Source organism: Clostridium sp. Marseille-Q5894 (assembly GCF_946902305.1).
Lineage (GTDB): Bacteria > Bacillota_I > Bacilli_A > Erysipelotrichales > Coprobacillaceae > Thomasclavelia.
Genome location: NZ_CAMPPT010000002.1, coordinates 403,701 through 634,386, shown reverse-complemented (window position 1 = coordinate 634,386; position 230,686 = coordinate 403,701). Strand labels below are relative to the sequence as shown.

The 230,686-nt window shown below is 30.3% G+C and carries 219 protein-coding genes, 2 tRNA genes, 1 pseudogene, 2 riboswitches and 1 other annotated feature (2 of these 225 only partly in view); of the genes and pseudogenes, 133 read left to right on the top strand and 89 right to left on the bottom strand.

The window, feature by feature from the left end; translation table 11 throughout:
* The 6 genes from OC535_RS05705 to OC535_RS05680 form a co-directional block, all read left to right on the top strand.
* Window positions 1-432, top strand: partial view of an HAD family hydrolase gene (locus OC535_RS05705; RefSeq protein ID WP_498823368.1) — the 3' portion only. The gene continues 402 nt to the left of window position 1, outside the view; only the last 432 of its 834 coding nucleotides appear in the window; its start codon lies off the left edge, out of view; the stop codon is at window positions 430-432.
* A 44-nt stretch (window positions 433-476) separates the two neighbouring features.
* A complete protein-coding gene (locus tag OC535_RS05700) occupies window positions 477-2,039 on the top strand; it encodes a glycosyltransferase-like membrane protein (protein ID WP_227053370.1) in 1,563 nt (520 codons plus the stop codon).
* A 139-nt stretch (window positions 2,040-2,178) separates the two neighbouring features.
* Window positions 2,179-4,068 carry a molecular chaperone HtpG gene (htpG, locus tag OC535_RS05695; RefSeq protein ID WP_024720654.1) on the top strand — a complete coding sequence of 630 codons (1,890 nt, stop codon included), beginning with the start codon at window positions 2,179-2,181 and terminating at the stop codon, window positions 4,066-4,068.
* A gap of 57 nt (window positions 4,069-4,125) precedes the next feature.
* The gene (locus OC535_RS05690) at window positions 4,126-4,662 is read left to right on the top strand and encodes a nitroreductase family protein (RefSeq protein ID WP_498823367.1); all 537 of its coding nucleotides are present in this window, start codon (window positions 4,126-4,128) and stop codon (window positions 4,660-4,662) included.
* 103 nt (window positions 4,663-4,765) lie between these two features.
* Window positions 4,766-7,204 (top strand): heavy metal translocating P-type ATPase, encoded by a 2,439-nt coding sequence (locus OC535_RS05685; RefSeq protein ID WP_498823366.1) that lies wholly within the window; start codon window positions 4,766-4,768, stop codon window positions 7,202-7,204.
* Entirely contained in the window at window positions 7,197-7,448 is a 252-nt protein-coding gene (locus OC535_RS05680; RefSeq protein ID WP_027090540.1) for a metal-sensing transcriptional repressor, read from the top strand. Before OC535_RS05685 ends, OC535_RS05680 begins: the two co-directional genes overlap by 8 nt.
* Before the next feature lie 26 nt (window positions 7,449-7,474).
* On the opposite strand, the gene OC535_RS05675 is transcribed toward OC535_RS05680, so the two are convergent.
* Together OC535_RS05675 and OC535_RS05670 are read right to left on the bottom strand one after the other, a co-directional pair.
* Window positions 7,475-8,527 carry a DUF2812 domain-containing protein gene (locus tag OC535_RS05675; RefSeq protein WP_227053612.1) on the bottom strand — a complete coding sequence of 351 codons (1,053 nt, stop codon included), beginning with the start codon at window positions 8,525-8,527 and terminating at the stop codon, window positions 7,475-7,477.
* Window positions 8,528-8,602: 75 nt separating this feature from the next.
* The gene (locus tag OC535_RS05670) at window positions 8,603-10,273 is read right to left on the bottom strand and encodes a Na/Pi cotransporter family protein (RefSeq protein WP_227053611.1); all 1,671 of its coding nucleotides are present in this window, start codon (window positions 10,271-10,273) and stop codon (window positions 8,603-8,605) included.
* Window positions 10,274-10,424: 151 nt separating this feature from the next.
* Between OC535_RS05670 and OC535_RS05665 the strand changes: the two genes are divergently transcribed.
* From OC535_RS05665 to OC535_RS05610, 12 genes are all read left to right on the top strand, one after another.
* The gene (locus OC535_RS05665) at window positions 10,425-12,161 is read left to right on the top strand and encodes an ABC transporter ATP-binding protein (protein ID WP_498823365.1); all 1,737 of its coding nucleotides are present in this window, start codon (window positions 10,425-10,427) and stop codon (window positions 12,159-12,161) included.
* 286 nt (window positions 12,162-12,447) lie between these two features.
* On the top strand, window positions 12,448-17,592 hold the full coding sequence (locus OC535_RS05660; protein WP_498823364.1) for a TIM-barrel domain-containing protein: 5,145 nt from the start codon (window positions 12,448-12,450) through the stop codon (window positions 17,590-17,592).
* A gap of 370 nt (window positions 17,593-17,962) precedes the next feature.
* Window positions 17,963-19,567: an IS1182 family transposase gene (locus tag OC535_RS05655; RefSeq protein WP_498823154.1), complete on the top strand. Its 1,605-nt coding sequence runs from the start codon at window positions 17,963-17,965 to the stop codon at window positions 19,565-19,567.
* 303 nt (window positions 19,568-19,870) lie between these two features.
* The gene (locus tag OC535_RS05650) at window positions 19,871-19,999 is read left to right on the top strand and encodes a hypothetical protein (protein ID WP_498823363.1); all 129 of its coding nucleotides are present in this window, start codon (window positions 19,871-19,873) and stop codon (window positions 19,997-19,999) included.
* A gap of 55 nt (window positions 20,000-20,054) precedes the next feature.
* The gene (locus OC535_RS05645; RefSeq protein WP_034595228.1) at window positions 20,055-20,312 is read left to right on the top strand and encodes a hypothetical protein; all 258 of its coding nucleotides are present in this window, start codon (window positions 20,055-20,057) and stop codon (window positions 20,310-20,312) included.
* Between the two features lie 11 nt (window positions 20,313-20,323).
* The gene (locus OC535_RS05640) at window positions 20,324-23,191 is read left to right on the top strand and encodes a hypothetical protein (protein ID WP_498823362.1); all 2,868 of its coding nucleotides are present in this window, start codon (window positions 20,324-20,326) and stop codon (window positions 23,189-23,191) included.
* A gap of 109 nt (window positions 23,192-23,300) precedes the next feature.
* On the top strand, window positions 23,301-24,026 hold the full coding sequence (locus OC535_RS05635) for a hypothetical protein (protein ID WP_227052704.1): 726 nt from the start codon (window positions 23,301-23,303) through the stop codon (window positions 24,024-24,026).
* A 41-nt stretch (window positions 24,027-24,067) separates the two neighbouring features.
* Window positions 24,068-24,505: a S24/S26 family peptidase gene (locus OC535_RS05630; RefSeq protein ID WP_498823361.1), complete on the top strand. Its 438-nt coding sequence runs from the start codon at window positions 24,068-24,070 to the stop codon at window positions 24,503-24,505.
* 385 nt (window positions 24,506-24,890) lie between these two features.
* Window positions 24,891-26,087: a nucleotidyltransferase domain-containing protein gene (locus OC535_RS05625; protein ID WP_498823360.1), complete on the top strand. Its 1,197-nt coding sequence runs from the start codon at window positions 24,891-24,893 to the stop codon at window positions 26,085-26,087.
* A 16-nt stretch (window positions 26,088-26,103) separates the two neighbouring features.
* Complete coding sequence (locus tag OC535_RS05620) at window positions 26,104-26,367, top strand: PqqD family protein (RefSeq protein WP_498823359.1); 264 nt, start codon at window positions 26,104-26,106, stop codon at window positions 26,365-26,367.
* A 53-nt stretch (window positions 26,368-26,420) separates the two neighbouring features.
* Window positions 26,421-28,079 carry an ABC transporter ATP-binding protein gene (locus tag OC535_RS05615; RefSeq protein WP_227052701.1) on the top strand — a complete coding sequence of 553 codons (1,659 nt, stop codon included), beginning with the start codon at window positions 26,421-26,423 and terminating at the stop codon, window positions 28,077-28,079.
* A 191-nt stretch (window positions 28,080-28,270) separates the two neighbouring features.
* Window positions 28,271-28,414 (top strand): hypothetical protein, encoded by a 144-nt coding sequence (locus tag OC535_RS05610; RefSeq protein WP_227052700.1) that lies wholly within the window; start codon window positions 28,271-28,273, stop codon window positions 28,412-28,414.
* 74 nt (window positions 28,415-28,488) lie between these two features.
* Here the strand turns inward: OC535_RS05610 and OC535_RS05605 are convergent, their stop codons facing one another.
* Complete coding sequence (locus OC535_RS05605) at window positions 28,489-29,832, bottom strand: O-antigen ligase family protein (protein WP_498823358.1); 1,344 nt, start codon at window positions 29,830-29,832, stop codon at window positions 28,489-28,491.
* A 4-nt stretch (window positions 29,833-29,836) separates the two neighbouring features.
* On the bottom strand, window positions 29,837-30,616 hold the full coding sequence (locus tag OC535_RS05600; protein ID WP_024720638.1) for a LytR/AlgR family response regulator transcription factor: 780 nt from the start codon (window positions 30,614-30,616) through the stop codon (window positions 29,837-29,839).
* Window positions 30,617-30,924: 308 nt separating this feature from the next.
* On the opposite strand from OC535_RS05600, the gene OC535_RS05595 reads away from it, so the two are divergent.
* From OC535_RS05595 to OC535_RS05580, 4 genes are read left to right on the top strand one after another with little or no spacing between them, the layout of a single operon-like run.
* Window positions 30,925-33,420, top strand: coding sequence for a SpaA isopeptide-forming pilin-related protein (locus OC535_RS05595; RefSeq protein ID WP_498823357.1), 2,496 nt, complete (start codon window positions 30,925-30,927; stop codon window positions 33,418-33,420).
* A gap of 22 nt (window positions 33,421-33,442) precedes the next feature.
* On the top strand, window positions 33,443-35,077 hold the full coding sequence (locus tag OC535_RS05590) for a SpaH/EbpB family LPXTG-anchored major pilin (RefSeq protein ID WP_498823356.1): 1,635 nt from the start codon (window positions 33,443-33,445) through the stop codon (window positions 35,075-35,077).
* 51 nt (window positions 35,078-35,128) lie between these two features.
* A complete protein-coding gene (locus tag OC535_RS05585; RefSeq protein ID WP_024720636.1) occupies window positions 35,129-35,986 on the top strand; it encodes a class C sortase in 858 nt (285 codons plus the stop codon).
* Window positions 35,986-36,840 carry a class C sortase gene (locus tag OC535_RS05580; protein WP_227052695.1) on the top strand — a complete coding sequence of 285 codons (855 nt, stop codon included), beginning with the start codon at window positions 35,986-35,988 and terminating at the stop codon, window positions 36,838-36,840. Before OC535_RS05585 ends, OC535_RS05580 begins: the two co-directional genes overlap by 1 nt.
* A gap of 823 nt (window positions 36,841-37,663) precedes the next feature.
* Here the strand turns inward: OC535_RS05580 and OC535_RS05575 are convergent.
* On the bottom strand, window positions 37,664-38,407 hold the full coding sequence (locus tag OC535_RS05575; protein WP_227052694.1) for a LytR/AlgR family response regulator transcription factor: 744 nt from the start codon (window positions 38,405-38,407) through the stop codon (window positions 37,664-37,666).
* Window positions 38,408-38,567: 160 nt separating this feature from the next.
* Window positions 38,568-39,836 carry a phosphopyruvate hydratase gene (gene eno, locus OC535_RS05570; protein ID WP_498823354.1) on the bottom strand — a complete coding sequence of 423 codons (1,269 nt, stop codon included), beginning with the start codon at window positions 39,834-39,836 and terminating at the stop codon, window positions 38,568-38,570.
* Between the two features lie 103 nt (window positions 39,837-39,939).
* Here eno and OC535_RS05565 point away from each other — a divergent pair, with 103 nt between their 5' ends.
* The 9 genes from OC535_RS05565 (at window position 39,940) to OC535_RS05525 (ending at window position 46,663) form a co-directional block, all read left to right on the top strand.
* Window positions 39,940-40,701 (top strand): HAD-IIB family hydrolase, encoded by a 762-nt coding sequence (locus OC535_RS05565; protein WP_034595226.1) that lies wholly within the window; start codon window positions 39,940-39,942, stop codon window positions 40,699-40,701.
* A 31-nt stretch (window positions 40,702-40,732) separates the two neighbouring features.
* Window positions 40,733-40,987, top strand: coding sequence for a hypothetical protein (locus tag OC535_RS05560; protein WP_024720632.1), 255 nt, complete (start codon window positions 40,733-40,735; stop codon window positions 40,985-40,987).
* Window positions 40,988-41,037: 50 nt separating this feature from the next.
* Window positions 41,038-41,245: a binding site (T-box leader), on the top strand.
* Between the two features lie 47 nt (window positions 41,246-41,292).
* Complete coding sequence (locus OC535_RS05555; RefSeq protein WP_024720631.1) at window positions 41,293-42,036, top strand: transporter substrate-binding domain-containing protein; 744 nt, start codon at window positions 41,293-41,295, stop codon at window positions 42,034-42,036.
* A 2-nt stretch (window positions 42,037-42,038) separates the two neighbouring features.
* The gene (locus tag OC535_RS05550; protein ID WP_024720630.1) at window positions 42,039-42,719 is read left to right on the top strand and encodes an ABC transporter permease subunit; all 681 of its coding nucleotides are present in this window, start codon (window positions 42,039-42,041) and stop codon (window positions 42,717-42,719) included.
* Window positions 42,712-43,440 (top strand): amino acid ABC transporter ATP-binding protein, encoded by a 729-nt coding sequence (locus OC535_RS05545; protein ID WP_024720629.1) that lies wholly within the window; start codon window positions 42,712-42,714, stop codon window positions 43,438-43,440. Before OC535_RS05550 ends, OC535_RS05545 begins: the two co-directional genes overlap by 8 nt.
* Window positions 43,440-44,555, top strand: a complete 1,116-nt coding sequence (locus tag OC535_RS05540) for an aminotransferase class I/II-fold pyridoxal phosphate-dependent enzyme (protein ID WP_498823353.1) — start codon at window positions 43,440-43,442, stop codon at window positions 44,553-44,555. Before OC535_RS05545 ends, OC535_RS05540 begins: the two co-directional genes overlap by 1 nt.
* A 140-nt stretch (window positions 44,556-44,695) precedes the next feature.
* On the top strand, window positions 44,696-45,067 hold the full coding sequence (locus OC535_RS05535; protein ID WP_498823352.1) for a GntR family transcriptional regulator: 372 nt from the start codon (window positions 44,696-44,698) through the stop codon (window positions 45,065-45,067).
* A 94-nt stretch (window positions 45,068-45,161) separates the two neighbouring features.
* Complete coding sequence (locus OC535_RS05530; protein WP_498823351.1) at window positions 45,162-46,013, top strand: ABC transporter ATP-binding protein; 852 nt, start codon at window positions 45,162-45,164, stop codon at window positions 46,011-46,013.
* On the top strand, window positions 46,010-46,663 hold the full coding sequence (locus OC535_RS05525; RefSeq protein WP_498823350.1) for an ABC-2 transporter permease: 654 nt from the start codon (window positions 46,010-46,012) through the stop codon (window positions 46,661-46,663). Before OC535_RS05530 ends, OC535_RS05525 begins: the two co-directional genes overlap by 4 nt.
* Window positions 46,664-46,750: 87 nt before the next feature.
* On the opposite strand, the gene OC535_RS05520 is transcribed toward OC535_RS05525, so the two are convergent.
* On the bottom strand, window positions 46,751-47,200 hold the full coding sequence (locus OC535_RS05520; RefSeq protein ID WP_498823349.1) for a GNAT family N-acetyltransferase: 450 nt from the start codon (window positions 47,198-47,200) through the stop codon (window positions 46,751-46,753).
* A 94-nt stretch (window positions 47,201-47,294) separates the two neighbouring features.
* Here OC535_RS05520 and OC535_RS05515 point away from each other — a divergent pair, with 94 nt between their 5' ends.
* The 15 genes from OC535_RS05515 (at window position 47,295) to purB (ending at window position 64,104) form a co-directional block, all read left to right on the top strand.
* Window positions 47,295-48,341, top strand: a complete 1,047-nt coding sequence (locus tag OC535_RS05515; protein ID WP_498823348.1) for a CapA family protein — start codon at window positions 47,295-47,297, stop codon at window positions 48,339-48,341.
* Window positions 48,342-48,610: 269 nt separating this feature from the next.
* Window positions 48,611-48,931: a TfoX/Sxy family protein gene (locus tag OC535_RS05510; RefSeq protein WP_227052684.1), complete on the top strand. Its 321-nt coding sequence runs from the start codon at window positions 48,611-48,613 to the stop codon at window positions 48,929-48,931.
* Between the two features lie 34 nt (window positions 48,932-48,965).
* Complete coding sequence (locus OC535_RS05505) at window positions 48,966-49,643, top strand: CPBP family intramembrane glutamic endopeptidase (protein ID WP_498823347.1); 678 nt, start codon at window positions 48,966-48,968, stop codon at window positions 49,641-49,643.
* 34 nt (window positions 49,644-49,677) lie between these two features.
* On the top strand, window positions 49,678-50,379 hold the full coding sequence (locus tag OC535_RS05500) for a transglutaminase-like domain-containing protein (RefSeq protein WP_420719057.1): 702 nt from the start codon (window positions 49,678-49,680) through the stop codon (window positions 50,377-50,379).
* A 177-nt stretch (window positions 50,380-50,556) separates the two neighbouring features.
* A complete protein-coding gene (locus OC535_RS05495) occupies window positions 50,557-50,913 on the top strand; it encodes a hypothetical protein (protein ID WP_498823346.1) in 357 nt (118 codons plus the stop codon).
* A gap of 25 nt (window positions 50,914-50,938) precedes the next feature.
* Window positions 50,939-51,151: a hypothetical protein gene (locus OC535_RS05490; protein ID WP_024720619.1), complete on the top strand. Its 213-nt coding sequence runs from the start codon at window positions 50,939-50,941 to the stop codon at window positions 51,149-51,151.
* A gap of 192 nt (window positions 51,152-51,343) precedes the next feature.
* A riboswitch (ZMP/ZTP riboswitch) is annotated at window positions 51,344-51,423 on the top strand.
* Between the two features lie 169 nt (window positions 51,424-51,592).
* Window positions 51,593-53,263 carry a formate--tetrahydrofolate ligase gene (locus OC535_RS05485; protein WP_227052679.1) on the top strand — a complete coding sequence of 557 codons (1,671 nt, stop codon included), beginning with the start codon at window positions 51,593-51,595 and terminating at the stop codon, window positions 53,261-53,263.
* A gap of 47 nt (window positions 53,264-53,310) precedes the next feature.
* Complete coding sequence (purE, locus tag OC535_RS05480) at window positions 53,311-53,799, top strand: 5-(carboxyamino)imidazole ribonucleotide mutase (RefSeq protein WP_024720617.1); 489 nt, start codon at window positions 53,311-53,313, stop codon at window positions 53,797-53,799.
* A gap of 23 nt (window positions 53,800-53,822) precedes the next feature.
* Window positions 53,823-54,524, top strand: a complete 702-nt coding sequence (gene purC / locus OC535_RS05475; protein WP_024720616.1) for a phosphoribosylaminoimidazolesuccinocarboxamide synthase — start codon at window positions 53,823-53,825, stop codon at window positions 54,522-54,524.
* 16 nt (window positions 54,525-54,540) lie between these two features.
* Window positions 54,541-55,566, top strand: a complete 1,026-nt coding sequence (gene purM, locus OC535_RS05470) for a phosphoribosylformylglycinamidine cyclo-ligase (protein ID WP_498823345.1) — start codon at window positions 54,541-54,543, stop codon at window positions 55,564-55,566.
* Window positions 55,560-56,153: a phosphoribosylglycinamide formyltransferase gene (gene purN, locus OC535_RS05465; protein ID WP_024720614.1), complete on the top strand. Its 594-nt coding sequence runs from the start codon at window positions 55,560-55,562 to the stop codon at window positions 56,151-56,153. Before purM ends, purN begins: the two co-directional genes overlap by 7 nt.
* Window positions 56,154-57,677 carry a bifunctional phosphoribosylaminoimidazolecarboxamide formyltransferase/IMP cyclohydrolase gene (gene purH, locus OC535_RS05460; protein WP_024720613.1) on the top strand — a complete coding sequence of 508 codons (1,524 nt, stop codon included), beginning with the start codon at window positions 56,154-56,156 and terminating at the stop codon, window positions 57,675-57,677. It begins immediately after the preceding gene.
* Between the two features lie 18 nt (window positions 57,678-57,695).
* Window positions 57,696-58,946, top strand: a complete 1,251-nt coding sequence (gene purD / locus OC535_RS05455) for a phosphoribosylamine--glycine ligase (protein WP_227052675.1) — start codon at window positions 57,696-57,698, stop codon at window positions 58,944-58,946.
* A 9-nt stretch (window positions 58,947-58,955) separates the two neighbouring features.
* Window positions 58,956-62,717, top strand: a complete 3,762-nt coding sequence (locus OC535_RS05450; RefSeq protein WP_498823344.1) for a phosphoribosylformylglycinamidine synthase — start codon at window positions 58,956-58,958, stop codon at window positions 62,715-62,717.
* Window position 62,718: 1 nt separating this feature from the next.
* A complete protein-coding gene (purB, locus tag OC535_RS05445) occupies window positions 62,719-64,104 on the top strand; it encodes an adenylosuccinate lyase (protein WP_498823343.1) in 1,386 nt (461 codons plus the stop codon).
* 171 nt (window positions 64,105-64,275) lie between these two features.
* On the opposite strand, the gene asnA is transcribed toward purB, so the two are convergent.
* Window positions 64,276-65,283 (bottom strand): aspartate--ammonia ligase, encoded by a 1,008-nt coding sequence (gene asnA / locus OC535_RS05440; RefSeq protein ID WP_498823342.1) that lies wholly within the window; start codon window positions 65,281-65,283, stop codon window positions 64,276-64,278.
* A gap of 256 nt (window positions 65,284-65,539) precedes the next feature.
* Here asnA and proB point away from each other — a divergent pair, with 256 nt between their 5' ends.
* The 19 genes and pseudogenes from proB to tsf all read left to right on the top strand — a co-directional run bounded on the left by proB (window position 65,540) and on the right by tsf (window position 87,018).
* Window positions 65,540-66,673, top strand: a complete 1,134-nt coding sequence (gene proB, locus OC535_RS05435; RefSeq protein ID WP_227052671.1) for a glutamate 5-kinase — start codon at window positions 65,540-65,542, stop codon at window positions 66,671-66,673.
* Entirely contained in the window at window positions 66,673-67,899 is a 1,227-nt protein-coding gene (locus tag OC535_RS05430) for a glutamate-5-semialdehyde dehydrogenase (RefSeq protein ID WP_498823341.1), read from the top strand. The genes proB and OC535_RS05430 overlap by 1 nt, the downstream gene beginning before the upstream one ends.
* Before the next feature lie 194 nt (window positions 67,900-68,093).
* Entirely contained in the window at window positions 68,094-68,906 is an 813-nt protein-coding gene (locus OC535_RS05425; RefSeq protein WP_498823340.1) for an endonuclease/exonuclease/phosphatase family protein, read from the top strand.
* A 74-nt stretch (window positions 68,907-68,980) separates the two neighbouring features.
* On the top strand, window positions 68,981-69,400 hold the full coding sequence (locus OC535_RS05420; protein ID WP_027088929.1) for a C-GCAxxG-C-C family protein: 420 nt from the start codon (window positions 68,981-68,983) through the stop codon (window positions 69,398-69,400).
* A gap of 109 nt (window positions 69,401-69,509) precedes the next feature.
* Complete coding sequence (locus OC535_RS05415) at window positions 69,510-69,962, top strand: MarR family winged helix-turn-helix transcriptional regulator (RefSeq protein ID WP_024720604.1); 453 nt, start codon at window positions 69,510-69,512, stop codon at window positions 69,960-69,962.
* The gene (locus tag OC535_RS05410) at window positions 69,962-72,190 is read left to right on the top strand and encodes an ABC transporter ATP-binding protein (RefSeq protein WP_024720603.1); all 2,229 of its coding nucleotides are present in this window, start codon (window positions 69,962-69,964) and stop codon (window positions 72,188-72,190) included. Before OC535_RS05415 ends, OC535_RS05410 begins: the two co-directional genes overlap by 1 nt.
* Complete coding sequence (locus OC535_RS05405; RefSeq protein ID WP_227052669.1) at window positions 72,183-74,033, top strand: ABC transporter ATP-binding protein; 1,851 nt, start codon at window positions 72,183-72,185, stop codon at window positions 74,031-74,033. The genes OC535_RS05410 and OC535_RS05405 overlap by 8 nt, the downstream gene beginning before the upstream one ends.
* Before the next feature lie 80 nt (window positions 74,034-74,113).
* Window positions 74,114-75,433, top strand: a complete 1,320-nt coding sequence (locus tag OC535_RS05400) for a replication-associated recombination protein A (protein ID WP_227052668.1) — start codon at window positions 74,114-74,116, stop codon at window positions 75,431-75,433.
* Window positions 75,434-75,613: 180 nt separating this feature from the next.
* Complete coding sequence (locus tag OC535_RS05395; RefSeq protein ID WP_024720602.1) at window positions 75,614-76,453, top strand: DUF368 domain-containing protein; 840 nt, start codon at window positions 75,614-75,616, stop codon at window positions 76,451-76,453.
* 185 nt (window positions 76,454-76,638) lie between these two features.
* Window positions 76,639-76,887 carry a hypothetical protein gene (locus OC535_RS05390; protein WP_024720601.1) on the top strand — a complete coding sequence of 83 codons (249 nt, stop codon included), beginning with the start codon at window positions 76,639-76,641 and terminating at the stop codon, window positions 76,885-76,887.
* 516 nt (window positions 76,888-77,403) lie between these two features.
* Window positions 77,404-77,949, top strand: coding sequence for a signal peptidase I (gene lepB / locus OC535_RS05385; RefSeq protein WP_498823339.1), 546 nt, complete (start codon window positions 77,404-77,406; stop codon window positions 77,947-77,949).
* Window positions 77,950-77,961: 12 nt separating this feature from the next.
* Entirely contained in the window at window positions 77,962-78,828 is an 867-nt protein-coding gene (ylqF, locus tag OC535_RS05380; protein WP_024720600.1) for a ribosome biogenesis GTPase YlqF, read from the top strand.
* The gene (rnhB, locus tag OC535_RS05375; RefSeq protein ID WP_024720599.1) at window positions 78,815-79,435 is read left to right on the top strand and encodes a ribonuclease HII; all 621 of its coding nucleotides are present in this window, start codon (window positions 78,815-78,817) and stop codon (window positions 79,433-79,435) included. Before ylqF ends, rnhB begins: the two co-directional genes overlap by 14 nt.
* A gap of 68 nt (window positions 79,436-79,503) precedes the next feature.
* Window positions 79,504-80,256: a DNA-processing protein DprA gene (gene dprA / locus OC535_RS05370; protein ID WP_227053060.1), complete on the top strand. Its 753-nt coding sequence runs from the start codon at window positions 79,504-79,506 to the stop codon at window positions 80,254-80,256.
* 74 nt (window positions 80,257-80,330) lie between these two features.
* Window positions 80,331-82,403, top strand: a complete 2,073-nt coding sequence (gene topA, locus OC535_RS05365; protein WP_024720597.1) for a type I DNA topoisomerase — start codon at window positions 80,331-80,333, stop codon at window positions 82,401-82,403.
* A gap of 60 nt (window positions 82,404-82,463) precedes the next feature.
* Entirely contained in the window at window positions 82,464-83,768 is a 1,305-nt protein-coding gene (trmFO, locus tag OC535_RS05360; protein WP_498823338.1) for a methylenetetrahydrofolate--tRNA-(uracil(54)-C(5))-methyltransferase (FADH(2)-oxidizing) TrmFO, read from the top strand.
* Window positions 83,755-84,660, top strand: coding sequence for a tyrosine recombinase XerC (gene xerC, locus OC535_RS05355; protein ID WP_498823337.1), 906 nt, complete (start codon window positions 83,755-83,757; stop codon window positions 84,658-84,660). The genes trmFO and xerC overlap by 14 nt, the downstream gene beginning before the upstream one ends.
* Before the next feature lie 541 nt (window positions 84,661-85,201).
* Window positions 85,202-85,876, top strand: a pseudogene (rpsB, locus tag OC535_RS05350) (30S ribosomal protein S2); the annotation flags it as partial.
* 254 nt (window positions 85,877-86,130) lie between these two features.
* Window positions 86,131-87,018, top strand: coding sequence for a translation elongation factor Ts (gene tsf, locus OC535_RS05345; RefSeq protein WP_498823335.1), 888 nt, complete (start codon window positions 86,131-86,133; stop codon window positions 87,016-87,018).
* A gap of 58 nt (window positions 87,019-87,076) precedes the next feature.
* Here the strand turns inward: tsf and OC535_RS05340 are convergent, their stop codons facing one another.
* Complete coding sequence (locus OC535_RS05340) at window positions 87,077-87,763, bottom strand: MFS transporter (protein WP_227053057.1); 687 nt, start codon at window positions 87,761-87,763, stop codon at window positions 87,077-87,079.
* A 708-nt stretch (window positions 87,764-88,471) separates the two neighbouring features.
* On the opposite strand from OC535_RS05340, the gene pyrH reads away from it, so the two are divergent.
* The 30 genes from pyrH to OC535_RS05190 all read left to right on the top strand — a co-directional run bounded on the left by pyrH (window position 88,472) and on the right by OC535_RS05190 (window position 118,780).
* Complete coding sequence (gene pyrH, locus OC535_RS05335) at window positions 88,472-89,188, top strand: UMP kinase (protein ID WP_024720591.1); 717 nt, start codon at window positions 88,472-88,474, stop codon at window positions 89,186-89,188.
* 2 nt (window positions 89,189-89,190) lie between these two features.
* On the top strand, window positions 89,191-89,736 hold the full coding sequence (gene frr / locus OC535_RS05330; RefSeq protein ID WP_024720590.1) for a ribosome recycling factor: 546 nt from the start codon (window positions 89,191-89,193) through the stop codon (window positions 89,734-89,736).
* Between the two features lie 89 nt (window positions 89,737-89,825).
* The gene (uppS, locus tag OC535_RS05325) at window positions 89,826-90,578 is read left to right on the top strand and encodes an undecaprenyl pyrophosphate synthase (protein ID WP_027088946.1); all 753 of its coding nucleotides are present in this window, start codon (window positions 89,826-89,828) and stop codon (window positions 90,576-90,578) included.
* Window positions 90,578-91,360, top strand: a complete 783-nt coding sequence (locus OC535_RS05320; RefSeq protein ID WP_027088947.1) for a phosphatidate cytidylyltransferase — start codon at window positions 90,578-90,580, stop codon at window positions 91,358-91,360. The genes uppS and OC535_RS05320 overlap by 1 nt, the downstream gene beginning before the upstream one ends.
* A 1-nt stretch (window position 91,361) precedes the next feature.
* Window positions 91,362-92,525: a 1-deoxy-D-xylulose-5-phosphate reductoisomerase gene (locus OC535_RS05315; RefSeq protein WP_498823334.1), complete on the top strand. Its 1,164-nt coding sequence runs from the start codon at window positions 91,362-91,364 to the stop codon at window positions 92,523-92,525.
* Window positions 92,513-93,592, top strand: coding sequence for a M50 family metallopeptidase (locus tag OC535_RS05310; RefSeq protein WP_024720587.1), 1,080 nt, complete (start codon window positions 92,513-92,515; stop codon window positions 93,590-93,592). The genes OC535_RS05315 and OC535_RS05310 overlap by 13 nt, the downstream gene beginning before the upstream one ends.
* A 69-nt stretch (window positions 93,593-93,661) precedes the next feature.
* Window positions 93,662-97,981, top strand: coding sequence for a PolC-type DNA polymerase III (locus tag OC535_RS05305; protein WP_027088950.1), 4,320 nt, complete (start codon window positions 93,662-93,664; stop codon window positions 97,979-97,981).
* Window positions 97,982-98,078: 97 nt separating this feature from the next.
* Window positions 98,079-98,546: a ribosome maturation factor RimP gene (gene rimP, locus OC535_RS05300; protein WP_024720586.1), complete on the top strand. Its 468-nt coding sequence runs from the start codon at window positions 98,079-98,081 to the stop codon at window positions 98,544-98,546.
* A gap of 12 nt (window positions 98,547-98,558) precedes the next feature.
* Window positions 98,559-99,863: a transcription termination factor NusA gene (gene nusA / locus OC535_RS05295; protein ID WP_024720585.1), complete on the top strand. Its 1,305-nt coding sequence runs from the start codon at window positions 98,559-98,561 to the stop codon at window positions 99,861-99,863.
* Between the two features lie 12 nt (window positions 99,864-99,875).
* The gene (gene rnpM / locus OC535_RS05290; RefSeq protein ID WP_024720584.1) at window positions 99,876-100,133 is read left to right on the top strand and encodes an RNase P modulator RnpM; all 258 of its coding nucleotides are present in this window, start codon (window positions 99,876-99,878) and stop codon (window positions 100,131-100,133) included.
* The gene (locus OC535_RS05285; RefSeq protein WP_027088952.1) at window positions 100,126-100,422 is read left to right on the top strand and encodes a L7Ae/L30e/S12e/Gadd45 family ribosomal protein; all 297 of its coding nucleotides are present in this window, start codon (window positions 100,126-100,128) and stop codon (window positions 100,420-100,422) included. Before rnpM ends, OC535_RS05285 begins: the two co-directional genes overlap by 8 nt.
* Before the next feature lie 4 nt (window positions 100,423-100,426).
* Window positions 100,427-102,277: a translation initiation factor IF-2 gene (gene infB, locus OC535_RS05280; protein WP_027088953.1), complete on the top strand. Its 1,851-nt coding sequence runs from the start codon at window positions 100,427-100,429 to the stop codon at window positions 102,275-102,277.
* A gap of 8 nt (window positions 102,278-102,285) precedes the next feature.
* The gene (gene rbfA, locus OC535_RS05275) at window positions 102,286-102,633 is read left to right on the top strand and encodes a 30S ribosome-binding factor RbfA (RefSeq protein ID WP_024720582.1); all 348 of its coding nucleotides are present in this window, start codon (window positions 102,286-102,288) and stop codon (window positions 102,631-102,633) included.
* A 115-nt stretch (window positions 102,634-102,748) separates the two neighbouring features.
* Window positions 102,749-103,693, top strand: coding sequence for a DUF4062 domain-containing protein (locus OC535_RS05270; RefSeq protein ID WP_498823333.1), 945 nt, complete (start codon window positions 102,749-102,751; stop codon window positions 103,691-103,693).
* 41 nt (window positions 103,694-103,734) lie between these two features.
* The gene (locus OC535_RS05265) at window positions 103,735-104,613 is read left to right on the top strand and encodes an aldose 1-epimerase family protein (protein WP_027088954.1); all 879 of its coding nucleotides are present in this window, start codon (window positions 103,735-103,737) and stop codon (window positions 104,611-104,613) included.
* Window positions 104,614-104,651: 38 nt separating this feature from the next.
* Window positions 104,652-104,825, top strand: a complete 174-nt coding sequence (locus OC535_RS05260) for a sporulation protein Cse60 (protein WP_081721093.1) — start codon at window positions 104,652-104,654, stop codon at window positions 104,823-104,825.
* A 63-nt stretch (window positions 104,826-104,888) separates the two neighbouring features.
* Entirely contained in the window at window positions 104,889-105,038 is a 150-nt protein-coding gene (locus OC535_RS05255; protein ID WP_081721092.1) for a DUF1540 domain-containing protein, read from the top strand.
* Between the two features lie 64 nt (window positions 105,039-105,102).
* Window positions 105,103-105,606 carry a hypothetical protein gene (locus OC535_RS05250; protein ID WP_498823332.1) on the top strand — a complete coding sequence of 168 codons (504 nt, stop codon included), beginning with the start codon at window positions 105,103-105,105 and terminating at the stop codon, window positions 105,604-105,606.
* On the top strand, window positions 105,587-106,306 hold the full coding sequence (locus OC535_RS05245; RefSeq protein WP_027088955.1) for a pseudouridine synthase: 720 nt from the start codon (window positions 105,587-105,589) through the stop codon (window positions 106,304-106,306). The genes OC535_RS05250 and OC535_RS05245 overlap by 20 nt, the downstream gene beginning before the upstream one ends.
* A 32-nt stretch (window positions 106,307-106,338) precedes the next feature.
* Window positions 106,339-106,992 carry a tRNA (guanosine(46)-N7)-methyltransferase TrmB gene (gene trmB, locus OC535_RS05240; protein ID WP_024720577.1) on the top strand — a complete coding sequence of 218 codons (654 nt, stop codon included), beginning with the start codon at window positions 106,339-106,341 and terminating at the stop codon, window positions 106,990-106,992.
* Window positions 106,985-107,305: a thioredoxin family protein gene (locus OC535_RS05235; protein ID WP_024720576.1), complete on the top strand. Its 321-nt coding sequence runs from the start codon at window positions 106,985-106,987 to the stop codon at window positions 107,303-107,305. The genes trmB and OC535_RS05235 overlap by 8 nt, the downstream gene beginning before the upstream one ends.
* Before the next feature lie 11 nt (window positions 107,306-107,316).
* Complete coding sequence (gene ytpR, locus OC535_RS05230) at window positions 107,317-107,916, top strand: YtpR family tRNA-binding protein (protein ID WP_027088956.1); 600 nt, start codon at window positions 107,317-107,319, stop codon at window positions 107,914-107,916.
* A 15-nt stretch (window positions 107,917-107,931) separates the two neighbouring features.
* Window positions 107,932-108,612 carry a hypothetical protein gene (locus OC535_RS05225; protein WP_024720574.1) on the top strand — a complete coding sequence of 227 codons (681 nt, stop codon included), beginning with the start codon at window positions 107,932-107,934 and terminating at the stop codon, window positions 108,610-108,612.
* Window positions 108,613-108,614: 2 nt separating this feature from the next.
* Window positions 108,615-108,938: a holo-ACP synthase gene (gene acpS, locus OC535_RS05220; protein WP_024720573.1), complete on the top strand. Its 324-nt coding sequence runs from the start codon at window positions 108,615-108,617 to the stop codon at window positions 108,936-108,938.
* 1,220 nt (window positions 108,939-110,158) lie between these two features.
* Window positions 110,159-113,179 carry a fibronectin type III domain-containing protein gene (locus OC535_RS05215; RefSeq protein WP_498823331.1) on the top strand — a complete coding sequence of 1,007 codons (3,021 nt, stop codon included), beginning with the start codon at window positions 110,159-110,161 and terminating at the stop codon, window positions 113,177-113,179.
* 298 nt (window positions 113,180-113,477) lie between these two features.
* Entirely contained in the window at window positions 113,478-113,813 is a 336-nt protein-coding gene (locus tag OC535_RS05210; protein ID WP_024720571.1) for a single-stranded DNA-binding protein, read from the top strand.
* A gap of 57 nt (window positions 113,814-113,870) precedes the next feature.
* Window positions 113,871-115,682: a translation elongation factor 4 gene (gene lepA / locus OC535_RS05205; protein WP_081721090.1), complete on the top strand. Its 1,812-nt coding sequence runs from the start codon at window positions 113,871-113,873 to the stop codon at window positions 115,680-115,682.
* Window positions 115,683-115,820: 138 nt separating this feature from the next.
* Window positions 115,821-117,914: a peptidoglycan D,D-transpeptidase FtsI family protein gene (locus OC535_RS05200; RefSeq protein WP_498823330.1), complete on the top strand. Its 2,094-nt coding sequence runs from the start codon at window positions 115,821-115,823 to the stop codon at window positions 117,912-117,914.
* Between the two features lie 71 nt (window positions 117,915-117,985).
* Complete coding sequence (gene rpmG / locus OC535_RS05195) at window positions 117,986-118,135, top strand: 50S ribosomal protein L33 (RefSeq protein WP_024720569.1); 150 nt, start codon at window positions 117,986-117,988, stop codon at window positions 118,133-118,135.
* Between the two features lie 21 nt (window positions 118,136-118,156).
* On the top strand, window positions 118,157-118,780 hold the full coding sequence (locus tag OC535_RS05190) for an MBL fold metallo-hydrolase (protein WP_498823384.1): 624 nt from the start codon (window positions 118,157-118,159) through the stop codon (window positions 118,778-118,780).
* A 114-nt stretch (window positions 118,781-118,894) separates the two neighbouring features.
* Here the strand turns inward: OC535_RS05190 and OC535_RS05185 are convergent, their stop codons facing one another.
* The 8 genes from OC535_RS05185 to OC535_RS05150 form a co-directional block, all read right to left on the bottom strand.
* The gene (locus OC535_RS05185; protein ID WP_164468307.1) at window positions 118,895-119,047 is read right to left on the bottom strand and encodes a hypothetical protein; all 153 of its coding nucleotides are present in this window, start codon (window positions 119,045-119,047) and stop codon (window positions 118,895-118,897) included.
* A gap of 600 nt (window positions 119,048-119,647) precedes the next feature.
* Window positions 119,648-120,016 (bottom strand): hypothetical protein, encoded by a 369-nt coding sequence (locus OC535_RS05180; protein WP_498823329.1) that lies wholly within the window; start codon window positions 120,014-120,016, stop codon window positions 119,648-119,650.
* A complete protein-coding gene (locus tag OC535_RS05175; protein WP_498823328.1) occupies window positions 120,000-120,464 on the bottom strand; it encodes a prepilin-type N-terminal cleavage/methylation domain-containing protein in 465 nt (154 codons plus the stop codon). Before OC535_RS05175 ends, OC535_RS05180 begins: the two co-directional genes overlap by 17 nt.
* Window positions 120,416-120,637: a hypothetical protein gene (locus tag OC535_RS05170; RefSeq protein ID WP_498823327.1), complete on the bottom strand. Its 222-nt coding sequence runs from the start codon at window positions 120,635-120,637 to the stop codon at window positions 120,416-120,418. The genes OC535_RS05175 and OC535_RS05170 overlap by 49 nt, the downstream gene beginning before the upstream one ends.
* On the bottom strand, window positions 120,624-121,031 hold the full coding sequence (locus tag OC535_RS05165) for a prepilin-type N-terminal cleavage/methylation domain-containing protein (RefSeq protein WP_498823326.1): 408 nt from the start codon (window positions 121,029-121,031) through the stop codon (window positions 120,624-120,626). The genes OC535_RS05170 and OC535_RS05165 overlap by 14 nt, the downstream gene beginning before the upstream one ends.
* Window positions 121,021-121,323 (bottom strand): competence type IV pilus major pilin ComGC, encoded by a 303-nt coding sequence (gene comGC, locus OC535_RS05160; protein WP_024720563.1) that lies wholly within the window; start codon window positions 121,321-121,323, stop codon window positions 121,021-121,023. Before comGC ends, OC535_RS05165 begins: the two co-directional genes overlap by 11 nt.
* 44 nt (window positions 121,324-121,367) lie before the next feature.
* On the bottom strand, window positions 121,368-122,369 hold the full coding sequence (locus OC535_RS05155) for a type II secretion system F family protein (RefSeq protein ID WP_498823325.1): 1,002 nt from the start codon (window positions 122,367-122,369) through the stop codon (window positions 121,368-121,370).
* A complete protein-coding gene (locus OC535_RS05150; RefSeq protein ID WP_227052381.1) occupies window positions 122,362-123,348 on the bottom strand; it encodes an ATPase, T2SS/T4P/T4SS family in 987 nt (328 codons plus the stop codon). The genes OC535_RS05155 and OC535_RS05150 overlap by 8 nt, the downstream gene beginning before the upstream one ends.
* A 417-nt stretch (window positions 123,349-123,765) precedes the next feature.
* Here OC535_RS05150 and efp point away from each other — a divergent pair, with 417 nt between their 5' ends.
* The 18 genes from efp (at window position 123,766) to OC535_RS05060 (ending at window position 138,990) form a co-directional block, all read left to right on the top strand.
* A complete protein-coding gene (gene efp / locus OC535_RS05145) occupies window positions 123,766-124,323 on the top strand; it encodes an elongation factor P (RefSeq protein WP_227052380.1) in 558 nt (185 codons plus the stop codon).
* 82 nt (window positions 124,324-124,405) lie between these two features.
* Complete coding sequence (locus OC535_RS05140) at window positions 124,406-124,876, top strand: SpoIIIAH-like family protein (RefSeq protein WP_024720561.1); 471 nt, start codon at window positions 124,406-124,408, stop codon at window positions 124,874-124,876.
* 50 nt (window positions 124,877-124,926) lie between these two features.
* Window positions 124,927-125,265, top strand: coding sequence for an Asp23/Gls24 family envelope stress response protein (locus OC535_RS05135; protein WP_024720560.1), 339 nt, complete (start codon window positions 124,927-124,929; stop codon window positions 125,263-125,265).
* An 88-nt stretch (window positions 125,266-125,353) separates the two neighbouring features.
* On the top strand, window positions 125,354-125,758 hold the full coding sequence (nusB, locus tag OC535_RS05130) for a transcription antitermination factor NusB (RefSeq protein ID WP_024720559.1): 405 nt from the start codon (window positions 125,354-125,356) through the stop codon (window positions 125,756-125,758).
* Window positions 125,758-127,074 (top strand): exodeoxyribonuclease VII large subunit, encoded by a 1,317-nt coding sequence (xseA, locus tag OC535_RS05125; protein WP_498823324.1) that lies wholly within the window; start codon window positions 125,758-125,760, stop codon window positions 127,072-127,074. The genes nusB and xseA overlap by 1 nt, the downstream gene beginning before the upstream one ends.
* A 9-nt stretch (window positions 127,075-127,083) precedes the next feature.
* Window positions 127,084-127,299 carry an exodeoxyribonuclease VII small subunit gene (gene xseB / locus OC535_RS05120; protein WP_024720557.1) on the top strand — a complete coding sequence of 72 codons (216 nt, stop codon included), beginning with the start codon at window positions 127,084-127,086 and terminating at the stop codon, window positions 127,297-127,299.
* Window positions 127,300-127,303: 4 nt separating this feature from the next.
* On the top strand, window positions 127,304-128,152 hold the full coding sequence (locus OC535_RS05115) for a polyprenyl synthetase family protein (RefSeq protein WP_498823323.1): 849 nt from the start codon (window positions 127,304-127,306) through the stop codon (window positions 128,150-128,152).
* Window positions 128,152-130,026 carry a 1-deoxy-D-xylulose-5-phosphate synthase gene (dxs, locus tag OC535_RS05110; RefSeq protein WP_227052378.1) on the top strand — a complete coding sequence of 625 codons (1,875 nt, stop codon included), beginning with the start codon at window positions 128,152-128,154 and terminating at the stop codon, window positions 130,024-130,026. Before OC535_RS05115 ends, dxs begins: the two co-directional genes overlap by 1 nt.
* Window positions 130,007-130,807, top strand: coding sequence for a TlyA family RNA methyltransferase (locus OC535_RS05105; protein ID WP_227052377.1), 801 nt, complete (start codon window positions 130,007-130,009; stop codon window positions 130,805-130,807). Before dxs ends, OC535_RS05105 begins: the two co-directional genes overlap by 20 nt.
* 8 nt (window positions 130,808-130,815) lie before the next feature.
* On the top strand, window positions 130,816-132,471 hold the full coding sequence (gene recN, locus OC535_RS05100; protein WP_498823322.1) for a DNA repair protein RecN: 1,656 nt from the start codon (window positions 130,816-130,818) through the stop codon (window positions 132,469-132,471).
* A gap of 53 nt (window positions 132,472-132,524) precedes the next feature.
* Window positions 132,525-133,523 (top strand): SpoIVB peptidase S55 domain-containing protein, encoded by a 999-nt coding sequence (locus OC535_RS05095; protein ID WP_024720553.1) that lies wholly within the window; start codon window positions 132,525-132,527, stop codon window positions 133,521-133,523.
* A gap of 174 nt (window positions 133,524-133,697) precedes the next feature.
* Window positions 133,698-134,375: an AzlC family ABC transporter permease gene (locus tag OC535_RS05090; protein ID WP_024720552.1), complete on the top strand. Its 678-nt coding sequence runs from the start codon at window positions 133,698-133,700 to the stop codon at window positions 134,373-134,375.
* Window positions 134,362-134,691, top strand: coding sequence for a branched-chain amino acid transporter permease (locus tag OC535_RS05085; protein WP_034864028.1), 330 nt, complete (start codon window positions 134,362-134,364; stop codon window positions 134,689-134,691). Before OC535_RS05090 ends, OC535_RS05085 begins: the two co-directional genes overlap by 14 nt.
* A 13-nt stretch (window positions 134,692-134,704) precedes the next feature.
* On the top strand, window positions 134,705-135,904 hold the full coding sequence (locus OC535_RS05080) for a DNA polymerase IV (RefSeq protein WP_024720550.1): 1,200 nt from the start codon (window positions 134,705-134,707) through the stop codon (window positions 135,902-135,904).
* 50 nt (window positions 135,905-135,954) lie between these two features.
* Window positions 135,955-136,518, top strand: coding sequence for a hypothetical protein (locus tag OC535_RS05075; RefSeq protein ID WP_498823321.1), 564 nt, complete (start codon window positions 135,955-135,957; stop codon window positions 136,516-136,518).
* A gap of 67 nt (window positions 136,519-136,585) precedes the next feature.
* Window positions 136,586-137,494: a site-specific tyrosine recombinase XerD gene (gene xerD / locus OC535_RS05070; protein WP_498823320.1), complete on the top strand. Its 909-nt coding sequence runs from the start codon at window positions 136,586-136,588 to the stop codon at window positions 137,492-137,494.
* Window positions 137,495-137,524: 30 nt separating this feature from the next.
* Window positions 137,525-138,706 (top strand): phosphopentomutase, encoded by a 1,182-nt coding sequence (locus OC535_RS05065; protein WP_498823319.1) that lies wholly within the window; start codon window positions 137,525-137,527, stop codon window positions 138,704-138,706.
* Between the two features lie 11 nt (window positions 138,707-138,717).
* Window positions 138,718-138,990 carry a hypothetical protein gene (locus OC535_RS05060; RefSeq protein WP_024720546.1) on the top strand — a complete coding sequence of 91 codons (273 nt, stop codon included), beginning with the start codon at window positions 138,718-138,720 and terminating at the stop codon, window positions 138,988-138,990.
* Between the two features lie 34 nt (window positions 138,991-139,024).
* Here OC535_RS05060 and OC535_RS05055 read toward each other — a convergent pair whose 3' ends face one another.
* From OC535_RS05055 to OC535_RS05015, 9 genes are all read right to left on the bottom strand, one after another.
* Window positions 139,025-139,786, bottom strand: a complete 762-nt coding sequence (locus OC535_RS05055; protein ID WP_024720545.1) for a sporulation initiation factor Spo0A C-terminal domain-containing protein — start codon at window positions 139,784-139,786, stop codon at window positions 139,025-139,027.
* Between the two features lie 406 nt (window positions 139,787-140,192).
* Entirely contained in the window at window positions 140,193-140,705 is a 513-nt protein-coding gene (gene tnpA, locus OC535_RS05050) for an IS200/IS605 family transposase (RefSeq protein WP_024722880.1), read from the bottom strand.
* Window positions 140,706-140,942: 237 nt separating this feature from the next.
* On the bottom strand, window positions 140,943-142,364 hold the full coding sequence (gene purF, locus OC535_RS05045; protein WP_498823318.1) for an amidophosphoribosyltransferase: 1,422 nt from the start codon (window positions 142,362-142,364) through the stop codon (window positions 140,943-140,945).
* A 61-nt stretch (window positions 142,365-142,425) separates the two neighbouring features.
* Window positions 142,426-144,153 (bottom strand): GNAT family N-acetyltransferase, encoded by a 1,728-nt coding sequence (locus tag OC535_RS05040; protein ID WP_498823317.1) that lies wholly within the window; start codon window positions 144,151-144,153, stop codon window positions 142,426-142,428.
* Between the two features lie 8 nt (window positions 144,154-144,161).
* Window positions 144,162-145,394 (bottom strand): ATP-binding protein, encoded by a 1,233-nt coding sequence (locus OC535_RS05035; RefSeq protein WP_024720544.1) that lies wholly within the window; start codon window positions 145,392-145,394, stop codon window positions 144,162-144,164.
* Window positions 145,395-145,441: 47 nt separating this feature from the next.
* Window positions 145,442-146,806 (bottom strand): PFL family protein, encoded by a 1,365-nt coding sequence (locus tag OC535_RS05030; RefSeq protein ID WP_024720543.1) that lies wholly within the window; start codon window positions 146,804-146,806, stop codon window positions 145,442-145,444.
* Window positions 146,807-146,819: 13 nt separating this feature from the next.
* Window positions 146,820-147,092 carry an ACT domain-containing protein gene (locus OC535_RS05025; RefSeq protein WP_024720542.1) on the bottom strand — a complete coding sequence of 91 codons (273 nt, stop codon included), beginning with the start codon at window positions 147,090-147,092 and terminating at the stop codon, window positions 146,820-146,822.
* Window positions 147,093-147,221: 129 nt separating this feature from the next.
* Window positions 147,222-147,539 (bottom strand): PTS sugar transporter subunit IIB, encoded by a 318-nt coding sequence (locus OC535_RS05020; RefSeq protein ID WP_024720541.1) that lies wholly within the window; start codon window positions 147,537-147,539, stop codon window positions 147,222-147,224.
* A gap of 82 nt (window positions 147,540-147,621) precedes the next feature.
* The gene (locus OC535_RS05015; RefSeq protein WP_024720540.1) at window positions 147,622-147,936 is read right to left on the bottom strand and encodes a PTS sugar transporter subunit IIB; all 315 of its coding nucleotides are present in this window, start codon (window positions 147,934-147,936) and stop codon (window positions 147,622-147,624) included.
* Between the two features lie 206 nt (window positions 147,937-148,142).
* Here OC535_RS05015 and OC535_RS05010 point away from each other — a divergent pair, with 206 nt between their 5' ends.
* The gene (locus tag OC535_RS05010; RefSeq protein ID WP_498823316.1) at window positions 148,143-148,688 is read left to right on the top strand and encodes a metallophosphoesterase family protein; all 546 of its coding nucleotides are present in this window, start codon (window positions 148,143-148,145) and stop codon (window positions 148,686-148,688) included.
* A gap of 17 nt (window positions 148,689-148,705) precedes the next feature.
* Here OC535_RS05010 and OC535_RS05005 read toward each other — a convergent pair whose 3' ends face one another.
* From OC535_RS05005 to yqeH, 8 genes are all read right to left on the bottom strand, one after another.
* Window positions 148,706-149,035, bottom strand: a complete 330-nt coding sequence (locus OC535_RS05005; RefSeq protein WP_004609773.1) for a helix-turn-helix domain-containing protein — start codon at window positions 149,033-149,035, stop codon at window positions 148,706-148,708.
* 114 nt (window positions 149,036-149,149) lie between these two features.
* Window positions 149,150-151,486, bottom strand: a complete 2,337-nt coding sequence (locus OC535_RS05000; RefSeq protein WP_498823315.1) for a U32 family peptidase — start codon at window positions 151,484-151,486, stop codon at window positions 149,150-149,152.
* A complete protein-coding gene (locus tag OC535_RS04995; protein ID WP_227052371.1) occupies window positions 151,483-152,178 on the bottom strand; it encodes a 5'-methylthioadenosine/adenosylhomocysteine nucleosidase in 696 nt (231 codons plus the stop codon). The genes OC535_RS05000 and OC535_RS04995 overlap by 4 nt, the downstream gene beginning before the upstream one ends.
* Window positions 152,179-152,901, bottom strand: coding sequence for a class I SAM-dependent methyltransferase (locus OC535_RS04990; RefSeq protein WP_227052370.1), 723 nt, complete (start codon window positions 152,899-152,901; stop codon window positions 152,179-152,181).
* Window positions 152,901-153,245 carry a ribosome silencing factor gene (gene rsfS / locus OC535_RS04985; protein WP_024720535.1) on the bottom strand — a complete coding sequence of 115 codons (345 nt, stop codon included), beginning with the start codon at window positions 153,243-153,245 and terminating at the stop codon, window positions 152,901-152,903. The genes OC535_RS04990 and rsfS overlap by 1 nt, the downstream gene beginning before the upstream one ends.
* Window positions 153,238-154,338: a nicotinate-nucleotide adenylyltransferase gene (locus tag OC535_RS04980; protein ID WP_498823314.1), complete on the bottom strand. Its 1,101-nt coding sequence runs from the start codon at window positions 154,336-154,338 to the stop codon at window positions 153,238-153,240. Before OC535_RS04980 ends, rsfS begins: the two co-directional genes overlap by 8 nt.
* Window positions 154,335-154,622 (bottom strand): ribosome assembly RNA-binding protein YhbY, encoded by a 288-nt coding sequence (gene yhbY, locus OC535_RS04975; protein ID WP_024720533.1) that lies wholly within the window; start codon window positions 154,620-154,622, stop codon window positions 154,335-154,337. Before yhbY ends, OC535_RS04980 begins: the two co-directional genes overlap by 4 nt.
* 15 nt (window positions 154,623-154,637) lie before the next feature.
* Complete coding sequence (gene yqeH / locus OC535_RS04970; protein WP_498823313.1) at window positions 154,638-155,735, bottom strand: ribosome biogenesis GTPase YqeH; 1,098 nt, start codon at window positions 155,733-155,735, stop codon at window positions 154,638-154,640.
* Window positions 155,736-155,869: 134 nt separating this feature from the next.
* Between yqeH and sigK the strand changes: the two genes are divergently transcribed.
* Entirely contained in the window at window positions 155,870-156,556 is a 687-nt protein-coding gene (gene sigK / locus OC535_RS04965; protein ID WP_024720532.1) for an RNA polymerase sporulation sigma factor SigK, read from the top strand.
* 14 nt (window positions 156,557-156,570) lie between these two features.
* On the opposite strand, the gene parC is transcribed toward sigK, so the two are convergent.
* Both parC and parE read right to left on the bottom strand, forming a co-directional pair.
* Window positions 156,571-159,186, bottom strand: coding sequence for a DNA topoisomerase IV subunit A (gene parC, locus OC535_RS04960; protein WP_024720531.1), 2,616 nt, complete (start codon window positions 159,184-159,186; stop codon window positions 156,571-156,573).
* 13 nt (window positions 159,187-159,199) lie between these two features.
* Entirely contained in the window at window positions 159,200-161,128 is a 1,929-nt protein-coding gene (parE, locus tag OC535_RS04955) for a DNA topoisomerase IV subunit B (RefSeq protein ID WP_498823312.1), read from the bottom strand.
* A 197-nt stretch (window positions 161,129-161,325) separates the two neighbouring features.
* Between parE and plsY the strand changes: the two genes are divergently transcribed.
* Window positions 161,326-161,925: a glycerol-3-phosphate 1-O-acyltransferase PlsY gene (gene plsY / locus OC535_RS04950; RefSeq protein ID WP_264467706.1), complete on the top strand. Its 600-nt coding sequence runs from the start codon at window positions 161,326-161,328 to the stop codon at window positions 161,923-161,925.
* Between the two features lie 24 nt (window positions 161,926-161,949).
* Here the strand turns inward: plsY and OC535_RS04945 are convergent, their stop codons facing one another.
* The 5 genes from OC535_RS04945 to OC535_RS04925 all read right to left on the bottom strand — a co-directional run bounded on the left by OC535_RS04945 (window position 161,950) and on the right by OC535_RS04925 (window position 165,494).
* Complete coding sequence (locus OC535_RS04945; protein WP_024720528.1) at window positions 161,950-162,570, bottom strand: histidine phosphatase family protein; 621 nt, start codon at window positions 162,568-162,570, stop codon at window positions 161,950-161,952.
* Window positions 162,571-162,594: 24 nt separating this feature from the next.
* Complete coding sequence (locus tag OC535_RS04940; RefSeq protein WP_187116129.1) at window positions 162,595-162,798, bottom strand: YneF family protein; 204 nt, start codon at window positions 162,796-162,798, stop codon at window positions 162,595-162,597.
* A gap of 2 nt (window positions 162,799-162,800) precedes the next feature.
* The gene (locus tag OC535_RS04935) at window positions 162,801-163,181 is read right to left on the bottom strand and encodes a sporulation inhibitor of replication protein SirA (protein ID WP_027088701.1); all 381 of its coding nucleotides are present in this window, start codon (window positions 163,179-163,181) and stop codon (window positions 162,801-162,803) included.
* A 161-nt stretch (window positions 163,182-163,342) separates the two neighbouring features.
* Window positions 163,343-165,319 carry a transketolase gene (gene tkt, locus OC535_RS04930; RefSeq protein ID WP_024720525.1) on the bottom strand — a complete coding sequence of 659 codons (1,977 nt, stop codon included), beginning with the start codon at window positions 165,317-165,319 and terminating at the stop codon, window positions 163,343-163,345.
* Window positions 165,320-165,407: 88 nt separating this feature from the next.
* Entirely contained in the window at window positions 165,408-165,494 is an 87-nt protein-coding gene (locus OC535_RS04925; RefSeq protein WP_498823383.1) for a DUF896 domain-containing protein, read from the bottom strand.
* Window positions 165,495-165,621: 127 nt separating this feature from the next.
* Between OC535_RS04925 and OC535_RS04920 the strand changes: the two genes are divergently transcribed.
* Window positions 165,622-167,337, top strand: a complete 1,716-nt coding sequence (locus OC535_RS04920; RefSeq protein WP_498823311.1) for an IS1634 family transposase — start codon at window positions 165,622-165,624, stop codon at window positions 167,335-167,337.
* 89 nt (window positions 167,338-167,426) lie between these two features.
* A complete protein-coding gene (locus OC535_RS04915) occupies window positions 167,427-168,668 on the top strand; it encodes an IS256 family transposase (RefSeq protein WP_498822983.1) in 1,242 nt (413 codons plus the stop codon).
* Between the two features lie 198 nt (window positions 168,669-168,866).
* Here the strand turns inward: OC535_RS04915 and OC535_RS04910 are convergent, their stop codons facing one another.
* The 5 genes from OC535_RS04910 to OC535_RS04890 all read right to left on the bottom strand — a co-directional run bounded on the left by OC535_RS04910 (window position 168,867) and on the right by OC535_RS04890 (window position 176,032).
* Complete coding sequence (locus tag OC535_RS04910) at window positions 168,867-169,097, bottom strand: DUF896 domain-containing protein (RefSeq protein WP_264467705.1); 231 nt, start codon at window positions 169,095-169,097, stop codon at window positions 168,867-168,869.
* Between the two features lie 226 nt (window positions 169,098-169,323).
* Window positions 169,324-170,613: an EF-P 5-aminopentanol modification-associated protein YfmH gene (yfmH, locus tag OC535_RS04905; protein ID WP_498823310.1), complete on the bottom strand. Its 1,290-nt coding sequence runs from the start codon at window positions 170,611-170,613 to the stop codon at window positions 169,324-169,326.
* The gene (gene yfmF / locus OC535_RS04900; protein WP_498823309.1) at window positions 170,613-171,875 is read right to left on the bottom strand and encodes an EF-P 5-aminopentanol modification-associated protein YfmF; all 1,263 of its coding nucleotides are present in this window, start codon (window positions 171,873-171,875) and stop codon (window positions 170,613-170,615) included. Before yfmF ends, yfmH begins: the two co-directional genes overlap by 1 nt.
* Before the next feature lie 126 nt (window positions 171,876-172,001).
* The gene (locus tag OC535_RS04895) at window positions 172,002-174,257 is read right to left on the bottom strand and encodes a DNA translocase FtsK (RefSeq protein ID WP_498823308.1); all 2,256 of its coding nucleotides are present in this window, start codon (window positions 174,255-174,257) and stop codon (window positions 172,002-172,004) included.
* Between the two features lie 80 nt (window positions 174,258-174,337).
* Window positions 174,338-176,032 carry a ribonuclease J gene (locus OC535_RS04890; RefSeq protein ID WP_498823307.1) on the bottom strand — a complete coding sequence of 565 codons (1,695 nt, stop codon included), beginning with the start codon at window positions 176,030-176,032 and terminating at the stop codon, window positions 174,338-174,340.
* A 475-nt stretch (window positions 176,033-176,507) separates the two neighbouring features.
* On the opposite strand from OC535_RS04890, the gene OC535_RS04885 reads away from it, so the two are divergent.
* The gene (locus OC535_RS04885; protein ID WP_024720520.1) at window positions 176,508-177,488 is read left to right on the top strand and encodes a DUF4236 domain-containing protein; all 981 of its coding nucleotides are present in this window, start codon (window positions 176,508-176,510) and stop codon (window positions 177,486-177,488) included.
* 210 nt (window positions 177,489-177,698) lie between these two features.
* On the opposite strand, the gene OC535_RS04880 is transcribed toward OC535_RS04885, so the two are convergent.
* The 4 genes from OC535_RS04880 to OC535_RS04865 form a co-directional block, all read right to left on the bottom strand.
* The gene (locus OC535_RS04880) at window positions 177,699-178,760 is read right to left on the bottom strand and encodes an amino acid kinase family protein (protein WP_024720519.1); all 1,062 of its coding nucleotides are present in this window, start codon (window positions 178,758-178,760) and stop codon (window positions 177,699-177,701) included.
* Window positions 178,753-179,343 (bottom strand): dipicolinate synthase subunit B, encoded by a 591-nt coding sequence (locus OC535_RS04875; RefSeq protein ID WP_024720518.1) that lies wholly within the window; start codon window positions 179,341-179,343, stop codon window positions 178,753-178,755. Before OC535_RS04875 ends, OC535_RS04880 begins: the two co-directional genes overlap by 8 nt.
* Window positions 179,330-180,079, bottom strand: coding sequence for an NAD(P)-dependent oxidoreductase (locus OC535_RS04870; RefSeq protein ID WP_227052361.1), 750 nt, complete (start codon window positions 180,077-180,079; stop codon window positions 179,330-179,332). The genes OC535_RS04875 and OC535_RS04870 overlap by 14 nt, the downstream gene beginning before the upstream one ends.
* A 62-nt stretch (window positions 180,080-180,141) precedes the next feature.
* Window positions 180,142-180,459, bottom strand: a complete 318-nt coding sequence (locus tag OC535_RS04865) for a hypothetical protein (RefSeq protein WP_227052360.1) — start codon at window positions 180,457-180,459, stop codon at window positions 180,142-180,144.
* 644 nt (window positions 180,460-181,103) lie between these two features.
* On the opposite strand from OC535_RS04865, the gene OC535_RS04860 reads away from it, so the two are divergent.
* Together OC535_RS04860 and OC535_RS04855 are read left to right on the top strand one after the other, a co-directional pair.
* Window positions 181,104-181,622: a GrpB family protein gene (locus tag OC535_RS04860; protein WP_227052358.1), complete on the top strand. Its 519-nt coding sequence runs from the start codon at window positions 181,104-181,106 to the stop codon at window positions 181,620-181,622.
* A gap of 37 nt (window positions 181,623-181,659) precedes the next feature.
* Window positions 181,660-182,259, top strand: coding sequence for a DUF1349 domain-containing protein (locus OC535_RS04855; protein WP_498823306.1), 600 nt, complete (start codon window positions 181,660-181,662; stop codon window positions 182,257-182,259).
* A gap of 79 nt (window positions 182,260-182,338) precedes the next feature.
* On the opposite strand, the gene OC535_RS04850 is transcribed toward OC535_RS04855, so the two are convergent.
* The 6 genes from OC535_RS04850 to OC535_RS04825 all read right to left on the bottom strand — a co-directional run bounded on the left by OC535_RS04850 (window position 182,339) and on the right by OC535_RS04825 (window position 186,756).
* Window positions 182,339-182,848: a GNAT family N-acetyltransferase gene (locus OC535_RS04850; RefSeq protein WP_227052354.1), complete on the bottom strand. Its 510-nt coding sequence runs from the start codon at window positions 182,846-182,848 to the stop codon at window positions 182,339-182,341.
* Window positions 182,849-183,562 (bottom strand): DUF5714 domain-containing protein, encoded by a 714-nt coding sequence (locus OC535_RS04845; RefSeq protein ID WP_498823305.1) that lies wholly within the window; start codon window positions 183,560-183,562, stop codon window positions 182,849-182,851. It abuts the gene before it with no gap.
* Between the two features lie 116 nt (window positions 183,563-183,678).
* A complete protein-coding gene (locus tag OC535_RS04840) occupies window positions 183,679-184,647 on the bottom strand; it encodes a bile acid:sodium symporter family protein (RefSeq protein WP_227052350.1) in 969 nt (322 codons plus the stop codon).
* Window positions 184,648-184,650: 3 nt separating this feature from the next.
* Window positions 184,651-185,490 (bottom strand): pantoate--beta-alanine ligase, encoded by an 840-nt coding sequence (panC, locus tag OC535_RS04835; protein WP_498823304.1) that lies wholly within the window; start codon window positions 185,488-185,490, stop codon window positions 184,651-184,653.
* 59 nt (window positions 185,491-185,549) lie between these two features.
* Window positions 185,550-185,942, bottom strand: coding sequence for an aspartate 1-decarboxylase (panD, locus tag OC535_RS04830; RefSeq protein ID WP_024720510.1), 393 nt, complete (start codon window positions 185,940-185,942; stop codon window positions 185,550-185,552).
* A 259-nt stretch (window positions 185,943-186,201) separates the two neighbouring features.
* Window positions 186,202-186,756: a DJ-1 family glyoxalase III gene (locus tag OC535_RS04825; RefSeq protein WP_227052346.1), complete on the bottom strand. Its 555-nt coding sequence runs from the start codon at window positions 186,754-186,756 to the stop codon at window positions 186,202-186,204.
* A gap of 200 nt (window positions 186,757-186,956) precedes the next feature.
* Here OC535_RS04825 and OC535_RS04820 point away from each other — a divergent pair, with 200 nt between their 5' ends.
* Genes OC535_RS04820 through OC535_RS04810 form a run of 3 tightly spaced genes read left to right on the top strand, consistent with a single transcriptional unit; the run spans window position 186,957 to window position 189,521 of the window.
* Window positions 186,957-187,565 carry an ECF transporter S component gene (locus tag OC535_RS04820; RefSeq protein WP_227052343.1) on the top strand — a complete coding sequence of 203 codons (609 nt, stop codon included), beginning with the start codon at window positions 186,957-186,959 and terminating at the stop codon, window positions 187,563-187,565.
* 1 nt (window position 187,566) lies between these two features.
* On the top strand, window positions 187,567-188,754 hold the full coding sequence (gene coaBC, locus OC535_RS04815; protein ID WP_498823303.1) for a bifunctional phosphopantothenoylcysteine decarboxylase/phosphopantothenate--cysteine ligase CoaBC: 1,188 nt from the start codon (window positions 187,567-187,569) through the stop codon (window positions 188,752-188,754).
* Window positions 188,748-189,521: a type III pantothenate kinase gene (locus OC535_RS04810; RefSeq protein ID WP_027088721.1), complete on the top strand. Its 774-nt coding sequence runs from the start codon at window positions 188,748-188,750 to the stop codon at window positions 189,519-189,521. The genes coaBC and OC535_RS04810 overlap by 7 nt, the downstream gene beginning before the upstream one ends.
* Window positions 189,522-189,562: 41 nt before the next feature.
* Here OC535_RS04810 and OC535_RS04805 read toward each other — a convergent pair whose 3' ends face one another.
* Genes OC535_RS04805 through OC535_RS04780 form a run of 6 tightly spaced genes read right to left on the bottom strand, consistent with a single transcriptional unit; the run spans window position 189,563 to window position 195,168 of the window.
* The gene (locus OC535_RS04805) at window positions 189,563-190,258 is read right to left on the bottom strand and encodes a DUF421 domain-containing protein (protein ID WP_227052338.1); all 696 of its coding nucleotides are present in this window, start codon (window positions 190,256-190,258) and stop codon (window positions 189,563-189,565) included.
* Between the two features lie 52 nt (window positions 190,259-190,310).
* A complete protein-coding gene (locus OC535_RS04800) occupies window positions 190,311-190,820 on the bottom strand; it encodes a flavin reductase (protein ID WP_227052336.1) in 510 nt (169 codons plus the stop codon).
* Between the two features lies 1 nt (window position 190,821).
* On the bottom strand, window positions 190,822-192,237 hold the full coding sequence (gene malQ, locus OC535_RS04795) for a 4-alpha-glucanotransferase (RefSeq protein WP_227052334.1): 1,416 nt from the start codon (window positions 192,235-192,237) through the stop codon (window positions 190,822-190,824).
* 1 nt (window position 192,238) lies between these two features.
* A complete protein-coding gene (locus tag OC535_RS04790) occupies window positions 192,239-192,880 on the bottom strand; it encodes a lactate utilization protein (protein WP_024720505.1) in 642 nt (213 codons plus the stop codon).
* A 49-nt stretch (window positions 192,881-192,929) separates the two neighbouring features.
* Window positions 192,930-194,942, bottom strand: a complete 2,013-nt coding sequence (gene feoB, locus OC535_RS04785) for a ferrous iron transport protein B (protein ID WP_498823302.1) — start codon at window positions 194,940-194,942, stop codon at window positions 192,930-192,932.
* On the bottom strand, window positions 194,932-195,168 hold the full coding sequence (locus OC535_RS04780) for a FeoA family protein (RefSeq protein WP_024720503.1): 237 nt from the start codon (window positions 195,166-195,168) through the stop codon (window positions 194,932-194,934). Before OC535_RS04780 ends, feoB begins: the two co-directional genes overlap by 11 nt.
* 391 nt (window positions 195,169-195,559) lie before the next feature.
* Between OC535_RS04780 and OC535_RS04775 the strand changes: the two genes are divergently transcribed.
* Window positions 195,560-196,087 carry a cysteine hydrolase family protein gene (locus tag OC535_RS04775; protein ID WP_024720502.1) on the top strand — a complete coding sequence of 176 codons (528 nt, stop codon included), beginning with the start codon at window positions 195,560-195,562 and terminating at the stop codon, window positions 196,085-196,087.
* Window positions 196,088-196,213: 126 nt separating this feature from the next.
* On the opposite strand, the gene OC535_RS04770 is transcribed toward OC535_RS04775, so the two are convergent.
* Together OC535_RS04770 and OC535_RS04765 are read right to left on the bottom strand one after the other, a co-directional pair.
* Window positions 196,214-196,624 carry a GNAT family N-acetyltransferase gene (locus OC535_RS04770; RefSeq protein WP_498823301.1) on the bottom strand — a complete coding sequence of 137 codons (411 nt, stop codon included), beginning with the start codon at window positions 196,622-196,624 and terminating at the stop codon, window positions 196,214-196,216.
* A gap of 10 nt (window positions 196,625-196,634) precedes the next feature.
* On the bottom strand, window positions 196,635-197,141 hold the full coding sequence (locus OC535_RS04765) for a GNAT family N-acetyltransferase (RefSeq protein ID WP_024720500.1): 507 nt from the start codon (window positions 197,139-197,141) through the stop codon (window positions 196,635-196,637).
* 546 nt (window positions 197,142-197,687) lie between these two features.
* On the opposite strand from OC535_RS04765, the gene OC535_RS04760 reads away from it, so the two are divergent.
* A complete protein-coding gene (locus OC535_RS04760) occupies window positions 197,688-198,752 on the top strand; it encodes a branched-chain amino acid aminotransferase (RefSeq protein WP_024720499.1) in 1,065 nt (354 codons plus the stop codon).
* A 330-nt stretch (window positions 198,753-199,082) separates the two neighbouring features.
* On the opposite strand, the gene OC535_RS04755 is transcribed toward OC535_RS04760, so the two are convergent.
* On the bottom strand, window positions 199,083-200,423 hold the full coding sequence (locus OC535_RS04755; RefSeq protein ID WP_024720498.1) for a citrate synthase: 1,341 nt from the start codon (window positions 200,421-200,423) through the stop codon (window positions 199,083-199,085).
* Between the two features lie 176 nt (window positions 200,424-200,599).
* On the opposite strand from OC535_RS04755, the gene OC535_RS04750 reads away from it, so the two are divergent.
* Window positions 200,600-202,957 (top strand): HAD-IC family P-type ATPase, encoded by a 2,358-nt coding sequence (locus OC535_RS04750; RefSeq protein ID WP_498823300.1) that lies wholly within the window; start codon window positions 200,600-200,602, stop codon window positions 202,955-202,957.
* Between the two features lie 54 nt (window positions 202,958-203,011).
* Window positions 203,012-204,337, top strand: a complete 1,326-nt coding sequence (locus OC535_RS04745) for an amidohydrolase (RefSeq protein ID WP_227053561.1) — start codon at window positions 203,012-203,014, stop codon at window positions 204,335-204,337.
* Between the two features lie 20 nt (window positions 204,338-204,357).
* Here the strand turns inward: OC535_RS04745 and OC535_RS04740 are convergent, their stop codons facing one another.
* From OC535_RS04740 to OC535_RS04730, 3 genes are all read right to left on the bottom strand, one after another.
* Window positions 204,358-205,449, bottom strand: coding sequence for an MBL fold metallo-hydrolase (locus OC535_RS04740; RefSeq protein WP_227053562.1), 1,092 nt, complete (start codon window positions 205,447-205,449; stop codon window positions 204,358-204,360).
* Window positions 205,450-205,562: 113 nt separating this feature from the next.
* Window positions 205,563-205,760: a PadR family transcriptional regulator gene (locus OC535_RS04735; RefSeq protein WP_227053570.1), complete on the bottom strand. Its 198-nt coding sequence runs from the start codon at window positions 205,758-205,760 to the stop codon at window positions 205,563-205,565.
* Between the two features lie 187 nt (window positions 205,761-205,947).
* Complete coding sequence (locus tag OC535_RS04730; protein ID WP_024720495.1) at window positions 205,948-206,472, bottom strand: hypothetical protein; 525 nt, start codon at window positions 206,470-206,472, stop codon at window positions 205,948-205,950.
* Window positions 206,473-206,570: 98 nt separating this feature from the next.
* On the opposite strand from OC535_RS04730, the gene OC535_RS04725 reads away from it, so the two are divergent.
* Window positions 206,571-207,023 (top strand): free L-methionine (R)-S-oxide reductase MsrC, encoded by a 453-nt coding sequence (locus tag OC535_RS04725; protein ID WP_227053563.1) that lies wholly within the window; start codon window positions 206,571-206,573, stop codon window positions 207,021-207,023.
* Window positions 207,024-207,096: 73 nt separating this feature from the next.
* Here the strand turns inward: OC535_RS04725 and OC535_RS04720 are convergent, their stop codons facing one another.
* On the bottom strand, window positions 207,097-207,501 hold the full coding sequence (locus tag OC535_RS04720) for a hypothetical protein (protein ID WP_024720493.1): 405 nt from the start codon (window positions 207,499-207,501) through the stop codon (window positions 207,097-207,099).
* 53 nt (window positions 207,502-207,554) lie between these two features.
* Entirely contained in the window at window positions 207,555-208,760 is a 1,206-nt protein-coding gene (locus tag OC535_RS04715; RefSeq protein ID WP_498823299.1) for an Mbeg1-like protein, read from the bottom strand.
* A gap of 211 nt (window positions 208,761-208,971) precedes the next feature.
* Between OC535_RS04715 and OC535_RS04710 the strand changes: the two genes are divergently transcribed.
* A complete protein-coding gene (locus OC535_RS04710; RefSeq protein WP_498823298.1) occupies window positions 208,972-211,299 on the top strand; it encodes an HAD-IC family P-type ATPase in 2,328 nt (775 codons plus the stop codon).
* Window positions 211,300-211,767: 468 nt separating this feature from the next.
* Here the strand turns inward: OC535_RS04710 and OC535_RS04705 are convergent, their stop codons facing one another.
* The 5 genes from OC535_RS04705 to OC535_RS04685 form a co-directional block, all read right to left on the bottom strand.
* On the bottom strand, window positions 211,768-212,010 hold the full coding sequence (locus OC535_RS04705; protein WP_498823297.1) for a hypothetical protein: 243 nt from the start codon (window positions 212,008-212,010) through the stop codon (window positions 211,768-211,770).
* A 103-nt stretch (window positions 212,011-212,113) separates the two neighbouring features.
* Window positions 212,114-212,377 carry a CD3324 family protein gene (locus tag OC535_RS04700; protein WP_024720491.1) on the bottom strand — a complete coding sequence of 88 codons (264 nt, stop codon included), beginning with the start codon at window positions 212,375-212,377 and terminating at the stop codon, window positions 212,114-212,116.
* 240 nt (window positions 212,378-212,617) lie between these two features.
* Window positions 212,618-212,920, bottom strand: coding sequence for a hypothetical protein (locus OC535_RS04695; protein WP_498823296.1), 303 nt, complete (start codon window positions 212,918-212,920; stop codon window positions 212,618-212,620).
* A 31-nt stretch (window positions 212,921-212,951) separates the two neighbouring features.
* On the bottom strand, window positions 212,952-213,332 hold the full coding sequence (gene gloA2 / locus OC535_RS04690) for an SMU1112c/YaeR family gloxylase I-like metalloprotein (RefSeq protein WP_024720489.1): 381 nt from the start codon (window positions 213,330-213,332) through the stop codon (window positions 212,952-212,954).
* A gap of 27 nt (window positions 213,333-213,359) precedes the next feature.
* Entirely contained in the window at window positions 213,360-214,283 is a 924-nt protein-coding gene (locus OC535_RS04685) for an AAA family ATPase (RefSeq protein ID WP_498823295.1), read from the bottom strand.
* A gap of 370 nt (window positions 214,284-214,653) precedes the next feature.
* Here OC535_RS04685 and OC535_RS04680 point away from each other — a divergent pair.
* Window positions 214,654-214,729, top strand: a tRNA-Glu gene (locus OC535_RS04680).
* Between the two features lie 46 nt (window positions 214,730-214,775).
* On the opposite strand, the gene OC535_RS04675 is transcribed toward OC535_RS04680, so the two are convergent.
* Window positions 214,776-214,851 (bottom strand) — tRNA-Gln (locus OC535_RS04675).
* A gap of 57 nt (window positions 214,852-214,908) precedes the next feature.
* On the opposite strand from OC535_RS04675, the gene gltX reads away from it, so the two are divergent.
* Window positions 214,909-216,339, top strand: a complete 1,431-nt coding sequence (gene gltX, locus OC535_RS04670; RefSeq protein ID WP_498823294.1) for a glutamate--tRNA ligase — start codon at window positions 214,909-214,911, stop codon at window positions 216,337-216,339.
* A 35-nt stretch (window positions 216,340-216,374) separates the two neighbouring features.
* On the opposite strand, the gene OC535_RS04665 is transcribed toward gltX, so the two are convergent.
* The 8 genes from OC535_RS04665 to OC535_RS04630 form a co-directional block, all read right to left on the bottom strand.
* A complete protein-coding gene (locus OC535_RS04665; RefSeq protein WP_227051687.1) occupies window positions 216,375-216,746 on the bottom strand; it encodes a hypothetical protein in 372 nt (123 codons plus the stop codon).
* Between the two features lie 7 nt (window positions 216,747-216,753).
* Entirely contained in the window at window positions 216,754-219,315 is a 2,562-nt protein-coding gene (locus OC535_RS04660; RefSeq protein ID WP_227051689.1) for a translation factor GTPase family protein, read from the bottom strand.
* Between the two features lie 77 nt (window positions 219,316-219,392).
* Window positions 219,393-220,724 carry an MATE family efflux transporter gene (locus OC535_RS04655; RefSeq protein WP_227051691.1) on the bottom strand — a complete coding sequence of 444 codons (1,332 nt, stop codon included), beginning with the start codon at window positions 220,722-220,724 and terminating at the stop codon, window positions 219,393-219,395.
* 93 nt (window positions 220,725-220,817) lie between these two features.
* On the bottom strand, window positions 220,818-221,555 hold the full coding sequence (locus OC535_RS04650; RefSeq protein WP_024720696.1) for an amino acid ABC transporter ATP-binding protein: 738 nt from the start codon (window positions 221,553-221,555) through the stop codon (window positions 220,818-220,820).
* Entirely contained in the window at window positions 221,555-223,126 is a 1,572-nt protein-coding gene (locus OC535_RS04645; RefSeq protein WP_498823293.1) for an ABC transporter permease subunit, read from the bottom strand. Before OC535_RS04645 ends, OC535_RS04650 begins: the two co-directional genes overlap by 1 nt.
* 56 nt (window positions 223,127-223,182) lie before the next feature.
* Window positions 223,183-223,349, bottom strand: a riboswitch (Lysine riboswitch).
* Between the two features lie 47 nt (window positions 223,350-223,396).
* The gene (locus tag OC535_RS04640) at window positions 223,397-223,966 is read right to left on the bottom strand and encodes an NUDIX hydrolase (RefSeq protein ID WP_227051692.1); all 570 of its coding nucleotides are present in this window, start codon (window positions 223,964-223,966) and stop codon (window positions 223,397-223,399) included.
* A gap of 119 nt (window positions 223,967-224,085) precedes the next feature.
* Entirely contained in the window at window positions 224,086-224,478 is a 393-nt protein-coding gene (locus OC535_RS04635) for a hypothetical protein (RefSeq protein WP_498823292.1), read from the bottom strand.
* Between the two features lie 11 nt (window positions 224,479-224,489).
* A complete protein-coding gene (locus OC535_RS04630; protein WP_024720700.1) occupies window positions 224,490-225,068 on the bottom strand; it encodes a sugar O-acetyltransferase in 579 nt (192 codons plus the stop codon).
* Between the two features lie 251 nt (window positions 225,069-225,319).
* Here OC535_RS04630 and OC535_RS04625 point away from each other — a divergent pair, with 251 nt between their 5' ends.
* On the top strand, window positions 225,320-225,661 hold the full coding sequence (locus tag OC535_RS04625) for a hypothetical protein (RefSeq protein WP_227051698.1): 342 nt from the start codon (window positions 225,320-225,322) through the stop codon (window positions 225,659-225,661).
* A gap of 84 nt (window positions 225,662-225,745) precedes the next feature.
* On the opposite strand, the gene pckA is transcribed toward OC535_RS04625, so the two are convergent.
* The 5 genes from pckA to OC535_RS04600 form a co-directional block, all read right to left on the bottom strand.
* On the bottom strand, window positions 225,746-227,347 hold the full coding sequence (pckA, locus tag OC535_RS04620; RefSeq protein WP_227051700.1) for a phosphoenolpyruvate carboxykinase (ATP): 1,602 nt from the start codon (window positions 227,345-227,347) through the stop codon (window positions 225,746-225,748).
* Window positions 227,348-227,612: 265 nt separating this feature from the next.
* Window positions 227,613-227,915 (bottom strand): hypothetical protein, encoded by a 303-nt coding sequence (locus OC535_RS04615; protein ID WP_027088757.1) that lies wholly within the window; start codon window positions 227,913-227,915, stop codon window positions 227,613-227,615.
* Window positions 227,916-228,146: 231 nt separating this feature from the next.
* Entirely contained in the window at window positions 228,147-229,097 is a 951-nt protein-coding gene (gene tig, locus OC535_RS04610) for a trigger factor (protein WP_498823291.1), read from the bottom strand.
* A gap of 90 nt (window positions 229,098-229,187) precedes the next feature.
* On the bottom strand, window positions 229,188-229,745 hold the full coding sequence (locus OC535_RS04605; protein ID WP_227051705.1) for a sugar O-acetyltransferase: 558 nt from the start codon (window positions 229,743-229,745) through the stop codon (window positions 229,188-229,190).
* Window positions 229,746-229,768: 23 nt separating this feature from the next.
* Window positions 229,769-230,686 carry the 3' portion of a TIGR02679 domain-containing protein gene (locus OC535_RS04600; RefSeq protein ID WP_227051706.1) on the bottom strand. The gene runs 348 nt beyond the window's last position, so 918 of the gene's 1,266 nt are visible here — the last part of the coding sequence; its start codon lies off the right edge, out of view; its stop codon occupies window positions 229,769-229,771.

The window sequence follows — 230,686 nt, the reverse complement described above, 5'->3', positions numbered from 1 at the left end:
TTAAAAGCTCAACAGCATGATAAGTTTAATATCAAAGATATAAATACTTACACTAATCAAGGAGTTCATAAGATTTGTTTTATTTCATTAAATCAAGAAAAACTTGATAATGCTTTAAAACAATTAAAAGATGATGTTAATATAGTAATTCATGAGATGTTTGATGAAACTACGATCAACGGAGAGTTAATTTCAAAGACAGATAATAAAGCTACAGGAATTCAATATGCAATTGATTATCTAAATATTGATATAAAAGATACTATTGCTTTTGGTGATAGTATGAATGATTATGAAATGATTGATTTTGTTGATCATGGTGTGGTTATGGCAAATGGCAATGCAAAACTTAAAGAAATAGCTTCAAGTATATGTAAGAGTGTTGATGAAGATGGAGTTTATGATGGTTTTGTTAATTTAGGAATAATTTAACAGTTATGGATTTAAAAATAGTAATGTAAAAACAGGTGATCATAATGCGTGATAAAGAAAATATTTCAAGCGTTTTTTATAAAATAATAATTGGATTATTTGGAATTATGATTTTAATGATTTTAGGAATGAATATTATATTTTCTCAAGGTATGGATTATGCATGTAAAAATAATGTAACTATGTCTAATGGGGTATTGTTGATTTTAGGAATAATAGGGGTACTAGTCTTGGGGACGATTTATAATATCTTTTTTAGAAGACGTATTAATAAATTATCTAAAAGAGAATGTAATATCTTACTAATTGTTGCCTGTATTATTTTATTAATTATTCAATTATATATAGCTTATAATATTTATTTTTTATCGGGGTGGGATGTTTCTATTTTAAGAAATACTTCAACTGATTTAGCGAATCAGCAGCTTTTAAATTCGCAGTATGTAAATTATGGTTATTTTACAAGATATCCTAATAATGTCTTTTTAACATTTATCTTTACAATAATTAAAGAAGTCGCGATATTTTTAAAAATAGAAAATCTTGATTTTTCACTAGTTGTAATAAGTGTTTTATTGGTGAATATCTCAGCTTGGTTTATTACTAAAAGTGCTGCAATTATTTTTAAAAATAGATATTATTCAGTTTTAACATTGTTTATTTATAGTATTTATATTGCTTTATCACCATGGATAACAATTCCTTATTCAGATAGTTATTCAATTATTTTTACCACAGCAGTTTTATATTTTTATTTAAATCGAAAGAATATGAATGAATATTTAGCCTGGAGTTTAATTTTTATCTTATCATTGATTGGCTATTTAATTAAACCAACCTGTATCATTATTTTAATTGCAATCATGTTAGTGGAATTTTGGAAATTTGTTTTTTATAGTAATAAGCGAAAATTAAGATGTACTAGATTTTTATTAGTATTACTTTCTTGTATGATAGTTTTTTTAACTATTAAAAATTATTCTAATAATTATATTGGTTATGAAGAAAACGAAGCTGATGCTTTTCCACTTACCCATTTTTTGATGATGGGGATGAATCCAGTTACAAAAGGTGTTTATTATGAAGATGATGTGATGTATACAGCTTCGTTTATTGGAAAAGAAGAAAAAATCAAAGCTAATTTAGAAATGGTAAAAAAAAGATTAGAAGATTATGGCATTTCTGGATATTTTAAATTATTAGGTGAGAAGTTGATGACTAATTATAATGATGGTACTTTTGCTTGGAGTGTTGAAGGCGGTTTTTATCTTACTGTTTTAGAAGCACCTAATAATTCTAGTGCTAAAATATTGCGAGATATTTATTATTATGATGGCTTATACTACAAAAGTTATGCAACCTATCAGCAAAGTATTTGGATAACGATTTTATTTTTTATTCTGCTTGCAGTTAAAAGAATTGTTAATACTGATAAAAGGGATATTTATGTAATTGTTCTGGCAATTATTGGAATCACTTTATTTTTACTATTATTTGAAGCAAGAGCCAGATATTTATTTTTATATTCACCATATTATATTTTGTTAGCAGTTATCGGAATTCAAAGTTTTATTGCGTTTATGCATAAAAAACTGAGTTCAAAATAATAAATGTTTATTAAATATAAAGTTTAGCAAAAAAATTTAAAAAACTAGCACTCGGGGGTTGACAGTGCTAAGGTGTTGTATTAAAATAGCTTTAGCACAAAAGAAAGATGAGTGCTAATATAAGAATGGAGATGTAATTATGGCTGAAAAGAAACAATTCAAAGCGGAATCAAAAAGATTATTAGATTTAATGATTAATTCTATTTATACACATAAAGAAATTTTTTTAAGAGAGTTAATTTCTAATGCAAGTGATGCAAGTGATAAATTATATTATAAAGCACTTACTGAAAATATTTCATCAATTAATCGTGATGATTTGAATATCGAAATTGGTTTAGATAAAGATAAACGTGTTTTAACAATTAAAGATCATGGAATCGGGATGGATAAAGATGAATTAGAAACTCATTTAGGTACGATTGCTAATAGTGGATCTTTTGAGTTCAAGAATGAAAATGATCATGATGATATTGATATTATTGGACAATTTGGGGTTGGTTTCTATGCCGCTTTTATGGTTGCTAAAAAAGTAGAAGTAATTTCTAAAAAATATGGTAGTGATCAGGGACATACTTGGGTATCTGAAGTTAGTGATGGTTATGAAATTTTTGAAACAGATGTTAGTGAACATGGAACAACGATCAAATTATATTTAAAAGATAATACTGAAGATGAAAATTATGATGAATATGTAAACCAATATCATATTCGTGATTTAGTAAAGAAATATTCTGATTATGTTCATTATCCAATTAAAATGGATATGACTGTTTCTAAGAAAAAAGAAGATAGTGATGAATATGAAGATGTAATTGAAAATCAAACATTAAATTCTATGGTTCCTTTATGGAAAAGAAATAAAAAAGATATTACAGATGAAGAATACAATGAGTTCTATAAAGATAAATTTAATGATTTCAATGATCCATTGAAAGTAATTCATACTCGTGTTGAAGGTAATGTGTCATATGATTCAATATTATTTATTCCTTCTAAGCCACCGATGAATTATTATTCAAATGAGTATGAAAAAGGACTACAATTATATTCACGCGGTGTCTTTATTATGGATAAAGCTAGTGAATTAGTACCTGAACATTTTAGATTTGTTAAAGGATTAGTAGATTCTGAAGACCTATCATTAAATATCTCACGAGAAATGTTACAGCATGACCGTCAACTAAAGGTGATTGCTGATAAGATTGAAAAGAAGATCCAAAGTGAATTAGAAACAATGCTTAAAAAAGATCGTGAAAAATATGAAGAATTTTTTGATAGCTTTGGTTTACAGTTGAAATTTGGTATTTATAATAGTTATGGAATGTTAAAAGAAAAACTTCAAGATCTATTATTATATTATTCTAGTAAAGAAGAAAAACTTATTACATTGGCTCAATATGTTGAAAATATGCCTGAAGGACAAAAAGAAATTTATTTTGCAAGTGGTGAAACTAGAGAAAAGATTGCTACTTTACCACAAGTGGAGCTAGTTAAAGATAAAGGTTATGATGTCTTATATTTAACTGACAATGTTGATGAGTTCTGTTTCCAAATGATGCGAGATTATAAAGAAAAACCATTTAAATCTGTAGCTCAAGGTGATTTAGATATTGAAACAGAAGAAGAAAAGAAACAATTAGAAAAGACTAATGAAGAAAATAAAGATTTATTGACAGCAATCAAAGATTCATTAGGTGATAAAGTTGTCGATGTTAAAGTATCTTCACGTTTAAAATCACATCCAGTATGCTTAGTATCAAGCGATGGGGTATCATTTGAAATGGAAAAGGTTTTAAATCAAATGCCTGAAGGTAATAATGTTAAAGCAGGAAGAATTTTAGAAATCAATCCAAATCACGATATTTTCAATGCGATGAAAAAGGTTTATGAAAATAACAAAGATAAAGTTGGAGACTATGCAAGTATTTTATATGATCAAGCATTATTGATTGAAGGATTCTCAATTGATAATCCAGTTGAATTCTCAAATAAAATTTGTGATTTAATGATTGAATTAAATAAATAATAAATAGGCTAATAATTAGCCTATTTATGCTATAATAGTAAAAAAAGGGGAATAAAAATGGAATTAGAAAGTGTTATTGAACAACGTCGTAGTATTAGAAAATATAAAAATGAAACTGTTGATTTAGAAAAAATCAAACAAATCATTCAAGCAGGAATCGAAGCACCATCTTGGAAAAACAGTCAGACAGCGCGATATCATGTAATTAGCTCAAAAGAATTATTAGGAACTTTTAAAAACAAATGCTTACCAGAGTTTAATCAAGAAAACTGTAAAGATGCACCTGTTTTGATCGTTACTACTTTTGTTAAAGATCGTTCTGGTTTTGAACGAGATGGTAGTCCTAGCAATGAGTTGGCTAATGGCTGGGGTTGCTATGATTTAGGACTTCATAATCAAAATATGATTTTAAAAGCAACAGAATTAGGATTGGCAACTTTGATCATGGGAATACGTGATGAGAAAAAAATCAGAGAAATGCTAAATATTCCTACAGAAGAAATAATTGTTGCTGTTATTGCATTAGGCATTGGTGATATTGAACCTGATCGTCCGAAACGTAAATCAGTTGCGGAGGTTGCAACATTTTATTAACTATTACTTTTTGTAATAGTTTTTTTATGCATTTCTTTTGCAATTTCTAAGATTATCATTTATACTATAATCGTACCCCCTAGGGAGGGGTAAGGAGGGAAATATGAAACAGAAATATAGTGTTAAAGGAATGACATGTTCTGCTTGTGAAAACCACGTTTATAATAGTGTTTGTAAATTACCAGGGGTCAATAATGTAGAAGTAAATTTATTGACTAATTCGATGAATGTTGATTATGATGAAGGTAAAGTTAGTGATACCCTGATTATTAAGGCTGTAAATGATGGTGGCTATCAAGCGAGTTTGTTTGATGAGAGTTTAGTAGATAATGATGATTTAAGTGATTTAAAAAAACGTCTTATTTATTGTTTTATTGCTTTAGCTTTATTGATGTACGTTTCGATGTCATCGATGTTTAATTATCCAATACCTGCTTTTATTAGAGAAAATAGTTATATTAATTTTGCTTTACAGACTATTTTTTTAATTCCGATTTTAATTTTGAAGAAAGATTATTTTATTAACGGCTTTAAGAATTTGATTCATTTAGATCCAACGATGGATTCATTGATTGCCTTAGGCTCAGGTGCGGCAATTATATATAGTTTATATTCTTTAGTTTTGAGTCTAACTGGTTCAATGATGGAAATGCATTTGGTTCATAATATATATTTAGAATCAGCAGGAATGATCGTTACTTTAATCAGTTTTGGTAAATATTTAGAAGCAAAATCAAAAAAGAAAACAACAGATGCCATAAGTCGATTATTAGAGTTAGCACCTGATGTAGCGTGTCGAGTAAATGATGGAAATGAGGAAATCGTTAAGATTTCTGAGCTCAAAATCAATGATCACGTTTTAGTCAAAGCTAATGAAACGATTCCCGTTGATGGAAAGATCATTCAAGGATTTAGTTCAGTTGATGAATCAATGATCACGGGAGAAAGTTTACCGGTTGAAAAAGAAGTTGCTAGTTTAGTAATTGGAGGAACAAATAATCTTCAGGGAAGTTTTATATATGAGGTAACTAAAACAGTTGAAGATAGTACTTTAGCTAAAATAATCGAGTTAGTTGAAGAAGCCTCTAGTTCCAAAGCACCAATGACAAGAATGATTGATAGAGTAGTAAAATATTTTGTTCCTACAGTAATCATTATTGCAATCATAACATTTATTTATTGGCTGATTGCGGGAATGGGATTGAATTTTGCAATTACCAATGCTATTGCTGTATTAGTTATTTCTTGTCCATGTGCATTAGGTTTAGCGACTCCAGTAGCAATTATGGTTTCTACCGGAGTTGGGGCTACAAATGGGATCTTGATCAAAAGTGCTAGTGTCTTAGAAAATGAGAATAATATTGATGTTGTTGTTTTTGATAAAACTGGGACTTTGACCCAAGGAAAAGCGCAGGTTAGTGATGTTTATAGCAATAGTTTAGCTAATGAAGAAGTAATTAAGATCATCGCATCTTTGGAAAAAGGTTCTAGTCATATTTTAGCTGATGCTTTTATTCAAAAAGCTGAGGAATTAAATATTGAATTGATTGAAACTGATAAGTTTGAATCATTAAGTGGATTAGGGATCAAGGGAACAGTTTTAAATCAAGATTATTTAGTCGGAAATCTTAGAATGATCAAAGAAAATAAGATTGATTTTAGTGATTATCAAGATAAAATAGATAGTTTTGTAGCTCAAGGTAAAACATTAGTTTTTCTAGCTAGTGAAAATAAATTAATTGGTTTAGTGAGTATTTTTGATGAAATAAAACAAACTAGTAAACAGGCAATTGAGCGTTTAAAAGAGATGAAGATCAAAACAGTAATGCTTACTGGTGATTTAAAAACATCAGCTAATGCTATTAATCAACAATTAGGATTAGATGAAGTTATTGCTGAAGTATTACCACAGGATAAAGAAAATGTAATTAAAAAGTTACAAAGTCAGGGTAATAGTGTTATGATGGTAGGCGATGGAATAAATGATGCTCCAGCGTTGGTTCGCAGTGACGTTGGTGTTGCTATTGGTAAAGGTAATGATATTGCTATTGATGCTGCTGATGTTATTTTAATGAAGGATGATATGCGTGATATTGTTTCTTCAATCGAATTGTCAAAAAAGACAATTTTAAATATCAAAGAGAATCTATTTTGGGCTTTTATATATAATATAATTGGAATTCCTATTGCTGCTGGAGTTTTCTATCATTTATTAGGATTACGTTTAGATGCGATGATTGGTTCATTGTGTATGTCACTTTCATCTGTTTGTGTTGTAAGTAATGCCCTTAGATTAAAACGTTTTAAACCATATTATAAAAAGGAGAATAAAAAGATGAAAAAAGAAATTAAGATTGAAGGTATGATGTGTCAAATGTGTAAAAAACATGTTGAAGAAGCTTTAAATAATTTAGCTGATACAAATGCAGTTGTTGATTTGGAAGCTAATAATGCAATTGTTGAAACAACTTTAGATGATTCTGTTTTAAAAGCAGCGGTGGAGAAAGCCGGATATAAGGTAGTGAAAATCAATAATGTCTAATGAAAAAGTATTGTTGCGTTTAAAAACAGCGCGAGGACAAATTGATGCCGTTATTAAAATGATTGAAGATGATCGATATTGTATTGATATTTCTAATCAGTTACTTGCGATACAGTCATTAATTAAAAATGCTAATAACGAAGTTTTATCAAATCATTTAAATCATTGTGTAAAAAATGCTATTAATGAACATGATGCAGATAAAAAAATTGATGAAGTAATCAAATTATTAACTAAATTATAAAAATAGTCTCGTTTAATCAAACGAGACTAGTAATTAAAATCAAGGATTTTTTGATAAAGATCATTTTCTAATAAATCAAAAGATGTTTGAATAATAATCAACTGTTTATCTTGAACAAAAATAATGTTATTATAAAGAGAATCATTAGAAAGTAAATAGCCATTAGCTATTTGCTTTTTCTTTTCATAATTATAAACATTTAAATAATTATTTAAATATTTATTAGCTTTATCATTAGAAGAAAAACAATAATAATTAATTTTTAAAATTTCATCATCATTACTTTCAAAATAACTAGATGCTTCTTTGATCATTAAACTAGAACTTTTAGTATATGTATCACTAGGTTCACTAGAATAGCCTAAATCATTTAAAGTTAAAATATTATCTGTTATAGGAATGTTTTTTCTTTCGATAACATCTAGTGAAAAACCGCTAATAATCATCAAAATAGAAATAATAAAAAGCCAGTTTGATAAAATAAAACGATACTGCTGTATTTTAGCTGGTTTTAAAGCAATCGATTTAACAAGTTTATTTTTAATTTTTTCCGTTTGAAGATAATTGCTAATGGAGCGGACTATCAATGAAATACATAGCATTAGTGGGGCATAATGGATCAAAATAGCACCATTGGTGATAAATTCATTTGGTTCATTGTTTATAAAAACATTGGGAATCAATAAAAAAGATAAAAATAAGCTAATAAAGACAAATAAAATATTATATAATGTTTTATTCTTTTTAAAATAATTGAGTAATAGTTTTTTATCAGTTTCTTTGACCTTTACATCTTTTTTATTTTTAAAAACATATATTTTATGCGTTTTACCAATAAATTTATAACCATGATCAAGATAATTTAATAGCCACTTATCACGCTGTTCACGGTTTTTTTGATGACTATTTTTATTAGGAATAAAAATATCTGTTTTATAATAAAAACGTTCACCATCATGTTTAAAAACGGTAAAGAAATCAGCATTATCACAATTATAACCTTGTTTAGATAAGTCATTGAGCTTAGTTTCCAATAGTTTATATTCACTTGTATCATAATTTGTTAATTTTATTTTCATAGATAACTCCTTTTCTATAGTATAGAGTATCATTTTTTGGTGAAATAATAAAGTAAAACCATGTTAAACATGGTTTTACTTAGAAAAAGCAGATTCTGGCTCTTCACTTATATAAGCGGCTTCTTCAAGCACATAAGCTTCAGCAATATTTTGACAATGATCACCCATACGCTCTAAATTAGCTAAAATATCAACATAGGTAGAATTAACTAAAGTCGATTTTTCAATTTTATTACTAACACGTTTTATATGCCGTTGTTTAGCCTTTTTATTAAAATAATCAAGATCAGATTCTTTTTCATCTACATATTCAATATCTTCTAATTTATGATTATTAAATGCCACTACAGCTCGATTCAGCATATCAATTACCATATCCATCATCGTTTCAAGATCTTTTCTTGCCTCTGATGAAAAATCTTCCTTTTCATCATAGACAGCTTCATAATATTTGACGATATTAATACATAGATCACCAATTCTTTCAAAATCTTTTATTGCTTTCATATTAGCTAAATAATCATTAGAATCATGATCATTTAATGTTTCATGAGAAATTAAAACTAAATAATCAGTTATTTTAGTATCTAAAGTATTGATGGCATTTTCCATCTCATATACACCATCTTTAGCGGTGCTGTTTTTAGTATCAAAATAAGCACGAATTCCTTCGACGGCTTCAATAGTAATATGTCCCATTTCAACGATTTTATTTTTAGCAATTTCTAGAGCATGACTTGGAAATAGATGGACGACGTTTTGATCAAGCTCGCTTAGATCCATATTAATTTCTTTTTTACTGTTTGGTAAAATTCTTTTGATTAGTTTAACGATTGAAGGAATCAAAGGAAAGAAGAATATTGTTGTTACAATGTTAAAAATACCATGAGCTAGTGATAACTGTAATTCTGGCAAAATATGTAATGAACTTGCTAACCATTGGATCAGCATTGTAAAAGGTGTTAAAATCAACATAAATATAATTGAACCAACAACATTAAATAAGACGTGGAAAAAAGCAGCTCTTTTAGCTGGAATAGTTCCTCCAAATGAAGCTAACACCGCAGTTATGGTAGTACCGATGTTACTACCAAATAGAAATGGTAATGCAATCGATAGCCCGATTGCCCCTGAACCATACATTTGTTGAGCAATTGCAATAACTGCAGCCGATGATTGAACAGCTGTAGTTAAAAGAGTGCCACCTAATAATCCTAACCATGGATTTTGTGACAAATAGTTGGCAACTTGGCTAAATTCAGGTACTTTAGAAATATTAGCTAAATTATCGCCCATTAATTCTAGACCATAAAATAAACAGCCAAAGCCAAATATAACTTGTCCCATATATTTAGTCTTTTTGTTCTTTGAAAACATCAAGAAAAAAGCTCCAATAATTATAAAATAAACAGCATATTGAGATATTTTTAAACCAACAAATACAGAAGTTATAACAGTTCCAATATTGGCCCCCATAATTATTCCAATTGATTGTTCAAGGCTCATTAAGCCTGAACGAATCAAACCGATCGCCAATGCAGTAGTTCCCGAACTTGATTGAATTAAACAAGTTACAAAAGCTCCAATCAAGATTCCTTTAAATGGACTAGAAGTATATTTGTCGATAATATTTTTCAATTTATCACCAGAATAGCCTTTTAATCCATCCCCCATATATTCAATTCCAAATAAAAATAGCCCCAGTCCCGCTAATATCAGCGGCCAGTTTATATCTGCTAAAGTCATAAAATCATCCTCCTAAAGACAATAATAATAAAATGTTAAGATTCTGTAAATTATTTGTAAAATAAATTAACAAAATCTTAACAAAACTATTTTACTTAAAATCTTTGACAAATTATGATATGATAGATAACTATGAAAGGGGATGCATTAGATGGGTAGTAGAGGAAGAAAATTTTTATCATATTATCGCCCGTATCTACGATTGTTTTTAGCGGATTTATTCTGTGCCATGATTGCTGCTGGAATAACTCTTGTTTTTCCGATGATCATCCGTTACCTAACAGGAACAGTTCTAGTTGATCATAATTTTGAAATCAGCGTCATTTATAAATTGGGAATATTTATGATCATATTAGTTATCATAGAATATCTATGTAATTATTTTGTTGCTTATCAGGGTCATGTAATGGGTGTTTATATGGAACGTGATCTTAGAAATGAACTTTTTACGCATTATCAAAAGCTGTCTTTTAGTTTTTATGATGAACAAAAGACTGGGCAGTTAATGTCGCGTTTAACTAATGATTTATTTTCTTTGACAGAATTATATCATCATGGACCTGAAGATATTGTCATTTCTCTTATTAAGTTTTTTGGTGCTTTTATCATTTTAGCGAATATTAATCTTCAATTAACTTTGATCGTTTTTGCTTTTATTCCTGTAATGGGTGGTTTTATTTATTATTATAATCGAAAAATGAAAAAAGCATTTAAAATAAATAAGCAAAGAGTAGGTGACATAAATGCCCGAATTGAGGATAACTTATCAGGAATCAGAGTTGTAAAAAGCTTTGGAAATGAAGACTATGAGATAAATAAATTTCATGATGAAAATAGTAATTATGTAAATAGTAAAAGAAATAGTTATTTTTATATGGGAAAATTTCATTCAGGCTTAGGTGCTTTTACAAGTATGATTACGGTTGCAGCAGCAATCTTTGGTTCGATTTTCATTTCTAAAGATATTATTAATGTAGCGGATCTAGTAGCTTTTTTGTTGTATATCAACAATTTGATTGATCCTGTTAAGAAATTCATTAACTTTACGGAACAGTTTCAAGAAGGGATCACTGGTTTTGAGAGATTTATGGAAGTCTTAGAAATAGAACCAGATATAAAAGATAAAAAGGATGCTAGTAATCTAGAAAATGTAAAAGGATCAATAGAATATTGTAATGTAGCTTTTAGATACAATCAAAAGAGTGATTATGTTTTAAAAAATATAAATTTGAAAATCCATCCAGGGGAATATATTGCCTTAGTTGGATCATCAGGTGCTGGTAAAACTACGATTTGTTCTTTGTTACCAAGATTTTATGAGGTCAGTGAGGGAAAAATATTGATCGATGGTCAAAATATTAAAGATATAAAATTAAATTCATTGCGCCAGAACATCGGAATCGTACAGCAGGATGTATATTTATTTGCCGGAACAATATTAGATAATATTCGTTATGGCTGCTTTGAAGCTAGTGATGAAGAAGTTATCGAGGCTGCTAAAAAGGCTAATGCTCATGATTTTATCATGGAACTTCCTGATGGTTATAATACAGATTGTGGACAGCGTGGCGTTAAGTTATCTGGTGGTCAAAAACAGCGATTAAGTATTGCTCGAGTATTTTTGAAAAATCCACCAATTCTGATTTTTGATGAAGCAACGAGTGCTTTAGATAATGAAAGTGAGCATGTTGTTCAAGAATCTTTAGAAGCCTTGGCAAAGAATCGAACTACTTTAGTAATTGCTCATCGTCTTTCAACGATTAAAAATGCTAAAAGGATCTGTGTTTTATCTCATGAGGGAATCGTAGAAGAAGGAACTCATGATGAATTATTAAAGAAAAAGGGACAGTATGCAAGTTTTTATTATTTAGGAAAAAATATGCGATAACTATAGGAATCAACAGTAAGAAATATACTTACTGTTTTTTTATTGTGATAATAGATTATTCTTAAAATTTATCAAAAGTATAAATTAATATGAAAAAAGGACAAAGAAAAATTGTATTTAAAATGATACAATTTAACAGGTGGGATAATTTAGACCATTTTTTAGCATATTACACTTGTTCTATTGTAGAGGGAGATGAAATAGAATAAGTGTTATGCTGTAAGGAGGAGATATTTTAAGATTATTTGCAAATTGATGAACTATTAAGACAAGGAGGGAAAGGAAAATGTTTTATAGTTTAAAAAACATCAAGAAAATCGGGTTAAGCTTGGTGTTAGCTACTAGTATGGTAGCATCTAATTTAACTGTTTTTCATGCTCAAGAACAAGTTTCAAGAAGTGGGCAGTTAACAAATGCTAGATATGAAAGAACTGATGGAAATGATGTATATCTATCATTTGGTGGTGGTGAACAAGCCAAAATTACATTTTTGAAAGATGAGGTATTCCGTTTTAATATGGAACCGGAAGGTGATTTCAAAGATGCTCCAGAGCCAATGGCTCCTACACATACTACTAAGATCGTTGCTAAAGATGAGCAGGAATATATAGATGAATATCAAGAAATTGAACCGGTTGTAAGTCAAGAAGATGATAAAATCATCATTTCTACAGATAAGATTCAATTATTGATTGATAAAGATCTTGCTAAAATGGAATTGAAAAAAGCTAACGGGGAGACGGTTTGGAAAGAAAAGGAATCGTTAAAATATGACGGCACTAAAACAATTCAGACTTTAGAAACAGAAGAAGACGAATACTTTTTTGGTGGAGGAATGCAAAATGGTTATTTCTCTCATAAAAACAGAAAAATAGAAATCGTTAATAAAAGTACTTGGGTAAGTGGTGGTGTTGCTTCACCAAATCCTTTCTATTTTTCAACTAATGGTTATGGTGTGTTAAGACATACTTTCCAGCCTGGAGAATATGATTTTAGCGCTACAGCTACAATGGAACACGAAGAAGATCGTTTCGATGCTTATTATTTTGTAGAAGATAGTTCAAAGGATATCCTTTCTGATTTTGTAGAATTAACTGGTAATCCAATGTTTATGCCTAAATATGCATTCTATCAGGGAAATGCGGATTGCTATAATTTAAACGGGGAAAGTTTATTAAATGAAGGGATTAATCGTGCTGATAAATACAATGAAATGGACATGCCAGTAGGGTGGTTTTTACCAAATGATGGTTATGGCTGTGGATATGGTGGACTTGATAATTTAGAGTCTTTTGTAGGTGAAGCTGCTAAAAGAGGTTTTAAAACAGGTCTATGGACAGAACAAGATTTAGATAAATTAGATAAAGAAGTACAATCAGGAACTCAAATGATCAAAACCGATGTTGCCTGGGTTGGAGAAGGTTATTCATTTGGTCTAAATGCTGTTCGTCAAGCTTTTGAAGGAATTGAAAATAACTCTGACAATCGTGCTTTTGTTTTTACAGTAGATGGTTGGGCAGGAACTCAACGTTATGCTGGACTTTGGTCAGGAGATCAAACTGGTGGTAACTGGGAATATATTCGTTTCCACATTCCTACTTATATTGGTTCTGGATTGAGTGGTAATCCAAATGTTGGGTCTGATTTAGATGGAATTTATGGATCAAACAATATAATTTCGACTCGTGATTTCCAATGGAAAGCATTTACTCCAATTATGATCAATATGGATGGTTGGACAACTGGTGCTGAAAAGAATCCTTGGTATCATGGTGAACCATATACATCAATCAACCGGATGTATTTGAAAATGAAAACTGGATTGATGCCATATTATTATACATATGCTAAAGAAGCTCATGATGATGGTGTGCCAATGGTTCGAGCAATGATGCTGGAATATCCAGATGATCCATATACATGGACAAATCAAACACAATATCAATATATGTGGGGCGAAAACTTATTAGTAGCTCCAGTATATAAAGAGGCTGATAACTCTGCAGAAGTAAGAAATAATATTTATCTTCCAGGTGGTGAAGATCAAGTATGGATTGATTACTTTACAGGAGAACAATATACTGGTGGTAAAGTAATTAATAATTTCAGTGCACCATTATGGAAATTACCATTATTTGTTAAAAATGGTGCTATTTTACCAAAAACACCAGAAAACAACTCACAATTAGAAGTAACTGGTGATGAAGATCGTATTTTTGAAGTCTATCCATCAGGAAATACTGATTTTACAATGTATGATGATGATGGTGAAACACAAGAATATAAAGAAGGTAAAGGAGCAACTACATTAATTACTTCTAAAGCTCCAAAAACAGGAACTGGAACTGCTACAATTACAGTTAATCCTACTAAAGGTTCATTTACAGGAATGAAAACAGCTCGTGGAACACAATTTATTGTTAATGTTCTTAAAGAGCCAACTTCATTATCAGCAACTATCAATAATCAAGAAGTAACTTTAAGAAAGGTAACTACTCAAGAAGAATTTGATAATGCAACGGATAATGTATATTTCTATAATGAAAGACCTAATTTAAATCATTATGCTACTGAAGGTTCTGATTTTGAATCAGTAGAAATTATTACAAATCCAAAAGTACAAGTAAAAATTGCTAAAGATAATCGCGATATTACTAAAGATACTGTAAAATTAACAGTTGAAGGTTTCAATAATACTCAAGAAGATGTTATTAATGAAGCTGATCCTGATTTATCTAATGCTGAAGTACCTGTATTAACAGCAACAGCAGATGATAATTCTATCACTTTAAATTGGGATAGTATGGAAGGACAACAATTTGACTTAGAAATCGATGGTATCGATGGTCAAGGAATGATTTATCATAATGTTTCAGCACCATTTGTTCATGAGTCATTAAATGCTAATGAAGAACATACTTATCGTTTACGTTTGTATAACAGTAAAGGAGTAAGTGAATGGGGAGAATGGCAACGTTTCTCTACAACTGAAGATCGTTATAAAAATGTAATCAGAGATGTTATCGGTACTGCTAGTTCAGAAATTGGTGGTTACTATGCTAGTCAGGCAGTTGATGGAGATTTATCAACATTGTGGTATACTGACTGGAATGATCCAGTAGCAAACAATGGTGATAAGATTTATACTATTGATTTACAAAAAGCTTACAAATTAGATCAACTTGAATATTATAATGACGGTACAGCCCAAATTAAAAATCATGAAATTCAAGTAAGTCGAGATGGTATTAATTATAAAACAGTTGAAGCAAGCACATGGCCAAGAGATCCAAGTGGTACTTTTGATAAGTTTGTTGATTTAAATGGTGAAATTGCTCGTTATGTACGCATCGTCAGTCATGACTTACGTCATAATAGTGCTAATGAATTTAGAGTTTATAAAGTAGATGGAACAGAAGGATTCTCTGAAGCAGATGTAAGCACAGATGGTGCTTTAGGTCAACCAGATTTAACATTCTTAGAAAACTATATGGGTGTTAAAAAAGATGATGATTTGGCAGTGTTTAATCAGGCAGTTACTGGAGATATCAACTACAACAATGAAATTGATGCTTATGATTTAATGTTTGTAACATCAAAAATTGCTAATTTAGAATCTACTGGTAGAAAAGCTGGTGGTGAAATTACTTTTACAACTGATAAAAAATCAGTTAAAGCTGGTGAAGAAGTAGAAGTATCGATTTATGGTAATAACTTAAAAGATATCAATGCGTTTGGATTACGTTATGAAATCGACCCTGAGTTATATGAATTTAGTGGTACAAATCCAGTTGTCGCAAGTGATGAAACTAAAGATATGCATAACTCTTCAAGAACTTTAAGAAATGATAAGGGAGTATATGTAGCATTTAGTAATATTGGAAAATCTGAATCTTTACAAGGTGATATGTTACTTGCAACATTTAAGATGAAGGCTAAAGTAGATACAGAGGTTTCTTTACAACCTGAAAATGCTATTGTTATTTCATCAGGATTTGATGTACGTAGTGCCTTTGGTTTTGAAAAACAGCCAGCTGATATTGAATTATTAGAAGATGCTGTATTTATCGCTGAAGCTTTAGATAAATCAATTTATAGTTCTGAATCAAAAGCTGCTTTAACAAGTGCAATCACTGAAGCACAAAATATCTTAGACAATATAGAAGCTAGTCAAGAAGACGTTAATAATACTTTAATTAGTATAGTAAATGCATTAGGTGGATTAGAAAGAGTAGTTCAACCTAATAGTGAAGTATTGGAAACATTAATTGAAAAAGTAACAAGTGATGATGTTCAAGCTAATATTGAAACTAGAGAATTAGAAAACTTCTTTATCAACTACGTAGATCCAGCAAGAAGCAGTTTACGACCTGGAGCATCTGCTAATACTATTAGTAGACATATCAATGCTTTAATTACTGAATTTATTCAATTACATGATAAAAATGGTACAACAGATTATGCAAATGAAGTATTTTTACAATTTGCAAATGATTTAGTAACAAGTTTAGAAGGTACATACACATCTGAATCACTTGCAGTTTTAAGTAATGCAATTAGTACTAATGATTCTGATACGATTAAAGAAGCAGTTTTAAATTTGAAGAAAATAGATCTTTTAGATAAAAATATTTTATCTGCTGTTATTGAAATCTCTCAATCAGTTAATGAAGGTAAGTTTGATAGTGAAGCTATTGAACAGCTTAAAGCTTCTTTAACTTCTGCAATCGCGATATTAGAAGATACTGCAGCTAGCCAAGAAGCAACTGATAAAGCAGCAGAACAATTATCAAATAATATTATTGGATTATTTGATGAAGAGGTAATGAATCTTATCAAAATAAAAGCTCAACTTACTAACTTAATTAATGAAATAACTAACCTAGATCTAACAATTTATACAGATGATAGTGTTCAAGCACTAACAGCTGCTTTAGAAGAAGCTAATGCAGTACTAGCAAACAGTGAATCAACATTTGAAGAGCTAGATAGCGCATATCAAACTTTATTAGCAGCTAAAAATGGTTTAGTTAAGATCGTAGTTATTGATAAGACAGCATTAAATGAAGCAATTGAAAAAGCTGATCAAATCGATCTATCTTTCTATACTAAAGAAAGTGCTGATAAATTAGAAACAGCATTAAAAGCTGCTAAAGCAGTTATGCTTGATGAGGGAGCAACTCAAGAAATGGTTGATCAAGCATTAGCTGATTTACAAGATGCAATCGATAGTTTAGTTAAATTATCTAATCCACAACAACCTGGTGATGATAATAAAGATAACGAAAATAATGAACCTAGTGGAAATACTAAACCAAGTGGTGGTGTTAATACAGGTGATAATATCGATTTAGGTGCTTCAGCTCTATTCTTATTATTATGTGGAGCAGCTCTTGTAATGGTTAAAAGAAAAAAAGAACAAAATAATTAATTTGTAAAAGTTTTGTAATAAACTTATTTTAGAAGCAGGATTGTTTCTGATCCTGCTTTTTTGTTGAATAAGAAAAATAATCGTATTAAAACTATTTTAAGTGAGGATAACGATGTTTAAGAAAATCTATATTTAAATATAAGTTAAACAATTGATGTATAAATGTTGTAATTTATATTTAGATTAGATAGAATAATAGAGGTTTTAACCGAATTTGAAGATAAAAATAATAGAAAGGAGTGAAATGAAAAAATATTTTGATTCGCAATAGCTTATAAGCTATTGGGGCTGTAACGAGTAAATAATTATTTTACAGCTTCATAAAACAAAAAAAGCGCTCAAGCGAGCGTTTTTTTGGTATAATATTTTCATGTCAAATATTAATATTAACACTTCAAATTATAACTCATTTCAATCTTATTTGCTACTGGATTTTTCTTTTTCTTTTGAAAAAGATGTTCCCCATGATGATATTTGTAGAACTGTTTTAGAAGTCGCTCGGGAGGTAAATATAAATAAGTATGTCGACTTCTCTCACAGAAATACACATGGTTATGATTCCTTTATGATGTTCGTTTTAGTTCTGCTTGCTAAAGCTGAATACGGCTATGCTTCTACCAGACGCCTTGAACGTCTTTGTAAAACTGATATTAGATATATGTTTATCGCTAAGAATCAGTGTCCCAGCCATATGGCTTTCCAAAGATTCATCAATGATGATTTAAAGATGTCTATCGATGATATTTTTTATGAAATCAACAGGTATATTGTAAAAAAGATGAATATCAATACTGATGTCCTATGTATCGACGGGACTAAATATGAAGCTAATGCTAATAAAAATACTTTTGTTTGGCGTGCTAATACGATCAGAAACAGAACTAAACGCTGGAAAAAGACTAATCAGTGTATTGACAGAATCAATAGATATTTTAAGAAAAATAATATCAATCTAAGATATTCATTACTAAAAGAGCCAAGTATCGATTATTTATTGAATATCAGTGATAGGATAGAAGAATACATGAAAGATGAAGATATTGATTTTGTACATGGCAGGGGCAAAAGAAGAAGTGATATTCAAAAATTATATGATGAATTAAAAGAACACGCGATGAAGATGTTTGAATATACAATTCATATGGACATTCTGGGAGAAAGGAACAGTTTTTCCAAGACAGATCCTGATGCAACCTTTATGCATATGAAATATGATTATTATAATCATACAAATGTATTTAAACCGGGATATAATATCCAAATAGGCGTGAGCGATGGAATAATTAGAAATATTTATATCAGCAGTGACGGTAATGATATAAATACATATATACCATTTATGGAAAAATATTATGAAGCATATGGATGTTATCCTAAGAAAACACCGGCTGATGCAGGATACGGAAGTTATGAAAATTATGCATACTGTAAAGAACATAATATCGAGTTGTATATGAAATATAGTGGATATTACAAAGAGAAAGAAAAAACAAATGATAAAAACAGATTTAAAAAAAACCATATGAAAAGGACAGAAGAAGGAGGATTCATATGTCCGGCAGGACATGAATTTGAATTAGAAAAAGTCACAATTGATGAACGAAGTGATTATGAGAAATTAAATTTTCTGTTTAGAAATAAAAACTGTGAAGGGTGTCCACTAAGAAGCAGATGTACAAAATCAAAATCAGGACGAACAATTAATCATAACTACCAGTTAGAGGAATATCAAAAAGAGGTCAGAGAGAATCTGGAAAGCGAAGAAGGAAAAAAACTAATAAATAAGAGAAGCAGTGAAACAGAAGGAACATTTGGTGATATAAAAACAAATCAGGGATATGGAAGATTACGACGGAGGGGAGAAAATGGTGTAAAAGAAGAGATACTGTTAGTCGGAATAGGACATAATCTGAGGAAATATCACAGATATAAACAAAAAAACAAAGAATACGAAGAAAAAAAATCAATAAGCTAGAAATTTTAAAAAAAAAGAAAGCTAGTTCTTTTTAAGTGCGTCAAAAATACCTGAAAGTATCCAAGTAAATAAATATTTGGATATTTTTTTGTTATGAATGAGGAGAAATTAAAAACGGGACATAAAAAAAGCGAATGAATAGCCAAAAACTATTCATTCGTTACAGCCCCAATAGCTTATAAGCTATTGTAATATTTATTCTAAATATTACAATAGCTTATAAGCTATTGTAATATTTATTCTAAATATTACAACATGTTAGTTATTACCTATTATTAAATATTATAAAGGATGGAGAATATTATGAAAGAAAACTATGCAGTACCAGAAATTGATGTTATTAAATTTAATGCTGAAGATATGATTTTAATGAGTGGAATCGGTGATAATGATGGAGAAATCGGTGGTGATTGGGAAGGAGTACCAGATTAAAAGCTATCCAAATTTAAAGATTGTCTAATTATCTATTGATTAATAAGGTGGTAGAGTGAAAAAAAAGATATTCATGGGCATTATTACTATTTTAATTATTATTGGAATATTTATATTGGGTCAAGTTTGTAATAAAGGAATTCAAAATAAACAGTCTGTAGAAAGAAATCCTGTTCCTCAACAAGATTTTAAAAACACAGATGATAATAATAGTAAAGATAGTGATGAAGATATTGATCAAAACGCTCAAGATAAAAATGTAGATTCTTTTGGTGATAATGAGGCTGAAATACCATGGGATTTAACAGAATAAGGAGAGAGGAAATGAATATAAAAAATAAAAAGTTATGGATAAGCTTAACTCTTATATTTACGATGATTTTTGGAAATTTAGGAGTATTATTTGCTGTAGAACCAGCTAAAGTTGATGAAAATTTAAATATTGATTCAATGGAAATACGTATAGATGATAAATTAGGACTACGAGTTATTTCATCTATTGATCAAGATTATTTAAATGAATTAAAGACAGCTGGAAAAACAGTTGAATATGGGACAATAATATTACCAGGATCGGTTTTAGAAGCCAATAGAGGAGCTGAGTTAACTGCTGATGGTAAATATGTATTAAATGGTACAACTTATACTCCTATGAAAATTGTTGCTGGTCAAAATTTTAAAACAGAAAATAATAAAGTGTATTTTACGGGTGTTTTGACGGGACTTAAAAATTCTAATTTTAATACAAGATATGCAGCTAGAGCATACATTAAAATTGGTGATGATATTGCATATTCTAATCAGACTTTGATGCAGTCTAGTTATACAGTTTCTCAAGAAATGGCTGGTTCTTTACAAAGAAGTAGTGAAGAAAAGGATTGGGTCGTAAAAAATATAATTGATGTTTGCGATGAATACAAAGGGTTTTATCGCGATACTTTGACAATTACACAGTCAGATATTGTTAATGATAATTATGATTTAAATGGAACAAGTAGTATCAGAAATTATAAAAATGTTATCATTGATTCTTCTGTACAATCAGGAAAGATCAATTTTAATAATATTAGAATTAGAAACCTAGAGGTTTCAAGTGAAGCTAACGTTGAGATCAATGCAGAAAAAACTCTTTTCGATAGCATTGATACAGTTATGGAAGCTAGAAGTGTGCGTTCTTCAGGTAAGGTAGTTTTAAATTTAAAAGAAGGAAGTAATCTACCAAATTTAGTGGCTGCTAGTAATATGACTGTTAATGGTGATTTAACTATTGATAATTTATTAGTATCTAATCTTGCAGATTTAAGTATTAATCTTGCAGTTGGGAATATAACAGTAAATGCAAGTGCTAATGGAAGTATTTTAACATTAAATAAAAATGTAGATAATGTAATTCTTAATGGAAGTGCTATTGTATCTGGTGTGGCTCATGTTAATAATATAAATATCAATACCAAAGTCGAAAATACAGTAATCAATAATACAGTAGGTAATGTTAGTATTTCTAATAATGCTAGTGGTTCAAATATTGAATTAAATAATAACGTTGGAAATATTATTGTTAATGGAACAGGTACAAATATTACTGGTAGTGGAAATGTTGATAAAGTTGAAGACAATGGAAACAACAATATTGAATTAGTGATTAATTATAGTATTGAGGCTGTAGAAGTAAAAGGGATGAATCGAATGATCGTTACTTTATCTAACGCTACTAATGAATCGTTGACAAAAGAAGATATGGCAATTTTATGCCATGGTGGAACAATAATGACGATTTTAGATGTAACAACTGCGGATAATAAGACATATGATATTTCAACATCGACTTTTGCTAGAGATGACACATATACATTTTCTATCGAATTAGATGATGGAAGAATTATTCAAAAAGAATTTTCTTATAAAGTAAATTGTCCTACAGTAACCAATGCAACTGTTTTAAGAAGTGAAGAAACTAGAGCAGAATTCGATTTATTTGATGTTGATGAAGGTGGATATGTATATATTTATATTCCTGGACATACGCAAATAATGGAAACTTCAAGATCAAGTGATATTAGTGTTGATTTAGTTAAAAAGGGATATAAACAAGAAATTAAAACAGGTTTTAATAAAGTATTAATTAATGGATTAAATAAGGGTATCAGTTATAAAATGTATTATGTTTTAGAATCATATGATGGTAGAGCATCTGATGTTCATGGACCTTTAGATATTAGTGGTTCGATTCAAGAAGATCCAAATATTTCTAGAGAATATCAAATTGAATTTGTTGAAGAAAAGCCAATGAATACAATTACAATTAAATTGAATAAGGCTCCAGAAGAAGTATTGACATTACAAAACTTCTCATTTATCTGTCCTGCTAATTCAGCAATTACAATTGATAAAGCAACCTTAATAACAAGTCTAGATCGTTTAACTTATACGATCGTTATTCCAGAAAACTATGGTCATCTTGATAATCAATACACAGCTAAAATAACTTTTAGTGATGGTACTGTGGCTAAAAAGAACTTTGTAGTACATTTTAATCCCCCAAGAATAACATCAGAAACAGTAGAACGTACTGCTGAAGACAAAATTAAGTTTAGTTTTAATTCTGATGAAGCGGGAACATTGTATATTGGTACATATTCATGGAACGGTGCTGTTAGTAATGAAAATAATACACCAAAAGCAGCTGACGTTATAAGTGGTGCAGTTGCTTCAACAAGTAAAGTAATGTATGCTGGATATAACGAAATAGAGATTCCATATAATGGAACTGACAAAAATGTATTTATGGTATATGTTGATGCAGCTGGTAACTATCAGGCAGGATATGCTTCGCATACAGTAGCCAAAATTCCTGATTATATTCCACCAGTAGATCCTAATCCTGTATTACCGATAGATATTGAATCTGTTGAAGCCGAAGCTGATTGGGGAACATATGTGGAAGTTGTATTTACAGAAATACCTGATGAAACATATTCATGGAATAGTAGAATCACTTTTGCAGTAGTCTCTGGAGGAAGTTTGCCATCAGGATTATTGATGAGTACAAGTATGGATTGTGATAATCCAAAAAAATTAAATATTGAAATTATGAATGCTGAATTTACAGTTGGTGCTACTTATAAAATCATGATCAGCGTTGATAAAGATGGTGAGACATATAAACTTGAAAAAGAGTTTGTTGTAAAATAATCAATATATATAAGTGTATAAGAGCTAATTCTATTAGCTCTTATTCTGTATATTTTAAGGTGTTTGTTTTCAAAATAGTAAAAAATAATGAAAAGAGGATTTAATAAAGATGGGATTTTATAAAATAGCTGGTTGTATAGTTGAATATGAACCAATTTATTTTTTATTAAAAAAGCAAATGGAAGAATATCGTGTAGATGAACAAAAATCAGATATACAACTTTCGATAAGTGAAGCGTTTTGTCGTGTTAAACAACAAGAAAATCCTCATTTGACGTTAGAGCAATGCGAATATATTTTTGCAGGGTCAGAGTTTTATCGCAAATTAATTAATTTAGGGGGATTCATGCTGCATGCCTCAGCTATAGTGGTTGATAATAAAGCTTATTTATTTTCAGCTCCAAGTGGTACTGGTAAATCAACACATACTAAATTATGGCAGGAATGTTTTGGTGATAAAGCGATTATTATTAATGATGATAAACCGGCAATTAGGATTGAAGAGGGTAAGTGCTTTGCTTATGGGACACCTTTTAGTGGTAAAACTGATGAAAATTTGAATTTAAGAGTGCCTTTACAGGCAATTTGTATGCTTGAAAGAGGAATAGAAAACAGAATTGATTTGATCACGACTAAAAAAGCAATACCACTGATCCTACAACAAACAATTTTGCCAAGAAATCAGATTATGCTCGAAGAATTATTTATAATGTTAGAGGAGGTTTTAAAAAAAGTACCAATTTATCGGATGAAATGTAATATTTCCAAAGAGGCAGCATTAATGGCTTATAATAAGATGAAAGATGATAAGCGCGAAATTAAAACATTTATTTAATATTATTTGCAGTTAGTAAAAATGGAAAAGGGATTATTTGAATGATGAATGAAAAATTAGAAGATATCTTATTAAAAAAAGGATATTTAGTTACAATGCCATCTGGAAGTAGTATGCTGCCATTAATAAGACCTGATCGAGATACTGTAGTTATCAAAAGAAGGATTCCTAAAAAATATGATGTTGTTTTATATAAAAGAGATAATGGAAAGTATATTTTACATCGAGTTTTAAAAATAAAAGATAAAGAATATGTCATGTGTGGTGATAACCAATGGAAAAAAGAGTTTGGAATTACTGAACAGCAAATATTAGGGGTAATGGATGGTTTTTATCGTGATAATAAATATATTGAGATATCATCATATAGATATAAATTATATGTAAGATTTTGGTGCTGTTTTTTATGGCTTAGGAAAATGATGATATATCTGTTTAAAATAGTTAATAAATTAAGACATGATCAGGATATAAGATGATTAAAATCCAGTAATGGTTGAAAAATATAAATAGTATTAATTTTATTGGGTTTTAAATGAAATAATTGATTGATAAATTATTGTAATTTATCATTAGATTAGATAGAATAATAGTGGTTTCTAACTAGAAAATTGATAAGAATTTATGGATAAATTAAATAATTTAAAACGCAACAGCTTATAAGCTGTTGTAATATTTAGAATAAATATTACAACACACTAGTTATTGTCTATTAAATATAAAAATTTATCAGGTATTTTATAATGTTTGTCAGCATAAAAATATCAGTAAATTAAATCTAGTTTACCAATTTAAGATAAAAACAATAAATCTTAAAAGTTAGTCATTTTAATAACTTTTATTTCGTGTAAATTGGAGGTTATAGTGAATAAGACAAGAGAACACAAATATATTTTTAAAATGTTAAAAGCAGTATTAAACGATAATTATTCATTAACAGTAGAAGAAGGATTAGATTGGAATTACATACATAAATTATGTAAGTATCATCGCATTAATAATATTATTGGCTATTTATCAAATGAGCAGACAAATATGCCTAAAGACATCTATCAACAATTTAAACTGGCAATGCAAAAAGGCATAGTTAGAGAAGCTAATCAGCATTTTGAATTGCAGCAGATTCAAAAAAAGTTTGAGGAATGCGGAATTGAAAATGTGCCTTTAAAAGGCAGTATTCTTAAGAACTATTATCCTTCACCAGATATGCGCTTTTTAACAGATTTAGATATTTTATTTAAAGAAGAAAAGACAGAATTAGTAAAACAGGCACTATTGGAAATTGATTATCAAATATATGCCCTTGGAGGTCATCATGATATTTATTTCAAAAGACCTCATCTAACTGTTGAAATGCATCGCAGCTGTTACAGTGATAATGATGTTTTAAATGCATTATTTGATACAGTTTGGCAACGTTGTACTAAAACAGCTAATAGTGAATATGCTTATGAGATGAATATTGATGATTATTATCTTTTTATGGTCGGACATCTAGCAAAACATTTTATACATGGTGGAATTGGAATTAGGATGCTGCTGGATTTTATAATTTTTGAAGATAAATTAGAGGCTCGCTGTAATCGGAATTATATTGAGACAAATTTAGAAAAAGCAGGTTTATTGAAATTTGAAAAAGAAATAAAGATTTTAATAACCAATTGTTTTGATGATGATTATCAATTCGAAAATGATGATTTAATCAATTGTATTATTAATAGTGGTGCTTATGGTACTGTTCAAAATAGTTTGAATAATCAGATGTTGAAAGATGGAAATAAAACAAACAGGATCATAAAAAACAGAGTCAAAATGTTACATGGGCTAGTTTTTCCTAGTTTAAAGAATATGAAGTCTAAATATACATATTTAAATAAGTTTCCGTTTTTACTACCATTTGCCTGGATTCACCGTGGTGTAATTAAGTTTATTTTTGAACATAGTGAATTTGTGAAAATAATCAAAATGCCCTTTAATAAAAAAGGCATGAAAGAAACAGATAAAGTTTTAAAAAAAGTGGGATTTGATAATGATGAGACTTTATCAAATAAAAAGAACTAAGAAAGGTGATGAAATAATGAAGATAAAACCTGGATTTATAATTAGAAAATTAGCAGATAATTATGTAGTCGTTCCGGTCAATAATCAAAATGAGTTTCAAGGGATGATTCAGCTTAATCAAACAGGTGCTTTTATTTGGCAACAATTAGAAGCTGGTAAAAATGAAGATGAGATATTGTCTTTAATGTTGGAAAAATATGAAATAAGCATAGAAAAGGCTAAAGAAGATATTACTTTATTTATTGAAAAATTAAGAAAAGATAATTTGATAGATGAATAATAGTTGACAGAAATCATCTGTCTAGAAGATTAATGAGTTAAAGGACAGAAATGATGAAAAAAAATGGAACAATAAAATGGATATATAAATGTAGTAAAAGATATTTATGGATGGTAGGACTGTTAACAATAATTAGTATGGCAATTTCAGGAAGTTTTATTTTGATTGCCGTAGTATCCAAAAAAATATTAGATATCGCAACCAAAAGTACTACAGGTTCAATTTTAAATACTTGTGTATTTTTGTTTGGAATCATTGCTTTTCAAGCTGTAGCTAATATTATTTCAAATAATTGTCGGGTGCGCTCACAAGCAAAAATTGAAAACAGCATGAAAGAATATCTTTTAACGACACTATTACATAAAGAATATCAGGAAATCATAACTTTGCATTCCGGAGAATTAATGAATCGTTTTACAAGTGACATTGAAATCGTAGCCGGTGGAATTGTTGGTTTTATTCCACAGATGTTTTCTTTGTTTACTAAAATTATTGCAGGAATTTGGGTTTTGTTTACAATAGATGCTAAATTTACGTTAATTATTTTAATAATTGGAATGATTACTGTTATATGCAGCCGTCTTTATAGTAAAAGATTCCGTTTTCTTCATAAAGAGGTACAGAAATCGCAGGGAATAGCGCGTTCATTTATGCAAGAATGTATTGAAAATGTAATCGTAATTAAATCGTTTGTAAATGAAGATTCAATAAAAGAGCAGTTAGAAGAAAAACAAAATTATAATTATCAGCTAAGGGTCAAGCAAAATGCAATAAGCAATCTTGCTAGTACTAGTATTTACGTAATGATGACAACTGGTTATTATGTAGCACTTGGCTGGGGCGCGATTCAAATTTCTCAAGGCCTTTTAACTTTTGGGACGTTGACAGCTTTTTTACAGATCATTGACCAAATCAAAGCACCATTTCGTAATGTTTCAGGATTGATTCCTCGTTACGATAGTATGATTGCTTCAGCTGCGCGTTTAATGGAAATTGAGAATTTGGAAGATGAAAGTAAGGATCATAAAATTGAAAATATAAAAAGTTTTTATGAACAGTTTGAAGGAATTGTTTTAGAAAATGGTAATTTTTCTTATGATGATAAAGAAGTATTAAAGGATGTTTCCATTTTCATTCCAAAAGGAAATGTTATTGCTATTACAGGGGAATCTGGTAATGGAAAAACAACGTTATTTCATCTGCTATTGGGTCTAATTAAATTAAATAGTGGAAAGCTGTTTATTCAAACACATGATGATCAAATTATGATTGATGCTGGAACAAGAAATATGTTTTCTTATGTTCCCCAGGGTAATATGATTTTATCAGGAACGATCAAAGAGAATATTTTATTTGGTAATCAAAATGCTTCTGATAAGCAAATTGAACAGGCTATAGAAATAGCCTGTTTAAAGGAAGTAATCGATGAATTACCAGAAGGAATAAATACGGTATTAAAAGAAAGAGGTATTGGTCTTTCAGAAGGACAAAGACAGCGCATTGCTGTAGCTAGAGCAATTATTAGTGAAGCGCCAGTGTTGTTACTTGATGAATGTACTGCTTCTTTAGATGGTGATACTGAAAAGAAATTATTAGATAATTTAAAGAATTTCCAACAAAAAACGGTATTGTGTATTTCTCATAGGAATGCTGCTATTGCCTGCTGTGACTTAATTATAAAGGTAAAAGATAGTAAAATTTATTATGAGTAAATCAATTAAATCATATTTTAGATACGATATATTTTTATGAATGTTATTTATCTTTGAGAAAATCAGAATATTAAGAAATAATGAAGTTATATAGATATACTTATTTATGTGTATATTATACGTTTCTTTAGTGATAAAATTTTTTATAAAAAAATTTAGAAGATCCATTTGGATAACAGAGAGGAAGAAAGATGAATAGAAGAAAGATCCTTTTATTGATAATATTTCTTATTGCTTTTACAGTAACTGGATGTCAAGCTAATCAGAATGATAATTCTGATAATGATGTTCAGGAAATAGAGGAAACTGAAGTTGAAGATCCTTTCAATGAGTAATAAGTTCATTAATTTAATTAAATATTAATAAAATATTTTAAAATAAAAATAACCAAAGTGCTGATGCATTTTGGTTATTTATTTAGTTGCTCATTTAAGCAGCAATAGCCTAAAAAGTTCCAAGCAATAACAGTAGAAAGAGAATAGACATAAAAGACACCATAATCAAACATCCCACCAATAACTTCGCTAATGATAATTAAACAAAACAATAATAAATTAAAATACTCTTTTTTATCATGATAAGCTTTTAATAAATTACTAAGTTTTTTAAAACAAGAAATAAAGAAAACGACAAACAAAGAAAACCCAATAATACCAGTTGTAACTAAAGATTCAATAAATTCATTATGACTATGAACGACTTGAATTCCTTGAATCGTAGTACCAGCAGTTTCTGCCATTCCCATTTTTCTAAAATTATTAGCACCAATACCTATAATAGGACTAATTTGCCAAACTTCAAATGAAGTATTCAGTAATTCTAATCGGCCGCTACTAACTTGATCAAGTAGTTCAATTGTTTTAGACGTATCACCTTTTAATAGAGAAATCGTAGCCTCATATATTTTTTCTAATTGAAAACGACTTTCTTCTTGTAATTCACTTGAATTATTAAAAATCGTTGAAATTCCTTTATCAATCAATAAACTGCTAAAAACAATTAAAATACAAGTACTGCATAAAACGAAGATTTTTTTGATTTTTCGATAATTTTTCTTTTTAATAAAAAAATAATATATCAACGCAGTTAATATAACTGCTAAAATGATTAAAGCACTACGACATTTAGTAAGAATAATATAGATAAATTGAATGATGATATTAAAATAATAAATTTTTTTATATTTATAATTATTTGTAATTGCATAAATAGCCAATAAAATCGTAATACAAGCTAAAAAAGCAGCAGGATTACAATTAAAATAAACCCCAAATAAACGCTCCCCAGAGACACCGATCATCCAACCGTTTTTAGTATCATAAAAATTAAATAAATACATGATCAAAGAAATTCCACTGGCAATTCCAACTAAGACATTAGTAAAGGGAATAATTGTTTGTATTTCTTCTTTGATAGTAGTTTTAGTCGTATTTTTTTTGTTACTAAAAATTAAAGTAAAAACTATTAATTGCATGATAGCAATTAAGTAAGATTTAAAATCACTGTATTTTTGGTTACGAATAGTTGCTAAAAACAAAATCATGCCATAAGTATAAATAAGTATTTTATTCTTATTTATACTTATTTCATTATGTGTTAAATCATTGATAAAAATTATTAATGCCCAAATAATGATCATTACAGCTAAAATATTATTTTCGATTCCTAAATATCCTAAAGCTAATGTATTAATAAAAACATATAAAATAAATGCTAATTTAAAATATTTTCTAGATAAGATAAATTTTAACATTTATTTAATATGAATGGTCAGTAATTTTTTTGATATTGTTGATAGCATAATTATTTTTTATGTATTTAAGATATTTTGCTTTAATTTGTTTAAAAGATTGATTAGAAATAGGAATAATTTCTTGTCTTTGCATTACAAAGGTATGATCGTTCATGATTTTTTGAACATAATCCATATTAATTAAATATGATTTATGTGGTGAGATAAAGGATTCGTATTTTAATAATGGTTCCATCCATTTTTTAAAAGAAGTCCTAATTGTAGTACTTTTAATGATAGAACCATTTTTGGTATGAATAAATAGATGATGATTTTCATATTCTACAAATGTTATTAGGCGACGGTCAATAGTAACGGTACCTTTTTTGGTTTTAATTTCTAATAAGCTAAGCTCAGCATTTTTTAATAATTTAAAAATAGTTGAAAGTAGCGCAAAAAGCTGTTTTTTTGAAACCGGTTTTGGTAAAATTGCAAATGGTAGTATTTTTAAATAATCATCTTGATATGTATTAATATTAGTAATGTAAATTATAAATGCATACGGATTAAGTTGACGAATTCTTTTACCTATAGATAAACTGTTTTCAATATTTTTATTTGATATATTTAAAAAATAAATATCAGCGATATTTTCTTGTTCATTAAATTCATTCAATTCTAATGATGAATAGAATTTAAGGATTTTAAAATGAGATTCTGATAATCTAGGTAAATATTCTTTAAAAACTTCAACAATAGGTTCAAGTAGATTACGTTCGTCACTGTATAGAACAATTTTATACATGATATAAATCCCCCCTCTATAATTATATGCATAGATAGTTTATCATATCTAATGTAAATTTTCTATAAAATTAATATTAAGAAGATTAGTAGTAATATTTTTACAAAATCCTTTGTTTTAAAGTGTAATTATTATATGTTTGAGAAAAAAAGTTATTTAGTTAGTATAAAATGTTATTATAGATATGATTAATTAATATTGCATTTTATAAATAATATTTTATTATCAAAAATTAAATATTAGTTGATCAAGTTTTTATCAATGCAGTTATTTATTTTAAATAAAATATAAATGAAAGGAGGGAGAGTATGAACAAGGTAAAACGATCGTTAGTCCTTTTATTAGTGGGAGCCTTATTATTTTCTTTTATTACGGTTTTATCATCTGCTGATGTCACTATTCCTCAGGGCCCGATAGATAGTGTGAATAGAGATAATGGGATAAATCAAATCATGGACGCTGGTGTAGAAGATATAAATTTTGCAACTGCTATATATGATGCTTTTGTTGAAAATAATTATTTCGGTGATGAATCTAAAAATGTTAGAGAAATACTTGGTGAGTATACTGGAGATATTGATGCATCTAATCGAGGCGTTGAAAGTATTTATGGAATTGAATGGTTAAGAAATGCTAAAAGTGTAGATTTGAGCAATAGAGAAGATAGTTCTAATCCAGATATAAAAAATAGTATTACAGATTTAACACCAATTACAATAGATTATATTATGAGTATTGCTGATTTGCCTTCCGCATTTAGTGACGAACCAGTTTGGTTTAAAAATAGAAGGAACCTAGAAATAAATTTATCAGGTAATCCTATTCAAAAATATGGAGACTCAGTAGGAAGACTAGGATTAACTTTTACTGCTGAACAGCCTCCAGAAATTTCTACTGATGATATAGTAGCGATTAAAGAAAACAACGAGAATAATTGGTCTGTTACTAAAAATATCACTTTACCAATTTTGGAAGAAAATGGTAAAGAAATTAAATTTTCTGATGGCTTTCGAAGTGATAGTGAAACTATTCACATTACGCGAATTGAGTATAATACAACGAACAGAGAGACTAGTATAAATTATCCTGAACTGGAAAATAGTAATTTACAGATTATAAACATAAAACAAAGCGGAGTCGTTTATGCTGGTTTAGGAATCGATGAGAGCAGTAGAATCTCTTATTATAAAAATACACCAATTGGTGATGTAGCAAATCGACTTGACCCTGATAGTATAACATTTAATTACATGACAAATTTTACTTCACGGATATACATGCCGGTCAAAGCTAAAAAAGAAGTTAAAGTTGATATCAAAGTTACTAAGTCTGCTACTTGTGATTATAGTGGTAAAAAAGTTGTTGGTGCCAAATATTATTTATATGATGCTTTGACGAATGAAAGAGTTTCTGATAAAGAATATATTACTGATGATAATGGTGAATTTTGGATTGATGATACGTTGCCGGTTGGTGAATATTATCTATTAGAATTTGAGGCACCCGAAGGCTATTTAATTAATGAAAGTAAAATTAGCTTTAGTGTTATTGATGATCAGCGAGAAATAAGTGTTTCTGGTGGTGATAAAGATTTAAATATTAATGCTGGAACTATTCAAGAAGATCCAGATACTGTATACATAGATCGATATTCGAATAATGTTGAAGTTAATATATCTGAGGATCCTAATTATGCGTTAGATCATCTTGAGATTACTTATTTTGATCGAGATACACAGGCTTATAAAACAATTACAGGGCCTCAGGATGGAGTAAACTTTACTACTGCTCAAGAAGTTGCTGATTGGATCAATTCTAATAAAGGTAATAATGATGCACCTGGAATTATTGATGGTGAAGTTAATATCAAAGCTTTCTTTGTATATCATAAAGAATTGCTTACATCAGATCCACGACCAGTTACTAATGTTGAGTTTACGAAAAATGGTAGCGGTTTAGATGGTACAGGCGAAGTTGTTCAAACGCCATTAGCTGGAGCAGTATTTAGATTAGAGTGTACACATAAGCATACTGAACATTGTAAAGATGCCAATGGCGGGTATAGTCAATGTACTGATCCCCATACTGATTGTGGTGATTATTTGACAGATGAAGGATGTAGCTGGAGCAAAGAAGTTACTAGTGGTGAAGATGGAAAAGTAGTATTCGAAAATGTTAATACTGGCACTTATAAAATAACTGAAATTGTTGTACCTGATGGTTATTTAGTACCAGAAACGACCTGGACAGTAGTAGTTGATGCTTCTAAAAATACTTTTAAGATCAGTGCTGATAATGATGAAAACGATAATCTGATTAGTGGTGATCAATCAGAAGGTTATACCATAATTAATGAATCTTTTAATGTAAAAGTTAAAAAAATAGATAGTAAAAATGGAGAAGTATTAAAAGGAGCTTCGTTTGAGTTATTTAAGCTTAATGAGCAAGAACAGTGGGATAGTGTTGGTACTGCAACTACTGGTGATGATGGCTTGGCTTATTTTGAAAAACTTAGCGAAGGTCAATACATGATCAGAGAAATTGAAGCTCCCCCTGGATATGAACTCATAACAGAAGTTATTGAGTTTAGTGTACCATTTGAATATGATACTACAGATATTAATGGCATTGAGAGCACTTTTTCTGATGATACAAAAATTATAACATTCACAATTTCTGATAAAGTTGGTGTCAATTTGCCTAATACTGGTGCTACTTTAACTGCAAGAATTGCGTCTTTAGGAATTGCGATTATGGGATTTATGGCCATATTGATAAAAAAATTAAATAATAAAAAAAATTAAATATGAATGAGGAGAGGAAAATATGAAGAAATTATTTAGTACAATTATTGTTTTCCTAATGGCATTTGCTTTAATGATGCCTGCAGGAGCAAGTGAAAAGGTTGATACTAAGAACAACCCAGTAATTGATTCTAGTAAAACTTCAGGATCAATTACGATTTCAAAAAGAGGATCAACATTTAGTATTTATAAAATTTTAGATGCTAATTATAAACAAGGACAAACTAATGTTTATAATTATACTGTAAATAATGCATTTACTGGTTTAATTGGTGAAAATGGAAAATATAGTATTGATGATATTGCTAAAATGCCTAATCAGTTAAATATTAAAATATTTGATAATGATGGTAATTTATCAAGTATTGAAGATCCAATTACTGAAGCAACATCTAATTTTACAACTGATGTACAAGCATTTATTAATACTAATGATATAAATCCAGCTGCAACGATTGCATGTGCAGATGCTGAAGGAGCTTCTGCTACAGCTAGTGGTTTAGAATTAGGATTATATATTATTGTTGAAACTGGAACTACAGCTTCATCTGCTAGTGTAGCTTCAAAATCAATGTTAGTTCCTTTACCATACGTTGATAAAGATGATAGTGGTGATGCTAAATGGAATTTTGATTTAGTAATAGAACCTAAAGATGAACCTGTAACATTAGATAAAAATATTCGTAAACAAAATGGGGAAGAATTCGAATTAGTTAATACAAGTACAAACAATATTGGTGATGTTCTTGAATATCAAGTAGATACAGCAATTCCACATTATGATGCTTCTACACTTTTAAGTTCAATTAAATATACAATTACCGATACATTAAGTGCGGGATTAGATTTTACTCGTCAAGATGAACTTAGTATCGTTGTGGCTGATTTTGCTGGTAATGAAAAAACATTAGTTAAAGATACTGACTATACTGTATCATACAGTGCAGATGGTAAGACGATGACAATAAATTTTGTTTATCCAAATATCATGGCTTATAATACTTTACAATTAAATTATTATGCTGTAATTAATGAAAATGCAGTTATTGGTGGTGGCGAAAACCCTAATGAAGTTACATTAGAATATACTAACAATCCAACTACTGGGCAAACTTCTAAACCTTGGGATGAAACAAAAACTTACACTTATGGTCTTCAGATTTTAAAATATGATGCTGAAAATGAAAATACAAAATTAGCTGGTGCAGCTTTCGAATTACAAGATGAAGCTGGAAATGTAATTGCGGCTTATGAATATGATGAAAATGGAGTTGTTAGTGGTGATGGTTTAGTTGAAACTGATGAAAATGGTCTTGCATATTTCGTTGGATTAGAAGCTGGAACTTATTATCTAGAAGAAACAAAAGCACCTGAAGGATATCAAATTTTAGATGGTAGAGCTAAATTGGAAATCGATGCTGATTTAGAAACAGGTGATGTTGAATATAGATTAAATGGTACTGTAATTGCAGAAACTACTGCTATTGAAAATGGTGGTTCAATTAGTAAAGTTGTCGTAACAAGATTCGCTAATACTAAAGGATTCAATTTACCAAAAACTGGTGGTGCTGGTACTTGGATGTTTACTGTTGGTGGTATTTTGATTATGGCAAGTATGATAACAGTATTTGTTAAGTTAAGAAAAAAAGAAAATTAATTAAATAAAGAACTACTTTGGTAGTTCTTTATTTACATAAAGGATGTTACTGTGAAGAAAAGAGTAGTTAAAATAATATTAATAATTGGATTTATAGCTGGCCTAGCAATTAGTTTATATCCTTTAGTTAGTAATATGTATGCTAAAAGGAGTCAAATGGATGTCATCAATGAATATCAAAAAGAGGTCGCTGATAGCGATGAAGAAAAGATTGCTCAAGAAAAAGAATTAGCCCTTACTTATAATCGTAAACTTAATCAGACAGTGATTTTATCCGATCCGTTTGATCCTAATGCTATTAGTATGGCAGACGAGCAGTATTATGAAATCTTGAACTTTACAAATGATGGAGTTATGGGATATATTAAAATTCCTCGTATTGGCGTTAATTTGCCAATTTATCATGGTACTGATCAAGAACATATGCTTAAAGGGGTAGGACATTTAGTAGGAACTTCTCTACCAATTGGTGGAGTCGACAGTCATGCAGTTTTATCAGCTCATTCTGGCCTTTCTTCAGCTGATTTATTTACTAATTTAGTTGATCTAGAAAAAGGTGATCTATTTTATATTTATGTGTTGGATGAAGTTTTAGCGTATGAAGTCGATAATATTAAAGTAGTAAAACCTACAGAGACTGATGACTTAAGAATTACTAAGGGTGAGGACTATGTTACACTAGTAACATGTACACCATTTGGAATAAATAGTCATCGTTTATTAGTTCGAGGTCATCGAGTCGAATATAATCCTGATGATGAGAAAAAAGAGGCTAATAAAAGTAATGATGATATTTGGTTTAAAGAATATATTAAATCGATTATTAGCGGTGTAGGTGTGATCGTTGTCATTTTGGTTATTGTTTTTGTGGCAAAGAGAATAACTAGAAAGGTAAGGAGGAAACGTTAATGTTAAGGAAATTTCTAATTATACTTACAATTGTTGGCTTTTTTGTAGGATTGGGAATTTTCTTGTATCCACAAATTTCTTCCTGGTTGATAAGTAATGACATCAAGACGACAATTAATGAATTTAAAGCTACTGAAATATCTTCTCAACCTAAAGAATCGGATCCATTATATCAAGAAATGTATCAATATAATCAAAATTTATATTTAACAGGACAATCTGATATAAGTGATGCCTGGACTTTTGAACAAGAAGAGTTTACATTAAATAATTATGATTATAAAAATGATGTAATTGCGACGATTACAATTCCTAAAATGAATCTTGAATTACCGATTTATTTAGGGGCAACTAAGGAAAATATGGCAAAAGGAATTGTTAATTTGGGGAACACTTCTTTACCTATTGGTGGAAAAAATAGTAATTGTGTTTTGGCTGGACATCGTGGTTATCAAGGAGCACCTTTTTTTAGAGATATTGAAGATTTAGAAATAGGTGATAAAATAATTATTCAAAATTTTTGGGAACAATTAGAGTATAATGTTTCCAAAATAAAAGTAATTTATCCTAGTGAAAGTAAACAAATATTAATTCAAGATGATAAAGATATGATTACATTGATTACATGTCATCCTTATCGTCATAATTATCAAAGATATGTGGTTTACTGTGTTCGTAGTGATGAATTTGATGGAAATATTACTGATAATAAAGATACTAAGATTATTTCTTCTAAAAAAGAAATAGCAATTGAACAAAACCTGCCATATATCATGATAGGAATATTAGGAATTATTGTAATTATTACTTTCATTTATTGTAAAAAAAAGACAAATAAAAATATCGCTAGATAGCGATATTTTTATATAAATAAGACTGCATAACTATGAACTACATGAATTTTATCATATAAATTAAAGTTTTTATCATTACAAGCAATATCATTGATTAACAATGTTAAATGGCCCATAATTAACATTAGTTAATATTTAATCACGTGAGTGGAGAAATGTAATAATATTGCTTTTTAATATTTTGATTAATAAAACATCTTGGTATTAAATATGCAGTTTTTAATTAATAGCAAAATATAGTTTTTGCAGCCAACCTATATTTCTCTTTATAAACATTCTCCACTTTTGATAACGTGATTAGTATGTATATTTACATACATTAAGTATTTTATCATATAATAAATTTAGCTTATGTGTCAGTTTTGCTTGATTAGGGGCAATTTTGCACAAAAAAAATCACTGTATTTAGTGAAGGTTTGAGCTTTAAAATTATTATTTGAAAAGATTGTTTTTTTATGTGTTATAAAGAAGATGTCTTGATACTTTAAGTGTTAAGTAATGAATTTTTAATTTTATTTATTTGAAGAGTAAAATGTGTATTCAGCAATTTTTAAGGTTAAAGCAAATAGAGAAGTTATGATTTTTAATTTATAAAATAGATAGTGGATATTATATAACTTAACAAATATAGACAATTTACATTTGTTAAGTTATATCTTTTTTATTATTATAGATGTATAGAAATGGTTTGAAGATCTTTTGTTTTTATGTTAGTTAGTATTTGATAGTCAAATGAAACTAATGTAAAAATTTGTCATTTATATCTTAATATGTTAATGTATTATAAGAAAATAAAATTAAATTTTTGGCTAATATTATTAAATTACACTAAATGACCTTTTTGAGATATAAAATTCAAATAATTTGTTCGAACGGACGAGACATGTTTTCGACTAATGGGAATCTTTTTATCATCATCCATTGTAACAGCATTAGAGTGCAAAGCATTGACATATTTTAAATTTATAAAAAAAGACTTATGTGTTTGAATAAAATATGGTATCTGTAATAGCGGTCCCAGTGCTTGTTCAAAAGAGCCAGTACGCCGAATACTTATGATTTGTTTATTATTATTTAATGTGTAGGTAGTGCTGCGAATTTTATTTTCGATATACATGATATCATCGATTACTACACTAGTAAGTGAATCATTTTCTTTAATTAAAATTGTATTTACGGGTTGATTACAAAATAACATATATGCAAGATCTAATGCTGAATATAATTCATCGGTATTTATTGGTTTAGTAATATATCTAAGAGCGTGGATTTCATAAGCTTCTAATGCAAAATCAGGATATGATGTTATATAAATGATAGGGCTATCATTGTTATTTTTGCGAATTATTCGTCCAAGTTCAATACCATTAATATCGGGTAAGGTGATATCGAGTAAATAAAGATCGAAATATTTCTTTTTATCAATCATCTCGACTAGTTCATCAACTTGTAAAAATGTAGTTATTTTCCAATCAACTTCTTTATGCTGATTAAGCCATAGTTCCACATATTGCGACAGTAGTGACAAATCTAATCTATCACTATTGCAAATTGCAATTGAATACATTTTTTTCCTCCTTTAATAATATCACTACTAAATAGTGATTTAATATATAGAGAAATAAATTGTTTTGTTGGCTGCTTTTATAAGTATGACAAATTTTATAACAAAAATCAAATTGTTTTATTCATTAATATAAAAAACGACTTAATTGCAATAAGTCGTTTTATTTATTATTTATTTTGCCTTGATAATAAGAACTGCCAGCTAAATCATCTTCGATTTTTAAAAGCCGGTTATATTTACAAATACGTTCACTTCTGGACATTGAGCCTGTTTTGATTTGACCAATATTTAAAGCAACTGCTAAATCAGCAATAAAAGTATCCTCACTTTCTCCAGAACGATGAGAGATAATAGGGGCAATATTATTTTTACGAGCTAATTCAATACAGTCTATTGTTTCTGTTAAAGTACCAATTTGATTTAGTTTAATTAAAATACTGTTACTATAGTGTCCATCAATGCCTGCCTGTAATCTTTTGGTATTTGTAACAAATAAGTCATCACCTACTAATTGAATTTTATCACTTAGCCTGTTAGTAAGTTTTTTCCAGCCTTCATAATCCTCTTGATCCAAACCATCTTCGATTGAAATAATAGGATATTTATTTATCAATTGTTCATAATATTTGATTAGTTCTTCACTTGTATAATCATGACCATTAATTGTATAGATACCATCATGATACAGTTCGCTAGAGGCTACATCTAAAGCAATAGCGATATCTTTACCAGGTTCTAAATGACATTCTTTAATTGCTTTAATAATCAAATCTAAAGCATCATCATTGCTTTCTAAATTTGGAGCAAACCCACCTTCATCACCGACTGAAGTCGCTAGATTGCTTTTTTTAAGAATGTTTTTTAAAGTATGGAAAACATTTGTTGCCATTTCCATTGCCTGATAGAAAGAATTAGCACTAATCGGCATGATCATAAATTCTTGAAAGTCTAATGAATTTGTTGCATGGGAACCTCCATTAATAATGTTGATCATTGGCGTTGGTAATATTTTTGCATTACAACCGCCTAAATAACGATATAAGGGGATATCGAGATAATTAGCAGCACAGTTAGCTGCAGCTAAAGATACTGCTAACATGGCATTAGCTCCTAATTTGGATTTGTTTTCAGTATTATCATAGCGAATCATTGCTAAGTCGATTTCGCGTTGATTTAAAACACTTTTTTGTTTTAATAGCCGGTTGATTGTTTCATTTACATTGTTGACAGCTTTAAAGACACTTTTACCTAAATAGCGCATTTCGTCATTGTCACGTAATTCTAATGCTTCATATTTTCCAGTTGATGCACCGCTAGGAACGATAGCACTACCTTGAAAACCGCTTTCTGTTGTTATTTCAACTTGAATAGTAGGAAAACCTCTTGAATCCAATACTTGTCTTGCATATATGTCAGTAATATATGGCATAATTTTATCACTCCTTCTAATTTAGTATGAGCTTTTTTTATTCCTTTAATCAAATATTGTTATTTTGTTTAGATAAGTTATAATGTTAGAAGAGGTGATCTTGATGAAATATTTCTTTTTTGATATCGACGGGACTTTAACTAATCAAAATAGTAATGGAGTCATTTTAGATTCAACATTTAAAACATTAGAAAAATTAAAAGCAAATGGTCATTTTGTTGCGATAGCAACTGGTCGTGCTCATTGGAATGCAAGAAAATTTAGTCGTCTGGTCAAAATCGATAATTTAGTATGTAATGGTGGAAATGGACTTGTTGTAGATGATCGATTATTGGAAAATGAGCCTTTAGATCATACTATGTGTTTGGAAATTATCGATGAGTGTATTAAAAAGAATTTTGCTTTTGGATTGGCACTGAATGATACTTATGAATTATATAGTTGTAACAACTTGATCAATAATTATCAAATGCATAATAAAATTATTGTTGATGAAAATCTTGATTTTCATCAGATTAAAAATATTTATAAAATTTTTATTATGATTTTAAAAGAGGAAGAAAAACAATTATGTTCTCTTAATAAAATAGGTCATGTTCGTTATCAGGACAGCTATTTGATTATTGAACCGATGGATAAATATCGTGGAATCTTAAAAATGATTGATATATTAGGAGGTAATAAAGAAGATATTGTTGTATTTGGTGATGGAATCAATGATCTTTCGATGATAAAACAGGCTCCAATTTCTATTGCAATGGGTAATGCTGTAGATGAGGTGAAAAAAGCAGCCACTTTTATTACCAAATCGAGTCAAGAAGCGGGTATTGAATATGCATGTAAATATTTTGGGTGGATTGAATGAAAAAATGTGGTATACTAAAGTAGGTGATTAGATGGAAATAATAAAATGGTTTTTAATGATCGTAGGAATTTTTGGATTATTGATCATTGGTTGTTTGATGTTACTTCGTAGTGATGAAAGAAAACGTTTAAATACAAAAAAATATCATCAAAATATCGAGATGATCAATCAAACAAATGAGATGCTTGATGAGACTTTAAATGAATTAGAAGGATATAATGAAATATTAGAGAAAACTTGTAAACAAATTGATCACTTTAATCATAAATTTCTTAAGATAAAATAACTAAAACAGTTGACAATAAATTGATTTTTTATATAATACAACTATATATTATAAACTCATTGATAAAGAGAGTAGTTTAATTGCGTTTTTAAGCGAGCTGATGGTGGTGTAAGATCAGTAAACAAGATTAAATGAACCGCACTTTGAAGAGGACTATTTGAATTATTAGTAGGATAGTCAGTAAGTCTACTTTACAGACAAGAGGGGATATAATCTTTATATCAATAAGAGTGGTACCGCGGAAATTTCGTCTCTTAGCTTAGCTAAGAGATTTTTATTTTTGCTGGAGAAAGGAAAGAAGAAAAATGAAAAAATTATTAAAAGTATTGTTAGTTTGTGTAATGGCCGTTTCACTGGCTGCTTGTGGTGGAAATGCTGGTAGTTCGAGTAAGAAAATTTTAATTGGGATATCACCTGATTATCCACCATATGAATCATTAGATGGTGATAAAATGGTAGGGTTTGATATTGATATGACCGAAGAGTTATTTAATATCATGAAAGAAAATGGACATGATTATGAATATGAATTCAAAAAACTTTCATTTGACACTATTTCGACTAGTTTAGTAGCTGATCAAATTGATTTGGGTATTTCTGGTTTTACTTTTCATGAAGAATGGAAAGATGTTATTTGGTCAAACAAATATAATGATTCTAGACAAGTTGCTTTAGTTGCTAATGATAGTCCAATTACTACAGCTAAAGATTTAGAGGGTAAAAATATCGGAGCTCAGTTAGCATCTACTGGTGAAGGGGTTGCTAATGATATTAAAGATGCTAATGTTAAGTCTGTTAAAGATGTTAAAGTTTTGATTGAAACATTAAATTCTGGTGGGATCGATGCAGTTGTTTTGGATGAGGCTGTAGCTAAAAACTATGTTAAAGAAGCTGGTTATAGAATGTTAGATGAAACTTTATTGGAAGAGGAAAATCTAATTATTACTAATAAAAATAATCAAGAATTAATGGATGATATTAATGAAGCTTTAAAGGCTTTTGTTGGATCAGATAAATATCAAGAATTAAAAACTAAGTGGGGAGCATAATCGTGAATGCGTTAATTGAATTTTTTACTGCTGATAATTTGATCTTTTTATTACAAGGAGCTGGTAAGTCGCTTTTACTAGCTGCTTGTGCTTTAGTGTTTGGATTGATTTTGGGCGTTTTGGGAGCTGCAGCAAAAATTTCTAAACATAAGATTTTAAGAATTATTGGAAATATTTATGTTGAATTGATTCGTGGGACACCGATGTTACTACAAATATTATTTTTATATATTGCTTTTCCATTAATGGTAAGAGCAATTACAGGAGAAAGGTTTATACCCGATCCTTATGTTTGTGGTGCTGTAGCTATGAGTATTAATAGTGGAGCTTATTCAACTGAGTTGATTCGTAGTGGAATCATGGGAGTTGATAAAGGTCAGTGGGAAGCATGTGAAGTTTTAGGATTGAATTATAGTCAAACGATGAAGCTGGTTATTTTGCCTCAGGCTTTTAAAAGAATCGTTCCACCAATAGTTAGTGAGTTTATTACATTGATCAAAGATTCATCATTGATTTCGGTTTTAGGAGCTACAGAGTTATTATATTCAGCGCAAATTTTAGGAGCTAACACCTTTAATTTAATTCCACCATTACTAATGTCAGCAGTTTTTTATTTGATTATGACGCTGACTACATCTTATTTTGCAAGAAAGATAGAAAGGAAGTTATCTGAAAGTGATTAAAGTTAAAAATATTGTTAAACAATTTAAAGATTTGAAAGCTGTAAATGATGTTTCCTTAGAAATAAAAAAAGGTGAGATCGTTTGTTTGATTGGTCCAAGTGGAAGTGGAAAAAGTACTGTCTTACGCTGTATAAACGGATTAGAAATTCCAGAATCTGGAGAAATTTATATAAATAATCAATTACTTGATAGTACTGATTCCCAACAATTCAAAGCTTTAAGAGGAAAGATGGGATTTGTTTTTCAGCATTTTAACTTGTTTCCGCATAAAACTGTTTTGGAAAATTTGACACTGGCGCCAATTAAGGTATTACAAGCAGATGAAGAAGCAGCAAAACAAAAAGCTTGTAAGTTATTAGAACGTGTTGGGTTGTTGGATAAAAAAGATGAATATCCTAATAAATTATCAGGGGGTCAAAAACAAAGAGTAGCGATTGCAAGAGCTTTATGTATGGACCCTGAAGTCATGTTATTTGATGAGCCTACTAGTGCCTTGGATCCAGAGATGGTTATTGAAGTTTTGGAAGTAATGCAGGAATTAGCGATTGAGGGAATGACGATGGTCGTAGTTACTCATGAAATGGGATTTGCACGAACAGTTGGTGATAGGGTGATTTTTTTAGAGAATGGAAAAATAATAGAAGATAGTCCTTCAAAAGATTTCTTTACGAATCCTAAATCTGAACGTGCTAAAGATTTTTTAAGCAAGGTGATGCATTAGTGAAAATTGATTTTTTTGATGTTGAAGCCTGGATGACAGAGCATGAAGTCGATTATCGTTATAATTTGGCGGAGACATGTGTTGCCTCAATGAGCATCAATGATTTATTAGAATTTGTAGATGATAAAGACAAGCTGCTCAATGATTTATTAACGACGAAGCTGGATTATGGACCTATTACAGGCAGTGAGCGTTTACGTAGAGGAATCGCAAAATTGTATCAAACTGGTGATTTGAATAATATTGCAATTAGTCATGGTTGTATCAATGCAAATGAATTAGTTTTAATTTCGCTGTTAGAAAAAAATGATCATTTAATAACGATTACACCGACTTATCAACAAATGTATTCTTTTCCAGAATCGTTTGGGGTAGAGACAAGCTTAATTGAATTAAAAGAGGAAAACAACTGGTTACCTAAATTAGAAGATTTTGAAAAAGAAATCAAAGAAAATACGAAGATGATTTGTTTAGTTAATCCTAATAATCCTACAAGTACAAAATTTTCTAAAGAATTTTTATTGAAATTGGTCAAGTTAGCTAAAAAATATAATTTATATATTCTTTGCGATGAAGTTTATCAGGGTTTAGGTAAAGATGAAATAGCTATCAGTGATTTATACGATCGAGGAATTTCAACGAGCAGTTTATCAAAAGTAACTTCTTTTGCGGGGCTTAGATTAGGGTGGATCAAAGCTAATTATGAAATTATTAAAATGATAAATGATCGACGTGATTATCATATTATTTCAACTGGTTATCTAAATGATTATTTAGCTGCTGTAGTAATTGAAAATTATGATAGAATTATTGAAAGAAGTAAGAAAATCATTACTACTAACCGTCAGATTTTAATCGAGTGGTTAAAAAAGGAACCTTTAGTTGATTGTGTTGTTCCTGAAGCGGGAACGATTGCTTTTCTAAAATATAACCTGCCAATCAAATCAAAAGAACTATGTCTCAAATTACAAAAAGATACCGGTGTTTTCTTTGTTCCTGGCGCTTGTTTTAATCAAGAATATCATCTACGCTTTGGTTTTGCTAATAAAAGCGAAGATATCCAGGTAGGTTTAGAGTTGTTTTCAAAATGGTTACATTCTAATGTAAAAAAATAATATCTTAATTATTAAAACAGTTATCTAAATAATGATCAACTGTTTTTTTATTTGTAATATATTTTTGTGACAAACAGTATATAACACTTGACTACAGTTTTGCACTGTTATATACTGTTTTATAAAGGGGGGGAGATAAATTGAAAATAATTATAAATAATGCAATTATGGTTCCTATTTATGAACAAATAGTAGATCAAATCAAACTCTTGATTCGTAATGGAGAACTAAAAGAAAATGATAATCTACCATCTGTGCGCACTTTATCAAAAGAACTTAAAATTAGTGCTTTAACGGTAAAAAAAGCATATGATACTTTAGAAAATGAAGGTTTTACAATAACTGTTCATGGTAAAGGGACATATGTGGCTGCTACTAATACTGAGCTTTTGCTGGAAGAACAAAAAAAAGAGGTTGAAGCCGATTTAGAAAAAGCAATTCAAAAAGGAAGACGATGTGGTATAAGTGATGAAGATATTAAAACTTTATTTGAATTGATTTTGGAAGGATAAACGTGAAAATAAACTTTTTAGATTAATAGTAGATTGAAATTTTAATCACATGTTTGTACCCTATCGATGAAGGCAAACAGAAATGGAGGAAATTATGTTAAAAATTGAACATGTAAAAAAATTTTATAAGAATTTCTCATTAGATTGTTCCTTAAAGGTCATGCCAGGATGTGTAACGGGATTAATTGGACAAAATGGTGCTGGTAAAAGTACGGCATTTAAAGCAATATTGGGATTGATTTCTATTGATGAAGGAAGCATTAGTGTTTTTGGAAAAGATATTCAAAATTTTAATGCTGAAGATAAGCAGAATCTAGGTGTGGTTTTATCTGATTCAGGATTTAGTGGATATTTAACGATTAATGATATTATTCCTGTTTTAGATAATCTTTATAAAAATTTTGATAAATCATTTTTTATTGAACAGTTACAACGATTTCAATTACCTCGTAATAAGAAAATCAAAGAATTTTCAACGGGGATGAAAGCAAAATTAAAAGTTTTAGTTGCAATTTCTCACAATGCTAAATTATTGATTCTTGATGAACCAACAGCTGGATTAGATGTTATTGCAAGAGATGAATTATTGGATATATTAAGAGAATTTATGGAAAAAGATGAGGCTCATTCTATTTTAATTAGTTCGCATATTTCTAGTGATTTAGAAAATTTATGTGATGACCTTTATATGATTGATAATGGAAAAATCATTATGCATGAAGATACTGATATTTTATTGAGTGATTATGCTTTATTGAAAGTTGATTTAAAGCAGTATGCTAGTCTAGATAAACAATATCTTCTTTGTTTGAAGAAAGAAAGCTATGGGTATAGCTGTCTTACAAACCAGAGACAATATTATCTTGATAATTATCCTTCTCTAGCAATCGAAAAAGGGAATATTGATGAAGTAATCACAATGATGATAAGGGGTGATAAACTATGAAAGGTTTATTGATCAAAGATTTTAAACTATTACAAGGACAAAAAAATTTTTTTATTACTATTATCGCAATTGCTGGTATAATGGCTATTTTTATGGAAAATGCACCATTTATCATCGGATATATGACATTTGTTGGCTCTTTATTTACTTTAAGTACTATTAGTTATGATGAATTTGATAATGGTAATGCTTTTTTATTTTCGTTGCCAATTACTAGAAAAGATTATATTTTAGAAAAATATGGATTTGGTTTGATTGTTGGAGGAATCTCATGGTTGTTTGCCATCATTGTTACTGTTGTTGTGGAAATAATAAAAGATACAATTTTAATCGAGGATACAATATTGATTGCCTTAATAATCTTACCAATACTACTGATAATATTGGCAGTTATGCTCCCTTTTCAATTTAAGTTTGGTGGTGAAAAAAGTCGGGTTGCAATTATTGGGGCTATTGGTTTGATATTTATCATTGTTATTGGTGTAATTAAAGCTGCTGAATTATTCAATGTTGATTTAATTACAATGTTTAATAATTTACCAGTAATGAGTATGAAAATGTTGATCATGGCAGGATCAATAATAGCAATGATCATATTTTTGTTATCATTTAAAATTAGCGTAGGTATTATGAATAAAAAAGAATTCTAGTTAATATTTTATCAATGATATTTATCTAAAGTTGAGATATCAATAAAAAGACAGTCAATTTGATCGACTGTTTTTTTACATGTTGTGTTAATTCAAACCCTTTCTGCTTTTTTTAAAATACATTAGATCAGTTGCCTGCATTTCATTTTCGATGATTTCTTTAGGGTAATAGTCTAAAAAGAAATTTTCGATACTATGACTATACACATAACCTAAACGAGTATAAAAAGTTATATTTTCTAAACTTGAGTTTGCAGTACCAATCAAAAATGTATCATAAGCACTGTAGATATCTTCAACATATTTAATTAAAGCTTTAGCATAACCACAACCTCGATATGCAACTAAAGTTAAAATATTTTTAATTTCTACTTCACCATCGAGAATTTCAACAGCAATAAATGATACAGGCTCATCGTTTACAAAATAGCCATATAATTTACCGTTTTCTAAATAATCTCTAACTAGGTTGATATTAGGGTCGCTTTCAGTTAATAATTCATCAAAATCCATTTTATTTTTTATTTCTTTTATCATTTCTTTCACTTCCTGATATGTATTATATCAAAGTTTTATTTAATGTAAAAGGTTTCATTGTATGATATACTTTTAATAAAGAGGTGGAAAGGATATGAAAAAGATTTTACTTTGTTTAATAATGCTATTTTTTATTGTTGGATGCTCTTTTATTACTGAAGAAGAAAGCAATGAGAGTACAGAAAATGATGAAAAAGTACAAACAGAAGAGAAACATGAACCGGTTAAAACAAGTGTGAAACTAAGTTTTGCTGGGGACTGTACACTAGGAAATTATGCGGGACAGATTTACGATGGTTCATTTAATCAAGAATATGCAAAGCAAGGTAGTGATGCGACATATTTTTTAAAAAATGTTAAAAGTGTTTTTGAAAATGATGATTTAACGATCGTTAATCTTGAAGGTCCGTTGACAAGTGCAACATCTCATGTGGAAAAGCAGTTTCCTTTTAGTGGACCAAAAGAATATGCGGATATTTTAACTAGTGGTAGTGTTGAACTTGTTTCACTAGCAAATAATCATTCAGAAGATTATTATACTCAGGGTATGAAAGATACTAAACAAGTATTAGACGAAAAGAAAATTGGTTATTTTGGTTATGAAACAGCGTGGGTTAAAGAGGTTAAGGGAATTAAAATTGGTTTTTTGGGATATCGTTCAATGTCTCTTTCCATGAATAATGAACAAGAACGTGCAACAATAAAAAATGCAATCGATGATTTAAAAAATAATCAGGGGGCTAATGCAATCGTAGTATTTTATCATTGGGGAATAGAACGCGAATATTATGCTAATAGTGATCAACGTGAATTAGCTAAATTTACAATTGATAGTGGCGCTGATTTAGTCATGGGTTCGCATCCTCATGTTGTTCAGGGTGTTGAAGAGTATAATGGTAAACAGATCGTTTATTCTTTAGGAAATTTTTGTTTTGGTGGGAATCGTAATCCTAGCGATACAGATTCGATGATCTATTCTATTACGATGAATTTTACAGATGGTAATTATTCCGGTGATAGTCATGAAATTATTCCATGTTCAATAACTTCAGTTAAGGGCAGAAATAATTATCAGCCAATGATTTTAGATGGTAGTGAAAAACAAAGAGTTTTAGATAAAATTCAAAAATATAGTTATTGACAATATTTTATTTTTAATCTTCAGTAGTAAAAATTTATAAACCAATGATTCTTATTTTTGTTAAGCTGATACAAATCCCTTGTTTTATCTTTGATTTTCTTAAATACATATCAATTCTTTAAAAAACAAGCGTAGCTTAAAAGATATTAAACAGATAAGTAAATGATAGATCATATTAATATAGTAAAAATGAAAGATCAACTATAAAAGTTGTGATTTTGAAATATTAGAATTTTGATACAAAAATAAATTGAATTTGAGGTGAAATTATGGCGTCAAGTAAAGAATATTTACAATTTATTTTGGAACAGTTATCAGAGTTAGAAGAAATTACGTATCGAGCGATGATGGGAGAATTTATTATTTACTATCGTGGTAAAATCGTAGGTGGTATCTATGATGATAGGTTGCTTGTAAAGCCAGTAAAATCAGCGATCAGCTACATGTCAACAGTTTCATATGAATTGCCTTATGAGGGGGCAAAAGAAATGTTGTTTGTAGATGAGGTTGATAATAAGGAATTTTTAACAGGTTTGTTTAATGCTATGTATGAAGAATTACCAATCCCAAAACAAAAAAGGAAGAAATAGATAAATGAAAATTTGTAGGGGGAATAAGAATATTGTGGATAAAAAACTTAATGCAAAAAAAATTATATTAACACTTATCAGTTTTATAGTATTTTGGGCAATGATTACAGATGCTTGGGGATATTCAAACTTTATTTTTAACAATAATATTGGAACATATATTTATGGATATATAAGTAGATTTATATGGATATTTCCTGCAATGTTTTTAATTATTAGATATAACAATCAATTAAAATTTAAGAAAAATGAATTATTTTCTCAACCTATATTTAATAAGTCGTTAGTTTTAACTATAACAATTATATTAGTTTATATATTTGTAATGATGATAGTAAATCATAAAGGATTTTGGATTAATAGTGAAATCATTTTATGGTTAATAGTTATTAAATATATTATTGTTGGAATGGTTGAAGAAATTGTTTTTAGAGGTTGGGGATATAATTCATTGGTTAATATTATGTCGCATAAAAAAGCAACTATAATAACGACATTGTTGTTTATATTATTACACTTTCCATCATATTTTATTAAGTTTTTAAGATTTGGTACTTTTGATTTTGTAGGAATAATTGTTCAAATTATTAGTGCGTTAATTTGGGGTATTGTATTTTGTATATTATTAAAAAAAGGAAAAACTATATGGAACCCAATAATAGTACATACAATATATGATTTAATGTCAGTATTATTTATTGGTGGAGTATAAAAGATAAATGAGAATTTATGAAAGGGTAAATTATATGGAGAGATATTTGAAAGAAACACCGATGTTAAATTTTTCAGATGTCAATATACAACATTTAATAAGTGATAGAGGGTGGAAAGATATTGATATCTACAATCGTATCAAGCAGATATACAATTTTGTTCGTGATGAAATTTTATTTGGATATAATGAGGATGATAGTATTTCGGCAGCGGAAGTTTTGTCTGATGGATATGGACAATGTAATACAAAAGGAACGCTTTTCATGGCATTGCTTCGTGGGGTAAATGTCCCATGTCGGGTACATGGTTTTACGATTGATAAAAAATTACAAAAAGGTGCAATGACGAGTATTGTATACAAAAAAGCACCTAAAAATATTTTTCATAGTTGGGTTGAAGTCTATTTGGACGGAGTATGGTATGAACTTGAGGCATTTATTTTAGATAAAGAATACCTCTCAAGATTACAAAGCATAAACGCTACTTGTATAGGTGTTTTTTGCGGATATGGTGTTGCTGTAAAAGATTTCCACAATCCTGTAATTGATTTTGAGCGTAACAATACTTATATTCAAAGTGAAGGGATCAATCAAGACTTCGGAATATATGATTGTCCAGACGATTTACTTAAAGAACATCACCAAGAAATGTCAGTATTTAAAGCTTTTCTATATAGAAATTTAGGCAGACATTTAATGAATCGCAATATAAGAAAGATAAGAAATGTTGATTGATAAATTTTGATAATAGTTTATGTGATTTTTCAAAAAATATTTTAAAGTATATTATATTTATTGCTTTAGGTTAAATAACGATATTCTTTTTATCGTAAAGCAAATGAGAATATAGTATAATATATAAATCAAAATCGATGACAATATATTATCAGTGAAAGGAGAGGCTGATATTAAATGAAAAATATCATTTTAATTAGTGTTATTAATGTAGTATATTTAGTAACATGGTTTCTAATGAATATAATAAGAAATTCTAAAATAAAAGTTGTTCGAGATTATGATAATGGAAATGAATTTTATAAATCTTTAAATGCTTCAGATAAAGAAACATACTGGAAAGAAGATACTAAAAACCTGAATATATTCTTTATCATTTTCTTAATTTTTTTAGAAGTTACTATGTATTTGCTCTATAAGGATAGTGGGCTATGGATATCGTTCTTGATCATAGGTGTAGTTATATCACCTATAATTGCAATAATTTTAAGTGTTAAATCACAAAGAAAATATAAGAGTCAAATGGTTAAATAAATGAGAATTTGTAAAGGTACTGTAAATGAAGAAAGCGAAATTAAAGAATGTAAAAAATGAAAATGGGCAGAAACAAGAAAATTATATGACTTTGGGAATGTGCTTCGGTGTTATGGCAGGAAGTGCAGGTATGGCTATACTTGCCATGTTTGGACAAATTGCCTGGGGAGGAATGTGCACTGGATTAGGTCTTATTTTAGGAATGTTGATAGGCATGGCGATTCCAAAGAAAAAGTAGATAAATTTTAGTTTTGTAATTTCATATCTATATATAAAGAGGCAGTCTTTATGAATGCTTGTTTGTATCAAAATTTATAGAAAATTGGATAGTATATAAAATTTGAAGAATTATTAATTTTAAGTAATTTTATAAAATTAAATTGTTTTAGTAGTAAATGCTTGAATCTTGAATCAATAAATGATATCATGCAAATAGTTATACGACTGACGGAAGTGGAATTAACCACAGGGAGTATAATCATTGAAGAGCCGACCGTCTGGGCAAGAGTCTGGATAGGTGTAGGCTCTTTTTTAATTCTATGGTCAAAATGCTTGTTTTTAAACTATTGTACTAGTTGAGAAAAAAGTGGAAATATGATATAAATTAGTTGTATTTTTATTTTGATAGAGACTGACCTTAGATTTATATTTTAAAAATTATATGTGAAAGGGTGGCGTTATGTTAACTGATGTTGAAATTGCACAAAGTGCGAAGATGGAACCAATTAGTGAGATTGCTAAAAAAGTTGGTTTAGAAGATGATGATTTAGAATTATATGGGAAATATAAAGCAAAAATTGCTCTTGAAGCAATTAATCGTTTGGAAAATAATCCTGATGGGAAATTAGTTCTTGTTACAGCGATCAATCCCACACCGGCTGGAGAAGGGAAAACAACTACGATGATCGGTCTTTCTCAGGCTTTAAATAAAATGGGAAAAAAATCAGTTGTAGCAATGAGAGAACCATCTTTAGGACCATGTTTTGGAATTAAAGGGGGAGCTGCTGGGGGCGGATATGCTCAGGTAGTTCCAATGGAAGATATCAATTTACATTTTACTGGCGATATTCATGCTATTACTGCTGCTAATAATTTGATCGCAGCGATGCTTGATAATTCGATTCATCAAGGAAATCCGTTAAATATTGATGTTCGTAATATCGTTTGGAAAAGAGTAGTTGACTTAAATGACCGCGCTTTACGTCATACAGTGTGCGGTTTAGGTGGAAAATTAAACGGTGTGCCACGTGAAGATGGTTTTGATATTAGCGTTGCTAGTGAAGTAATGGCGATTTTATGTCTGGCTACTAGTCTTGAAGATTTAAAAGAGCGTGCTGGCAAAATGATCGTTGCTTATAACTATGAAGGAAATCCAGTTACAGTTGACGATATTGAAGCAACTGGTGCGGTTACTTTATTATTAAAAGATGCAATCAAACCAAATTTAGTTCAAACATTGGATCATACGCCCGTTTTTGTTCATGGGGGACCGTTTGCTAATATTGCTCATGGCTGTAATTCAGTTATGGCTACTAAACTTGCAATCAAATTAGGTGATTATGCAATCACTGAAGCAGGGTTTGGAGCTGATCTAGGGGCTGAAAAGTTCTTAGATATCAAATGCCGGCAAGCTGGTCTTGATCCTCAAGCGGTAGTTATCGTAGCGACTGTTAGAGCTTTAAAGATGCATGGTGGCGTTGATAAAAAAGAATTATCAACAGAAAATCTTGAAGCTTTAGCTAAAGGTGTTCAAAACTTAGAAAAACATATTGAAAATATTGCTAAATATAATATTCCTTCTGTAGTTGCTATTAATGCATTTCCGACGGATACAGAAGCTGAATTACAATTATTAAAAGATACATGTAATAAATTAGGGGTTGATGTAGCAATCTCTAAAGTATGGGAAAAAGGTGCTGATGGGGGTATTGAATTAGCTGAAAAATTATTAGAAATTTTAGATACTAAAGAAGCTAATTATCAGCCTTTATATAGTTTAGATATATCAATTAAAGAAAAAATCGAAACCATCGCCAAAGAAATCTATGGTGCTGATGGTGTTGCCTTTGATAAAAAAGTTTTAACAAAGATGAAGAAGTATGAAGCTCAAGGGTTAGGAAAACTGCCAATTTGTGTAGCGAAAACTCAATATTCTTTATCAGACCAGGCGACATTATTAGGACGACCTAGTGGTTTTACGGTTAAGATCAATGATCTTATTCCTTCTGCAGGGGCAGGATTTTTAGTGGCTATCTCAGGAAGTATTATGAGAATGCCGGGACTGCCAAAACGTCCAGCTGCAGTTAATATGGATATTGATAAAGATGGTAAGATTGTCGGTTTATTTTAAAAGTGACGCAGGTCACTTTTAGTGGTTTAAAAAGAAAGGGTGAAATTATGAAAGTAGCAATTATTATGGGTTCTACTAGTGATTTAAACAAGGTTGAACCAGCAATTGGAATTTTGAAAGATTATGGTGTTGAAGTAAATGTTAGATGTCTTTCAGCACATCGCGCACATTTAGGATTAAGCTCATTTATTAAAGAAACAGAAACAGATGGAACAGAAGTAATCATTACTGCTGCCGGAATGGCTGCGGCTTTACCTGGTGTTGTTGCTTCACAAACAGTTTTACCAGTAATTGGGGTGCCAATTAGTGGAGCAACTTTAGATGGAATGGATGCTTTATTATCAATCGTACAAATGCCTTCAGGAATTCCAGTAGCAACTGTAGCAATCAATGGAAGTAAAAATGCGGCTTATTTAGCTTTACAGATCATGGCTATCAAACATGAAAGCATTAAAGAAAAATTAGTTGCTTATCGTAAAGAAATGGAAGTTCAAGCGATGGAAGCAAATGTGGAAGTTATGGCAAAATATAAATAAAGGTAAAAGGAGAAATTAGAAAAATGGCAGAATTATTATATGAAGGAAAAGCAAAACAAGTTTATAAGACTGATAAAGATGATGAATATTTAATTCACTATAAAGATGATGCAACAGCTGGTAATGGTGTTAAACATGATCAGTTTGAAGGTAAGGGTGTTTTAAATAATACAATTTCTTGTATTATCTTTGATATGCTTGAAGAAGCGGGAATCAAAACACATATGATCAAGAAATTAAATGATCGTGATATTTTAGTTAAAAAAGTGGATATTTTCCCATTGGAAGTAATTATTAGAAATATTACAACAGGATCTTTTTGTAAAAGATTAGGAGCTCCAGAAGGAATTGTTTTAGATGAACCGATCTTTGAATTAAGCTATAAAAATGATGATTATGGAGATCCTTTGATCAATGAAGATCATGCAATAGCTTTAAAATTATGTACAAGAGATGAATATAATTTTATTAAACAAGAAACTTTAAAAATCAATGAGTTATTAAAAGAGTTCTTCTTAAGCTTAAATTTAAAATTAGTTGATTTTAAAATTGAATTTGGTAAAACAGCTGATGGTGAAATCTTATTAGCTGATGAAATTTCTCCAGATTCTTGTCGTTTATGGGATGTTGAAACTAATCAAAAATATGATAAAGATGTATTTAGACAAGATATCGGTGATTTGATTGAAACTTATAAAGCAGTTTTAGCAAGAATGCAAAAATAATAAAAGGAGACCAAAGATGGATTATAAAAAGGCCGGAGTAGATATTGAAGCAGGATATAAATCTGTTGAATTAATGAAAAAACACGTTAAAGAAACAATGCGACCAGAAGTTCTTGGTGGGCTTGGCGGATTTGCTGGAGCCTTTGATTTAAGTGCAATCAAAGAGATGGATGAACCTGTTCTTTTGTCAGGAACTGATGGATGTGGGACAAAAGTAAAATTAGCATTTATCATGGATAAACATGATACGATCGGAATCGATGCAGTTGCGATGTGTGTAAATGATATTGCTTGTTCTGGTGGTGAACCGCTATTCTTTTTAGATTACATTGCTTGTGGAAAAAATTATCCTGAAAAAATTGCAACGATCGTAAGTGGTGTAGCTGAAGGTTGTAAACAATCTGGTTGTGCATTAGTTGGTGGTGAAACAGCTGAGCATCCTGGATTAATGCCTGAAGATGATTATGATTTAGCAGGATTTGCAGTTGGGGTCGTTGATAAAAAAGATATTATCAATGGTGAAGATATCAAACCTGGAGATGTTTTAGTAGGGATTGCCTCAAGTGGTGTTCATAGTAATGGTTTTTCTCTAGTACGTCAGGTTTTTGAAATGAGCAAAGAATCATTAGATACATATTATGATGAATTAGGTAAGACACTTGGTGAAGCTTTGATTGAACCAACTAGAATTTATGTCAAGGCACTTAAAAATATTAAAGATGCAGGTATTAAAGTAAAAGGCTGCTCTCATATTACTGGTGGTGGATTCTTTGAAAATGTTCCACGAATGTTACCTGAAGGAGTTAAAGCAATTATTAACAAAGACAGCTATGAAGTTCCAGCAATCTTCGATTTAATTGCTAAAAATGGTGATATTGCTCAAGAGATGATGTATAACACATTCAATATGGGACTTGGGATGGTCATTGCCTTAGATCCAGATGATGTTGAAAAAGCGATGGAAGCAATTGAAGCTGCTGGTGATAAATGTTATGTAGTTGGTAATATCGAAGCTGGTGATAAAGGAGTCAAGTTATGTTAAAGATTGCTGTCTTTATTTCTGGTGGGGGAACAGACTTACAATCAGTTATTGATGCAGTTGAAAATAAAAGTATTAATGGAAAAATCGTTTTGGTTATTTCTAACCGTAAAAATGCTTTTGGTCTAGAACGGGCTAAAAAAGCCGGAATTGAAACAGCAGTCGTTAGAAAAGATGATGAATTGATCGTTAAGATGCTTAAAGAACGTGAGGTCGATTTAGTTGTTTTGGCAGGTTATCTGGCAATTCTTACTGATGTACTGATTGATGCTTATCCAAATAAGATCATCAATATTCATCCATCACTTATTCCTTCTTTTTGTGGGCCAGGATATTATGGTATGCACGTTCATGAAAAAGTATTAGCACGGGGTGTTAAAGTAACAGGGGCAACAGTTCATTTTGTCAATAAAGAAGTTGATGGAGGACCAATCATACTTCAAGAAGCTTGTAATATTGATGATTTAGATGATCCTGAGGATATTCAGGCTAGAGTTTTAGAAATCGAACATCGTATCTTGCCTAAAGCAGTAGCTTTGTATTGTGATGGTAAGATCGTTATCGAAAATGAAAGGGCTAAGGTGAAATAAATGAAAAGAGCATTAGTTAGTGTTACGAATAAAGATGGTATTGTTGATTTTTGTAAAGGGTTAGTTGAGTTAGGATTTGAAATTGTTTCTACAGGGGGAACAATGGCAAAATTACAGGAAGCAAATGTCCCATGTATTGCAATTGATGATGTAACGGGATTTCCAGAAATTTTAGATGGTCGGGTTAAAACATTACATCCTAAAGTTCATGGCGGTTTATTATTCCGTCGTGATCTAGAAGAACATGTAAACACAGTTAAAGAAATGGATATTCAACCAATTGATTTAGTGTGTGTTAATTTATATGAATTTGAAAAAGCTTTAAAAGCAGGTAAACCAATGGCTGAGATGATTGAAAATATTGATATTGGTGGTCCTTCAATGATTCGTTCAGCAGCAAAGAATTTTAAAGATGTTTTAATTGTTACTGATCCTAAAGATTATGATAATGTTTTATCTGCAATTAAAGAAAATAATGACGATTTTGATTTTAGATTAAATCTTGCATATAAAGCATTTTCAACGACAGGGGCCTATGATGCCATGATTTCTCGTTATTTTGCAGGTGTTGTTGGTGATGATTTCCCAGATACATTAAATATTAGTTTAAAGAAAACAGAACATTTACGTTATGGTGAAAATTCACAGCAAAGAGCAAATAGTTATGTTGATCCATTTGTACAGCACAGCTTATTAGATTATGAACAATTACATGGTAAAGAAATTTCATTTAATAACGTTAATGATCTATATGGGGCTGTAGCGGTAGTTCGTGAATTTAAAGATCAAATCGTAACAGCGGCCATTAAACACTCAACTCCTTGCGGTGTAGCAATCGGTAAAGATGGTTATGATTCGTATATGAAAGCTTATGAAGCTGATCCACAAAGTATTTTTGGGGGAATTGTTGCTGTTAACTATAAAATTGATAAAAAGACAGCTGAAGAAATGCACAAGATCTTCTTAGAAATCGTAGCAGCACCAGATTTTGATGATGATGCTTTAGAAGTATTGAAGAAAAAGAAAAATTTACGAATTTTAAAACTTAAAAATATTGATGTAAGAGAAGCTAAATATGATATTAAATATTTAGAAGGTAAGGTATTAGTTCAAGATATTAATACTGAAATGATCAAAGAGATGAATTGTGTAACTGAAGCTAAACCAACGGAAGAACAGCTCAGTGATATGGAATTTGGAATGCGGGTCGTTAAATTTGTTAAATCTAATGCTATCTGTATCGTTAAAAATGGCGTTACACTAGCTGTTGGTGGTGGTCAAACTTCAAGAGTTTGGGCATTAGAAAATGCAATCCATAATAATCCTGATAAAGATTTTAATGGGGCAGTACTTGCTAGTGATGCGTTCTTCCCATTTAGTGATTGTGCCCAGGTTGCTTATAATGCCGGAATTGGGGCAATCGTTCAACCTGGTGGTTCGATTCGTGATCAGGATTCAATTGATTTTTGTAATGAAAAAGGGATCCCAATGGTATTTACAGGATACCGGCATTTTAGACATTAATAGAAAGGTTTAGAACTTATGAAAGTACTTGTAATTGGTAGTGGTGGACGTGAACATGCCATTGCTTATAAATTAAACCAAAGTAATAAAGTTGATCAGATCTATGCAATTCCAGGTAATCCGGGAATTGCTAAGATCGGTGAATGTATTAGTGGTAGTGTTGAAGATAATGAAATGATCGTTAATTTTGTTCGTGAAAACAAAATAGATTTAACTGTCATTGGGCCTGAAGTTCCTTTATGTAACGGCTTGGCTGATGACTTAGAAGCGGCTGGATTTATGGCTTTTGGGCCAACTAAACAGGCAGCAACTTTGGAAGGAAGTAAAGCATTTTCTAAAGATTTTATGGTTAGACATAATATTCCAACTGCTAAATACAAAGAAGTAAATAGTTATGAAGAAGCAGTTGAAGCTATTAAGGAGTTTGATTATCCTTTAGTTATTAAAGCCGATGGACTTGCTGCTGGTAAAGGTGTTGTCATTGTTGATAATCTTGATGATGCTAAAACTACATTAAAAGAAATGATGATCGATGGTAGCTTAGATGGTGCTGGCAGCAAAGTTGTGTTAGAAGAATTTTTAACAGGATTTGAATGTTCATTATTATGCTTTACTGATGGAGAAACGATCGTTCCAATGGTAAGTGCTAAAGATCATAAACAAATTTATGATGGTAATACTGGTCCCAATACTGGTGGTATGGGAACTGTTTCACCAAATCCATTTATGCCTGAAAATATGGATGAAGTATTGAAAAAAGATATTTTAGAGCCCTTTATGGCAGGTTTAAAGGCTGATCAGATGGATTATCGTGGTGTTGTTTTTATTGGCTTGATGATTGAAGATGGTAAAGCAAAAGTCTTAGAATTTAATGTTCGTTTTGGTGATCCCGAAACGCAATCGATCATGTTACGCTTAGATAGCGATCTATATGATATTATGGTTGCCTGTGCGACTAAGACGTTAAAAGATGTTGAAGTTAAATGGAATGATCAACATGTTGCCTGCTTAGTGCTTGCAAGTGGTGGTTATCCAGGAAGTTATCCAAAAGGAATTGAAATTAAAAATATTGATGATTGTGATGATTGTGTAATTTTCCATGCTGGAACAGCTATCAAAGATGGTAAATTAGTGACTAGTGGTGGTCGAGTTTTAAATATTTGTGCAACTGGTTCTTCATTAGAAGATGTTCGAAGTAAAGTTTATGCTGTAGCTAAAAAAATCGATTTTGATGGTAAATATTACCGTAATGACATTGGACTTAGATAGGGGGATATTATGAGTGAGGTAAAACGGATATATGTTGAAAAAAGAGCAGCGTATGCAACTGAAGCAAATGAAATTAAACATAATTTAATTGAACAATTAGGATTAGATATCAAGACATTAAGGATCATTAATCGTTATGATGTTCAAGGTATTAGTGATGATATTTTAGCTCAAGGTATTAATACTATCTTATCAGAACCAATGGTTGATGATGTTTATCAGGAAGATTTCCCTAAAAATGATGATGAAGCTATTTTTGCTATTGAATTTTTACCTGGTCAATATGATCAAAGAGCTGATTCATGTGAACAATGTTTTGCAATTTTAACTGGAAATACAACTGCTAAAGTAAAATGTGCAAGAGTCTTTGCAATTACTTTTACAGGTGATAAGGATACTGTTTTAAAACAGATCCAAAGCTTTTTAATCAATCCGGTCGATCAGCGTTTAGCTAGTTTGGATAAACCAGAAGATCTTAATGATAAAGCACCAGATATTAAACCAGTACCAACGATTACGGGATTTAATGAATTAGATAAAGCTAGTCTTGAGAAGTTTTTAGCTGACAACGGGATGGCGATGAACTATGAAGATTTAAAAGTAACCCAGGATTATTTTAAAAATGAAGAAAAAAGAGATCCAACGGAAACAGAATTAAAAGTATTAGATACATATTGGTCTGATCACTGTCGTCATACAACATTTGCAACAGTTATCACTGATTTAGATATTGAAAATGGTGCATTTAAAGAAATTTTAGAAAAAGATATTGAAGATTATAAAACAAGTCGTCATTTAGTTTATGGAATCGATACAAAACGTCCTTTAACTTTGATGGATCTTGCAACGATCTCAATGAAAGAATTACGTAAAACAGGGTATTTAGATGACTTAGAAGTATCCGAAGAAATCAATGCCTGCTCAGTCGAAATAACTGTACATACAACTGATGGTGATGAACAATGGTTATTGATGTTTAAAAATGAAACTCATAACCATCCAACAGAAATTGAACCTTTTGGAGGAGCAGCAACATGTCTAGGCGGGGCAATTAGAGATCCGCTTTCAGGTCGTGCTTATGTATATCAGTCAATGCGTATTACAGGAGCTGGTGATCCTCGTAAATCATTGGAAGAGACTATGAAAGGGAAATTACCACAACGTAAACTATGTCAAGAATCTGCTCATGGATTCTCTTCATATGGAAATCAAATCGGTTTAACAACAGGTTATGTCCATGAAATCTATGATGAAGGTTATGTCGCTAAAAGAATGGAACTTGGTGCAGTAGTAGCTGCGGCTCCGAAAGAACAAGTTAAACGTTTGGAACCATTAAAAGATCATATTGTTTTATTGATTGGAGGACGTACCGGTCGTGATGGAATTGGTGGTGCAACAGGTTCTTCTAAATCTCATGATATTAAATCGATTGAAACAGCAGGAGCTGAAGTTCAAAAAGGTAATCCAGTTGAAGAAAGAAAGATTCAGCGTTTATTTAGAAATAAAGAAGTAAGTGAAAAAATTGTTCGTTGTAATGATTTTGGTGCTGGTGGAGTCTGTGTTGCAGTAGGTGAATTAGCACCAGGATTAGTTATTGATTTAGATGCTGTATTAAAGAAATATGATGGTTTGACGGGTAGTGAACTTGCTATTTCTGAATCACAAGAGCGAATGGCTATCGTTATTGATGCTAAAGATGCTGATTTTATCAAAGCTGAATGTGCTAAAGAAAACTTAGAAGTTGTCCAGGTAGCTGTAGTAACTGATGAAAATAGATTAGTGATGAAACATATGGGAGCAGATATTGTTAATATTTCACGTGATTTCTTAGATGCAGCTGGAGCTAAACGTTATCAAGATGTAAAAATCACTTTACCGGATTTTGATAACACACCGTTTGATGAAGAAAAACAAACAAATTTTGTTTCAACAGTAAAAGATACATTATCTAAATTAAGTGTGGCTTCACAAAAAGGATTGATTGAAAGATTTGACTCTTCAATTGGTAATGGAACAGTTTTATCACCATTTGGAGGAATTAAGTATCATAGTGAAACTGAAGGGATGGCGGCTTTGATTCCAGTATTAGGAAAAGAAACAACAACAGCTTCAATCATGGCTTATGGTTATAATCCGCTAATTTCAAAATGGTCACCATATCATGGGGCAATGTATGCAATCGTTGAATCTGTCGCTAAAATAGTAGCAATGGGTGGAAACTATCATACAATTAGATTTTCATTCCAGGAATATTTTGAAAAATTATTAGATAATCCAACTAGTTGGGGTAAACCAATGGCAGCATTACTGGGAGCTTATCGAGTTCAAAGTGCTTTAAAATTACCTTCAATTGGTGGTAAAGATAGTATGTCTGGTTCTTTTGAAGAACTCCATGTACCGCCAACACTTGTATCATTTGCAATTACAAGTGGTGAAGTTGATGACATTATGACACCAGAAATTAAAGAAACAGGACATGTTTTGGCTGAAATTATCATTAATAAAGATAAATATAGAGTATTTGATTTTGATCATTTACAAAAGCAGTATGATGCAATCATGGCCTTAATGAAAGAAAAGAAAATTTACAGTGCATATACTGTAAAAGACGGTGGAGTTATTGAAGCTGTAAGTAAAATGGCTTTTGGTAATGGTGTTGGAGTTGCTTTCAATACCGAAAATAGTCTAGAAAGTTATGTTGCTCGTGATTATGGAAATATTATTATTGAAGTTAAATCAGAAAAAGATTTAAGTACATTTGATAATTATCGTATTGTGGCTACAACTAATGAAAGTGATGTTTTATCTTATGGCAGTGATAAGATTTCTTTAGATGAAGCTTATGCAATCAATAAAGCACCATTAGAAAATGTCTATCCAACAAGAGAAAAGGCACCAACTAGTGAAATTAAAGTAGCAGCTTGTCAGACAAGATCAGATTTAAAAGCAAAGGTAGTTGTCGAAACACCTTTAGTAGTGATTCCAGTATTCCCAGGAACAAACTGTGAATATGATTCAAAACGGGCTTTTGAAAAAGCTGGAGCTAAAGTTGAGTTAGTATTAATTAGAAATAAAACAGAACAAATGCTTAAAGATTCGATCGATGAATTAGAAGCAGCGATCAAACAAGCTAATATCGTGATGTTACCAGGTGGATTTAGTGCTGGGGATGAACCAGAAGGTTCTGGTAAATTTATCGCAACAGTATTAAAGAATCCGCGCTTAAAAGCTGCAATTACTGATTTATTAGAAAATCGTGATGGTTTAATGATCGGTATCTGTAACGGTTTCCAGGCTTTAGTTAAATTAGGATTATTACCATATGGTAAGATTCAGGAGATGTCTAAAAATGATCCGACTTTAACTTTCAATACTATTGGACGCCATGTTTCACAAATGGTAGATACACGAATTGGTAGTGTCAAATCACCTTGGTTAAAATATGTAAATGTTGATGATATTCATACAATTCCTGTTAGTCATGGTGAAGGTCGCTTTGTGGCACCAAAAGAAGTTATTGAAGAATTATTTGAAAATGGGCAAGTATTCTCACAATATGTTGATCCAAATCGTAAGGTGACAATGCAGACACCATATAATCCAAATGGATCGATGTATGCAATTGAAGGTATTATTTCACGTGATGGTCGTGTCATCGGTAAGATGGGACATAGTGAACGTCAAGGTGAAAATCGCTTTAAAAATGTTTATGGTGAAATGGACCAAAAATTATTTGAAGCTGGTGTAGATTATTTTAAGGGTGGAAAATAGAATGGAAAAACAAGAATTTGAATGTTTGACACTTTGTCCATTAGATGGACGTTATTCTGGTGTTAAAGATGCATTAGGAGAATATTTTTCGGAATATGCATTAGTTAAATATAGAGTTTTCGTTGAAATTCAATGGTTGAAATTTTTAATTGAAAATGTTGAAAGTGATATTTTAGCTAAATTTGATGTAAAAGATATGGATAAACTTACTGCTATTGCTAGTGAATTTAACTATGATTCTTTTGCGAGAATTAAGGAAATTGAAAATACAACGCGTCATGATGTTAAAGCAGTAGAATATTTCATTGATGAAAGAGTAGATGCTTTAGGATTTGGTTATTTACAAAGTTTTGTTCATATCGGCTGTACTTCAGAAGATATCAATAATACATCTTATGCCTGCATGTTAAAATATGGCTTAAAAGATGTCTGGTTACCAAAAGCTAAAGAATTTGCAGCTATTATTGATAAATGGGCAACTGAGCATAAAGATGATGCGATGTTAGCTCATACTCATGGACAGCCTGCTACGCCAACAACGATTGGTAAAGAGTTTAAAGTTTATGCTTATCGTTTCTTATCAAGTATCGAGAATATTGAAGCGGTTAAAATTAAAGCTAAATTCAATGGGGCTACGGGAAACTATAGTGCTATCTTAACAGCTTTTCCTAATGAAGACTGGCAAAGTCTTGCAAAAAAATTCGTTGAAGAGTATTTGGGCTTAACTTTTAATCCTTTGACAACACAAATCGAAAGTCATGATTATACTTGCCATATTTTAGATGGTATTCGCCATTTTAATAATGTTTTAGTGGATTTTGATGTTGATATGTGGCTATATATTTCAATGGAATACTTTAAACAAATTCCGGTTAAAGGAGAAGTTGGAAGTAGTACGATGCCTCATAAAGTTAATCCAATTCGTTTTGAAAACAGTGAAGCAAACGTTGATATGTCAAATAATATTTGTGTTGCTTTATCAAATAAATTACCTAAATCAAGAATGCAAAGAGATCTATCTGATTCATCAAGCCAAAGAAATTTAGGTTTAGCATTTGGTTATTCATTACAGGCAATCAATGAAACAATGAATGGGTTAGCTAAATGTGTTGTAAACAAAGAAAAACTTGCTAGTGATTTAAATGAAAAATGGGAAGTATTGGCTGAGCCAATTCAAACAATGTTAAGAAAATATGGTGTACCTGATGCTTATGATACTTTAAAAGCATTAACTAGGGGAAAGAGTATTTCTAAAGAAGATATCTTAAAATTTGCAGAAAGTTTAGATATCTTATCTGATCAAGATCGTCAGACTTTAGTTGAAATGACACCAGCATCTTATATTGGTTTAGCTAATGTTTTAGCAGATATTGATTTAAATAAATAATTTTGAAATTAAAAAGTTTATTCTTTAAGATTTTAAATCTTCATTGAATAAACTTTTTATTATAAAAATAAGTAAAATAAAAGGAAGGTTATAGCTATTTGAATTTATTAATAGCGATAACCTTCTTTATTTTTATATATCATTTTATAGTTAATAAATAAGAATTTAGTTTTATAGTAAATGAATGTTATGTTTTTCGCATTCATCGATTACTTCTTGAGGCCAAATACTAGCTTGAACTTCACCGACATGAGCTTTTTTTAGTAATAACATACATAATCGAGATTGTCCGATTCCACCACCAATAGTATATGGCAATTCTTTATTAAGAATCTGTTTATGATAAGGTAATTCTAAACGTTCTAGACAATTTTCAGCTTCTAACTGTTCTACTAAAGCATCTTCATCAACTCTGATTCCCATTGATGAAATTTCTAAGGCACATTTAAGTGGTTCAAACCAAAATAAGATATCACCATTTAAATCCCAATCGTCATAGTCTGGTGCTCGACCATCATGTTTAATACCACTTTTTAATTTCTTTCCAACTCCCATAACGAAGATGCAGCCATATTCCTTACACATTGCTGTTTCACGCTCAGTTGGTGTTAGATCAGGATAACGATCTTCTAATTCTTGTGATGTAAAAAAATAGATTTTATCAGGTAAACGATTAACAGCATGAGGATATTTATACCAAACTTCATGTTCCATGTGTTTGATTACTTTAAAAATCTTTAAAACATGACGTTTAAGCGTTTCTTCGTTTCTTTCAGATTTAGAAATAATTTTTTCCCAATCCCATTGATCAACATAGTATGAGTGAAGATTATCAACAGCTTCATCTTTTCTGATGGCATTCATATTTGTATATAAACCTTCATGCATTTTAAAGCCATATTTTTTAAGGGCCATTCGTTTCCATTTAGCTAAAGAATGAACGACTTCGATTGTTTCATCAGGTATTTCTTTGATTTCAAATGAGACCGGATTTTCTACGCCATTTAAATTATCATTTAAACCACTATTTTTTTCAACAAATAATGGAGCTGATATTCTAGATAGCTGTAAAGCTCTTCCGATTTCTTTTTGGAACGTATCACGAATATATTTGATTGCTTCCTGAGTTTGACGTAAGTCTAAAACAGGATCATAATTTTCAGGTATAATTAATTTCATTGTAGTAATAACTCTCCTTTAATATTTTTTTACATTGTAACATGTATAAATGCTTGGATACAATAAGAAAATAGAGTAATTTTGTAAACATTTATGATATAAACGGAATTTGGGAAATGTTTTTTCAAAACATTCAATTTATATTTATTGAAATTAACATTAATTAAATCCATTATATTATATAGTAAGAAAATATTTGTTGTTAAGTAATGATAAAACTTGTATAATTAAGAAAATAATTGCAGGGGGAATTAGTATGCGAGATTTGAGTAAAATAAAAAATTTGATTATTAAGATCGGCTCTTCGTCGTTATGTGATGATCAGGGAAATATAAATAAAGAAAAAATTTTAAACTTAATCCAACAAATAGCATATATTAAGCGTAAGGAAATCAAAATTACACTAGTTAGTAGTGGGGCAATCAATGCTGGTGTTCATGTAATGAAACTCGATGAGCGGCCTCAGACAATTCCGAAAAAGCAAGCACTGGCAGCTATTGGTCAAGCCTCATTAATGCAAATATATGAAGATCTGTTTAGTTTGTTTAATTTAAAGTGTGCTCAAATATTATTAAATCATGATGATTTTGACGATCGAAAACGGTTGATGAATTTTAATCATGCGATGCAGGCATTAATTGAGTATGATGTCGTGCCAATCATTAATGAAAATGATACTTTGGCAGTCGAAGAGATCAAAGTTGGGGATAATGATACTTTGGCATCATTGATCGTACCAGCTGTAAGTGGTGATATGCTAGTGCTGGTTAGTGATATTGATGGTTTATATGATGATAATCCGCATATCAATAAGAAGGCTAAGTTGATTAGAAATGTAAACGGCATTACTAAAGAAATTGAAAATATGGCTAAAGATGCTTCGAGTAAAGTTGGAACAGGCGGGATGATCACCAAGATCAGAGCTGCTAAAGTATGTAATGAATTTGGCTGTGATATGGCAATTGTTAATGGGGGTCAACCAAATGTTTTAATAGATTTGATTGAAGGCAAAGAAGTAGGGACATATTTTAACAGTGATGCTGGTAGAAGATTAAATTCACGACAGCATTGGATCATGTATCGAAGTATGCCCAAAGGGAGTATTATTGTTGATGATGGGGCTAAAATGGCGTTGATCAATAAGCATACTAGTTTATTACCTAAAGGAATTGTAGATGTGAAAGGGAATTTTTTAATTTCCCAGATCGTCGATATAAGAGATCTTAATGATGATTTATTAGCACGAGGGATGGTTAATTACTCAAGTGATGAAATTAAGTTGATTAAAGGCTTAAATACAAGTGAAATAGAAAAAGTGTTACATTATAAAGACTATGATGAAGTTATTCATGCAAATAATCTAGTCTTGGTAGAAGGGGTGAAGGAATAATGATCGAAGAACAATTAAAAGATGCTAAATTAGCTTGTCGTAAAATGCAAAATATTGATAAATATACTAAAATGGATGCTTTAGATGCCATTAGTAAAGGATTATTAGATAATATCGATTATATTTTAGGTGAAAATGCTAAAGATATTGCAAATGCCAAATATAATGGAATTAGTGAGGCGATGGTCGATCGTTTACTGTTAACAGAAGAAAGAATCAAAGCGATGGCCAAAGATGTTGAAAAAGTTGCTGATTTAAAAGACTGTATTGGTGAAGTAGTACGTGAAATCAAACGTCCGAATGGATTAGTTATTGATCAAGTGCGTATTCCTATCGGGGTAGTAGCAACAATTTATGAATCGCGCCCTAATGTTACTGTTGATATTGCTTCAATCTGTATCAAAACTAATAACGTCTGTGTTTTAAAAGGTGGTAAGGAAGCAATCTATTCAAATATTGCTTTAGTTAATGTTATTAATATGGCAATTAAAGATATTTTACCTGATAATGTTGTAACGTTAATTGAAAATACAGACCGCAGTATCGTTACAGAGATAATTACAGCTAATCAATATGTCGATGTTGTGGTACCTCGCGGTGGAGCAGGGTTGATTCAGCATGTAGTTAATAATGCAACAGTACCCGTAATTGAAACTGGAGCAGGGATTTGTCATTTATATGTCGATAAAGATGCTGATTTGCAAATGGCTGTAAAAATTGCAGTCAATGCTAAAATCTCAAGACCTTCAGTTTGTAATGCGATTGAAACGATTTTAGTTCATCAAGATATTGCTAATGCTTTTTTGACAAGCTTGAAACCAGAGTTTACAAAAATCAAGATTTATGGTGATCCTGAAGCATTAAAGTTTATTGATGGCGAGTTAGCAACATCTAAAAATTATGCTACTGAATACGATGATTATATTTGTAATATCAAAGTGGTCAAAAACGTTGATGAGGCAATTGAACATATTTATAATTATTCGACTAAACATTCTGAAAGTATTATTAGTGAAAATGAAAATACAGCTAAATATTTTATGGAATCTTTAGATTCAGCTTGTGTATATCATAATGCTTCAACGAGATTTACTGATGGTGGTGAATTTGGTTTTGGGGCTGAAGTGGGAATAAGTACTCAAAAATTACATGCTCGAGGACCAATCGGCTTACAGGAAATGACATCAACAAAATATATGATCTATGGTAAAGGGCAGATTCGTTAAATATCTACAAAAATATCCAGATGTAAAAAACATTCTGGATATTTTTTATAAATATAAAAAATTCTTTGTAATTTCATGTGATATCACGGAAAATTTATCGTAAATTAACAAATTATTTCAAAAATATTGACGTAAATTAAGTTTATCATATAGATTTAAGTATAGAAGATAATAGTGTATGGTAGGTGAAAGAAATGAAAAAAATATTGAAGCTAATGATATGTATTGTCGTTTTATTATTTGTTGTTGTAGGACGTTTTTATTATAGTGTTTATGCAAGCGAGTATCAATGTAATTTAGCTAATGATGATAATTTAAATTCGGATGATTTTGATAGTTTAAGAATTGGCAGTTATAATATAAAATCTTTGAATTACGGAAAAGAATCTTTGGAAGATTTTAATAATGATATTGAAGGATTGGATCTCGATATCATTTGTTTACAAGAAGTTGATAAAAATGCATATCGTTCAGGTAATTATGACATGCTGGAAGAAATGGCAAAAGCTAATGGATATTCGTATTATCACTTTTATTCAACGATGTGGATCTTAGATGGCTATTATGGTTTAGGAATCTTGAGTAAATATCCAATCATTGAAGTATCGGCAAAACTTTTACCAAACAGTTTATTGAAAGAACCACGAATATTAACTAAAACTACGATTACCTTTGGTAATAAAGAAATCAATGTTTATAATACCCATTTAACATATGAAAATAATGATTATCGTATTTCACAAATGGATTTTGTTAAAGAAGAAGTTGATTTTGATGATTATGCAGTTTTAGCCGGTGATTTTAATTCTTTTGGTATGAATGGTGATTTTGAACTCGAAGGTATTAAAAGTATTAATAGTGAAAAAGAATATATGACATTTCGTGATTTTACTGCCCCAGATGATATCTTTTATTCTGATAAATTTACAGTAAATGATCAAGGGTTGATTATGTCATCTTTTTCAGATCATAATCTTTTATATGCTGAATTAATACTTGAAAATTAATTATGGGATTCTTGACAACATGTCCAAATATTACTACACTATAGATAGTAATGAGGAAGGTAAGGTTTAAATTTATGAATATTGAAGAAAGAGTAAAAAAGGCTTATGATTTACATCATATGGGTTATAATTGTGCCCAGGCTGTATTAGGAGCGTATGTTGATTTATTAAATATCGATATGGATCAAGCGATGAGCATTGCCTATGGTTTTGGTGGTGGTGTAGGAATGACTAGAGAAATCTGTGGAACTTTGACTGGTGGTGCGATGGCATTAGGTCTAAAATACGGTAAAGGTGAAGCTGATGTAAAGCAAAAGAAATTTGTTAATGAAAAAGTAGCTGCTTTATGTAAAGAATTCGAAGAATCACATGGTTCAGTTATTTGTGGTGAGTTATTAGGAATTAGAAAAACAGATAAAGAAGTTAATCGCGCTACATGTGATGATCTAATTGCTGAGGTTGTTAGATTATTGGAAAAATATTTAATTGATTAGATGTCGTTTTGACATCTTTTATTTTTCTATTGACATTAGTTTGTGTACTAACTATAATACTTAGTATACTAACTATTGGTTAGTATTAACTGATGGAAGGAGGTAGAAAATGGAAGAGATTAATTTTGATGATATAAAAGAATTGTTTGATAATTTTCAAAACTTTCATAAAACTGTAAATTATACAATGATGGAAAAAACTGAACGTTTTAATATTTCGATCAATCAAACGAAATTACTTTTGATGTTACAAAAACATCATAATATTAATCAAAATGCTTTAGCAAAAAAGCTCAATGTCACTAAGGCTACTTTATCAGTTAGGTTGCAGCGTTTGGAAAAGTTGGGTTATCTTACTCGCGTTCAAGATGAACACGATAAGCGTAATTATGTCTTAAATATTACAGATACTGGGGAAGCTTTTATTGAACAAGCGACTAAAATTATGAAAGAAAAAACCATGATTTTGTTTAAAGGAGTTTCAAAAGAACAAATTAATGTGTTAAATGATGTCATAAAAATCATGAAAAAGAATATTGAAGAATGTAAAGGAGAGAAATGATGCTAAAATTAAAATATTATTTTAAAAAATTTTGGGCACCGATTTTGCTTTGTGTAGGCTTATTGTTCTTGCAATCACAATCAGAATTAGCATTACCTGATTATATGTCGGATATAGTATCGGTTGGTATTCAAGCAGGCGGTTTTGATAGTGCTGTTAGTGATGTTTTAAGTGAAGATACGTATAATCATTTACTAGTTTTGATAGATAAAGATGACCAGGATTTTTTCAAACAGTCTTATAAATTAGTAACTAGTAAAGATATTGATAAAGACATTTTAGATAAGTTTCCTGATGCTAAAGGTCAAAATATCTATACTTTAAAAGATCTTAACGATAAAAATATGGATAAATTAGAACAGATTCTTGAAAAACCAATGTTATTAGTAACATCAATAGATACAATGGATCCAGGTTCTAAAGAATATCAAGAAAAATTTGGTAATTTACCTGAAGGAATGAGTCCTTACGATGCTCTGGCAATGATTCCAGATGATCAAAAAGCTGAGATGTTTAGTGAAATTGACAGCCAAATGGAAGCAATGGGAGAATCTACGTTAAAAATTGCTGCTGGTAATGGGGTCAAAGCAGAATATACAAAACTTGGTTGTGATGTTGATCAAGTTCAAAAAGAGTATATTTTAATGTCAGGACTTAAAATGTTAGGCATTGCTTTAGCGGGAACTGTCTGTGCTGTTGCTTGTGGATTTTTAGCTAGTAGAGTTGGTTCTGGGGTGTCTCGATTATTACGTGGCGATGTTTTCAAAAAAGTTGAGAGTTTTTCTAATGAAGAATTCAACAAGTTTTCAACAGCTTCTTTGATTACGCGAACTACCAATGATATTACACAAGTTCAGATGGTTGTAATCATGTTTATTAGAATCGTCTGCTTTGCACCGATGATGGGAATTGGAGCATTGATTAAAGCGTTTCAAAATACGCCATCAATGACATGGATCATTGGATTAGTATTAATTATTATCTTTTTAGTAATTGGGGTTACTTTTGTAATTGTAATGCCAAAATTTAAAATTGTTCAGTCATTGATCGATAGACTTAATTTAACGATGCGTGAAAATCTATCAGGAATGCTGGTTATTAGAGCATTTGGGAATGAGGAACATAGTGAAAAAAGATTTGAAAAAGCAAATTTTGATTTAACAAAAGTTAATTTATTCGTCAATCGGACAATGGCATCGATGATGCCAATTATGATGTTTATATTTAATGTTGTTAGTTTGTTGATTGTTTATTATGGTGCCAAACAAATTGATTTAGGAAATATTGCAATTGGTCAGATGATGGCATTTATGCAATATGCAATGCAGATCATTATGTCATTTTTAATGATTGCCATGATTGCAATCATGCTACCACGTGCAAGTGTTGCTGCTGATCGTGTTTATGAAGTATTATCAATGGAACCAAAGATCGTAGATCCACAAGAACCAAAATCTTTTGATGATAGTAAACGTGGCTTAGTTGAATTTAAAAATGTTACTTTCAAATATCCTGGAGCTCATGAAGCGGTATTAGAAAATATTAGTTTTACAGCTAAACCAGGGCAAACAACAGCTTTTATTGGTTCAACTGGTTCGGGGAAAAGTACATTAATCAATTTGATTCCACGATTCTATGAAGTGAGTGAAGGACAAATTGAAGTTGATGGTGTTGATATTCGTGATGTTAAACAGCATGATTTAAGAGAGAAGATTGGTTTAGTTCCACAAAAAGGATTGTTATTTTCAGGAACGATTAGATCTAATCTGACTTATGGAGCACCAGAGGCAACTGATGAACAGTTAGAAGAAGTTATTAAAGTTGCTCAAGCTAAAGAGTTCATTGATCATAAAGAAGAGCGCCTTGATTCAGAAATTTCTCAAGGTGGTACAAATGTTTCCGGTGGACAAAAACAGCGTCTAGCAATTGCTAGAGCTATTGCTAAAAATCCTGAAATATTTATTTTTGATGATAGTTTTTCAGCTCTTGATTTTAAAACAGATGCTAACTTACGTCGCGAATTAGATAAGATGATCAAGAAAACTAAAAATACTGTTTTAATCGTTGGACAACGTATCGCTTCGATCATGTCAGCTGATCAAATCATAGTTTTAGATGAGGGAAAGATCGTTGGTAAAGGTAAACATAGTGAATTGATGAAAAATTGTAAAGTGTATCAGGAAATAGCTTATTCACAATTATCAAAGGAGGAATTAGGACATGAGTAGTAAAGAAAAAAGAAGTGGTCCTAAATTCGGACCAGGAATGCAGGGAATGCGTGGTGGTGAAAAGGCTAAGGATTTTAAAGGGACACTTAGCAAGTTATTTAAATATTTAAAACCATACTATTTTAAATTGGTAGTAGTAATAATTTTTGCTTCGGCTTCAACAGTATTTTCAATCGTAGGGCCAAAAATCTTAGCTAAAGCAACAGACAAATTAGGTGAAGGGATCATGGCTAAGGTCAATGGTACTGGTGGAATCGATTTTGAATATATCGGCTATATTATCTTGATTTTAGTTGGATTATATTTATTAAGTGCATTATTTAGTTATGTACAAGGTTTTATTACTTCTACGGTATCTCAAAAAGTAGCTTATGACTTAAGAACGTCAATTTCTACTAAGATGGATAAAATGCCATTAAGCTATTTTGATAAACATACAAGTGGTGATATTTTAAGTCGTGTTACTAATGATATTGATACAATTGCCCAGTCATTAAATCAAAGTATGTCACAGGTAATCACTTCTAGTGTTACTGTAGTTGGTATCTTTATTATGATGTTGAGCATTTCACCACAAATGACATTGATTGCGGTTTGTGTTTTGCCTGTTTCAATGATTTTGATTGCTTTGGTAATGAAACGTTCACAAAAATATTTTGCAAGACAGCAGCAGGCTCTAGGTGATGTAAATGGTCATATTGAAGAAATGTATGGTGGTCATAATGTAGTTAAAGCTTTTAATGGTGAAGAGGCTTCAGTTGAACAGTTTAATGCATTTAATGATAGTTTATATGAAAGTGCCTGGAAATCACAGTTTTTCTCAGGATTGATGCAGCCAATTACAAACTTTGTCGGAAATGTTGGTTATGTTGCGGTTTGTTTATTAGGTGGTGTTTTAGCTGGTGGTGGTAATATCACAATCGGTGATATTCAAGCTTTTATTCAGTATGTTCGTCAATTCAATCAGCCAATTAGTCAATTAGCTCAAACGATGAATATGTTACAAAGTACAGCTGCAGCTGCAGAACGTGTTTTTGAATTTTTGAATGAAGAAGAGTTAGAATTAGAAACACCGAAAGTAACAAGTGAAGAAGTAAAGAAAATCAATGGTTCAGTAACTTTTGCCGATGTTAATTTTGGATATGTAAAAGATCAAACGATCATTAATGATTTTAGTTTACATGTTCATTCTGGACAAACGGTAGCGATCGTTGGCCCTACAGGTGCTGGTAAGACAACGATTGTTAAGTTATTGATGAGATTTTATGAGTTGAATGGCGGTTCTATATTTATTGATGGTAAAGATATTCGTGATTTTGCTCGTAAAGATTTAAGATCATTATTTGGAATGGTTTTACAGGATACTTGGTTATTTAATGGAACAATCAAAGAGAACTTAATGTATGGTAAACTTGATGCTAGTGATCAAGAAGTTAAGGAAGCTTGTAAAGTTGCTTATGTTGACCATTTTGTCCAAACTCTTGAAGATGGTTATGATACGATCATTAATGAAGAATCCTCAAATATTTCTCAAGGACAAAAGCAGTTATTGACGATTGCTCGAGCATTTTTGAAAGATCCTAAGATCTTGATTCTTGATGAAGCAACTTCATCAGTTGATACAAGAACTGAAGTCTTGATTCAACGGGGAATGGAAAAATTAATGGAAGGAAGAACAAGTTTTGTCATCGCCCATCGTTTATCTACGATTCGTGATGCTGATACGATCATCGTTATGAAAGATGGCGATATTGTTGAACTTGGTAATCATGATTCTTTAATTGAGAAAAATGGTTTCTATGCTTCTTTATATCAATCTCAATTTGAAGGGATAACTGAGTAATAATTGAAAGAGCAGATGATTTTTATTCATTTTGCTCTTTTTTATATTGTATAATAGTAGATGAATGGAAGTGATAGAAGATGAAACAAAAGATGCCATTTACAAATATTAGTAATGAACCGTTAGCTAATCGTTTAAGACCTAAGACACTAGAGGATTATGTAGGACAGAGTCATTTAGTTGCGCCAGGAAAAATTTTGTATCAGTTGATCAATAGTGATACTTTGCCTTCAATGATTTTTTGGGGTCCTCCTGGTGTTGGTAAAACAACTCTCGCAAGAATCATTGCCAATCAAACAAAAGCAAACTTTATCAATTTCAGTGCTGTTACCAGTGGTATCAAAGATATTCGAAACGTCATGAAAAAGGCCAAGGATATGCAGGAACAAGGTGAAAAAACAATTGTTTTTGTTGATGAAATTCATCGTTTCAATAAAGCTCAGCAAGATGCTTTCTTACCATATGTTGAACAAGGAAGCATTATTTTAATCGGTGCAACAACAGAAAATCCATCATTTGAGATCAATTCAGCTTTATTATCGCGTTGTAAAGTATTTACACTAAAAGCACTAACGATCGATGATATCGTAAATTTATTACATCGGGCTTTAAATGATGTAAACGGTTTTAAAGAAGAAAATATAATCATTGAAGATGATTTATTGTATATGATTGCAAATTTTTCTAATGGTGATGCAAGAGTAGCAATAAACACTTTAGAAATAGTAGTTTTAAATGGAAATATCGATAAAGATAAAATATTTATTACTAATGAGACAGTTGAACAATGTATCAACCAAAAATCATTATTGTATGATAAAAACGGTGAAGAACACTATAATATTATTAGTGCTTTGCATAAATCAATGCGTAATAGCGATGTTGATGCTTCGATCTATTGGCTGGCTAGGATGCTTGAAGCAGGTGAAGATCCTTTATATGTAGCTAGACGTTTGATTCGATTTGCATCAGAAGATATTGGAATGGCTGATAGTCGTGCTTTAGAAATAGCCACGGCTGCATATCAAGCTTGTCATTATATTGGAATGCCTGAATGTAATGTTAATTTAACTCATTGCGTAACTTATCTGGCTTTAGCACCTAAATCGAATGCTTTATATATGGCATATGAAAAAGCAAAAAAAGATGCATTAAATACAGTTGCTGACCCTGTACCGTTACATCTTTGTAATGCACCGACACGATTAATGAAAGAATTAAATTATGGTAAAGGGTATCAGTATGCTCATGATTATGAAGATAAAATAACAAATATGCAGTGTTTACCTGATCGTCTTAAAGAGCAACGCTATTATTTCCCTACTAATCAGGGTACTGAAGCAAAAGTGATTAAACGGTTAGAGCAGATAGCTTATTTAAAAAAAAGATATCATAAATGAAAGATGAGTGTTTTATGGAAATTAGATTTTGATATCTATATAAATATAAAGTAAATATTTACTTTATAAGTATGTACTATAATTAATAGCATATCTTCTTTAGATAAGAAAATAAAATCTCTTGTTATCTCTAAAAGATTTGATTATAATAGGGATAAATTAAATAACAAGGAGAAGTATATGATAAAAAATATAATCGGTGGTATTGCCATAGGTATTGCTAATGTAATCCCAGGTGTTAGTGGGGGAACCATGATGGTTATTTTAGGTATTTTTAATCCTATGATGGATGCTATTAGTGGCATTTTTAAACGTGAAAATCCTAATCGAAAAAGAGATATTATTTTTATTTTTCAAGTACTGATCGGTGCTGCTGTTGGAATTATTGGGTTTGCTAAAATTTTAGAAGTACTATTTAATTATTATCCAACACAGACGATCTATTGGTTTATCGGACTAATTGCATTTAGTATCCCTTTATTTTTAAATGGTGAGATGAAAGGGCAAAAGTTTGCAATTATTCCATTTATTTGTGGTCTAGCAATTATTTTTGCTTTAGAATATTTTAATCCTGGTGAAGGTAAAACAGTTGTGAATCCTGATTTTCCAGCATTAAGTGCCGGTTTGTTTATTAAGATGATGATAATTGGGGCTATTTCTGGAGCGACGATGATCATGCCAGGTGTTAGTGGTAGTATGGTATTGTTGATTTTAGGAGAGTATTATTTATTTAAATCTTATCTAGCGAATGTTACTAGTTTTAGTTTAGATGTAATCATGCCACTTGGTTTTATGGCAATCGGAATTGCTTTAGGTATTGTTATCAGTGCTAAATTATGTTCTTATTTTACTAAAACACATAAAGCGGGATTTTTAAGTTTGATACTTGGTCTAATCGTTGCTTCATCATTAGTATTAATTCCTTTTGATGTTAGTTATGATCTTAATTTGATCATTACATCATTAGCAGCTGTTATTTTTGGTGGTGTAATTGTTTTAGGTTTATCTAAAATTCAATAATTTTAAAATCAATAATGCTTTTAGTATTATTGATTTTAATTTATAAAAAAATCAAATTTCTTCTATTTATAGCTTATACAAACTGAAATATTATTTTTTTAGCTAAAAAAATGACAAGAGAGTGTCATAGGGAAGTGACATAATGCTAATTTTGTGTTAGTATTGGACTAAAGGGGGATAAAGAAATGATTACATATAAAAAAGCGACAACAAAAGAAGAAATTATTAAAACTATACATGAAATGGATTTGGAATATGTTAGAGAGTATGGAACATCAATAGTAATTCCGTTTGTTGATAAGAAGACAAGAAAAATTATCGAACGGGAATTAAAAAAATTAAAAATATATCATAAAGTAGAAGTTGTTATGACTAATGATATAAAAGCAATGCATGAACATGTATTAAAAGAATACAAAAAAACAGTATCATAGTTTTTTTAATACTTATGCATAATCAAAATGTACTAAGTTATATTTAAAAGTGATTTTACTGGCTGGATATTTGATTAAAAATTGAAGCTGATAAAATTAAATATAGCAATTTACTAAAGTTTAATATCAACATAAGATGTATTGAAATAATATCTTGCACATTACATCCATTCCATACGCCACGTTTAATAACAACATAAGATGTATTGTAAAGAATATCTAGGTTTAAGATATATCGAGACAATAATTTATTACCCCATATGGATATTATAGTATTAATACATGTTTATTAATAACCTAGATTAGGATAATAATGATTTAGAATCATAAATAGGTAAATTTCTTTAAAGCATTTAAGCTTTAAAGAATTCTTTTTATGTTACGATAAAATGTTTACAAATATGTGAAAATAGGTATTATTTTAACTGCAAAGTGTTAAAAAATAGAATTTTTGGAACTAATGTTTCTTTTTTTTATAATCTTTTGTATAATGATACTATTGCAGGAGGCCTTCAGATGACAAAGAAAAAAGAACTAGTTAAGTTTTCAATTGAAATGATAGCGATTGTTGCAGTAACAGCAGTTGTTTTTACGAAGATCGTGATACCCGTAAAAGTAGATGGGGAAAGTATGTATCCTACATTACACGATAAGGATACCGCAATAGTAAATGCCTTGTATTTAGGCAAAAATGATATAAAACGTTTTGATATTGTCGTTTTGAAATGTGAAAAATTAGATAAAGATATTATTAAAAGAGTAATTGGGTTGCCTGGTGATACTATTGTTTTTAGTAATGATAAGTTATATATAAACGGTTCATATTATGCAGAAGATTATTTAGATAAAGATTATATTGAAGAGGCAAAAGAAAGATACGCTACTGACCTATTTACAAATGATTTTGAAGTAACGTTAGGTGATGATGAGATTTTTGTTTTAGGTGATAATCGCTTACGTTCAGCTGATTCAAGAACACTAGGGACTTTTAAGTATAGTGATATTATTGGTAAAAAGGGAGTAATCATTTATCCATTTAGTAATATGAAGTTTATTGATTAAAGGAGGTAAAGTATGTCGAAGCAAATCCAATGGTTTCCTGGACATATGGCTAAAGCTCGTCGGGAAATTAGTGAGAAAATGAAATTGATTGATATTGTTATTGAGTTAGTAGATGCTAGAGCACCACTTTCATCAAAGAATCCTTTATTTAATCAAGTCTGTAATAATAAGCCTCGCTTAATTGTTATGACAAAAAGAGATTTAGCTGATGAAAAAATAACTGATATGTGGATCAAATATTTTAAAGACAAAGGTATTTATGCAATATGTGTAAATTTGAAAAACTTCAATGAATATCATTTAATAATTGATCTTTGCAAAGATATTTTAAAAGAAAAGATGGAACGTGAAGCCAAGCGAGGTCTTAAGCCCCGAGCAATGCGGGCAATGGTATTAGGAATTCCCAATGTCGGTAAATCAACTTTTATTAATCGTCTTGCTAAGCGTAAAGCGACAGTTACGGGTAATCGTCCTGGTGTAACTAAAGCCCAACAGATCATCAAAGTTGATAAAGATTTTGAATTATTTGATACACCGGGAGTTCTATGGCCGCGATTTGATGATATAAATACAGCTCGTAATATTGCTTTGATCGGGTCAATCAAACAGGATATTTTACCATTAGATGAATTATTTATTTATGCAGTCAAATATTTAGAAACAACATACTATCAAATGGTTAGTAAACGTTATAATATTGAAATCGATTTTGATAGTGACTGGGTGGAAAAAGTCTATGATGATATAGCTAAAAATCGTAAAATTAAACCAGTACGGGGTTATACAGACTATGATCGGGTAATGGAAGTGTTTTTTAATGATATATTTGATGGCAGTATGGGAAGAATTACATGGGAGAAACCAGATGAATCGCTATGAGTATGAAAGTAAATATTATCAGATGGGCTATGATTATATTATTGGTCTAGATGAAGCTGGCCGTGGCCCTATGGCTGGGGAATTAGTTGTAGCTGGGGTGATCTTTCCAAAAGGTTTTTATGATGAAAAAATTAATGATTCAAAGCAGCTTTCAGAAAAAAAACGTGAAGCACTGTATGATTTGATTGTCGAAAATGCTCTAGCTTATGATATTGAAATTATCAGTGTTGAGGATGTTGATAGTTTAAATGTATATCAAGCTAGTAAGCTGGGAATGGAAAAATGTATTGAAAATTTAAAACGTGAAAAGATGTTTGCATTAAGTGATGCAATGCCCCTAAATTATGCTGATCATGAAGCTATCATCAAAGGTGATGCTAAAAGTATTTCTATTGGGGCAGCTAGTATATTAGCTAAGGTCACAAGAGATCGGTTAATGAAAGAATATGCTAAAATTTATCCAGAATATGGTTTTGATAAGCATAAAGGCTATGTTACAAAGATGCATAAAGAGGCGATAGAGAAATATGGTGTTTGTCCAATTCATCGTAAATCTTTTGCACCAGTACAAAAAATTTTAAATAAACAGATGTCATTTGATTTTTAAATGACATTTTTTATTTTTTGTAGTAATTTTTGTTTTTTTGGAGTAAAAGATAATGAGGTGATAAATTTATGGAAGAAATTTTGTTATATTTCTCATTAAAATATGAAGGTGATTTTGATGAAATATATCAAGCTTTACAGCAAAAAGAAAAAGTAGATGAAATTTTAAAAGAAAGGTTATTTAAGAGTTTAAAAGCTAAGTATACAACCATAATATCAAAAGATTATCCGATCAGTTTAAAAGAAATCAGCTGTCCACCTTTTGTTTTATACTATCATGGAAATTTAGAGCTGGTTAAAAATAAGTGTATTGGTGTTGTCGGAATGCGTCATCCTAGTGAATATGGTATTGAGGTGACAAAAATGATGGTTGAGCAGTTAGTAAAAGAAAATTATACGATCGTAAGTGGAATGGCACTAGGAATCGATGCTACGGCTCATAAAAGTGCGATGAATAGTTTTGGGCAAACGATTGCAGTATTGGGAAGTGGAATTGATTATTGCTATCCTTTAAAAAACAAGTCAGTTTATCAGGCTATGAAATGTAATCAGTTGATTATTAGCGAATATCCAGGAAATCTGGTGCCAAAGAAAGTTAATTTTCCACGGCGAAATCGCATAATTTCTGGATTAAGTGAATCTATATTAGTAACAGAAGCAAATTTACGTAGTGGAACGATGATTACAGTGGGGCACGCTTTAGAACAGGGTAAAGATATATATTGTATCCCTAGTAGAATTACGGATCCTTTAGGGTGTAATCATTTGATCCAGCAAGGAGCAAAATTGATAGTTGATATTAATGATATTATTGATGATTAAACATTTTTTTAAATTTTAGTTGACAAAAGTTAAAAAAACACTAATAATTGTGTTATTCGTGTGGAGGAAATGAAATGAGCAAAAAAGTTGTTATTGTCGAGTCGCCATCAAAATCCAAAACAATTGAGAAATATTTAGGAAGTGATTATTTGGTTACTTCTTCAAAAGGTCATGTTCGGGATTTGGCTACTTCAGGAAAAGAGGGATTAGGTGTAGATGTTGAAAATAATTTTGCACCTAAATATGTAATAAATAAAGATAAAAGAGATGTTGTTAAAGAATTGAAGCAATTGGTCAAAGAATCTGATGATGTTTATTTAGCGACCGACCCTGATCGTGAAGGGGAAGCAATTTCCTGGCATTTAGCACAGGTTTTAAATGTTGATATGGATAAAGAAAATCGGGTCGTATTTAATGAGGTAACTAAAGATGCTGTTGTTGATGCGTTAAAGCACCCACGTAAGATCGATCAAAATTTAGTAAAGTCTCAAGAGACGAGAAGGGTTTTAGATCGAATTATTGGATTTAAATTATCTAAGTTATTACAAAAGAAGATCAAATCTAAAAGTGCTGGACGTGTTCAATCAGTTGCTTTACGTTTGATCGTTGAAAGAGAACGTGAAATTGAAGCATTTGTTCCTCAAGAATATTGGAAAATCAAAGCTGAATTTGAAAAAGATCAAATTGAATTTACCGGCGAACTAACAAAATATAATAATAAGAAATTAGAAATTAAAAATGGTGAAGAAGCAAATAACATTTATGAATCATTAAATAAAGAATTTGAAATTGCTAATGTTAAAAAGACAACCAAAAAAAGAGAGTCAAAACCACCATTTATAACATCAACTTTACAGCAGGAGGCTTCTTCTAAATTAGGCTATAAAGCAAGAAGAACAATGTCGATTGCCCAAAAGTTATATGAAGGGGTTGCTTTAGAGGATGAAACAGTTGGTTTGATTACGTATATGCGTACCGATTCGACTCGTTTATCGGATTCTTTTGTAAGTAGTGCTCATGAGTATATTAGTGAAAAATATGGTAAGGACTATGTTGGAAAAGTCAAAGTTAGTAAAAAAACAGAAAATGTCCAGGATGCTCATGAAGGGATTAGACCAACAAGTGCTCTACGAACTCCTGAAAGTGTAAAGAAATTTTTAAAACCAGAAGAATATAAATTATATGCTTTGATTTATGCTCGGGCGATGGCTTCATTGATGGCACCAGCTAAATTTGATGCTACATCAGTGTCTTTGATGAATAATGGATATGAATTTAGAGCTAGCGGTTCAGTAATTAAATTTGATGGTTATTTGCGAGTTTATGGTGATTATGAAAAACAAAATAATGAATTATTACCAGAATTAAAAGAAAAAGAAATGATTGAAAGCAAGAAGATTGAAAAAACTCAACATTTTACTAAACCACCTGCTCGATATAGTGAAGCAAAGTTAATTAAAGAAATGGAAGAATTAGGAATTGGACGTCCTAGTACTTATGCGATGATCATCGATACGATTCAAACTAGAGGTTATGTAGAATTGATCGATAAAGCATTTAAACCAACCGAATCAGGAATTTTAACAAGTGATCGTTTAACGCAATATTTCAATGACATTATAAATGTTGAATACACTGCTAAAATGGAACATGAATTAGATGAAATTGCTGAAGGTGAAGATGATTACGTAAGTGCACTGCAAAGTTTTATGGATATTTTCCAGCCTTTATTAGATGATGCCTATGATAAAATGGAAGTAATTGCTCCTAAGAAAACTGGGGAGAAATGTCCTGAATGTGGACATGATCTAGTTGAGCGCAAAGGTCGTTATGGGACATTTGTAGCATGTGAAAATTATCCAGAATGTAAATATATCAAAAAGGATCCTGTAGAAATAGAATATACGGGTGAAGAATGTCCAAAATGTGGCGGTAAGATGGTTTTTAAAAATGGCCGTTATGGACGTTTTGAAGCCTGCTCAAATTATCCAGAATGTAAGTATATTAAAAATAGTAAGAAAAAAGAACCTGTCATGACTGATGAAATCTGTCCAAATTGTGGCTCACCAGTTGTAATCAAACAGGGACGCTGGGGTGAATTTAAAGCATGTTCAAATTATCCTAAATGCAAGACGATCATAAAGTAGAACGGAAGTTCTACTTTTGTTTTCAAATAATAAATGTTAAAATATGAAAGGTGATAAAAAATGGAAAAAATAATAAATGTAATTGGTGCTGGGTTGGCAGGTGTCGAAGCTTGTTATCAGTTAGTTAAACGCGGGTATAAAGTTCGTTTATATGAAATGCGCCCGCAAAAGATGACACCGGCCCATCATAGTGAAAATTTTGCCGAACTAGTTTGCTCTAATTCATTAAGAGCCGATGGAACAGCTAATGCTGTTGGTGTTTTAAAAAAAGAAATGGAAATGCTCGATAGTATCGTTATTAGATTTGCTAGAAAGCATCAGGTTCCTGCTGGTGGAGCTTTAGCAGTCGATCGTGATAATTTTTCAAAAGATATTACTGAGTATTTAAGAAATCATCCTTTAGTTGAAGTTATCCATGAAGAAGTTACCGAGTTTCCAAAAGGCCATACGATCATTGCTTCGGGTCCTTTAACAAGTGATGCCTTGTCTAATGCAATTAAAGATAAATTAGGAGAAGATTATTTTTATTTTTTTGATGCTGCAGCGCCAATCGTTAGTAAAGAAAGTATCAATTTTGAAAAAGCATATTATAAATCACGTTATGATAAAGGTGATAATGAATATATTAATTGTCCGATGAGTGAAGAAGAATTTAATCATTTTTATGACGAGTTGATTAATGCTCAAGTGGTAAAACCTAAAGATTTTGAAGAGAAGTTTTTTGAAGGTTGTATGCCTTTTGAGGAAATGGCGCGACGTGGTAAACAAACTTTATTGTTTGGTCCGATGAAACCAGTAGGTTTAAATACGCCTGATGGTAAACGGCCATATGCTGTAGTACAGTTACGTCAAGATAACGTCCAGGCAAGTTTATATAATATCGTAGGTTTTCAAACACATTTAACATGGCCGGAACAAAAACGGATCATTCAAATGATTCCAGGACTTGAAAATGCTAGTTTTGTTCGTTATGGTGTTATGCATCGAAACAGTTTTATCTGTTCACCAAAACATTTATTAAATACATATCAATTAAAAGTTGAGCCTAGTATTTTTATGGCTGGTCAAATTACTGGTGTGGAAGGGTATGTTGAATCAGCCCAAAGTGGAATCGTAGCTGGTATTAATATGATTAGATTATTGGAAGATAAAGAACCTTTGATTTTTCCTAAAGAAACAGTTATGGGATCTTTAGCTATTTATATTACTAATGCTTCAGCTGAAGATTTCCAGCCAATGAAAGCCAATTTTGGAATATTACCAGATTTTTCGATTCGGATCAAAAAGAAGGAGCGAAAAGCAGCGTATGCTACGCGGGCATTAGAAACAATGAAGGAATTTATAGAGATAAATGGACTTGGATAAATTGATTGATCAATACCTGGATTATTTAAAATATCAGCGTAATTATTCGGATAAAACGATTGAATCGTATCGTCGTGAAATAAATCATTTTAAAAGATTTTTAATTCAAGAAGTAATCGATAGTTATAATAATGTTGATTATTTTATGTTAAGAGGTTATTTAACTAAACTGTATGAAGAAAATTTATCAAAAGTTAGTATCAATCATAAATTAAGTGCCCTTAGAAGCTTTTTTAATTATTTGTTGAAGGAAGAATTAATCAAAGATAATCCTTTTAAGCTGATTGAATCACAAAAAGTAGCTAAACGAACTCCCGACTTTTTATTTCCTGAAGAAATCATCGCATTATTAGATAGTATTGAGACAAAAGATGATCTAGGGATACGTAATAAAGCTATGCTGGAACTTATGTATGCTTCAGGCCTAAGATGTTCAGAAGTAGTGAATTTGCAAATCTCAAACATTGATTTAAATCAACAAGTATTATTAATTCATGGAAAAGGAAATAAAGATCGTTATGTCCCGTTTCATGAATATGCACGGGATTGGTTAATTGAATATATTGATGATGCTCGTAATAATTTAATGATCAAAAACGAAGGGCATAATTTTGTTTTTGTAAATAAGTTTGGTAATCCCTTGACAAACCGTGGCGTTGAAAATATTGTTGATCGTGTTACTAAACATTATGATCCAACAAAAAAAATACATCCCCATACGATCAGACATTCATTTGCAACCCATTTATTAAATGCTGGTGCTGATATTCGAACTGTTCAGGAGCTTTTAGGTCATGAAAATCTTGCAACAACACAAATTTATACCCATATTACAAAAGATCATTTAAGAGAAGTGTATTTGCAAACACATCCACGAAGCGAAGATAAATAAAAAAACTCTTGATTTTTTCTAAAAATAAGCTAAAATATAGTTGTAAATCAAGTATTCCAAAAGAAAAGGAAGAGGGGTGACTCTTCCTTTTCACTGTTTTACGGGCTATCATTCTAATTAAATCCGCTTAGATTTAATTAGATATAAAATTAGAAATAATATTATCAAGTATTCCATAATTGGAAACTTTATTATTTTTAATATGAGCCCGCTGGAAAATTTTAAACATTCGTTTCCTCCTTCCATTCAAACAGCAGTAGCTACCTTTCTATATTTTATCACGGTTTAAATAATTATTCGTCTCAACATTGTTGCTGATTTGTTTCATGATTATTTATTTTTAATGTTATTAGATTGTTGAAATTTAGTTATATGTTTACAAAAGTGGATTAATTAAAAAAATATGCTTGTATGTTATATTTTTTTGTGATAAAATATCTCAGGTATGAAAAATACACACATTATGGATTCATTTATCTAGTGCCTAATGGTGATAAATGTTCGAAATAATGGAGGAAAAAACAAAAAGGAGGAAGTTACAATGTCAGTAATTTCAATGAAAAAATTATTAGAAGTAGGTGTTCATTTTGGACATCAAACAAAAAGATGGAATCCTAAAATGGCTCCATACATCTTTACAGCAAGAAATGGTATTTACATTATTGATTTACAAAAATCATCTAAAAAAATTGATGATGCTTATAAAGCAATGAATGAAATCGCTGCAAAAGGTGGAAAAGTATTATTTGTTGGTACTAAAAAACAAGCTCAAGAAGCAGTAAAAGAAGAAGCTATCCGTTCTGAAAGTTTCTATGTAAACTCTCGCTGGTTAGGAGGAACTTTAACTAACTTCAAAACAATTCAAAAAAGAATCAGAAGATTGATTGAATTAGAAAAAATGGAAGCTGATGGTACTTTTGATTTATTACCTAAAAAAGAAGTAATCTTACTTAAAAAAGAAGCTGCTAAGTTAGAAAAGAACTTAGGTGGTATCAAAGAAATGAGAAGATTACCAAACGCATTATTCGTAGTAGACCCAAAAGCTGAACATAATGCAGTAGCTGAAGCTAGAATCTTAGGAATTCCTGTATTTGGTATCGTTGATACTAACTGTGATCCTGATGAAGTTGATTATGTTATTCCAGCTAATGATGATGCAATCAGAGCTGTTAAATTAATCGTTGCAGCTATGGCAGATGCTATTTGCGAAGCTAAAAACGAACCATTAACTGTAGCATATATTAAAGATGAAGATGACAAAGAAGTATCTATGAATGATGCTATCACTTCAGTTGAAAATAATCAAAGAAGAGCTCCTAGAAATAAAGGTGGTAGACCTAATCCTAGAAGAAATGGTGCTCCAAAAGCAACTAAAGAAGAAAAAACAGCTGGAACTGAAAAATAATTTGTAAAATAAGGGAAAGCTCTGCTTTTCCTTTTTAAATAAATACACATAAAGGAGATAACAAAATGGCAATTAGTGCAAAATTAGTAAAAGAATTACGTGAAAAAACTGGTGCTGGGATGATGGACTGCAAAAAAGCATTAGAAGCTTGTGACGGTGATATTGAAAAATCATTCGACTGGTTAAGAGAAAAAGGAATCGCAAAAGCTGCTAAAAAAGCAGATCGTATTGCTGCTGAAGGTTTAACTACTTTTGTTGTTGAAGGTAATACTGCTGCAATCGTCGAAGTAAACTCAGAAACTGATTTCGTTGCAAAAAATGCTGAATTCCAAGGGTTAGTAAAAACAATCGCAGAAACTGTTGTTGCTAATAAACCTGCTGATTTAGAAGCTGCTTTAAATACTGAAATCGAAGGTAAAAAATTAGAAACAGTTATTGCTGAAGCAAGTGGTAAAATTGGTGAAAAATTAAGTTTTAGAAGATTTGAAGTATTAACTAAAGAAGATAATGAAGCATTTGGTGCTTATTCACATATGGGTGGAAAAATGACTGCAATTGTTAAAGTTGCTAATTCTACTGCTGAAAAAGCTCGTGATGTTGCTATGCATGTAGCTGCTTCAAATCCTCAATATATCGATAGAACAGCTATTCCTCAAGAAGTATTAGATCATGAATTAGCTGTATTAAAAGCTCAAGCAATGGAAGAAAATGCAAAAGCTGCTAAACCAAAACCAGAAAATATTGTTGAAAAAATGGTTCAAGGTAGATTAAATAAAAACTTAAAAGAAATGTGCTTAGTTGATCAAGAATTTATTAAAAATCCTGATGAAACTGTAGCTAAATTCTTAGGTGAAGGTAAAGTTTTAAATATGGTTAGATTCCAAGTTGGTGAAGGAATGGCTAAAAGAGAAGAAAACTTTGCTGAAGAAGTAGCTGCGCAAATGAAAGGTTAATTTTTAGTTACTATTATAATGATAAATAAACCCCGTAGATTTATGTTCTGCGGGGTTTTTAAATATAATTATCTGAAATTTTATTTCCCTTTTTCCAAATTAAAATCAAAATTATTAAGAATATTACACCAGATATAAAGACGACAGCTTTTAAGTCATATAATTCAAATAAATTTCCAAATACTAAATTTCCCCACATAGACATCATCCAGGCGATCGATCCATAAATCGAGAAAATTTTTGCACGATGTCCTTCGGGTAAAGCTTCCTGTAATAAGGTACTTTCAAAAATGGTACAAGCTATCCAGGCAAAACTTTCAATTAATAATATGCTGGCTAACGTGATAAAATGATTTGTAAAAATTAAACCAATGGTCAAGATTATTTTTAATGATCCAAATATAAATAAATGATTTTTTAAAGCTAAAGAACATTTTTCAACAATAAATTTTGTACTTATTGTTCCTAATAGCATTCCTAGTCCCTGAATTGTTGTTAAAAAGCCATATTCAAAATCATTCAATAATAAAAATTGTTTAGAATATATAACTAATAATATTTCTAAAAGACCATCATAAATCAATAGTATAGATACAAAAAATAATACATATTTTGCTTTTTTATTTTGAAATAATAATTTTATTGCTGATAAGATATCATTAAGATGAAAATATGATTTTTCTTTATTGTTTTGATGTCTATGTTCAATTTTAAAGAAAAATATAAAAGCTAAGCTATTTAACAATATGGCAATAAAAAAAGGAATTTATTATCAACAAGATACATTTATAGAAGTATTTATAGTAAAATATCATAGCAAACTATTTATATTAGTAAATATATTTTGGAATGGTTTAAGCCAAGAAGTTATCACTAATATTCATACTTTAGAAAAAGGATAATAAAATGTTAGTTAATCCAGACATAGAAGTGAATTAAAGATGATTTTAGATCTTTTGGCAATCTCAAATATGAATTAGGGATTAAATTAAAAAATCATAGAAAGATAATGCTGTTCATGATTATCAAAACTGTGTACAAAAATCATCATTAGATGATAGATAGTGATTTTTTGTATAACATATTTTATTATTGATTGGATACAGATGGTTTTGGTTGTTTCCCAAATAATTATTTGTTTCAAAAAATATGTGACTTATTAGATTATAGATCTTTTTATGCTTTAATGAAATGGTAAACATCATAATCTAATATTTTAACTGATCATCTAAATAATATAGTTAAATTGATCATTTATTAGGAGTAATAATAAATTGTTTATAATTAGAAAAATCTAAAAAATATCTAGATAGTTTTACAGGCATTAATCTACCTTGACTAAAGAGAGAAAATGTGATAAATTTTGTAGAGAAAAAGTAATCATTATTGTTGATAATGGGATGCAAATTTATGCATAGATCTTTTTTAAGAAAATGTAAAAAAGGAGATTAATATGAAGTATAAGCGGGTATTATTGAAATTAAGCGGTGAAGCTCTAGCTGGTGATGATAAAATGGGAATCAATGCGCAGACTGTAGCAGATATTGCACGTCAAATCAAAGATGCCAAAGCTATTGGTGTAGAAATTGCAATAGTATGTGGTGGTGGAAACTTGTGGCGTGGTAAAACTGGTGCCGATATGGGAATGGATCGTTCAAGTGCTGACTACATGGGAATGTTAGCAACTGTTATGAATGGTTTAGCAGTTCAAAATGCTTTAGAAGCTATTGATGTTCCAACAAGAGTTCTTTCAGCAATTGAAATGCGTCAAGTAGCTGAGCCATATATTAGAAGACGGGCGATTCGTCATTTGGAAAAAGGGCGTATCGTTATTTTTGGAGCTGGTACAGGAAGTCCGTTCTTTACAACTGATACAACAGCAGCTTTAAGAGCAGCTGAAATCAATGCTGATGTTATTTTAATGGCAAAAAATGGTGTTGATGGTGTTTATTCAGCTGATCCTAAACTTGATCCAAATGCAGAACGTTTTGAAAACATTTCATATTTTGATGTATTACAGAAAGATTTAAAAATTATGGATCAAACTGCAATTACTTTATGTAAAGATAATAATATTGATTTATGTGTATTTAATATGTCTGAAGATGGCAATATTGCTAAAGCATGTAATGGCGATAAAATAGGAACAATTATTTCAGGAGGAAAATAGAAATGATAAACATGATTTTAGATGATACGAGTGAAAGAATGAGCAAAACGATCGATTCTTTTAAACGTGATTTAACAACAGTTAGAACAGGACGGGCTAATCCAGCAATGCTTGATCGTGTAATGGTCAATTATTATGGATCACCGACACCAGTTAATCAAATTGCGGGAATTTCAGTAGTAGAAGGACGTCAATTAGTAATTAAACCTTATGATAAATCAAGTATTAAAGATATTGAACATGGTATTTATGAAGCTGAATTAGGATTAACACCACAAAATGATGGGGAACTTATCCGTATCATGGTACCAGCTTTAACTGAAGAACGTCGTAAAGAATTCGCTAAACAAGTTTGGAAATATGCTGAAAATGCTAAAGTATCAGTTCGTAATATTCGTCGTGATAGTAATGATGAAATAAAAAAAGTCGACGGTAGTGAAGATGAAATAAAATCTGGTCAAGAAAAAGTTCAAAAGTTAACTGATAAATTTGTTAAAGAAATTGATGAGATTGCTAAAGCAAAAGAAAAAGAGATTATGACTGTATAATAATTATCGATGCTAAGTTTAGATTTAGCATCTTTTTTTTATAGTCTATTTATGGTATAATCTCGAATAGTTAAACAGGAGGTCAACAAATGTTTTTTAAAAAAGATAAAAAAGAAGAAGATTATCAAGATCTTGATTTGAATAATATTCCGAAACATATTGCTTTTATTATGGATGGCAATGGTAGATGGGCAAAGAAACGCAAAATGCCTCGTACATATGGACATCATGAAGGAACTAAGACGATTCGTGATATTGCTTTAAAATGCAATGAATTAAAGGTGGAAGCAATGACTGTTTATGCTTTTTCAACAGAAAATTTTGCGCGTCCTGAAAATGAAGTTCAGTATATTTTTAAACTGCCAAAAGATTTTTTTGATGCATATATGAAAGAATTGATGGAAAATAATGTTAAGATCTGTACGATCGGTCATTTAGATATGGCGCCTCAAGAAACTCAGGATATCATTAATAAAGCAATTGAAAAAACACAGCATAACACTGGTTTAAAATTATGTTTTGCCTTTATTTATGGTGGACGTGATGAGATAGTTAATGCTGGTAAGAATATTGCTATCAAACTAAAAGAGGGTGAGATCGATATTAATGATATTGATGAACAGTTATTTGCTGGTGAATTAATGACTAAAGATTTACCAGATGTTGATTTGATGGTTAGAACGAGTGGTGAACAGCGTTTGTCTAACTTTCTATTATGGCAATTAGCTTATGCCGAATTTGTTTTTACAGATGTATTATGGCCAGATTTCAATGAAGAAGAATTGTGTAAAGCGATTTGGCTGTATCAAAATCGAGATCGGCGTTTTGGAGGATTAAAATAATGAAACAAAGAATAATTACGGCTATTTGTTTATTGATAGTAGCTTTGCCATGTGTTATTTTAGGTGGTTACTTTTTTAAGGGACTAGTAGGTGTAGTACTAGCTCTGTCGGTTTATGAAATGCTTCATATTTGTACTCGTCCTAAAATTAAATTATATATTTATCCCTTAGTATTTTTATTTTTTAGTTATGGTTTTTTATTTGATCAAAATGATTTGTTTTTGGCTTCTTATGGGATACTGCTTTATTTGGTTGTCTTATTTGCAGCAACGATATTTGATGAGACTTTAACGATTGAAAGAACAAGTTATATTTTTACGATGGGGGTACTGATTTGTGCCGGTTTACATGCATTGATGTCACTTCGTGATGTTTATGGTTTTCAGTATTTATTATTATTGGCTTTAGCTACTTATGGTAGTGATACAGGAGCTTATTTTGCGGGTGTCTTTTTTGGAAAACATAAACTAATTCCTAGATTATCACCAAAGAAAACTGTTGAAGGATCGATAGGCGGGGTGTTTTTAGGAACTTTGCTGGCAGTTAGTTTTGCTGGGTATTTTGGACTTTTAAAAACAAATTCAATTTTGATCGTAGCATGTTTTGTTTTAACTCTTACAAGCCAAATCGGTGATTTAGTTTTTAGTGCTGTGAAACGTCATTTTGGCGTTAAAGACTATTCAAATTTATTACCTGGGCATGGTGGTATTTTAGATCGAATTGACAGTATTTTATTTAATGCACTTGTGTTAAGTTTCTTTTTAGTGATGGTGAGGTTATAAAATGAAAAATATTACAGTCTTAGGAGTAACAGGATCAATTGGAATGCAGACTGTTGATGTGGTCAAAAATCATTCTGACAGGTTTAAGATCAAGGCAATGTCAGCAGGATTCAATATTGCAAAAGTAGAAGAGATTTTAGAGATGATCGATGTTGAATATATTTGTGTGGTTAATAAAGAAGATGCCACTTATTTACAAAAAAAATATCCCCATAAATATATTTATCATGGAACCGAGGGATTGATTAAAATAGCAACATTGAGTGAAGTCGATATTGTTTTAAATGCAATCGTTGGCTTTGCCGGTTTATTACCAACAATTGAAGCAATCAAAGCTAATAAAGATATTGCTTTAGCTAATAAGGAAACATTAGTAGTTGCAGGGCATATAATTACTAAGCTGGTAAAAGAAAATAATGTTAAATTGTTACCAGTTGATAGTGAACATTCAGCTATTTTTCAATCTTTAAATGGAGAAAATAGAAAGCAGATAAAAAAGATTATTTTAACTGCTAGTGGTGGCAGCTTTCGCGATAAAAGTCGCGAAGAGCTTGTAGGTGTAAGTGTACAGGAAGCTTTGAATCATCCTAATTGGTCGATGGGAGCTAAAATAACTATTGATAGTGCTACTCTTTTTAATAAAGGTTTGGAAGTTATTGAAGCTAAATGGCTTTTTGATGTTAGTTATGATCAAATAGAAGTACTGATTCATCCTGAAAGTATCATTCATTCAATGGTTGAATTTGTTGATACATCAGTCATTGGACAACTAGGTAATCCTGATATGCGTCTACCGATTCAATATGCTTTAACTTATCCTGAACGTGATGTCTTAGCTGGTGGTGCGAGTTTAGATTTAGCTAAGATTGCTGCTTTAACGTTTAAAAAACCTGATTTTAAACGCTTTAGAGCTTTAGCATTAGCATATCAGGCAGGGCGTGAAGGTGGTAGTAAACCATGTGTTTTAAATGGTGCAAATGAACAAGCCAATGAATTGTTTAGAAATGGTAAAATTGAGTTTTTACAAATTGAAGAATTAGTCGAAAAAGCTTTATCTTGCCATCAAACTATTAAAGAGCCAACTTTACAGCAGTTAATTGAAGTTGATGCTTGGGCTCGTGATTTTGTATTAAAAGAGATAGGAGAAGATGGATGCAAACATTAATAAATATTGTTGTTTTTATATTGATATTAGGAATTGTTGTTTTAGTCCACGAATTAGGACACTTTTTAACAGCAAAATCATTTGGTGTATATTGTAGCGAATTTTCAATTGGTATGGGGCCTAAATTGTTTTCACGAAAAGTTGGGGAAACTGAATATGAAATTAGAGCTTTGCCAATTGGCGGTTTTGTTAGTATGGCTGGAGAAGCAGATAATGATATTGAGGAATTTAAAGATGTTCCTTTTGAAAGAACTTTAAAAGGAATTAGCTGTTGGAAGAAATGTGTTGTCTTTTTAGCTGGCGTCTTCATGAATTTTGTTTTATCATTAGTTATTTTAATTAGTGTATATTGTTTTATCAATGTTCAAACTAACACCTCAGAAATTGGTACGGTTGTTCCAGATAGTCCAGCTATGATGGCAGGCTTAGAAGCCGGCGATACTATTTCTAAGATAACTTATAATGATCAAGAAAATATTGTTGCTTCGTTTAGTGATATTCAAAAAGTGTTAGATAATTCTAATTTGAAATCTGACAGCAGTCAAGTTTCATTAAAAGTTGAGATCGTTCGTAATGGTAAGACAATGACCAAGAATGTTAGTGCTAATTATGACCAGGATACTAATTCTTATATTATGGGAATTAAAGCTGCGACAAGAAGATTAAGTTTTTTTGAAGCAATCAACTATGGTTTGGATCAATTTAAAACAATGGCATTGTTGATTTTTACTACTTTAGGGAAATTAATAACTGATTCGGCTAATACAATAGGGCAGTTATCAGGTCCTGTTGGTATATACAATGTTACTTCAGAAATTACCCAAACAGGTTCGATCAGTCAGCTTCTCATTTTACTAGCGCTTTTTTCAACCAATATTGGGATGTTTAATTTACTTCCGATTCCTGGTTTAGATGGATGTCAAGTGCTTTTTGCATTAGTAGAAAAGATCATTGGTCGTGAACTGCCAATCAAGCTTAAATATGTACTTCAAGTTATTGGTTTATTATTTGTTTTTGGCTTGATGATTTTTGTAACGATCAATGATATTTCGGGAATATTTAGTTAAAGGGAAATTAATTCCCTTTTCTTATGTTATAATAACAAATATGAATTTAAAGATCGATGAGGTGAGATGATGGAGGATAGACTATTAATATTATTAAAGAATTTAAAGATTGATGAACAAGTACAGTTTTTAAAAAAAGGTCTTATATCGAAAGTAGTGGTTGGTAAGGATGATAGTTATACGTTCTATTTATCATATCCACAGCTAATACCATTTGATGAATATCAGTTGTTGTTGCAGGGAGCTCAAAATTTTCCCTATCCTGTAAAATATCGCATCAATTATGAAAATACTGATTTTACAGTTGAGCAATTATTACCATATGTAGGATATCTTTTAGAAAAATTGAAACAAGAATATCCAGTTTGTTCAACTTTAACAATAGATAGTTTTAAAATTGGATCAATTATAAAAATAGAGACTTGTAACGAAATCCAGCTAGAACAACTATCCCAATTAAAAAGTCAAATTGAAACTCTTTTTGCGGGAGTTGGTATCGATAGACCATTTGATTTTTATATCGATGAAAATAATGATATTTTCAAAGATATCAAAGAAGAAATGGAAGCTTATGAACCAGTAGAAATAGATATGTCATTATTACAAAAAAACGAAAAACCACCTGTTCAGGAAAATAATTATAAAAACAATTACCGTCAAAAAGGTAATGTCATTGAAATGAAGATAGAAGAAATAACTAATCAAACGATGGAGAATAATATCGTGATCAAGGGATATGTATTTAAAACGGATATGGTTAAAACCAGAGCCGGAAAGCATATTCAAAGTCTTTGGGTAACTGATTATACAGATTCTATTATCGTTAAAAGGTTTGAAAATAATTCTAATAATTCCCTTGAAGAGTTAAAAGTAATTGGTAAAGGGAATGTTTGGGTCAAAGTGCGCGGTGAAGCACGTTTTGATAGTTTTGCCCATGAAACAGTATTGATGGCGCGTGAAGTTGAAGTAATTAAAAGTCCTGCCGCAAGAAAGGATACATGTGAGACAAAACGAGTTGAATTACATACACATTCAAAAATGTCAGCAATGGATGGTATTGGAACGATCAGTCAATATATAAATACGGCAGCATCATGGGGACATAAGGCTATAGCAGTGACAGATCATGGAAATGTCCAATCTTTTCCTGAGGCTCAAATGGCTAGTTTGAAAGCGGGTATCAAAATGATCTATGGAGTAGAGTTCAATATGATCGATCCAACTTTAAATATTGTCTATAATCCAATCGATACTTCAATTGAACACGCCACATATGTATCATTTGACTTAGAAACAACTGGTCTTTCAGTTATTCATGATGGCATAACGGAATTTGGTGCTGTAAAAATTAGAAATGGTGAGGTCATCGACCGGATGCAAAGATTTATTAATCCTGGCAAGATAATTTCTTCTAGAATTACTAATCTTACTAATATTACTAATGATATGGTTAAAAATGAACCTACTATTGATGCCATTTTACCGGATATTTTAGAATTTTTTGATGATTGTATCTTAGTTGCTCATAATGCGAATTTTGATATTGGCTTTTTAAATGAGAATTTAAGAAGAAATAATTTACCAGAAATAACTAATCCAATCATTGATTCATTAGCTCTAGCAAGAGCTATCTTAAAACCAATGAAATCATATCGATTGGGAAATGTCTGTCGTACTTATCGGGTTAATTATGATGATGAAGTTGCCCATCGTGCTGATTATGATGCTCAGGTTTTAGGTGATGTTTTTACTTTGATGATTCATCAAATCATGCAGGGGGGAAAATATAATTTATTAGATTTATGTGAATTAACAGGTGATGATGTTTATAAAATTGTTTATCCTTATCATATGACAGCGTTAGCTTTAAATAAAACGGGATTAAAGAACATGTTTAAATTAGTAAGTGAAGCTAATACTAAATATTTTCATGGTGAATCAAGGATTCCTAAAGAGCGTTTGGAATATTATCATGAAGGTTTGATTTATGGCAGCAGCTGTTATAATGGTGATGTTTTTGAAGCAGCTTTAAATCTTTCTGATGATAAATTAGAAAAGGCCATGGCATTTTATGATTATATAGAAATTCAGCCGTTAGAAGATTACTATCATTTAATTGAACGAGGTAAACTTCAAGATCGTGATGAATTAATTAAGTCATTACATCGTATCGTCGATTGTGCTAAAAAATTAAATAAACTGATCGTTGCTACCGGAGATGTTCATTTTTTAGATCTTAAAGATAAGATTTTTAGAGATGTCTTTATTTCTAACCCGACAATCGGAATAGGACATAAAGCACATCCCTTATGTGATCGTCGTAATCCTAAAGCTAAAAATCCTTCTCAGTATTTACGAACTACAAATGAGATGCTGGAATGTTATCCTTATTTACCACAAGAAGAAGTATATGAATACGTTGTAACTAATACTAATAAAATTGCTGATATGATTGAAGAAATCAAACCAGTACATGATAAATTATATACGCCAAAAATTGATGGTGCAGATGAAAATTTGAAAAAACTTTGTTATGAAACAGCTTATAAAACATATGGTAATCCCTTACCAGAAATCGTTGAAAAGCGTTTAGAAAAAGAATTAAGTAACATCATCAAACATGGTTTTGGGGTCATTTATTATATTTCCCATTTATTAGTAAAGAAATCTAATGATGATGGATATCTGGTTGGTTCAAGGGGATCGGTAGGATCTTCTTTTGTAGCCACGATGTCAGGAATTACCGAGGTTAATCCGTTACCGCCACATTATGTTTGTTTGAATTGTTCTTATAGTGAATTTTTAGATGAAGGTGTTATTGCCGATGGTTATGATCTTGAAGATAAGGTTTGTCCTAAATGCGGAAAGATAATGAAAGGCGAAGGACACAATATTCCTTTTGAAACCTTCCTTGGTTTTAATGCTGATAAAGTACCAGATATCGATCTTAATTTCTCAGGTGAATATCAAGCTAATGCCCATGCTTTTACTAAAGAAATCTTCGGTGAAGATCATGTCTTTAGAGCCGGAACAATTTCGACAGTAGCGGAAAAAACTGCTTATGGTTATGCCAAGGGCTATGCTGAATTAATGGGGACTGATCAAACGATCAGAAGTGCTGAATTAGAGAGAATCGCAGCTGGCTGTGGTGGTGTCAAGCGAACTACGGGACAGCATCCTGGGGGAATAATTGTCATTCCTCGGGATATGGATGTTTTTGATTTTACTCCTTACCAATATCCTGCCGACGATCTAACGGCAGCATGGAAAACGACACACTTCGATTTCCATGCGATTCATGACAATGTCTTAAAATTTGATATTTTAGGGCATGTCGATCCTACGGTTACTAGAGCTTTACAAGATCTAACCGGAGTCGATCCTAAGACGATTCCCACGAATGATAAAAAAGTAATGTCTTTATTTACTAGTAGTGAAGCTTTAGGCTGTAATCTAGACTTTATTGGTTGTAAAAATGGTGCGCTGGGCTTACCCGAGTTTGGAACGACTTTTGTTCGCGGCATGCTGGATCAAACGCAGCCTAAGTCATTTAGTGATCTAGTTATCATTTCAGGATTATCTCATGGTACGGATGTTTATTTGGGCAATGCTGAAAGTTTAATTAAATCAGGAACTTGTACGCTTTCGGAAGTAATCGGATGTCGTGATGATATCATGGTTTATTTGATTGAAAAGGGCTTACCAAATAAAGATGCATTTGATATTATGGAATGTGTTCGTAAGGGAAAATCACCAGCCGTTTTTCCGGAGAAAAAGTATGAAGAATTAATGAAAAAATATAACGTACCACAGTGGTATATTGATTCATGTAAAAAAATCAAGTACATGTTTCCCAAAGCCCATGCAGTGGCTTATGTTCTTTCAGCAATTCGAGTAGCCTGGTGGAAAGTTTATTATCCTCGCGAATATTATGCAGTTTATTTTTCGACAAGATGTGATTTTTATGAAATAGATACCTTGATCCAAGGAAAAGATGCCATCATGGCAAGACGTGAAGAAATTACGCGGCTTCGAGCTGAGCGAAGTGCTTCAAATAAAGATGAGGGATTATGGGATGTATTTGAAATTGCTTTAGAGATGATTGAACGAGGGTTCCATTTTAGTCCAATCAGTTTGGAATATTCACAAGCGAGTAAGTTTATTCTTGATCCTAATGATGATCATGCTTTGATTCCCCCATTTAGTGCTATTGATGCTTTAGGTGATGCGGTAGCTAAAACTGTTATTGAAGCGCGTGAAAAAGGGCCGTTTTTGTCAAAAGAAGATGTTATCAAACGAACTAAATTAAATAATTCACATATTAAGACACTTACAAAAATGGGTGTATTTAATGGGATGCAGGAAAGAAATCAATTATCACTTTTTTAAAAGGTTGCAATATAAATTAAAATGTGCTATTATATAGACAGTTTCATAGGAAGCGAGTGGGGCAACCCACTCTTTATTATTGAATAGAGGTGAAATGATGGAACTTTTGGATAAGATTAAAATGATGATTGAACCAATTTTACAAAGTAACGATGTTTATCTTGATGATATTGAATATGTTCAAGATAAAGGGGAGTGGTATCTTAGAATCTTTATTGAAAAAAATGAAGGATTTTTAGATATGGATACTTGTGTAGCTGTAAGTGAAGCGATTAGCCAGAAACTCGATGAAGAAGATCCGATTCAAGGAGAATATTATTTGGAAGTTTCTTCACCGGGAATCGAAAAACCGTTAAAAACATTTGAACAGGTTAAAAAATCGATCGGTAAATATGTTTATGCTAAATTTTATGATCCGATTGCGGGGATGGATGAAGTTGAAGGTTATATTAAGACAATTGAAGATGAAGTGATTGAATTTGAATATTTGGTCAAAAATATTAAGAAAAAGATTAAGATTGACTATAACAATATTAAATTTATTAGACTAGCTGTGAAATTTTAGGAGGAAAAAAAAGTGGCAAGTAAAAAATTCATGGACGCATTAAATCTATTAATTGAAGAAAAAGGAATTGAAAAAGAAGTTTTCTTAGATATGTTAAAAGAATCAATTGCAAAAGCATACAAGAAAAATTATTTAAATCCTGATGCTAATGTCCGTGTTGAAATTAATGAAAAAACGGGTAAGTTTAGACTATTTGAATTAAGAACGGTAGTTGAAGATCTTGAAGATGAAGATATTGAATTATCTTTAGAAGAAGCTCAAGCTATCAATCCTTTTTATAAAGTAGGAGATGTTGTTGAAACAGAAGCTGATGTTGAACATATTGGGCGTTTAGCAGCAATTCAAACTAAACAGCTGTTTAGACAAAAAATTCGCGAAACTGAAAAAGAAACACTTTATAATGAATTTGCAGATAAAAAAGATGATATTATTACGGGAATCGTTGATCGGGTAGAAGATAAGTTTGCAATTATCAATATTGGTAAAACTGGAGCTTTTTTAGCAATAAATCAACAAATTCCTGGTGAAAAGATCAAAGAAGGTCAACATTTGAAAGTTTATGTTAATGATGTTGATCGTGGTACAAAAGGAACTCATATTGTCGTTAGTAGAACCGAACCAAATTTTGTTAAGCGTTTATTTGAATTAGAAGTGCCTGAAGTATATGAAGGAATCGTTGAAATCAAAGCTGTTTCTCGGGAACCTGGCGAAAGAAGTAAAGTAGCTGTTTATACTAGCCATGAAAATGTTGATCCAATTGGTTCATGTGTAGGACCTAAAGGAAGCCGAGTTAAAAATGTCGTTGATGAATTAAATGGTGAAATGATCGATATTATTATTTGGAGTAGTGATCCAGTTGTCTTTATTTCAAATGCTTTAAGTCCATCTGATGTTAAATATGTTACTGTTAATGAAGATGATCATAGTGCTTTAGTAATCGTACCTGATGATCAGTTGTCTTTAGCAATCGGTAAACGTGGTCAAAATGCCCGTTTAGCAGTACGTCTTACGGGATGGAAGATCGATATAAAATCAGTCAGTGAAGCTTTAGAACTTGGTTTAGTGACATTAGATGAAATTGATAATGAACCAAAAGATTCACCTGTTGATACTGGCTTTGAAGAAGAATTCGCTCAAGAAATGTTAGAAAAGACAGCAGCTGAAGCAATTGAAGATGATGAAACAGAAGCAGTTGAAGTGACACCAGTTAAAAAAGTCTTTGAATATGAAGATTTTGAAGATTTAGATGATGATTACAATAAGTATGATGAAGAAATCGATTATGATGAATATGATAAATATTATGATGCTGATTAAGGAGTGATGATCTTGCGTAAAATACCATTGAGAAAATGTTTGGCTACTGGAGAACAGTTGCCAAAAAAAGAAATGATAAGGGTCGTTCGTAATAAGGAAGGCGAAGTATTCGTTGATCCGACGGGAAAGATGAATGGTCGTGGTGCGTATTTAAAAAGAAGTAAGGCAGCTTTTGAAACGGCAAAAAAGAAAAAAGTTTTAGCCCGAGCTTTACAAGTTGAAATTCCTGAGCAGATTTTTGAAGAATTGGAAAAATATGCAAATGAATAATTTTTTAAATACCTTAGGTCTAGCTAGTCGGGCTCGTAAAATCGTTACAGGAGAAACATTAATAAATAAAATTAGATCTAATGGGGTATATTTCGTAGTTATTGCTAGTGATGCAAGTGATAATAGTAAGAAGAAGATTACAGATAAATGTACTAGTTATAATGTTGATTATGTTATTGCTAGTAACATTAGTGAACTTTCTAAAGCAATCGGTAAAAATAATCGTGTCGCAATAGGAATTACAGATAGAGGATTTGCTAAAAATTTAAAAGAAAAGATAGGAGGGTGAAGTTATGGTAAAACAAAATAAACATTCAAAAAATAAAAAGGGTGCATCAAAAAAGAAACAATTGAAATCTAATTTTCCTACTAAGAAAGAAGAAGTAGTTAAAGATGGAGTAATTGTATATGAAGAAGGAATCACAGTTGGACAATTAGCAGAAAAAATTGGTCAAACACCTGCTAATGTTATTAAAGTATTATTTTTATTAGGAACGATGGTGACGATCAATTCTTCATTGAATGATGAACAAGTTGAATTAATATGTTTAGAATACGGTTTTGAAGCTGAAAAACATGTTGAAGTAAGTGAAGTTAATTTTGAAGAAATCGATATCGTAGATGATGAAAAAGACTTAGTACCACGTTGTCCAGTGGTTACAATAATGGGACATGTTGATCATGGAAAAACAACATTATTAGATACAATTAGAAAATCTGCTGTTGTTGAAGGAGAATTTGGTGGAATTACTCAGCACATTGGTGCTTACCAGGTTGATGTAAATGGAAAAAAAGTAACTTTTTTAGACACTCCAGGTCATGAAGCTTTTACAGCAATGAGAGCTCGTGGGGCCCAGGTAACGGATATTGTAATTATTGTTGTTGCTGCTGATGATGGTGTTATGCCACAAACTAAAGAAGCTATCGATCATGCTAAAGCAGCTGGGGTTCCAATCGTTGTTGCCGTCAATAAGATCGATAAAGAAGGTGCTGATCCTGAAAGAATCAAAGGAGAAATGTCTGAATATGGTCTTTTACCTGAAGACTGGGGTGGAGATACCGTGTATTGTGAAATCTCAGCTAAAAAGGGAATCGGAATCGAAGAATTATTAGAAACTTTAACTGTAGTTGCGGAATTGGCAGATTTAAAAGCTAATCCTAATCGTTATGCATACGGTAGTGTCGTTGAGGGTAAATTAGATAAGGGACGTGGACCAGTAGCAACTTTATTAGTTGAAAATGGAACATTAAGAGCCGGTGATCCCATCGTTGTTGGTACGGCATTTGGTCGCGTTCGTCAAATGTTAGATGATCGTGGTAAAATTATTAAAGAAGCTTTACCAGCAACACCTGTAGAAATTACGGGATTAAATGAAGTACCTGTAGCTGGTGATAAATTTATGGCTTTTGAAACTGAAAAACAGGCACGTAGTGTTGGAGAATCACGTTTGAAAGCTAAACAGGATAAGGAACGTAGTACGGGAGCAGCTTTATCACTTGATGATTTATTTTCACAAATCAAAGATGGTGAGGTCATTGATTTAAATATTATTGTTAAAGCTGATGTTCAAGGTACAGCTGAAGCGGTCAAAGCTTCACTTGAAAAAATAAATGTTGATGGTGTAAGAGTTAATGTAATTCGTTCAACAGCAGGTGGAATTTCAGAATCTGATGTATTATTAGCGACAGCATCTAAAGCAATTATTTATGGTTTTAATGTTCGTCCTAATGCTAAAGTTCGGCAAAAAGCAGAAGAGGAAGGCATTGAGATCCGTTTGCATAATATTATTTATAAGATGGTTGAAGAAATCGAAACAGCGATGAAAGGAATGCTTGCTCCTGAAGTGAAAGAAGTAGTTACTGGACAAGCTGAAATTCGTCAAATTATTAAAGTTTCCAAAGTTGGTAATATTGCTGGATGCTATGTTACTGATGGATTTATTCGTCGTAATTGTGGAGTACGCTTACTTCGTGATGGTGTTGTTGTATATGAAGGTAAATTAGGATCATTGAAACGTTTCCAAGATGATGTAAAAGAAGTTGCCAGTGGTTTTGAATGTGGTTTAAGTATTGAAAACTTTAATGATATTAAAGAAGGCGATATTGTTGAAGGCTATATCATGGAAGAAGTAGAAATTAAGTAGGTGATTAAATGGCTTTAAAGAAAGAAAAAGTTAGTGGTATTATTCAAAGAGAATTATCACAGATCCTTCAAACAGAAGTACGTGATCCTAAAATTGGTTTTTGTACGATCACAGCAGTTGATTTGACTAATGATTTATCGATTGCTAAAATTTATGTAACTTTTTTAGGTAAAGATTTTGATACACGTAAGGGAATGCAGGCATTAGAGCGTTCAAAAGGGTTTATTCGTTCATTGCTTGCTAAGCGTCTTACTATTCGTAAAGTGCCTGAATTATATTTTGTCAACGATACTTCTTTAGAGTATGGAAATAAGATTGAAAAGATAATAGATGATCTAAATCATCATGGTGAATAATTTTTAAGGTTTTGATTTATTAGTTCAGTGAAACTAAAAGATCAAAACCTTTTTTGTTTGTTGTAGGAAAATCTTTTAAATGATATAATTAAAATATTAAAGAAAGGGGAAAACTATGGCAAATGTAATTTTGAAACAGCATATACCCATTTTTGTTTCATCAACCTACGAAGATTTGATTCCATATCGTGATCAAGTTAAAGAAGTTATCGTTAGATTAGAACAAATAGTAAAAGGAATGGAATATTTTGGTTCTAGTCCAAGTAATTCACTAGCAACCTGTTTATCTCAGGTAAGAGAAAGTAAAGTATTTATTTCAATCATTGCTATGCGTTATGGTTCAGTTCATGAAGAGTTTGATCTTTCCTATTCAGAACTAGAATATAATGAGGCTATAAAAAATAACGTTCCTACTCTAGTTTATATTTTGGATGATAATCATCCAATTCCTCCTAAATTTGTTGATACCGGAATTAAAGCAGAAAAATTAAAAGCTTTTAAAGAAAAATTGAAAAAAATACATACTGTTAGTTTTTTTACTACACCTGAGGATTTAAGAGATAAAGTTAGTAGAGATCTAGTAGATACTTTAAGCGGATTAGAGGAAAAAATTAAATTTGATATCGAAAGAAACCGTGAATTTGAAATAAAAAGTGAAAATTTAAATAAAGAGATCATTAATGAATTTTATCTTCGCCCTAAAAAACATGCTGGTAAAGAAGGAAAAATAAAATTGCAAATGGTTGATGAACCATTTACCGTAAAAAGTGAAATTGTAAATTCCATAGGTCTAACAATTGGTGATACAATCGGTCGAGAAGTAAATATTCTTGATTTTGAAACTAATGAAAATATTGGAAGAGAAACATCATATATTTATGCTGATGGAGAAAATGCTGACTGGCTGGAAAAACTGGCTGTTAATGATGTAGTAGAAGTAAAAGTTCGTTTGAATTACTGTGTTGTAAAAGAAAAAAGAACTGCTGATGGTGAAATCATCTCTGATTTAACTGATGTAGTGTATAATTGTTTGATTTTATTAGAATTTGAAAAGAAATAATTTAAGATATATTATTTTGGAAAGGTATGCAGGTAAAGAAAATGATTACATTAAAAAATGATTTTTTAGAAGTACAATTAGCTAATAAAGGTGCTGAAATTATTAAAATTATTGGTCAAAAAGATCAAATAAATTATATGTGGCGTCGTGATCCGATTCAATGGGGGAGTAGTGCACCAGTTTTATTTCCGATAGTTGGCGCTTTACAAAATAATGAATGTCGTATCGATGGTAAGACATACAGTATGACGCAACATGGTTTTTCACGTCATAATGAATATCAGGCAAATCAAATTAGTGACCAGAAAGTAGTTTTTACACTTACATCAAATGAAGAGATCGTTAAACAATATCCATATTTATTTAAATTAGATGTTATTTATACTTTAAATGAGAATATTTTAACATGTAATTTTAAAGTAACAAATATTGATGAAAAAGAAATATATTTTCAAATTGGGGGACATCCAGCATTTGCTTGTCCATTTATGGAAAATGAATCTAGTAACGATTATTATTTGGAATTTAGTGAAAATGAAACTTTGGCACGTAAAATTTTGAATCTTGAAAAAAAGGGAATCACTCATGAAACAGAAAGTTTTTTAGATAATGAAAGAAGATTTTTTATTCGTCAAAAATTGTTCAGTAATGATACGATCATCTTAGAAAATTTTAAATCGAAAAAAATTGCATTAAAATCTTTGAATCATGATAAATCATTGGTAGTTCATATGGACGGTTTTAAACACTTAGGAATATGGGCGGCTAAACATGTAGGTGGACTTGTTGCTATTGAACCTTGGTTTGGACATAGTGACTATGTCGATTTTACTGGGGAATTTAAAGATAAAGAAGGAATTATCGCTTTAAAACCTAATGAAGTATTTGAAGCAGCATTAAAAATTGAAATCAACCAATAATGACAAAAATTTTATGATCTACAAATTATAATCTAATTATGAAAATAAAAATAATTGAAAAAACTCATGAATTAGATTTAGAAGATGAAATCAATGAATTTATCGCTAAAAAAGATCCTAAAATCTTAGCAATTCATTATCAAGTAGCAATGACTTTTTCTAGTGAGCTAGAATATAGTTTTAGCTGTTTGATCGAATATGAGGATAAATAATTATTTATCCTTTTTTTGAATAGTTTCTTTAAAACTGCTAAAACTAGTAATGGAGGTGATTCCATGGCAAAAGATGTATGTTGTCATGTTGACAATTGTGTATACAATCATAATTGTAAGTGTGATGCCCAAGAGATTACAGTATGTAATTGTAGATGTAATGAAGCAAAAGAAGTTAAAGAAACTGCTTGTGAAACTTTTAAATGTAGATAGGAACTTCGGTTCCTATTTATTTTATTGTTTTATAAAAAGTGCTATAATGGTTACGGTGAAGAATATGAAAAGAATTGTTTTTATTATTATATGTAGTATATTGTTGACAGGCTGTTTTAATAATAGCTTAGACGATGATAAAAATGATAAATTATATAAACAATATAAAATATATGAAGAGATGCTCGATGAGTCTAAAAACTATCAGGATGGTAGTGATGAGTTTTCAATCAGATTAATTATCAATAAAATAGATGATGAGACAAATCGCTATGATGTTGTTATTGACAGTCCTAAAATAAATATGTATCATTTACAAGCAATCGCAAAAGTTGAACAAGATGAAAGTGCGAGTTTACCTAATTTAGGAATTCTTGAAGATGATGTATTTTCACTCGTCCCTAATGTTATAGATAAAGAAAAAGGAATTTATAAAGGTGTAAATTTATCTGGGATCACGACAAAAAAAGAGTTTAATGTATTAGTTTATTTAACTTTTTATAACGATGAAAATGGTAAAGAAAAAGAAGAGAGGTTTATAAGATTATATGGTAATGCGATTAGATAAATTGTTAGCTAATTATGGAATGGGAACTAGAAAAGAGGTCAAAGCTTTTATTAGAAAAGGATATGTTACAGTAAATGGAGAAATAATAAAAAAAGATGACTATAAAGTTGATTATGAAAAAGATATAATTGTTTTTGATGGTGAAAAGGTCAATTATCGGCCTTATGTATATATAATGCTTAATAAACCACAAGGATATGTTAGTGCTACCAAAGATAATGTTCATCCTACTGTAATAGATTTAATCATTGGTTATGAAAATTATGATTTATTTCCAGTTGGAAGATTAGATATTGATACAGAAGGTTTGTTGTTAATAAGCAATGATGGTGATTTTGCTCATAAATTGATGGCACCTAGTCGAAATCATTCTAAAATATATATAGCTGAAGTTGAAGGAATCATGAATGAAAATGATATTGCTGCTTTTAAAGAAGGAATTGTTTTAGATAATGGTTATAAATGTAAAAAAGCTAATTTACAAATACTAGAAACTGGTGAAGCTTTTTGTAAGGTACAAATTGAAATTTTTGAGGGCAAATTTCATCAGGTGAAAAAGATGGTTGAAGCCTGTGGCAAACATGTAACATATTTGAAGCGCTTAAAAATTAAAGATTTATCATTAGATCGTAGTTTAGAATTAGGTGATTTTCGTGAACTTACTGATGAGGAATTGGTCGACTTGATGAATGATTTATGATAGAATATGCATATATGTAAAGGGGAGTAGTAATGCGACTTAGAAATAATCCAAAGGCTTATGATATAATGAATGAAAATACTGATTTTGTTGTAATCGAGCCGGAAAAGTTTAAAAATAAATGGAAAGAAATTTTTGGTAATGATAATCCAATTTATATTGAAATTGGTATGGGCAAAGGTGATTTTATTTATGAAAATGCTCGTTGTAATCCAAATATCAACTTTATTGGAATTGAAAAATATCCAAGTGTATTAGCTGCTGCTATTAATAAAATTAATATGCAGGAAACAAAAATTACTAATCTACGCTTAATGCGTTATGATGCAATTTTATTAGGTGATGTTTTTAATGAGAATGAAGTTGATAAGATTTATTTGAATTTTAGTGATCCATGGCCTAAAAACCGCCATGAAAAAAGAAGATTGACTTCTAGTAAATTTTTAGATGTTTATCATAAAATATTAGTAAATGATGGTGTGATTGAATTTAAAACAGATAATCGTGGTCTGTTTGAATATTCTTTAGTTTCATTGAATCAGTATCCATTAGATTTAGAAACTGTAAATCTTGATTTGCATCACAGTCCTGAAAATGAAACTAATATTATGACTGAATATGAACGTAAATTTTGTAAGAAAGGCCCAATTTATAAATTGGTTGCGAGGTATCGAGAAAATGGATAAGTTAATTGAAATTAAAACACTTGAAGAATTTGACAAAGTTAGAGTGGGTAAAACAATTATCATGTTTACAGCTGACTGGTGTCCAGATTGTATGTTTGTTAAACCTTTTATTGGCGATATTGTTGATGCTAATCCAGAATTTAAATTTTATTTAATAAATCGTGATAATTTATTAGATTTATGTAAAGATTTAGATATTTTAGGAATTCCTTCTTTTGTAGGATATGAAGATGATAAAGAAATTGGACGCTTTGTAAGTAAACTTCGCAAAACTAAAGAAGAAATTCAAACATTTATAGATAGTTTAAAGTAAGAGGTGTAGAGATGTTATTTCATGGATTTTATAATCATGGTCATATCGGTGATATAATGTTAGCTAGATGTAATGAAGGTAAGACATTCAGTTATGATAAATATGATGACCTAGTTGTTTTGAAAGATAAAAAGGATAAAGTTATTGGTTATAATTTATTAAATGCCAGTAAATATTTAGGAGAAATTAATGATGGATTGATCAAATTTAGTGATGCACAGATAGAGGCTTTTAATCAACTTTTAAATAAATATGAATTAGAACCAGTAGTCTTAGATAAAACTCCACGTTTTATCGTTGGAGAAATCATTTCAATGTGCGATCACCCTGATTCAGATCATTTGCATATTTGTCAGGTGGATTTAAAGGATACAAAGACACAGATCGTTTGTGGGGCTCCAAATGTTGAAGCAGGACAAAGAGTTGTTGTTGCGACAGTGGGTGCAGTCATGCCCAGCGGTTTAATAATCAAACCATCAAAATTGCGCAAAGTAGATTCAAATGGAATGATTTGTTCTGCACGTGAGTTAGGTTTACCAAATGCTCCTCAAGTTCGTGGTATTCTTGTATTAGACAAAGATAAGTATGATATCGGAGATTCTTTTTTCTAGAAAAGGAGGGTAAGTATGTTTAGAGGTTTATTTAAAAAACATGAGCAGGATGATGATATTTTTGAAGTCGATCCAGTTGTTGAACAGCGTCGAAAAGAAAAGTTTAGTACGCCATTGATTTATGATGAAGAGTTTAAAGAAGAAGTTAGCGAAGCTGAAGAAAAACCTGTAGCTAAACCTAAAGCAAAATCAAAAACTGTTGAAACAAAACCGGTAGTTGAAGAAAAGCCTAAACCTGTTTATCAAATGAGCGAAGTCATTTCACCAATGAATGGTATTACAAAAAGAAAAGAAGAAGAAAAAACTGTTAAAACGAAAAAAACTGTTAAACCAAAGAAGAAAAAGAATAACGACCAGTTAGTGCCGGTATTGAGTCCATATTTTGGTAATTATGAAGAAAAACCAGTTGTTGAATCAGAAGCAAAATTAACTTCAATCAATGAAGAAAAAGCGAAAAAAAAGAAATCTAAAGAAATTGAAAAGTTACCAACAGTGGAGGAAAACTTACGAAATATAGCTAAAATAGTTGAAGAGGAAAAAGATCAGTTAAAAATTATCGAAGAAAGAACTGGGGAGTTTAAACTTGATTTTAGTACTAATGAACTTGAAAAACAAAATTCTTTAATTGATGAAATTGATGATGATATGTCTTTAGATGAATTGATGAGTTTGTATGAAAAAAAATTTAAGGATTAAAAATGATTAAGGGTATTGGTTGCGATATTGTTGATTTAAATCGGATAAATGATAAATTGGCTAATAAGATTTTAACTGCAAAAGAACTAAAAATATATGAAAATAAAAAAACATCTAAGCAAAAGCGTGAGTTTTTAGGAGGACGTTTTGCTGGAAAAGAAGCATTTTTTAAAGCTGTAGGAATTGATCAGGGTTTGGATACTTTTTGTGACATTGAGATATTAAATGATGCTAAAGGGAAGCCATATCTTAATTATCCCAATTCTTTTATTTCGATTGCTCATGAAAATGATTATGCCATCGCTTATGTAGTTGTAGAAGCTTGATTATTATTGATATATACTTATGTAAATAACCTGAATACAGGTTATTTTTATTTATATACCAAATTTTTTATGTTATTTTTAGGAACTATACTTTTTTTGTTGCTAAAAAAAAGAATGTGTGGATTTTGTTTTGGGGTATATAGTTAATATATAAATAGTGTTGATGGTTTAAAAAATTTAATTCTATACGGGGAGCTTATGTATGAAGATGTGTATTTTTTTGAAAATAATACTACAATGGAATAAATGAAGATGCTGGTTCTTCATTTTAATTATTAGTATTTCTGTCAAAAAAAGTGCATATTCTAAAAGTTTAGATTTAAAAAGCAAATTTTTAATTTTAAATGAAAGATGATTTTTAATAGTGTAATTATTTATGAGATTAATTTAAAATTGATAAATAATGATTAAACTTAATGATAGTAATAGATCCTTGTTGTTTTGCAACCTCAATTAGTGGAATTGTTACTTTTTTGTATGAAAAAGATTTTTAGTGAATCAATCAAAATAGCAGGAAAATGTAAATGGGATAATAATTATATAAAATATAGAAATTATAATAAATTAACTTTTTGACACTGATTCTTTGTAAAGGTCTAATTATATTGAAGAATAATTGACAGGTATTATAGTTCTTTGAAAAGTGAATGAAAATGTATACTGAAAACAAGTTTAGTAGTTTTTATTTAATAAAATCACTATTGTACTAAATAAAAATGTTTTCGGTTAAAAGTTACTCAAGTAACTCTCTTATACAAGTATTAGATAGAATATTTATTGAAAGTAAGATAATGTAGTTTTTATTTTTGATAGAATTTTTAGAGTGCCATATTTAAGTTATTATGCATAAAAAATATATTAAAATAAGAGAGCTAGTTTTAGGAGGTGACTCTTTTTGTTATCCACACTATTGATTAAGTTTTAATTATTAATTAACTGTTTTCTTTTATTTCTGTTAATAGAATACTAATGTATTTTTATTTATAGAATATTGCTAAAAGATTAGTTGTTTTTTATTTTGGGTAAAAGAGGAAATATGTATATTTTTATTAAGAGGCAATAACCAGCAAGATATCAAGAATTGATGAAAATTTGAATTATTGATTTTTTTATTGCTATTAAAACGAACAATAGAAACAAGTCATATACAATCACTTTTATAATGTAATTAAAATTTAGAGAAAGGGAAAGGTATACAAAATATACCAAAAGTATAATTTATGAAACATAATAGGTTTAGATTTCTTACATCTATTGCTCTAGTCTTCATGCTTTGCGTAAGTACTGTTATGCCGGTATTTGCTGATACACCAATAACAAAAGTCTTTGCAGCTTCAGATTATCAGGCAAAAACCGGTGATGCTGAAGGTGAAGAAATACTTGGCGCTATCATCGATGCTATGATAAATGATGGTCATACAAGCGTAGATGGGGCTTTATATGCCGGAGATTATGACTACAATATGCCTAGTGATACATCACATGGTATAATTTCTATCAAGAATGTATTTAATTCAAAATGGCCATCACTCAGTGAGGATAATATGGTATTTGTTCAGGGAAATCATGATCCTGCCAGCACTCCAGGAATTACTCCAAGTGGTGCTAACGATACTGAGGATTATGGGGTGTTTGTTATCAACGAAGGTGATTATATGTGGTATAATAGTGATCGTGGAACGATTGAAAAAACTGCTAATAATCTAGAAAATTATCTTGGTGATAAGCTTATAGAAGGTTATAGTAAGCCAATCTTTGTAGTATCACATTTGCCATTGCATTATAGTATGCGTACTCGTAATGACGGTGATACTCAATATGCCAATTTATTGTTTGATGTACTTAACGAAGCAGGTGCTAATGGTTTAAATATTATTTTCTTGTTTGGTCATGATCATTCAAATGGTTGGGATGATTATCTTGGTGGTTCTTGTATATATCTTGCTAAAGGTGATAGTATTAATATTGCTCAATCAAGTCGTACAGAATTCAAAGCAGAAACTTTAAACTTTACTTATATGAATCCTGGATACACAGGTTATTATAATCAAGTTAATAGTGGGGTTGAAGCTACACTTACTTCTACAGTATTTACAATTTATGAAAATCGTGTAGAGATAAATCGTTATAGTGCAAATGGTACATATAATCTTAAAAGCGAAGGAGTACGAAACGCTTATAAGAATGAAAGTGGTTATGATGTAGATACCCGAGTTGTTACCGGTCCTGGAAATCTTGAACTTAATACAGTTAAAGCCATGTCAGCTGTTAAGATTGTAAATGAGGGGAAAAATATTATCCCAGTTGGCGGAGCAGCTGCATTAACAGCAGAAATTTCTAATATAACTGATCCAATATTTGATTGGTCAAGCAGTAATTCTGATATTTTATCAGTTGAAGGCAATGGTGATAATGCAGTAGTTTATGCTGTTGGAGAAGGAAGTGCAACAATTAATTTAACTGTAACAGATGGAAATGATTCTACTACTACATCAACGTCGTATAGTGCAACTGCTATTGATACAGCTAATAGCAATGTTTATGAATTGGTAAATAAAGTTGATCAAATTGAAAGTGGTAATAAATATTTTATGATCTTTACAGATAGTAGAGATACATTACCTAAATACAGTGCTGTAACTCATGAAGTAATGACAAATGGGGGAAGAACTGGGCTTGTTCCAAAAGATATTGGATTAACTAGTGATGTTGCACATTTAACTGGTGATTATAGTAGCTATGAATGGACATTTACAGGATCAAATGGCAGCTATGTTATAAGTTGTGATAGTGGTGTTTTAAGTATTGGCAATAGTAATGTTAATTTAAATGGTTCTGCTGATCATATAATTAAAATTACAGATGGTTTAACAGGATTATATTTTACAGACAGTACTACTAATTATCAGTTAAGCGATTCTAGTAAAGGGATGTTTAGTGGATATTCAAATGGTGAAGGTAAACAATTCTCTCTTTACAGAAATATTGATATCGTCGAAGCACCTGGGGAACCACAAAATCTTTCTGTCGTTTCTGGTAATCAAACTGTGACTTTATCATGGGATGTGCCTAAAACTAATGGAGGTAATGCTATTACAGGTTACCAAGTATCATGTGATGGTTTAACTTGGGTAGATACAGTTGATAACAGTTATACTTTTACAAATTTAACTAATAATACAGCATATACTTTCTATGTCCGGGCAGTTAATAGTAAAGGTGCTGGTATTACGGCTAATATTATAGGAACACCTGTTGCTAAAGATCCTGAACCTGGAGAAATAGTAAACAAATTAGCTTTATCAATAGCTGTTGAAATGGCAAATAATGTAACTGATGAACAGTTAGCTAATGTTGTCCCAGCTGTCGTTAATGAATTTAAAGCCGCCCTACAAGAGGCAACAGTAATTTTAGCTGATGATAGTGCTAGTCAGGAAGTAGTAGATGCTTCATTTGCTCGTTTATCAGTTGCTATGCATATGTTAGAATTTGTAAAAGGTGATAAGAGTGCTTTAGAAGCCTTGATCAATGAAGCAAATAGTTATGCAGAAGAAGACTACACACCAGCTTCATGGACAGTATTCAAAGAAGCCTTAGATGTTGCTAGTGTTGTCATGAATGATGAAAATGCATTAGAATATGAAGTAGTAGAAGCCTTAAATAACTTAAAAGATGCCATGACAAACTTAGTGATCAAAGTAGATAAAACAAGATTACAAGAAGCATATGACATGGTAAATGGCTTAGATAAGAGTCTATATACAGAAGGAAGTGTTGCCAACTTAGCTAAACCAATGGCAAATGCTAAAGCGGTATTAGATGATGCAGATGCAACACAAGAAGCAGTAGATGCAGCATATGAAGCATTGATAAGAGCATACTTAGACTTAAGATTAATTCCAAACAAGGATTTATTACAAGGATTGATCAATAAAGCTGAAACATTAAATGTTACAAATTACAGTGCTAAGACATGGTCAGTGATGATGGAAGCATTAGATGAAGCCAAAGCAGTATTAAACGATCCAGAAGCAACACAGGAACAGGTAGATAATGCTAAAGATGTTTTAACAAAAGCGATGGCTGGATTAGAAGTAAATGAAGCAAGTAATCCAGTAAAAGCCGGTGATACAACAGCAAGTGTAGCTACTGGTGATGATAGTTTAATTGGTTTATTTGCGGGAGTAGGATTGTTAAGCATGGCTACAGTTTTAACAAATCGTAAAAGAAAAGAGAACTAGGAAAAAGTTTTTAATGAAAAGATAAAAATAAAAGGAACATAAATATGAAAAGAGATTTTCAATGATTTATGTTCTTTTGTTTTTAGGATAACTAAAGTCTTAAAATCATAATATTTTCAACTTTTTTTTGTAGACATCTTTGGACTATTTTGGGATATTAAGTAAGGATTTAGATAAATTTTAATAAAAAATAGTCATCACAGACCGATTTTAGGAATTTACTAAATTAGGTTAAAAATCATCAACTTGCAAAACATGTTCTTTCCGCCTATAATTGCTATGCAAAGGAGGGGAATAGATGTTAAATCAAGTAATGTTGGTAGGTCGTCTTGTAGATATACCGGTTATGAAAACAACTAAAGGAGGTGTAAAAGTCGCAAATGCAACTCTTCAAATTGAACAAGGATTTAAAAATGGCTTAGGTGCTTATGAAAGTGATTATGTTACTGTATCACTGTGGCGCGGTATTGCTGAAATGATAATAGAAACTGCAATGCCAGGCAGTCTAGTAGCTGTAAAAGGAAGATTACATTCGCGAACGTTTGAGTGCAGTGATTCTAAAATTATTACATCAATTGAAGTTATTGCCGAGCATGTTTCTTTACTTGACAAATATTTTCGTGAAAATAAATAGTATTTGAGTTTAAGAGACTTATTTGTTATAATATCATAACGAAAGTGGGTGATGAAAATGACTATTGATCAAAGTAAAATAAGAAATTTTTCAATTATCGCGCATATCGATCATGGTAAAAGCACCCTGGCAGATCGTATTCTTCAAATAACTGGCGCTGTTGCTGATAGAGAAATGAAAGCCCAGCTGCTTGATAGTATGGATCTTGAACGTGAAAGAGGAATAACAATAAAGTTAAATGCAGTCCAATTAAATTATACTGCAAAAAATGGTGAAACATATTTATTACACTTGATAGATACTCCAGGTCATGTGGATTTTACATATGAAGTGTCACGATCATTAGCAGCATGCGAAGGTGCTATATTAGTTATTGATGCAGTACAAGGTGTTGAAGCTCAAACTTTAGCTAATGTATATCTTGCTTTGGATAATAATCTAGAGATACTTCCAGTTATAAACAAAATTGATTTGCCTAGTGCTGATCCTCAAAGAGTAATTAGGGAAGTTGAGGACGTAATCGGTTTACCAGCTGATCATGCGCCATTAATTTCTGCAAAAACAGGATTAAATATTGATGAAGTTCTTGAAAAGGTTGTTCAAGAATTTCCAGCTCCATCAGGGAGTATCAATAATCCAACCCAGGCATTAATTTTTGATTCTTATTATGATAGTTATCGTGGAGTAATTGTTTTTGTTAGAATCAAAGAGGGAAAAATCAAATTAGGTGACACAGTTAAGTTTTTAGCAACTAACGCTACCTATGAAGTTACAGAATTAGGGGTTAGAACCCCAAGAGAAATAAAAAAAGAAGAGCTAGTTGTTGGAGAGGTTGGCTGGTTTTGTGCGTCAATTAAATCTATTCAGGATATCCATGTTGGAGATACTGTTACTACATTAGAAAATGAATCGAATCAGCAGCTACCAGGTTACCGACAATTAAATCCAATGGTTTATTGTGGTCTTTATCCAATTGATAATGCTCGTTATAAAGATTTGCGAGAAGCTTTAGAAAAAATGCGATTAAGTGATTCTTCGTTAATGTTTGAACCTGAAACTTCACAAGCACTTGGCTTTGGTTTTAGATGTGGATTTTTGGGATTGTTACATATGGATGTAATTCAAGAAAGATTAGAAAGAGAGTTTGATCTTGATTTAATAGCTACAGCACCATCAGTTATTTATCATTGTTATTTAACTGATCGCAGTAAAGTAGTAGTTGATAATCCTGCGATGATGCCTAGTCCACAAGTTATTGATCATATTGAGGAACCGTATGTAAAAGCTTCGATTATGTCACCAAGTGAATTTGTTGGTGTGATTATGGAACTTTGTCAAAATAAACGTGGTGAATATATTGATATTGAATATATTGACGATACGCGTCGAAATATTATTTATGAAATACCATTATCAGAAATAGTTTATGATTTTTTTGATAAACTTAAATCTAGTACTAAAGGTTATGCTTCATTGGATTATGAATTGATTGGCTATCGTAGTAGTAAACTGCAAAAAATGGATATTTTATTAAATGGCGAAGTTGTCGATGCACTTTCAACGATCGTTCATAAAGATTTTGCTTATAGTCGAGGAAAAGTTATTTGTGAAAAACTTAAAGAAATCATTCCTAAACAAATGTTTGAAGTACCAATTCAGGCAGCTTTACAAGGAAAGATCATTGCAAGAACTACGATCAAAGCAATGCGTAAAAACGTTCTTGCTAAATGTTATGGTGGCGATATTACCCGTAAAAAGAAATTATTAGAAAAGCAAAAAGAGGGTAAAAAGAGAATGAAAGCAGTCGGAAATGTAGAAATTCCGCAAGAAGCTTTCATGGCAATATTGTCAGTCGATGATGATAAGTAGTATGCATGTACTACTTATTTTTATTATTTTATAAAAAGTGATTTTGGGTACTTTCTTTATTTTGTGGTAAATTTCTGTTTTGATTTACTTGAACAAATAATTAGTCTATAATAATTAAAATAATAAGGAGGCAATAAGATGGCATTTAATTTTAAAAACAAAATTCATAAAGTTCGTTTTTATGGAGCCTTAGAACAAGAACGAGAACAGAAAAATAAACAGGATAATATAGTCAGCAGGCGGTTGATCGTTTTGCTTTGTTTCATTATTGCTATTACATCAGTTATGGCTGCTAGACTAGCTTTGATTCAGTTTAAAGACAGCGATGAATTAGCTGTTAAATTAGAAAAATATGGTACTGCTACATATTCAACCGATGCCCCTAGAGGTGAGATCGTCGATCGTAATTATGTTAAACTGGTACAAAATACTAATGTTATCTGTGCAACTTATTATGCACCTAAAAAGATCAAAGATGAACAGTTGAAAACATCGGCTAAATTTTTAGCGAAGACGATAAATCTAGATACTTCTTCTATTTCAACCCGTAATAAAAAAGATTATTTCATTATTGCATATCCAGATCTAGCTGATGAATTAGTCAGTGATGAAGAAAAGGCTAAACTTAAAGAGCAGAATAATTATGACAGTGCCTTATTAAATCTTCAGATCGAACGGATCACTGATGAGATGCTTGAAGAATACATGGATGAAAACACATTAAAATATACGCACTTTTATTATTTGATGAATAGCTGTTCAAGCGGATCATCAGTACTAGCAGAAGGGATCAGTGAAGAAGAAGCAAGTATCATTGGAGAAAACATCGATATCCTGCCAGGAATCGATGTAACGACAGACTGGTCACGGCAGTATGTTTACGACCGGGAATTCAGTCAGGTACTGGGCAGAGTAACGACGAAAAAACAGGGTCTGCCTTCGGAAATGAAAAATGAACTGTTAGCTTTAGGATATCAAAACGATTCCAGAGTCGGGGTATCTGGATTAGAAGCACAGTATGAAAATATCTTGAGAGGAAGCGACAGCAGCTATACATTGAATTATGACAGTAGTGGAAATCCAATTGTTACAAGTACCAAATCAGGAACAGCCGGATCAAATATCCGTCTATCGATCGATTGGGAGCTGCAGCAGTTTGCCGATTCGATAATAGAAGAAGAACTGGTCAAGATGAACAGTCAAAATAAATTCTTTAATAAGATGTTTTTTACACTGATGGATCCCTACACGGGTGAGATCATCGTGATGTCTGGGAAGATCATCAATAAAGAGACCGGAGAAGTAACAGATTATGCAGCTGGAAACTATTTAGATGCCAATTTGATTGGATCGACGATCAAAGGAGGAACTCTTTATACAGCGTTTAAAGAAGGGGTGATAACACCAGGGACGACCTTTATGGATGAACCAATCAAGATCAAAGGAACGAAAGAGAAGAAATCACATCGAGATTTAGGACTGATCAATGAAATAGATGCTCTAGCATACTCATCAAATGTTTATATGTTTAGAATAGCGATGCTGTTAGGAGGAGCAAACTACGTATATGATGGACCGCTAAAGATCAATGATGAAGCTTTTGAAACCTTAAGAAGAGATCTTGGAGAATTAGGCTTGGGAGTAAAGACAGGGATCGATATTCCTAACGAAGCGTTTGGATATAGAGGAAGCAAGCGAACTGGAGGGTATTTATTAGATGCTTCGATTGGACAATATGATACATATACAAATATCCAGTTAGCACAGTATGCCTGCACACTAGCAAACGGTGGAAAGAGAATCAAACCACATTTATTTTTAGATTCATATGTAACAGATGCTGATGGATTGGCAAATGCCAACTATACAGCCAAAACAGAAGTGTTAGATGATGTATCTGAGCAAACGACGGCTTTTAGCCAAATCAAACAGGGAATGAGAGCCTGTGTAACAAGAAGCAGCGGGACATGTAATGCCTATTGGAGCAGCAAACCTTATGTGACATATGCAAAAACGGGGACTGCTGAAGATTATACGGGAACAGGAGAGACCGATTATCCAAACCATTTACAGATCGGATATATCCAGGCAGATGAAAACTCTGAACCAATCGTAGCCTTTGCCTGTATCGCGATACGACAGACAACAGCATCAAATGGAAGCAGCAGTTCAGCACCGTTGATTTCACAACAAATAATTGATAAATATGTAGAAAAGTATGGTTTAAATTAAAAAAAAACTAGTAATTAACGAGATACTATGTTAAGATATTTAACGGAAGTTTACAAATGGAGGTGTAAGTAATGAGAGAAAATATCATTCTTAGATGTACTGAATGTGGTGAAGAAAATTACATTAATACAAAAAATAAAAGAAATCATCCTGATAGAATGGAAGTAAATAAATATTGTCCAAGATGTAATAAGAAAACTGTACATAAAGAAAAGAAATAAGCCTAACGGCTTTTTTTCTTTATTGGAGGTGGAAAGATGAAAGTAAAAACATTATTATTAGGAAATATGCAAACTAATTGTTATGTTGTTAGTGATGATACAAAGCATTGTTTTATTGTAGATCCTGGTGCAAACGGTAAAAAGATTATTAATTATTTAAATGAAAATGAATTAGTCTTAGATGCAATATTATTAACTCATGGTCATTTTGATCATATAGGAGCAGTCGATTATTTATATGAACATTATCATTGTCCTATTTATATCCATCAAGATGATATCTTGCTATTACATGATTCCAAAGCAAATCTATCAGTTTTCGAAAAGCCGTTTACAGTCAAATCACCAGTAATTAAAAGTGATAAAAGAATGAAAATCGGCAACTTTGAAATAAGCTGGTTACATCTACCGGGGCATTGTCCAGGATCATCGATGATTTATTTACCTAAAGAAAATGTGATTTTTGCTGGTGATGTATTATTTAAAGGATCGATTGGTCGTTTTGATTTTCCAAATTCTTCTAAACATGATACTCGTGAATCGTTAGCAAAAATCAAAGAATATGATTTTGATGCTGTAGTATATCCTGGACATGGTCCTGCGACAACATTAAAAGAGGAACAGACATATAATCCTTATTTTTAAGGGAAGTAAAAATAGTAAAAGAAGTAAATTATTTCTTTTACTATTTTTTATAAACTTCTTGATTTAAAAAAGATGTGCGCAGAAAACATCAATCGTATAGATTAACTATATAATTTATTTCTTTTTAGTATTTTTTAAACTAGGCAGGCTACCCAATATTACACCAGCAATTAAGCCAAATGCTAAATTATCAAAAATAAGACCGGCCATAAATCCTAGAATTAATCCAGCTGCTAATTTATCATTATTCGTATTTTTGATCTTCATATTTATTTTCCTTTCATATATTAAATAGAAGTTATTAAAATTACACTTATCATATCACTAGCATAATTTATCTTTTCTATGAATTGTATACTATCAAAATCATATTTTAATTTATTGCATTATAACATAGATAAGTTCATCTTTATAATTTTTTTCTAGAAGCATATTATTTTTAATTAAATAAGTCATTTCTACTTTTGGTTATAAATTATTTAATTGTTAACGAATTAATAGTCATTCATAAGTTTATTTGTTGTTTATACCTTTTCATTAAGATTGTATGTAGTGATTTTTTAAATTCAATTAGTAAATCATTATTTATGATGATTTATCTCTATCTAGTATAGTTACAGCATTATCAATTGTTAAAACGTACGTATTCTTGAATAATTAATTTTGTTGTCCTTAATTATAGCATGTGATAATATTTAAATATCTTTTTTCATAGTTACTAAACTTTGTTAAAGGAACGTTAATAATCAATCTTAAATTAAAATAGATTTTACATAAAAAGAATCAACTAATAAATCATCTGATTACTACTGATTCTTTTTACTATTAACTTTTAAACAAATACTTTATCTTTTTATAAAATGGTAGTTATTGATATTCAAATGCAGAAATTATTAATGTATCAATATTGATTTCTAAGTTAAAACTATACTCTTGTTTATCGTTTCTAACAGTTGTCACAATATAATAATAGCTTCCTAAATCATCTACTGTGTACTCAATGATATATTCATCAACCATGATAATATCACTAATTAAAATATCATTAGCAATCATTTCTTTATAATATCTTAATATACTAAGCTCAACTAAACGCTCATTATTAATTTTTTTAACTCTTTCTATTGCTTTACTGTTTTCAATTATGCTAGTAAAAAACACTCCGATATTTAGGCTCAAAACCATAAAAATAATTAATACTAATTGTAAAATCGTACCTTTATGGAAGTGTTTCATTATTTGTTTCCTCAAAATTATGAGTATGCTCATAATTTGTGGCAATTAAATAATAAAAATCATCTTTACCATTATTTAAATGCATATAAATATTTTCATCTTTATTAAAAAAATCTAAGTTTTCAACATCTCTGATTATAATATCAAAACCAGGTTCTTTGACTACTCTTTTTTTATGCAGAGATATTGTAAATAACTGATCATTACTATCCTTAAAGGATAACTGATCACCAACGGTAATATCTTTAGATGTATATAAGATCTTAGTTAATTGTTTTGCTCCGATAGCATAAAAGCTAGTATTTACCTTAAGTTTATCTTTATAAGATATTGTTTTAATAAGCGGTACACTGTTTAAAACAATCAGCAGGCAGATTGAAAGTGAAAATAAAACTTCAATTAAGGTAAAACCTCTTTTATTGATTGATCCAGTGCTCTTGTTTGCCATAATTGTAACTCCTTAACGTTTTGCTGTTTTAAATAATTTTGATAATCATCATTATTAATTTGAAAATGCCGCATACCAGTACTATAACAACTAAAAATTACTACGATAATAGTAATAAAAATACTAAATGCCAACAAACTTTCAATCAAAGTCATTCCTTTATTCTTTAACATAAAATGTACCGCTCCCAACATTAAAAACAATACTTCTACAATCATTTTGATTGCATATAGTTAAGTGATTTCCTTTATTAATATTTCCATTTTCGTTAAAATAAAGTTCAAAGCTATTTTGAAAATAATAATTACGATCTAATTCAATTTTTTGTTCACCCTGATAATCATAACTGATTCGACTATGATCAATTAAAATATCGATTCTTTCATGATTTAATAAAGCCTGAGTTTTAGCTTCCTGTAATAAAGCAATAATTTGTTTACACTGTTGATCAATAGATAAGCAGGGTGGGGTAGTAATTGCAAAATGCAAACTAAAAACGCTTAGAATAATAATGATACTAATCGTAAAGACTACTTCAATTAATGTAAAGCCATGTTTATCTTGCATAAGCTTGACCATCACTAATAGAAATCGTTAAACCACTAGGGCAGGTTACTTGTTTTTCTGTTAAATAAGGGTGATCACCTGATGTTAGATCAGAAATACTTGCTGGTAAATGACCATTTTCAATTTCATAAAGAACAATTTGAGAATTTACAACTTCGATTTGGGCATCACAGCTTTTTTCTTTAACGACTCTGTTTTTGCTTGTAACATTTGGTATAACTAATAATAAAATAACTAAAATAACTGAAATACAAAAAATCATTTCAATTAAAGTAAATCCTTTTTGTCTCATCTTTTCCCTCCGTTTGTAATAAATATCACGAAATATTCAAAGTACTATAAATTACCAATTATTGACATCATTGGAATAACAATTGAAACATAAACTAAAATAACGAATCCTGCTGTAAAACAGTAAATTAATGGTACGACAAGCTTGATTATTTTCATGACTTTAAAATGTAAAGTGTCAATAGAAATCTTTAAATAATTATCAAGTGATTTATTAGCCTGGTTATCATGAATTAATAATTTAAAACTAGCAATAAAAAGAGGCTCAAAATAGTTAAATTGAGAAATGATCTGTTCTAAAGATTCTCCCTTTAAAATCTTTAAATATATCTCATATATCAGCATTTTAATATCACTATCATCAATTTGTTGATAAAGCATTATAACGATATCTGTAGTATCATAACCATTGATCAATAGTTCGTTATAATATAGAGCAAATTTAATTGAATAATATTTTTGAATCATTTTTTGAATGAACCAAACATGATTTACTAAAAAATCTATTAATTGATAATACTGTTTTTTTATTGCATAAACAGTTATCAAACAAGCACTGCTAAAACATAGTAAAATAATTAAAATAAGAAGGGGAATGATTTTAAATAGAATAAACATCATTTTAGTAATAAAACCAGGTTCAATGGCAAATTCGATAAAAAGCTGCATTATCGAGGGTAGTAAGGCATAAATGATAAACAATGAAAACATCATTAAAAAGATAATCAATAAAATAGGATAAGTTAATTCTTTTTTTAATTTATTAAATGTTTCGTCTCTTGTTTTACAAATATTTAAACTTTGAACAATTGCTTTAGATAAATTATTTTTAATTCTAAAAAATTTAAAATATTCAACGAACGTTTGATTAAAATCACCTTCAATTATTGCTTCATCTAATGTTAAACCATTATTTAATTTCTCTTTTAGATCTTCAATTCGTTCATTACTATATATAAAAGAACATATCTCTAAAATATCTTGAATCAAATATCCTTGCTGCAAAAAATAAGCGATGCTTTCTAAAAAACGATATTCTTCATTCATAAAAAATTCCCGCTACCTGTTGATAATTAACCATGTTATTTTCCAATAAGATTTTCGCATTATCTTTAAAAGTAAGGTAATCAACAGCCTGATTATTAAAAAAGTCATTAATTTTACTACGATCTAAATATTCTGGTAAAACAAGCGGTGTATGCTTATTTTTATGATAAAGCATCTTTTGTGACATTACGCCAATTAAAACATCTTCGATATCTATTTTTAATATTCCTAAGTTCAATAGACGTCTAATCGTCGTCAAACAATTACTGGAATGAATCGTTGTTAAAACAAGATGTCCTGTCAAAGCACAGGTAATTGCCAATCTTGCCGTTTGTTCATCACGAATCTCGCCAATCATGATTATATCGGGATCATGGCGAAGAATTTGTTTTAATGAATTATTATATGTAATACCCAATTTTTCATTGATTTGGATTTGTAAACAGTAAGATTTTTTAATTTCTATGGGATCTTCTAAAGTTACGATATTCTTATGATATTTTTGATTGATTGTATCCAACAACGTATAAAGAGTAGTAGATTTTCCTGAACCGGTTGCCCCGCTAACAATAAATAGTCCGGAATTTAAAGTTACGATCTGGGCCAAAAACGTTTTTACATCTTTAAAAATAGTAAGTTCCTCTAATGATAATTTACGATGATTATTCAATATTCTAATTACAATACTATCAATATCTTTTCCTGGTAAACTGGAAACACGTAAATAATATACATTATTGTCGTATTGATAGTTTAAATGTCCAGTTTGTGGTTTTAGCTGATAATTAATATCAATGTTTGATTTAAAACGAATATAATTTATTAATTTTATCCCCTGTTTATATTCTAAAGTATCATAAAGTACTAGATCGCCCTGTTGACGAAATGAAATAGTGCATTGCTGTTTTAATAATAGATGAATATCTGATGTTTTATTAGCGATTGCATGGTTTATTATTTTTTCAAATAGATCATTCATAAAATTTCCTCCTATTATCTTTTACACCAAAAAATCATAAATTACTTCAAAAATAAAAAAATCATTTTGTAAATAAGTATTAAAACAGATATTATTATTGCAATAAGGCTAAAATAACTTTGATGATCTTTTTGTTACTCTTTTGATTTTTCTTCATCAATAAATCTAATTTTTTTATCCATACAAATAATAAAAATCTATATATATTAAATTAAGTGATTTTAACATTATAAAATGATAAAATCATTGTTTTAATTTTATAAATATCAATAAGATAAGTAGTTTATCATCTCAATAAAATTTTGTTTCTAGCAGCAAATTAAAAATAGAGTATCAATAATTATCAAAATCACTTCACTTTATCAATAATTTTTGATATAATCACAAAGTAAATTACAAATAAGGAGATTATTTAAAATGATTAGTGTTGGAGATTTAAGACCAGGTATTACTTTTGAATATGAAGGTAACCTATATGTTGTATTAGACTATTCACATAATAAAACAGCTCGTGCAGCTGCAAATATTAGAATCAAGATGAAAAACTTAAGATCTGGATCAACTACAGAAGTTACTTTTGGGGGAAATGATAAAGTAAAAAAAGCTCATATCGATAAAAATAAAATGCAATATCTATACAACTCTGGAGATGCATTAGTATTTATGGATAATGAAACTTATGAACAAATTGAAATTCCTGCAGATAATTTAAAATGGGAAATTAATTTCTTAAAAGAAAGTGACGAAGTTGAAGTAACTAGCTATGATGGAGAAGTTTTAGGAGTTTCTTTACCTATCAATGTTCCATTTAAAATTATTGAAACTGAACCAGCTGTTAAAGGGGATACTGCAACAGGAGCTACTAAAAACGCTATTATCGAAACTGGATATCAAATCAAAGTGCCTTTATTCATTTCTGAAGGTGAAATAGTTATTGTAAATACAGTTGATGGTAAATATCAAGGTAGAGCTTAACACTAGTTTTATTGAACTAGTGTTTTTTTCATACTTTTTTTCTTCTTGCATATAATAAAGTAGTTGATAAAGGAGAAAGAACATGAATAGACAAGCAATTACTTTTTTAACTTTATTTAGTCTAATTTTAGTATTATCAATTTATTATATTCTACTACCACCAGAAAATACTGCTAATGAAGTTGCTGTAAATAATCAGGAGGTGTCTCAAATCGAAGCCCTGCAAAAGAACTTAGATAAAGAAAGAGAAGATCTAATCAGCGAAAATAATGCTATTATTGCTTCAAGCGAAAGTGATAGTGATAAAATAGCATCAGCTTTAGCCACAATTAGTGAAGCTAAAGAAACAGCAGCTTTAGAAGCAAAAATCACAAAGACTGTAAATGAAGCAGGATTTAAAAATGTCTTTGTTGAAGTAGAAAATAAGACTGTCAAGGTCGTTGTTGATAAAAAAGATGGTAGTGGAAATGATGCTAATAGTATAATTAAAGCAATTATGGAAGAAACTAAGAATGAATATCAAGTAGAAGTTAAGTTTATTAGTGAGGCTTGAATTTTTTCTTGATTTTATATACAATAAAGGTATATAAAGGAGCATTTGTTATGAGTCAAGAATATTATTCAGTAGAAAAAGAAACAAATTTAGGAGCTTTAAATATTGGGTTAAATGTATTTCAGTCAATTGTTATTAAAGCTGTAGAATCAATTGATGGTGTAGATTTTGAAGGAAATATGATTCCAATGCCTGGTAGTGGACCAGTAACAGTACGTTTAAATAAGAACAATCAGGTAATTGTTGATGTCGCTATTTTAATTGATTACGGTTTGAATGTTACATCTACAACTAATGCATTACAAAACAAGATAGCACAAAGCTGTTTTGAAATGACAGGAATAAAAAATATTAAAGTCAATATTGAAGTTAAAGGTATTAATTTTTAAAGATTATCTTTTGATAATCTTTTTATTTATTTATTTTAAGATATAAATATGGTAAAATCATCTTAGATATTTTGGAAGGACGGTTTAAATGAAAAAATATAGAAAAAAATTAATTAGAGAAAAAGCAGTTATTGCGATTTATCAAAAATTACTTGTTGATATAAATGAAGATGAAGTACGCGAATATTTAAATAGTGATAAAGATCTTGTTAGTGATAAAGATGATTATGATTATTGTTTTATGTTAATTACAAGCATTGCTAATGAGATTGAAAAATATAAATCAGAAGTAGCTAAATATTTGAAATCAGGCTGGACTATTGAAAGATTATCTAAGATGGAGCTAGCAATTCTTTTAGTAGGATGTTATGAATTATTAGAAACAAAACAGAGTAAGGAAGTTATTATTAATGAAGCTGTTGAACTTTCAAAAAAATATTGTGATGAAGATGCTTATAAATTTATCAATGGATTATTAAATAAGATCAAGTAATGGAAAAAAAATATTTAACAGTCAGCGCTTTAAATCGTTATTTAAAAGCTCGGATCGATGCTGACGAACAGTTGCAAAAAATATTAATAAAAGGTGAGATTTCCAATTTTAAGCATCATAGTTCAGGACATCTTTATTTTACTTTAAAAGATGAATATTCAAGAATAAATGCTGTTATGTTCGCTTCGAAAGCTAAAAAAATTCCTTTTAAACTAGAAAATGGAATGAAAGTGTTGATACAGGCTAGTGTATCTGTATATGACGTTGCTGGAACATATCAGCTATATGTTGATAATATTGAGCAGGATGGTTTAGGAAATCTTTTTTTAAGATATGAACAGTTAAAAAAACAGCTTCTTTTAGAAGGCTTATTTGATTTAGATCATAAATCAAAGATTCCTAAATTTCCTAGTAAAATTGCTGTTTTATCAGCATATCCTAGTGCTGCATTAGCCGATATTGTAAGAACGATCAAGTTAAGATTCCCTGTTGTTCGCGTAATCGTATTTCCTATTCCGGTTCAAGGCAAGGATGCCTATTTGCAAATAATAAAAACTTTGAGTTATGTTGATGATTTAGGTTTTAGTACTATTATTATTGCTCGTGGTGGGGGATCTTTGGAAGATTTATGGAACTTTAATGAGGAGGCCTTAGCTAGAACGATATATAATTGTAAAACACCTATCATCAGTGGTGTAGGACACGAGGTTGATTTTACGATTTGTGATTTGGTTTCTGACTATCGAGCTGCTACACCAACGGCAGCAGCGATCAAAGCAACACCAGATTTAGTGGAATTACAACAAAATGTAAATAATTTACAGTATACGCTAAATACCTTAATGAAACAAAAAATTGCTTTGAATAAACAAGCCCTTACAAAGATAAAATCATTTTACTTATTTAAAAATCCTGATAAATTATTTGAAGATAAAAAGGCTAAAGTAGATTACTTATACGATCGCTTAAATGATGTTTTTGCTTATAATTTAACGAATCAGAATAATAAAATGAAACATTTGATACAATCTTTTGAGCATCAAACTAATTTATTCACAATTACTCAGCAAAATCATATAAATTTGATGGTGCAGGCAATGCAGCAGTTAATGAAGCAAAAAATCCAATCTGATCAGGAAAAGTTTTATTTTACATTATCAAAATTAAATACTCTTTCTCCTTTAAAAACACTTGAAAGAGGATATGCAATCATATTAAAAGATGAAAAACTTATCTCTTCATCATTAGATCTTAAATCAGGAGATAAAGTTGAAATCAAAATGAAAGACGGCATGAAAAATGCTATTATTGAATAGAGGTAAATTATGGACAATATTACATTTGAACAAGCTATGAAGCGACTTGAAGAAATTATTAAAGAACTTGAAGATAATCAAACATCGTTAGAAAATAGTGTCGAGTTATTTCAAGAAGGAATTAAACTATCTAAAATTTGTAGTGATAAATTAGCAGGGATTGAAAACAAAGTAGCTAAGATCTTAGTTGATGGAAAATTGGAAGATTTAAAGATCGAGGAATAAGCAGATGGAAAAATTAATTAGTGAAATAAATGACAGGCTATTACAAATAATTGATAGATTTCAAGATTCGACTGTTAAAGAAGCAATGCGATATTCATTAATGGCAGGTGGTAAAAGGATTCGGCCGGTGATGATGCTGCAAATAATTAGAAGTTATAACATTGATTATCATGATTATCTTGATGCTGCCTGTGCAATAGAAATGATTCACACTTACTCATTGATTCATGATGACTTGCCAGGTATGGATAATGATGATCTACGACGCGGTAAGCCAACATGTCATAAACAGTTTGATGAAGCAACAGCGATTTTAGCCGGAGATGGTTTGTTGAATGAAGCAGTAAATGTTATTTTAGAAGCTGATTTTAATAATGAATTAAAAATCTCGTTACTACAAACTTTGTATCAGGCAAGTGGTGTAAATGGCATGATTTTAGGACAAGCATTAGATATGAAGTATGAAAATCAAAAAGCTGATCAACAGGAATTAGATTTGATCCATCGTCATAAGACCGGTGATTTAATTAGTGCAGCGATGAAAATGGGCGCTTTGATCGCTAATAAAAATGATGCTGCTATTTGGCAGGAAATTGGCTATAAAATCGGATTAGCATTTCAAATTCAAGATGATGTTCTTGATGTAATTGGAAATAGTGAAATTTTAGGAAAAAACGTAGGTAGTGATATTGAAAATCATAAATCCACTTATGTTTCTTTGGTGGGAATCGAAAAGTCTCAAGAAATAATTGAACAGTATTTCAATGAGGTAGATGAACTTATCAATAAATTAAAAATTAATCATGAAGTGATTTTAGAAATAATAAAAAAAATAAAGAGAAGAGTGAAATAATGGATCTAAATAAAATTAAAGATCCCTCTTTTTTAAAAGAGCTGGATATTAGACAATTAAATCAATTAGCCTCGGATATCCGTGAATTTTTAATTAATAATATTTCAAAAACTGGAGGCCATCTTTCAAGTAATTTAGGTGTAGTTGAATTAACAATTGCTTTACATTATGTTTTTAATTCACCTAAAGATAAAATCTTCTTTGATGTGGGACACCAGTCTTATGTTCATAAGATCCTTACAGGTCGAGCTAGTCAATTTAATACTTTGCGGAAATACCAGGGGTTATCAGGCTTTCAAAAACGTTGTGAAAGTGAGCATGATGTTTGGGAAGCAGGACATTCCTCAACAGCATTAAGTGGTGCTGTAGCAATGGCAATCGCTCGTGATTTGGATAAGCAAAATTTTAATGTTATTCCTGTCGTTGGTGATGCTGCAATGGTTGGCGGGGAGTCTTTAGAAGCTTTAAATCATCTTGGTTCTATCAATAATAAAGTCATCATTATCTTGAATGACAACCAAATGGCAATAGGTAAAAGTGTTGGCGGATTTAATGATTTTTTATCTTCAATAAGACTTAGCGGAACTTATAATAATTTGAAAGAAGATTATCGTAACATTACTTCAAAAAATAAATTTGGTAAAATGATTTTCAATATTTCTAAACGCGTCAAAGATTTTGTAAAGCATGGTTTGATCGATGACACAATTTTCGAGGATTTTGGTGTTGATTATTTAGGACCTGTCAACGGACACGATTTTGATGATCTAATCAGAGTTTTGAATCTAGCCAAAGCTTCTAAAACAAGTGTTGTTGTTCATGTAGTTACCAAAAAAGGAAAAGGGTATCGTTACGCTGAAAATGATTTTGCCGGTAAATGGCACGGAATTGCGCCATTTAATATTAGTGATGGAACAATAAAAAATCCCGAATCTGAAGATAAAACGACCTGGTCTAAATTAGTTGCTGATCATATTGAAAAAAAGATGGCAAGTGATCAAGATATCGTTGCGATTACACCAGCAATGATTCATGGTTCCGCGATGGATAGTATTTTTGCACATTATCCTGATCGCAGTTTTGATGTTGGAATTGCTGAAGAGCATGCCTTGACTTTTACCGCTGGTCTATCTATTGCGCATAAAAAACCGTTTATTTCTGTATATTCGTCTTTTTTACAGCGTGCTTATGATCAAATCAATCATGATATTGCCAGAATGGATCTTGGCTGTTTAATTTGCGTTGATCGTTGTGGTTTTGTCGGGGCTGATGGTCCTACTCATCATGGTGTATTTGATTTAGGAATTTTAAATCCTTTACCAAACGTTATTATTTGTACTCCAAGTAATAGTAAAGATGTTAAAAGATTTATTAATACATACTTAAAATATAATGATCATCCTTATATTTTAAGAATTCCTCGTGGAAGTATCGAAATTGATGATACCGAGGTTGAAGAAATCTTACCGATTGGTAAATGGTCAGTTGAAGGCTTTGATGATCATGAGATTACTATTATTAGTTATGGTCAAAACATAAATATGATTCGTGATTTTTATAAAGATAAAGATATTAAAATTCGCTTAGTAGATGCTAAGTTTATTAAACCGATGGACTTTGAACTATTGGATAGACTAGTTGATGATAAACCATTGATCGTATATGAAACGGAATTAAAAATAAATTCTTTAGCTAGTAATATTGCTTATTATTATAGTCAAAAAGGAATTTTAAAGCGTATTTATAGTTTTGGCGTTGATGACCATTTTTCTGTTCAGGGTAGTATCGAAGAAATTTTAAAAGATGAAGGATTAGATATGGAATCATTTTATCAAAAGGTTAAGGAGATAATTGATGAAAAAAGAGAGAATTGACGTCTTATTAGTTGAACAAGGTTTTTTTGATTCGCGCGAAAAAGCTAAACGAGCAATCATGGCTGGAATTGTTCATGATGATTATGATATAATTGATAAACCAGGGACAAAGATCCCGATCGATTCTAATTTACATGTTAAAGGAAATATCATGCCTTATGTATCTAGAGGCGGTTTAAAATTAGAACGAGCTTTAAAAGAATTTTCTTTAGATCTTAAAGATAAAATTATGGTTGATATTGGCAGTTCAACTGGTGGTTTTACTGATTGTGCGTTACAAAACGGCGCTAAATTAGTATACGCAGTAGATGTCGGAACTAATCAGTTAGTTTGGAAACTACGCAATGATCCTCGTGTAATCGTAAAAGAACAGACAAATTTTCGTTATGCTACGATTGAATTGTTTGAAAATGGAGTTCCTTCTTTTGCTACGATCGATGTTTCATTTATATCTTTAAAATATATTTTTGATGCTTTAAAAAATATATTAAGTTTTAATGATCAAGTTGTAGCTTTAATAAAACCGCAATTTGAAGCAGGTCGTGAAGATGTTGGTAAAAAAGGAATCGTTAAAGATAAAAAAATTCATTGTCGTGTTATTGAAAAAGTAATTGAATTTGCTAGAGCGGATGGCTTTATTTTAGAAAAGCTCACATATTCACCAATAACTGGTGGAGAAGGAAATATTGAGTTTTTAGGACTATTTGTTAAAGAAGGCAAAGAAACCGCTATTAATATTGAAAATGTAGTAGAGAGCGCACATAGTTGTTTTGAAGGGTAGGTGAAAAAATGTTAGAGAGTATCTATATTGAAAATTTTGCAATCATTGATCGTTTGGAAGTATCTTTTCATGATCAGATGACGGTTTTAACTGGTGAAACTGGTGCTGGTAAATCGATTATTATTGATGCAATTGGTCAATTGATGGGTAATCGCAGCCAAACCAGCTTTATAAAAAGCGGCTGTAATGAGTCATTTATCGAAGGAATTTTTACGATTAAAGATAATTCTTCAGTTTTAAATAAATTGAAGGAATATCGAATTGAATTTGATGATAAACTAGTAGTATCAAAATCTTTTAATCGTGATAATAAAACAGTTATTAAAATAAATTATCGAAATGTTTCAAAAATGGTTTTACAATCTATTATGAGTGAATTAATTGATATTCATTCTCAATTTGAAACACATAGTTTATTTGATCCTAATAATCATATAAATATTTTAGACAATTATATTGGCAACTCTCTAACAGTTTTAAAAAACCAGTATTTAGATGTTTACCAAGAATATAAAGAAACAAAAAAACTTTACCAAAAAACAATTGAAGAAGAACTAAGTGATGAGCAGTTAGAATTTTATCAAAGTCAGCTAGACGAAATTAATAGTATTGATCTATCAGCAATCGATGAAGAAGAGTTAGAACAAGAAAAAAAAGCATTACTAAATTATGAAAAAACTAATGAAAAAATCACTAATTATCGCCATTATATCAGTGGTAGTCAAGGTGTATTAGCACTTTTAAATAGTGCTATAAATGAATTAGAAACGCTTAGTGAACAGCCTGCTTATCAAGCTATTTATGAAAAGATGTATGATTTATATTATAATTTGATTGATCTTGATGAAGAGGTACAAGATGAATTTAACAGTAATGATTTTGATGAATATCGTTTAAATGAAATACAAGATACTCTATTTAAGCTAAATCGTTTAAAACGTAAATATGGCCAATCTCTTGAAGCGATTATTGAAGCTAAAAAAGAGCTGGAAAATAAAATAGAAGCTTTTACTAATCGAGAGATATACTTAAATGAATTAAAAAATCAATTAGATACCACTTTTAACAAAGCAACTGAATATGCTAACAAGATCACGACATTACGTAAACAAAAGGCTTTAGACTTCACTGAACAGGTAATGGTTCAATTAAAATCTTTATATCTTGATAAAGTAATTTTTAAAGTTGATTTTGGAAAAAAAGAACTGCAAAAAGATGGCCAGGACGAGATAACTTTTTTGATTGCAACTAACCTTGGTCAATCTTTAAAACCATTAAACAAAGTTGCTTCTGGTGGTGAAATGTCAAGAATCATGCTGGCAATAAAGACTCTTTCTTTAGCAACTAGTACTATTGAAACAATTATATTTGATGAAGCTGATACTGGTGTAAGTGGTAAAGTAGCTGAAAGCATTGGTGCTAAAATGCAACTAATTGCTAAAAATCATCAGGTTTTATGTATAACCCATTTAGCTCAGGTAGCTGCATTTGCTAAAAATCATTATTTGATTGAAAAAACTACTACTAATAATAATACTGAGGTTAAGATTTCTAAATTAGACGAAAATCAAAGTATTAATGAAATTGCTAAATTAATTTCTGGAAAAGATATTTCTAAAGAATCAATCGAGCATGCAAAAAAATTAAAAGCATGTAGTGAATAATTATTAGCATAGAGACCAAACTAGATTGTAACATTTGTTACAAGGAGGTTTCTATGCTTTTTAAAAAGCTAATACTTTCCTTAATTGTTATTTTAGCCATTACAATTAATCCCATTGCTTTATATGCAATATCATTGATTCCTGGTGGTGATTCAATTGGAATTGAATTAAATTATCAGGGCGTTGTAATAACTGGTGGATATAAAATTAAAACTGCTGATACAACTTATGACCCTTTAGCAGAAGATTTTAAAGTCGGAGATATAATTGTTGAAATAGATGGACAAAAAGTAACTACGATTGAAGAATTAAGTGAATTTATTAAAACTGGTGGTAGTGAAAAAAGTAATTACGATTTAACTATTATCAGAGATAAAGAAAGACTTCATCGTAATCTCCAGGTTTTTTTAGAAAATCAGGAATTTACAACTGGATTATATGTAAAAGATGCTATTTCTGGTGTGGGAACTTTAACGTTTTATAATCCCGCCGATAATACCTTTGGCGCATTAGGACATGCAATGAGTGATACTAAATTAAATACCAATAGTTTACTGCAATCTGGTAATATTTATGAAAGTAGTGTCACGGGAATTAAAAAAGCTTCTCCTAACAGCTCTGGTAATAAAATTGCTGATATTTCTAATATTGAAATAGGTAGTATAAACAGCCATAATCAATTTGGTATTTATGGAACTTATAATTACGATATTTCTAACAGAAAAGCAATGGATACAGCCAGCAAAGATGAAATCAAATTAGGAAAAGCATATTTTTTAACTGTTTTAAATGGTCAGGAAATCCAAAAATGTGAAATTGAAATTACTAAGTTAAATGATCAAGATTCAGTTAAAGAAAAAGGAATTGAGTTTAAAGTAACAGATCAAAATGTTATTGATAAAGCTAATGGTATAATTCAAGGAATGAGCGGCTCACCAATTATTCAAGATGATAAGATCATTGGTTGTGTAACGCACGTATCTGGAAATAATCCGATGACAGGTTTTGGTTTGTATATAGAATGGATGTTGGAAATGGAAAAACAAAGATAACAATGGTGCCTTAAGGGCCAAAGTCATTAGTTTAGATGACAAAAATATACCAGGAGGATGAGACTTAAAAGTTTCTGCTCCTGGTTTTATTTTAAATGACTATTATTTATCTTTTTTAACCTTACTTTTCATAAATAAACTTTTTTAGTATAATAGTGTCATTGGAGGATTTATATGAATTTTAAAATATTGAAAGAAGCCTTTAAGGAATCTATTCCGGTAATGATGGGATATCTTGTATTAGGTTTTGCCTTTGGCGCTTTGCTTGTAAGTAAGGACTATCCTATTTATTATGCTTTAATTATGAGTTTTTTTATCTATGCTGGCAGTATGCAGTTTGTAACAATTTCTCTATTAACAGCTAAAAGTTCACTTTTAAATGCCTTTATCATGACATTAGTAGTAAATGCTAGACATATTGTCTATGGTTTATCAATGTTAAATAGATTTGAAAAAATGAAAGTTTTAAAGCCATATATGATTTTTTCATTAACTGATGAGACTTTTTCACTTTTAATCAAAGATGATCAGCAAAATAAATATGTTAGTTTTTTTATTAGTCTTTTTGATCAGTGCTATTGGATCATCGGGTCACTGATTGGGGCTACCATTTCAAATATTATTACTTTTGATAGTAGGGGATTAGAGTTTTCAATGACAGCATTATTTATAGTAATTGTAATAGATCAAATAAAAAACAGTCAAAATCATCTAGCAACAAAAATAGGTTTTATTGTAAGTATTGTTTCTTTGCTTATATTTGGTAGTGATAATTTTGTAATCGTATCTTTAATTGGAATTATTGGGGCTTTAATGTTTAAAAGAAAGGATTTAGAAAATGAATATGAATAGAGATATAATGATAATAATAGTTGTGGCTCTAGGCACTATTTTGACAAGAGCTTTACCTTTTATTATTTTTAATGATCCAAGTAAAAAACCGGCTTTGATTGATTATTTAGGTAAAGTATTACCATATTCCGTTATGGCCATGCTAGTTGTATATTGTTTAAAAGATATAAATTTTTTTGATTCAAATCATGGCTTACCAGAAATAATCGCAATTTCGATTATTATTGTAGTGCACTTATTAAAAAATAATACATTATTATCGATTATCATAGGGACTATCAGTTATATGATTTGTGTCCAGATGATTTTTATTTAGGAGGGGTTGTGTAATGCAAATAATCTTTCATATTGATTTAAATGCATTTTATGCAAGTGCCGAAATATCAAGAAATCCCAAACTTGAGGGGAAACCACTTGTTATTTCGGGAAAATCAAAACGAAGTATTATTACTACTGCTTCCTATGAAGCTCGCAAGTTTGGAATCCATTCTGCGATGCCGCTATTTCAGGCTTATCAAAAATGTAAAAATCTGATTGTTTTACCAGCAGATTTTGAATTGTATCATCGCTTATCTAATGATTTTTTTAATATAATAGCATCATATAGTGATATTTTAGAGGTTGCTAGTATCGATGAATGTTATGTTGATGTTACTAAAATTATTCAAAGTAGAAATTGTCATCCGATGCAGTTAGCAAAAGAAATCCAAGATAAAGTTTATAACGAGCTAAATCTTAAATGTTCGATTGGCATTTCGCCAAACAAATTTTTAGCAAAAATGGCTAGTGATATGAAAAAACCAATGGGTATTACGATTTTAACACGATCAAATATCAAAGAATTAATGTGGCCTTTAGATATTAAGGATATGTTTGGAATTGGAAAAAAAACTACACCTCGTTTAAAAGAAGTTGGAATCAATACAATCGGTGATATTGCTAATTATGATAATTATAATAAATTGCGTCAAATCGTTGGTAAAAATGCTTTACTATTATATCGTAAAGCCAACGGAATCGATATTCGCACAGTTGATGCTAAACAAAACGAATTAAAATCTGTAGGTAATTCTACTACATTACCCCATGATACTTTAGATGAGGTCGTATTGAGGGATACTTTAAAAAAATTAGCTAAACAAGTCTCTATAAGAGCAATAAAAAGAAATCTTATTTCTAATTCGATATCGATCACAATAAAATATACTCGTTTTGAAAGTGTTAATCGCCAAACAGCTATCAATTCATATGTAAATGATTATGAAACTATTCTTTCTACTGCTAAGATGCTTTTTGATGCCCATTATGATGGTCGACCAGTACGTTTATTAGGCATTAGTTTAAATAATACTATCAATAAAAAGGATTATAAAGAGCAGCTGAGTATTTTTGATACTTCTAAAAATGAAGGTGATAAGGAAGCGTTAGAAACGATTATAGAAAATATTAATAATAAGTTTGATAAACCGATCGTAACTAAGGCATCAGCTGTTTCTAATAAAGGTATTCAAAAGAAATATTTAAAATAAATGAATAATTATTTATCTTGCTCATAAGTTATATAAACGGAGGACTACTTATGGGCATTATAAATAAAATTTTTAAAAATGAAAAAGTATTAATTAATCTTTTTTCAGTTGTTTTATTAAGCTGCGGGATTATTTTTGGAACTATTTATTATTTTTATGGTAGTGAAAATCTAATTGATTTTTGCAAATATTTATTTTTTTATAAAGATAATGAAGTAACTAATAATTATAATATATATATGACAATTACTGGTATATACATATTTTTATCTTTGTTTATTTCAACGAGTTTTTTAGGAATGTTTTTTAATAGTTTTATTATTTTTACTAAAGGAATGCAATTTACGATCGCAACCATTTTTTATTTTACTTTAAATGACTTTAGTATTAGTATGTTTTTTTTAGGATATATACCACAATTGTTTATTGAATTATTATTAACTTATATAATATCAATAATTTCACTTAGGTTATCATTAAATTGTTTTACGATTACATTTATTACTAGAGAAGTGTTCAATAGCCGAAAGATAATAAATTATATTTTAGATTATGTTATTGTAATTTTGATCATTGTAACTTTGTCAATGGCTTTTAAAGTTTATGCACTTTAAGTTAGCAAATCAATGGAAAATTTAATTTTAATCATGATATAATTAGTCATATAAGAGGTGGAGATTGATGAAATTAAAAGATAGTCTAAATGAATACCGACAGTATTTGATCGTTGAAAAGGGGTTAAGTAAAAATACTATCTTAGCATATTTAAATGATTTAAATAAATTTTTTATCTATTTAAATGATATTCATCAAATATTTGAAATAGAAAATATTTCTAAAGAACATATTCGCCTTTATTTAAAAGAATTATCAAAAATAAACAGTTCTACAAGTATAACGAGAAATTTAGTTTCTTTAAGAATGTTTTTTGCTTTTTTAGTGAAAGATAAGCTCATAGATGTTAATATTATGAATGATTTTGATTTACCAAAAATCGATAAAAAATTACCTGTTGTTTTAAGTGAACAAGAAATGCAGGAAATTTTAGATAGTATCGTTATTGAAGATCATTTGAGTTCGCGTAATCGCTGCATGTTGGAACTGATGTATGCTACAGGATTAAGAGTATCTGAATTAATTAATTTGAATGTTAGTTCTGTAAATATTTATATGGGTTATATAAAAGTAATTGGAAAAGGGAATAAAGAAAGAATTGTTCCTATTGGTGCAGTTGCAAAAAAAATATTGGGTGATTATTTAAATAATTATCGGGAAGAATTTATCAAAAAAGAATCTTCATTATTATTTTTTAATAATCATGGTAATAAAATGAGTCGCGAAGAGTTTTATATTATTTTAAAACAAATTATTAGACAGACATCAGTAAACAAAAAAGTATCTCCACATACAATTCGTCATAGCTTTGCTACTCATCTTTTAGAAAATGGGGCTGATTTACGTTCGATTCAAGAACTGCTAGGACATAGTGATATAAGCACGACAACAATATACACTCATATATCAAATCAAAAAATAAAAAAAGAATATCAGCAATTTCATCCACGAATAAAAAAGGATATAGATAAATAATACATGAATCATGCTGGAAATGGAGGAAAAATGAAATATAAACGAATTTTTTTAATTATATGTGATTCTCTAGGAATAGGTAATGCAAAAGATGCTTTTGCTTTTAATGATCAAGGAGCTAACACTTTAAAACATATTTGTGATTATTGCAATGGTCTAGATTTACCAAATTTAGAAGGTTTGGGCTTAGGTAATCTAGGTGATTTTAAAGGAATCAACCCTTTAAGACTACAGCTTGGCTATACTTTACCATTAAATGAAATTTCTAACGGTAAAGATACTATGACAGGACATTGGGAAATAATGGGATTAAAGACAGAAAAGCCTTTTGTTACTTTTACAGAAACTGGCTTTCCAGACGAATTTATTCAGTTATTTGAAGAAAAAACAGGGCGTAAATGCGTCGGTAATAAAGCAGCCAGTGGTACAGCTATACTCGATGAATATGGTGAACATCAAATCAAAACAGGAGATTGGATCGTTTATACTTCAGCTGATTCGGTCTTTCAAATAGCCGCTAATGAGGAAATCATACCTCTAGAAGAGTTGTACGAAGCTTGTCAGATTGCTCGTGAATTAGCAATGAATGAACGCTGGAAAGTTGGAAGGATAATTGCAAGACCATACATAGGTAAAAAAGCAGGGGAGTTTAAGCGTACCGCTAACCGCCATGATCTAGCTTTAGCACCCTCTAGCAAAACTGTTTTAGATAATTTAAAAGAAAATAATTATGACGTGATTGGTGTTGGTAAAATAGCAGATATTTTTGATAATCAGGGAATTAGTAAAAAAGTAAAAACAGAAAGTAATTATGATGGCATGGCAAAAACGATTGAATTAGCTAAAACAGATTTTACGGGTTTATGTTTTGTCAATTTAGTTGATTTTGATGCTGTTTACGGTCATCGCCGTAATCCTGAAGGATATGGTAAAGCTATTAAAGAATTTGATATACAATTAGAAGAATTGATGAAATATTTGCATCATGATGATTTATTGATGATAAGTGCTGATCATGGAAATGATCCAACGTATCAGGGAACTGATCATACCCGTGAACAAGTGCCGTTAATAATTTATTCAAAAGAATTATTAAAACCACGTCAATTAGAAGAAATGGATTCTTTTGCAGTTATTGGTGCAACTATTGCTGATAATTTTGAAGTTCCTTTACCAGCGATCGGTATTTCAATTTTAAATAAAATAATATAATGGAGATTTTTATGGAAGAAAATAGTAAACGTTTAATAATCACTTCAATTTTAGCCTATGCAGTCGGAACATTTATCTTTGCAGCCGGACTTTTAACTAAAGCATCTATCAGTATTATTACCTTTTATATTATTGCAATGATATTGATTATTTGTGCAATGCTGGCATTGTTTAATAACTATAAAAACAATAAACAAATAAAATTATATCTTTATTTATTTATTGTTGGTTTTGTTTTTATTATTATTAATACAGCAGCATTTATTAATAATTTAGCATTATAAAAGAAGTTTTTAACTTCTTTTTATATTCTTTCATTTAAGCCTTTTTTATTCTAAGATTATCAGCAATTAAAGCAATGAACTCGGAATTAGTAGGTTTAAATAGATTTCTTCTTTTCAAGATATCATTAATTTTTTTACCATCATCTTGATTCCAGGCAGTCTTAATGGCATGACGGATAGACTTTTCAACTCTTGAAGCTGTTGTGCTGTACTGGCGAGCAATATCGGGATATAGTTTTTTTGTTATCTGAGTAAAATATTCAATATCATTATATACTAAGATAATAGCTGTTCTTAAATACATGTAACCATTAAGATTAACAGAAATACCTGTCTTTTTTAGAATTATACTAATTTCATTTTCTAATTTAATCATTTCGTATTTTTTAGAAGTTTTAGAAAGGTTAATTATTTTATCATCTACATTTATAATTGAATCAATAGTTGAAAGAAAAGAATCAATGTCTATAGGTGATTTTATACAATATGTGACCTCTAAATCATTTAATAATTTAGATATAATTGGATTATTAAAACTTGTCATACAAATTACTTTTTTATATGCTGTTTCATTTAATTGCTTTAATTTTTGTAAAACACTTATACCATCAATTTTAGAAAGCATCAAGTCAATTATTAATAGATCACAACTATTATGTGATAAATAACTAATACAATTTAAAGCATTATTACTAACTTCTAAAATATGATATTTATTTGTTGATAACAGTTTTGCAGTTAAGATAGATGCTAATCTTATATCTTCTTCTAAAATATATATTGTGTCTTTTTTCATAGTTTAACTCCTTTCATCGATCGACAAAAACAATTATATTGTTACATAAGTGTAATTAAAAGATACGCTTTATAATTTGATAATAAATTTATTAAATTATAAAGCATATTTAATGATTATAATAAATAATTCGCCATAAAGTGTTATTATATAAAGGTTTTTGGCGAATAATAACGAAAGCAATAAACTATTAAATACTAGATTTATTTTAATAAAATTTACATAATATTCATTATGCGAAGTTAAATATATTATTTATTTAAGATGGAAAATAAAAACCACGCCTAAAAGACGTGGTTTTCTCTGAGGCTATAAGCCTTTGTTACTTGCTCGCGTCTCAAGGCGCTGCTTTCACTTCGCTCAAGCTATTGCTTTTGACTCTCGCTATCCCTCAAAGGGATTATTTTCATTTTTTTACTTTTTTCTTCTTAACTTCTTGTTTTTTCTTTTCTTCCTCTATTTCCTTATCCTCGAATGGATTTTGGTATTCCTTCACACTCAATTTGTCCATCGCAATATCATGTCGTTCCTGTTCCCTTATATACTTTGCGACTGTTGCATCATTCAATCCTACTGTACTCACATAATATCCTTCTGCCCAGAAATGTCTATTCCCATATTTATATTTTAAATTCGCATGTCTATCGAAAATCATTAATGCTGATTTTCCTTTCAAATATCCCATGAACTTTGATACACTTTCCTTTGGTGGAATCATTACTAACATATGTACATGATCAGACATTAAGTGCCCTTCGATTATTTCCACTCCTTTATATCTGCATAGCGTCCTTAAAATTTCACCTATATCTTTTCTTAGTTGATTATAAATCACTTTTCGTCTATACTTGGGTGTGAAGACGATGTGATATTTACACATCCACTTTGTATGTGCCAATGAATTTGCTTTTTGAGCCATACTTCTATCACCTTTCCTTTCATATATGATAGCTTGAACAACTTTAATATATATCGGAAAGGTGAATATTTGTATAACTTTTTTATCGCTCCACCCGCATAGCAGGTGGTTTTTTATTTCGCATACTTCGTATGCTCAACTGACTTAAGTCTATATATTCATACAAGTATGAATATTAAAATAAAAGGATTGGATATTATCTATCCAATCCTTTTAACTAAGTATTAAGTATAAAAACTATAGCTTTCCTTTTTTTATCTTATCAGTTTCAAATGAATCATATAATTTAGTAACATAATCTCCATTAAAACAAGCTAGACATAAACCACATTTATGTTTTTCTTTATTATAATGAATTGATTTGTCAATTCCTTCTTCACTAATAAAAGCCAGTGAATCAGCTTCAATATACGTACATAATTCTTCAACTGATAATTTATTAGAAATCAATTCATCCATAGTTGACATATCAACACCATAAAAACATGGCCATTTAATTGCTGGTGAAGCAATTCTTACATGAACTTCTTTAGCACCAGCTTCTTTTAATAAACGGACAATGCGTTTTGAAGTAGTCCCACGAACAATTGAGTCATCGATCATGATTACTCTTTTACCACATACAATTGATGAAACAGCAGAAAGTTTCATTCTTACTCCCTGTTCTCGCATTTCTTGAGTTGGCTGGATAAAAGTTCTTCCTACATATTTATTTTTTATTAAACCCATTTCATAAGGAATACCTGAAGCTTCAGAATAACCAATAGCAGCAGATATTGAAGAATCAGGAACTCCAATTACTAAATCAGCATCTACAGGAGCTTCTTTATATAATTGTTTACCAGCTAATTTTCTTGTTGTATGTACATTGATACCATCTAAATTACTATCAGGACGTGAAAAATAAATATATTCCATCGCACATATTTTATCTGTTACATCTTCAGTATATAATTTAGATTTTAACTCGTTATTTTTCACTCTAACAATTTCACCAGGCTCTAAATCACGAACAAATTTAGCTCCAACAACTTCAAAAGCACATGTTTCCGATGAAAAAATATAAGCACCATTAGGTAATTGACCAATAGATAATGGTCTTAATCCATATTTATCACGAGCAACATAAAGAGCGTTTTCAATTAAAATCAAAAATGCAAAAGCACCATCTAAACGATTTAATGATTTACAGATACGGTCGATCATATGCCCTTCTTCACGCATAATCAAATGACCCAAGATTTCAGTATCTGATGTACTAGAGAAAATACTCCCCTTTTTTTCTAATTCAGCCTTTAAAACATTAGCATTAACAATATTACCATTATGAGCAATTCCCAAAGAACCATTTAAAGTTCTAAATAATAATGGCTGGACATTAGCAATTCCACCACCTCCAGCAGTAGAATAGCGAACATGTCCGATTGCATAATCACCTTTCATCTTATTAATTTTTTCTTGATCAAAAACTTCAGAAACCAAACCTTCACCTTTTTGGATCGATAAAGCTTCTTTATCCTTTACTACAATTCCGGCTGCTTCTTGTCCACGATGTTGTAAACTGTGTAAGCCATAGTAGCACATTGCTGCAGCATGTTCATAGCCACACACTGCAAAAACACCACATTCTTCATGCAATTGTCGATCTTGTAAAAACATTTATTGCTGACCTCCTTGAATTCCATTACATTTTATAATGCATTAAAGGTATAGTCAATATTTATAAGCACTCATTTATATAAAAATTATTATCTTGACAATTATTTTTTAAGAAATTTGTTAACATTGTACAAATAAATGTACATTCACCATTGATTTTAGCCTGTAAATCACTTTCAATAATTATTTCTTTATTAAAATTTCCAAAATAATTAAGTATTTCATTTAATTCGTTTTGATTCAAATATATGATTTCAGAAATTTTAATTGTTGTTGCATCTTCACTGTAGATAACATATCCCACTGCTTTGATATCATGATAAAATACTTTAATCTCTTCTTTAAAAGCCATGCAGCGTGGAATTAAATAATTATTGTAATATTCGATATCTCTTTTACGATATCCATTAAAATTTTCACAAAAACAATTATATAAATTCACTAGCTTATTATAGTTGTAATTTTCAATTACTCTAAGTTTAGATGGGGCCGAATATGATTGAATATCAACTTTTGTGATTTTATGAAAATAATCTTCATTAAATCCAAATTGATAATATAATTCAGGATGATATGCCTGCAGCATTATTTTAGCATTTTGATATTTAGGCAATCCTAAAACATGATTCATCAGTTTTTTCATCATCCCCTGCCTTTGATAGTTTTTATCAGTAGCTACTCCCAAAACAAAATACACTGGTTCTTCTTTATTGTCTAAAAGAATAGTATAAGGGACAATTTGTAACATGGAAGCAATATGATGATCATTTTTTAAAAGATAAGTATTTTCTTTTTGATAGCGATTTATAAAATAGAAATTTGTAGACATTTCATCCTCATCTTTAAAACTATTGCGCCATAGATCAATAATACCATATAAATCATTATCATCAGCTTGAACGATTGATTGTTCATTCAAAACGATAGTATATTTTTTTATCATTTTGATAGGATGCAGCATTTGCTTTGCTTTTCGTAGTGACTCTAAGCCCATATCTTCTTCACGATTTACAAATTCATATCCCTCGTAGTTTTTTTCTAAGAAAAATTTACCTATTGCTACATAGAGTCCGCGAATATCTTTGTTAGCTTTTTCGACATGGATTTGAATAGTATTATGTTTTAGTGGTGAAGCAATAATAAAAGCTTCTAATTTATTATCAATATAGATACATCCGGTTTTAATATTCAATTCATGACGATGAACTAATAAATATACGATTCCAATATATTCTGAAATAACACTTTCCTCAATATGCTTTGAAAAATCCCATTTTTTTAAACATTGAAGTACATTATCAATATCTTCATCTTCAATCTCTTTATAAACATAATTAGGATTCTCTTTAAGAAAAGCATTAAAATGATTACGTCTTTTTTGCATTTTTTTACCTGAAAGTGTTTCTAATGATGCTTTACTATAAATATAATCATCAAAATCATCATTATGGAGATATAAAAATTTGTCTCCATACAGATCTTGAATCAATTGCTTTGACTTTTCTACTGCTAGATCAATTTTAAAAGAAAAGTTATGATCTTTTGCATATTTCATCATATATTCAAGCGCTTCATGATAATATTCCGGCTTACAAAATGGCATAGCAAAAAACTTTTCATTCATGTAAGTATGTAACATGATCATAAAATGATCTTTGATTTCATAATAAATTTCATATTCATGATCCCACATCATCATTGTTACAAAATTTGAATTATAACCTTCATAATCAGCATCATCTAAATATGGTTTGATTTTTTGATAATCACTTAATAATAATTTTTGCATATTTCTCCCTATTTATTTCCTAACATTGCATTAATAAATTGTTTAGCTGTTCTCCCTGAAAATCCACCATAGCGAATTTCCCAAGTTAAAGCTTTTTGATGTAATTCTTCTTGAGACATTTGTAGATTATACTGTTTTGCTAAACCATCTACGATCTCTAGGTAATCTTGACGATTTGGATGAGTATATAATATTTTTATTCCAAATCTTGAACTTAATGATGTTTTTTCCTGTTTAGCATCATTTACATTAACTTCATCCTGATCTTGACGATCACTCCATGTTTGTTTGACTAAATGGCGACGATTGCTAGTAGCATAAATCAATATATTATCAGGCTTTTTCTCTAACCCACCTTCAATAACCGCTTTTAGATATTTATATTCTATTTCAAATTCTTCAAATGATAAATCATCCATGAATAGAACAAATTTATAGTTACGTGATTGTAGTTCTTGGATAATACTTGGTAAATATTTGAACTGGTGTTTATAAATTTCAATCATTCTTAGACCATCTTTATAATATTCGTTTAATAGTGCTTTAATGCTGCTGGATTTACCAGTTCCACTATCACCATAGAGTAGAACATTATTAGCTTTTTTACCAGCTAAAAAAGCTTCTGTGTTTTGAGTGAGTTTTAGTTTTTGACTTTCGTATCCTATTAATTGATCCAAACGTCCGTTACCTATATGTATTATAGGGCTAATTTGATGATTTTCATAACGAAATGCTTTATTTAATCCAAATTTTCCAACACCATAAGTTAAAAAGAATTTTTCTAAAATATTATAAAATTGTTCTACGTCTTTACAATTAGATAAATTATTTTGCAGTGATCTTGAGATTTCAAATAATTCTTGATTGATTACTGGTCTTGATGGTGTAAAGTTAGTAATAAGATCTTGTTGTAAAGGCGACAATGAACTAAAGTCAGTATTAAACATTTCAAAAATAATTTTGAAATCATTGATAACAATATTTTTTAGATTATCAGCAATAGCGGCTTTTCTTTCTAATGCTAAAGTAAATGAATTTTCATTATTAATTAATAAGTGTGTTAATAGACTGTTGAACAAATCACCATATAAATTATACTTTTCAGCTAATTTGATCAGTAATGAAACAAAATAGTTAGCATTTTCTAAATTATTATTTTTAATAATCTCATCATATATTTTAAAACATTCTTTTATATCATCATTTTTGTATAATGGGAAAAATATTATTAAATCATTCATACTTATATTATCCTTTCTAAGTAATTAAAAAGACGAAAATTCGTCTTTTAATTTTTAAAACTGTGAATCGGAGCAGGAATTCTTCCCCCACGATTAATAAATTCACTACATCCAAAATTATTTACTGGCATGATAGGCGCATAACCTAGCAATCCACCGAATTCAACAACTTCGCCAACTTCTTTTCCAATCACGGGAATAATTCTAACAGCAGTTGTTTTTTGATTGATCATTCCAATTGCCATTTCATCAGCTATTATTCCAGAAATAGTAGTTGCTTCAACACTTCCAGGAATAGCGATCATATCAAGACCTACTGAGCATACACATGTCATAGCTTCTAATTTTTCAAGTGTTAAAGCTCCTCTATTGACAGCATTGATCATTCCCTGGTCTTCACTGACTGGGATAAAAGCCCCACTTAATCCACCAACATATGAAGAAGCCATAACGCCTCCTTTTTTTACTTGATCATTTAAGATTGCAAGTGCTGCAGTTGTTCCTGGAGCCCCAACACTGTCTAAGCCCATACCCTCAAGACAATCAGCAATACTATCACCGATTGCTGGAGTTGGTGCTAATGATAAATCAATAATTCCAAATGGAATCTTTAATCTTTCAGATGCTTCTAAAGCTACTAACTGTCCGACCCGAGTAATCTTGAAAGCTGTTTTCTTAATGATTTCACATAGTTCACCAAAATCTTTACCTTTAGCATTTTCAATTGCAGTTTTAACTACACCAGGACCACTTACACCAACGTTAATAACGGCATCAGCTTCACTTACACCATGAAATGCTCCAGCCATAAATGGATTATCATCAGGTGCATTGCATAAAACAACTAGTTTAGCACAACCAATAGAATCGTCCTCTTTAGTTAGTGTTGCGGTATCTTTAATGATTTCACCCATTAATTTAACAGCATCCATATTGATTCCCGTCTTCGTAGAACCAACATTAACAGAACTACAAACATTACTAGTTACTTTCATTGCTTCTGGAATAGATCTAATTAATAATTCTTCAGCTTTAGTCATTCCTTTAGATACGATAGCACTATAACCACCAATAAAGTTTACCCCAGTTTCATGCGCACACTTATCTAATGTTTTTGCAATTTTAACAAAATCAGCAGTACTCTTGCATGCGTTAGAACCAACAAAACCAATTGGTGTTACAGATATTCTTTTATTTACGATTGGAATTCCATACTTCATCTCAATTTGTTTTCCAGTCGATACTAAATCTTTTGCTACAGTAGTAATTTTTTTATATATATTTTCACATAAAACATCAATATCATGATCCATACAATCTAATAAACTGATTCCTAAAGTAATCGTTCTTACATCAAGATTTTCTTGTTCAATCATTTTATTTGTTTCTGCTACTTCAAATAAATTAATCATCTATAACTTCTCCTTAAATACGATGCATTTTATTAAAAATATCTTCATGCTGTAATTTTATATTAACACCAATTTCAATTCCTAATTTATCTAATTCTTCACAGATAGTACCAAATTCATCAGTTATTGAACTTAATTCCACAATCATCATCATGTTGAAATACCCTTGAATAATAGTTTGTGAAATATCTAAAATATTTACTTGTTTCTCAGCTAAATAAGTACATACTTTAGCTATAATTCCAACCTGATCTTTACCTACAACTGTAATAATCCCCTTTTGCATATCATAACCTCCTAATTATTTAGGTTATTATAGCATAATCGTATACAACAAAAAAGAGCAAAATTAAATAATTTTTAGACTCTTTAATTACTAAAAAAGACTGCTAAGCAGTCTTAAATATGTAATAAACTATTTATTAAGTAATTTTTTAGCAAATTCGTAAACAGCTTTACCGTCCATCATTCCATAATCTTTCATTTCAATTACATCAAGCGGTATATCTTTTCCTGTTTCTTCAATAAGTTTTTCAACTTCGCTTTTAGCATATCTAACTTGAGGTCCAAGCAAGATACAATCAACAGTATTTATCATTTTTCCCCCTTCACTCAAAGGCAAAGCAAAAATCTCAACATCATCACCAGCATCTTTAGCAGCTTTTTCCATTTTTGTTACTAATAAGCTAGTAGACATCCCAGCTGCACATATTAACATAATTCTTGTTTTCATAATTCTCTCTCCTTTATTTCAATTCATATAAAAAGGGCATTATAAAAAACGCCCGTTTTATCTGTTTAGACAAGCTTTTCTATTAACCAATCATTTTCATTGCAGTTTCAAAAACAGCTTTACCATTCATCGTTCCATAATCTCTCATATCGATAACATCTACAGGAATAGGACCTGCTTTACGTCCGGCAGCAAGTTTTTCAATAGCAGCTTTTTGGAATCTAACTTGAGGTCCAAGTAAGATGCAGTCAACTTCTTCCAATACTCTTGGTGCATCAGAGAAAGGCAATGCAAAAATTTTACATTCAACACCAGCTTCTTTAGCAGCACCTTCCATTTTTGTTACTAATAAGCTAGTAGACATCCCAGCTGAACATACTAATAAAATAGTTTTCATATACTGTACCCTCCTTTTTTCTACCTGTTCTAATTTTACAACGAATGTTGTTAGATGTAAACACTTTCTTAAATCTTTTTTTTCCTTTTTCGATACCTTTATTTAAGCTTAAATCTAAATTTCGCCCTTAAATTCACATTTTTTTAATATATAAAAGATATAATAAAACATCATGATACATGTTTTTATACGAGGAAGTGAAGATTATGAAGCTTTTAGTTCTTAGTGATACTCATTTACAAAATGATCTTTTAAAAAATATAACTGACAAATATCCTGGTATGGATTACTATATTCATTGTGGTGATTCATCATTAAAAAACGATGATCCACTATTAAAAAAATATCTTACTGTTAATGGCAATCATGATCGACCAGGAACATTTAAAACGAATATTATTTTTAATGCCGGAAAATATCGTTGTTTAATTACCCATGGTAATAAATTTAATATTTATTACGGCAATGAGCAGTTACTAGCATTTATGAAAAAAAAGCATATCGATATTGCATTTCATGGACATACTCATGTGCCTGCTTATACTATTATTGAAAATAAGTATATTATTAATCCTGGCAGTGTAATGATGAACCGTAGCAGTTATGGTTTTGGTACATTTGCAATCGTTACTATTATCAATGATGAACTTGAAATTAAATATTATCATAGTTCTACGTTTGAAGAATGTACCGATTTAGTTTTGAATGATGGGATATTGATGTTGGAAGAATTTAAAAAGATACTAAAATAGAGTGAGATTTTCTCACTCTATTTTTCTCTTTCTTCATTACGTTTACGCTTATATTCAATAATAAACATAACTTCCTTTAAATCCTCATCTGGTAATTCTGTCAAAAGTCGTGCAATATTAGCAATATTATAGTAATCATATTTCTTACCACTCATTATTTCTTCAACACTGCGGCCATATAAATTAGAAAAAATCTTAAGCTCCCCGACTGTAATATCTCTTTTACCGTTTTCAATATCAGAGATAGCAGAATGTGGTACTTTCAAATATTTGGCTACTTCTTTTTGGGTAAGATGTTTAAAATTACGATAGGATTTTAATCTGGCTGCTAAATCTTTATCTATCATCGCCACACCTCCAGTAAATAAATTTTAGCATTTTCCTTAGTTATCTTCAATAAAATTTTATGTTTTTATAAGTTATTTCTTATTAGAATAACATTTTTTTCTAAAAAATGATAATTAATCATAAAAATATCCATTTGTATGATTAATAAAACTAGGAATTTGTTGAATTTTACCAGATAAAATTTGTTTGAATTGATCATAAATAAATCTTGCTGTTTGACCATCTTCATCGCTAAATGATAACAAAATAAAATCTACATTTAGATTATCAAGTTTATTTATATATAAACTATGACTATTAAAAATCAGATTATTACAGTTATTATCTGTTAAGATCCTAAACTTTTCATTTTTACGATCAACTAAATGATAGTTTCCTTTTTTACACATGTTACAGTCAATCATTTTTTTCTTAAAATAATGATTACTAATTAAACAGTGCTTTAAATGCATATTAATTGTTTTGCCATATACTGTTACAATTATGTTTTGTGTGATATTCGATAAATTATTGATTTGTTTTTTACTCATTTCTAAAGATAAGATGGCATCATAGGCTTTTAAATAGTTTAAGGCATAACTATTATAAAGATTAAAAGTTGTATCTAAAATGCACTTTTTATCATTAAATATTTCTAAAGCACCATAGTTTCCAACTAGTATGGCATCGATTTCTAAATACAATTTACTATTTTTGAAGTTGAATAATTGTTTTTCATCATTTAAAAAACCTGTAAAAGGAATAATTTTTTTATGATGTTTTTTGGCAATTTCAATAGCGTCTTTTAATTGTGGTGATAATGGAAAATAATAAGCCTCAATATCTACATCAAGCAAAGCTTTTAACTGTTCTACAGAATAAACACGAACACAAATTCCTTTAATCGTTTTATTTAAATGAGCATTTTTCTTTTCTTCTATTAATGGAGCTATTGAATTAAAAGCTGTTAGAGATGTAACTAATTTATCGATTGCCTGACGACGCATTTCATTGATTTCTTTAAGACTGAAAAAAGCATTTTCAGGAATTTCAACAATTATATCAGCAGCTTTAAAAACAGTATTTCCTAATTTACTAAGCTGCTTTTCAATATGTTTAGTATTTAGTGGTGCTTTGCTGGCAGCTTCCATTATTAGCTTTGATACAACCGTAATTGTTTTATCTTGATATGTAATAGTAAGTGTGGGATGATCATTTATTTGCCCTTTAAAATACATTGTGATAGAATTTTTAATTTGTTCTTTTTGATAGCTGTCATGTGCTTTTTCAATTAATTCGATATCAATTATTTTATATACAGATTCACCTTTTTTAACTGGTGTATTTAATTCGATTTCAATAATATCTTTGGCTACAGCCTGATTTACTAATCGATGATTCAAAAATAGTTTAGTTATGGTTCTAGTATAATCAACACTTTTAAAACTGATCCTATCCCCTTGTTTGATCTTATCGATCAATTTAATCTTTACAACTTTTCGCTTTTTATCATAATCAAGAACAGAACCTAACTTGATGCCACGATTACCAGGATAATCATCAGCCATTAGATCTTTATCCTGTAATAAATAACCACCCGTAAAGCCGCGATTAAACATTTGTTTCATCTCTTTAATTTGTTTAGAATAGTTTTTTGAATTCTGTTTTTGAAAATAAGCATCAATAGCTTCACGATATTGTTTAACGATTATAGCAACATATTCTGGCCTTTTCATGCGCCCCTCTATTTTAAAAGAGGTAATTCCCGCTTCGATTAAAGCACCAACATTTTCAATTGTGCAAAGATCTTTAGGTGACAATAAATATGATGGTACCTGATCGAGATTTTTACCATCTTTTTGCAGTTTGTATGCTAAACGGCATGGCTGCCCACAGGCTCCTTTATTTCCGCTTCTTTTAGCAATCATACTAGACATCAAACACTGCCCGGAATATGACATGCATAATGCGCCATGGACAAAGACTTCAATATCCAATTTAGAGTTATTACAAATATTTTTTATTTCTTCAAGACTATTTTCCCGAGCTAAAACAATTCTATCAACACCAAGGCGTTCAAAATACTTTACCGCACTTAAACTATATATACTAGTTTGAGTAGACATGTGGATTTCAAAATTAGGAAAATATTTTTTTACATATGCCATTAAACCAAGATCTTGAATAATCAAAGCATCAACATTTATCGATGCTAAAAACAAAAGATAATCTTTTAAATTTTCAAACTGATTATCTTCATATAATGTATTTACTGTAACATAGATCTTGACATTTCTTAGATGACTATAAATTACTGCCTGTTTTAATTCATCTCGATTAAAATTAGTAGCAAATGCTCGCGCACTAAAATCATTGCCACCTAAATAAATGGCATTGGCACCATTTTGAACAGCCGCCTGCAAAGCTTCATAGCTTCCTGCTGGTGCTAATAGTTCTATTTGTTTTTTCATGATTGATCCTTAATTAGTGATACACACATTAAAGCTGAGGCATTAGCAGCTTTATTTAAATATTCATCAAATTGGATAGTTGAATCACCTTTATCAAAAATATCACTTAAAGAACGGGTAATAATAAATTTAGTATTAAATTTATAACATGTTTGTCCCACTGCTGCTGCTTCCATTTCACAGCACTTAGCATCTTTAAAATTTTCTTTGATATAATCAACTGTATTTTTATCAGCAACAAACTTATCACCAGAAACAATTAAACCAGCTGTATAGTTTAGTTTTAAATTTTCAAGGACATTTTTTGCTCGATCAACTAATTCTTGATCAGCTTTGATTTTTGGCGGTAATCCAGGAACTTCACCTAATACGCGATCAGGAAAAGCAGTAATATCAAAATCATATTGGCAAACTGCATCTGAAATAACCACATCTCCTACTTCCTGATCTAAACAAAGACCACCAGCAGAACCAACGTTTATGACAAAATCAATTTGATAATTTGTTAAAAGCAGGGTCGTACAAATAGCTGCATTTACTTTTCCGATTCCCCCTTGCAATAAGACAACTTCTTTGTTTTCAATCGTCCCTTGATAAAAAGTACAGTCTAAGATAGTTTTCGTATCTACAACATTCATATATTTTTTTATTGCATCTACTTCTTCTTTCATCGCTCCAATTATACCGATCATTTATTTACCATCCCTTCTTTTACGACAGACAAAAATAATTCTTTGTGATTTATCATGATATTTTTCAAATTCACCATAATGCTCTATTTCCTTAAAACCGGCCTGCTGCAACATTTCATAGTATGTTTCAATACTATAAGTTTGTTGCTGATGTAACTCTTTGATATGTTCGTTATTTTCTTTATCGATTATCTCAATTAAATGTTCGATTTTTCCAAATGCTGTCTTTTTAGCTTCCCATTTAAAATAAAAATCATCAGCATCTTCTTCTTCAAAATAACCATCAAGAATTTCGTCCATTTTATAAAGACTATCAACATCAAAAATAAATGTTCCATTATACTTCAAAGCCTCATATATATTTTTAAATGTTTGTTTAACTTTTTTGCGACTTAAAACATAGTTTATTGAATCACATAAACAAAGAACCAAATCAACAGCGATATCTGTTTTAAAATCACTCATGTCAACACGACCAAGCATTAAATTGACATTAGCTTCCATAGCCTTTAATCTTGCCACTTCCAGCATATCTTTTGATAAATCAGTAGCATAAACATTCTTATTATCATTAGCAAGACGAATAGCGATTTCTCCAGTTCCACAGCCAAGTTCTAAAACTGTTTTAAAATCAGCTTTTTCATTAATAAATTTATAATAATCATGATAAAATTGTTCATCCATCAAACTATCATAATAATAAGCAAAATTTTCATATGACATTATTTTAAATACCCAGAAATATCAATTCTTGGCATATCCGACCATAATTTTTCAAGATTATAGCTGTCTCTTTCATCTTGATCAAAAATATGAACGATAATATCTCCATAATCCATTAATAACCATTTACTGTTACGGCGCCCTTCTATTTTTTTCACCTCAAAGCCACTATTTAACATATTTTCTTCAACACTGTCTCTAAGTGCATTCATCAAACGCTCATTTGCGGCTGAACAGATAACAAATGTATCATAAATTGGACTAGCCATTTCCATATCGATTGCAACAATATCCTCTGCTAATTTATCATCTAAAGCTTTTATAATAATTTCTAATTTATTCATTAATATCTCCTTTTACATATTTGTTATAAATTTCAAAAAAACATTCATCGATTTTTCGCCCTTTTTTATTTGAAAAATCATAAAAATCTTTTAAGCAGGCTCTAAATCCGGCCACAACATCCTTTTTACATAAAGCAATTTCTTGACTAGAGTCATAGTCACGACTAGGATCATATTTATCGGCTTCATATATACACATATCTAATTTAGACATATTGATAGAAGCTGTAGTATGATGTCTAATCGCTTGTAGAATCTCCAAGTCATCTACTAAATACTCATCTTTAGCCACAAAATATGATAACCATTGATGCCAAATCGGTTCTGGTTTATCAAGATATTCAGGAAAATATTTTTTCATTAAAGCTAGTGCCTGATCATGAGGCATTTCTTTAGCAATATCATGCAGCATTCCAGCAACATATGCCTTCATTCCATCTAAACCATTACTTTCAGCAATTTCCTTAGCTAGTTTTGCCATACTAACTGTGTGAATATATCTTTTTTTTGACATCTTAGTTTTAACGATCGTTTCTAAATAAATGCCATTAGCTACGATATATTTTAAAACTTCAGGAGTCAAGGCATGTAATTTACCATTTCGAATATCACTGCTGGCATCATCACTAGCAATAAGATCTAATTTAGTAAAATTATATTTTTTTAAATTATCATTTATTTGATAACCAAGGCGTTCAAATACTACTAACGATACTAGCTCGCTTATTTTTTTAGCGTCTTTCCATTTATGAAAAAGACTAGCCTGATCCATCCCCATAATAAAATATAAATGGTCATCGGGATAAATAGATTTTAAATAATTGATCGTATCGATCGTATAATTTTTATTGCTGCCATCTTGATCTATTTCATAACGACAAATTTCTACACTACGATATCGTCCTAAAGCAAGATCCAACATTTCTAAACGCTGTTCTTTATTAGCTCCTGTAGTATCTTTCCAAGGATTATTTGCAGTTGGAACAACTAATATTTTATCAAGTTTTAATTGTTTTAAAGCTTCTTCAATCACTCTTATGTGTGATTGATGAATGGGATCAAAGCTGCCGCCAAAAATACCGATCTTCATCATGGTAATTTATAGATTCCTTTTTCACTAGGACGATATAAAAGAATCGTTCTGCCTAAAATTTGGACGACATCAGCTTTTGTTTTCATGCTTATTTCAATTGCAACTTCATTTTTAGTTTCACTGCAAGATTCTAAGATCTTGATTTTAATTAATTCATGTGCTTCTAAAGCAGCATCGATTCCTTCGATCTGAGTTTGGTGAACACCTTCTTTTCCAATTTGGAAAATTGCATTTAAATTGTGTCCTATTCCTCTTAAATATCTTTTTTGTTTTCCTGTTAACATATTTTAAATCCTTTCTTAAATTAAAGCTTCGCGAATAAATACCCCAATACCTTTAGGAACATGAATCTTTACCTTCGCATTTGGGCAATTAACGCTAATAAATCCTAATCCGGAAATAACAAGATCCACTTTATGTTGTGGTAGTTTAAAATCATAAACTTTCATTTCTTTAATATCTTTAACTGTTTCAATTTCTGGTTTTAAAGTTAGGTGGCGATTGTATAAACTATCACTTTTTTCTAACTTAGTACGATGAATTTTAAGTAATTTAGGAAAATAACAAGTAAATGAACTATGTTTCCCACTTATAAAATCCATTCGGGCAAGACCGCCAAAATACAAACTTTGTTGATCGTTTAATTGAAAATTAATAGGTCTTAGTTCACTTTTAGGAATAATTACTTTAAGATCTTCATCTTTTACTAAATGAGCCATTTGATGCGAATTGATAATTCCTGGAGAGTCATATAAATAACTTTGATCATCTAAAGGGATTTCGATCAAATCAAGTGTCGTACCAGGAAATTCACTCGTTGTAATCAAATTATCATCACCGCTGCCATAATGTTTTAATAACGCGTTTATTAACGAAGATTTTCCTACATTAGTCACTCCAACGATATAAACATCTCGACCATGGCGATATTCATCGATCTTATCGATCAGTAGATCTAAGTTATAATTTTTTACCCCACTAGATAGAATCACATCGACTGGTTTGATGCCGATTTCTTTTAATTGACGACGTAACCAGTGTTCTATTTTAATATCTTTTAATGATTTAGGTAAAATATCACGTTTATTGCCAACTACGAGAATATCATTATTATTTAAATGCCGCGGCAACCCATTTATTAAACTTCCATTATAATCAAATAAATCAATCAAATAAACAACCAAACAATTTTGATCACCTATTTTTTGAAGAATATTTAAAAAATCATCACTTGTAAGATTTGTTTTTTGTAACTCATGATAGTTTTTTAAACGAAAACAACGTTTACATAAAACCTTTTCATTATTTAAAGCATTTTTAGGGATAAATCCAATCTTTTTTTCATCTTCACTTTGAATTATGGCTCCACAGCCAAAACATCTTATTTTTTCGCTCATACATTCTCCTTTTCAAAACTATCCCCATTGTACCTTATTTTGCACTACTTTTAAAGTAAATAAAATGAACAATTCATAAATATTTTGTCCTAAAATAAAAGATTTACAATATATATGTATCAGGGGTGAAATTCATGTTTTCAACAATACTATCATTATTAACAAACGGCTTCTTTTTATCATACATTAAATCTAAATCTTTTGAAATTCCTTTAAGTGCAAAGGAAGAAGAAAAATATTTAGAACGTTTTTTTAATGGTGATCAAGAAGCTAGAAATATTTTAATTGAAAGAAATCTTCGACTTGTTGCTCATATCGCTAAAAAATATGAAAATAATAAAGATTTACAAGAAGATCTAATTTCAATTGGAACAATTGGTTTAATCAAAGCAGTTGACAGCTACAAACAAAATCATAAAACTAAATTAGCTACTTATGCATCAAGATGTATCGAAAATGAAATTTTAATGCATCTTAGAACCAACAAAAAAACCAGCTTAGATGTTTCATTAAATGAAACTATTGGTATCGATAAAGATGGCAGTGAAATTGTTTTAGGTGATATTATTGCCGCTAAGCAGGAAGAATTTATTGATATCGTTGATAAAAAAGATACTTTAAATAAATTTGCTAATTATTTTAAAATCCTAGAACCACGAGAAAAAGAAACGTTGATCATGCGTTATGGTTTAAATAATACTAAAAAACATACCCAAAAAGAAATTGCTAAAAAGTTAAATATATCACGTTCTTATGTCTCACGGCTGGAAAAAAGAGCATTAATAAAATTGTTAAAAGAACACATGAAGGAAAAACCGTAAAATAATTTTACGGTTTAAAATTCATCTTCATTTAATATATCTTCTAAACTTATTTTTTCGTATTTTACAGGTTTAGATTTTTTTACTGATGAATTTTTCTTTTTAGTTATTTTATTTTCTATAACTGGTTCATCAAGTTCATCTAATAAAGTATGCTCTTTAGGCTGTTTGAAAATATCTGGTGCAACATCCTTTGATTTTAGATCATGATAATCATCAGTAGAAATTGGTGTGTCTAAATAAACATCATCAATAAATTGATTATCTGTCAACTTAGTAAATACAGTCGGTTTTTGTTCAAGGGAAGCATTGTGATAATCAGATGCTTTAAATGTAAAATTAGTTTGATCATTTAATGTTAAAGTTATTTGCTGTTGATTATTGATAACAACAGCTTTTTTGACATAAATGACTTTGCTTTTAGGATTTTTATACAATAACGTTCCCTTGGTTGCTCGATTACATGGTGTAATATCACCAATTTTGATTCGTTTTATGCCACCATTTTCACTAATCACCATTAATGAACAGCTTGTCATTGGATCAAAAATATTTAAACTTATTAATTCATCATTTTTTAAATTGATAGCTTTGATACCAGCAGCTTTTATTCCCACCACGGATACTTCCTGTTCTGAATATAGAGCTCCATAACCTGCTTTAGTAGTTAAAATAATACCTTGATTGTTATCTGTTAATTTAACATCGATTACTTTATCATCATTTTTAAGTCCCATACATTTAAGCGGTTTTGAAAAACGGGTAACTTTAAAATCTTTTAATAAAGTTCGTTTTATTTGACCATTTTTTGTAGCCAGCATTACATATAAAGGCAGATTAAAATCTTTTACTAAAATAGTTCCAATAATTTTTTCACTTGAACTAACTTTGATCAAATAACTAATATGTTTACCGGCATCTTTCCATTTAAACTCTTCAATTTTATGAACCGGAACAAATAAATAATTACCAGCGTCTGTAAATAACAATAAATGATCCAGCGTGTTAGCCTGATACATAGAGACAAGATAATCATTTTCTTTTTTACCAAAAGGCGTTGTTCCTCTAGCTTTGATTGAACGCTTACTGATTCGTTTGATATAACCGTCTCTAGTAATTGAAATATTAACGTCTTCAGATAAGATCATTGCCTTTTCATCAATTTTAATTTCTTGAATCTCATCACGGATCATTGATAATCTTGGCATAGGATACTTTTTCTTGATCGTTTTTAATTGATCAATAATTACTTTACGTAAAACATCATCGCTATCTAAAATATTATTTAAATAAGCAATTTTTTCATCTAATTCCTTATTTTCATTTTCCAATGTAACAATATCAGTATTAGTTAAACGATACAATTGTAACATTACGATTGCTTCAGCCTGCTTTTCACTAAAATCAAACTTAATGATCAAATTATTTTTAGCATCACCTTTATCTTTAGATTGTCTGATTGTCTTTACGACATCATCTAAAATAGATATTGCTTTAATTAAGCCGCTAACGATATGCTTTCGCGCCTTAGCTTTGTTTAAATCATAAATTGAACTTCTGGTAACAACATCAATTTGATGATCAATATATCCATCTAAAATATCCATAATTCCCATTAACACGGGCCGTTTATCCCTGATGGCTACCATATTATAATTATAATTCTTCTGTAGATCAGTATTTTTATATAAATAATTTAATGTATTTTGTACTGAAATATCTTTTTTTAGATCAATTACGATTCTAAGTCCATTACGATCAGATTCATCACGAACTTCAATAATACCATCAATACTGCGATTAAAACGAATTTCATCTATTTTTCTTACCAATTCAGCTTTATTCACTTCATAAGGGATTTCCGTAACCACGATCTTATTCATAGTTTTTTCTTCAAGTATTGTAGTTTTACTACGAACAATGACTTTTCCCCGACCGGTTTTAAAGGCATTTAAAATTCCTTGTTTACCCTCTACGATCGCTCCAGTAGGAAAATCGGGACCTTTAACAAATTCCATGATCTTCTCTAACGAACAGTTAGGATATTTAATGCGGTGAATCGTCGCCTCGATCACTTCTTCTAAATTATGCGGGGGAATATCAGTAGCATAACCGGCTGAAATCCCCGTCGCTCCATTTACCAGCAGGTTTGGATATGCTGCTGGTAAAACTGTTGGTTCGTATTCAGTGTCATCAAAGTTTAATGACATCAACACAGTTTCTTTATCTAAATCTTTTAATAATTCAGCAGCAATTGCTGAAAGCCTCGCTTCAGTATAACGCATCGCTGCAGCTGGGTCATTATCAATTGAACCATTGTTTCCCTGCATATCAACTAATGGTGCCCGCATTTTCCATTCTTGTGATAAACGAACCATCGCATCATAAACAGAAGTATCACCGTGAGGATGATAATTACCAATGACATTACCAACTGTCTTAGCTGATTTACGATATGGCTTGGTATATAGATTTCCTTCTTTGTACATCGAATAAAGAATTCTTCGCTGTACTGGTTTTAAACCATCACGAACATCAGGTAAGGCACGATCTTGAATGATATATTTTGAATATTTTCCAAAACGGTCGCCCATAATGGTTTCTAATGACATGACTATTTTTTTATCCATATCAAATTTCTCCTTAATCAATTGCAAAATTATCTTCTAATGTAAACTGAACATTTTGTTCGATCCATTCACGCCGTGGTTCAACCTTATCACCCATTAAAACGGAAACTCGTCGTTCTACAATTGCAGCATCATCGATGGATACTTGAATTAAAGTTCTTGTTTCTGGATTCATCGTTGTTTCCCATAACTGACTGGCATTCATTTCTCCTAAACCTTTATAACGCTGAACATTATATCCACGACCGATTTTTTTCTTAGCTTCTTCTAGTTCATCATCTTCCCAAGCATAGATAGCTTCCTCTTTTTTTCCGTTTTTCTTAGAAACTTTATATAATGGCGGTAAGGCGATGTATACTTTTCCAGCTGTAATTAAATCGCGCATATAGCGATAGAAAAAAGTTAATAAAAGAATTTGAATATGGGCTCCATCAGTATCAGCATCGGTCATGATAATGACTTTACTATAGTTACTGTCTTTTTCATTAAAATCGGGACCAACACCAGCGCCTATAGTATTAATGATAGTTGCAATTTCTTCATTTTTTAAAATTTCGCTCATCGCTGCTTTTTCTGTATTCACAACTTTTCCACGAAGTGGTAAAATGGCCTGATATTTACGATCACGTCCTTGTTTAGCACTTCCCCCAGCAGAATCTCCTTCGACCAAATAAAGTTCTTTTCTTTTTTTATCTTTTGACTGCGCCGGAGCCAATTTACCACTTAAAATTCTTTCTTGTTTTGCCCCTTTACCTTTTCGAGCTGCCTCGCGAGCTTTTCGAGCGGCATCGCGAACCTGGGCTGCTTTAATCATTTTTTTAGTTAGAACATCAGCTGTTTCTTTGTTTTCTTCTAAATAAAATGATAGTTTTTCATAAACGATATTATCAACGACATTTCGCGCTTCTGGTGTTCCTAATTTAGATTTTGTCTGCCCTTCAAACTGTAAAAAATGTTCAGGCACTTTGATTGAAATTATTGCCGATAATCCTTCACGAACATCATTACCTTCTAAATTTTTTTCCTTTTCTTTTAACAAACCGTATTTACGGGCATATTCATTAAAAGTTCGCGTTAAAGCAGCTTTGAATCCCGTTTCATGAGTTCCACCATCACCAGTTCTAACCAGGTTAACAAATGACAGTGTATTTTCTTGATAACCGCTTGTAAATTGTAAAGCCACATCTACTTCGATTTCATTTAAAGATCCTTCAATGTTAATGATGGGATTAAGAGTTTCTTTTTCATAATTTAAATATTCAACAAAAGCAGTCAAACCATTATCATATTGATAAGACACTTCTTTATTATTCCGTTCATCTTTTAAATCAATCTTGATTCCTTTTAATAGAAAGGCACTTTCCATCAATCTTTCACTGATCGTAGAATAATTATATTCGCACACAGAAAAAATATCCGGATCCGGTAAAAAATGAATCGTAGTCCCAGTTTTATTAGTTTTACCAATCACTTTTAACTTGCTGATCTTATTGCCACCGTCTTCAAATTTTTGATACCAGATTTTTCCATCACGATAAATCGTTACTTCTAACCATGATGATAAAGCGTTAACAACAGAGGCTCCGACACCATGCAAGCCCCCTGATGTTTTATATCCCCCATCTTCACTAAATTTCCCCCCAGCATGGAGAACTGTCAAAATAACTTCAGTCGCTGGTCTTCCTGAAGCATGCATCCCAGTTGGCATTCCTCGACCATGATCACTAACTTCAATACTATTATCACTATGGATCGTTACTTGAATGTTATCACCAAATCCGCTAAGAGCTTCATCGATAGCATTATCGACAATTTCCCAAACCAAATGATGTAAACCGCGACTATCAGTTGAACCGATGTACATCCCTGGTCTTTTTCTAACTGCTTCTAATCCTTCAAGAATTTGGATATTTGATTCATCATAATTACTTTTAGCTGTCATTAATCAATTGCCTCCTTTAATCACTTTTGTCATTATAACCAAATTATCTGTATTTTTCAAAGGTTATTGTATTTTTAACAAGTTATGAAAAAATAATCATTTAATATTCTATCACAATTCCCTTTAATTAGTTAAAGTTTTAGAATAAATGATTGCTTTTTTAAACTAATAATATATAATAAATGAAGGTGATAAATATGATTTCAGTAATTTTAATAATTCTCGCATATCTTTATGGGTCGATTCCATTTGCATTAGTAATTGGAAGACTTTTTTATAAAACAGATGTTAGAAACTACGGTTCTGGTAATTTAGGTGGCACAAATACTGGTCGAGTTTTAGGAAAAAAAGCGGGTTTTGCAGTAATTGTTCTCGATGCTTCAAAAGCTTTATTAGTGATGCTTTTGACTAAATATTTTTGCTCAGAATTTTCTCTAAATAAAGATTTATCTTATCTATGTGCTCTGTTTTGTGTTATTGGTCATTGTTATCCAATCTTCGCAAATTTCAAAGGGGGAAAAGCTGTATCGACAGCAATTGGATATTTTTTTGCTGTTAATCCTTTGGGAGCTGTTTTAGCCCTAGTAGTTTTCTTTATCGTTTTAAAAATCAGTAAATATGTATCGCTTTCATCAGTTTTAGCTTCTTCATCAGTTTTACTAGCAACTCCTTTTTTGGATATTTCGCTAACTGGTAAATTAGCTACTGCGGCAATTATTTTATTGTTGATTTACCGACATCGTGAGAATTTAAAAAGAGTTAAGCAAGGAACAGAAAGTAAAATAAGCTGGATGTAATAAAATCAGTCATTTTGACTGATTTTATTTATAACTAATAATTTCTTCATCTTCTAAATGACTAGCATCGCCAATATATTTGATCGTAAAATTTTTACCATCATAATCCACTTCACTAAGCGAACAACCACGCACGACATGCTGATTGATCTTAGTTAGATCACTGATTTTATAGTTAAGCATCAAGCCATGTAAAATAATAAATAACATTCCATGAATCGTAATAAAAATATTTTTATCATGATGTTTTTGATAGATATCAGCAATAAAATCTTTTAATCTTGATTGAACCTCAAGATATGATTCACCATTTGTTAATCTAATTTGATCATCAGGATGATTCCATAAATCATCATACTGCTTATCATTTACTAATTCTGCTATTTTTCTTCCTTCATAAATACCAAAATTCATCTCTTTTAAACGATCATCTAGAATAATATGATCAAATAAAATCTCACTTGTTTGTTTAGCACGATTGATCGGACTACTATAACAATAATCGATCGGTAATGTTTTGATACGTTCTTTTAATAGCAAGGCATCTTTGATGCCTTGTTTTGTTAAAGGTGAATCTTTCCAGCCCTGAAGTCTTTTTTCTTGATTCCACAATGTCTTTGAATGTCTAGTAATAAATAATTTCATAAAGTAAAAATAAGGGTCTTCCCCTTATTTATATTGTGCCATAATAGATGACATAATTTTTTTTATTTGTACTTCGCTAGGTTTGCGTCCCATTTCCATATACATTGCACGAATCATTTTTTCATTGATTGGTGGATTTTTTTGTAATTGTTTTTTAAACATATAACGAGCCCCAAAGAAACCAATAATAGCGCCGATAATTACCCCAATAATCATATTTAAGATCATGTTCATACCTCCAATTTTTTTACTTGCTCACTAATTATAACATAACTTTTTGAAATTTGATATAAAATCTCAAAGAATATATTGCTTTTTTTAGCTGCCTCAATAATTACATAATAATCAAAAACTTTACAAACTATTTTTTCTTTTGTCAACTGATTATCAATAATATGAATATTATTATCTCTTAAATAATCGTAACGTTCTTTTAAGCGATGTTCAATATAATCACTTACTCCCTCGTTATTACCAAAAAAGCATTCCATCTGCTTAGTTAAAAAAACATTTTTGGGTTCCAATTTAATAATTTTTTCTTTTATTTCCGGATATTGTTCAAAAAGTTCCCTTACATTAGGATTTAATCTATATATTTTATATGTATTCATTTCTATCACCGTAATAATCTTAGCAAGATCAAATGATAAAAATTGTCAAAAAATGTTTAAAAACAAAATATATTATTTTTTAATTTAATATTGAAAACAGTTTATCCAAAGAATCTAGTTTACAGCTTGAACAATAAAAAGAGTTGTATCAAAACAACTCTTTATAAGATTTCTTTAATATTTTTAATAACATTTTCCACTGTGAAACCATAGTTTTCAATTACTACATTAGCTGGTGCACTAGCTCCAAATTTACTTACTGACATTGTTTTACCATCTAATCCAACATATTTATGCCAGCCAAAATCACTAGCCATTTCGATTGCTAAACGAGCTCTTACATCATTAGGAAGAATCGATTCTTTATAAGCTTTATCTTGTTCTTCAAACAATTCCATCGATGGCATCGAAACTACCCGAACATCGATATTTTCTTCTAATAAAGCTGCTTTAGCTTTCATTGCTAGATTTACTTCACTACCAGTAGCGATAATTATTGCATCAAGATGATCGACTTCTTTACCAACGATATAAGCACCCCTGCTTACTCCTTCATATGAAGTATTTTCCATTGTCGTTACATTTTGTCTAGTTAGAATCAATGCTGTTGGTTTATTAGTAGATTCGATTGCTAATTTCCAAGCCGCTGCCGTTTCGATTGCATCTGCAGGTCTTAATACCCGAATGTTTGGTAAAGAACGAAGCATTACTAACTGTTCAATTGGCTGGTGTGTCGGTCCATCTTCTCCTACAGCAATTGAATCATGTGATAAAGGAATTATGATTGGCAATTCCATTAAACAAGACATTCTTAATGCTGCTTTAAAATAATCAGAGAAAACTAAGAAACCACCTGCTGATACTTTGATTCCTGTATGTAAGGTAATTCCATTCATCATGGCAACCATAGCAAATTCACGAATTCCAAAAACTAAATTACGCCCATCATAATTTTCAACGCTAAAAGCATTTTCATTAGCGATTTCCGTTTTTGTTGAACAAGCTAAATCAGCAGTTCCTGACATAAATGTAGGATTTTGTTTAGCTGCTTCCTGAATTAATTGTAATGAAGTATTTCTTGTTGCATCATTGAAACCAGGTTTGTAATTTTGGATGATTTCTTCAATATCTAAACTGTATTTTCCATCAATTGCATCTTTTAATTCTTGAGCTAATTCAGGAAATTCTTTTTCATAATTTTTAAATAAACGCTGCCATTTATTATAACGATTTTTACCACGTTTAATACAACTATTTGCAAAATCGTCATAAACTTCTTCAGGAACATAAAATTCCTCATGATCAAATCCATAAGATAATTTAGCATTTCTACCATCTTCTTTGCCTAAAGGACTACCATGTACCTTGTTTGTTCCCTGATTACTTGATCCATAACCAATAACAGTATTAACAATGATCAAAGTAGGTTTATACAATTCCTTTTTACCTTTACGGATTGCTTTTTGAATATCATTAATATTATTACCATCTTTAACATTGATTACCTGCCATCCAATTGCTTCATAACGTTTTTTTACATCTTCACTAAACGACATTGATAAAGGACCATCAAGAGTAACTTGATTAGCATCATATAAAACAATTAATTTTCCAAGTGAAAGATGTCCAGCAAGTGAAGCAGCTTCATAAGTTACCCCTTCTTGCATATCACCATCACCACATAATGCAAATGTATAATGATCAACAATATCATAACCATCACGATTATATTTAGCTGCTAAAAACTTTTCTGCTAAGGCCATTCCAGCAGCCATTGGAATTCCTTGTCCTAAAGGACCAGATGAAGCATCTACACCATCAGTAAGATTGCATTCAGGATGTCCTGGTGTTATTGAACCCCATTGTCTAAAGTTTTTTAAATCATCCATTGAGATCTGATATCCTGATAGATGTAACATTGTATATAACAATGCTGAAGCATGACCTGAAGCTAAAACAAATCGATCACGATTAAACCATTTTGCCTGCTTATGGTAAAAATTCATTTCTTTAGTAAATAACGTATACACAGCAGGTGCTGATCCTAAAACCATTCCAGGATGTCCTGAATTAGCTTTGTTGATAGCATCAATGCCTAAAGCACGAATTGCTGCAATTGATAAATTCGATGTTTCCATTTATTTCTAATTCTCCTTTTACACATAAAAAACTTATCTTTATTATACACAAAAATGTCTAAAATTGAATAAGTTTCTAAAAATATCTTTAATTTTTTAATTTTTCATCTTTTAATTTTTTTGGAGTTACATCATTTCCTTTTGTATCAACTACTTTGATTCCCGTCTTTAGCAGTTAGCACCATGTTTATTTGGGAATAATTAATCATGTATTTAAATTTAGTCCATTTTATGGGCTTTTTTTATTTGAAAATTATTTAAAAAATTTTTTGTTTGTGTTATAATAATGGTGTCATGGTGTATTGTTTGGAGGTGATATTTTGGCTTTCTTTTTAAAGGTTTCTAAACACCAATCTCGTACTTATCTTTCCATCTATGAAAGTTTCTACTCCCCTGATGTCAAAGGTACCAGACATCGCAGCTATCGTTCCTTAGGCAATATTCAAAAGCTCATTGACAGCGGCATCGATGACCCTATCTCCTACTATCAAAAGGAAGTTGATCGATTGAACGCACAGAGAAAAGCTGAATGTGCCAACAGAAAGATCAATCAAAGGTTGATTTCTGAAATCTCTCCTGAAAGATATCTGGGATATTTCCCCTTGGCTAACATAATGACTAATCTTGATGTCAGGGAACATTTTGATTATTTACAATCCAATAGACAATTTCATTTCAATGTCTTTGATGTCTTTTCATCTCTGGTATATGCTAGACTTGTCTCTCCACTGTCTAAACACAGAACATTTCATGATGTCCTCCCCTCTATGTTCAACAGCAGCCATGACAGCTACTATCAGATACTGGATGCAGTGGAATTCCTGGGGGAAGAATATCAAAAAATAGTAGAGATATTTACAGTGGCTACCAGCGAAAACTATGGCATCGATACAAAACATACCTACTTCGACTGCACTAACTTCTATTTTGAAATAGATAGGGAAAATTCATTTCAAAAAAAAGGACCCAGCAAAGAAAACCGAAAAGATCCCATAGTAGGACTGGGATTGCTGCTGGATGCCAATATGATACCTATTGGAATGGAGATGTATCCTGGAAATGAATCTGAACAGCCGGTATTCAGAAATGTAATCAAAAGTCTGAAGGATAGGAATAATATTAAGGGTAGAACTATCCGGATAGCCGATAAAGGATTAAACAGTGCCAGAAACATTATAACTGCAATCAACAACAGAGACGGATATATTTTTTCCAAATCAGTCAAGAAACTGGCTAAAGTCGAAAAAACATGGGTGTTACTGGATAACGATTATACAGAAGTAAAAGATGAAAAAAATAATATATTATTCAAATACAAGTCATGCATTGAAGAATACACCTATTCCTATACTGATGAAAACGGAAGGGAATATGTCAAAAAAGTCAGGGAAAAAAGAGTTGCTACTTTCAATCCTAAATTGTATAAAAAAAAGATATTTGAAATAAACCGCATGATAGAAAAAGCCAGGAAGCTGAAAGCAAGCCAGGCAAAGAAGGAAGAATATGGAGAAAGTTCAAAATATATTATTTTTCAGGGGAAAGATGGAAGCAAAGCAGAAGTGCAGTTGAATGAAAAGGCGATAGAGCAGGATAAAGCAGCTGCCGGGTATAATCTACTGGTGACATCAGAATATAAAATGGACGATTGTGAAATATATTATGCCTATCACAACCTGTGGAGGATAGAAGAATCATTCAGAATCATGAAAAGCGAACTGGATGCAAGACCGGTATATCTGCAAAAGGAAAACAGCATCAAAGGACATTTTCTGATATGTTATATAGCGGTACTGTTAATACGCATATTCCAGTTTAAGGTATTGGAAAACAAATACGCAACGAGTGAAATATGTGAATTCATTAAAACATTTAAAGTTATTCAGATAAATGAGCATAGATACATAAACATCACAAGATCCACGCGATTCATAGTAGAACTGGCCGGCATATTGAATCAACCAATTACAAATTATTATCTAACTGACAGACAAATAAAAATGATGCTGACGGGAGTGTAAAATAAAGTGTGTAAGTAAGTAATATGTGTTATATTACTGCTACACACTTTTCTTATTATCAAAATTAAAAATATGGAGGTTAATGAAATATGGCAAGAATAAAAAGAGATCCAAAAACAGTAGCTTTGGCTCAACAAATTATTGATACTTATAATCCACAATCAGCACAGGATATGGATGAAGCTTTAAAAGATATTTTTGGACCATTATTTGAATCAATGCTTCAGGGAGAAATGAACAACCATCTTGGTTATGCATCTAACAGTAAAGAAGAAAAAAAGACATTAAACAGAAGAAATGGTTATTCTCCTAAAAAAATAAAAACATCAAGAGGAGAATTAGATATTAATATACCTAGAGACAGGGAGGCATCTTTTGAACCGCAAATTATTCCTAAGAGAACGAGAGATGTTTCGGACATTGAAAATAAAGTCATCTCAATGTATGCAAAAGGAATGTCTCAAAGAGATATATCAACCACAATTGAAGATATCTATGGATTTTCGGTTTCTCATGAAATGATTTCCGATATAACCGATGCTATCATTCCTGAACTGGAAAACTGGCAAAACCGACCACTATCTCAATGTTATGCATTCTTGTTTGTTGACTGTTTATATGTGACAGTAAGAAATGATTATGAGGTAAAGGAATATGCTGTATATGCTGTTTTAGGCTATGACATCAATGGAAACAAGGAAATACTGGGGTTATGGTTAAACGAGACAGAAAGCAAGCATAAATGGATGCAGATTTTTGATGAAATCAAAGCGAGAGGTGTGGAAGATGTTTTCTTTATATCTATGGATGGTGTTAGTGGACTTGAAGATGGTGCGAAAGCAATATTTCCCAATGTTGTGGTACAAAGATGTATTGTCCACCTTATAAGGAATTCTATTAAATATGTCCCAAGCAAGGATTATAAGCGATTTACACAATCATTGAAAAAAGTTTATGGAGCTCCTAGTTTAAAGGCGGCCAAAAACGCATTTGAAACATTCAAGAATGAGTGGAAACAATATCCGGGAGCAGTTGATGTATGGGAAAGGAACATTCATCATGTAGAACAGCTGTTTGATTATGGATCAGCCATCAGAAAAGTTATGTATACAACCAATGCAATTGAAAGTGTCAATTCAAGTTTTAGAAAGGTCATAAAAAAAGGAGCATTTCCAAATGAGACAGCGGTATTAAAAGTGTTATATTTAAGAGTTCTTGAATTATCGAAAAAATGGTCAGGTGGGCGTGTATCAAATTGGGCAATGGTTATGAATCAATTAATGATGGATGATAGATTTTCAACAAGAATCCAAAAATATTTAGAAAAATAAAATGACCTATATATACTCGATATAAGTCATTTCTATAGTTCTTTGACAATTTAATAAAATTACTTACACAAATTTCTTGACATTCCCATGCTGACTCGATGATTTATACGAGTTAGCACCATTTTTTTCTATTCAACTGCCAAAGTCAGGTATTATACACAAAAATGTCTAAAATTGAATAAGTTTCTAAAAATATCTTTAATTTTTTAATTTTTCATCTTTTAATTTTTTTGGAGTTACATCATTTCCTTTTGTATCAACTACTTTGATTGTCATTAACTGCTGTTTAAAACCACTTCTAAAAGCTTTTAAATACTCCTGACGTAATTTTTCTTGTTCTTTCAACTCAGCTGGAGTGATACTGCCATCTTTTTTCTTTTTTGCCAGTTCATTAATTCTAGTAATTAATTTTTGATCTATACTACTCATTGCCTTTCTCCTTGTATAAAAAAAGGTAGAGAGTTTTAGATATTTCCCTGTTTTGTACAGGTGGGCACCTTTAAATACACTTTAGGATCCCTATTCTAAGATAGGTTTTCAACACCGCAATTTAAATCAGGCTCCCTTATCTATGATGTGGAAATTTATTTACTCTCTAACCAAAGTTATTATAACATAAGCATGACAAGTGTCAACTATTATTAATACCTGTTATTTAACATATTTTACTTTTTTTAACAATACATACACTAGTATATTCACTGTCAAAATATTTAAACATATCATAAATATCATCAAGAGTGATTTTAGCAATCTCATCGATTAAATCTAACGCAATTATTCCTTCAAAATAATAACGGCTAAATAAATTAGCAATGCTTTCAGGTCCATTGAATAAATTAATGAACAAACCAATATTTTTCTTTTTGATTCTTTCAAAATCATTTTTAGAAATTTCGATATTTTGGAAATTTTGAATCAAAGTAAGTATATGTTCCTTTAATGTCTCATAATCATCACAGTCACAACCTATTTGAATAAATGCATAATCACGTTCTTGGGTAAAATTAGCACTAAATGAATCATTGATAATTCCTTCATTTAACCAGTCATTATATAATTTAGCACTTTTTGAAAATAATAAATCGAATAAAAGATTGATTGCTAATTCTCGTCTGATTTTTAATTTAGGATCATTCAAGATTTCGTTTACTTTAATTGAAACGATTATTTTATTCATTTCAACATCCATCGTTAAAACATTTTCTTTGATCTTGATATTGCATGGCTCAATATTTTTTTGACAAACAATAGGTTTCGCTGGTGCAAAATTTTTCTTAGCCTGATTTTCTTTAATTACTGTCATCGCTTTATCAGCTTCAATATTACCAACGATAAAGATCATCATGTTACTTGGATGATAGAAAGTATTGTAACAGATTTCTAACATATCTTTAGTAGTATTATTAACGGTTTCTACTGTTCCAGCAATATCGACTGCAACGGGATGATTGTTGTAGAGATTTTGAATCGATCCGAAATAAACTCTCCAGTCAGGATCATCATCATACATTTTAATTTCTTGACCAATGATTCCTTTTTCTTTTTCAACACTTTCTGGTGTAATTTCTAATTTTTGAACAAAGTACAATAATAATTCAATACACGGATATTCATTAGCTGTGGTACTAAATAAATAAGCAGTTCGACTTGAAGAAGTAAAAGCATTAGTACTTGCTCCTAATTTAGCAAATTCATCAGAAGCATCACTACCATTCATATCAAACATCTTATGTTCAAGAAAGTGAGCGATCCCATCTTCAACTTTGATCATTTGTTCTTGACCGATTGGTACAAACCGCGTATCGATTGCCCCAAATCTAGTTGAAAATAAACCGTATGTTTTTTCAAAACCTGGTTTTGGCAGTAAATAAACTTCTAAGCCATTATCCATCTTTTCGTGATATAAGGTTTCTTTTAAAGTTTCAAAATATATTTTTTCCATTATTTATCACTCCCTGTAAGCAAGAAAATCGTATCTAAATGAACTTTTTTACTTGCAGCAATAATTTCTTCTTTAGTAACATTTAAAATATTTTCAAGATACTCATCATCTGTTTCTTGTTTGTTAGTTAAATCACGATTATAAGCTAAAGCAATTAAACTCATTGGTTCATCTTTTGTTTTTATAAGTGAACTTTTTAACATTAACTTAGCTAAAGCTATTTCATCGTCACTAAGATCACCATTTTGAATTTTAGCTAGTTCTTCAATAATTAACTGTTTAGCCTTTTCATAATTACTTCCCTCAATTCCGGCATTAACTGTCATGATGCCACTAAAAGCACCATAACTAGAGGAAACATAATAACAAAGACTATGCTTTTCTCTGACTACTTTAAATAATCTTGATTGCGAAAAGCCACCAAAAATAGCATTAAAAACCGTCATGGCATAAGTGCTTTCATCTAAAAAATTGCAATCTACTACAAAACCAAGATTTAATTTTGCCTGCGTTACATCCTGTCTTTCAATTACTTCAAGAACTTCTTTTTTTGTCGATTTAAAATTTGTTACTACTTCATTTAAATGTGGTGCAGGATCAAAACTTAAATTTTCTTTGCATATTTCAACAATACTTTCATCAACATCACCAACAACATATAAATGTTTTACATCATTTTTTATACAGTCTAATAAATACTGATACAATTCTTCATTAGAGATTTTATCAAGCTCTTCAATATAACCATTATTGCTGATTGATAAAAATCCCCCTTCACCCATATTTACAAATAACTGATTTAGACCATACATAAATTTATCATCATTTTGAACGATCAAACGCTCTTTAAGCTCTTTTTTCTTGATATTAAAAGTCTGCTCATCAAATTTACCATTCAAAACATTAGGATGATAAAGGACATCATTAAATAACTTAATTTGCTGTTTTAATAAATCTTCTTGATAAGGTAAAAAAGCCTCATTGATACAAACACTGGAAATATTTAATACTTGTGATAATCCTTTAGTCGCTAAATTAGTTCCAAAGTTCATCCCATAAAGATCTTCTAAATGGGTAGATAAAGCTTGTGTTGATGGATATTCTTCAGTTCCACCAGTTAACATAAATGCCAATAATGATCTTTTTGTGACATTTTCTTTAGTCAATTTATTTTCTAATTTTAAAGACATCGTTATATTCTTAAATTTCTTTGTCGGAATTACATGCAATGTATATCCTGATAACTGATAACTTTTTTTCATATGACACTCCTTCTTTAAATCTAATGTCTATATTATACACTAAAAATTGAAAAATAAAATTAAAACCATATTTTCTTGATAAAATACTACTCATAATTATTTTCCAAGATCAAAAAAGATGTCTGCTTAGACATCTTCTTCTTGATAACCACGAATATATACTTCACGAGGTTTTGAGCCGATTTGAGGCCCAATTACACCATCAGCTTCTAATTGATCAATGATTCGAGCTGCTTTATTATAACCAATTCTAAATTGTCTTTGCAGCAATGAAGTACTAGCCTTTTGAACACTGATAACAAAACTGCGACACATTTCGTATTCTTCATCTTCCTCTTCTTCTTTTGAAGCTGCACTCATCGAAGTGGTGTTCAACTTAACATTAATATATTTTTCATCATAATTAGCTTCCTGCTGGCTGGCTGTATGATGAGTTATCGCATTAACTTCTTCATCAGATACAAACGCACCTTGAACCCGAACTGGTGAACTTGAACCCATTGGAGAAAAGAGCATATCGCCTTTACCAAGCAGTTTTTCAGCCCCTGAGGTATCTAAAATAGTTCGTGAATCGATTCCTGATGATACTGCAAAAGCAATTCTTGAAGGAATATTGGCTTTAATAACCCCCGTAATGATATCAGTTGAAGGTCTTTGGGTAGCTACGATCAAATGAATTCCCGCAGCTCTAGCCATTTGGGCTATTCGCATGATACAGTCTTCAACTTGTTTACTGGCAACCATCATTAAATCAGCTACCTCATCTAAAATGATGACATGAAATGGTAAAAATTCTAACTGTTCATCTAAAGCTAAAGTCTCATTCTTTTTATGGATATAGCTGTTATAGCCTTCAATATTTCTAACATTAGCTTCAGCAAACAAATCATAACGTCGTTCCATTTCTACAACTACTTCTTGTAAAACCGCAGCTGCTTTTTTAGGATCGGTCACGACCGGAGCTAATAGATGCGGAATCCCATTATAATTAGCTAATTCTACTTTTTTAGGATCGACCAAAATAAATTTAACTTCATCGGGTCTGGCCCGCATTAAAATACTGCAAATAATTGTATTGATACAAACAGATTTACCACTTCCGGTTGCTCCAGCAATCAGTAAATGCGGCATTTTATTTAATTGAGCATAAATCGTTTTTCCACTAACGTCTTTTCCTAAAGGAACCAAAAGCTTATTTGCCTGTAGTTCTTTAGGAATATCTTTAATAACCTCTTTAAAAGTAACTGTAGTTGCAACGCTGTTAGGAATTTCCACCCCAACTGCTGGTTTACCGGGAATTGGAGCTTCTATACGAATATCTTTTGCTGCTAAAGCTAATTTTATATCATCTTGTAACTGAATGATTTTATTGACTCTGATTCCCGTTTCGAGCTTTAATTCGTATTTAGTAACAGATGGCCCGATAAAAATATCGCTAATGGAAGCATTAACACCAAATTCATGAAGAACATTAGTCAAGGCTTCGGCTTTTTTTAAAGCATTATCTTTATTATCACCGGATTTTTTGGAAGTTGGATTTTTTAATAGTGATAATGCTGGTAGACGATAATTTTTATTGATTTTCTGCTTTGTTTTTAAACTGTCATTATCATGTATCTTAGGTTCTTTTTCTTTGATTTCTAAAGTCATTGATTTTTCATCAAATTCCATAGCTGAAGGAATGCTGTCATCTTCTTCTAGATGAGCTGTATGGATCCGTGCTGATGTTTTCTTCTCTGGTTTTTTGTCATCTATTTCAAATATGTCATCGGGAAAAAAGGCAATATCTCTTTTTTTAGTAAAGAAATCAATAAATTTGCTTTGGGTTTTTTCTTTGTTTTTCTTCTTTTTAGAAGTTGTTTGTTTCTTTTTTCGCTGTTCAAAATAAAATTTACTTCCCAATAATGCCAAAGAAATCACTAAGACAAAGCCAGAGGCGATGATTGCTCCTGTTTTATCAAACAAAGCACTTAATAATCCGTATAATAAGGCTCCGATAAAACCACCACGGTTACATGGGGCTTGTTGAATATATTGGTCAATAACTTTCATTCCAGTCATATTATTATCACTAAGTGAAGACATAAATGTTAAAACTGCTCCCGATAACAAGTAGAAACCAATGGCGTTAGGACCATTAAAACGAGGTAATTTCGCGTGATAAATTACATATATACTAACTAGAATCAATGCCACATAACCAATTCCTACAAAATTACCTAATATGTATGTACATAAAAAATTTAGCTGCACTCCTATTAACCCTAGCTTTAACGTTGCAACGATCGTTAAAAACAATCCTACAGCAGCAATGATTCTAACTTTTAAATCTTCACTAAGTTGTTCTTGTTTAGATTTTTTTGAACGACTTGTTTTAGCCATGACTCACACTCCCTACTCTAACTCAACCATTATAACATAACCATCTGTTTTAGCCAAAGAAAAAAGCAAGTTAGACTTGCTTAAATTTCGATAATAATTGGTAAAACAACTGGTTTTTTACCGGTTTCTTTAACAATAAATTTATTAGACTTTTCTTTGATTTCCTGACGGACTTCGATTGCTTCTAAATTAGGATCATTTTTCATTTGTTCAACACATTTTTCAGCAATATCTGCAATTCCTTTAATAATATGCTCAGAATCTCTCAAATAGACAAATCCCCGTGACTGGACATCAGTATTAGCGATAATTTCACGACTATTACTATCAATAGTTACACCAATAATAACTACACCATCATTTGAAAGCTGAATTCGATCATCAATAACTTTATCACCAACATCACCAACACCGATTCCATCGATCATTACATCCTCGACTTCAATTGTATCACGATAATCTTCTAATTTTCCATTTTTGAAACTCAAGAATTCACCGTTATCGATCAACGGAATATTTTTCGCATCAATTCCCATACTCTTAGCTACTTCCATATTAGAAATGAAATGCTGATATTCACCTTTAATTGGAACAAAATAAGTAGGATCGAAAATTTGAATAATTACTTTAATATCTTCTTGAGAAGCATGCATTGAAAATAACTCTTTATTTTTTAAAACATGAATTTTAGAATCTGTTTTATACAATTCATTGATTGCTTTATTGGCAATCTTTTCAGTTCCTGGAATTACTGGAGATGCTACGATAAAAGTATCATTTTCATTAAGTTTTAAATACTCATCACCACCATCAATGATATCACTAATATCATGATATATACGCTGCGGCTTACCACTTAGCAAAATTACTAAATTATCATCAATGCCTTTTTTACCAATATCAGTAGAAAATCCAATTATCTCTTTAGGTACTTTGATTACAGCTTTTTTCAAATGCTGCCCGATCCTTACGATACTGTTTGTACTATCGTACTTATCACGACCATAAAAAACGATCTTACGTTTATATTTTTTTGTTAATTCAACGATTTCTTTTGTTCTAAAAATGTTTTGAGCATAGGATGAAATAATGATCCGTCCTTCGCTATCTTCAAAGATATTATCAATTTTTTCAGTTAATTTATGTTTTGGAGAAGTATAGCCAGTATTTTTAGAATATGATGATTCACACAACAATACTAAAACACCTTTTTTGCCAATTTCCATCATTTTTTGAATATCACATCTAAAACCTTCTGGAGCACCAAAATCAATGATAAACTCACCACTATAGACGATATAACCATCTCTTGTCCACAATGCGACACCAACACTTCCAGGAATAGAATGAGTAACAGGGAAAAATTCTACTGGTACTCCTGCAATATTAATTGAATCATTACGTTTAACTTTTATAAGCTGATAATTAAGTTTTAAATTATTATGTTTTTTATGACGTTTCATCATTTGATCAATCAAATCAGCAGTTAAAGTTGGTGCATATACAGGAACATTGACACTCTCTAATAAATATGGTAACGCCGCCATTACATCATCATGTCCATGAGTAACAATGATTGCTACGATTCGTTCTTCATTTTCTTTTAAATAATCAAAACTAGGAATGATGATATCTACTCCTAATTTATTGATTTCTGGAAACCTAAAGCCAGCATCTAAAATAAAAATTTTGTCTTTTATTTCAATACAGTACATACTTTTACCCATTTCAGCTTGTCCGCCAAGAGGTAAAATCTTTACAATATCTTTTCTCATTTTTTCCTCCTTTATTATTTTATTATTTCAAGCATGTGTAAAAAACAATCTCTAATATATTACCACAACATAATGCACTTGGCTAATACTTTCTAAAAATATTGTAACAAAATTTAAAGAAAAAGAAAAATAAAATTACTGACTCTTTTCAATACTTTTAATAAAATTATACCCATTAAATTTATTTATACTAAAAAATAGCGATATTTTTCTCTCATGCATATAATGATTTAAAAATAGCAAAGGAAATAGAAGATAAACAAATATAAAGAAATATTTTATAAAAAATTACTTTTTCTATTTTATCTATCATATAATCAAAGCCATTATACTTATAAATAACAAATTAAATCCGCCATTTTTAACAATTGACGAAGATAACTGGCTTTGCTATTCTATAAATAGAAAAAAGTGGGAAAAGAACATGAAAATATATCTGAGGAATATGATTCAGATTATAAAGGAGAAGCAAAAAATGGGATTTCGATATAGAAAAATTATCAACTTAGGTGGTTGTTTTAAAATCAACTTAAATAAATCAGGAATTGGCTATAGTTGGAATATAAATGATCATCGCTTTACCAAAATTGCAACAGATACATCATATGTTTATGAAGCAGACAAAAATAATATAAATAATTCAAGGTATGATACTACACCTGATTCACAACAACCTTTACCATCAATTGATAACAATCATTATGATACACGAAATATCGTAAATGTTGTTGCATCTGAAATAGTTTCTGAGGAATTAAGAACTATGTGTAAATTTGCCAGCAAAGCATTGAGATTAAACAAGCTGGCTAATATTGGCTTTTGGATCTCTTTGATTTTAAGTTTTGGTTTTCCAATTTTATTTTTATTTTCAATATTTTTCTTAATTCTTAAAATTTTTGTTAAAATCAAAGGTACCATTAATTTAGAGTACAATATTGACACTGATCAGCAATCTTTAGTTGATGAAAGAATTAAACCTATGATTAAGATTACTGAGTCTGCAAAAGTTTGGAGAATTATGCAGACAAGTAAAGTTATTAATAAAAAATATACTTCTGGTGCAAGCAATACCGTTAATCGAACAACTTGCAAAGCCAGCACGAAAGCACCTTTTCCATTTAAAACGAATCTGCAAATCGCATCATTCAAAGCAGGAAAAGAAACGTTATTATTTTTACCTGATAAATTATTTTTAATTCAAGGCAACAAAATCGATGTATTAAACTATTCTGATATTGCTTTTTCAACTTATACAACACGTTTTATTGAAAGTAATGGAATACCAAAAGATTCCCAAGTCGTTGCTCAAACTTGGAAATATGTAAACAAATCAGGTGAACCTGATAGAAGATTCAAAAACAACAGGCAGTTACCGATTTGTTTGTATGGAGAACTTAAATTAACTTCTATATCAGGATTAAATACCATCTTTATGTATTCAAATCCTAATCTTTAATAATTTATTGAAATTTGATAACATAATTAATTTGGATCAAGAATTCGCAAAACCCTGATCTTAAGCCGTTTCTTTGTAATATTACTAGAAATTATTGGAACTTATATAAGATCTTTCATCTATTATAATTAAAAAATGTTAGAACGATGTACATCAATACCTCCCTCCAACATTTTATTTTTATGATTTCAAATTAATAAAACTACACTTTTAATCACTTAAAACAATTAAATCATGCAATAAATTAAGATCTTGTTTTTGCATCTTGACCTTAACATAATAACTATCTACTTCTTTAGTAGAAGTAAGCGCAAATTTTTCTAAAAAGTTTCGATAAATATCATCATTTTCTAATTCACAACCAACAAAATGAACTTTTGTATAAGCGTCGATTTTTGTATATCTGCTCGTCAATTTATGAAGATCTTCTTCTAAAATAAGATAATCATTTTCATATTTATCATACAAATAATTAAAATCTTTTTTGCTGATTTCTTCATCAAAACGAATCAGCCAATAATTAAAATCAATTGACATCGTTTTTATTTTAGTATCATCATGATTAATTAAAGTACCAATATTCCCATTATAAATAGAACGTAAATTAATTTTGAAGCCATCTTTTTTATACCCCTCTAAAAGAGCTTTATAGCAGATTATCCGAGCTTTATGTTTCGCTAGATCCAATGCCTGGCGATACCCTACATGTTTAATTAAACGAGCTCCATTGATATATTTAGGATCTCCTGTATATATACCGCAAACATCGCTATATATATAAACTTCATCTAAATTCATTCTTCGCGCAATATAAACAGCACTATAATCACTGTCGCCTTTTTCTAAAATACGAACATTTTTAAATTTATCTACTCCTTGAAACCCGGGAATTATGACAACATCATATTTTTCTAAATATTCCGTTACTTTTTTCTTATTAAAATCAACAAAACGATGCCCTTTAACTTTTAAACCAGCTTGTAAAGATGAAAGTGAAATAGCTTTTATATCTTGTTTCTTTAATTCACTTGATAAAACAACGCTGCTGATCGTTTCGCCACAACTGACGATCCGACTATATTCATCAAAAGATAATTGCCAGGAAACTAACTCTTTTAAAGTATCTGTAGCATAAGGATCGGGATAGCGCCCCATCGCACTTACAACTATTACTAATTTATGATCTAAATGTTTTTTTATTATTTCAATTACTGAATCAATTGTTTTTTTATCACGTAAAGATGTACCCCCAAATTTTAGGACTCTATACATCTTTATTACCTTCAAATACAGGTTGTACTTGTTTATTATTCAATGCATTGATCAAAGTCTGGAGTACTAAATTTTCGTCAAATAACATACTATTTGGTTTTTTTATACAATCATCTTGATACATTGGAACTAAATAAAAATGTTTAGTATTTAAAATCTGCATAATATTTTTTCCTGAATTACTTAGAGCATCATTTGTTGCAATTGCTAAAACAACATTATGTTCATTACGTAAAGTTGATTTACAAGCCATCGTTACCGCATTATCATTGATTCCATAAACAAGCTTTGCTAATGTATTGCCGCTACAAGGCATGACCAGCATCAAGTCTAAAGGAATTTTAGGACCAAAAATTTCCGCATTTACTACATCCGTAATAACTTTACGTTTTGCTATTTTTTCAATCTTTGCAATCAGTTCATCAGCTTCACCAAAACGAGTATCACAAGTTAATATTTTTTCACTGACAAATACATATAGATCACAGTCTTGTTTTGCTAATTCATCTAAAACGGTTATTGTTTTTTTTAAAGAACAAAAAGAACCAGTAATTCCAACCCCAATTTTTTTATTTTTTAACATTACGATCAACCGCCCTTTTAATTGCTTTAAATAAAACTAAAGCACTGCTATGATATGCATATTTGGTTGGTAATTGTTTCAACAAATGATAATTAGTATCACGTTTATCACTTTGTAATCCATACGGCTTTGAAGCAACATCATAAATTTGGCACATATCGTCTTTCGTCTTTAACATTTCTTCAGTAATTACATTACATGGAATAGTATTGATAATAAAATCATATCCATCTAATGTAAGCTCATTTAAACGTATATAACGATATCCCTTAGTAATTACTTCATCATGATGGTGATCACTGCGATTAGAAATCGTGATCTTAGCATTAAATCGTTCTAATTTATTAGCTAGATCTTTGCCACAATGACCATAACCTAATATTAAGATATTTGAATTTGAAAGACTAATATTATTATCAATGATCATATAAGCAATTAATGCTTCATCACTAATATAAGTATTTTCGTTAATAAATTCTTCATCATGATATAAATAATCATACTTAAAACCTTTTAGTTTACTTAAATAACATAATCGCTGATTTTTTAACAATGTCAAAACAACGGCATCACAAGCAAAATCTACTTGTTCAAAACTTTTACCATCTTTTCCCAAAAATACGATTTGACAAGATGATATATAATTTTTATCATTTTCTATTTGATAACCAGCTTTAGCCATCAGCTTAGCTAAATATTTACACCGATTATCAGTTCCATTAATATAGATTAACATATTCCACCTCTATTATAAAATATGAAAATAATTCAAGTTTGTTACAGGGTTGATGAATTTCTTCAACCCTGTAGATCAATTCCCATCTCTTCACTAATTAGTCCAAGAATAACTTCAATCCGCTCTTGAAGTAAATCAACAGCTCGATCAAGAATTATTTTTTCATCTACATTACGATCATAATCTTGAATTTCAAAAACACATTTAACGACAAAAAGCTGTTCTTTTTTCTCACCTACCTTGATTTGATAATTAAGGCTTAGATTTCCTCTTTGACTATGGCTATAGCCTATTTCAATATGAGCCTTAATATCTTTAGATACTCGAGCCTTTTTGTCATTAACAACATTTCCATGAATACTTCTTAATTCAATTTTCATTTAAAATTCCTCCTCATTATTCTTTACTTCAAAAAAAAGGATTTTTCTTTTATTATTTACATTTTTTTTCGATTTTATTAAAATAACCTCAATGGAGGTCAAAAATGTACTATCTAATGCTTATTTACACGTTTTTACTATCATTAAAAACTTCCTGGACATATAATAATTTTACTTACTTGTCATATCAAAAGGATCTGCGAATTCATTATCTACTTTGGATCATGATCATTTCTTGTTTTTTACTATACAAAATAAATAAATTATTTAAAAAAATTACTTATTTATCCCCTTTAAACAAAACATTGATAATATTTAGTTTTTTATCAGTAATAATTGGTTCTTTTTTGCCTTATCATCCTGATAATGAAAATATTATTTCAATGTTACATATTATTCTGTCATCTTTTGGGGCTTTATTACTATTAGTAATACTTCAATTATTAATTAATCGAATCATGCTAATAGATTCTGAATTTTATCAAAAAACAAATATTTTATTTCATCGCTCATTGTTGATATTAAGTATGTTTATTATTATGTTTGGCACGATTAATAGCATTATAGAATTATTTCTTATTTTTACTGTGTTGATATTATTAAACATGGTTGAAAAACATTTTTTATAAACTGAAGGAGGCTTTATGAAAACAACAAAAGTTACTGTACTTGACTATGATATTAATTGGAAAAATGATTTTTTGAAAATAAAAAATGAACTTGACCAAGCTTTAAAAAACTTAGCTTTATCAATAGAACATGTTGGTAGTACAGCTGTTGAAGGATTAGCGGCAAAGCCAATTATCGATATTGATATCGTGATTGCCTCAACATCTGATTTAAATAAAGTAATCGAAAAATTAAATCAGATTGGCTATATACATGAAGGCAACTTAGGAATTTCAGACAGAGAAGCTTTTAAATATACAGGAAAAGAACATTTACAAACGCATCATTTATATGTATGTCCTAAAAATTCAAAGGAGCTGCAAAGACATATCACTTTTAGAGATTATTTAAAAAGCCACCCTGAGGCTATCAAACTTTATAGTCAGGTAAAAAAAGAGGGCGCAAGATTATTTCCTGATAATATTGAAAAATATTTAGAATATAAATCAGATTGCATATCTGAGTTATATAAAAAATGTGGTCTTATAAAATAAAGACAGTGATTTTTAATGAAAAAGGAGACTAATAAAAATGGATTTAAAAAAATTTAAATGGACACGAAAACCAGAAAGTTACAAAATATATGATGATCGAATTGAAATTGTTACAAAACCATATACTGATCTATGGCAAAGAACATATTATCATTTTCAAAATGACAATGCGCCCGTTTTACAAATAGAAACAGAAGAGAAATATTTTAGTTTTATTGTAAAAACAGATTTTAAAGAAAGTCATCATCAGTTTGATCAATGTGGCATTGTCATGTATTTAGATAGTGAAAACTGGTTAAAGGGTTCTATAGAATATGAAAATGATGACTATCAGCATTTAGGCAGTGTTGTAACAAATCACGGTTACTCAGATTGGGCTACTACAGCAATCGATGCTTCGATCAAATCGATGTGGTATCGTTTAAGCAGAAGAGAAGATGATTATTGTATCGAATGCTCTTATGATGGAGTTACTTTCACCCAAATGAGAATCTGTCACATGTTCAAAGGCGCTAATAAAATTGCTTTTGGTATTTATGCCTGTTCTCCTGAAAATTCTTCGTTTAAAGCCGTATTTTCACAAATGCAAATTACAGAATGTCAGTGGTCTGCCCATACAGGGCAGCAGCCTGATTAAAGCAGTTATTGTGGATTTTCGAAAAAATATTTCTTATTTTCAAATAAAAAAGATTTCAAGATCTGAAATCTTTTTTTAATCAAGATATTTTTATTTCAAAACCTAATTCATACAGAGTCAAATTATCATCAATAACTTCTTCATAAATTCCAGCAGCTCTTTTCAAGCCGGCCTTTTGATAAAGATTTATCGCCGCCTTATTATTATCCACGACAAATAATCTTAAATACTCACCGTTCATTTCCTTTGCAAGAGCCATTGCTTTATTAATAGTAAGAAGACCTATTCCCCTTCTTAAATAATCGACATTTACACCTAAACGTTCAATATATAATGCTTTAGCATTTTTATCTGACCAATTTACACTTTTGGAATTACTATTTAAATCACATAAAACAAATGCCGAAACAATCTTATCATCGTCCCATAATAAATAAAGCTGATTATTTTCAATATCATTTTTAAAATATTTACAAGGATAGATCTCATCCCAAATATGAATACCATTATCATTCATTTTAGCGATAATTTTTTTATACATTTCAATAATTTGTGATAAATCTGACATCACAGCTAACCTTAAATTCATCTAATCCACCGCCAAACTAATCTTCTGATTCATTTTAAAAAATGGACACTTTTTTTGAATACACTGATTATTCATCGTGGAACGCTTACAAACGATCTGACTGCTTTTCATTTTAATATTCAAGTGTTCCTTAACAAATTTGATTGCTGCTAAAATTGCAAGATATGAATCTCGTTTACAACATCGCGACCCGCCATGCTTCCCGATTTGGTTTAATGAAGCCGCTGTCATTTGATTTGAAAGTCGCCATTCAATGTTAGAAAGTGGGGTTGATTTAGTAACAATGGCAATAAACATCCCACTGCTTATTCCGGCTCCACAAGCACCCCAAAAACCGCAAATTCCCCCAGGAATCTTTTTACCTCGATTTTGCATTTCTATTAAAGCACTTTTTAGATCTAGATTGCCACCAGCGTTTTTATAAGCCGTCAACAAAGCTGAGCCTACCATTATATGATGTTCTGGACCATGCATATGACAAAAACTCAAATCCATTAATTTTTCCATTATCATAATTGGATCAAGTGAAGTTTCATTTAAACAAACTTGAATGATATTATCGATTCCCTGCATATGACACTTTTCGCATACATAATGTCCATTAATACAGCGTGTTTTACTATACTCCTGACGGTGGCAAAGAATACATTCCATCAACGTATCAGTCTCAAGATATTCTAACGGCGCTTTACAAATCAAACATTCTTCTTTCATCTTTGCTCTCCTTTACAAATCATAATATTTCTTTTAATTAATTTTAACATGAATGAATTTATTCTCAAAGCAGATTTAATTTTTAGGACTAAAAAAAGAAGAGCTGCCTCTTCTTTTTAATTAGTTTTATATTTTAATTCTAATCTTTCATCTTTGTTTAAAGATGACTGTCTAATACTTGCAAAAATCGAACCAGAAATATTATGCCATACACTAAAGATAGCTCCTGGTAAAGTAGCAAGTGGATTAGCTGCAAAATTTACGGTTGCTAATGAAACCGCTAGACCACTGTTTTGCATTCCTACTTCAATTGCAATTGCTGTCGCTTTAGAGTATTCAACATGCAAAACTTTTGCTGCTACTAAACCAAGCATCATCCCTAATAAATTATGAAGGGCAACTACACATAATACTAAAATACCACAGGCTATGATTTTTTCTGTATTAATTGCAACAATTCCGGAGATGATCATTACAATCGATACAACCGAAACAAGCGGTAATATATCAGAAATTTTTTGAATCTGTTTTCCAAATAAACTGCGAATCAAAATTCCCAGTAAAACAGGAATCAAAATAACTTTTACTACTGATAAAACCATTGACCAAAAAGTAACTTTCACCCATGTACCGGCTAAAACATAAACCAATAATGGCGTCATCAGTGGCGCAATTAAAGTTGATATGATCGTCATTCCTACTGAAAGTGCGACATCACCACCAGCAATATAAGTTATCACATTACTAGCCGTTCCACCAGGACAGCAGCCTACCAGGATAACACCTATTGCCAAGTCTTCAGGTAATTGAAAGATAACTGCTAATAACCATGCGGCTAAGGGCATGATCGTATACTGAGCTACACAGCCGATAATAACTTCTTTAGGGTGTGAAAAAACAATTTGAAAATCTCCCATTTTTATTGCAAGTCCCATTCCAAACATTGCAACTCCTAAAAAAACAGAAGTATAATCAGTTGTCCAGGCAAAACCCTGAGGTATTAAAAAGGCTAATCCGGAAAAAATAATGATTATAATGCCAATATATTTAGTTAATAGTGAACTGATTTTTATGATCTTTTTCATTGATTACACCTCATATGAAAAATTATCGATCAATCGCGTTTTACCAATGTAAACAGCCATTGCAATAAGAACATTTCGATCAACTTTTTTTACTGGCTGCATCGTTAGGGCATCCACTACTGAGATATAATCAATTTTAGCAAGCGGTTGACTTTCAATAACCTTTTGCATAGCTTTTATTACATCACTGGCCAAACATCCTTGAAAAATGACATTTTGTCCTTCTTTAACCGCTTTTGATAAACAAAGTGCCGCTTTTCTTTCTTCGCAATTAAGATACGTGTTTCGTGATGATTTAGCAAGACCATCGCTTTCACGAACGATTGGACAGCCAATGATTTCAATATCAAAATTTAAGTCCTGTACCATTTTTCGAATGATTGCTAATTGCTGAGCATCTTTTTGACCAAAATATGCTCTATCAGGGGTAATAATATTAAATAATTTTGCTACTACCGTACAAACACCTTTAAAATGAACTGGTCTTGATTTACCACAAAGGGTCGTTGAAAGTAAATCGATATTTACATATGCCTGGGGGTCACAATACATATTTTCTGGATCAGGATTAAAAATCAAATCTGCTTTCAGGCTTTCACACAACTCACTATCACGTTTAAAATCTCGGGGATATGCTTCTAAATCTTCGTTAGGTCCAAATTGCGTTGGATTAACAAAATCTGAAACCACAACAATATCATTTTCTTCCCGACATTTTTTAATCAAACTTGCATGACCTTCATGTAAAAAACCCATCGTTGGTACAAGACCAATCGTTTTTCCTTCTTTTTTCCATGCTTTAATGAGTTTTCTTGTTTGTTCTACTGTTTTTGTTATCTGCATTTTATTCTCTTCTTTCTTATGGATTTAGAGATAGTACCCTTAACTGACATCACTGCTGATTATTTCATATCTTTTAATAAGCCGTGTTTTTCATAATTAGTTACTCGGCTAATTTTATTCTCCTCATCCACAAAGACAACTGCAGGTTTATGTGATTTTGCTTCTATTGGATCGTAATTTCCATAGGCCATAATAATAACCTTATCGCCAGTATTTACGCATCTTGCAGCAGCACCATTTAAACAGATCATCCCACTGCCCTTTTTACCGCTAATAGCATATGTTTCAAATCTATTTCCATTATCAACATCTACAATTTGTACTTTTTCATATTCTAAAATTCCCGCTGCTTCAAGTAATTCTTCATCGATCGTGATACTTCCGACATAATCTAATTTAGCTTGAATAACGGTAGCACGATGAATTTTTCCTTTTAACATCTCTATTGTCATTTCATACATCCTTTCTTGATTTAAAATACAATAAAAAAGCATTTATAGGGCTATGACCCTAAAATGCATGATAAATTATTTGTATTTTTTGAGTCCCATTTAAAAAATATAAGCTCTTTATTTACTATGTTTATATGAAATTCCAGTGAATCAGATCGAGTATAGTTTTGTTGCCAAATACTATCTCCATTGCTCATTTAAGCATGTTGATTATTGTTTGTCAATATAAAAGATGCCCTGTTGGCATCTTAAACTATTTTTAAATATTTTCTTCTAAATATTTATACTGCATTCCCTCTTTGATCTCTGAACTATCTATTCCAAGGGCTTCTAAAAGAGTATATGCAAAAGCCAAAGCAGCCCCAGGACCTTTACCGGTAACGATATTACCATCTTTTAAAACTAAAGCTTCCTGGTAATTTGCACTATTTAACTGGGTTTCAAAACCAGGATAACAAGTAACTGTCTTTTCTTTGATAACTCCCGCTTTTTCTAAAACGATTGGTCCCGCACAAATTGCACCAATGATTTTATTATCAACATTAAATTTTTTTACTAGCTCAATTACTCTTGGATCATCTCTTAAATTAGTTGCTCCGGGCATTCCCCCAGGAATAACAACAGCATCATATGTTTCAATTGTTTCATCATATATACGATCCATCAATATTTTTATTTGGTGAGCGCTAAGAGCTTCTAATTTATCCATTCCTACCATTGTACATTCAACATTGGCACGACGCATTACATCTACTACTGATAATGCTTCAAGTTCTTCAAATCCATCATGAAATAAAACTGCTATTTTTTTCATCATAAAACCTCCTTGACTGCTATTTTATCACTAAACTAATCAAAATGCATTATTTTAAATTGAAAAGTAGTTAATATCGTACTATAATGACATTGTTGTTAAAATAAAAATTTAGTAATAACTTGATATTAACTATCTAATTATTTAATGACCAAAATATTATTAGCACCGTATCTAAAGGAACGGTAGTGGAGGAAAAAATGAAAAATAAAAAAACTAAAGATCTTGTTTTGTATGCAATGTTTATTGCAATTGAAATGCTGCTTGTATTTATACCATTTTTAGGATATATTCCAATTGGTCCATTGCGTGCAACAACACTACATATTCCAGTAATTATTGCCGGAATTATTTTAGGTAAAAAAGGTGGTTCGATCATCGGATTAGTTTTCGGTTTGAGCAGTTTGTTTTATAACACAATTAATCCTACTGTAACCTCATTTGTTTTTTCACCATTTATTAGTGGAAATATTTTAAGTGCTGTTATCGCTATTTTACCTAGAGTAATGATTGGTTTTGTTACTGGTTTTATTTTTGAACAAGTAATCAAGCATAAATGGAATAAATATGCCGGAATGATCGTTGCCAGTTTAGCTGGTGCATTAACTAATACTATTTTAGTATTAGGTGGTATTTATTTGATTTTTGGCCAAAGTTATGCGCAAGCAATTGGTCAAGATTTTAATTTACTGATGGCATATTTAATTGGAATCGTTACTAGCAGCGGTTTATTAGAAGCCGTTGTTGGAACGGTTATCGCCGTTCTTGTTTGCCAGCCTTTATTAATGTTTACAAAGAAAGGAAATTAAGATGAAAACAATCGTTGTAGGAATTAGTGGCAGTATTGCTGCCTATAAAGCTTGTGAACTTGTCAGAGCTTTAAAAAAGAAAGAATATGATGTAGAAGTAATTATGACTAATAATGCAACAAAGTTCATTAGTCCCCTTACTTTAGGAGCTTTGATCAACAAACCAGTATTAATTGATGATTTTGATGATAATGGCTATGAAATCAAACATATTAGTTATGCCAAAAAAGCTGATTGTTTTGTTATTGTTCCTGCGACTGCTAATATCATCGGTAAAATTGCCAACGGTATTTGTGATGATGTATTAACATCTTCTTTTATTGCTGCTACTTGTCCTAAATTGATTGCTCCAGCGATGAATGTTAATATGTATGATAATCTTGCTACTCAGCGCAATATTGAAAGATGTAAAACCTATGGGATTAAATTTGTAGAACCAGGATATGGACTTTTAGCCTGTGGTGATACTGGTCGCGGAAAACTTGCTGATTTAAACCAAATCATTGCAATGATCGAATATTGCTTAAGTGCTAAACCATTAAAAAATAAACGAGTCTTAGTGACCGCTGGTCCCACCCAAGAAGCCCTTGATCCAGTAAGATATATTACTAATCATTCAAGTGGAAAAATGGGTTATGCGCTAGCAAAAAGAGCCTTTGAATTAGGCGCAAAAGTTACGTTGATCACTGGGCCTACAGGTCTTGATTTTCCTTATGGTATAAAAACTATTGAGATCCAAACAGCCCAAGAAATGTTTACGGCAGTTAAAGAACATTATCAAAAACAGGATTTTATTATTAAAGCGGCTGCTGTTGGTGATTATCGGGTCAAAGAGATTGCCAAAGATAAAATTAAGAAAAAAGAAGAAACTTTAACTTTGGAATTGATCAAAAATGATGATATTTTAGCTTTTTTAGGAGAACATAAAACTAATCAAATTATTTGTGGCTTTGCAATGGAAACACAAAATTTAATCGAAAACGCTAGAGAAAAACTTATTCATAAAAATTGTGATCTTTTAGTTGCCAATAATTTAAAAGAACCAGGGGCAGGATTTAAAAATGATACCAATAAAGTAACCTTTTTAACTGCTGAAAATACACAGGAAATTGAATTAATGTCAAAAAATAATTTGAGTGATTTGATTTTAAAAAGGTTAATAGAAATTCAGGAGGAAAAAGCATGTTAATTGTAATTGATATCGGTAATACCAATATTACCATGGGGCTAGTTGATAAAGATGAAATTATCGATAACTATCGTTTAACAACAAAATTAGAACGTACCTCTGATGAATATGGTTTTATGCTCTTGAGCTTTTTAAGTGCTTCAAATATTCTTATCGATGAAATTGAAGATATCATCATTGCTTCAGTAGTTCCTAAGATCATGTATTCTTTTACTAATTCAATCAAAAAATACTTTGATCGTGAACCGATTATTGTTGGCCCTGGAATCAAAACGGGAATCCGTATTAAAATCGATAATCCTAAAGAACTAGGTGCCGATCGTTTAGTCGATGCTGCTGGGGCTTACTATATCTATGGCGGTCCCTGCTTAGTTATTGATTTTGGCACTGCTACAACGTTTGATGTCGTAAATGAAAATGGTGATTTTTTAGGTGGGGCTACAGCACCAGGAATCGGTATTAGTATCAATGCTCTTTCTAGTCAAGCTGCAAAACTGCCGGAAATCGAAATTAAAAAACCTAAAAATATTATCGCTAAAAATACTGTTACAAGTATGCAGGCTGGTATTGTTTATGGGTATGTCGGTCTAACCGAAAATATTATTAATGAAATAAAAAAAGAATATGGACAAAATTTAAAAGTTATTTCAACTGGTGGTTTGGGACGTATTATTTTTAATGAAACTAAGTTGATTGATGTATATGACCCTGATCTTACATTTAAAGGTTTAAAAATCATCTATGATAAATATAAAAGAAAAGCATAAAAAAACGATTAATTAAAATCGTTTTTTTATTTATCCTAAATTTAATCAAAATTCTTTTCTACTTCATTTATTGTGTATGTGACAATATTACTATTATCCTCTTGAAACATTAGAATAACATCTGCAAGTGGTATTCCCTGTATGTTTAGTTCATTTTCAAGCCATTTTTCATTTTGTCCAATAGTTTTAAGATTTTCATAAAAAATTTTTCCTTCTTTAACTAACACCGTTGGCAATTTAACTTTATTGATCTTAATATTTAAATCATCTACTACAACAGGCCGATACTTTTCTTTTGGAAAAAAACTAAAACTACCATTAGTTTCTAACACTACCGTTTGCAGTTCATTTAAATTAAAATAACCAGCAATACGACATTGCATTAAAAATTCATCAATATCTAATTTAGCTTTTTCCAATTCCTCATTATAAATTTGATTATTCTCATATAAAACAACTGCTTCACCATCAATAATTTTTCTTAATTTCAAAGAAGAAGCAGCTAACTTAGATAAAGTTATTATTACAATTGCATAAACGATCATTGCAATTAAAGGTTGTAAAATATTATCAAAACCACCCATTACTAACTCACTGGCAATACTACCTATCGTAATTCCATTAATATAATCATACATATTTAATTGACTGACCTGACGATACCCCATCATCTTAGTAATAATAAACAAGACGACTAAAGATATGATCGGAACAATTATATATTCTAATATCTGCATAATCTCACCAGTAATATTATTGACAAAATCAATATAAATAAACGAAAAAGAATTATTCTTTTTCGTTTATATAAGCATCTTCAATTTCTCCAATATAAATATAATGATAATCATGATCAGGATAATTTTTTTCATCAAGACTGTCATCAATAAACCCGTTTGGTTCAATTTTACCTTGATATAGTTTTTTACAAATAAAAACCATTTTTCCCTGTTTAAAAGCTGGCTGTCCCTCAAGCAATTCTACATCAAAATCAACCTCTTTGATTTTATCGCCATCACGTCCCGATTTGGAACCCAATATACCTAATTCTTTTTTATAACCCTCAAAAAAAGTTAAAGTAAAATAGTCAGAAGCATCGACAAACTCTCTTGTATAACGTTGAGGTCGAATATAAACAGTTACGACATTTTTATTCCAAATAACTCCAATGCCACCCCAGGAAGCGGTCATCGTATTGATTTTATCTTCTTTTGAAGCGCTAATTAAAAGCCAATCTTTTCCAATCGTTTTAAATGGATTTAAAACGATTTCATTAATATCAATTTTTTTAAAACTCATTTTAATCATCCTTTCTTAGTTTACCAAATAAATCAATTCCCTTTTTAGCTGCCATAAGATCTGGCACTCGATAAGTCCAGTTCGTATCATTAACTTCACCAGGTACATTAAAGCGCTGATCGTTATTGACACCAAGCAGATCCCAAATCGGAATAATTACATCACTAGCATTTGAATGTAAGCAGTAATCTAAAATGGCAAGATTTAAAGGCAGTTTATCGCCTACAGTTTCTACGATTTTATCACAACTTTGCTGATCTAGATTATCGATCCAGCCTTTGATTGTTTCATTATCATGAGTTCCTGGATAAAAATAACTATTGTCTACTTTATCAAAGCCCTCATCAAGCATAAATTGAAACACTTTCATCCCTTTTAAGTGATAATGATCTTTTAATTCAATTACTTCTGGTCTTAAATATCCTAAATCTTCAGCAACTAATTCGATATCTCCTAATTTTGCATAAAGACAATCAAACAATTCATAACCTGGAGCATATTTCCAGCAGCCATCAACAGCACTAGTAGAAGCTGCCGGAATGTCCCAATAAGAGTCAAATGCTCTAAAATGGTCAATTCTGGTAATATCAAAAATCTTACATGCCCAGCCGATTCGGTCAACCCAAAACTTAAATTCATTATTTTGTAAATGTTCCCAATTATAAATTGGATTCCCCCAATATTGACCTGTAGCACTAAAATAATCTGGCGGTACTCCAGCTACATCTGTAGGATAGCCATTAGAATCCAACATAAATGATTCGTTATCTAGCCAAACTTCTACAGAGCCATGATCCACATAAAATGGCATATCACCAATTATCTTGATACCATGTTCATTGGCATATTTTTTTAAAGTAAACCATTGTAAATAGAAAATATACTGAACAAATTGATAATATCCAATTTCAGCTTGATATTTACTCAAATCAACTTGATGAAACTTAGGATACCGTTTAAATTCCTGGGGCCATGAAGCCCAATCGTATGAATCATTGATATTGGCAAAAGTACAATATAATGCATAATCATATACCCAAGGACATTTTTTTAAAAAAAGATCATATTCATCATTACTTCTAAAATTTTTATATGCTTTTAATAAATATTTATGCTTAAACGCTCTAATTTTATCATAATAAACCATCTTTGCATCAGCATTAAATTCTGGAACCTCATCTAACAGTCCCATTTCTACTAACTGTTCTAAATCGATATATATTTCATCCCCAGCAAACGTACTTACTCCACGATATGGAGAATTAGCTTGAGTTGAAGGATGAAATGGTAAAATTTGTAAATAATTTGCGCCATTATTTGCTAGAGCATCAATAACTGCATAAGCATTTTTGCCTAAATCACCAATCCCATGATTTGATGGAAAACTAGATAAAGGGAATAAAACTCCACAATTCATCTTAATACCCTAAATCCTGGTTAACAACGACTATTTTAATTCGATCGATGTTACCTTGATATCCTAATTTAACATAACTGCTGCAAATACGTTCTGGCGATAAACAATCCATACATACTCCTGTTTTAGTACATGGTGTCTTTTTATTTAAGCGTACAGCATTAGCTGGAGCGCTAATTGTTTTAATGTGATTAATGGCTTCAGTTTCATTTTCAAAAATTTTATTTTTTCCTGCAATTACAATAACTTCCTTAGGTCCATAGATCATCGCGGCTACACGATTACCATTTCCATCCACATTATATAAACAACCATCAGTTGTTAAAGCATTAGTGCTGGTAATAAAAATATCACTTGTAAAAGCTTTTCTAAATACTTCCTGCATCTGCTCTCTTGACAATCCTTCTTCATAGCGATCATATAAAATTACATCACTTTGTCTAATTAAATCAATGACTCCAGTTTCAAATAAAGTCATCGATCCCCCCAATGCAATTGTTTTTTGGTTACATAAATATCTTTTTAAATAATTATGTAATTGTTCAAAATTATCTACAAATGTTATTTGCATATTATTTTGATTAAAAGCTTTGATCATTCTATCTTCTCTAATCTTAATAATTTCCTTCAAATTCTCATCCATAATTGTAAGTCCTTTCAAAAATATCCACGAATATTATATTATTTGTTGACTAAGAAATCAATAAAGCAAAATGATAAACTATAAATGCTACAACGTATGCTACACCGGTTTGATACAGTACTGTTAAAATTGCCTGAAGCCATGAACCCAATTCTCTTTTTGTTGCAGCAAAGGCAGCAACACAGGGCATATATAAAACCGTAAAGGTTAAAAAGGCAAAAGCACTGGCTGGTGTAAGTAAGCCATTTAAAGCATGATATAAAGCATCAGGACTACTTGAATTAGTTAATACTGATAATGTTGAGACAACGGATTCTTTAGCTGTGATTCCCGTAATCAATGCGGTTGATAAACGCCAATTAGAAAAACCTAATGGAGCAAAAATAAATGATAGTTTATTTCCAATAAAAGCTAAAATACTTTTTGAACTGTCACTGACCATTTCAAATCTAAAATTAAAACTTTGTAAAAACCAAATCAACAAAGAAGCAATAAAAATAATCGTAAAAGCTTTCTTTAAAAAATCTTTTGCCTTTTCCCACATATGCATAATTACATTTTTGGCAGTAGGAACTCGATAACTTGGCAGTTCCATTACAAAAGGAATCGGATCACCTGGAAAAATCATTGCTTTTAACAATAATGCTGAAAAAATAGCTACTAAAATGCCAATACAATAAATTGTAATCATTACAAATGGTGCTTTAGTACTAAAAAAAGCAGTAATGATCATTCCATAAATTGGTAATTTAGCACTACAGGACATAAACGGTGTCACAACTATTGTCATTTTACGATCACGGATAGATGATAAAGTTCTTGTTGCCATGATTGCTGGAACTGAACACCCAAATCCAATTAGCATTGGAACAAATGATTTTCCTGATAATCCAATTTTTCTTAATAATTTATCCATGACAAAAGCAACTCGCGCCATATAACCACTATCTTCAAGCATTGATAAAAAGAAGAATAAAACAACGATCAATGGTAAAAATGATAAGACACTGCCGACTCCAGCAATCACGCCATCTTCTAATAAAGAAATCAACCAAGGAGCAACTTGATGATTAGTTAAGAATGTTATTAATGTATCCCCAACAAAATTCACGCCTAGCTCCATTAAAGATTGTAATGGAGCGCCAATTACATTAAATGTCAGAAAGAAAATCGATAACATTATAATAATGAAAATTGATATTCCCAAATACTTATGTGTCAAGATTGCATCAATTTTTTCAGAGCGTATTTGTCCTGTGGTTTCTTGTTGCTTAAAGACTGTTTTACTAGTAATATCTTCAATGATTTGATAGCGCATTTCTACTAATGCAGCATCTTTATCAAGACCCTCCTTCTCTTCCATATCCTTGATAATATGTTCAATAATATGCAGCTGTTGGGAATCTAATTTTAACTGTTTGATTATTTCTTGATCGCCTTCTATCACTTTGGTAACTGCGAATCGTTTAGGAAGATTAGCTTTTATCGCATTTTCTTCGATTAAATGATTGATTGAATGAATTGCTTTATGAATCTCGCCACTACATAGATCTAAATGGGAACAGTTATTTTCTTTCAATATCGATTCAACTGCTTCAATCAATTCTTCGATTCCCTCATTTTTACTAGCTGAAAGAGGAACTACCCTTAATCCTAAAGCAGTTTGTAAGCCTTCAACATCAATACAGTTACCACTGCTGATAACTTCATCCATCATATTTAAAGCTAAAATCATCGGAATATTCAGTTCCAGTAATTGCATTGTTAAATATAGATTTCTTTCAATACTAGTTGCATCAATAATATTAATAATCATCGAGGGCTTCTCTTTGATTAAAAAATCAGTAGAAACAATCTCTTCCATCGTATATGGTGTTAATGAATAAATACCTGGAAGATCGACTAATTTAATAGTAGGATGTTTTTTTATTGAGCCGGATTTTTGTTCAACTGTAACTCCAGGAAAATTACCTACATGCTGATTAGAACCTGTCAAAGCGTTAAAAAGTGTTGTTTTTCCACAATTTTGATTTCCAATCAAAGCGATTGTTTTAGTTACCATTATCAATCACCTCAACTTCTATCATTGATGCATCATCTTTTCTAATCGTCAAAACATAACTGCGCAAATATAATTCAATTGGATCTTTCATAGGCGCAACTTTACGAACTTTAACTACTGTTTTAGGAGTTAAACCCATTTCTAGTAAACGTCGTCGTAATAGTCCTTCTCCATGAACAACAGTAATTTTACCACTCATTCCTGGTGTTAATTTATCTAATGTCATGATATCCCTCCTTATTTAAATTACCTGCTACATATATATTACAACTAAAATATTATTTAACTTCATTAACGTATAATTTTTTTCTGCCGTATAAAACTAAATTTTAACCTAATAATACAGTTAATTTAACTATATAACTGAAATATCAAAAAAGTCACAAGATATTCACAAATTGTGACTTTCTTTCCATCTCTTACTTAAATATTCCTCTTTTTTACAGATACAGAAGATATTATAACAATTTTTAATGTAACTATAAATATTTATCGACTAAATTATCCAATATATTATAAATTTTTTAACTCTTTATTTGATAATGGTCTACCTTTAATCACATATTTACATCATTGATTAATAATGTTAAAATGAGTCCAAAAGATGGAGGCTTGAAATGAAAAAATTATTAGTTGTAATTGATTATCAAAATGATTTTGTAAATGGTAGTTTGGGATTTGAAAAAGCTGTAGCACTAGAAGAATATTTAGTTGATTTAATTAATAGATATCATCATAACAATGATGATGTTATTTTCACATATGATACACATCAAGAAAATTATTTAGAAACACAAGAAGGCAAAAATTTACCAATAACTCATTGTATTGAAAATAGTAAAGGCTGGCAGTTATATGGTAAAATAAATGAACTTGCTGTAAATGATAAAAAAATTTTAAAAGAGACTTTTGGATCATTAGAGTTAGGTAATTATTTAAAAGACAAAGACTATGAGGAAATTACTCTAGTTGGTGTTGTTTCTAATATCTGTGTTATTTCCAATGCCATAATTATTAAAGCAGCTCTGCCAGAAACAACAATAATTATTGATCCAAAAGGAATTGCTAGTAATGATCCTGTCTTGGAGCAAAAAGCTCTTGATATAATGAAAAACTTACACATAAAAATAAAGGATAACATTTAAATATCCTTTATTTTTTTATCCACTTTTATTAACTTATTTTAGATAATAATACTGCTTCCCTATTTTCTTTTAAAAACATTTTTTCATAAAAGCAAACAGATAAAATCAATAAATATCTTTAAACAGTTATTTTTTAAATGTTAATTTCATTCCTGATCCACAATTTTCATCAGAAATTTTTTTAAATCCTAGTTTAGTATAAAATTCTTCTTTATCTTGCACTACAACTAAATTAATAGTACATCTTTCATTCTTAAATAGATTGTTATTAGCCTGATCAAGGAGCTTCTTAACGATCATCTGTCCTATTCCTCGATGCCAATACTGGGGATCAACAGCAACATCAACAATAGTATAATAAATTCCATCACCAACCAAACGTCCCATTCCTACTGCCTTATCATCATCAAAAGCAACTATATTATAACTATTTTCAATTGCGTTATTAGCTTGTCTATTCGAAAAACTAGACCACCCTACGCTATTTCTAATTTGATTATAAATATCACATGTTAATACATTTTCTTGATAAATCATTACCCTGTCCTCACAAATACAAATTCATTAAATAAGCATCATAATATTCTCCATTGATTTTAAAAAACTTTTGATAATAACCAATCTTTTCAAATCCTAATTTTTCATACAAACTGATTGCATTAAGATTATCTGATCTAACTTCTAATTCAATAACATCAATTTCTCTTTCTTTAGCACAAACAATCAACTTTTTAATAAGCTGTGTTCCAATTCCCTGATGCCAATATTTTTTCTTAACTGATACTGCTAGATTACATCGATGTTCTATTCTAATCTGACTAAAGCCTTGTAATGAAGCAATACCTGCTATTTCATCATCTATTAAAGCAATTAACATCCAATCTTTATTTGAATCATTTATTCGTCTAATATAAGCCATCTCATTTTCAACTGACATATTAAATTCATTAAAACCAAATAATAGATTATCTGACTCTCCACCAATTTGATTTAAATAACTAATTATTTCTTTAGCATCTTCAGTTTTTGCTTCTCTAATTATTATCTTGTCCATAAAATCCCGCCTCATCTTAAAATATATTATATTGATTATCAGCTAATTATACAATATACAAGTTTTAATTTATACAAATAACAAAAAATCTACCCATATAATTAATGTTTTTTAGAATAGCTGTTTGATTTTAGATTAAACTTTTATCTCTTGATCAGTATCTTTACAAAAATTCTACTTCAAACTTATTTCTTCTAAAAAAATAACTTTTACATTTCTTTAAGACATAAGTCGTTTTGATCCCCTCATATTTTAATCCTCTTTAATATTTTACCATTAATGATTATCCTTTATATCGTATAAATTACCTACTAAGCAATTCAATATCTTATGATTACAACACTTAGATCTATATATTTATTTCCTTTGTCTTACAATAAATTTCATTTCTTCAATTATTTTCCCAACAAAAAATATCTTTATCTATAATTAAACACTTTTTTTCATAAAAATCATACCTTATCTGCATTTCTTAGATAAATTCTATCTTGTAACAAGACTAAAATAAGAGTATACTTATAGATAAATTAAGGGGGTATTTTAACAATGGAAATCAAGATTGAAAGAGCTCAAACGCTAAAAGAAAAACCAGATCAAAATAATTTAGGTTTTGGTAATTATTTTACTGATCACATGTTTATGATGGATTATACTGAAGGTAAAGGATGGCATGATGCAAGAATCGTTCCTTACGGACCTATTGCTATGGATCCTGCTACTATGGTATTACACTATGCTCAAGAAACATTTGAAGGATTAAAAGCATATCGTGATCCTCAAGGAAATATTACATTATTTAGACCAGAAATGAATGCTCGTAGAATGATTAATTCAAACAAACGTATTTGTATGGCAGAATTACCAGAAGAAATGTTTGTTGAAGCAGTCGAAGCAATCGTTAAATATGAACAAGACTGGATTCCTACGGCTAAAGATACATCATTATATATTCGACCATTTATGTTTGCTAGTGAAGCTGGGGTTGGTGTTCATCCTGCTAAAACTTATAAATTTGTAATTATTTTATCACCTGTAGGAAATTATTATCCTGAAGGTGTCAATCCTGTAAAAATTTGGGTTGAAGATGAATATGTACGTGCTGTTAAAGGTGGAACTGGGTTTACAAAATGCGGTGGAAATTATGCTGCTAGTATCGCTGCCCAGGTGAAAGCTGAAGCTCATGGTTATACCCAAGTTTTATGGCTTGACGGTGTTCATCGTAAATATGTTGAAGAAGTCGGAACTATGAATGTAATGTTTTTGATCGATGATACTATCGTTACAGCTCCTCTTGAAGGATCAGTATTGCCTGGAGTTACTCGTGATTCAATTATTCATATCCTTAAAGATTGGGGATATAAAGTTGAAGAACGTGAACTTAGTATTGATGAATTAATGGAAGCTGGACGTAATGGAAAATTAACTGAAGCATTTGGTACAGGTACAGCAGCCGTTATTTCACCAGTTGGTCAGCTTTATTACAAAGGTGAAGAAGTAGTTATCAATAACTTTAAAACTGGCGAATTGACACAAAAACTTTATGATACTTTAACAGGAATTCAATGGGGTCGTTTAGAAGATAAATACGGTTGGGTTCGTCATATTAAATAATTAAGACATTATTACAGATCAGTCAAACTGATCTGTTTTTTTATAAAGTTTATGATCTTATACTGATTCATATAATAAGACCACAGACTTTATCTGTGGTCTTATTATAAATTTAGTTATGTAACTAACACGTTTTTTAATCATTAATAAATACTTCATCTTTATCAACAATAGCATTTATATTTAAATTGTTATCTACTTTCACTAATTTCATCAAGCAATCTTGATGAAATTAATATTACTGCTGCATTCTAAAATTCAAAAACACAATCAAGCTTTAAATCCTTTTACATAAACAACTTTTTTCTTAATGATAAAAGAAGTATCATTTTATTTTCGTTTATCGATTGGGATATATTCATATGTTTCGCCAACATATTTGGCAGCTGGACGAATAATACGACCAGAATATAATTTATTTTCAATATTATGTGCCAGCCATCCTACTGCTCGACCTACCACAAACATTAAAGTATATAATTCGGTAGGAATACATAACATATCATAAATTAAGCCACTATAAAAATCAACATTAGCACATACCGTAATTCCTTTACGTTTTTTTATTGCTTCAATTGCTAACTGTTCAAAACGATAATAAAAATTAAATTCATTTTCACGTCCTTTTTCTAATGACAATTCTTTACACTGTTGTCTTAAAATAACACAGCGTGGGTCGCTAAGTGTATAAACAGCATGACCAATACCATAAATCAAACCACTATTATCGTTAAATTTTTTATCTAAGATTCTTTCAATAATCATTTCGATTTGTTTATCACTAGCTTCTAAGCCTATTTCATCAATAACTAATTTCATTTGTTTCATAACTGCTAAATTAGCACCACCATGCTTAGGACCTTTTAATGAACCGATTGCTCCAGCAAAACTTGAATAAATATCAGTTCCTGTAGAGCTGATTACTACATTAGTAAATGTTGAGTTATTTCCACCCCCATGATCAGCATGTAAGACAAGACACATGTCAAGAACTTCAGCTTCTTTAGGTGTAAAATGTTTATGATCTCTTAAAAGATACAAAATATTTTCGGCAATTGATAAATCAGGTCTAATTTGATGAATGTATAAACTTTCTTTATCAAAATAATGCACCTTACTACGGTATGCATAGCAAACAATAGAAGGAATTTTAGCAATCAAATTTAATCCTTTATACATTGTTGATGAAGCACTGATATTATCAGGATCATCATCATATGAATAAAGCATCAAAACTTCCTGCTGTAATTTATTCATTAGATTTTTAGAAGGGAATCCCAAAATTTTTGATTCCAAATAATGTGGCGGTAATTCATAACGATCTGATAATTCTTTTTTGAAATTTTCTAATTCTTCAACCGTTGGTAAATAACCAAACAAAATCAAAAAACATGTTTCTTCAAATAAAAATCTTTGATGCGGCTCCCTTTTATTAATAATATCAGAAACATTGATACCCCGATAATAAAGCTCACCCTCACAATCGACCTTTTTATTTTCAACCCTTTTATAACCAACAACATCGGCAATTTTAGTTAATCCAACTAATACTCCTGTACCATCTTCATTTCTTAACCCTTTTTTTACATCATATTTTGAATATAATTCATTATCGATTTTATTGTTACTTTCTCTTGCTTTTTCAATAAAACCGTCTATAAATCTACTCATATAAGCACCCCCTAAAATTAATTAATTTCTATTATAGCATCATTCAATAAAATTGTATACAATTTATAACAAAGATTGTATACAAAATATCTTAAATCTCTTAAACATTCTTAAGCAAAATTAATTGTTTAATCACTATAATTAAGTTAAAATGAGTTGTAAAGGTGGTTGATATTATGAAGATAAATAATCAAAATTATCCTGGTTTAACTAGTCTTCAAGTTAAACAAAGAACTGATGAAGGAAAAATTAATCATATAAACAATAAAATTACTAAATCGTATAAAGAAATCTTTCTCAACAATACCATTACTTTTTTTAATATTTTAAATGCAACTTTATTAGGTTTAGTTCTCTTTGTTGAATCTTATAAAAATACCCTCTTTATTTTAGTTATAATCATTAATACGATTGCAGGTATCTATCAAGAAGTTAAAGCAAAAAGAACATTAGATCGTCTATCGATCATAACAACAGCAAAAGTTGAAGTAATTCGCGATGATCATCTAAAAGAAATTTCGATTGATGAAATTGTTTTAGATGATTATCTAGTTTTAACTACTGGTATGCAGATTCCCGCAGATAGTATTCTCGTAGATGGTCAGATGGAGACAAATGAAGCTCTTTTAACCGGAGAATCAGATCCTGTTTTAAAACAAAATGGCGATCATCTTTTTTCTGGAAGTTTTATTACCTCAGGAAAAGGAATATGCAAAGTTATTCATGTTGGTGATGATAATTATATGAATAAAATCACTAATGAAGCGAAACGTTTGAAAAAACATAATTCGCAATTGAATCAGTGTTTAAATACCATTTTGAAATATGTAAGTATCTTTATTTTGCCAATTGGCGGATTATTGTTTTTAAAACAACTTATATATAGTGAACAAGGCTTTAATGATGCCATTGTTAGTACTGTTGCTGCGGTTTTAGGAATGATTCCTGAAGGCCTTGTATTATTGACTAGCGCGGCATTGACGCTTAGTGTTTTAAGGCTAGCTAAACAAAAGACTTTAGTTCAAGAATTGTTCTGCATTGAAACATTAGCACGGGTAGATGTCTTATGCCTTGATAAAACAGGGACAATTACCGAAGGAACAATGAAAGTTGAGTTTGATATTAAAACATGTAATCTTGATTTTCAAGAAATTATGGGAAATTTAATGCATACATTGACTGATGTTAATGTAACAGCTCAAGCCTTAAAAGAACATTATCCCTGCAAAACTAACTTTAAACCCTGTCATGTTATTCCTTTTAGTTCTGATCGTAAATATAGTGGAACTTCTTTTTATGACCATGGTACATATTATCTTGGGGCTTATCAATTTCTTTTTCCGCAAGGAGATGAGGATCTAGAAGAACTTTGCTTTGATTACACAAGTAAAGGCTATCGTATTTTAGTATTAGCTCATACAAATAAAATCATCAACAATGAAAGTTTGCCGTCTGATTTAAAACCATGTGGAATAATTGTTTTAAGCGATGTCATAAGAGATGATGCTAAAGAAACTTTGCGCTATTTTGAATCACAAGGCGTTGATTTGAAAATCATTTCTGGTGATGATCCAATAACTGTCTCTGCCATCGCTAAAAGAGCCGGTTTAAAAAGCAGGCATTATATAGATGCAACAAAATTGACGACAGCGAAAGATATTCAAAAAGCAGTTAAAAATTATTCTGTTTTCGGTCGGGTCACCCCACAACAAAAAAAAGAGATGGTCTTAGCTTTAAAGCAACTAGGTCATACTGTAGCTATGACTGGTGATGGTGTCAATGATGTCTTAGCTTTTAAAGAAGCTGATTGTTCGATAGCTATGGCTTCAGGAAGTGATGCCGCAAAAAATACAGCTAACTTAGTTTTATTAAATAATAATTTTAATGCTATGCCTTATATTGTTGATGAAGGGCGCCGCGTTATCAATAATATTACAATGTCGGCATCAATGTTTTTAATTAAAACAATCTTTTCGGTCTTAATTTCAATTTCAACGATTTTCTTTGGCCAAGCCTATCCTTTTGAACCGATTCAATTATCCTTGATCAGTGCCTGTGGGGTGGGAATTCCTACTTTCTTTTTAACATACGAAGCAAATTTTGCGCATGTAAAAGGTAATTTTTTTAAAAATGTTTTAGAAAAATCATTTCCTTCAGCTTTTACGATTGCTTTAGGAACTACTTTGATAACTAATATCGGTCTGTATTTAGACTATGATCCTAATATGCTGTCTACTGTTTGTATTTTATTTACCGGTTGTAATTATACGATTGCTTTATTACGAATTTATAGTCCTTTGACCCGTTATCGAAAAATTATTATCTATACAACCCAAATGACTTATTATATTTCTATGATCATTGGACAATCTATATTAGATTTGACGGGGCTAGATTTTAACTGGCTGATGGTTTTATTAGCATTAATTGCCTTTTCTCCTTTATTAGTTGATTTCTCTGGATATTTATTTAGATTATTAGAACAATTATTTAATAAATATAAAAAAATAAAATTAAACTATAAATTCAAATGATGTATTATTGGAAAAGATACAAGAAAATTGCTAAAATATAATAAAGGAGAAGGAATGAATATGTATGAAAAAATTAAATCTTTAGCAAAAGAATATTTTCCTGAAACAGTTCAAACAAGACGTGATTTTCATAAATATGCAGAAAGAGGCTGGTTAGAAATGCGAACTGCCTCAATCGTAGCTAGAAAACTAAATAATTTGGGTTATCAAGTATTGGTAGGAAAAGAATTGATGTGTGAAACGGCAAGAATGGGGCTGCCTAGTAAACGTGTATTAACACTCAATTATAAACGGGCTATCTTACAAGGAGCTGACCCCTACTATTTAGAAAAAGTGAAAGATGGCTTTACAGCAGTAGCGGGAATTATAAAAAATGGTGATGGTCCAGTTGTAGCTATCAGATTTGATATGGATGCCTTGAGTATTATGGAGGATGATTCTGCTGATCACAATCCTGGTAAATTTGGCTTTATTTCATGTAATCCTGGAGCTATGCATGCTTGTGGTCATGATGGACATACAGCTATGGGATTAACTGTCGCTAAAATTTTAAGTGAAATCAAAGAACATCTTCATGGAACCCTAAAGCTTATTTTCCAGCCGGCTGAAGAAGGTGTAAGAGGTGCCAAAAGTATTGCAACAAGCGGTTTTTTAGATGATGTTGATTACATTTTTGCAGGACATATTTGGCAACAGGCACCAGGAGAAGATTATGATATTTATTTAGGTATGGATGAAACTTTTGCCACAACAAAGTTAGATGTAATCTATCATGGGGTTTCTTCTCATGCCGCTGGTATGCCTCAATTTGGAAAAAACGCCCTTCTTTCAGCTGCTTCATGTATCTTGAATCTTCACTCAATTCCGCGTAATAGCGACGGCTGTACAAGAATCAACGTAGGAACAATCAACGCCGGAACAGGACGTAATATTGTTCCCGAAACAGCAAAGTTAGAAATAGAAGTACGTGGAGCAACTACAGAATTAAACAATTATATGGAAGTATATGCTACTGATGTAATCCGCGGAGCTGCTTTAATGCATGATACTATTGTTGAAATCAATAAAATGGGGAAAGCTTATTCACTTGAATGTGATAAAAAAATGATGGATATAATTCGCCACGTCTGCGATGATCATTTAAAAAATATTAAAGTTGCTCCAAAATATTTAAGTCCTTTAGATGGTAGTGATGATTTTTCTTATATGATGGCTACTGTTCAAGCACACGGAGGAATTGCCACCTATATGAAATTAACTACTGATCTAGCAGCTTCACCACATAATTGTGCCTATGATTTTAATGAAAATGTTCTTTTGACAGGAACTACAGTTTACAGTAGTGTAGCATATTATTTATTAAATAATATTCATAAATAAAAGCAGCGAAAAAGCTGCTTTTATTTTAAATTAGTCCACCATTTACTTTGATAAAGATCATGGCCATATGCAATGGTTTCGCCAATTTTAGGAACGATCCACTTGATATTTTCTTTATCCGCTTTGTTCGTAAATCTTTCTACTGGATCATCCCAAGGATGATCGGCTAAACTAAAGGTTCCCCAATGAATTGGCATGATCATCTTAGCTTTTAAGATCATCCCAGCCTTTACCGATTCTTCAGGTGTCATATGTGTAGCTCGCCATTTTTCATTATACTGTCCCGCTTCTAAAACCGCTAAATCAAATTCACCGTATTTCTTGGATATTTTTTCAAAATGACTATCAAATCCAGTATCGCCACTTTCGAATATTTTATGATATTCATCAATAAACACCCAGGAAGACCATAATGTTTTATAACTGTCATTAATAAAATTTCTAAAAGAACTATGTCTAGCTGGCGTACAAGCTACTAATAATCCATTTATTCTTATTTCTTCCCACCAGGCTAAACTGATAATTTTTTCTTTCTTTATTTTCCATCTTTCTAAATGTTTTTCAACCCCTAAGGGAACAATATATCTTGTTACTTTTTTATCTATTTTTTTAATCGTTTTATAATCTAAGTGGTCATAATGATCATGAGTTATAACTACAATATCGATCTTATCAAAATCATTGATTTTAATAGGTAAAGCACTAAATCGACGCATTGAGGGAAAAGGAAATGGTGAAGCATGATTGCTAAAAACTGGATCAATTAAAATATTCATCCCATGCATTTGAAAAAAGATAGAAGAGTGTCCTAGCCATGTAATAGTTAATATTTCATCATCCGGATTTTTTAGGATTTTTGGAGTTTTTGTGATAATTTTATCAGTAGGAATATTATCTTTTATCGAAAGATAGTTATTTTTTTTAGCTTTAATATATATTCGTCGATACTTATTTTCATTATAAAATTTATTATGTTTAAAATTTTTAGCTCTTGAAGCATAATTTAAGCGATCTTTTTTTGATGGACTTTTACCAAAAGGAACCCATAATTTTAAAAATAAGAAGATAATAGAAAATATTAATAGTATAAATTTCCATATTTTTTTATTCATTTTCTTTAACCTTTCTAAACTAATATAATCTTAAAATATAATTCATCCAAACACCAATATAAGATATAAGCATCCATTGCATTTTTTAACAGTTTATTTACTGTCGTAGTCAACTAATCATAACTTATTTTAAAATTATTTAATTCTTTTTTATCTTCATCTGTTAAAAAATAACACTTTCTTTTAGAACCTGATTTTGATTCACGAATAATAGAGTATATTAAATTAACTTTTTCTAATCTCAATAATAATGGATAAATCGTACTTTCAGAAATCTTTTCAAACTCATAAAAATTTAACTTTTGCGATATTTTATATTCATATAATTAAAAATCTTCAAGATTGCTAAAATAAGCCATCTTATACTCTAAAAACATTCGTAAAAATTACATTATATAATACTATTTAACTACATCGTAATGCATAATAGTTTATAAGTCAATTATAACTTACTTTTTAATCATCTACTCCAAACTAAAAAAGGGACACTAGATCCCTTTAATCATTAGTCTTTTTAGTCTCAAAAAAATTCATAAAATCATCTACTGCATTATCAATTCCATTACCTAGTTTTGTTGTAAATTCATCAAAATCACCTTCGGCATCACTGATAACATTATCAACTTCATCATCACTGGCATGATAAACTTTATTAGCATAATTTTTAGCTTTAATTCCTAGGTTTCGAATCGTATCATCTTCACCGACGTCTCCATAATTTGCTGCCATCTCTAAATAACTGCCTTTTTCATATAATTTTTTTGCAACTTCTTTATCTTTTACATTATCAAGATTATTATTAATATAATTAACAGCATCAATTACATCATCTCGATTAACTTCATAATCATCACTAAATTGATTTTTGATCTGTGTATCAATATCATCAAAATCATCATTATTTGTTGTTTCATTTGTTGAATTGTTAGTTTCATTTGTTTTGTCATCATCATTATTATTAGCACATCCAGCTAAAGTAAATAATAATGTTAAACAAAATAAATATTTTATTATTTTTTTCATAAGTATTCTCCTTTATAATTTTCTACTACTATTTTTAACCAATTTTATTTTTTTAAACAAAATAGAAAAAAATAATGTATAATATAGAAGGTGATTTTATGAAAGAAAAACAATTAGATGCTTTATTAGAAAATATTAATTACGAAATTTCATTATTAGCAAATATGAGTGCTTTTATTAAACAAGAATTTGAAGATGTTTCATGGGCTGGTTTTTATCTTAATCGAGATCAACAATTGATCTTAGGTCCTTTTCAAGGATTGACTGCTTGCACTATTATTCCCTATGATCGCGGTGTATGTGGTGCATGTGCCACCGAATTAAAGACTAAACGCATTGCTAATGTTCATGATTTTCCTGGTCATATAGCTTGTGATAGTGCCAGTAATAGTGAAATTGTTCTACCAATAATAATCGATCAAAATTTGTATGGTGTTTTAGATCTTGATTCAACGAGTTTTGACCGTTTCCAGGAAAGTGATCAAATAATTTTGGAAAAGTTAATCGTGATTTTGATCAAGCATTTAAAAAGAATCCAATATTCTATTTAACACTTTTTTTGGTAGCTAATTGATTTTGTTTTACTAAAAAACTTAGGTTTATTTAGCCTAAGTTTTTTTAATATTAACTTTTTTTATCAAAGCGATTTTTACATGTAGGACAAGTTATCGTGATTTTTCCACGTCCTTTAGGAACTCTGACTATCTGCTTACAGCTTGGACATAAATAATATTTATGTTCTTTATCTTGATGATTCTTTTTAATTACATTAAATCTTTTCTTGATCGGTTGAATCATTTTTAAATATTTTTCATTTTCTTCTCTTCGTTTATATATATTACGTGAATATGTTCTAAACAAATTATAAATAAGTAATAACCATACTACAGCTGAAAGAAATGAGCTTCTAATAAAAAACAAGTTTAAGCACATTATTACTACCGCTAGAACTAATAAAAAGACATTAAACTGATCAGAACCATATCTTCCTGCCATGAATCGATATAATGCATTTTGAAATTTATTCATATTAACCCTCTTTTCATATTTACTATAATTTAATAATATTAATAGATTATGAATTAAGATTTATTTTTCTTATATTCTTTGCGACTATTATTATTTTCTACTAATAGCACTTTAAAAAATTGAATTAAAGCATTTCGCGATTCACTATCCATATTTTTTAGTTCCTTCAAAGCAACAATTAAATGTGTAAATGTTTTTTCTGAAAAATCATTTATCTTTTTTATTCCGGCAGCCTCAATAATACTAAAAAGGCATTCAACAGCATTTTTTCGCGTTTCTTCATCCACTTTAACAAGCCAGGATTTAAATGCTGTATCCATTGCTTGACTCTCTGCATTAATCGCTTTGCTTTCAACAAAATGAGTACCTTCGATCTGCCATGTAAAACCACTATGCTGCATTAATCCTTTTGCATCACTTTTAACAACGATCATTTCTTCAAGATATTCAAGCATTATCCCAAAGACACAGCCCTCAGGAACAAATTTTTTGATTTTTTTAGCTATCTTTTGATACTCCGGAATTTCCAAGATTTCTTGATTAAATCCTGGACCATCATTATTATAAATTTCAATGATTCTGTTTATTATTTTTTCACTGCTATTACATGCTGCATATACAGCCAGATTTCCACCTTTAGAATGTCCTCCTAAACGCATCTTCACACCAAAAAAATATTGGTTAAAATAATTCTTTATAGTATTTAAAACACTAGTTTGAAAATTACGATTTTTAAGTAAATAAAATAAACTCTTATTATATTTTTTTCTTGCAATGGCAGATAAATATTCTTTAGCTCTAATTTGTGAAGGAATCGGCATAGTATAAGTCATCATAAAATCTTCTTTCCATCCTAGAATCGTATCATCAGTTCCCCTAAATGCAACATATATACTACTATCTGGTAATTGAAAAGTTATTGCTGCAAATTGTTTAACAGCCTGATAATCTAATTCATTTAAATAATCAGATAATAAAATATTTTTATATCGTTTTGATTTAGCTGCGATTTTTAATAAAATGATAGCATCTTTAATAAAAGAAAATTCATCCATCAATTTATCAAGATCATTTAAATTAAAAAAATCATTTGCTACATCTTCTAAACTTCGACTTTCTTTTGATAAAAAAGCCGGTACTATTTTATCAAAATCAACATATGCTAGTTCACTTAAAATTAGTCCATCAATATCATTGAAAGGATCGATCTGTAAATCAAGATCACCACGCCATTTTATATAGTCAATTATATTTGCCATTATTTTCCCCTTTGCTTTGATCTATGATTATTTATTTAACTTATATGAATATTATAAACAAATTTATTAATAAATAACATTAGTAATAAAAAGTATTTTAATGATTTTAAGAGTATTTAAGAAATTCTTTAGTTTTTTTATGATGAAATTTTAATATCTTAGTTATATTATAAATAACAATTATTAATTATATATTATAGGGGAAATAATGATGGAAAAAATAACCGGATTGACTAATGAAGAAGTTGATTTAAGAATTAAAGCAGGTAAAATTAATATTGCACCTAAACCTGTTGTTAAAAGTAATTTACAAATTATCATAAGTCATATTTTTAATTTATTCAATGCTTATAATTTTATTATTGCTGTAGCTTTAATTGCAGTTAAAGCATATTCAAGCTTGTTTTTTGTTGTAATCGTTGTTTCTAATACTGTTATTAGAGCTAAACAAGAAATCAAATCAAAAAACATGGTTGCTAAATTAAATTTGATCGTCTCACCAAAAACAAAAGTAATTCGTGAAGAAAAAACAATTTCAATCAATAACGAAGAAATTGTTTTAGATGATATCGTTTATTTTGAAACTGGTAATCAAATCAGTGCTGATGCTAGAGTTGTTAAAAACAGTGTTGAAGTTGATGAATCATTATTAACTGGAGAAGCCGATCCTGTCACAAAAAATCCTGGAGATATGTTATTATCGGGCAGCTTCATTTTAAGTGGCGCCTGCTTAGCAAAAGTAATTCATGTTGGCAAAGACAATTATGCTAGTAAAATCACCGATCAGGCAAGGACGCGAAAACCAGTTAACTCAGAATTATTAAATACATTCAACACAGTTACACGCTATACTAGTTATTTAGTTTTACCATTAAGTGTCTTGATGCTTTATCAAGCTTATGTAATCCGTGATCAAAGTATTACAAGTACGATCGTTAATACAGCAACCGCCCTTTTAGGAATGCTGCCAAAAGGCCTAGTCTTACTTACTAGTGTCTCTTTAGCCGCCAGCGTTGTTAAATTGGGTAAGCAAAAAACGCTTGTTCAAGAGATGTTTAGTATTGAAACATTATCAAGAATAGATGTTTTATGTTTAGATAAAACTGGTACTCTTACTGAAGGAAAGATGGAAATTGAACAAGTTGTTGAACTTGATAATTCCTTTTTGTATGATCTAAATAAAATTATGAGTTCGTTTGTTGCTGGTTCATTAGATAATAATATAACTTTTAAGACTTTGAAGAATTATTTTAATGAACCGAGTACTTATAAAACATTAAATAGGATTGCCTTTTCTTCAGCTCGTAAATGGAGTGCTGTAGAATTAGAAACAATTGGAACAATTATTGTTGGAGCTCCAGAAATCATTAAACCTGAATATCCTTTACCTCAAAAGATTACGGCAATGACTAAAAGCGGTGCGCGAATTTTAATGATCGGTCATCATGAAAATATCGATACGCTTCAAGAAACACTCAATAAAACAATTCCTTTAGGCTTGATTGTTATTAAAGATCCAATCCGAAAAGATGCAAAAGAAACATTAAAATTTTTTAGTGAAAATGATGTTGATATTAAAGTGATTTCTGGTGACAATCCCGCTACAGTAAGTGCTATTGCAAAACTTGCTGGTGTCAATAATGCTGATAAATATATTGATGCTTCATCAATTAAAACAGATCAAGAATTAGAAAATGCTATTTTAAACTATAATGTCATTGGTCGTGCTACACCTTTCCAAAAGCATCAAATGATTCTTTGCTTACAAAAACATAAACGAAAAGTTGCGATGACAGGTGATGGCGTCAACGATGTTTTAGCTCTAAAAGATGCTGATGTGTCAATCGCTATGGGATCCGGATCCGATATTGCAAGACAAGTTGCTCAATTTATCATTATTGATGGGAAGTTAGAAACATTAGTTGAAGTAGTTCGTGAAGGCCGTTTAGTTATCAACAATGTTACTCGTTCTGCTTCAATGTATTATTTAAAAACGATCTATACTATCTTACTTTCTATATTATCGATCATCTTAAATATTCCTTATCCTTTTATCCCTTTTCAAATGACCTTATTAGATATGTTTATCGAAGGTTTTCCATCATTTATGATCTTATTTGAACGAAATATTGAAAAACCAAAGGAATCGATTGGACATCATGCTTTGCGTTACTCACTACCTAATGCCCTAACAATCGTTTTAACTGTTGCAATAATAAAATTATTAGCCCCATTACTCCATTTATCACTACCGGAAGTATTTACAGTTTTATATTTTACAACGGCTTTTATTTCTATCCATATGATCTATAGAATTTACTGTCCTCTCAACTGGTATCGTGGTGGTGTACTAGTTATTGATATAATTGGCTTTATATTATCTACTCCGATATTTTGGTCATTATTACAAATGCATAGTTTAAATTCAAAATTAATCAGTTATATTTTAATAACTATCATTGCTGCTATCCCTATTTTAATTATTCTTACTAAATTAGTTAGTATGTACTTAAATAAAATTCAAAATAATCTTAAATAAGCAGATCGTCATGATCTGCTTACAAATTTTTATCCAACCACTTCTTTATCACTTCATCATCACCATTATTCATAAAAGAATGTTCGCTATGTTTAGATATAGTTAATTTTGCATGCGTAGATCTCACAAAATTTTTTATAACTGAAAATGACTGCAAATTATCTTTTCCTCCATAAAGGATGTAGGTTGGACTATCCCACCTTACAATAGGATTATTTTTAACATACTGATAATAATCCCAAGTTAAGATATCTATTGGTGTAGAAATTTCTCTTTAAGTATTCAGTATTTCTTCAGTAATATCAAACCATTTAAACATATTTTTGATGAGATATTCCATATCGACAATTGGTGCAAGAAAAAAACATTTTTTAAAAATACAATCTTTATATGCCTGCAAACTAAAATATGCGCCCAAACTACAAGCATATAAAGAAACTGTTTTCCAATTAGCTAAAGCATATGCACTTATTTGCTAAGATCAAAAACACCATTAAAAACATCACATCGATAATTTTCATCTTTTCGCTCTCCATGTTCTGGTAAATCGAAACTAATTGTCTGATATCCCCTACTTTGCGCTATTGAAGCAAAAAGTTCAGCTGATTCTTTATTAGACATTTTTCCATGAACATAAATGAATACTTTGTCTGATTCTACGGACCATATAATAACGGGGATTTTTGCAAGATAAAATTTTGTTGTTTTCATTATCCATCACCAATTAGATAATATCACCAAAAGTACTGTTTTCAATATATAATTAGTTACAGAATTGTTTTTTATTCAAAAAAGATCGTATTAAAATACGACCTCATTTTTGATAAATTATTTTTTTAATTGAATAAACTGAAAGGCAATAGCTATCAGCTAATTCATCAATACTTTTTCCTTGTTGATAATCTTTCTTTATCTTTATATTTCTTTGTTTAATTTCTAATTTATAACCACTCAATTCGCCCCATTTCTTTTTGTTGTCCTTTTTTGAAGGAATATAAATATATCCACCCTGGATATAATTTTGTAGTTCTTCAACTAAAGCAACAGGAAGTATTGAATCTGCTTTAATATATTTCATGCAAGCTCGCTCCTTTAACTTTTTATCATCAAATTGCAAAGCCAGCACTATCCTTTATTACTCCATGCAACTATGATAAACACTTACTGACTTTGCATGGAGTAAAGCGACATTCTTTCTTTTTTTATTTACCATTATGATCTCACCCCTTAATTTTTTACAAATAACAGCAAATATATATTTCTATTATACAAGTTACAATAATTACATCATCTAAATTCCTTTTTAGCTTCAATATATTTATTTCAATAAACTAAAATCTATCGTATTTCGCCTTTTTAAAACCGCATATAAGTTAAGTATTGTAACAATTACAAGAACAATAAGATATCCGATCATCATAATCGGATAGATATCCAGGATTCCAGCAATATCATTGCTATTTACTCTAGTTATCATATCATACAATGAATACAATATCGCTAACGAATAACATACATAGCTCAATACTACCAAAACATTAAATTTTCTGTATTTTTTAATGGCTGCAATTATTGCAAAAATTATTGCAGCTAAACAAAGTATCAAATCAATAATTACCATAATCAATCTCCTTTAAATTTTATTATATACATTATTCATGTATTTCCAAAGGTAATCCATCGGGATCAAAGAAAAAAGTCATTTTCTTTCCAGTATAGTCATCTATACGTATAGGTTCCGTACTAATTCCTTTTTCATTAAGTTCCTTGACCGTTTCTTCCACAGATTCAACCCAAAAAGCAAGATGCCTTAAACCATATGCTTCAGGATAACTAACTCTTGCCGGATGATTTGTGGCAATAAATAATTCCAATTCGATATCATCTAGCTGCAAATCAATCTTATAATCATTTCTACTTTCTCGATAATTTTCCCGAATTATCTTAAAACCTAATAAATCTACATAAAAATGTTTTGATTTCTTATAATCACTGCCAATTATCGCAACATGATGAAGTTTTTTTAGATTCATAGCCGATCTCCTTTCAAATATTAAACTTTAGTTATTAACTATTTTTTCTTTCCAACTCACCACAACCTCTTTACCACAATGAGCTAATCCTATATAGATTATCTTTTCTTCTAATCCTTTATCATATTCTTTTTCAACGATCTGTTCGCTTGCTATATCTGATAAGCTTTTTAGTTCTTCTGTTTCTTTTTCAGTAAAACCAAAATATTGATCATATTCATCATCCATTGCTGTACATACTATAAGATTGTTTAGATCACTGAAGATATTTTCTTTGGCTACTCTCTGAATTCCTGTAAGCATCGCATACTGAAGGCTTGGTGATAGTTTTAAAGCATTATGAAGTAATCCTGCTAACCCGCCTTTTATTTCATCATAAAAACCACTTACATGTTCTTCAATAAATGGCGTATCATATTCATCGATGAACAGCATGACTTTCTTTTGATAATATTTTTCTAACTGTTCCATTAAAAATGATAAAGCATCAACAATATCATTTAATTGATTATTATTAAAATTAAATAGTCCTTTCTTTACTGATTCATAAACTGATTTATCAAATTCATCTAAATCTTTTAAAATAAATTTATAACGTTGATATTCTTTTAAGATTACTTTTTTTATCCAGCTTACAATTTCCTGTAAACTGCTTTTAGCTCCTGCAAAAGTGATAAAAATAGTTGGATACTGATTGATGTAATCAGCATATTCTGTTTTCATGATCTCTGTATCTTTAAATAATTCTCTAGAATCTTTGGTAATATCAAAGAAATTAGCTAACATTGACATATTTAAAGTCTTGCCAAATCTTCTTGGTCTCGTAATTAATGTAACACCACTTTTCCTTTCAAGAAATTCTTTGATCATCAATGTTTTATCTATTGCATAATAATCATCTTTTATTAGTTTTTCATAATCCATTATTCCAAGTGGAATTGCTTTTTTCATTTCTATCATCCCTTTTGCATATATACATTATACCTTATTTTATTTTCATTGACTATAAAACTCATTGAATCAAATCTAATTTATTAATTAAATCATAATATCTAAAAATCAAAATATATTTAAGTAAAACAAGTATATACTAAATATGGTATAATAGAAACAATCACGCAAATAATGAATTGTATTGCTTTTTCTATCATATTACAACTCTATTAAAAAATATATTGTATCAAGATTCACTAGTTATATAAAATAAGCTTTTTAGTTTAAAATATTTGAATAATTAATGCCATGATTACAAATCGTATATAAAATTTAAAATTAAGACTGTATTTTAGCAAAATTTAGTGCTATAATATATTTACACGATGGCCTGTTGGTGAAGTGGTTAACACTCTGGATTCTCATTCCAGCATGCAGGGGTTCGAACCCCCTACAGGCTACCATATTAAAATAAAAAGCAGGAACTTATTCCTGCTTAATTTTTATATTTGGCTGGGGTACCTGGATTCGAACCAGGGAAATGGCAGATTCAGAGTCTGCTGCCTTACCGCTTGGCTACACCCCAATGTCTATATATACTTTACTACTTTTTTTAGAAAAAGAAAAGGAGAAATTTAAAAAAATGCAAAAAATTCGTACTCGGTTTGCACCTAGTCCTACTGGCTATATGCATATAGGTAATTTAAGAACCGCTCTATACAGCTATTTGATCGCTAAACATGAAGACGGTGAATTTATATTAAGGATCGAAGATACTGATCAACAAAGAGAAGTTGCTGGTGCTGTTGATATCATTTATGATGTTTTAAAAAATACCGGTTTAAATTATGATGAGGGCCCTTTAAATCCTGGAAACTTTGGTCCTTATATTCAATCAGAAAGATTAGCCATATATCAAGAATATGCCCATAAACTAGTAGATTTAGGTTGGGCTCACTACTGCTTTTGCCGTGAAAAAGCAGATCATCATGAAAACGGTGATTATCTTTACCATGACCCTTGTAAAAAGATAAGTCTAGAAGAAGCTCGCAAAAGAATTGCTGATGGTGAATCTTTTACCATTCGCCAAACGATTCCAGCTACAGGAACAACAGTTTTTCAAGATGCCGTTTATGGCACTATCGAAACTGAAAATGCTTTATTAGACGAAGGAATCTTATTGAAAAGTGATGGCTATCCTACATACAATTTTGCTAATGTAATTGATGATCATTTAATGAATATTACTCATGTTATAAGGGGCAATGAATACTTATCTAGTACTCCAAAATATAATTTGATCTATCAAGCTTTTAATTGGCAGATTCCAACTTATATTCATGTGCCTCCAGTGATGAAAGATGCTCAAAATAAATTGAGTAAACGTAATGGTGATGCTAGTTATCAAGATTTGATTAAACAAGGCTTTTTAAGTGAAGCAATTATCAACTACATTGCTTTATTAGGCTGGGCTCCAGAAGGTGAAGAGGAAATATTTTCACTTGAACAGCTGGTTAACATTTTTTCTGTTGATCGCATTAGTAAATCACCGGCTATCTTTGATCTTGAAAAATTGAAATGGATGAATGGGGTCTATTTACGAAAGATGTCAATTGAACAATTTAATGATCATGCTTTGAGTTATTATCAAGACAATATCAAAACCAAGATCAACTATTTAGAACTTTCTAAAATTTTACAGCCCCGTATTCAAGTATTAAATGAAATTCCGGAAGCTGTTGATTTTATTGATAGTCCCCATCCGTTTAAAGCCGAGCTGTTTATCAATAAAAAAATGAAAACAACGATTGAAAATTCTTTAGAGGCTTTAGAAATCGTCTTGTCAAATTTAAGTGATTTAGATTTTGATGATGAAGAGAAGATAAAAAATAAGTTTATTGAACTAGCTAAAGAAAATGGAAAGAAAAATGGACAAATCATGTATCCAATCAGAGTTGCTTTAACTTTTAAAGCATTCACTCCAGGGGGAGCAGTTGAGATTGCTCACATCTTAGGTAAAGATGAAACAATCAAGCGCATTAAAGATGCAATTGTTAATTTAAAAAATGTATAATTTAAAACGGTATGAAATCATACCGTTTTAAGATATTATTTTTTTGTTGAAAGATAAACTTTATTTAATCTTTGATAAGCATTTTTAATATTTGCATCATCTTCTTCAGCAAATATAATCGTTGTATCTTTTAAGACGATTACTAAACAATAACGTAATTTTCGATTTAAGCGATAATCAAGCAGTTTTACATGATTAAAAAGCAGATCATTTACTTCGATAATCCTGCCTTTTAATTCATCAGTAGTTCCAAAAATAATTTTGTTTATTTGATCATACGAAAATTTTTTACTTTTAATCAAACCATTTACAAAAAAGCAATCATCTTTTATTTTTAAAGTATAAATTGCGCGCTTATTATAACCGCTAATTCCACCAATATAATTAAGATTGTATTGAAATGTCATAAGTTTTTTACTCCTCATTATAATCTTTAATTTCCTGTAACAAATAATTATATCCTTTTGGCTGCCGTCTTTTAAACTCAGCCATTTTTTCTTTATTTAAATGTTCAACTTCCAAACGTAATTCCCGCGCCGAAATTCGTTTAGCCCCCTGCCCTAAAACAATCAGCTGTTCTAAAGCATCTGATGTTGCTACAGTAATATTATATTTACTTGCAAGTTCATGAGTAGCTCGTTCAATATACATATCAGCCGTCTGGGCTTCTTTAGTATAAGCAATATAAATATTATGATATTTATAAGTAGTCCCCAGATTATCTTTCACTTTATAAGCATCAAAAACTAGAATTAAAATACATTTTCTGTATCCCTGATAATTACACATAATATCGACTAGTCGGGTTCTAGCAGCATCTAGACTGTCTTTAGCCAATTCTTTTAACTCTGGCCATGAATGAATAATATTATAACCATCAACAAGCAAACATTCTGGAATCTGTTTATAAGTAGAAGTGTTTTCTGATTTCATTAAAGACTTTTTACTATTCGTTCTTGTTTTAACTGGTCCATAAGTACGAATAAAGATATTTTCAAGTTCCTCATCCTCACTATTAAACTTTCTATTTTCGTAAACTTCTACTTTTGAGTTTGATGTTTTTTGATACTGAAAAGGAATATGCATATGATCCTTTACTTCATCCCATTTGACATTATATCCTGAACCATGACTGCAAAAAACTGATCCGGTAGGATTTTCAATATCAGCCTCACTATCATAATTAAACTGCTTAATTATGTCTTGTTCATCAAGGCATGGCTGATAGCCATCCATTTGACAAATTAAACGACCTTTTCCTTTGGTATAATTAATGACTTCATTTTGATAATCCTGCATTTTACTTACTGGTGCCCTACCAGTAATAGTAATGATTTCATCATGATCTTCAGGTAATATAAATGTTCCTTTCATCGCTTCAAGATCATAAATTGCTTTACTCAAATATTCTCTAGGTAATTGTAAAGAGAATTTAAAATAGGGTTCTAAAAGAATCGATTTAGTACTTTTTAAGCCTTGGCGAACAGCACGATAAGTAGCTTCACGAAAATCTCCGCCTTCAGTATGTTTCAAATGAGCGCGACCGGCTAAAAGAGTAATTTTCATATCTGTAATTGAAGATCCCGTTAATACCCCTAAATGTTCTTTTTCTTTTAAATGTGTTAAAACTAAACGCTGATAATTACTTGATAAAACATCTTCTTTACAAGAAGTAAAAAATTGTAAACCACTGCCAGGCTTCCCTGGTTCTAAAAGTAAATGAACTTCTGCATAATGACGAAGTGGTTCAAAATGACCAACACCTTCTACAGTTTCCAAAATCGTTTCTTTATAAATAATATTTCCATGATCAAAATCAACATTGATGTTAAATCTTTCGTTGATTAAATTCTTAAGTACTTCAATTTGAATTGCCCCCATTAATTGAACATGTATTTCTTTAGTTTGATGATTATAATTGATATGTAATTGGGGATCTTCCTGCGCTAACTGCATTAAATCTTTTAATGTTTTGTGGTGATCACAATTATCGGGCAAAATAATACGATAATCCAGATATGGTGATAATACGGGCTGAATCACATTATCTTCAAAACCTAGTCCTTGTCCAGCAGTAATATTTTTAAAACCTTTGATTGCACAAACTGCTCCTGCTTTAACTTCATTAACTAATTGATATTTATTACCAGAGTATATTCTAATCTGATCTACTTTTTCATCTTCATTGATCAAACTTTTTACTTTTAAAGCGCCACCTGTAATTTTTAGATGCGTTAATTTATTTCCCTGTTCATCATGACTTATCTTAAATACACGAGCTCCAAAATCATCTGAATAATTTTTTTCTCTTGTATAATCACTAAATCCGTTTAAAAAAGTATCAATGCCATTCATCTTTAAAGCTGAACCAAAGAAACATGGAAATAGTTGTCTTTTATTAATTTCATCAATCAGCATATCTTTTGTAAGGGTATTATGATCTAGATAATAATTTAATAACGCTTCATTATTTAAAGCAATATTTTCATAAAAACTTTCGTCAAGATCTTCAAAATCATAACAATTTTCACTTAAATGACTCTTTAATTCCTTCAATAAACCATCTTTATTAGCATTCATATTATCCATTTTATTAACAAAAATAAACGTTGGAATCTGATAATGCGCTAATAATCTCCAAATCGTTTCACTATGACCTTGAATTCCATCAATTCCGCTAATTACTAAAATAGCATAATCTAATACTTGTAATGTTCTTTCCATTTCAGTTGAAAAATCAACATGACCTGGCGTATCGATCAAAGTTATTTGACAATCATTCCAATTAAAAATAGCCTGTTTTGAAAAAATGGTAATGCCCCGATTTCTTTCTTGAAGATTATAATCTAAAAAGGCATCGCCATGATCAACTCTACCTAACTGACGAATCGTTTTGCTTAAATACAGCATACTTTCAGTTAATGTTGTTTTACCAGCATCAACATGGGCTAATATGCCTAATACTATTTTTTTCATTTCTATCATCCCACTTTTAATGTAATAATATTATTATAAATATTCTTATAGAAATTACAATATCCTTGAAAATTATTTTATAAATTCTTTTTTTGAAATATTTGGTAAAAAAAGATAAACAAAATTGAAGTTATTGACCAGGTAATCGGATATGAAACAATAACCATCTTAAAAGTTGGATAAATTGGCGAAATAAAGATGACCCAGATAATTCTAAGGACACAAATGCCTAAACAGACTACGATCATTGGTTTAAATGATTCACCGCAGCCCCGCATTGTTCCAGATATTATTTCAACACAACAATAAGTAAAATAAAACGGTGATAAAAAATGCATGATACTGCTGCATTCTTTTACAATATTGGCATCATTAGAAAATAAAACTATTATATTATTACCAAAAAATTTAAAAAAACAGCTTAATAAAACAGCTGATCCCAGCGCCATTATTAAACAACTTTTCATTCCATTTCGTACCCGATCAGTTAGTCCAGCACCATAATTTTGGCCTACAAATGTTGTAATAGAAGCCCCAAATGCTCCCATGATCATCCAAAATAAAGCATCGATTTTGACATATACGGCCCATGAAGCAATCGTATTAGTTCCAAAAGTGTTAATACTGGTTTGAAGTACAATATTTGAAATTGAATACATTGTTGACTGAATTCCAGCTGGTATGCCAATTTTAACGATTCTTTTTAAAATCATTAAATCTATTTTGATTTCTTTTAATTTTAATTGATAGCTTTCTTTACTGCGCATTAATTTAACGGTTACTAAGATTGCACATACAAATTGAGCAATTACCGTAGCAATCGCAGCTCCTGCAATCCCCATTTTCATATTTGCAACAAGAAATAAATCAAATAAAACATTTATAACACTGCAAACAATTAAATAATATAGCGGTGTTTTTGAATCTCCAACAGCCCTTAAGATTCCTGAACCAATATTATAAATAACCCCTGGTAACATACTAAAAAAATAAAGTTTCATGTATAAACTAGAATCGTTGATAATATCGTTAGGAACCCCAATCAATTCTAAACACTGTTTAGAAAAAAAGATCCCAAAAATCATCATCAAAATACCACAAATAATTGACATTGCAAAAGCACTATGCACAGCTTTAAAAACTTTTTTGTGTTCATTTGCCCCATAAAACTGAGCGATTACAACAGTTGCCCCAGATGATAAGCCCACAAAAAAATTAACGATCAAATTAGTTAAATTGCCGGTTGATCCTACTGCCGCTAGAGCTGGAGTACCTACATATTTACCGACAATGATCGTATCTACAGTATTATAAAGCTGCTGAAAAAATGTTCCAATCAAAATTGGAAAGAAAAATAATAATAACTGTTTCCAGATCGTCCCTGTTACTAGATCAACTTTTTTATCCATAATAATTCCCCCTGATGATTACTAAATAATATCATAACACCAGCTATATAACACATCAATAAAAAAGTACCTAAGTTAGCTTAGGTACTTGTTTTATTGATTTAAATATCTCTTTAAAAACTCTTTTGTTCTAGCTTGAGTTGGATGATTAAAAATATGATCTGGCGATCCTTCTTCAACAATAACTCCGTCATCCATAAAAACAACTCTTGAAGAGACATCTCTTGCAAACTGCATTTCATGAGTAACCACGATCATCGTTAAACCATCATTCGCTAAATCTTTCATTACTTTTAAAACTTCATTAACCATTTCAGGGTCTAAGGCACTTGTTGGTTCATCGAATAATAAAACTTCAGGTTCCATACATAATGCTCTAGCAATCGCTACACGCTGTTTTTGTCCTCCTGAAAGCTGCATGCTGCCAGCTTTTGCAAAACGTTCCATTCCTACTTTTTTCAAATATCTCATTGCTATTTTTGTAGCCTCTTCACGATTTCGCTTTAAAACTTTCATTTGTCCGATCACACAGTTTTCAAGAACAGATTTATTATTGAAAAGATTAAAACTTTGAAATACCATTCCAACTTTACTGCGATGAACATTAACATTGATCTCACCTTTTAAAATATCTTTACCATGATACATCACACTACCGCCATTAGGCGTTTCTAAAATATTTAAACAGCGTAGAAAAGTTGATTTCCCACTCCCACTAGCTCCAATGATCGTTACTACTTCACCTTTAGAAACAGTAAAATCAATATCATGTAGAACTTCTAGATCACCAAAAGATTTCTTTAAGTGTTTTACTTCAATAATCGGTTCCATTATTTTACACTCCCTTCTGCATCAAAAGAAATAGCTTTTTTTCGATTCATTCTATTTTCAATATAATTCAAGATTCTTGTTGTTGGGAATGTTAAACATAGATAGATCAATGCAACAACAAAGTATGTTGGAACAAACGCATATAAACTACCAGCAACACTCTTTGCCTGATAGAATAACTCAGTAACAGCAATAACATTTAACACACTACTATCTTTAATATTGATTACAAATTCATTACCGATAGATGGGAAAGAATTTTTAATGGCCTGTGGTAAAATAATATAAATCATTGTTTGAATGTTATTCATTCCAATACTTCTAGCCGCTTCACTTTGTCCTTTATCAACTGATTGTATTCCGGAACGAACGATTTCAGCCATATAAGCTCCGGTATTGATCGTAATAACAAAGATACCTGCTGTAAAAGGATCCCAATGAACGATATTTTTAAGGCCATAATAGATAAATGCTCCTTGAACCATCATTGGTGTACCTCTAAATATTTCAATGTATAAAGTCGTAATTATCCATGCAATTCTTTTAATAGTTTTACTTACTAGACTATCTCTTTCTTCAACTTTGATTGCTCGAATCGCACCAATTATCAAACCAATCAATAATCCTAAGATCGTTCCCCCAAAAGCCAAAGTTAAAGTAGAACCGATCCCACTAAAAAATAACGGACTATATACTTCAAAAATCTGCTTAGCAGCAACAAAAATATTACTACTTAAACTTGTAATAGTAGCTGGAATTCTTTCAATTGCTTCATCCATCATTTCTTTTTTGTCTTCATCAGACAAAGTATCAAGATATTCATTGATTGCATCTTTCAATTCTGGATTATCTTTATTTACAGCAATCGATACTGAAGTATCTGTTAAATCAACATCAAATCCTTTTCCTTCGTCAAATTCAACATACGTTAAATCGGGATTTGTTGCAATGATTCCCGCAGCTACAGGTAATTCAGCTGTCACAGCATCAACTAATTCATTATTTAACTGCATTACCATCGCTGGATAATCTTCTAATGCTGTAGCATGTTTAACATTTGGTATTTGATCAATAACAGTATCGTATAAAGTATTTAATTGTCCTAATACTTTTTTATTAGAAAAGTCTTTTAGACTTTTAGCATCTTCTAACTGATCACCTTTTCTTACAATTAAAACCATTTGTGATTCATAATATGTTTGTGTAAAATCAACCCTTTGGCGACGATCAGCAGTATCAGTCATCCCCGCAATAATAGCATCAATGACTCCAGCTTGTAATGCTGGTTCCAAACCATCCCAGCTCATTTTTTTAATTACTAGCTCTTTTCCTAAATGTTTAGCAATAGCTCGGGCGATAGTTACATCATAACCATCGGCATAACCACTGCCTTCTAAGGGCACTGTCGTATCCGTCTCATTGACCTGAGTCCAGTTAAACGGTGCATAATTACATTCCATCCCGACAACAAATGTATTGTCATCATCTTCTTCGGCCTTTACAGTATTTACTGGTACTAGTATTGAAAATACTAATATGAATGCTGTAAAGATTTTTAATAGTTTTTTCATTTCCCTTCTCCTCACTTGATATTAAAAAAGTCGTGCTATTAACACGACTTTTATTTTGCGTTAATAGCGCCCTTCATAACTGAAGGAGTGCTGTAAGTATTCCCTACAGCCCCTAGATAATAAATTGCCACTTATTATCTATCGGCAAAGATTACCTTTCCTATAGATCATCGTATGCCTACTCACTATAGTACTCTGACGCTTTGCAACCTCTATCCTTTTTCTCTTTAACAATATCTTAATCTAAGAAGTTTGTCAATATAAATAAATTTACCTCTTATATTTATCTAAATTTGATATCCGCTTGATAATTTTATGATAGATAAACAGCATATTTTTTTCAGTTACCAGCTTATCTATTTCATTGATCATAAGCCATTTTACGGCTTTATTTTCATCAAGTTTAGGTCTAATACTCTGCTTTTCATCAGCCATAAAAGCATATGAAATATTGAGATGAAGATGCGCCGGAACGATCTTATCATTTTTATAATGTGCTTGAACTGGCAGTATTTCTACTGAAATACAAGTATCAGTTAAAAGCTTCAAATTTTCAATTCCCGTTTCTTCTCTAACTTCACGCCTGGCTGCTTGAACTAAATTTTCATTATCATCGAGATGACCTCCTGGCCAACTCCAAGAATCATAAATATTATGATATATCATTAAAACTTTATCTAAAGAAGAATTCGTGATCCATGCTGATACAGTTATGTGTGCTATTTCATTGTTTCGAGTCAAGTTGTCGGGATTTTCCTTAATGAATTTTTTGATAATTTGAAGCTCTTTAGCTTCAAATTCATCTTCTGAAACAAACTTTTCTAATTCTTTTAAAAACATATCTTAACACCTATGATCATTGATTTTAAAAAATTTCTTAATTTCCATTTAACTGTATTTTGGTAATTAGCTATAAGATCTATTTTGTAATTTAACTTTTCCATACTGTTCCTTTTTTATTATCGATAATATTTAAGATATTTTATTGTGTTTTTGTCTAAAATCAAACTATTTTCTGTATTTGGATCAATGATTATTTCATCAGTCTTAGCCATCTTTTTCATAAATTGTAGGCAGTCGATCATATTTACTTCTAAACAATATGATTGATTAGAGGCAAAACTGTTATTAGAATAAACAGAAAAATATTGTCGATTATTTATAATTGATATATTATTTAAAATCATTAATAAATCATCTTTGGGTATTTGCTTTAATTTTTGTTTAGAAATTTTGATTGTCGTATAAATATAAACAGATTTACTTTGTAAATAATCTAAAATATCTTTTAGATTATTTAATTCTTTATCAGCATTATATCTAGCTATTAAATTTGATAATTTATCTTCCATTATTCAGCACCTTATTTATTTTTTACTAATCGATCATTATCATCAATATTTCGCAAAATTCGACAAGGATTACCAGTGGCAACCACATTAGCTGGAATATCCTTACTTACTACTGCTCCGGCACCGATCACAGCATTATCACCAATAGTTACACCAGGTAAAATAATCGCACCACCGCCAATCCAGACATTATTACCGATCGTTACAGCTTTGCCATATTCAATATTTTTCATTCTTTCTTCGGGATCAAGGCTGTGGCAGGCTGTATATATTTGAACATTAGGTCCAATTAATGTATAAGCGCCAATTCTGATTGGACAGACATCAAGTAAGATGCAGCCATAATTCAACATAACATTTTCACCTATATATATGTTATAACCATAATCGCAGAAAAATGGCGGCTTGATCCAAAAATTACCGCTAGTATTAATTAATTTTTTCATTAACCTATTTTGCATTCTAATTTCATGAAACTTTTTTTGATTATATCGTTGACAAAGTCTACTCGCTTTATCACGCTCTAAAACTAATCTTGGATTTAATGGATCATAAATTTTTCCATTAATCATTTTTTCTTTCTCACTCATCATTGATCCTTTCATCTTCTAACTATTAAATGAATATGCAAAATTATATCACATTAATATTATGTCTACAATAAAAGCAAATTAGTAATTCTTTTTCTAATCTAAAAATAATTGCTTTCATATTTATCACTTATTTTTAATAATATATCCTATATATAAAACTGTATCCCTTTCATTGATTGACTTTGCCTCTTTAATCGTTATAATTCGACAGTGATAATTTCTAAAAATAAACTGGAGGTTCTGTTATTATGTTTTTCTTTAAGCATCTTATTTTAATATTATGCATAGTTCTATTGCTTCTATGTATGCTGGTTCCTTTAAAAAAGGAAGGGATTTTTCCTAAATTATTAAGTTATCATAAAACATATGCAATATTATTAGCCGTTTTTTCTTTGCTTCATGGAATCTTAGCCGGACATAATGCTGGAATGGCTAGCGGAATGATTGCGTGGTTAATTATGCTCGTTTTAATTTTGTCAGCATATCTTATTAATAGAGATTCTATGATTTGGAATAAAATTCATCTTTTTTTGTCATTCATTCTTGTATTTGCTGTTATATATCATATTTTTTATGTTTATAGTATTTAGAAAATAAATAAAGGAAGAATTTATTGATAAATCAATTTTTCATCTTCCTTACTTAGAATCTACTATAAAATATTATATTTTCAATTATAATTTATTTTTCTTAACTTTATAACTTGGAACCCCTGGGCCCGCATCAATAATTGCTTGTGGGAAATGATCATAATTCTTAAAGTTTTCAACAAACATTTCTACTAGTTTACGAGCTGTTTTATCATATTCACTTTTATGCAGCCAGGTTGAACTTGGGTCCAATAATTCTTGTGGAACCCCTGGACAAAACTTTGGAATATTTAGATTAAAGAATGGATCTGTTTCATAAGCCACATAGTCTAGATCACCATTCATTGCAGCATTGATCATTGCTCTTGTATATTTTAATGGAATTCGTTTTCCAATCCCGTAAGAGCCGCCTACCCAGCCTGTATTTACTAAAAATACACTTGCTCCAGATTTTTCTACGTGTTTTTGAAATTGTTTTGCATATAGTAAGGGATCCAATGGTAAAAATGGTTCTCCAAAACAAGTTGAAAATGTCGCTTGTGGTTCTGTGACACCATCTTCTGTCCCTGCTAATTTACTTGTATATCCTGATACAAAGTGATATGTTGCTGAATTTGGATCTAATTTAGAAATTGGTGGTAAAACACCGAAAGCATCAGCTGCCAAAAAGAAAATTGTCTTTGGCGGTTTGCCGACCCCACTTGGTTCGATATTTGCAATAAAATGTAGCGGATACCCTACTCTTGTATTTTCTGTAATCGAATCATCGTTGAAATCAATAATGCGGGTGTCTTCAAATAACTGAACATTTTCAGCAACTGCCCCAAATCTAACTGCATCCCAAATTTCCGGCTCATTTTCTTTAGATAGATTAATACATTTTGCATAGCAGCCACCTTCAAAATTAAAAATACTTGTTTGCGACCAGCCATGCTCATCATCACCAATTAATTTACGTCCTGGATCAGCAGATAAAGTTGTCTTTCCTGTTCCCGATAAACCAAAAAATAGAGCTGTGTTCCCATCACGTCCAATATTAGCAGAACAATGCATCGTAAAAACATTTTTTTGTGGTAGTACAAAATTCATGACACAAAATATACTTTTTTTAATTTCACCGGAATATCCTGTTCCCGCAATTAAGACAATATGTCGTTCATAGTCGATCATAACAGCAACTTCACTATTTAACCCTATTTGCGGATCAACTTTACATTCTGGTGCTGCTAAAATCAAATAATCTTCTTGAAAGTGTTGAAGTTCACGAGGCGTTGGTTTAATCAATAAATTTGAAATAAATAAATTTTGACTTGCTTTTTCATTGATAATTCTAAAAGCATATGAATATTTAGGATTAGCTCCGGCATAGCCATCAAATATATAAATATCTTTATCTTTAAAATGTTCAATCATTTGTTGATATACTAAATCAAATTTTTCACGTGATACTGGTTTATTCACTTTTCCCCATGCAATCAAATCATGAACAGCTGGAGTATCGACAATATATTTATCATCTGGCGATCTTCCCGTACGCTTACCAGTATGAATGCATAATGCCCCAGCACGACTTAAACGGCCTTCCCCTTTTAACAAAGCTTTTTCTACTAATGATCCTGGGGGAATATTTCTAAAAATAGATCCTGTTGTGACAATACCATACTTTTCAATACCGTATGTCTCCATATAAAATACCTCCTTTTCTTTTTTTGCCTCCTAATAAATATCATACAAGGTAAATAGTAAAAAAACTAGTTATTTTAAATAATTTTTTATATTTTATTAATAAAAAAATGTATGTAATTAATAATATATCTCTTACATACTTTAATATCTAAAATAATCAAAAGTTTCATATTGAATAATAAAAAACAGATATAACTTTAAATTTTATAATCTTTTAATTAAATCTCTCTATTACATTAATGATCCAATTAATAAATATTCATAACTAATCAAATAAAACAAATCCTAAATGATAAATTAACTCATGAAACATTTTCGTATTAAACCCATAACAAATACAATCAAAATATTCTCCATCCCAGTCATTATTTAATTTATCCAATAATGGCTGTACCTCATCTTCTAATAAATCACAAGTACAATAAAATTCACTATGATCTTTTAATCCTTGATATTGTCGGGCTGGCGAAATAGAAAATTTAGGATCAATATTTAATAATAATTGTTTGATCATCTCAATATCTTTATCTGCTTCACTTGCAATAATCACATGTAATCTAGCTAGCATTGTTTTTCACCTCTTCTTTATTTAATATTTTAATTAAAAGTAAGCCACATTTGCAACTAATCTGATAATTCTTCTAATATAATATGTCTTGTTAAATAATATATTTTTATTATATAACATTAACGTTAATTTTAAAATTTCTATTTTCTTTGATCCATAAATCATATAGACATGGTCTAATATTGTATCATCAATATTAAGCAGAAAAAAACCAGCAGGAGATCCTACCAGTTATTCACTAACAATAGCACTTTCAATAATCAAACGACTTGCTTTAACACGATTAAAATCATGTTTTAAATTTTCACGTTCAACATGTTTTAATACTTCTTCTTTAGACATTTGATTATATGAAGCCAGCTTTTCAATTTGTTCTTCTAATTCTTCAGCAGTTGTATCAATATTTTCGATTTTTATAATTTCATCAATGATGGCTTCAAAAATAGCTTGTTGCTTAGCTGATGGTTCAACTTGTTGACGAAATGCAGTTTCATCCATATTCATCATTTGTAAATATTGTTCTAACTGCATCCCTTGTTGAGCTAATTGCATTGTAATATGTTGAAGCTGTTTTTCTAAAGCAATTTTTAATTCATCATCAGCTATCTCAACATCACTATCAGCTAAAACTTTATCAAAAATGGCATTTTCTTTTTGTGATTGATATGCTTGATCATATTGTGCTTGAAGATTAACCTTCATACTTTCATATAAATCAGCAACTGTTTTTAATTCTGGAACATTTAAAGAAACAACAAATTCATCATTTAATTCAGCTTCTTTTTTAGTTTCAATTTTATGAACTGTTACTTTAAATACAACATCAGCTCCTGCTAAGTCCTGAGCGCCATAGTTTTTAGGGAAAGTAAGATTTAAATCTCTTGTTTCACCTTTTTTCATCCCAATCATTTGCTCTTCAAAGCCAGGAATGAATTGACCAGAACCAATTTCTAACTGATGACCTTTAGCACTACCACCTTCAAAAGCAACACCATCTTTAAATCCTTCAAAATCGATCGTTGTAACATCGCCATTACTAACTTCACCATCTTTTTCTTCAAGAATTGAATTTTGCGCTACTAATGCTTTTATTTGATCATCAATTTCTTCTTGAGTAACAGATTGTTTACTTACCTTTACTTCGACATTTTTGTATTGTCCTAATTTATTTATTTTACTCATTATCTTTTTCCTTTCTTTATGAGGTCTATTAATTGTAACATAATTATATCTATTTAAGCAATATAACTTGATTAACTGATACTCTGTTTATTAATTTACTTTTTTTATTACTTTACAAGGATTACCACATGCAATGCTATTAGCATCAATATTTTTAGTTACTACACTCCCTGCACCTATTACACAATTATCCCCAATTGTAATTCCTGGTAAGATTACTACATTACCACCAAGCCAAACATTATTACCAATAGTAATCTGTAAAGCCTGCTCTAACCCCTGATTTCTTGTTTGAAAATCTAAAGGATGATTAGCTGTATATAGACCACATGACGGTCCTATAAAGACATTATCACCGATTGTAATCTTGCCACAATCCATAAAATAGCAGCTACTATTAATAAAAACGTTTTTACCTAGTTTAATATTATTTCCATAATCACACATAAAAGGACTAATCAGTTCTAAATTATTAGGCTGATAACCTAATAATTTAATAATTAATTCGTTTCTTTTCTTTTTTTCTCCAGGCCTTGTTTGATTAAGATCAAAACATAAATCTTTAGTTTTAATTCTTTGTTCAATTAAATATGTATCATTATTAGCATCATACCATAATCCCTGTTCCATCTTTTCTTTTTCAGTCATCCCTATATTCTCCTGATATATTTTTACTTTAAAATATTTAAAATAAATTTTTTATAATCATCAATAAGTCCTTCCTGATAACCAAATGAGAATGTTTCTTTAATAGTCTTTCCAATCAATACAAGTTCTTCTATAGTTAAAGAATTCAACATTTGTAAACGTTTATCTAAAATCTCGATTTGATGAACTTTTATTTGATCAAATAACATTTTATTATAGCAGCATAATATCAAAGTATCATATTTTTTCTTTAATTTTTCAGCTATGATTAATCCTTCGGGATCAAAATCACCAGCATAATATAACTGACACTCACTTGTTATTAATTTATCTAATAAAAAATAAGTACACAAATTAATTTGGCCATTACTGCAAACAAGAGCTATATCCAAATTATTTTCCTTAATGAATATACATAATACTCGAAATACTGAAGGATTTTCAACAATAAATACAGGTGTTGCAATAAATTTTTCATCAATATTTTTTATATTATAAAAATTCATATTCCATGGTTCATAAGCATCATAAAAACCTTTCCATGTTTGATTTTTGCCATATGGTAAAAGATGACAAATATAGCAATAGTTAGATAGATCATCTTTTAAAATACCTGCTTGATAAAATATTTCAGAAATGATTTCACTTGTTTTGAATTCTAACTTTATTTTAAACAGAAAACTAATCCCTTTTAACAACAAATCTTGCGCAAGATCCTCATCAAAATAATGAGGATCCTTAGTTATTCTTTGAGCAAATACTGCTAATAATTCTAATTTTTCTAAATATACTGGTAAATTATTCAAAGCCTTACACACATATATAAGAATATTTTGATAACGTATATGATTATCTTCAAAAAATCTTTTTGTAAAAGTATCATTTAAAAAATAATAATTTAACCAGGTATAAGCTCTAGTATCAATAAATTGTTTTAATAA

Excerpts from the sequence above, each read along its gene's own strand:
- OC535_RS05700 (WP_227053370.1), top strand. The coding sequence starts at position 477 with ATGCGTGATAAAGAAAATATTTCAAGCGTTTTTTATAAAATAATAATT.
- htpG (WP_024720654.1), top strand. The coding sequence starts at position 2,179 with ATGGCTGAAAAGAAACAATTCAAAGCGGAATCAAAAAGATTATTAGAT.
- OC535_RS05690 (WP_498823367.1), top strand. The coding sequence starts at position 4,126 with ATGGAATTAGAAAGTGTTATTGAACAACGTCGTAGTATTAGAAAATAT.
- OC535_RS05685 (WP_498823366.1), top strand. The coding sequence starts at position 4,766 with ATGAAACAGAAATATAGTGTTAAAGGAATGACATGTTCTGCTTGTGAA.
- OC535_RS05680 (WP_027090540.1), top strand. The coding sequence starts at position 7,197 with ATGTCTAATGAAAAAGTATTGTTGCGTTTAAAAACAGCGCGAGGACAA.
- OC535_RS05675 (WP_227053612.1), bottom strand. The coding sequence starts at position 8,527 with ATGAAAATAAAATTAACAAATTATGATACAAGTGAATATAAACTATTG.
- OC535_RS05670 (WP_227053611.1), bottom strand. The coding sequence starts at position 10,273 with ATGACTTTAGCAGATATAAACTGGCCGCTGATATTAGCGGGACTGGGG.
- OC535_RS05665 (WP_498823365.1), top strand. The coding sequence starts at position 10,425 with ATGGGTAGTAGAGGAAGAAAATTTTTATCATATTATCGCCCGTATCTA.
- OC535_RS05660 (WP_498823364.1), top strand. The coding sequence starts at position 12,448 with ATGTTTTATAGTTTAAAAAACATCAAGAAAATCGGGTTAAGCTTGGTG.
- OC535_RS05655 (WP_498823154.1), top strand. The coding sequence starts at position 17,963 with ATGTCAAATATTAATATTAACACTTCAAATTATAACTCATTTCAATCT.
- OC535_RS05650 (WP_498823363.1), top strand. The coding sequence starts at position 19,871 with ATGAAAGAAAACTATGCAGTACCAGAAATTGATGTTATTAAATTTAAT.
- OC535_RS05640 (WP_498823362.1), top strand. The coding sequence starts at position 20,324 with ATGAATATAAAAAATAAAAAGTTATGGATAAGCTTAACTCTTATATTT.
- OC535_RS05635 (WP_227052704.1), top strand. The coding sequence starts at position 23,301 with ATGGGATTTTATAAAATAGCTGGTTGTATAGTTGAATATGAACCAATT.
- OC535_RS05630 (WP_498823361.1), top strand. The coding sequence starts at position 24,068 with ATGATGAATGAAAAATTAGAAGATATCTTATTAAAAAAAGGATATTTA.
- OC535_RS05620 (WP_498823359.1), top strand. The coding sequence starts at position 26,104 with ATGAAGATAAAACCTGGATTTATAATTAGAAAATTAGCAGATAATTAT.
- OC535_RS05615 (WP_227052701.1), top strand. The coding sequence starts at position 26,421 with ATGAAAAAAAATGGAACAATAAAATGGATATATAAATGTAGTAAAAGA.
- OC535_RS05610 (WP_227052700.1), top strand. The coding sequence starts at position 28,271 with ATGAATAGAAGAAAGATCCTTTTATTGATAATATTTCTTATTGCTTTT.
- OC535_RS05605 (WP_498823358.1), bottom strand. The coding sequence starts at position 29,832 with ATGTTAAAATTTATCTTATCTAGAAAATATTTTAAATTAGCATTTATT.
- OC535_RS05600 (WP_024720638.1), bottom strand. The coding sequence starts at position 30,616 with ATGTATAAAATTGTTCTATACAGTGACGAACGTAATCTACTTGAACCT.
- OC535_RS05595 (WP_498823357.1), top strand. The coding sequence starts at position 30,925 with ATGAACAAGGTAAAACGATCGTTAGTCCTTTTATTAGTGGGAGCCTTA.
- OC535_RS05590 (WP_498823356.1), top strand. The coding sequence starts at position 33,443 with ATGAAGAAATTATTTAGTACAATTATTGTTTTCCTAATGGCATTTGCT.
- OC535_RS05580 (WP_227052695.1), top strand. The coding sequence starts at position 35,986 with ATGTTAAGGAAATTTCTAATTATACTTACAATTGTTGGCTTTTTTGTA.
- OC535_RS05575 (WP_227052694.1), bottom strand. The coding sequence starts at position 38,407 with ATGTATTCAATTGCAATTTGCAATAGTGATAGATTAGATTTGTCACTA.
- eno (WP_498823354.1), bottom strand. The coding sequence starts at position 39,836 with ATGCCATATATTACTGACATATATGCAAGACAAGTATTGGATTCAAGA.
- OC535_RS05565 (WP_034595226.1), top strand. The coding sequence starts at position 39,940 with ATGAAATATTTCTTTTTTGATATCGACGGGACTTTAACTAATCAAAAT.
- OC535_RS05560 (WP_024720632.1), top strand. The coding sequence starts at position 40,733 with ATGGAAATAATAAAATGGTTTTTAATGATCGTAGGAATTTTTGGATTA.
- OC535_RS05555 (WP_024720631.1), top strand. The coding sequence starts at position 41,293 with ATGAAAAAATTATTAAAAGTATTGTTAGTTTGTGTAATGGCCGTTTCA.
- OC535_RS05530 (WP_498823351.1), top strand. The coding sequence starts at position 45,162 with ATGTTAAAAATTGAACATGTAAAAAAATTTTATAAGAATTTCTCATTA.
- OC535_RS05525 (WP_498823350.1), top strand. The coding sequence starts at position 46,010 with ATGAAAGGTTTATTGATCAAAGATTTTAAACTATTACAAGGACAAAAA.
- OC535_RS05520 (WP_498823349.1), bottom strand. The coding sequence starts at position 47,200 with ATGATAAAAGAAATAAAAAATAAAATGGATTTTGATGAATTATTAACT.
- OC535_RS05515 (WP_498823348.1), top strand. The coding sequence starts at position 47,295 with ATGAAAAAGATTTTACTTTGTTTAATAATGCTATTTTTTATTGTTGGA.
- OC535_RS05510 (WP_227052684.1), top strand. The coding sequence starts at position 48,611 with ATGGCGTCAAGTAAAGAATATTTACAATTTATTTTGGAACAGTTATCA.
- OC535_RS05500 (WP_420719057.1), top strand. The coding sequence starts at position 49,678 with ATGGAGAGATATTTGAAAGAAACACCGATGTTAAATTTTTCAGATGTC.
- OC535_RS05495 (WP_498823346.1), top strand. The coding sequence starts at position 50,557 with ATGAAAAATATCATTTTAATTAGTGTTATTAATGTAGTATATTTAGTA.
- OC535_RS05490 (WP_024720619.1), top strand. The coding sequence starts at position 50,939 with ATGAAGAAAGCGAAATTAAAGAATGTAAAAAATGAAAATGGGCAGAAA.
- OC535_RS05485 (WP_227052679.1), top strand. The coding sequence starts at position 51,593 with ATGTTAACTGATGTTGAAATTGCACAAAGTGCGAAGATGGAACCAATT.
- purE (WP_024720617.1), top strand. The coding sequence starts at position 53,311 with ATGAAAGTAGCAATTATTATGGGTTCTACTAGTGATTTAAACAAGGTT.
- purC (WP_024720616.1), top strand. The coding sequence starts at position 53,823 with ATGGCAGAATTATTATATGAAGGAAAAGCAAAACAAGTTTATAAGACT.
- purM (WP_498823345.1), top strand. The coding sequence starts at position 54,541 with ATGGATTATAAAAAGGCCGGAGTAGATATTGAAGCAGGATATAAATCT.
- purN (WP_024720614.1), top strand. The coding sequence starts at position 55,560 with ATGTTAAAGATTGCTGTCTTTATTTCTGGTGGGGGAACAGACTTACAA.
- purH (WP_024720613.1), top strand. The coding sequence starts at position 56,154 with ATGAAAAGAGCATTAGTTAGTGTTACGAATAAAGATGGTATTGTTGAT.
- purD (WP_227052675.1), top strand. The coding sequence starts at position 57,696 with ATGAAAGTACTTGTAATTGGTAGTGGTGGACGTGAACATGCCATTGCT.
- OC535_RS05450 (WP_498823344.1), top strand. The coding sequence starts at position 58,956 with ATGAGTGAGGTAAAACGGATATATGTTGAAAAAAGAGCAGCGTATGCA.
- purB (WP_498823343.1), top strand. The coding sequence starts at position 62,719 with ATGGAAAAACAAGAATTTGAATGTTTGACACTTTGTCCATTAGATGGA.
- asnA (WP_498823342.1), bottom strand. The coding sequence starts at position 65,283 with ATGAAATTAATTATACCTGAAAATTATGATCCTGTTTTAGACTTACGT.
- proB (WP_227052671.1), top strand. The coding sequence starts at position 65,540 with ATGCGAGATTTGAGTAAAATAAAAAATTTGATTATTAAGATCGGCTCT.
- OC535_RS05430 (WP_498823341.1), top strand. The coding sequence starts at position 66,673 with ATGATCGAAGAACAATTAAAAGATGCTAAATTAGCTTGTCGTAAAATG.
- OC535_RS05425 (WP_498823340.1), top strand. The coding sequence starts at position 68,094 with ATGAAAAAAATATTGAAGCTAATGATATGTATTGTCGTTTTATTATTT.
- OC535_RS05420 (WP_027088929.1), top strand. The coding sequence starts at position 68,981 with ATGAATATTGAAGAAAGAGTAAAAAAGGCTTATGATTTACATCATATG.
- OC535_RS05415 (WP_024720604.1), top strand. The coding sequence starts at position 69,510 with ATGGAAGAGATTAATTTTGATGATATAAAAGAATTGTTTGATAATTTT.
- OC535_RS05410 (WP_024720603.1), top strand. The coding sequence starts at position 69,962 with ATGCTAAAATTAAAATATTATTTTAAAAAATTTTGGGCACCGATTTTG.
- OC535_RS05405 (WP_227052669.1), top strand. The coding sequence starts at position 72,183 with ATGAGTAGTAAAGAAAAAAGAAGTGGTCCTAAATTCGGACCAGGAATG.
- OC535_RS05400 (WP_227052668.1), top strand. The coding sequence starts at position 74,114 with ATGAAACAAAAGATGCCATTTACAAATATTAGTAATGAACCGTTAGCT.
- OC535_RS05395 (WP_024720602.1), top strand. The coding sequence starts at position 75,614 with ATGATAAAAAATATAATCGGTGGTATTGCCATAGGTATTGCTAATGTA.
- OC535_RS05390 (WP_024720601.1), top strand. The coding sequence starts at position 76,639 with ATGATTACATATAAAAAAGCGACAACAAAAGAAGAAATTATTAAAACT.
- lepB (WP_498823339.1), top strand. The coding sequence starts at position 77,404 with ATGACAAAGAAAAAAGAACTAGTTAAGTTTTCAATTGAAATGATAGCG.
- ylqF (WP_024720600.1), top strand. The coding sequence starts at position 77,962 with ATGTCGAAGCAAATCCAATGGTTTCCTGGACATATGGCTAAAGCTCGT.
- rnhB (WP_024720599.1), top strand. The coding sequence starts at position 78,815 with ATGAATCGCTATGAGTATGAAAGTAAATATTATCAGATGGGCTATGAT.
- dprA (WP_227053060.1), top strand. The coding sequence starts at position 79,504 with ATGGAAGAAATTTTGTTATATTTCTCATTAAAATATGAAGGTGATTTT.
- topA (WP_024720597.1), top strand. The coding sequence starts at position 80,331 with ATGAGCAAAAAAGTTGTTATTGTCGAGTCGCCATCAAAATCCAAAACA.
- trmFO (WP_498823338.1), top strand. The coding sequence starts at position 82,464 with ATGGAAAAAATAATAAATGTAATTGGTGCTGGGTTGGCAGGTGTCGAA.
- xerC (WP_498823337.1), top strand. The coding sequence starts at position 83,755 with ATGGACTTGGATAAATTGATTGATCAATACCTGGATTATTTAAAATAT.
- tsf (WP_498823335.1), top strand. The coding sequence starts at position 86,131 with ATGGCAATTAGTGCAAAATTAGTAAAAGAATTACGTGAAAAAACTGGT.
- pyrH (WP_024720591.1), top strand. The coding sequence starts at position 88,472 with ATGAAGTATAAGCGGGTATTATTGAAATTAAGCGGTGAAGCTCTAGCT.
- frr (WP_024720590.1), top strand. The coding sequence starts at position 89,191 with ATGATAAACATGATTTTAGATGATACGAGTGAAAGAATGAGCAAAACG.
- uppS (WP_027088946.1), top strand. The coding sequence starts at position 89,826 with ATGTTTTTTAAAAAAGATAAAAAAGAAGAAGATTATCAAGATCTTGAT.
- OC535_RS05320 (WP_027088947.1), top strand. The coding sequence starts at position 90,578 with ATGAAACAAAGAATAATTACGGCTATTTGTTTATTGATAGTAGCTTTG.
- OC535_RS05315 (WP_498823334.1), top strand. The coding sequence starts at position 91,362 with ATGAAAAATATTACAGTCTTAGGAGTAACAGGATCAATTGGAATGCAG.
- OC535_RS05310 (WP_024720587.1), top strand. The coding sequence starts at position 92,513 with ATGCAAACATTAATAAATATTGTTGTTTTTATATTGATATTAGGAATT.
- OC535_RS05305 (WP_027088950.1), top strand. The coding sequence starts at position 93,662 with ATGGAGGATAGACTATTAATATTATTAAAGAATTTAAAGATTGATGAA.
- rimP (WP_024720586.1), top strand. The coding sequence starts at position 98,079 with ATGGAACTTTTGGATAAGATTAAAATGATGATTGAACCAATTTTACAA.
- OC535_RS05285 (WP_027088952.1), top strand. The coding sequence starts at position 100,126 with ATGAATAATTTTTTAAATACCTTAGGTCTAGCTAGTCGGGCTCGTAAA.
- infB (WP_027088953.1), top strand. The coding sequence starts at position 100,427 with ATGGTAAAACAAAATAAACATTCAAAAAATAAAAAGGGTGCATCAAAA.
- rbfA (WP_024720582.1), top strand. The coding sequence starts at position 102,286 with ATGGCTTTAAAGAAAGAAAAAGTTAGTGGTATTATTCAAAGAGAATTA.
- OC535_RS05270 (WP_498823333.1), top strand. The coding sequence starts at position 102,749 with ATGGCAAATGTAATTTTGAAACAGCATATACCCATTTTTGTTTCATCA.
- OC535_RS05265 (WP_027088954.1), top strand. The coding sequence starts at position 103,735 with ATGATTACATTAAAAAATGATTTTTTAGAAGTACAATTAGCTAATAAA.
- OC535_RS05260 (WP_081721093.1), top strand. The coding sequence starts at position 104,652 with ATGAAAATAAAAATAATTGAAAAAACTCATGAATTAGATTTAGAAGAT.
- OC535_RS05255 (WP_081721092.1), top strand. The coding sequence starts at position 104,889 with ATGGCAAAAGATGTATGTTGTCATGTTGACAATTGTGTATACAATCAT.
- OC535_RS05250 (WP_498823332.1), top strand. The coding sequence starts at position 105,103 with ATGAAAAGAATTGTTTTTATTATTATATGTAGTATATTGTTGACAGGC.
- OC535_RS05245 (WP_027088955.1), top strand. The coding sequence starts at position 105,587 with ATGGTAATGCGATTAGATAAATTGTTAGCTAATTATGGAATGGGAACT.
- trmB (WP_024720577.1), top strand. The coding sequence starts at position 106,339 with ATGCGACTTAGAAATAATCCAAAGGCTTATGATATAATGAATGAAAAT.
- OC535_RS05235 (WP_024720576.1), top strand. The coding sequence starts at position 106,985 with ATGGATAAGTTAATTGAAATTAAAACACTTGAAGAATTTGACAAAGTT.
- ytpR (WP_027088956.1), top strand. The coding sequence starts at position 107,317 with ATGTTATTTCATGGATTTTATAATCATGGTCATATCGGTGATATAATG.
- OC535_RS05225 (WP_024720574.1), top strand. The coding sequence starts at position 107,932 with ATGTTTAGAGGTTTATTTAAAAAACATGAGCAGGATGATGATATTTTT.
- acpS (WP_024720573.1), top strand. The coding sequence starts at position 108,615 with ATGATTAAGGGTATTGGTTGCGATATTGTTGATTTAAATCGGATAAAT.
- OC535_RS05215 (WP_498823331.1), top strand. The coding sequence starts at position 110,159 with ATGAAACATAATAGGTTTAGATTTCTTACATCTATTGCTCTAGTCTTC.
- OC535_RS05210 (WP_024720571.1), top strand. The coding sequence starts at position 113,478 with ATGTTAAATCAAGTAATGTTGGTAGGTCGTCTTGTAGATATACCGGTT.
- lepA (WP_081721090.1), top strand. The coding sequence starts at position 113,871 with ATGACTATTGATCAAAGTAAAATAAGAAATTTTTCAATTATCGCGCAT.
- OC535_RS05200 (WP_498823330.1), top strand. The coding sequence starts at position 115,821 with ATGGCATTTAATTTTAAAAACAAAATTCATAAAGTTCGTTTTTATGGA.
- rpmG (WP_024720569.1), top strand. The coding sequence starts at position 117,986 with ATGAGAGAAAATATCATTCTTAGATGTACTGAATGTGGTGAAGAAAAT.
- OC535_RS05185 (WP_164468307.1), bottom strand. The coding sequence starts at position 119,047 with ATGAAGATCAAAAATACGAATAATGATAAATTAGCAGCTGGATTAATT.
- OC535_RS05180 (WP_498823329.1), bottom strand. The coding sequence starts at position 120,016 with ATGAAACACTTCCATAAAGGTACGATTTTACAATTAGTATTAATTATT.
- OC535_RS05175 (WP_498823328.1), bottom strand. The coding sequence starts at position 120,464 with ATGGCAAACAAGAGCACTGGATCAATCAATAAAAGAGGTTTTACCTTA.
- OC535_RS05170 (WP_498823327.1), bottom strand. The coding sequence starts at position 120,637 with ATGTTAAAGAATAAAGGAATGACTTTGATTGAAAGTTTGTTGGCATTT.
- OC535_RS05165 (WP_498823326.1), bottom strand. The coding sequence starts at position 121,031 with ATGCAAGATAAACATGGCTTTACATTAATTGAAGTAGTCTTTACGATT.
- comGC (WP_024720563.1), bottom strand. The coding sequence starts at position 121,323 with ATGAGACAAAAAGGATTTACTTTAATTGAAATGATTTTTTGTATTTCA.
- OC535_RS05155 (WP_498823325.1), bottom strand. The coding sequence starts at position 122,369 with ATGAATGAAGAATATCGTTTTTTAGAAAGCATCGCTTATTTTTTGCAG.
- OC535_RS05150 (WP_227052381.1), bottom strand. The coding sequence starts at position 123,348 with ATGAATGATCTATTTGAAAAAATAATAAACCATGCAATCGCTAATAAA.
- efp (WP_227052380.1), top strand. The coding sequence starts at position 123,766 with ATGATTAGTGTTGGAGATTTAAGACCAGGTATTACTTTTGAATATGAA.
- OC535_RS05140 (WP_024720561.1), top strand. The coding sequence starts at position 124,406 with ATGAATAGACAAGCAATTACTTTTTTAACTTTATTTAGTCTAATTTTA.
- OC535_RS05135 (WP_024720560.1), top strand. The coding sequence starts at position 124,927 with ATGAGTCAAGAATATTATTCAGTAGAAAAAGAAACAAATTTAGGAGCT.
- nusB (WP_024720559.1), top strand. The coding sequence starts at position 125,354 with ATGAAAAAATATAGAAAAAAATTAATTAGAGAAAAAGCAGTTATTGCG.
- xseA (WP_498823324.1), top strand. The coding sequence starts at position 125,758 with ATGGAAAAAAAATATTTAACAGTCAGCGCTTTAAATCGTTATTTAAAA.
- xseB (WP_024720557.1), top strand. The coding sequence starts at position 127,084 with ATGGACAATATTACATTTGAACAAGCTATGAAGCGACTTGAAGAAATT.
- OC535_RS05115 (WP_498823323.1), top strand. The coding sequence starts at position 127,304 with ATGGAAAAATTAATTAGTGAAATAAATGACAGGCTATTACAAATAATT.
- dxs (WP_227052378.1), top strand. The coding sequence starts at position 128,152 with ATGGATCTAAATAAAATTAAAGATCCCTCTTTTTTAAAAGAGCTGGAT.
- OC535_RS05105 (WP_227052377.1), top strand. The coding sequence starts at position 130,007 with ATGAAAAAAGAGAGAATTGACGTCTTATTAGTTGAACAAGGTTTTTTT.
- recN (WP_498823322.1), top strand. The coding sequence starts at position 130,816 with ATGTTAGAGAGTATCTATATTGAAAATTTTGCAATCATTGATCGTTTG.
- OC535_RS05095 (WP_024720553.1), top strand. The coding sequence starts at position 132,525 with ATGCTTTTTAAAAAGCTAATACTTTCCTTAATTGTTATTTTAGCCATT.
- OC535_RS05090 (WP_024720552.1), top strand. The coding sequence starts at position 133,698 with ATGAATTTTAAAATATTGAAAGAAGCCTTTAAGGAATCTATTCCGGTA.
- OC535_RS05085 (WP_034864028.1), top strand. The coding sequence starts at position 134,362 with ATGAATATGAATAGAGATATAATGATAATAATAGTTGTGGCTCTAGGC.
- OC535_RS05080 (WP_024720550.1), top strand. The coding sequence starts at position 134,705 with ATGCAAATAATCTTTCATATTGATTTAAATGCATTTTATGCAAGTGCC.
- OC535_RS05075 (WP_498823321.1), top strand. The coding sequence starts at position 135,955 with ATGGGCATTATAAATAAAATTTTTAAAAATGAAAAAGTATTAATTAAT.
- xerD (WP_498823320.1), top strand. The coding sequence starts at position 136,586 with ATGAAATTAAAAGATAGTCTAAATGAATACCGACAGTATTTGATCGTT.
- OC535_RS05065 (WP_498823319.1), top strand. The coding sequence starts at position 137,525 with ATGAAATATAAACGAATTTTTTTAATTATATGTGATTCTCTAGGAATA.
- OC535_RS05060 (WP_024720546.1), top strand. The coding sequence starts at position 138,718 with ATGGAAGAAAATAGTAAACGTTTAATAATCACTTCAATTTTAGCCTAT.
- OC535_RS05055 (WP_024720545.1), bottom strand. The coding sequence starts at position 139,786 with ATGAAAAAAGACACAATATATATTTTAGAAGAAGATATAAGATTAGCA.
- tnpA (WP_024722880.1), bottom strand. The coding sequence starts at position 140,705 with ATGGCTCAAAAAGCAAATTCATTGGCACATACAAAGTGGATGTGTAAA.
- purF (WP_498823318.1), bottom strand. The coding sequence starts at position 142,364 with ATGTTTTTACAAGATCGACAATTGCATGAAGAATGTGGTGTTTTTGCA.
- OC535_RS05040 (WP_498823317.1), bottom strand. The coding sequence starts at position 144,153 with ATGCAAAAATTATTATTAAGTGATTATCAAAAAATCAAACCATATTTA.
- OC535_RS05035 (WP_024720544.1), bottom strand. The coding sequence starts at position 145,394 with ATGAATGATTTAATAATATTTTTCCCATTATACAAAAATGATGATATA.
- OC535_RS05030 (WP_024720543.1), bottom strand. The coding sequence starts at position 146,806 with ATGATTAATTTATTTGAAGTAGCAGAAACAAATAAAATGATTGAACAA.
- OC535_RS05025 (WP_024720542.1), bottom strand. The coding sequence starts at position 147,092 with ATGCAAAAGGGGATTATTACAGTTGTAGGTAAAGATCAGGTTGGAATT.
- OC535_RS05020 (WP_024720541.1), bottom strand. The coding sequence starts at position 147,539 with ATGAAAACAAGAATTATGTTAATATGTGCAGCTGGGATGTCTACTAGC.
- OC535_RS05015 (WP_024720540.1), bottom strand. The coding sequence starts at position 147,936 with ATGAAAACTATTTTATTAGTATGTTCAGCTGGGATGTCTACTAGCTTA.
- OC535_RS05010 (WP_498823316.1), top strand. The coding sequence starts at position 148,143 with ATGAAGCTTTTAGTTCTTAGTGATACTCATTTACAAAATGATCTTTTA.
- OC535_RS05005 (WP_004609773.1), bottom strand. The coding sequence starts at position 149,035 with ATGATAGATAAAGATTTAGCAGCCAGATTAAAATCCTATCGTAATTTT.
- OC535_RS05000 (WP_498823315.1), bottom strand. The coding sequence starts at position 151,486 with ATGAAAAAACAAATAGAACTATTAGCACCAGCAGGAAGCTATGAAGCT.
- OC535_RS04995 (WP_227052371.1), bottom strand. The coding sequence starts at position 152,178 with ATGATCGGTATAATTGGAGCGATGAAAGAAGAAGTAGATGCAATAAAA.
- OC535_RS04990 (WP_227052370.1), bottom strand. The coding sequence starts at position 152,901 with ATGTCATATGAAAATTTTGCTTATTATTATGATAGTTTGATGGATGAA.
- rsfS (WP_024720535.1), bottom strand. The coding sequence starts at position 153,245 with ATGAATAAATTAGAAATTATTATAAAAGCTTTAGATGATAAATTAGCA.
- OC535_RS04980 (WP_498823314.1), bottom strand. The coding sequence starts at position 154,338 with ATGATGAAGATCGGTATTTTTGGCGGCAGCTTTGATCCCATTCATCAA.
- yhbY (WP_024720533.1), bottom strand. The coding sequence starts at position 154,622 with ATGTTAACAGGAAAACAAAAAAGATATTTAAGAGGAATAGGACACAAT.
- yqeH (WP_498823313.1), bottom strand. The coding sequence starts at position 155,735 with ATGAGCGAAAAAATAAGATGTTTTGGCTGTGGAGCCATAATTCAAAGT.
- sigK (WP_024720532.1), top strand. The coding sequence starts at position 155,870 with ATGTTTTCAACAATACTATCATTATTAACAAACGGCTTCTTTTTATCA.
- parC (WP_024720531.1), bottom strand. The coding sequence starts at position 159,186 with ATGGATAAAAAAATAGTCATGTCATTAGAAACCATTATGGGCGACCGT.
- parE (WP_498823312.1), bottom strand. The coding sequence starts at position 161,128 with ATGACAGCTAAAAGTAATTATGATGAATCAAATATCCAAATTCTTGAA.
- plsY (WP_264467706.1), top strand. The coding sequence starts at position 161,326 with ATGATTTCAGTAATTTTAATAATTCTCGCATATCTTTATGGGTCGATT.
- OC535_RS04945 (WP_024720528.1), bottom strand. The coding sequence starts at position 162,570 with ATGAAATTATTTATTACTAGACATTCAAAGACATTGTGGAATCAAGAA.
- OC535_RS04940 (WP_187116129.1), bottom strand. The coding sequence starts at position 162,798 with ATGATCTTAAATATGATTATTGGGGTAATTATCGGCGCTATTATTGGT.
- OC535_RS04935 (WP_027088701.1), bottom strand. The coding sequence starts at position 163,181 with ATGAATACATATAAAATATATAGATTAAATCCTAATGTAAGGGAACTT.
- tkt (WP_024720525.1), bottom strand. The coding sequence starts at position 165,319 with ATGGAAACATCGAATTTATCAATTGCAGCAATTCGTGCTTTAGGCATT.
- OC535_RS04915 (WP_498822983.1), top strand. The coding sequence starts at position 167,427 with ATGGCAAGAATAAAAAGAGATCCAAAAACAGTAGCTTTGGCTCAACAA.
- OC535_RS04910 (WP_264467705.1), bottom strand. The coding sequence starts at position 169,097 with ATGAGTAGTATAGATCAAAAATTAATTACTAGAATTAATGAACTGGCA.
- yfmH (WP_498823310.1), bottom strand. The coding sequence starts at position 170,613 with ATGGAAAAAATATATTTTGAAACTTTAAAAGAAACCTTATATCACGAA.
- yfmF (WP_498823309.1), bottom strand. The coding sequence starts at position 171,875 with ATGAAAAAAAGTTATCAGTTATCAGGATATACATTGCATGTAATTCCG.
- OC535_RS04895 (WP_498823308.1), bottom strand. The coding sequence starts at position 174,257 with ATGGCTAAAACAAGTCGTTCAAAAAAATCTAAACAAGAACAACTTAGT.
- OC535_RS04890 (WP_498823307.1), bottom strand. The coding sequence starts at position 176,032 with ATGAGAAAAGATATTGTAAAGATTTTACCTCTTGGCGGACAAGCTGAA.
- OC535_RS04885 (WP_024720520.1), top strand. The coding sequence starts at position 176,508 with ATGGGATTTCGATATAGAAAAATTATCAACTTAGGTGGTTGTTTTAAA.
- OC535_RS04880 (WP_024720519.1), bottom strand. The coding sequence starts at position 178,760 with ATGTATAGAGTCCTAAAATTTGGGGGTACATCTTTACGTGATAAAAAA.
- OC535_RS04875 (WP_024720518.1), bottom strand. The coding sequence starts at position 179,343 with ATGTTAAAAAATAAAAAAATTGGGGTTGGAATTACTGGTTCTTTTTGT.
- OC535_RS04870 (WP_227052361.1), bottom strand. The coding sequence starts at position 180,079 with ATGTTAATCTATATTAATGGAACTGATAATCGGTGTAAATATTTAGCT.
- OC535_RS04865 (WP_227052360.1), bottom strand. The coding sequence starts at position 180,459 with ATGAAAATTGAATTAAGAAGTATTCATGGAAATGTTGTTAATGACAAA.
- OC535_RS04860 (WP_227052358.1), top strand. The coding sequence starts at position 181,104 with ATGAAAACAACAAAAGTTACTGTACTTGACTATGATATTAATTGGAAA.
- OC535_RS04855 (WP_498823306.1), top strand. The coding sequence starts at position 181,660 with ATGGATTTAAAAAAATTTAAATGGACACGAAAACCAGAAAGTTACAAA.
- OC535_RS04850 (WP_227052354.1), bottom strand. The coding sequence starts at position 182,848 with ATGAATTTAAGGTTAGCTGTGATGTCAGATTTATCACAAATTATTGAA.
- OC535_RS04845 (WP_498823305.1), bottom strand. The coding sequence starts at position 183,562 with ATGAAAGAAGAATGTTTGATTTGTAAAGCGCCGTTAGAATATCTTGAG.
- OC535_RS04840 (WP_227052350.1), bottom strand. The coding sequence starts at position 184,647 with ATGAAAAAGATCATAAAAATCAGTTCACTATTAACTAAATATATTGGC.
- panC (WP_498823304.1), bottom strand. The coding sequence starts at position 185,490 with ATGCAGATAACAAAAACAGTAGAACAAACAAGAAAACTCATTAAAGCA.
- panD (WP_024720510.1), bottom strand. The coding sequence starts at position 185,942 with ATGACAATAGAGATGTTAAAAGGAAAAATTCATCGTGCTACCGTTATT.
- OC535_RS04825 (WP_227052346.1), bottom strand. The coding sequence starts at position 186,756 with ATGAAAAAAATAGCAGTTTTATTTCATGATGGATTTGAAGAACTTGAA.
- OC535_RS04820 (WP_227052343.1), top strand. The coding sequence starts at position 186,957 with ATGAAAAATAAAAAAACTAAAGATCTTGTTTTGTATGCAATGTTTATT.
- coaBC (WP_498823303.1), top strand. The coding sequence starts at position 187,567 with ATGAAAACAATCGTTGTAGGAATTAGTGGCAGTATTGCTGCCTATAAA.
- OC535_RS04810 (WP_027088721.1), top strand. The coding sequence starts at position 188,748 with ATGTTAATTGTAATTGATATCGGTAATACCAATATTACCATGGGGCTA.
- OC535_RS04805 (WP_227052338.1), bottom strand. The coding sequence starts at position 190,258 with ATGCAGATATTAGAATATATAATTGTTCCGATCATATCTTTAGTCGTC.
- OC535_RS04800 (WP_227052336.1), bottom strand. The coding sequence starts at position 190,820 with ATGAGTTTTAAAAAAATTGATATTAATGAAATCGTTTTAAATCCATTT.
- malQ (WP_227052334.1), bottom strand. The coding sequence starts at position 192,237 with ATGAATTGTGGAGTTTTATTCCCTTTATCTAGTTTTCCATCAAATCAT.
- OC535_RS04790 (WP_024720505.1), bottom strand. The coding sequence starts at position 192,880 with ATGGATGAGAATTTGAAGGAAATTATTAAGATTAGAGAAGATAGAATG.
- feoB (WP_498823302.1), bottom strand. The coding sequence starts at position 194,942 with ATGGTAACTAAAACAATCGCTTTGATTGGAAATCAAAATTGTGGAAAA.
- OC535_RS04780 (WP_024720503.1), bottom strand. The coding sequence starts at position 195,168 with ATGACATTAGATAAATTAACACCAGGAATGAGTGGTAAAATTACTGTT.
- OC535_RS04775 (WP_024720502.1), top strand. The coding sequence starts at position 195,560 with ATGAAAAAATTATTAGTTGTAATTGATTATCAAAATGATTTTGTAAAT.
- OC535_RS04770 (WP_498823301.1), bottom strand. The coding sequence starts at position 196,624 with ATGATTTATCAAGAAAATGTATTAACATGTGATATTTATAATCAAATT.
- OC535_RS04765 (WP_024720500.1), bottom strand. The coding sequence starts at position 197,141 with ATGGACAAGATAATAATTAGAGAAGCAAAAACTGAAGATGCTAAAGAA.
- OC535_RS04760 (WP_024720499.1), top strand. The coding sequence starts at position 197,688 with ATGGAAATCAAGATTGAAAGAGCTCAAACGCTAAAAGAAAAACCAGAT.
- OC535_RS04755 (WP_024720498.1), bottom strand. The coding sequence starts at position 200,423 with ATGAGTAGATTTATAGACGGTTTTATTGAAAAAGCAAGAGAAAGTAAC.
- OC535_RS04750 (WP_498823300.1), top strand. The coding sequence starts at position 200,600 with ATGAAGATAAATAATCAAAATTATCCTGGTTTAACTAGTCTTCAAGTT.
- OC535_RS04745 (WP_227053561.1), top strand. The coding sequence starts at position 203,012 with ATGAATATGTATGAAAAAATTAAATCTTTAGCAAAAGAATATTTTCCT.
- OC535_RS04740 (WP_227053562.1), bottom strand. The coding sequence starts at position 205,449 with ATGAATAAAAAAATATGGAAATTTATACTATTAATATTTTCTATTATC.
- OC535_RS04730 (WP_024720495.1), bottom strand. The coding sequence starts at position 206,472 with ATGAAAAAAATAATAAAATATTTATTTTGTTTAACATTATTATTTACT.
- OC535_RS04725 (WP_227053563.1), top strand. The coding sequence starts at position 206,571 with ATGAAAGAAAAACAATTAGATGCTTTATTAGAAAATATTAATTACGAA.
- OC535_RS04720 (WP_024720493.1), bottom strand. The coding sequence starts at position 207,501 with ATGAATAAATTTCAAAATGCATTATATCGATTCATGGCAGGAAGATAT.
- OC535_RS04715 (WP_498823299.1), bottom strand. The coding sequence starts at position 208,760 with ATGGCAAATATAATTGACTATATAAAATGGCGTGGTGATCTTGATTTA.
- OC535_RS04710 (WP_498823298.1), top strand. The coding sequence starts at position 208,972 with ATGGAAAAAATAACCGGATTGACTAATGAAGAAGTTGATTTAAGAATT.
- OC535_RS04705 (WP_498823297.1), bottom strand. The coding sequence starts at position 212,010 with ATGAAAACAACAAAATTTTATCTTGCAAAAATCCCCGTTATTATATGG.
- OC535_RS04700 (WP_024720491.1), bottom strand. The coding sequence starts at position 212,377 with ATGAAATATATTAAAGCAGATTCAATACTTCCTGTTGCTTTAGTTGAA.
- OC535_RS04695 (WP_498823296.1), bottom strand. The coding sequence starts at position 212,920 with ATGGTAATTATTGATTTGATACTTTGTTTAGCTGCAATAATTTTTGCA.
- gloA2 (WP_024720489.1), bottom strand. The coding sequence starts at position 213,332 with ATGAATCTAAAAAAACTTCATCATGTTGCGATAATTGGCAGTGATTAT.
- OC535_RS04685 (WP_498823295.1), bottom strand. The coding sequence starts at position 214,283 with ATGAAAAAAGCAATTCCACTTGGAATAATGGATTATGAAAAACTAATA.
- gltX (WP_498823294.1), top strand. The coding sequence starts at position 214,909 with ATGCAAAAAATTCGTACTCGGTTTGCACCTAGTCCTACTGGCTATATG.
- OC535_RS04665 (WP_227051687.1), bottom strand. The coding sequence starts at position 216,746 with ATGACATTTCAATACAATCTTAATTATATTGGTGGAATTAGCGGTTAT.
- OC535_RS04660 (WP_227051689.1), bottom strand. The coding sequence starts at position 219,315 with ATGAAAAAAATAGTATTAGGCATATTAGCCCATGTTGATGCTGGTAAA.
- OC535_RS04655 (WP_227051691.1), bottom strand. The coding sequence starts at position 220,724 with ATGGATAAAAAAGTTGATCTAGTAACAGGGACGATCTGGAAACAGTTA.
- OC535_RS04650 (WP_024720696.1), bottom strand. The coding sequence starts at position 221,555 with ATGGAACCGATTATTGAAGTAAAACACTTAAAGAAATCTTTTGGTGAT.
- OC535_RS04645 (WP_498823293.1), bottom strand. The coding sequence starts at position 223,126 with ATGAAAAAACTATTAAAAATCTTTACAGCATTCATATTAGTATTTTCA.
- OC535_RS04640 (WP_227051692.1), bottom strand. The coding sequence starts at position 223,966 with ATGTTTTTAAAAGAATTAGAAAAGTTTGTTTCAGAAGATGAATTTGAA.
- OC535_RS04635 (WP_498823292.1), bottom strand. The coding sequence starts at position 224,478 with ATGGAAGATAAATTATCAAATTTAATAGCTAGATATAATGCTGATAAA.
- OC535_RS04630 (WP_024720700.1), bottom strand. The coding sequence starts at position 225,068 with ATGAGTGAGAAAGAAAAAATGATTAATGGAAAAATTTATGATCCATTA.
- OC535_RS04625 (WP_227051698.1), top strand. The coding sequence starts at position 225,320 with ATGTTTTTCTTTAAGCATCTTATTTTAATATTATGCATAGTTCTATTG.
- pckA (WP_227051700.1), bottom strand. The coding sequence starts at position 227,347 with ATGGAGACATACGGTATTGAAAAGTATGGTATTGTCACAACAGGATCT.
- OC535_RS04615 (WP_027088757.1), bottom strand. The coding sequence starts at position 227,915 with ATGCTAGCTAGATTACATGTGATTATTGCAAGTGAAGCAGATAAAGAT.
- tig (WP_498823291.1), bottom strand. The coding sequence starts at position 229,097 with ATGAGTAAAATAAATAAATTAGGACAATACAAAAATGTCGAAGTAAAG.
- OC535_RS04605 (WP_227051705.1), bottom strand. The coding sequence starts at position 229,745 with ATGACTGAAAAAGAAAAGATGGAACAGGGATTATGGTATGATGCTAAT.